This window comes from Qipengyuania sp. GPGPB31, from assembly GCF_038396345.1.
In the GTDB taxonomy this organism is placed as follows: domain Bacteria; phylum Pseudomonadota; class Alphaproteobacteria; order Sphingomonadales; family Sphingomonadaceae; genus Qipengyuania; species Qipengyuania citrea.
In genome coordinates this window covers 2,534,537-2,760,836 of record NZ_CP149572.1, presented here as the reverse complement: position 1 = coordinate 2,760,836, position 226,300 = coordinate 2,534,537, and the positions used below count along the sequence as shown (strand labels likewise).

At 64.4% G+C, this 226,300-nt stretch carries 213 protein-coding genes, 4 tRNA genes, 12 pseudogenes and 1 riboswitch (2 of these 230 cut by a window edge); of the genes and pseudogenes, 107 read left to right on the top strand and 122 right to left on the bottom strand.

The window, feature by feature from the left end:
- The 4 genes from exbD to WKH79_RS13830 form a co-directional block, all read right to left on the bottom strand.
- Positions 1-116: the start of a TonB system transport protein ExbD gene (exbD, locus tag WKH79_RS13845; RefSeq protein ID WP_341859201.1), read on the bottom strand. It extends 313 nt beyond the left edge of the window; the window shows 116 of its 429 coding nt (coding positions 1-116); its start codon is at positions 114-116; its stop codon lies off the left edge, out of view.
- Positions 117-118: 2 nt separating this feature from the next.
- Positions 119-859, bottom strand: coding sequence for a tonB-system energizer ExbB (gene exbB / locus WKH79_RS13840; RefSeq protein WP_063505737.1), 741 nt, complete (start codon positions 857-859; stop codon positions 119-121).
- A gap of 177 nt (positions 860-1,036) precedes the next feature.
- On the bottom strand, positions 1,037-1,381 hold the full coding sequence (locus WKH79_RS13835; protein WP_050599660.1) for a metalloregulator ArsR/SmtB family transcription factor: 345 nt from the start codon (positions 1,379-1,381) through the stop codon (positions 1,037-1,039).
- Positions 1,378-2,049: a peroxiredoxin gene (locus WKH79_RS13830; protein WP_341859200.1), complete on the bottom strand. Its 672-nt coding sequence runs from the start codon at positions 2,047-2,049 to the stop codon at positions 1,378-1,380. Before WKH79_RS13830 ends, WKH79_RS13835 begins: the two co-directional genes overlap by 4 nt.
- Positions 2,050-2,123: 74 nt before the next feature.
- Here WKH79_RS13830 and WKH79_RS13825 point away from each other — a divergent pair, with 74 nt between their 5' ends.
- The 10 genes from WKH79_RS13825 (at position 2,124) to WKH79_RS13780 (ending at position 11,273) form a co-directional block, all read left to right on the top strand.
- On the top strand, positions 2,124-3,053 hold the full coding sequence (locus tag WKH79_RS13825) for an MBL fold metallo-hydrolase (protein ID WP_341859199.1): 930 nt from the start codon (positions 2,124-2,126) through the stop codon (positions 3,051-3,053).
- A complete protein-coding gene (locus tag WKH79_RS13820; RefSeq protein ID WP_341859198.1) occupies positions 3,050-3,499 on the top strand; it encodes a YeeE/YedE thiosulfate transporter family protein in 450 nt (149 codons plus the stop codon). Before WKH79_RS13825 ends, WKH79_RS13820 begins: the two co-directional genes overlap by 4 nt.
- Positions 3,496-3,918: a DUF6691 family protein gene (locus WKH79_RS13815; protein ID WP_341859197.1), complete on the top strand. Its 423-nt coding sequence runs from the start codon at positions 3,496-3,498 to the stop codon at positions 3,916-3,918. The genes WKH79_RS13820 and WKH79_RS13815 overlap by 4 nt, the downstream gene beginning before the upstream one ends.
- Positions 3,915-4,328 (top strand): TIGR01244 family sulfur transferase, encoded by a 414-nt coding sequence (locus tag WKH79_RS13810; RefSeq protein ID WP_341859196.1) that lies wholly within the window; start codon positions 3,915-3,917, stop codon positions 4,326-4,328. The genes WKH79_RS13815 and WKH79_RS13810 overlap by 4 nt, the downstream gene beginning before the upstream one ends.
- A 23-nt stretch (positions 4,329-4,351) precedes the next feature.
- Positions 4,352-5,584, top strand: coding sequence for an FAD/NAD(P)-binding oxidoreductase (locus tag WKH79_RS13805; protein ID WP_341859195.1), 1,233 nt, complete (start codon positions 4,352-4,354; stop codon positions 5,582-5,584).
- Positions 5,548-7,569, top strand: a complete 2,022-nt coding sequence (gene sulP, locus WKH79_RS13800; RefSeq protein WP_341859194.1) for a sulfate permease — start codon at positions 5,548-5,550, stop codon at positions 7,567-7,569. The genes WKH79_RS13805 and sulP overlap by 37 nt, the downstream gene beginning before the upstream one ends.
- A gap of 59 nt (positions 7,570-7,628) precedes the next feature.
- The gene (locus tag WKH79_RS13795; protein ID WP_341859193.1) at positions 7,629-9,083 is read left to right on the top strand and encodes a cytochrome ubiquinol oxidase subunit I; all 1,455 of its coding nucleotides are present in this window, start codon (positions 7,629-7,631) and stop codon (positions 9,081-9,083) included.
- A complete protein-coding gene (gene cydB / locus WKH79_RS13790) occupies positions 9,073-10,080 on the top strand; it encodes a cytochrome d ubiquinol oxidase subunit II (protein WP_050599667.1) in 1,008 nt (335 codons plus the stop codon). The genes WKH79_RS13795 and cydB overlap by 11 nt, the downstream gene beginning before the upstream one ends.
- Positions 10,080-10,202 carry a DUF2474 domain-containing protein gene (locus tag WKH79_RS13785; protein ID WP_082835456.1) on the top strand — a complete coding sequence of 41 codons (123 nt, stop codon included), beginning with the start codon at positions 10,080-10,082 and terminating at the stop codon, positions 10,200-10,202. Before cydB ends, WKH79_RS13785 begins: the two co-directional genes overlap by 1 nt.
- 402 nt (positions 10,203-10,604) lie before the next feature.
- On the top strand, positions 10,605-11,273 hold the full coding sequence (locus tag WKH79_RS13780; RefSeq protein ID WP_198143426.1) for a response regulator: 669 nt from the start codon (positions 10,605-10,607) through the stop codon (positions 11,271-11,273).
- A 6-nt stretch (positions 11,274-11,279) separates the two neighbouring features.
- On the opposite strand, the gene WKH79_RS13775 is transcribed toward WKH79_RS13780, so the two are convergent.
- The 5 genes from WKH79_RS13775 to WKH79_RS13755 all read right to left on the bottom strand — a co-directional run bounded on the left by WKH79_RS13775 (position 11,280) and on the right by WKH79_RS13755 (position 19,396).
- The gene (locus tag WKH79_RS13775; protein ID WP_341859192.1) at positions 11,280-13,937 is read right to left on the bottom strand and encodes a PAS domain S-box protein; all 2,658 of its coding nucleotides are present in this window, start codon (positions 13,935-13,937) and stop codon (positions 11,280-11,282) included.
- A gap of 117 nt (positions 13,938-14,054) precedes the next feature.
- A complete protein-coding gene (locus tag WKH79_RS13770) occupies positions 14,055-15,011 on the bottom strand; it encodes a hypothetical protein (protein WP_341859191.1) in 957 nt (318 codons plus the stop codon).
- Positions 14,938-16,716, bottom strand: a complete 1,779-nt coding sequence (locus WKH79_RS13765; RefSeq protein ID WP_341859190.1) for a GMC family oxidoreductase N-terminal domain-containing protein — start codon at positions 16,714-16,716, stop codon at positions 14,938-14,940. The genes WKH79_RS13770 and WKH79_RS13765 overlap by 74 nt, the downstream gene beginning before the upstream one ends.
- Entirely contained in the window at positions 16,713-18,149 is a 1,437-nt protein-coding gene (locus WKH79_RS13760; RefSeq protein WP_341859189.1) for a metallophosphoesterase, read from the bottom strand. Before WKH79_RS13760 ends, WKH79_RS13765 begins: the two co-directional genes overlap by 4 nt.
- Positions 18,146-19,396 carry a serine hydrolase domain-containing protein gene (locus WKH79_RS13755; protein ID WP_341859188.1) on the bottom strand — a complete coding sequence of 417 codons (1,251 nt, stop codon included), beginning with the start codon at positions 19,394-19,396 and terminating at the stop codon, positions 18,146-18,148. Before WKH79_RS13755 ends, WKH79_RS13760 begins: the two co-directional genes overlap by 4 nt.
- A gap of 173 nt (positions 19,397-19,569) precedes the next feature.
- Here WKH79_RS13755 and WKH79_RS13750 point away from each other — a divergent pair, with 173 nt between their 5' ends.
- On the top strand, positions 19,570-23,136 hold the full coding sequence (locus tag WKH79_RS13750) for a hydantoinase B/oxoprolinase family protein (RefSeq protein ID WP_341859187.1): 3,567 nt from the start codon (positions 19,570-19,572) through the stop codon (positions 23,134-23,136).
- A gap of 9 nt (positions 23,137-23,145) precedes the next feature.
- Here the strand turns inward: WKH79_RS13750 and WKH79_RS13745 are convergent, their stop codons facing one another.
- A complete protein-coding gene (locus WKH79_RS13745; RefSeq protein WP_160767471.1) occupies positions 23,146-24,567 on the bottom strand; it encodes an aldehyde dehydrogenase family protein in 1,422 nt (473 codons plus the stop codon).
- Positions 24,568-24,692: 125 nt separating this feature from the next.
- Here WKH79_RS13745 and WKH79_RS13740 point away from each other — a divergent pair, with 125 nt between their 5' ends.
- Together WKH79_RS13740 and WKH79_RS13735 are read left to right on the top strand one after the other, a co-directional pair.
- Complete coding sequence (locus WKH79_RS13740) at positions 24,693-25,829, top strand: acyl-CoA dehydrogenase family protein (protein WP_063511687.1); 1,137 nt, start codon at positions 24,693-24,695, stop codon at positions 25,827-25,829.
- Entirely contained in the window at positions 25,826-26,557 is a 732-nt protein-coding gene (locus WKH79_RS13735; protein ID WP_341859186.1) for an acyl-CoA dehydrogenase family protein, read from the top strand. The genes WKH79_RS13740 and WKH79_RS13735 overlap by 4 nt, the downstream gene beginning before the upstream one ends.
- Here the strand turns inward: WKH79_RS13735 and WKH79_RS13730 are convergent.
- A complete protein-coding gene (locus WKH79_RS13730) occupies positions 26,554-27,552 on the bottom strand; it encodes a helix-turn-helix transcriptional regulator (protein WP_341859185.1) in 999 nt (332 codons plus the stop codon). The two genes, WKH79_RS13735 and WKH79_RS13730, sit on opposite strands and share 4 nt — an antisense overlap.
- A gap of 84 nt (positions 27,553-27,636) precedes the next feature.
- Between WKH79_RS13730 and cysD the strand changes: the two genes are divergently transcribed.
- The 7 genes from cysD to WKH79_RS13695 all read left to right on the top strand — a co-directional run bounded on the left by cysD (position 27,637) and on the right by WKH79_RS13695 (position 38,598).
- Complete coding sequence (gene cysD, locus WKH79_RS13725) at positions 27,637-28,557, top strand: sulfate adenylyltransferase subunit CysD (RefSeq protein WP_341859184.1); 921 nt, start codon at positions 27,637-27,639, stop codon at positions 28,555-28,557.
- Entirely contained in the window at positions 28,557-30,476 is a 1,920-nt protein-coding gene (gene cysN / locus WKH79_RS13720; protein ID WP_341859183.1) for a sulfate adenylyltransferase subunit CysN, read from the top strand. Before cysD ends, cysN begins: the two co-directional genes overlap by 1 nt.
- A 215-nt stretch (positions 30,477-30,691) precedes the next feature.
- Positions 30,692-31,891: an acyl-CoA dehydrogenase family protein gene (locus WKH79_RS13715; RefSeq protein WP_341859182.1), complete on the top strand. Its 1,200-nt coding sequence runs from the start codon at positions 30,692-30,694 to the stop codon at positions 31,889-31,891.
- 32 nt (positions 31,892-31,923) lie between these two features.
- The gene (locus tag WKH79_RS13710) at positions 31,924-33,054 is read left to right on the top strand and encodes an acyl-CoA dehydrogenase family protein (RefSeq protein ID WP_341859181.1); all 1,131 of its coding nucleotides are present in this window, start codon (positions 31,924-31,926) and stop codon (positions 33,052-33,054) included.
- A gap of 906 nt (positions 33,055-33,960) precedes the next feature.
- A complete protein-coding gene (locus tag WKH79_RS13705) occupies positions 33,961-36,432 on the top strand; it encodes an EAL domain-containing protein (RefSeq protein WP_341859180.1) in 2,472 nt (823 codons plus the stop codon).
- Positions 36,433-37,380: 948 nt separating this feature from the next.
- On the top strand, positions 37,381-37,839 hold the full coding sequence (locus tag WKH79_RS13700; RefSeq protein WP_341860132.1) for a chromate transporter: 459 nt from the start codon (positions 37,381-37,383) through the stop codon (positions 37,837-37,839).
- A 117-nt stretch (positions 37,840-37,956) separates the two neighbouring features.
- Positions 37,957-38,598, top strand: a complete 642-nt coding sequence (locus WKH79_RS13695) for a chromate transporter (protein WP_341859179.1) — start codon at positions 37,957-37,959, stop codon at positions 38,596-38,598.
- 6 nt (positions 38,599-38,604) lie between these two features.
- Here the strand turns inward: WKH79_RS13695 and WKH79_RS13690 are convergent, their stop codons facing one another.
- Genes WKH79_RS13690 through WKH79_RS13670 form a run of 5 tightly spaced genes read right to left on the bottom strand, consistent with a single transcriptional unit; the run spans position 38,605 to position 45,033 of the window.
- Positions 38,605-38,955: a DUF3147 family protein gene (locus WKH79_RS13690; protein ID WP_341859178.1), complete on the bottom strand. Its 351-nt coding sequence runs from the start codon at positions 38,953-38,955 to the stop codon at positions 38,605-38,607.
- A 14-nt stretch (positions 38,956-38,969) separates the two neighbouring features.
- A complete protein-coding gene (locus WKH79_RS13685; protein ID WP_341859177.1) occupies positions 38,970-42,122 on the bottom strand; it encodes an efflux RND transporter permease subunit in 3,153 nt (1,050 codons plus the stop codon).
- 11 nt (positions 42,123-42,133) lie between these two features.
- Positions 42,134-43,663 (bottom strand): efflux RND transporter periplasmic adaptor subunit, encoded by a 1,530-nt coding sequence (locus WKH79_RS13680; RefSeq protein WP_341859176.1) that lies wholly within the window; start codon positions 43,661-43,663, stop codon positions 42,134-42,136.
- 27 nt (positions 43,664-43,690) lie between these two features.
- Positions 43,691-43,882 carry a hypothetical protein gene (locus WKH79_RS13675; RefSeq protein ID WP_341859175.1) on the bottom strand — a complete coding sequence of 64 codons (192 nt, stop codon included), beginning with the start codon at positions 43,880-43,882 and terminating at the stop codon, positions 43,691-43,693.
- On the bottom strand, positions 43,882-45,033 hold the full coding sequence (locus tag WKH79_RS13670) for a TolC family protein (protein WP_341859174.1): 1,152 nt from the start codon (positions 45,031-45,033) through the stop codon (positions 43,882-43,884). Before WKH79_RS13670 ends, WKH79_RS13675 begins: the two co-directional genes overlap by 1 nt.
- A 258-nt stretch (positions 45,034-45,291) precedes the next feature.
- Between WKH79_RS13670 and WKH79_RS13665 the strand changes: the two genes are divergently transcribed.
- The 4 genes from WKH79_RS13665 to WKH79_RS13650 all read left to right on the top strand — a co-directional run bounded on the left by WKH79_RS13665 (position 45,292) and on the right by WKH79_RS13650 (position 47,818).
- Positions 45,292-45,501 carry a hypothetical protein gene (locus tag WKH79_RS13665; RefSeq protein ID WP_341859173.1) on the top strand — a complete coding sequence of 70 codons (210 nt, stop codon included), beginning with the start codon at positions 45,292-45,294 and terminating at the stop codon, positions 45,499-45,501.
- 506 nt (positions 45,502-46,007) lie between these two features.
- A complete protein-coding gene (locus WKH79_RS13660; RefSeq protein ID WP_063507157.1) occupies positions 46,008-46,364 on the top strand; it encodes a hypothetical protein in 357 nt (118 codons plus the stop codon).
- Positions 46,364-47,263, top strand: coding sequence for a hypothetical protein (locus WKH79_RS13655; protein ID WP_341859172.1), 900 nt, complete (start codon positions 46,364-46,366; stop codon positions 47,261-47,263). Before WKH79_RS13660 ends, WKH79_RS13655 begins: the two co-directional genes overlap by 1 nt.
- Before the next feature lie 144 nt (positions 47,264-47,407).
- On the top strand, positions 47,408-47,818 hold the full coding sequence (locus WKH79_RS13650; protein ID WP_341859171.1) for a hypothetical protein: 411 nt from the start codon (positions 47,408-47,410) through the stop codon (positions 47,816-47,818).
- A gap of 75 nt (positions 47,819-47,893) precedes the next feature.
- On the opposite strand, the gene WKH79_RS13645 is transcribed toward WKH79_RS13650, so the two are convergent.
- The 13 genes and pseudogenes from WKH79_RS13645 to WKH79_RS13585 form a co-directional block, all read right to left on the bottom strand.
- On the bottom strand, positions 47,894-48,889 hold the full coding sequence (locus tag WKH79_RS13645) for a CHAT domain-containing protein (protein ID WP_341859170.1): 996 nt from the start codon (positions 48,887-48,889) through the stop codon (positions 47,894-47,896).
- Positions 48,890-49,824: 935 nt separating this feature from the next.
- Positions 49,825-50,436 (bottom strand): annotated as a pseudogene (locus tag WKH79_RS13640) (tetratricopeptide repeat protein); the annotation flags it as partial.
- A gap of 402 nt (positions 50,437-50,838) precedes the next feature.
- Positions 50,839-51,420, bottom strand: a complete 582-nt coding sequence (locus tag WKH79_RS13635; RefSeq protein ID WP_341859169.1) for a hypothetical protein — start codon at positions 51,418-51,420, stop codon at positions 50,839-50,841.
- On the bottom strand, positions 51,417-51,923 hold the full coding sequence (locus WKH79_RS13630) for a HAMP domain-containing sensor histidine kinase (protein ID WP_341859168.1): 507 nt from the start codon (positions 51,921-51,923) through the stop codon (positions 51,417-51,419). The genes WKH79_RS13635 and WKH79_RS13630 overlap by 4 nt, the downstream gene beginning before the upstream one ends.
- 104 nt (positions 51,924-52,027) lie before the next feature.
- Positions 52,028-52,732, bottom strand: coding sequence for a hypothetical protein (locus WKH79_RS13625; protein ID WP_341859167.1), 705 nt, complete (start codon positions 52,730-52,732; stop codon positions 52,028-52,030).
- Positions 52,733-52,764: 32 nt separating this feature from the next.
- Positions 52,765-53,451 carry a response regulator transcription factor gene (locus WKH79_RS13620; RefSeq protein ID WP_083437407.1) on the bottom strand — a complete coding sequence of 229 codons (687 nt, stop codon included), beginning with the start codon at positions 53,449-53,451 and terminating at the stop codon, positions 52,765-52,767.
- Positions 53,452-53,526: 75 nt separating this feature from the next.
- On the bottom strand, positions 53,527-54,741 hold the full coding sequence (locus tag WKH79_RS13615; RefSeq protein WP_341859166.1) for a hypothetical protein: 1,215 nt from the start codon (positions 54,739-54,741) through the stop codon (positions 53,527-53,529).
- Positions 54,738-55,964: a hypothetical protein gene (locus WKH79_RS13610; RefSeq protein ID WP_341859165.1), complete on the bottom strand. Its 1,227-nt coding sequence runs from the start codon at positions 55,962-55,964 to the stop codon at positions 54,738-54,740. The genes WKH79_RS13615 and WKH79_RS13610 overlap by 4 nt, the downstream gene beginning before the upstream one ends.
- Entirely contained in the window at positions 55,942-56,739 is a 798-nt protein-coding gene (locus WKH79_RS13605) for a tetratricopeptide repeat protein (RefSeq protein WP_341859164.1), read from the bottom strand. The genes WKH79_RS13610 and WKH79_RS13605 overlap by 23 nt, the downstream gene beginning before the upstream one ends.
- Positions 56,740-57,035: 296 nt before the next feature.
- Complete coding sequence (locus WKH79_RS13600; protein WP_341859163.1) at positions 57,036-57,878, bottom strand: tetratricopeptide repeat protein; 843 nt, start codon at positions 57,876-57,878, stop codon at positions 57,036-57,038.
- Positions 57,879-57,895: 17 nt separating this feature from the next.
- A complete protein-coding gene (locus tag WKH79_RS13595; protein ID WP_341859162.1) occupies positions 57,896-59,119 on the bottom strand; it encodes a sel1 repeat family protein in 1,224 nt (407 codons plus the stop codon).
- 326 nt (positions 59,120-59,445) lie between these two features.
- Positions 59,446-59,521: transfer RNA gene (locus WKH79_RS13590), tRNA-Thr, on the bottom strand.
- A 23-nt stretch (positions 59,522-59,544) separates the two neighbouring features.
- Positions 59,545-59,618, bottom strand: a tRNA-Cys gene (locus tag WKH79_RS13585).
- A 124-nt stretch (positions 59,619-59,742) separates the two neighbouring features.
- Here WKH79_RS13585 and WKH79_RS13580 point away from each other — a divergent pair.
- Together WKH79_RS13580 and WKH79_RS13575 are read left to right on the top strand one after the other, a co-directional pair.
- Positions 59,743-60,522, top strand: coding sequence for a thioesterase family protein (locus WKH79_RS13580; RefSeq protein ID WP_341859161.1), 780 nt, complete (start codon positions 59,743-59,745; stop codon positions 60,520-60,522).
- A gap of 336 nt (positions 60,523-60,858) precedes the next feature.
- A complete protein-coding gene (locus WKH79_RS13575; RefSeq protein WP_341859160.1) occupies positions 60,859-61,593 on the top strand; it encodes an EcsC family protein in 735 nt (244 codons plus the stop codon).
- 53 nt (positions 61,594-61,646) lie between these two features.
- On the opposite strand, the gene asd is transcribed toward WKH79_RS13575, so the two are convergent.
- Positions 61,647-62,357: an archaetidylserine decarboxylase gene (gene asd, locus WKH79_RS13570; protein WP_341859159.1), complete on the bottom strand. Its 711-nt coding sequence runs from the start codon at positions 62,355-62,357 to the stop codon at positions 61,647-61,649.
- A gap of 380 nt (positions 62,358-62,737) precedes the next feature.
- Here asd and WKH79_RS13565 point away from each other — a divergent pair, with 380 nt between their 5' ends.
- Positions 62,738-63,154 carry a BLUF domain-containing protein gene (locus WKH79_RS13565; protein ID WP_341859158.1) on the top strand — a complete coding sequence of 139 codons (417 nt, stop codon included), beginning with the start codon at positions 62,738-62,740 and terminating at the stop codon, positions 63,152-63,154.
- A 301-nt stretch (positions 63,155-63,455) separates the two neighbouring features.
- On the opposite strand, the gene WKH79_RS13560 is transcribed toward WKH79_RS13565, so the two are convergent.
- The 4 genes from WKH79_RS13560 to WKH79_RS13545 form a co-directional block, all read right to left on the bottom strand.
- On the bottom strand, positions 63,456-64,208 hold the full coding sequence (locus WKH79_RS13560) for a hypothetical protein (RefSeq protein WP_341859157.1): 753 nt from the start codon (positions 64,206-64,208) through the stop codon (positions 63,456-63,458).
- A gap of 69 nt (positions 64,209-64,277) precedes the next feature.
- Positions 64,278-65,075 (bottom strand): crotonase/enoyl-CoA hydratase family protein, encoded by a 798-nt coding sequence (locus tag WKH79_RS13555; protein WP_341860131.1) that lies wholly within the window; start codon positions 65,073-65,075, stop codon positions 64,278-64,280.
- Positions 65,076-65,164: 89 nt separating this feature from the next.
- Positions 65,165-65,833, bottom strand: coding sequence for a winged helix-turn-helix domain-containing protein (locus WKH79_RS13550; protein ID WP_341859156.1), 669 nt, complete (start codon positions 65,831-65,833; stop codon positions 65,165-65,167).
- 106 nt (positions 65,834-65,939) lie between these two features.
- Complete coding sequence (locus WKH79_RS13545; RefSeq protein ID WP_050599773.1) at positions 65,940-67,127, bottom strand: LL-diaminopimelate aminotransferase; 1,188 nt, start codon at positions 67,125-67,127, stop codon at positions 65,940-65,942.
- A 135-nt stretch (positions 67,128-67,262) separates the two neighbouring features.
- Here WKH79_RS13545 and phaC point away from each other — a divergent pair, with 135 nt between their 5' ends.
- The 6 genes from phaC (at position 67,263) to WKH79_RS13515 (ending at position 73,482) form a co-directional block, all read left to right on the top strand.
- Positions 67,263-69,128, top strand: coding sequence for a class I poly(R)-hydroxyalkanoic acid synthase (gene phaC / locus WKH79_RS13540; protein WP_341859155.1), 1,866 nt, complete (start codon positions 67,263-67,265; stop codon positions 69,126-69,128).
- Between the two features lie 106 nt (positions 69,129-69,234).
- Positions 69,235-69,972 carry a phasin family protein gene (locus WKH79_RS13535; protein WP_341859154.1) on the top strand — a complete coding sequence of 246 codons (738 nt, stop codon included), beginning with the start codon at positions 69,235-69,237 and terminating at the stop codon, positions 69,970-69,972.
- Between the two features lie 236 nt (positions 69,973-70,208).
- Positions 70,209-70,544, top strand: a complete 336-nt coding sequence (gene clpS / locus WKH79_RS13530) for an ATP-dependent Clp protease adapter ClpS (protein WP_341860130.1) — start codon at positions 70,209-70,211, stop codon at positions 70,542-70,544.
- A gap of 95 nt (positions 70,545-70,639) precedes the next feature.
- On the top strand, positions 70,640-71,860 hold the full coding sequence (locus WKH79_RS13525) for an LptF/LptG family permease (protein ID WP_160767539.1): 1,221 nt from the start codon (positions 70,640-70,642) through the stop codon (positions 71,858-71,860).
- A gap of 9 nt (positions 71,861-71,869) precedes the next feature.
- Complete coding sequence (lptG, locus tag WKH79_RS13520) at positions 71,870-72,967, top strand: LPS export ABC transporter permease LptG (protein ID WP_341859153.1); 1,098 nt, start codon at positions 71,870-71,872, stop codon at positions 72,965-72,967.
- Positions 72,964-73,482, top strand: coding sequence for a GNAT family N-acetyltransferase (locus tag WKH79_RS13515; RefSeq protein WP_341859152.1), 519 nt, complete (start codon positions 72,964-72,966; stop codon positions 73,480-73,482). The genes lptG and WKH79_RS13515 overlap by 4 nt, the downstream gene beginning before the upstream one ends.
- Positions 73,483-73,542: 60 nt before the next feature.
- On the opposite strand, the gene WKH79_RS13510 is transcribed toward WKH79_RS13515, so the two are convergent.
- The gene (locus WKH79_RS13510) at positions 73,543-74,640 is read right to left on the bottom strand and encodes a fatty acid desaturase (protein ID WP_063506768.1); all 1,098 of its coding nucleotides are present in this window, start codon (positions 74,638-74,640) and stop codon (positions 73,543-73,545) included.
- 148 nt (positions 74,641-74,788) lie between these two features.
- Between WKH79_RS13510 and WKH79_RS13505 the strand changes: the two genes are divergently transcribed.
- Positions 74,789-75,949 (top strand): N-acetyltransferase, encoded by a 1,161-nt coding sequence (locus WKH79_RS13505; protein WP_341859151.1) that lies wholly within the window; start codon positions 74,789-74,791, stop codon positions 75,947-75,949.
- Between the two features lie 111 nt (positions 75,950-76,060).
- Positions 76,061-76,504: a response regulator gene (locus WKH79_RS13500; protein ID WP_228135209.1), complete on the top strand. Its 444-nt coding sequence runs from the start codon at positions 76,061-76,063 to the stop codon at positions 76,502-76,504.
- A gap of 241 nt (positions 76,505-76,745) precedes the next feature.
- On the opposite strand, the gene WKH79_RS13495 is transcribed toward WKH79_RS13500, so the two are convergent.
- Entirely contained in the window at positions 76,746-77,492 is a 747-nt protein-coding gene (locus WKH79_RS13495) for a Crp/Fnr family transcriptional regulator (RefSeq protein WP_063506770.1), read from the bottom strand.
- Between the two features lie 145 nt (positions 77,493-77,637).
- Between WKH79_RS13495 and WKH79_RS13490 the strand changes: the two genes are divergently transcribed.
- A complete protein-coding gene (locus tag WKH79_RS13490; RefSeq protein ID WP_050599696.1) occupies positions 77,638-78,429 on the top strand; it encodes a response regulator in 792 nt (263 codons plus the stop codon).
- 190 nt (positions 78,430-78,619) lie between these two features.
- On the opposite strand, the gene WKH79_RS13485 is transcribed toward WKH79_RS13490, so the two are convergent.
- Positions 78,620-80,224, bottom strand: a complete 1,605-nt coding sequence (locus WKH79_RS13485) for a CHASE domain-containing protein (protein ID WP_341859150.1) — start codon at positions 80,222-80,224, stop codon at positions 78,620-78,622.
- A 263-nt stretch (positions 80,225-80,487) separates the two neighbouring features.
- On the opposite strand from WKH79_RS13485, the gene WKH79_RS13480 reads away from it, so the two are divergent.
- Genes WKH79_RS13480 through WKH79_RS13470 form a run of 3 tightly spaced genes read left to right on the top strand, consistent with a single transcriptional unit; the run spans position 80,488 to position 82,523 of the window.
- Positions 80,488-80,679, top strand: coding sequence for a NepR family anti-sigma factor (locus tag WKH79_RS13480; RefSeq protein WP_082835656.1), 192 nt, complete (start codon positions 80,488-80,490; stop codon positions 80,677-80,679).
- Positions 80,679-81,284, top strand: coding sequence for a sigma-70 family RNA polymerase sigma factor (locus tag WKH79_RS13475; protein WP_050599697.1), 606 nt, complete (start codon positions 80,679-80,681; stop codon positions 81,282-81,284). Before WKH79_RS13480 ends, WKH79_RS13475 begins: the two co-directional genes overlap by 1 nt.
- Before the next feature lie 57 nt (positions 81,285-81,341).
- The gene (locus WKH79_RS13470; protein ID WP_063511140.1) at positions 81,342-82,523 is read left to right on the top strand and encodes an AI-2E family transporter; all 1,182 of its coding nucleotides are present in this window, start codon (positions 81,342-81,344) and stop codon (positions 82,521-82,523) included.
- Positions 82,524-82,577: 54 nt separating this feature from the next.
- Here WKH79_RS13470 and WKH79_RS13465 read toward each other — a convergent pair whose 3' ends face one another.
- The gene (locus WKH79_RS13465; RefSeq protein ID WP_063506773.1) at positions 82,578-83,189 is read right to left on the bottom strand and encodes a superoxide dismutase; all 612 of its coding nucleotides are present in this window, start codon (positions 83,187-83,189) and stop codon (positions 82,578-82,580) included.
- 174 nt (positions 83,190-83,363) lie between these two features.
- Between WKH79_RS13465 and glmM the strand changes: the two genes are divergently transcribed.
- The 3 genes from glmM to thiD all read left to right on the top strand — a co-directional run bounded on the left by glmM (position 83,364) and on the right by thiD (position 85,821).
- Positions 83,364-84,701, top strand: coding sequence for a phosphoglucosamine mutase (glmM, locus tag WKH79_RS13460; protein ID WP_341859149.1), 1,338 nt, complete (start codon positions 83,364-83,366; stop codon positions 84,699-84,701).
- Between the two features lie 68 nt (positions 84,702-84,769).
- Positions 84,770-84,994, top strand: coding sequence for a DUF1272 domain-containing protein (locus WKH79_RS13455; RefSeq protein WP_341859148.1), 225 nt, complete (start codon positions 84,770-84,772; stop codon positions 84,992-84,994).
- Positions 84,991-85,821: a bifunctional hydroxymethylpyrimidine kinase/phosphomethylpyrimidine kinase gene (gene thiD, locus WKH79_RS13450; RefSeq protein WP_341859147.1), complete on the top strand. Its 831-nt coding sequence runs from the start codon at positions 84,991-84,993 to the stop codon at positions 85,819-85,821. Before WKH79_RS13455 ends, thiD begins: the two co-directional genes overlap by 4 nt.
- On the opposite strand, the gene WKH79_RS13445 is transcribed toward thiD, so the two are convergent.
- Positions 85,803-86,693 (bottom strand): LOG family protein, encoded by an 891-nt coding sequence (locus WKH79_RS13445; RefSeq protein ID WP_050599703.1) that lies wholly within the window; start codon positions 86,691-86,693, stop codon positions 85,803-85,805. The genes thiD and WKH79_RS13445 overlap by 19 nt on opposite strands.
- A gap of 54 nt (positions 86,694-86,747) precedes the next feature.
- Positions 86,748-86,823, bottom strand: a tRNA-Trp gene (locus WKH79_RS13440).
- A gap of 85 nt (positions 86,824-86,908) precedes the next feature.
- Here WKH79_RS13440 and aat point away from each other — a divergent pair.
- A complete protein-coding gene (gene aat / locus WKH79_RS13435; RefSeq protein ID WP_050599704.1) occupies positions 86,909-87,592 on the top strand; it encodes a leucyl/phenylalanyl-tRNA--protein transferase in 684 nt (227 codons plus the stop codon).
- Here aat and WKH79_RS13430 read toward each other — a convergent pair.
- From WKH79_RS13430 to WKH79_RS13415, 4 genes are all read right to left on the bottom strand, one after another.
- Positions 87,496-88,029 carry a DUF2155 domain-containing protein gene (locus tag WKH79_RS13430; RefSeq protein WP_341859146.1) on the bottom strand — a complete coding sequence of 178 codons (534 nt, stop codon included), beginning with the start codon at positions 88,027-88,029 and terminating at the stop codon, positions 87,496-87,498. The genes aat and WKH79_RS13430 overlap by 97 nt on opposite strands.
- 2 nt (positions 88,030-88,031) lie before the next feature.
- Positions 88,032-88,430 (bottom strand): NADH:ubiquinone oxidoreductase subunit NDUFA12, encoded by a 399-nt coding sequence (locus tag WKH79_RS13425; RefSeq protein WP_160767452.1) that lies wholly within the window; start codon positions 88,428-88,430, stop codon positions 88,032-88,034.
- 62 nt (positions 88,431-88,492) lie between these two features.
- A complete protein-coding gene (locus WKH79_RS13420; protein ID WP_233996636.1) occupies positions 88,493-88,993 on the bottom strand; it encodes a DUF192 domain-containing protein in 501 nt (166 codons plus the stop codon).
- Complete coding sequence (locus tag WKH79_RS13415) at positions 88,990-89,574, bottom strand: RecX family transcriptional regulator (protein WP_230833235.1); 585 nt, start codon at positions 89,572-89,574, stop codon at positions 88,990-88,992. Before WKH79_RS13415 ends, WKH79_RS13420 begins: the two co-directional genes overlap by 4 nt.
- 133 nt (positions 89,575-89,707) lie before the next feature.
- Here WKH79_RS13415 and WKH79_RS13410 point away from each other — a divergent pair, with 133 nt between their 5' ends.
- From WKH79_RS13410 to WKH79_RS13375, 8 genes and pseudogenes are all read left to right on the top strand, one after another.
- The gene (locus tag WKH79_RS13410) at positions 89,708-91,456 is read left to right on the top strand and encodes a fatty acyl-AMP ligase (RefSeq protein ID WP_341859145.1); all 1,749 of its coding nucleotides are present in this window, start codon (positions 89,708-89,710) and stop codon (positions 91,454-91,456) included.
- 170 nt (positions 91,457-91,626) lie between these two features.
- A complete protein-coding gene (locus WKH79_RS13405; protein WP_341859144.1) occupies positions 91,627-92,841 on the top strand; it encodes a toxic anion resistance protein in 1,215 nt (404 codons plus the stop codon).
- 10 nt (positions 92,842-92,851) lie between these two features.
- A complete protein-coding gene (locus tag WKH79_RS13400; protein WP_341859143.1) occupies positions 92,852-93,610 on the top strand; it encodes a hypothetical protein in 759 nt (252 codons plus the stop codon).
- Positions 93,610-93,912, top strand: coding sequence for a polyhydroxyalkanoic acid system family protein (locus WKH79_RS13395; RefSeq protein ID WP_050599711.1), 303 nt, complete (start codon positions 93,610-93,612; stop codon positions 93,910-93,912). The genes WKH79_RS13400 and WKH79_RS13395 overlap by 1 nt, the downstream gene beginning before the upstream one ends.
- A gap of 133 nt (positions 93,913-94,045) precedes the next feature.
- Complete coding sequence (locus WKH79_RS13390) at positions 94,046-94,624, top strand: biliverdin-producing heme oxygenase (RefSeq protein WP_341859142.1); 579 nt, start codon at positions 94,046-94,048, stop codon at positions 94,622-94,624.
- A pseudogene (locus tag WKH79_RS13385) lies at positions 94,624-95,466 on the top strand (GAF domain-containing protein); the annotation flags it as partial. The gene WKH79_RS13390 and the pseudogene WKH79_RS13385, both read left to right, overlap by 1 nt.
- A gap of 217 nt (positions 95,467-95,683) precedes the next feature.
- Positions 95,684-96,064: pseudogene (locus tag WKH79_RS13380) on the top strand (hybrid sensor histidine kinase/response regulator); the annotation flags it as partial.
- Positions 96,065-96,136: 72 nt separating this feature from the next.
- A complete protein-coding gene (locus WKH79_RS13375) occupies positions 96,137-97,168 on the top strand; it encodes an HWE histidine kinase domain-containing protein (RefSeq protein WP_341860129.1) in 1,032 nt (343 codons plus the stop codon).
- Positions 97,169-97,190: 22 nt separating this feature from the next.
- On the opposite strand, the gene WKH79_RS13370 is transcribed toward WKH79_RS13375, so the two are convergent.
- From WKH79_RS13370 to WKH79_RS13355, 4 genes are all read right to left on the bottom strand, one after another.
- The gene (locus WKH79_RS13370; protein WP_341859141.1) at positions 97,191-97,907 is read right to left on the bottom strand and encodes a hypothetical protein; all 717 of its coding nucleotides are present in this window, start codon (positions 97,905-97,907) and stop codon (positions 97,191-97,193) included.
- Between the two features lie 117 nt (positions 97,908-98,024).
- Positions 98,025-100,496 (bottom strand): TonB-dependent receptor, encoded by a 2,472-nt coding sequence (locus tag WKH79_RS13365; RefSeq protein WP_341859140.1) that lies wholly within the window; start codon positions 100,494-100,496, stop codon positions 98,025-98,027.
- Positions 100,497-100,748: 252 nt separating this feature from the next.
- The gene (locus WKH79_RS13360; protein WP_341859139.1) at positions 100,749-101,690 is read right to left on the bottom strand and encodes a 2-oxoglutarate and iron-dependent oxygenase domain-containing protein; all 942 of its coding nucleotides are present in this window, start codon (positions 101,688-101,690) and stop codon (positions 100,749-100,751) included.
- Between the two features lie 13 nt (positions 101,691-101,703).
- On the bottom strand, positions 101,704-103,050 hold the full coding sequence (locus WKH79_RS13355) for a nucleoside transporter C-terminal domain-containing protein (protein ID WP_160767443.1): 1,347 nt from the start codon (positions 103,048-103,050) through the stop codon (positions 101,704-101,706).
- Between the two features lie 129 nt (positions 103,051-103,179).
- On the opposite strand from WKH79_RS13355, the gene WKH79_RS13350 reads away from it, so the two are divergent.
- Positions 103,180-103,863, top strand: a complete 684-nt coding sequence (locus WKH79_RS13350) for a queuosine precursor transporter (protein WP_050599717.1) — start codon at positions 103,180-103,182, stop codon at positions 103,861-103,863.
- Here WKH79_RS13350 and WKH79_RS13345 read toward each other — a convergent pair.
- The 7 genes from WKH79_RS13345 to folK all read right to left on the bottom strand — a co-directional run bounded on the left by WKH79_RS13345 (position 103,860) and on the right by folK (position 108,437).
- On the bottom strand, positions 103,860-104,375 hold the full coding sequence (locus tag WKH79_RS13345) for a YetF domain-containing protein (protein ID WP_341859138.1): 516 nt from the start codon (positions 104,373-104,375) through the stop codon (positions 103,860-103,862). The two genes, WKH79_RS13350 and WKH79_RS13345, sit on opposite strands and share 4 nt — an antisense overlap.
- A gap of 44 nt (positions 104,376-104,419) precedes the next feature.
- Positions 104,420-105,271: an S-formylglutathione hydrolase gene (gene fghA / locus WKH79_RS13340; protein ID WP_341859137.1), complete on the bottom strand. Its 852-nt coding sequence runs from the start codon at positions 105,269-105,271 to the stop codon at positions 104,420-104,422.
- Entirely contained in the window at positions 105,268-105,924 is a 657-nt protein-coding gene (locus WKH79_RS13335) for a CoA transferase subunit B (RefSeq protein WP_341859136.1), read from the bottom strand. The genes fghA and WKH79_RS13335 overlap by 4 nt, the downstream gene beginning before the upstream one ends.
- Entirely contained in the window at positions 105,924-106,634 is a 711-nt protein-coding gene (locus WKH79_RS13330; protein WP_050599721.1) for a CoA transferase subunit A, read from the bottom strand. The genes WKH79_RS13335 and WKH79_RS13330 overlap by 1 nt, the downstream gene beginning before the upstream one ends.
- Positions 106,634-107,746: an S-(hydroxymethyl)glutathione dehydrogenase/class III alcohol dehydrogenase gene (locus tag WKH79_RS13325; RefSeq protein WP_050599722.1), complete on the bottom strand. Its 1,113-nt coding sequence runs from the start codon at positions 107,744-107,746 to the stop codon at positions 106,634-106,636. The genes WKH79_RS13330 and WKH79_RS13325 overlap by 1 nt, the downstream gene beginning before the upstream one ends.
- A 57-nt stretch (positions 107,747-107,803) precedes the next feature.
- A tRNA-Lys gene (locus WKH79_RS13320) sits at positions 107,804-107,879 on the bottom strand.
- Between the two features lie 63 nt (positions 107,880-107,942).
- The gene (folK, locus tag WKH79_RS13315; RefSeq protein WP_341859135.1) at positions 107,943-108,437 is read right to left on the bottom strand and encodes a 2-amino-4-hydroxy-6-hydroxymethyldihydropteridine diphosphokinase; all 495 of its coding nucleotides are present in this window, start codon (positions 108,435-108,437) and stop codon (positions 107,943-107,945) included.
- A gap of 52 nt (positions 108,438-108,489) precedes the next feature.
- Here folK and WKH79_RS13310 point away from each other — a divergent pair, with 52 nt between their 5' ends.
- The gene (locus tag WKH79_RS13310) at positions 108,490-109,911 is read left to right on the top strand and encodes a M20/M25/M40 family metallo-hydrolase (RefSeq protein ID WP_341859134.1); all 1,422 of its coding nucleotides are present in this window, start codon (positions 108,490-108,492) and stop codon (positions 109,909-109,911) included.
- Here WKH79_RS13310 and WKH79_RS13305 read toward each other — a convergent pair.
- The 3 genes from WKH79_RS13305 to WKH79_RS13295 are packed head-to-tail and all read right to left on the bottom strand — an operon-like array spanning position 109,908 to position 112,056.
- Positions 109,908-110,327, bottom strand: a complete 420-nt coding sequence (locus WKH79_RS13305) for a hypothetical protein (protein WP_341859133.1) — start codon at positions 110,325-110,327, stop codon at positions 109,908-109,910. The genes WKH79_RS13310 and WKH79_RS13305 overlap by 4 nt on opposite strands.
- Before the next feature lie 2 nt (positions 110,328-110,329).
- Positions 110,330-111,193, bottom strand: coding sequence for an N-carbamoylputrescine amidase (gene aguB / locus WKH79_RS13300; RefSeq protein WP_341859132.1), 864 nt, complete (start codon positions 111,191-111,193; stop codon positions 110,330-110,332).
- Between the two features lie 38 nt (positions 111,194-111,231).
- Complete coding sequence (locus WKH79_RS13295) at positions 111,232-112,056, bottom strand: hypothetical protein (protein ID WP_341859131.1); 825 nt, start codon at positions 112,054-112,056, stop codon at positions 111,232-111,234.
- Positions 112,057-112,160: 104 nt separating this feature from the next.
- On the opposite strand from WKH79_RS13295, the gene msrA reads away from it, so the two are divergent.
- The 3 genes from msrA to WKH79_RS13280 all read left to right on the top strand — a co-directional run bounded on the left by msrA (position 112,161) and on the right by WKH79_RS13280 (position 115,127).
- Positions 112,161-112,697 (top strand): peptide-methionine (S)-S-oxide reductase MsrA, encoded by a 537-nt coding sequence (gene msrA, locus WKH79_RS13290; RefSeq protein ID WP_341859130.1) that lies wholly within the window; start codon positions 112,161-112,163, stop codon positions 112,695-112,697.
- Positions 112,690-113,646, top strand: coding sequence for an NAD(P)-binding protein (locus WKH79_RS13285; protein WP_341859129.1), 957 nt, complete (start codon positions 112,690-112,692; stop codon positions 113,644-113,646). Before msrA ends, WKH79_RS13285 begins: the two co-directional genes overlap by 8 nt.
- 95 nt (positions 113,647-113,741) lie before the next feature.
- On the top strand, positions 113,742-115,127 hold the full coding sequence (locus tag WKH79_RS13280; RefSeq protein WP_341859128.1) for an alpha/beta fold hydrolase: 1,386 nt from the start codon (positions 113,742-113,744) through the stop codon (positions 115,125-115,127).
- Here WKH79_RS13280 and WKH79_RS13275 read toward each other — a convergent pair whose 3' ends face one another.
- Complete coding sequence (locus tag WKH79_RS13275; protein WP_341859127.1) at positions 115,128-116,366, bottom strand: methyltransferase domain-containing protein; 1,239 nt, start codon at positions 116,364-116,366, stop codon at positions 115,128-115,130.
- A gap of 57 nt (positions 116,367-116,423) precedes the next feature.
- Between WKH79_RS13275 and WKH79_RS13270 the strand changes: the two genes are divergently transcribed.
- Positions 116,424-116,582: a DUF1674 domain-containing protein gene (locus WKH79_RS13270; RefSeq protein ID WP_082835556.1), complete on the top strand. Its 159-nt coding sequence runs from the start codon at positions 116,424-116,426 to the stop codon at positions 116,580-116,582.
- A gap of 239 nt (positions 116,583-116,821) precedes the next feature.
- Here WKH79_RS13270 and WKH79_RS13265 read toward each other — a convergent pair.
- The 4 genes and pseudogenes from WKH79_RS13265 to WKH79_RS13250 all read right to left on the bottom strand — a co-directional run bounded on the left by WKH79_RS13265 (position 116,822) and on the right by WKH79_RS13250 (position 122,344).
- A pseudogene (locus tag WKH79_RS13265) lies at positions 116,822-118,233 on the bottom strand (cytochrome P450).
- Positions 118,234-118,272: 39 nt separating this feature from the next.
- Complete coding sequence (gene hemH, locus WKH79_RS13260) at positions 118,273-119,301, bottom strand: ferrochelatase (RefSeq protein ID WP_341859126.1); 1,029 nt, start codon at positions 119,299-119,301, stop codon at positions 118,273-118,275.
- Positions 119,298-121,598, bottom strand: a complete 2,301-nt coding sequence (locus WKH79_RS13255; RefSeq protein WP_341859125.1) for a molybdopterin cofactor-binding domain-containing protein — start codon at positions 121,596-121,598, stop codon at positions 119,298-119,300. The genes hemH and WKH79_RS13255 overlap by 4 nt, the downstream gene beginning before the upstream one ends.
- Positions 121,577-122,344, bottom strand: coding sequence for an Mrp/NBP35 family ATP-binding protein (locus WKH79_RS13250; RefSeq protein ID WP_341860128.1), 768 nt, complete (start codon positions 122,342-122,344; stop codon positions 121,577-121,579). The genes WKH79_RS13255 and WKH79_RS13250 overlap by 22 nt, the downstream gene beginning before the upstream one ends.
- A gap of 271 nt (positions 122,345-122,615) precedes the next feature.
- On the opposite strand from WKH79_RS13250, the gene WKH79_RS13245 reads away from it, so the two are divergent.
- From WKH79_RS13245 to WKH79_RS13235, 3 genes are all read left to right on the top strand, one after another.
- Positions 122,616-123,776, top strand: a complete 1,161-nt coding sequence (locus WKH79_RS13245) for a protease modulator HflK (RefSeq protein ID WP_341859124.1) — start codon at positions 122,616-122,618, stop codon at positions 123,774-123,776.
- 1 nt (position 123,777) lies between these two features.
- Complete coding sequence (locus WKH79_RS13240) at positions 123,778-124,611, top strand: protease modulator HflC (protein ID WP_063505630.1); 834 nt, start codon at positions 123,778-123,780, stop codon at positions 124,609-124,611.
- Positions 124,612-124,762: 151 nt separating this feature from the next.
- Positions 124,763-126,295, top strand: coding sequence for a Do family serine endopeptidase (locus tag WKH79_RS13235; protein ID WP_050599736.1), 1,533 nt, complete (start codon positions 124,763-124,765; stop codon positions 126,293-126,295).
- A gap of 76 nt (positions 126,296-126,371) precedes the next feature.
- Here WKH79_RS13235 and WKH79_RS13230 read toward each other — a convergent pair whose 3' ends face one another.
- Positions 126,372-128,552 (bottom strand): PBP1A family penicillin-binding protein, encoded by a 2,181-nt coding sequence (locus WKH79_RS13230; RefSeq protein WP_341859123.1) that lies wholly within the window; start codon positions 128,550-128,552, stop codon positions 126,372-126,374.
- Between the two features lie 94 nt (positions 128,553-128,646).
- The gene (gene msrB, locus WKH79_RS13225; RefSeq protein WP_341859122.1) at positions 128,647-129,078 is read right to left on the bottom strand and encodes a peptide-methionine (R)-S-oxide reductase MsrB; all 432 of its coding nucleotides are present in this window, start codon (positions 129,076-129,078) and stop codon (positions 128,647-128,649) included.
- A 170-nt stretch (positions 129,079-129,248) separates the two neighbouring features.
- On the opposite strand from msrB, the gene rpsT reads away from it, so the two are divergent.
- The 4 genes from rpsT to WKH79_RS13205 all read left to right on the top strand — a co-directional run bounded on the left by rpsT (position 129,249) and on the right by WKH79_RS13205 (position 132,728).
- Complete coding sequence (gene rpsT, locus WKH79_RS13220; protein ID WP_050599739.1) at positions 129,249-129,509, top strand: 30S ribosomal protein S20; 261 nt, start codon at positions 129,249-129,251, stop codon at positions 129,507-129,509.
- 451 nt (positions 129,510-129,960) lie between these two features.
- The gene (gene dnaA / locus WKH79_RS13215; protein ID WP_050599740.1) at positions 129,961-131,421 is read left to right on the top strand and encodes a chromosomal replication initiator protein DnaA; all 1,461 of its coding nucleotides are present in this window, start codon (positions 129,961-129,963) and stop codon (positions 131,419-131,421) included.
- Positions 131,422-131,526: 105 nt separating this feature from the next.
- Complete coding sequence (locus WKH79_RS13210) at positions 131,527-131,958, top strand: DUF983 domain-containing protein (RefSeq protein WP_050599741.1); 432 nt, start codon at positions 131,527-131,529, stop codon at positions 131,956-131,958.
- The gene (locus tag WKH79_RS13205; RefSeq protein ID WP_197458159.1) at positions 131,955-132,728 is read left to right on the top strand and encodes a HesA/MoeB/ThiF family protein; all 774 of its coding nucleotides are present in this window, start codon (positions 131,955-131,957) and stop codon (positions 132,726-132,728) included. The genes WKH79_RS13210 and WKH79_RS13205 overlap by 4 nt, the downstream gene beginning before the upstream one ends.
- Here WKH79_RS13205 and WKH79_RS13200 read toward each other — a convergent pair.
- Positions 132,717-133,418, bottom strand: coding sequence for an NAD-dependent deacylase (locus tag WKH79_RS13200; protein WP_063505627.1), 702 nt, complete (start codon positions 133,416-133,418; stop codon positions 132,717-132,719). The genes WKH79_RS13205 and WKH79_RS13200 overlap by 12 nt on opposite strands.
- 71 nt (positions 133,419-133,489) lie before the next feature.
- Between WKH79_RS13200 and dapB the strand changes: the two genes are divergently transcribed.
- Genes dapB through nth form a run of 3 tightly spaced genes read left to right on the top strand, consistent with a single transcriptional unit; the run spans position 133,490 to position 135,684 of the window.
- The gene (gene dapB / locus WKH79_RS13195) at positions 133,490-134,218 is read left to right on the top strand and encodes a 4-hydroxy-tetrahydrodipicolinate reductase (RefSeq protein ID WP_063505626.1); all 729 of its coding nucleotides are present in this window, start codon (positions 133,490-133,492) and stop codon (positions 134,216-134,218) included.
- Between the two features lie 4 nt (positions 134,219-134,222).
- Complete coding sequence (locus WKH79_RS13190; RefSeq protein ID WP_341859121.1) at positions 134,223-135,020, top strand: ion transporter; 798 nt, start codon at positions 134,223-134,225, stop codon at positions 135,018-135,020.
- 13 nt (positions 135,021-135,033) lie between these two features.
- Complete coding sequence (gene nth, locus WKH79_RS13185; protein WP_341859120.1) at positions 135,034-135,684, top strand: endonuclease III; 651 nt, start codon at positions 135,034-135,036, stop codon at positions 135,682-135,684.
- 49 nt (positions 135,685-135,733) lie between these two features.
- Here the strand turns inward: nth and WKH79_RS13180 are convergent, their stop codons facing one another.
- Both WKH79_RS13180 and dapE read right to left on the bottom strand, forming a co-directional pair.
- Positions 135,734-136,972 (bottom strand): dicarboxylate/amino acid:cation symporter, encoded by a 1,239-nt coding sequence (locus WKH79_RS13180; protein WP_063512812.1) that lies wholly within the window; start codon positions 136,970-136,972, stop codon positions 135,734-135,736.
- Between the two features lie 119 nt (positions 136,973-137,091).
- Positions 137,092-138,234 carry a succinyl-diaminopimelate desuccinylase gene (dapE, locus tag WKH79_RS13175; protein WP_341859119.1) on the bottom strand — a complete coding sequence of 381 codons (1,143 nt, stop codon included), beginning with the start codon at positions 138,232-138,234 and terminating at the stop codon, positions 137,092-137,094.
- Between the two features lie 29 nt (positions 138,235-138,263).
- Here dapE and WKH79_RS13170 point away from each other — a divergent pair, with 29 nt between their 5' ends.
- Positions 138,264-138,731 carry a cupin domain-containing protein gene (locus WKH79_RS13170; protein WP_341859118.1) on the top strand — a complete coding sequence of 156 codons (468 nt, stop codon included), beginning with the start codon at positions 138,264-138,266 and terminating at the stop codon, positions 138,729-138,731.
- On the opposite strand, the gene WKH79_RS13165 is transcribed toward WKH79_RS13170, so the two are convergent.
- Together WKH79_RS13165 and WKH79_RS13160 are read right to left on the bottom strand one after the other, a co-directional pair.
- Complete coding sequence (locus tag WKH79_RS13165; RefSeq protein ID WP_341859117.1) at positions 138,728-139,618, bottom strand: S1/P1 nuclease; 891 nt, start codon at positions 139,616-139,618, stop codon at positions 138,728-138,730. The genes WKH79_RS13170 and WKH79_RS13165 overlap by 4 nt on opposite strands.
- Entirely contained in the window at positions 139,585-140,247 is a 663-nt protein-coding gene (locus WKH79_RS13160; protein ID WP_063505227.1) for a glutathione S-transferase family protein, read from the bottom strand. The genes WKH79_RS13165 and WKH79_RS13160 overlap by 34 nt, the downstream gene beginning before the upstream one ends.
- A 214-nt stretch (positions 140,248-140,461) precedes the next feature.
- Between WKH79_RS13160 and WKH79_RS13155 the strand changes: the two genes are divergently transcribed.
- Together WKH79_RS13155 and WKH79_RS13150 are read left to right on the top strand one after the other, a co-directional pair.
- Positions 140,462-140,881, top strand: a complete 420-nt coding sequence (locus tag WKH79_RS13155; RefSeq protein WP_341859116.1) for a VOC family protein — start codon at positions 140,462-140,464, stop codon at positions 140,879-140,881.
- A gap of 202 nt (positions 140,882-141,083) precedes the next feature.
- On the top strand, positions 141,084-141,386 hold the full coding sequence (locus WKH79_RS13150) for a hypothetical protein (protein ID WP_156488994.1): 303 nt from the start codon (positions 141,084-141,086) through the stop codon (positions 141,384-141,386).
- 82 nt (positions 141,387-141,468) lie between these two features.
- On the opposite strand, the gene yihA is transcribed toward WKH79_RS13150, so the two are convergent.
- The 6 genes from yihA to WKH79_RS13120 all read right to left on the bottom strand — a co-directional run bounded on the left by yihA (position 141,469) and on the right by WKH79_RS13120 (position 145,801).
- Positions 141,469-142,122, bottom strand: a complete 654-nt coding sequence (gene yihA, locus WKH79_RS13145) for a ribosome biogenesis GTP-binding protein YihA/YsxC (RefSeq protein ID WP_063505229.1) — start codon at positions 142,120-142,122, stop codon at positions 141,469-141,471.
- Complete coding sequence (gene yidC / locus WKH79_RS13140) at positions 142,119-143,897, bottom strand: membrane protein insertase YidC (RefSeq protein WP_341859115.1); 1,779 nt, start codon at positions 143,895-143,897, stop codon at positions 142,119-142,121. The genes yihA and yidC overlap by 4 nt, the downstream gene beginning before the upstream one ends.
- 67 nt (positions 143,898-143,964) lie before the next feature.
- Positions 143,965-144,174, bottom strand: coding sequence for a membrane protein insertion efficiency factor YidD (yidD, locus tag WKH79_RS13135; protein WP_050599755.1), 210 nt, complete (start codon positions 144,172-144,174; stop codon positions 143,965-143,967).
- Entirely contained in the window at positions 144,171-144,554 is a 384-nt protein-coding gene (rnpA, locus tag WKH79_RS13130) for a ribonuclease P protein component (protein WP_063505231.1), read from the bottom strand. Before rnpA ends, yidD begins: the two co-directional genes overlap by 4 nt.
- A gap of 85 nt (positions 144,555-144,639) precedes the next feature.
- Positions 144,640-144,774, bottom strand: a complete 135-nt coding sequence (gene rpmH / locus WKH79_RS13125) for a 50S ribosomal protein L34 (RefSeq protein ID WP_050599757.1) — start codon at positions 144,772-144,774, stop codon at positions 144,640-144,642.
- Positions 144,775-144,907: 133 nt separating this feature from the next.
- Entirely contained in the window at positions 144,908-145,801 is an 894-nt protein-coding gene (locus WKH79_RS13120) for an alpha/beta hydrolase (protein ID WP_341859114.1), read from the bottom strand.
- A gap of 161 nt (positions 145,802-145,962) precedes the next feature.
- Here WKH79_RS13120 and WKH79_RS13115 point away from each other — a divergent pair.
- A pseudogene (locus WKH79_RS13115) lies at positions 145,963-146,877 on the top strand (ATP-binding protein); the annotation flags it as partial.
- Between the two features lie 73 nt (positions 146,878-146,950).
- Positions 146,951-147,430, top strand: coding sequence for a hypothetical protein (locus tag WKH79_RS13110; protein WP_067463793.1), 480 nt, complete (start codon positions 146,951-146,953; stop codon positions 147,428-147,430).
- 1 nt (position 147,431) lies between these two features.
- On the opposite strand, the gene WKH79_RS13105 is transcribed toward WKH79_RS13110, so the two are convergent.
- Genes WKH79_RS13105 through WKH79_RS13095 form a run of 3 tightly spaced genes read right to left on the bottom strand, consistent with a single transcriptional unit; the run spans position 147,432 to position 150,740 of the window.
- Entirely contained in the window at positions 147,432-148,319 is an 888-nt protein-coding gene (locus tag WKH79_RS13105; RefSeq protein ID WP_067463789.1) for a plasmid partitioning protein RepB C-terminal domain-containing protein, read from the bottom strand.
- A gap of 1 nt (position 148,320) precedes the next feature.
- Entirely contained in the window at positions 148,321-149,193 is an 873-nt protein-coding gene (locus WKH79_RS13100) for a plasmid partitioning protein RepB C-terminal domain-containing protein (RefSeq protein WP_197459397.1), read from the bottom strand.
- Positions 149,190-150,740, bottom strand: a complete 1,551-nt coding sequence (locus WKH79_RS13095) for a recombinase family protein (RefSeq protein WP_067463783.1) — start codon at positions 150,738-150,740, stop codon at positions 149,190-149,192. The genes WKH79_RS13100 and WKH79_RS13095 overlap by 4 nt, the downstream gene beginning before the upstream one ends.
- 70 nt (positions 150,741-150,810) lie before the next feature.
- Here WKH79_RS13095 and WKH79_RS13090 point away from each other — a divergent pair, with 70 nt between their 5' ends.
- A complete protein-coding gene (locus WKH79_RS13090) occupies positions 150,811-151,197 on the top strand; it encodes a hypothetical protein (RefSeq protein WP_067463780.1) in 387 nt (128 codons plus the stop codon).
- Positions 151,198-151,267: 70 nt separating this feature from the next.
- Here WKH79_RS13090 and WKH79_RS13085 read toward each other — a convergent pair whose 3' ends face one another.
- The 5 genes from WKH79_RS13085 to WKH79_RS13065 all read right to left on the bottom strand — a co-directional run bounded on the left by WKH79_RS13085 (position 151,268) and on the right by WKH79_RS13065 (position 157,248).
- Positions 151,268-152,377: a DUF4062 domain-containing protein gene (locus WKH79_RS13085; protein WP_219150337.1), complete on the bottom strand. Its 1,110-nt coding sequence runs from the start codon at positions 152,375-152,377 to the stop codon at positions 151,268-151,270.
- Positions 152,374-153,441 (bottom strand): hypothetical protein, encoded by a 1,068-nt coding sequence (locus tag WKH79_RS13080; RefSeq protein WP_067500357.1) that lies wholly within the window; start codon positions 153,439-153,441, stop codon positions 152,374-152,376. Before WKH79_RS13080 ends, WKH79_RS13085 begins: the two co-directional genes overlap by 4 nt.
- A gap of 50 nt (positions 153,442-153,491) precedes the next feature.
- A complete protein-coding gene (locus WKH79_RS13075) occupies positions 153,492-154,682 on the bottom strand; it encodes a DNA methyltransferase (RefSeq protein ID WP_197459396.1) in 1,191 nt (396 codons plus the stop codon).
- A 654-nt stretch (positions 154,683-155,336) separates the two neighbouring features.
- Entirely contained in the window at positions 155,337-156,116 is a 780-nt protein-coding gene (locus tag WKH79_RS13070; protein ID WP_094062505.1) for a hypothetical protein, read from the bottom strand.
- A gap of 61 nt (positions 156,117-156,177) precedes the next feature.
- On the bottom strand, positions 156,178-157,248 hold the full coding sequence (locus WKH79_RS13065; RefSeq protein ID WP_341859113.1) for an IS1595 family transposase: 1,071 nt from the start codon (positions 157,246-157,248) through the stop codon (positions 156,178-156,180).
- Between the two features lie 100 nt (positions 157,249-157,348).
- Between WKH79_RS13065 and WKH79_RS13060 the strand changes: the two genes are divergently transcribed.
- The gene (locus WKH79_RS13060; protein WP_067500359.1) at positions 157,349-157,660 is read left to right on the top strand and encodes a DUF6471 domain-containing protein; all 312 of its coding nucleotides are present in this window, start codon (positions 157,349-157,351) and stop codon (positions 157,658-157,660) included.
- 143 nt (positions 157,661-157,803) lie between these two features.
- Positions 157,804-158,409 (top strand): annotated as a pseudogene (locus tag WKH79_RS13055) (ATP-binding protein); the annotation flags it as partial.
- An 8-nt stretch (positions 158,410-158,417) separates the two neighbouring features.
- On the opposite strand, the gene WKH79_RS13050 reads toward WKH79_RS13055, so the two are convergent.
- Complete coding sequence (locus WKH79_RS13050; RefSeq protein ID WP_197458276.1) at positions 158,418-158,768, bottom strand: hypothetical protein; 351 nt, start codon at positions 158,766-158,768, stop codon at positions 158,418-158,420.
- A gap of 218 nt (positions 158,769-158,986) precedes the next feature.
- Between WKH79_RS13050 and WKH79_RS13045 the strand changes: the two genes are divergently transcribed.
- Positions 158,987-160,171 carry a hypothetical protein gene (locus tag WKH79_RS13045; protein ID WP_341859112.1) on the top strand — a complete coding sequence of 395 codons (1,185 nt, stop codon included), beginning with the start codon at positions 158,987-158,989 and terminating at the stop codon, positions 160,169-160,171.
- Here the strand turns inward: WKH79_RS13045 and WKH79_RS13040 are convergent.
- Positions 160,117-160,671, bottom strand: coding sequence for a helix-turn-helix domain-containing protein (locus WKH79_RS13040; protein ID WP_050599646.1), 555 nt, complete (start codon positions 160,669-160,671; stop codon positions 160,117-160,119). The two genes, WKH79_RS13045 and WKH79_RS13040, sit on opposite strands and share 55 nt — an antisense overlap.
- A 186-nt stretch (positions 160,672-160,857) precedes the next feature.
- Here WKH79_RS13040 and WKH79_RS13035 point away from each other — a divergent pair, with 186 nt between their 5' ends.
- The gene (locus WKH79_RS13035) at positions 160,858-161,187 is read left to right on the top strand and encodes a hypothetical protein (protein ID WP_050599645.1); all 330 of its coding nucleotides are present in this window, start codon (positions 160,858-160,860) and stop codon (positions 161,185-161,187) included.
- Positions 161,188-161,259: 72 nt separating this feature from the next.
- Here WKH79_RS13035 and WKH79_RS13030 read toward each other — a convergent pair whose 3' ends face one another.
- From WKH79_RS13030 to hisB, 8 genes are all read right to left on the bottom strand, one after another.
- The gene (locus WKH79_RS13030) at positions 161,260-161,871 is read right to left on the bottom strand and encodes an HAD-IA family hydrolase (RefSeq protein ID WP_341859111.1); all 612 of its coding nucleotides are present in this window, start codon (positions 161,869-161,871) and stop codon (positions 161,260-161,262) included.
- Between the two features lie 84 nt (positions 161,872-161,955).
- On the bottom strand, positions 161,956-162,081 hold the full coding sequence (gene ykgO / locus WKH79_RS13025; protein ID WP_050599643.1) for a type B 50S ribosomal protein L36: 126 nt from the start codon (positions 162,079-162,081) through the stop codon (positions 161,956-161,958).
- Between the two features lie 134 nt (positions 162,082-162,215).
- Entirely contained in the window at positions 162,216-162,596 is a 381-nt protein-coding gene (locus WKH79_RS13020; RefSeq protein WP_050599642.1) for a histidine triad nucleotide-binding protein, read from the bottom strand.
- Positions 162,596-162,910, bottom strand: coding sequence for a phosphoribosyl-ATP diphosphatase (locus tag WKH79_RS13015; RefSeq protein WP_050599641.1), 315 nt, complete (start codon positions 162,908-162,910; stop codon positions 162,596-162,598). The genes WKH79_RS13020 and WKH79_RS13015 overlap by 1 nt, the downstream gene beginning before the upstream one ends.
- 85 nt (positions 162,911-162,995) lie before the next feature.
- Positions 162,996-163,766: an imidazole glycerol phosphate synthase subunit HisF gene (gene hisF, locus WKH79_RS13010; RefSeq protein ID WP_050599640.1), complete on the bottom strand. Its 771-nt coding sequence runs from the start codon at positions 163,764-163,766 to the stop codon at positions 162,996-162,998.
- Positions 163,763-164,491, bottom strand: coding sequence for a 1-(5-phosphoribosyl)-5-[(5-phosphoribosylamino)methylideneamino]imidazole-4-carboxamide isomerase (gene hisA / locus WKH79_RS13005; RefSeq protein ID WP_063506718.1), 729 nt, complete (start codon positions 164,489-164,491; stop codon positions 163,763-163,765). The genes hisF and hisA overlap by 4 nt, the downstream gene beginning before the upstream one ends.
- Positions 164,492-164,531: 40 nt before the next feature.
- Positions 164,532-165,158 carry an imidazole glycerol phosphate synthase subunit HisH gene (hisH, locus tag WKH79_RS13000; RefSeq protein WP_050599638.1) on the bottom strand — a complete coding sequence of 209 codons (627 nt, stop codon included), beginning with the start codon at positions 165,156-165,158 and terminating at the stop codon, positions 164,532-164,534.
- Positions 165,151-165,744 (bottom strand): imidazoleglycerol-phosphate dehydratase HisB, encoded by a 594-nt coding sequence (gene hisB, locus WKH79_RS12995; protein WP_050599637.1) that lies wholly within the window; start codon positions 165,742-165,744, stop codon positions 165,151-165,153. Before hisB ends, hisH begins: the two co-directional genes overlap by 8 nt.
- Positions 165,745-165,858: 114 nt before the next feature.
- Here hisB and WKH79_RS12990 point away from each other — a divergent pair, with 114 nt between their 5' ends.
- The 4 genes from WKH79_RS12990 to WKH79_RS12975 are packed head-to-tail and all read left to right on the top strand — an operon-like array spanning position 165,859 to position 168,494.
- On the top strand, positions 165,859-166,362 hold the full coding sequence (locus tag WKH79_RS12990; RefSeq protein WP_050599636.1) for a ClpXP protease specificity-enhancing factor SspB: 504 nt from the start codon (positions 165,859-165,861) through the stop codon (positions 166,360-166,362).
- A 36-nt stretch (positions 166,363-166,398) separates the two neighbouring features.
- Positions 166,399-166,812 carry a hypothetical protein gene (locus WKH79_RS12985; RefSeq protein WP_050599635.1) on the top strand — a complete coding sequence of 138 codons (414 nt, stop codon included), beginning with the start codon at positions 166,399-166,401 and terminating at the stop codon, positions 166,810-166,812.
- Between the two features lie 37 nt (positions 166,813-166,849).
- Positions 166,850-167,497 carry a guanylate kinase gene (gmk, locus tag WKH79_RS12980; protein ID WP_341859110.1) on the top strand — a complete coding sequence of 216 codons (648 nt, stop codon included), beginning with the start codon at positions 166,850-166,852 and terminating at the stop codon, positions 167,495-167,497.
- 19 nt (positions 167,498-167,516) lie between these two features.
- Complete coding sequence (locus tag WKH79_RS12975; protein WP_197462376.1) at positions 167,517-168,494, top strand: GGDEF domain-containing protein; 978 nt, start codon at positions 167,517-167,519, stop codon at positions 168,492-168,494.
- A 40-nt stretch (positions 168,495-168,534) separates the two neighbouring features.
- Here the strand turns inward: WKH79_RS12975 and WKH79_RS12970 are convergent, their stop codons facing one another.
- The 3 genes and pseudogenes from WKH79_RS12970 to WKH79_RS12960 form a co-directional block, all read right to left on the bottom strand.
- Positions 168,535-169,332, bottom strand: a complete 798-nt coding sequence (locus tag WKH79_RS12970; protein WP_050599632.1) for an SDR family NAD(P)-dependent oxidoreductase — start codon at positions 169,330-169,332, stop codon at positions 168,535-168,537.
- 119 nt (positions 169,333-169,451) lie between these two features.
- Positions 169,452-170,590 (bottom strand): annotated as a pseudogene (locus WKH79_RS12965) (acyl-CoA dehydrogenase family protein).
- 3 nt (positions 170,591-170,593) lie between these two features.
- Entirely contained in the window at positions 170,594-171,778 is a 1,185-nt protein-coding gene (locus WKH79_RS12960; protein WP_341859109.1) for an acyl-CoA dehydrogenase family protein, read from the bottom strand.
- A gap of 178 nt (positions 171,779-171,956) precedes the next feature.
- On the opposite strand from WKH79_RS12960, the gene WKH79_RS12955 reads away from it, so the two are divergent.
- The 10 genes from WKH79_RS12955 (at position 171,957) to WKH79_RS12910 (ending at position 180,014) form a co-directional block, all read left to right on the top strand.
- A complete protein-coding gene (locus WKH79_RS12955; RefSeq protein WP_341859108.1) occupies positions 171,957-172,817 on the top strand; it encodes an SDR family oxidoreductase in 861 nt (286 codons plus the stop codon).
- On the top strand, positions 172,817-174,298 hold the full coding sequence (locus WKH79_RS12950) for an MFS transporter (protein ID WP_341859107.1): 1,482 nt from the start codon (positions 172,817-172,819) through the stop codon (positions 174,296-174,298). The genes WKH79_RS12955 and WKH79_RS12950 overlap by 1 nt, the downstream gene beginning before the upstream one ends.
- Before the next feature lie 84 nt (positions 174,299-174,382).
- Positions 174,383-175,717 carry an acyl-CoA dehydrogenase family protein gene (locus tag WKH79_RS12945; RefSeq protein WP_050599627.1) on the top strand — a complete coding sequence of 445 codons (1,335 nt, stop codon included), beginning with the start codon at positions 174,383-174,385 and terminating at the stop codon, positions 175,715-175,717.
- Positions 175,717-176,802, top strand: coding sequence for a Zn-dependent alcohol dehydrogenase (locus WKH79_RS12940; protein ID WP_050599626.1), 1,086 nt, complete (start codon positions 175,717-175,719; stop codon positions 176,800-176,802). Before WKH79_RS12945 ends, WKH79_RS12940 begins: the two co-directional genes overlap by 1 nt.
- The gene (locus tag WKH79_RS12935) at positions 176,802-177,881 is read left to right on the top strand and encodes a phosphotransferase family protein (RefSeq protein WP_063506661.1); all 1,080 of its coding nucleotides are present in this window, start codon (positions 176,802-176,804) and stop codon (positions 177,879-177,881) included. Before WKH79_RS12940 ends, WKH79_RS12935 begins: the two co-directional genes overlap by 1 nt.
- 49 nt (positions 177,882-177,930) lie before the next feature.
- Complete coding sequence (gene dapD / locus WKH79_RS12930; protein WP_341859106.1) at positions 177,931-178,755, top strand: 2,3,4,5-tetrahydropyridine-2,6-dicarboxylate N-succinyltransferase; 825 nt, start codon at positions 177,931-177,933, stop codon at positions 178,753-178,755.
- A gap of 82 nt (positions 178,756-178,837) precedes the next feature.
- A complete protein-coding gene (locus tag WKH79_RS12925; protein WP_341859105.1) occupies positions 178,838-179,149 on the top strand; it encodes a hypothetical protein in 312 nt (103 codons plus the stop codon).
- A gap of 22 nt (positions 179,150-179,171) precedes the next feature.
- Positions 179,172-179,399, top strand: a complete 228-nt coding sequence (locus WKH79_RS12920) for a DUF2945 domain-containing protein (protein WP_050599622.1) — start codon at positions 179,172-179,174, stop codon at positions 179,397-179,399.
- A complete protein-coding gene (locus tag WKH79_RS12915; RefSeq protein ID WP_050599621.1) occupies positions 179,399-179,590 on the top strand; it encodes a DUF3008 family protein in 192 nt (63 codons plus the stop codon). Before WKH79_RS12920 ends, WKH79_RS12915 begins: the two co-directional genes overlap by 1 nt.
- Positions 179,571-180,014 carry a DUF1810 family protein gene (locus tag WKH79_RS12910; RefSeq protein WP_341859104.1) on the top strand — a complete coding sequence of 148 codons (444 nt, stop codon included), beginning with the start codon at positions 179,571-179,573 and terminating at the stop codon, positions 180,012-180,014. Before WKH79_RS12915 ends, WKH79_RS12910 begins: the two co-directional genes overlap by 20 nt.
- A 13-nt stretch (positions 180,015-180,027) precedes the next feature.
- Here WKH79_RS12910 and WKH79_RS12905 read toward each other — a convergent pair whose 3' ends face one another.
- Positions 180,028-181,302, bottom strand: coding sequence for a dipeptidase (locus WKH79_RS12905; RefSeq protein ID WP_341859103.1), 1,275 nt, complete (start codon positions 181,300-181,302; stop codon positions 180,028-180,030).
- Between the two features lie 152 nt (positions 181,303-181,454).
- Here WKH79_RS12905 and WKH79_RS12900 point away from each other — a divergent pair, with 152 nt between their 5' ends.
- Positions 181,455-181,853: a DoxX family protein gene (locus WKH79_RS12900; protein ID WP_341859102.1), complete on the top strand. Its 399-nt coding sequence runs from the start codon at positions 181,455-181,457 to the stop codon at positions 181,851-181,853.
- A 4-nt stretch (positions 181,854-181,857) separates the two neighbouring features.
- Here the strand turns inward: WKH79_RS12900 and WKH79_RS12895 are convergent, their stop codons facing one another.
- Both WKH79_RS12895 and WKH79_RS12890 read right to left on the bottom strand, forming a co-directional pair.
- Positions 181,858-182,109, bottom strand: a complete 252-nt coding sequence (locus WKH79_RS12895) for an SWIB/MDM2 domain-containing protein (RefSeq protein WP_050599617.1) — start codon at positions 182,107-182,109, stop codon at positions 181,858-181,860.
- 25 nt (positions 182,110-182,134) lie between these two features.
- On the bottom strand, positions 182,135-182,719 hold the full coding sequence (locus WKH79_RS12890) for a YbhB/YbcL family Raf kinase inhibitor-like protein (protein WP_050599616.1): 585 nt from the start codon (positions 182,717-182,719) through the stop codon (positions 182,135-182,137).
- A gap of 331 nt (positions 182,720-183,050) precedes the next feature.
- Between WKH79_RS12890 and WKH79_RS12885 the strand changes: the two genes are divergently transcribed.
- On the top strand, positions 183,051-183,389 hold the full coding sequence (locus WKH79_RS12885; RefSeq protein ID WP_341859101.1) for a DUF962 domain-containing protein: 339 nt from the start codon (positions 183,051-183,053) through the stop codon (positions 183,387-183,389).
- Here the strand turns inward: WKH79_RS12885 and WKH79_RS12880 are convergent.
- The 4 genes from WKH79_RS12880 to WKH79_RS12865 all read right to left on the bottom strand — a co-directional run bounded on the left by WKH79_RS12880 (position 183,386) and on the right by WKH79_RS12865 (position 186,036).
- Positions 183,386-183,829: a DUF3429 domain-containing protein gene (locus tag WKH79_RS12880; RefSeq protein ID WP_341859100.1), complete on the bottom strand. Its 444-nt coding sequence runs from the start codon at positions 183,827-183,829 to the stop codon at positions 183,386-183,388. The two genes, WKH79_RS12885 and WKH79_RS12880, sit on opposite strands and share 4 nt — an antisense overlap.
- Before the next feature lie 11 nt (positions 183,830-183,840).
- Entirely contained in the window at positions 183,841-184,275 is a 435-nt protein-coding gene (locus WKH79_RS12875; RefSeq protein WP_341859099.1) for a hypothetical protein, read from the bottom strand.
- A complete protein-coding gene (locus WKH79_RS12870) occupies positions 184,272-185,189 on the bottom strand; it encodes an alpha/beta hydrolase (protein WP_063506669.1) in 918 nt (305 codons plus the stop codon). Before WKH79_RS12870 ends, WKH79_RS12875 begins: the two co-directional genes overlap by 4 nt.
- A gap of 268 nt (positions 185,190-185,457) precedes the next feature.
- A complete protein-coding gene (locus tag WKH79_RS12865; protein ID WP_050599611.1) occupies positions 185,458-186,036 on the bottom strand; it encodes a fasciclin domain-containing protein in 579 nt (192 codons plus the stop codon).
- Between the two features lie 246 nt (positions 186,037-186,282).
- Here WKH79_RS12865 and WKH79_RS12860 point away from each other — a divergent pair.
- Positions 186,283-186,523: pseudogene (locus tag WKH79_RS12860) on the top strand (DUF2061 domain-containing protein).
- A 20-nt stretch (positions 186,524-186,543) separates the two neighbouring features.
- Here WKH79_RS12860 and WKH79_RS12855 read toward each other — a convergent pair.
- Entirely contained in the window at positions 186,544-186,888 is a 345-nt protein-coding gene (locus tag WKH79_RS12855) for an HPF/RaiA family ribosome-associated protein (protein ID WP_050599609.1), read from the bottom strand.
- A gap of 297 nt (positions 186,889-187,185) precedes the next feature.
- Complete coding sequence (locus WKH79_RS12850) at positions 187,186-187,521, bottom strand: LysR family transcriptional regulator (protein WP_341859098.1); 336 nt, start codon at positions 187,519-187,521, stop codon at positions 187,186-187,188.
- Positions 187,522-187,649: 128 nt separating this feature from the next.
- Here WKH79_RS12850 and WKH79_RS12845 point away from each other — a divergent pair, with 128 nt between their 5' ends.
- From WKH79_RS12845 to WKH79_RS12835, 3 genes are all read left to right on the top strand, one after another.
- Positions 187,650-188,216, top strand: coding sequence for a hypothetical protein (locus WKH79_RS12845; protein WP_341859097.1), 567 nt, complete (start codon positions 187,650-187,652; stop codon positions 188,214-188,216).
- Positions 188,217-188,272: 56 nt separating this feature from the next.
- Complete coding sequence (locus tag WKH79_RS12840) at positions 188,273-188,749, top strand: YaiI/YqxD family protein (protein ID WP_341859096.1); 477 nt, start codon at positions 188,273-188,275, stop codon at positions 188,747-188,749.
- A 93-nt stretch (positions 188,750-188,842) separates the two neighbouring features.
- The gene (locus WKH79_RS12835; RefSeq protein ID WP_255358288.1) at positions 188,843-188,971 is read left to right on the top strand and encodes a hypothetical protein; all 129 of its coding nucleotides are present in this window, start codon (positions 188,843-188,845) and stop codon (positions 188,969-188,971) included.
- A gap of 73 nt (positions 188,972-189,044) precedes the next feature.
- Here WKH79_RS12835 and WKH79_RS12830 read toward each other — a convergent pair whose 3' ends face one another.
- The 3 genes from WKH79_RS12830 to WKH79_RS12820 form a co-directional block, all read right to left on the bottom strand.
- Entirely contained in the window at positions 189,045-189,197 is a 153-nt protein-coding gene (locus tag WKH79_RS12830; protein ID WP_197458160.1) for a hypothetical protein, read from the bottom strand.
- Positions 189,198-189,506: 309 nt separating this feature from the next.
- Positions 189,507-189,896 carry a type II toxin-antitoxin system death-on-curing family toxin gene (locus WKH79_RS12825; protein WP_341859095.1) on the bottom strand — a complete coding sequence of 130 codons (390 nt, stop codon included), beginning with the start codon at positions 189,894-189,896 and terminating at the stop codon, positions 189,507-189,509.
- 91 nt (positions 189,897-189,987) lie between these two features.
- Positions 189,988-190,215: an AbrB/MazE/SpoVT family DNA-binding domain-containing protein gene (locus WKH79_RS12820; RefSeq protein WP_341859094.1), complete on the bottom strand. Its 228-nt coding sequence runs from the start codon at positions 190,213-190,215 to the stop codon at positions 189,988-189,990.
- A 30-nt stretch (positions 190,216-190,245) separates the two neighbouring features.
- Between WKH79_RS12820 and WKH79_RS12815 the strand changes: the two are divergent.
- Positions 190,246-190,435: pseudogene (locus WKH79_RS12815) on the top strand (DUF188 domain-containing protein); the annotation flags it as partial.
- Between the two features lie 10 nt (positions 190,436-190,445).
- On the opposite strand, the pseudogene WKH79_RS12810 reads toward WKH79_RS12815, so the two are convergent.
- Both WKH79_RS12810 and thiC read right to left on the bottom strand, forming a co-directional pair.
- Positions 190,446-191,843 (bottom strand): annotated as a pseudogene (locus WKH79_RS12810) (DUF262 domain-containing protein); the annotation flags it as partial.
- 213 nt (positions 191,844-192,056) lie between these two features.
- Complete coding sequence (gene thiC / locus WKH79_RS12805; RefSeq protein ID WP_341859093.1) at positions 192,057-193,937, bottom strand: phosphomethylpyrimidine synthase ThiC; 1,881 nt, start codon at positions 193,935-193,937, stop codon at positions 192,057-192,059.
- A 46-nt stretch (positions 193,938-193,983) separates the two neighbouring features.
- Positions 193,984-194,089, bottom strand: a riboswitch (TPP riboswitch).
- Between the two features lie 125 nt (positions 194,090-194,214).
- On the opposite strand from thiC, the gene WKH79_RS12800 reads away from it, so the two are divergent.
- Positions 194,215-196,269 (top strand): S9 family peptidase, encoded by a 2,055-nt coding sequence (locus WKH79_RS12800; RefSeq protein ID WP_341859092.1) that lies wholly within the window; start codon positions 194,215-194,217, stop codon positions 196,267-196,269.
- Between the two features lie 71 nt (positions 196,270-196,340).
- On the opposite strand, the gene WKH79_RS12795 is transcribed toward WKH79_RS12800, so the two are convergent.
- Together WKH79_RS12795 and WKH79_RS12790 are read right to left on the bottom strand one after the other, a co-directional pair.
- Entirely contained in the window at positions 196,341-198,113 is a 1,773-nt protein-coding gene (locus tag WKH79_RS12795; protein ID WP_341859091.1) for a DUF885 domain-containing protein, read from the bottom strand.
- Positions 198,114-198,123: 10 nt separating this feature from the next.
- A complete protein-coding gene (locus WKH79_RS12790; RefSeq protein ID WP_160766383.1) occupies positions 198,124-199,902 on the bottom strand; it encodes a DUF885 domain-containing protein in 1,779 nt (592 codons plus the stop codon).
- A 341-nt stretch (positions 199,903-200,243) separates the two neighbouring features.
- On the opposite strand from WKH79_RS12790, the gene WKH79_RS12785 reads away from it, so the two are divergent.
- Positions 200,244-201,461, top strand: a complete 1,218-nt coding sequence (locus tag WKH79_RS12785; RefSeq protein ID WP_228135205.1) for a sugar MFS transporter — start codon at positions 200,244-200,246, stop codon at positions 201,459-201,461.
- 57 nt (positions 201,462-201,518) lie between these two features.
- Positions 201,519-202,715, top strand: coding sequence for an MFS transporter (locus tag WKH79_RS12780; protein WP_341859090.1), 1,197 nt, complete (start codon positions 201,519-201,521; stop codon positions 202,713-202,715).
- Between the two features lie 9 nt (positions 202,716-202,724).
- Here WKH79_RS12780 and WKH79_RS12775 read toward each other — a convergent pair whose 3' ends face one another.
- A complete protein-coding gene (locus tag WKH79_RS12775) occupies positions 202,725-205,265 on the bottom strand; it encodes a glycoside hydrolase family 3 N-terminal domain-containing protein (RefSeq protein WP_341859089.1) in 2,541 nt (846 codons plus the stop codon).
- 241 nt (positions 205,266-205,506) lie between these two features.
- On the opposite strand from WKH79_RS12775, the gene WKH79_RS12770 reads away from it, so the two are divergent.
- Together WKH79_RS12770 and WKH79_RS12765 are read left to right on the top strand one after the other, a co-directional pair.
- Positions 205,507-208,509: a TonB-dependent receptor gene (locus tag WKH79_RS12770; RefSeq protein WP_341859088.1), complete on the top strand. Its 3,003-nt coding sequence runs from the start codon at positions 205,507-205,509 to the stop codon at positions 208,507-208,509.
- Between the two features lie 87 nt (positions 208,510-208,596).
- Entirely contained in the window at positions 208,597-210,174 is a 1,578-nt protein-coding gene (locus tag WKH79_RS12765; RefSeq protein WP_341859087.1) for a tryptophan halogenase family protein, read from the top strand.
- Positions 210,175-210,189: 15 nt separating this feature from the next.
- Here the strand turns inward: WKH79_RS12765 and WKH79_RS12760 are convergent, their stop codons facing one another.
- The 3 genes from WKH79_RS12760 to WKH79_RS12750 form a co-directional block, all read right to left on the bottom strand.
- Positions 210,190-211,212, bottom strand: coding sequence for a LacI family DNA-binding transcriptional regulator (locus WKH79_RS12760; protein WP_050599595.1), 1,023 nt, complete (start codon positions 211,210-211,212; stop codon positions 210,190-210,192).
- A gap of 370 nt (positions 211,213-211,582) precedes the next feature.
- The gene (locus tag WKH79_RS12755; protein WP_341859086.1) at positions 211,583-212,086 is read right to left on the bottom strand and encodes a hypothetical protein; all 504 of its coding nucleotides are present in this window, start codon (positions 212,084-212,086) and stop codon (positions 211,583-211,585) included.
- A 5-nt stretch (positions 212,087-212,091) separates the two neighbouring features.
- Positions 212,092-212,457, bottom strand: a complete 366-nt coding sequence (locus WKH79_RS12750) for an MCE family protein (RefSeq protein WP_341860127.1) — start codon at positions 212,455-212,457, stop codon at positions 212,092-212,094.
- A gap of 284 nt (positions 212,458-212,741) precedes the next feature.
- Between WKH79_RS12750 and WKH79_RS12745 the strand changes: the two genes are divergently transcribed.
- From WKH79_RS12745 to WKH79_RS12730, 4 genes and pseudogenes are all read left to right on the top strand, one after another.
- Positions 212,742-213,080, top strand: coding sequence for a hypothetical protein (locus WKH79_RS12745; protein ID WP_103025104.1), 339 nt, complete (start codon positions 212,742-212,744; stop codon positions 213,078-213,080).
- A gap of 78 nt (positions 213,081-213,158) precedes the next feature.
- Entirely contained in the window at positions 213,159-214,397 is a 1,239-nt protein-coding gene (locus tag WKH79_RS12740) for an HlyD family secretion protein (RefSeq protein ID WP_341859085.1), read from the top strand.
- A pseudogene (locus WKH79_RS12735) lies at positions 214,291-215,843 on the top strand (DHA2 family efflux MFS transporter permease subunit). The gene WKH79_RS12740 and the pseudogene WKH79_RS12735 overlap by 107 nt, the downstream one beginning before the upstream one ends.
- Before the next feature lie 37 nt (positions 215,844-215,880).
- Positions 215,881-217,367 (top strand): annotated as a pseudogene (locus WKH79_RS12730) (efflux transporter outer membrane subunit).
- Between the two features lie 440 nt (positions 217,368-217,807).
- Here WKH79_RS12730 and WKH79_RS12725 read toward each other — a convergent pair.
- The 5 genes from WKH79_RS12725 to WKH79_RS12705 all read right to left on the bottom strand — a co-directional run.
- Complete coding sequence (locus tag WKH79_RS12725) at positions 217,808-220,744, bottom strand: TonB-dependent receptor (RefSeq protein ID WP_006834179.1); 2,937 nt, start codon at positions 220,742-220,744, stop codon at positions 217,808-217,810.
- 419 nt (positions 220,745-221,163) lie between these two features.
- Positions 221,164-222,135, bottom strand: coding sequence for an alpha/beta hydrolase (locus tag WKH79_RS12720; RefSeq protein WP_050599570.1), 972 nt, complete (start codon positions 222,133-222,135; stop codon positions 221,164-221,166).
- On the bottom strand, positions 222,132-223,769 hold the full coding sequence (locus tag WKH79_RS12715; RefSeq protein WP_063506924.1) for an NAD(P)/FAD-dependent oxidoreductase: 1,638 nt from the start codon (positions 223,767-223,769) through the stop codon (positions 222,132-222,134). Before WKH79_RS12715 ends, WKH79_RS12720 begins: the two co-directional genes overlap by 4 nt.
- Positions 223,766-225,376, bottom strand: coding sequence for an acyl-CoA synthetase (locus WKH79_RS12710; RefSeq protein WP_006834182.1), 1,611 nt, complete (start codon positions 225,374-225,376; stop codon positions 223,766-223,768). The genes WKH79_RS12715 and WKH79_RS12710 overlap by 4 nt, the downstream gene beginning before the upstream one ends.
- 63 nt (positions 225,377-225,439) lie before the next feature.
- Positions 225,440-226,300: the 3' portion of an acyl-CoA dehydrogenase family protein gene (locus tag WKH79_RS12705; RefSeq protein WP_050599567.1), read on the bottom strand. Its footprint extends 231 nt past the window's final position; 861 of the gene's 1,092 nt are visible here — the last part of the coding sequence; its start codon lies beyond the right edge, outside the window; its stop codon occupies positions 225,440-225,442.

Here is a 226,300-nt window from a genome sequence, read left to right as displayed (position 1 = left end):
GGCGCGGCGACCATGAAAATGATCAGCAGCACCAGCATCACGTCGATGAACGGCGTCACGTTGATTTCATGCGCGACCGCGAGGTCCTCGCTGTCCGAAGCAAGTTTGAGCGCCATGGTCAGCCCTCGACCGCGGGCAGCGTGCCGCGGCTCAGATCGCGCGAAACGATGCGTAGCAAGGCGGCCGCGCTATCGGCGACCACGGCGCGATGAGCGGCGATTACACGCGCGAAATGGTTGTAGATCACCACGGCGGGGATGGCGGCCACGAGGCCCAATGCCGTCGCCAGCAGGGCTTCGGCGATGCCCGGCGCCACCACGGCGAGATTGGTGGTCTGCGATTCCGCAATCCCGATGAAGCTGTTCATGATGCCCCACACCGTGCCGAACAGGCCGACGAAGGGCGCCGTCGCCCCGATGGTGCCGAGGATCGTGACCCCCTGCGTCATCTTGCGGGCAACTTTCGCCTCGTAGCGGTCGAGGCGCGAGACGAGGCGCTCCTTCAGGCCCTCGGCATCCGCCAGAGCATCGGCGGACTGGGCGATTTCCGCCCGCGCCTCTTTAACGATGGGATGCGCGGCGGACGCGGCATCGAGCTGCGCCAGCGATCCCGCTTCGGCCAGCGTGTCGCGGAAAGCTTCGGCGCTCTTGCGCTGGCGAGCGAGCTCGAGATGCTTGGCGATAAGGACGGTCCAGGTGGCGACCGAGGCCAGGACCAGCCCGATCATCACCAGTTTCACCACCCAGTCGGCCTGCGCAAACATGCCCCATACGCTGAGATCGTGCGGCAGTGTCTGGGTGCCTGCCGCGGCCGGAGTCGCGACGATGAGAAAGACTGCGGGAAGGAGTTTTCGGAACACGTGTGCTGGGCCCTGCTGATTCGCTTGGAGCGTCCGCCTAAGCCCGCGCAACTTCTATTGCAAGTCATTCTCATTTGCGTTTTCTGCTGCGCGATGGTGCATAAATTGCACCATTCGCCGCCTCCCTGATCATGATCAGGGAGCGTGCTTATTGGGAGTTACGGAATTCGCCCCCGCTCAGCCGAGCTGGGCAAAATTGGCCACGCCGGGCGCTGAAGTACGGCGGCGGACCGGCGCTTCTGACCCCACCGCTTCGCCGGCGAATTGCGCCAGCGCGGCGGTCACGTGGCCGAGCTTGGTTTCGTCGATCCGGTAATAGACCAGCTTCGCGTCCTTGCGCGTGGCCACCAGCCCGGCACCGCGCAGGACGGCCAGCTGCTGCGACAGCGTCGGCTGTCCGATCTCCGCCGCGTCGTCGATCTCGCCGACATTGCGTTCGGCGCCCGACAGCGTCTGCAGGATGCGCAAGCGGACCGGGTGGGCCACCGCCTTCAGCGCCGCGACCAGATCGTCATCGTTCACCTGCGCGCTCCCGCCCCGGCCTTGCCCAGGAACCAGTCGGCCTCGCCTTGGGCCGCGAAGACACTGTCGAGGTCCGCCTGTGGCTGGCCCAGCAGTGCCTCGCCCGGCTGCCAGTTCGCGGGTGCCAGCGAAGTCTCCTTGTCGACCGCCTGCAGCGCGTCGAGCATGCGCAGCATTTCGGGTGTCGAACGCCCGACATTGGCGGGATAGCAGGTCATCGCGCGGATCACCCCCTCGGGATCGATGAAGAAGGTCGATCGTACGGCGCCGCTGTCGCTGTCGCCCGGTGCGACCATCCCGTAACCGCGGCCGATCACCAGCGTCGGATCCTCGAGAATGGGGAAGCGGACTTCGACATCAAACCGGTCGCGGATCATCCTGAGCCACGCGAAATGGGAGAACAGGCTGTCCACCGACAGCGCCATCAGCGCGCAGTCGCGCTGCGCGAAATCACCCGCCGCACGCGCCAGCGCGACGAATTCGGTGGTGCAGACGGGAGTGAAATCCGCCGGGTGCGAAAACAGCACCAGCCAGCGCCCGCGGTAATCGGACAGACGGACATCGCCCGTAGTGCTGCGCGCCGAGAAATCGGGGGCTATGTCGCCGATCCGCAGGCCCGCGCAGGGGGCCGCAGATGCATCGCCGGAGTTGTGCGCGTCCTGCCTCATCGCGCCTTCCTACCACTTGACATCAATAGTGCAATACATATACATAGTTTATGTAATTTATTGGAGTAAGTCCGATGGCCACCGACCAACCACTCGCCCACGCCACGCAGCAGATCGGGCGCGCCCGCGACGACAAGACGCGCCGCCCCTCGATCGCCGGCTTCTTCGACGAAGCCACCAACACCATATCCTACGTCGTGCATGATCCCAAGACCGCGGAGGCGGCGATCGTCGACTCGGTGCTCGACTTCGAAGCGGCCTCGGGCCGGACTTCGAACGGCTCCGCCGACCGAATTATCGAATATGTCACTTCGAATAATTTGAAAGTTACCTGGCTGATCGAGACTCATGCGCATGCCGATCATATCTCGGCGGCGCCCTATCTGCAGGAAAGGCTGGGTGGCAAGCTGGCGATCGGCCGCGAGATCATCCGCGTGCAGGAAGTGTTCGGCAAGCTGTTCAACGCCGGCACCGATTTCGAGCGCGACGGATCGCAGTTCGACAAGCTGTTCGACGATGGCGAAAGCTTCGCTCTTGGCGAGCTCGAGGGCATCGCGTTGCACGTGCCCGGACATACGCCCGCAGACATGGCCTTCATCATCGGTGATGCGGCGTTTGTCGGCGACACGATCTTCATGCCCGATTTCGGCACCGCACGCGCCGACTTCCCCGGCGGTGATGCGCACGAACTGTTCCGCTCGATCCGGCGCCTGCTGTCGCTTCCCGACGATACCCGCCTGTTCCTGTGCCACGACTACAAGGCGCCGGGCCGCGACGAATATGCCTGGGAGACCACGGTCAAGCAGCAGCGCGAGGAAAACGTCCATGTGAAGGATGGCGTCACCGAGGAAGACTTCGTCGCCATGCGGACCAGCCGCGACAAGACCCTGGACATGCCCAAGCTGATCATGCCTTCGGTGCAGGTCAACATTCGCGGCGGGCGGCTTCCCGAACCGGAAGATAATGGCGTCAGTTACATCAAGATCCCGGTGAACGCGGTATGACACTGCCAGGCTATCCCGAGGCGGCCCCGCTCGCCGGCCTTGCGGGCGGCGTGCTGATCGGCCTTGCTGCAGCCGTCATGCTGCTTGGTCTGGGCCGTATCGCGGGCGTTTCCGGGATTGCGGCCAAGGCTGCGGGGCTGGGCGGCAGCGGCATTGCCCGCAGCGGAGCCTGGACGTTCGTTATCGGGCTACCGCTTGGCGCGCTGGTCGTGGCCATGCTGCAAGGCGGTATCGAAGCCCGCTTCGCCAGCGCCCCGGTCCTGATTGTCGCGGGCCTGCTGGTAGGTATCGGGACGCGGCTGGGCAGCGGGTGCACCAGCGGTCACGGGGTCTGCGGCGTCAGCCGCCTGTCCGCCCGCTCGATCGTTGCCACGCTGACCTTCATGGCGGCGGGCATCGCCACTGTCGCCGCGATGAATGCGCTGGGCATGGAGGTGCTGCGATGACCCGCCCCGCCCTCCCCGCCCTCGTCTCGGGTACCTTGTTCGGCGCCGGTCTCGCACTTGGCGGAATGACCGACCCGGCGCGCGTACGCGGCTTCCTCGACCTGTTCGGCGCGTGGGACCCGACGCTCGCTTTCGTGATGGGCGGGGCAGTGGTCGTCATGGCAGTTGTCTGGCGAGCGGTTCCGCGGATGCAGACGCCGTGGCTGGCCGAGGCCTTCCACCTTCCCACCCGCGCCGATCTCACGCCGCGCCTGATCGGCGGAGCCGCCTTGTTCGGAATTGGCTGGGGCATCGCCGGCCTGTGTCCCGGCCCCGGAATTGCCGCTCTGGTGATCGAACCGGGTGCGGCCGCAATATTCGTCGCCGCGATGCTGGCGGGCATGGCGCTGGTCCGGCTGTTCGAAGCGAAATCGGCATGACCTGCAAACGCGTAACCGATCGCTTTGCAGTCGCTCCGCAGCTTTCGCCCGAAGCGCTGCCGGCATTGGTCCAGGACGGGTTCAGCGTGCTGGTCTGCAATCGCCCCGATGGCGAGGACGATGACCAGCCCGCCGCGGAAGTCATGCGCGCGGCGGCGGAAAGCGCCGGCATGCGCTTCCACCATATCCCCGTTGCCGGCGGCGCATTTCCTGCCGAAGCGGTTGCCGCCTTCGGGCAGGTCCGCCGCGAAGCCGGCGGCAAGGTGCTCGCCTATTGTCGCACCGGCACCCGTTCGATCACGATCGATGCGCTCGCCAATCCCGAAGGATTGAGCGTGGCCGACCGCCTCGAGCAAGCCGGCGCCGCGGGTTACGACCTGTCCGCGCTGGCATCGCAACTGGCCGAATAGCACCCGCAAACCGGAGATCTGGCATGGCACGCAGCTACACGCACGAAGTGGTCATCATCGGTGGCGGCGCGGCCGGCATCGCCACCGCCGCATCGCTGCTCAAGCGACGGCCCCTGCTCGACATCGCCATCATCGAACCGAGCGAACACCACTATTACCAGCCCGGCTGGACCATGGTCGGCGGCGGGGTGTTCGATGCGCCCGTGACCTGCCGCCCGATGGCCAGCGTCATGCCCAAACGCACCCGCTGGATCCGGCAGGCCGCGGCGACCTTCCAGCCCGAAGACAACCAGCTTACGCTGCGCGATGGCAGCACGATCGCCTATCGGCTGCTGATCGTTGCACCGGGCATACGGCTCGCCTGGGAACAGATCGAGGGACTGGAGCAGACGCTCGGGCGCAATGGCGTCACTTCGAACTATCGCTACGACCTGGCGCCCTACACCTGGAACCTCGTTCGTACGCTCAGATCAGTCCGGGCGATCTTCAGCCAGCCGCCGATGCCGATCAAATGCGCGGGCGCACCGCAGAAGGCGATGTACCTGTCGTGCGACGCCTGGGCCGATCGCGGCGTGCTGGGCGATATCGATGTAGAGTTCCGCAATGCCGGCGGAGTGCTGTTCGGAGTCAAGGAATACGTCCCCGCGCTGATGGAATATGTCGAGAAATACGGCATCGACCTCAAGCTTAACCAAACACTTGTCGCGGTCGACGGACCGGCAAAGACCGCCACGTTCAAAACCGAAGCCGGTGAGGAAACGGTCGCGTTCGACATGCTCCATGTCGTTCCCCCGCAAGTCGCCCCGGCGTTCGTTGCCGACAGCCCGCTCGCGCAGGCCGAAAGCGGCTTCGTCGATATCGATCCGATCACCCTGCGCCATGTGCGCTATCCGAATGTCTTCGGGCTCGGCGATGCCGGGTCGAGCCCCAATGCCAAGACCGCAGCCGCCGTGCGCAAGCAGGCCCCGATCGTCGCGGTCAACGCGCTGGCTGTGCTCGACGGCAAGCAGCCGGTCGCCGATTACGACGGCTATGGTTCGTGCCCGCTGACTGTCGAACGCGGCAAGATCGTGCTCGCCGAATTCGGGTATGGCGGCAAGCTCCTGCCCAGCCTGCCCACCTGGCTGATCGACGGCACCCGTCCGCGGCGGCTCAGCTGGCTGCTCAAGTCCGAGGCGCTGCCGTGGATCTACTGGAACGGCATGCTCAAGGGCCATGAGTGGCTGGCACGGCCGCAGGTCAAGACCGCAGCCTGATGGAACCGGCCGGCACCGAAGGTAGCGCGGCACCGCCAGGCGCACCCGGGCAGCGCCAGCGCGCGCATGCGCTGGCGCAATACTTCCCGATTCTCGGATGGGGCCGCTCCTATAACGGCGCGGTCCTGACGCGGGATCTGGTCGCGGCCGTGGTCGTCACCATCATGCTGATCCCGCAGAGCCTGGCCTATGCGCTGCTGGCGGGCCTGCCCCCGGTCGTGGGTCTCTATGCCTCGATCCTGCCGCTGGTGGCTTATGCGATCTTCGGGACCAGCCGCACGCTGGCGGTGGGGCCGGTGGCAGTAGTTTCGCTGATGACTGCAAGCGCGGCCGGTGCGGTGGCAGCGCAGGGCACGGCGCTCTATCTCGAAGCCGCGATCACGCTCGCCGCGCTGTCCGGCATCATGCTGGCAGTGCTCGGCTTGCTGCGAATGGGCTTCCTTGCCAATCTGTTGTCGCATCCGGTCATCAGCGGCTTCATCACGGCCAGCGGGATTCTCATCGCGACCAGCCAGCTCAAGCACATATTGGGTGTCAGCGCGGGCGGGGATACCTGGCCCGCCATGCTCGGCGGGATTGCCGCGGCCATCGACCAGATCAATCCCTGGACGCTCGCGATCGGGCTGCCCGCCACGCTGTTCCTGTTCTGGGTACGCAAAGGGTTGAAGCCGCTGCTGGTCCGGCTGGGCCTGACGCAGCATGCCGCCGATATCGTCGCCAAGGCGGGGCCGGTTGCCGCTGTCGCTGCAACCATCGTGGCGGCGCTCGCGCTCGACCTCGGCGCGCGCGGGGTCAACCTCGTCGGGGCGATCCCGCAGGGATTACCGCCATTTGCCCTGCCCTCCACCAATCCCGACCTGATTGCGCAGCTATGGGTGCCCGCGCTGCTGATCTCGATCATCGGCTTTGTCGAGAGCGTGTCGGTCGCGCAGACGCTGGCCGCCAAGCGCCGCCAGCGGATCGCGCCGAACCAGGAACTGATCGGCCTCGGCGCGTCCAACATCGCCAGCGCCTTTTCGGGCGGCTATCCCGTCACCGGGGGTTTCGCCCGGTCGGTGGTCAATTTCGATGCCGGTGCGGAAACGCCCGCGGCGGGCGCCTATACCGCGGTGGGTATCGCGCTGGCGGGGCTGTTCCTGACACCGCTGCTGTTCAGCCTGCCGATCGCGACACTGGCCGCGACGATCATCGTTGCCGTCCTCAGCCTTGTCGATCTGAAGACACCGGGCCAGCTGTGGCGCTATTCCAAGGCCGATTTCGCGGCACATATGGTGACCATCGTCATCACTCTGGTGGCGGGCGTCGAACTTGGGGTGATCGCGGGGGTCGCGGTGGGACTGCTGCTCTATCTGTGGCGCGCCAGCCGCCCGCATGCCGCGATCGTCGGCCGCGTTCCCGAGACCGAGCACTTCCGCAATATCGACCGCCACGACGTGTTCACCGTGCCGCACGTCCTGTCGATCCGCATCGACGAGAGCCTGACCTATCTCAACGCGCGCTGGCTCGAGGAATATGTCCTCGAGGAAGTCGCCGACCGACCCGCAGTGCGCCACGTGATCCTGATGTGCAGCGCAGTGAACGAAATCGACGCTTCTGGCCTCGAAAGCCTCGAGGGCGATCAATCATCGCCTCGCCGACGCCGGGATCGGATTGCACCTGTCCGAGGTCAAGGGGCCGGTCATGGACCGGTTGAACCGCACAGATTTCGTCGCCGAGCTCAGCGGCCGGGTGTTCCTGTCGCAGAACCGCGCCTTTCGCGAGCTTGCGGCCAATGGCGGCCCGTCCGAGGTGCCGCCCGCCGACATGGCGCGCGGGATGATCTGATGCCGCGCATCCCCGACAAGGACGCCCGCTGCCGCCGGATCGCGGCGCTCATTGCCGCCGGCCGGGGCGTATGCGAAAGTTGCCGCGAAATCGGCATTTCGGAGAAGACCTTCTATCGCTGGCGCGCCGAGCACCGATCCAATGCAACACCCCTTGCGTAAATCGGACGGGCCCCGAGCCCCCCGCTCCGCTAGACAGGCAGAGAGATAGGGAAAAAGTCATGTTCGAAGGCGTCGACGCACTTCTACTCGCCCGGATCCAGTTCGCCTTTACGGTGAGCTTCCACTTCATCTTTCCGGCATTCTCGATCGGGCTCGCCAGCTTTCTCGCAGTGCTCGAAGGCCTGTGGCTCAAGACCGGCAAGCAGCTATATCTCGACCTGTTCAAATACTGGCTGAAGATCTTTGCCATCGCCTTCGCCATGGGCGTCGTCTCGGGCATCGTGATGAGCTACCAGTTCGGCACCAACTGGTCGGTCTTCTCCGACATTGCCGGACCCGTCATCGGCCCGCTGATGGCCTATGAGGTCCTGACCGCCTTCTTCCTCGAGGCCGGGTTCCTCGGCGTCATGCTGTTCGGCATGAACCGCGTCGGCAAGAAGCTCCATTTCGCCGCCACGCTGATGGTCGCGGTGGGGACCTTCGTGTCCGCTTTCTGGATCCTGTCGGTCAACAGCTGGATGCAGACGCCGGTGGGGTACGAGATCGGCGCCAACGGGCAATATCTGCCGGGTGACAGCTGGCTCGAGATCATCTTCAATCCCAGCTTCCCCTATCGCCTGGTCCACACGGTGACTGCCGCCTATCTCACGACTGCCTTCGTCGTCGGCGGGGTCGGCGCCTGGCATCTGCTGCGCGACCGCACCAACCTGCACGCGCGAAAGATGTTCTCCATGGCAATGTGGATGGCGGCAATCGTCGCGCCGATCCAGATCGTCGCCGGCGACATGCACGGCATCAACACGCTCGAGCACCAGCCGCAGAAGGTGATGGCAATGGAAGGCCATTACCAGAGCCACCCCGACGGGGCGCCGCTGATCCTGTTCGGCATTCCCGACAGCGAGGAAAAACGCGTCAAATATGCACTCGAAATCCCGAAGTTGTCCTCCCTGATACTCAAACACGACCTTGATGCCCCGCTCGCCGGGCTCGACACCATTCCCGACGACGAGGAACCGCCGGTCGGCATCGTGTTCTGGTCGTTCCGAATCATGGTCGGCATCGGCTTCGCCATGCTCGGGCTGGGTCTGTGGAGCCTCGCCGCACGGTTCCGGCGCAAGCTCTACGACTGGCAATGGCTGCACCGTGCGGCGCTGGTCATGGCGCCCAGCGGCTTTGTCGCAGTGCTGGCCGGCTGGATCACGACCGAGGTCGGCCGCCAGCCCTATGTGATCTACAACCTCCTGCGCACGGCCGATGCAGCCAGCCCGCTCGATGCGCCCGCGGTCGGCGCCTCGCTGGTGGCCTTCGTCCTGGTCTATTTCGCGGTCTTCGGCGCGGGTGTGTGGTACATCCTCCACCTGATGCGCAAATCGCCCCATGTCGGCGAGAAGGGCGTCAAGCGCGGCGATACGGGCCCCATCCGTACCGCCGGCATTACCCCGGGGCCGTCGCAGAACCCGGGCGACCCCAGCACCCTGCCGCGTAATCAGGAGGAGGCGACCGATGGCCGTTAATTTCGACCTCACCGTGATCTGGGCGTTCATCATCGCCTTTGCGGTCTTCGCCTATGTCGTGATGGACGGGTTCGATCTGGGCATCGGCATCCTCTTCCCGACCTTCGAAGTCGGGCCCGAACGCGACCGCGCGATGAATTCGATCGCTCCGGTCTGGGATGGCAACGAAACCTGGCTCGTACTGGGCGGCGGCGGGCTTTTCGCCGCCTTCCCGCTGGCCTACGCGGTGATCCTGCCCGCCACCTATCCGCTGATCATCGCCATGTTACTGGGGCTGGTCTTTCGCGGTGTCGCCTTCGAATACCGCTGGCGCGACCCTGGCCATCGGCGGCTGTGGGATGCCGCCTTCACCGGCGGAAGCCTGGTCGCGGCGATGGCGCAAGGGATGACGCTGGGCGCGTTGCTGCAAGGCATCGAGGTGGTCGACCGCGCCTATGCGGGCAGCTGGTTCGACTGGCTGACGCCCTACACGCTGCTGACCGGGCTCGGCACGGTGGCGGGCTATGCCCTGCTCGGCGCAACCTGGCTGGTATGGAAGCTTGACGGGCCTGGCCAGCACCACGCGCGGCAGATGGGCAAGCGCGCGGCATGGGCCACCCTCGCGCTGATGGGCGGGGTCAGCCTCTACAACGTCTTCCTCAACCCCGAATATGCCGATCGCTGGCTGACGGCGCCGGAGATATACCTCGCTGCGCCCGTGCCCATCCTGACCGGAGTTATCGCCATCGCCCTGCTGCGTTCGCTGTCGGTCGAGCGCCACAGCAAGCCCTTTTGGCTCAGCCTGGCGCTGTTCTTCTTCGGCATGGCGGGGCTCGGCTTCACCATGTGGCCCTATGTCGTCCCGCCCGGCGTCACCATCTGGGATGCCGCGGCACCCGAACGCAGCCAGATCTTCATGCTGGTAGGCGTTGCCATCACCATGCCGCTGATCATCGCCTATACCGCCTGGGCCTACTGGGTCTTTCGCGGCAAGGTGGGCGACGAAGGTTACCATTGATGGGGCAGCCCGAAGATCGCCCGCTGTGGCAGCGGCTGGGATGGATGGCAGCAATCTGGCTCGCCAGCGTCGCAGTGCTGGGAACGGTAGCCTTCCTTATCAGGACCTGGCTCAAGTCCTGATAGGGCGCCCTTAAAGCTACGCGAGCGCACTTCGCGAAGGACCCAAGTAACGGTCCTGAGAATTTTTCTGGGCGTTCCGACCATGTCGATCTCTGCCGTCGCCGCATTCACCGACGACAAATGAAGCGTTCACGCAAGTCTAGCTGCACGAACAGTCGCCCCCCCCCGATCTCGCTGGGTAGAATGCAGCCGCGCCCCATCCTAGGCCCCGTCCGATAGCATCTTGTTTATGCGCCGCAAATTTGCGTTCCGACGATGTTAATGATAATTCGGCTAACCCCCACATCCGTTGTCGGGGCGCGCCGATTGCTCGAGGGCGGGGTAAGAGCAGGTTCCGGCCGGAAAGGGGTTGTATTGTGCGCCTCGATGCGCCGATACGACCGAGCAGGGGTGGAGGAACTATTGACTGCTGATCCGCAGGACACGAACGCCAATAACGACGCTAAACACCGCATCGCGATCGTCGATGACGAATCCGGTGTGCGCCAGACGCTGGTGCGCGGGCTCGAACGGTTCGGCTTTGTTTGCCGTCCCTTTCGCAGCGGCGTGGATTTCCTCGACAGCCTCGAATTCGAGATTCCAGATTGCGTGGTCCTCGACATGCGGATGCCCGAACTCGACGGGCTGGGAGTACTGGGCAAGATCCCGGCCGAAGCGCAAGCAATACCCGTCATCATGCTCACCTCGCATGGCGAAGTGAGCCTAGCCGTCGAAGCCATGAAATGCGGCGCGGTCGATTTCGTAGAGAAGCCGGTGTCGATCAAGAGCTTCGCAGACAAGATCGCAGGGCATATCGAACGGTCGGTGGAACTGCGGCGGCAGGTTGCGGAAGTGGAAGCGTGCAAATCGCTGATTGCGCGGCTGACATCGCGAGAAAGCGAAATCGCCAACCAGATCGTGCATGGCAGCAGCAACAAGGAGATCGCCCGCGCGCTCGATATCAGCCCGCGAACCGTCGAGGTTCACCGTGCGAATATCTTCAAGAAGCTGGAGGTCCGCAACGCGGTGGAATTCGCTCTGACCTTCGAAAGGGCGAAGTTCGCCGCCCGGCCCGCATCCGTCAACTGCTGAGCGCGGTCAGCTTCGCTCCATCTGCGCCAGCGCACCCGCCAGGTCACGGCGGGTGAACGGTTTGGGCAGCCAAGCGGTATCGCTCCAATCGAGCGCCTCGCGCAGCGATGCCTCGCTCGCATAGCCTGAAATGACCAGCACCTTGAGGCCGGGTAAGCGGCGCTGTGCCTCGCGCGTGAGTTCGATACCGTCCATCCTGCCGGGCATGACGACATCGGTGCACATCAGCCTGATTTCCGTATGCTGCTCCAGTATCTCAAGCGCCTCGCGGCCATCGGACGCGCTCAGCACCGAATATCCTTCGGCGTTCAGTATCCATTCCACGTAGTCGCGCACCTGCGCATCGTCCTCGACCAGCAGGATGGTCGCATTTTCCCCGTCCATCCGCGGACTTGCGTCGTTTGAGCGTGGGACGGGCCGACCACCGGCTGCCTGCGGAAGAAAGATGCTGACCGCCGTCCCCTTGCCCGGGCTGCTTTCCACCAGCGCGTGGCCGCCGGATTGCTTGGCAAAGCCATAGACCATGCTGAGCCCCAGCCCCGTTCCATCGCCGATCGGCTTGGTGGTGAAGAAGGGTTCGAAAACGCGTGGCGCGATCTCCGGCGCGATCCCGGCACCGGTATCGACCATCGCTATCCGAATGTAGTCGCCAGGCTCCAGCACGGAATCGAGCAGACCGGCCTCGACCCGGTACGGGCGCGCTTCCAGCGAGAGCGAACCGCCCCGCGGCATTGCGTCGCGGGCGTTGAGCGCCAGATTGACCAGCGCATTGTCGAGCTGGCTGGGATCGACCTCGGCATAAAGCGCCTGGCCTTCGACATCGACCGTCAGTTCCACCTGGTCCGGCAGTGCGTGGCGGATCAAGCGCGCTGCCTGCGCCATCTGCTCGGCAATATCGATCCGTTGCGGGGCCAGCGGCTGCTGCCGCGCGAAGGACAGCAGGCGGCTGGTAAGTTCGGCTCCGTTGCGCGCCGCCGAATGGATCAGTTCGAGCCGTTCGCGGTCCGTCGGACTGGCGAGGTCTTCGGCCAGTGTCTCCGCATTGCCCATGATGATCATCAGCATGTTGTTGAAGTCATGGGCCACCCCACCGGTAAGCTGCCCCAGAGCCTCGAGCGACTGGTTCTCGCGCAGGATGTCCTCCAGCCGCCGGCTTTCGGTGATATCGCGCACAGCCCCGACAACGCGGATTGCCGTGCCGTCTTTCGACCGGATGATCGCCGCCCGGTCCTCGACCAGGAGGTGTGACCCGTCCGCGCGCTCGATCCGGTATTCGGCGCGCCAGCGATCCGCCTTGCCTTCGATCGCCTCGCAGAAGGAAGCGATCACCTCCCGCCGGTCTTCGGGCAGGATGGTGTTGTGCCACACGCCGCCCGAATAGGGGGCCAGCGACGGATCGAGCCCGAGCCGCTCCACCCCTTCGCTGGCGCGCCACAACAGGTCGGTGCGCGGGTCGAGTTCCCACAGCATGTCACTCGAAAGTTCGGCCACGATCCGCAGCCGCTCTTCCGAGGTTTCCAGCCGCTGTTCCTTGCGCCGCAGCTCGGTCAGATCCCGGATCGCCCCGACGATACGCACCGGTTTTTCGTCATTGTAATGGATCATGAATTCCGCATGCGCGATCCCGACGCCGCCCCGCGGCCGAGCAAAGCGGAATTCCCCTTCGAGCCGTTCGCTGGCCTGCTCGAACGCCTCGAGCAGCTGGCCATGCGTAGTCTCGCGCTCGGCCTCGAGGACGAACTGCGCGACATTGTCCAAATTCATTTCGGCCGGCGGCTGCGTTCCGAAAATCCGTTCGAAATTCTGGTTGGTCCAGAGCGCGCCGGTGACGAGGTTCCAGTCGAAGATCATGCTCTTCGCGGCGCGCGATGCCAGTTCGAACCGCTCGCGGTCGCGCTGGGCCGCGAACTGCTGTTCGCGCGCATGGGTGATATCGGTCACGCTGGATACGATGACCGTGACTTCGCCAGCGTCGTTGCAGATCGGAAAGGCGCTGCAGGACAGCCACCGCACATCTTTCAGCCCGTCCTGTGCAAGAGCGACGATCAGGCCGCGCTTGAATTCGCCCGTCGCCGCCACCTGCCGCGCCGGGTAATCCTCCTTCGCCAGCGTCGTCCCGTCCTCGAGCATGAGCGTAAGCTCCTCGAATTCGCCCAGTGCGGCATCTTCATCGTGCGAAAGACCCAACAGGCGGCAAGCCTGCAGGTTGATCATCTCCACATCCCCTTCGGGCGAGTGGACCACGATACCCGCCTGGATCTTCTGGAAGATCAGGCGAAACTGCTGCTCGAGCTCTTCATTGCGAAGCTGGCGGGCCTTGCTCTCGGTAACGTCACGCGTGATCCCGACATAACCGATCAGTTCACCATCGTCGCCGAACTGCGGCGTGATCGACATGCTGTTCCAGAACGCATCGCCATTCTTGCGATAGTTGAGGACGTCGCCATCGAATTGCGTACGCGCATCGAGCGCCTGCCGGATCCGCCACTTGGTCTCGGCCGCAGTCTCGGGCCCCTGCAGGAACCGGCACGTCCGCCCGAGCACCTCGCTCTCGTTATAGCCCGTAATCTCGCAGAAATAGCGATTGGCGTAAGTGATCTTCTCTGCGGGATCAGTGAACACAACCCCGTGCCCGATCGCCTCGAGAATTTCTCGGCGAAACATCTTGTCCAACTGCCGAACCTCCACGACGCGAAAAATTGCGTAGCGCAGCCAAGTGCTCCAACACCAGCCCTCGCGCGCGCCAGCGGGCGTTATCCGCTGCACTGCAAAAGCGAGCGATTACGCCTGGTGGCGGTCCGCATGCTGCGCCCGGCCGTCCAGCCATTCGAGCTGTTCGAGGATCACCGGCGTGACATCGCGATGCGCGCTATGCCCTATGAACAAGTCCATATGGCCGTAATCGGGCACGATCCGCTGCTGGTACAGCTCGCGGTCGTTGCGGTCCTGCAGCCAGACCCGAGTGCGCTGCCCGCTTTCGGGATAGAACAGCTTGTTGGTCGCGCCCGACAGGAAGCTGATTGGCAACGCCAGCCGCCGCGCCGCATCCTCCGTTGTGTATACCGCATCTCCCGCCGCATCGACTGCCAGCCCCTGCCGCATGATGTCCTGCAGGTGTTCGAACGGCTTGAGCGCAACACGGCTGAACATGCTGCCCAGCGCCAGATGCGTATCGTGGCCCAGTTGCGCATGATCCCAGCTCGGACCGAACACCCCGAATACCCTGCGGCATACCGGGTTCTTGCAGGCCTGCCCTTCGGGCACCGGGATCTGGTAGGCGATGGCATCGATTTCATTGTCCTCTTCGGTGCCCCGCCCGACGAAATCGAGATGGCCATCGAGCATCGACACCTGTTCCAGCGCGCCGACGAGGCCGAGATCGGCCTTCATGTAGTTGAGCCAGTCGGTCACCGGATGCAGCGTCAGCTGCGAGGCGATCATCGACCGCACGCCCGACACCCAGCCCGCGCCGATACCCATCAGGAGGCTCATCGAACCGACGCAATGCGCGATCGCCTGGACGCTGTCGGCGCCCGTGACAGCGCGGATCTTGCGGATCGCCGCAGGCCAGTCATATCGCGCGATGTCGTCGATCGTGAACTCGGGCGGATGCTCGGTATCATTGCCCGAATCCGCGCTCGCGCGGTAATCGAACAGCCACACATCATAGCCTTGGGCGACGAGGCTTTCGGTGAGGTTTTCCTCGACCGTAGGTGTCGCGAAGCTGGAGGCGCGCACCGACAGTCCCGGCGCCAGTACCAGCGGCCCGCGCGGGCCGCCGCGATAGCGGGTCAGGCCGATGTTGATGCCATCGGCAGAGCCCTTCGTGCACCTCGGCTCCGCTCGTGCCGGCGAACACGCGGCAGGTATCGTCGACCACGCCATGCGCGGCATCGTCACCCATCCCGCAGCCACCGATCGGATGGACGGTGATCAGCTTCTTGCCGAACGGGTCGCTCCACAGGGGATCGGAGAAATACTGCGCATCGATTGCGCGCGCGGCTTCGGCCATGCGGTCGTCGTCGCGCCGGAAACTGCGCTGTTCGCCGGCCTGGGCCCAATGGATCGCAAGCCGGTCGTCTTCGAGTGCGAGCTGCCCACCCGAATCGTCGACGCTCATCACGAGATAGGTCTGCGTGCGCGCCATGGGGCCCTTGTATGCCCACTGCGCGATGCTTCCCGGATCGGTCTGGACCGCCTCGCCCATTGCCTTGGCATCGAGCAGGCGCGGCTTGACCTGGTCCATGCCGAACCGCGTGAACCCATCGGCCAGCGCCTCACCAAAGAAGAAGGCAGGCGCGAGCGCGGTGGCGATGATCCCCGGGGCGACACCTTCCTGGATAACCAGCCCGTCGGTGACATCCTCGGTCGCGCGCATGTCGATCACGCCGGTAATGCAGGGCCCCGGATAGGCATCCTTCGCGATATCCGAAGCGCCAACGCCAATCGCATAGAGAGGCTGCGCAGTCAGCGTATCGCCCTGCTTTTCAGCCTTCAGGTAACTGTCATAGGCGAAGCCCAGCGCATCGCCATTGCCCGAGAAATTCGCCCCCAGCCGGTCGGACAGCGGCAGTCCCTTCTCGCGCGAGCGGAGCAGGATCTCCGTCGACCCCAGCGCGCCCGCGCCGAGGATGACATGGTCGGCCGTGATGCTGCCCGGGCCCTGCGCAGCCCCTTCGCCATTGGGCTCGATATGGACGCGCCAGCGCGGTCCGTCGCGTTCGATCCACAGGACCTTGACCTGCGTGAAGATGTCCGCCCCGTGGTTCGCGGCATCGGGCAGGTAGTTCATCAGCGTCGTGTTCTTCGCCCCGACATTGCAACCAGAAACGCAGTCGCCGCAATTCGTGCAGGCCGGCTGCGGAACGCCGAACTTGTTGATCTTGTCCTCGAAAGTGACGTTGATCGGGGTCTTGTAGAAACGCTGCCCCATCGCCTTGGCCGAATGTTCGAGCGCTTCGAGCTTGCCCAGTACGGGATGACTGTCGGGATAGGGGTTGGGCGCCAGCATTTCGCGCGCCCGTTCGAAATAACCGTCGATCTCGCTGCGGTTGTCACGAAAGGCTGCGGGCCAATGCGCCTGGTCGAGCAGCCGCTTGTCGAGCTCGAGTGCGACGTTGGCGTTGATGAGCGATGTGCCGCCCAGCCCGCAGCCGACCAGAGCATATTGATCATCGTTTACATGCAGTTCGAACAGGGCGTCGGGTTCACCGATCCGCCCGCCCTTCGCATTGATCTGCATCGCACCCTGTGCATCGGCGAGCTTGTTCGGATATTCGCCCGGCAGGCGTTCGCGGCCGCGCTCGAGCACTGCGACCTGCTGGCCGGCACGAGCCAGCCGCGAAGCCGCAACACCCGCACCGTAGCCGGAGCCGACGACGAGAACTGTATAATGCGATTGCGCCTGGTCGAGACGCTTTGCGATGCGTTTCTGGGTAGTCATTCTGCTGCCTCCCGCACGGCGTGGTTCGATTGGTCGAGCATGTCGCGGACCCGCCGGTCGGCTTCCGCGACGATGCGCCCGTGTACTTCGCTGGAGAATGCGGCCCATTCGTCGGCTGCGTCCGCCACCGCTTCACTCGCGTCATCGACAAGCCGCGACACGCGCCCGCTGCCTTCGACGCGAACCGGCGCCATCGTGCCGTCGGTCGGGTCGTTGAAGAGCCGCAGCGAGGCGACCTCGAGCTCGTTGGAAATCAGCATCGCGGCGCAGCCCTGCACCGGCATCAGCGTCGGTTCGTCGAGTACCCAGCCGCCGGTGTTGAAGACCCCGACCGGGGTGGCGTAGCCATCGACCATCAATTCGTCCTGGAACGGCTTGTGTGTGTGTCCGAACACGAACTGCATTTCGCGGGGCAGCTCGCCCAGTTCCTCGCGCAACTGGGCAGCCATGGGTTGCCCGAGATACCAGCCGATGTCGTCGATCTCGGATTCGCCAAGTACGTGGCCATAGCCTTCGCGCTGGCGTTCGGCGGCGCGTCCCGCGGTCAGATCGACCCCGGCGCGGATGAGATTGTCGAGCGTGATCCCGTATTTCAGCTGCATTTGCGGATTGATGCCCAGCTTCGCGTTCAACCCGCCGGTCAGCCGCCGCGCGATGCTTTCGGCGAAATCGTGGCTGGCGCCGGCGCTTAGCATGGTCTGGTAGAGCGAACCGGTCTGCCCGCCGACTTCGCCTGCGCTGCCCAGATCCGACCACAGGAAATCGATCCACGGGCCGTTCTCCGCCTCGAGCTGCTGCATCGTTGCCGGGCGCGCGGGCGTCTGTTCGAGAAAGCCGCGCATGTTCGACAGCGCACGATACATGCCGTCGAGATAATGTCCGTGATGCATGACCACCGCACGCTTGCGATCGGCATCGGCCAGGCCCCAGTTGGGATAGGCGATCCGCACCGAAGCGCCGGCCAGGTGCGGACGCTGCGCGATCAGCGATTCCATCAGCCGACAGCTGTGCGTCGGCTGTCCGATGATCGGGGTGATGTGTTCGAGATCGCCCGGGATCTGCCCGTCCTGCAGCTGCGTCACGAAGCGGTGGTCCTGCGCCATGCGCCACAAGTGATGATCGTGATTGCCCGCGATATAGACGATGTCCCGGCGGAAGATTTCCTGCCCGTTTTCCGGGTAAAACGCATCGATCAGCTGGAGGAACGCCTTCGACACATCGCCGAAGGGCGACAGTCCCAGGTCAAGCGCATCGCCCAACAGCACGAGCTGGGGCTTTTCCCGATCCCCCAGCGTCGCACGCAGACCCGCAGCGAAGGCCGCAAGCACGGGGGACGGTTCGCGGGCGATTTCCCCGCCGCCGAGCACATGGGTAAGCAGGCTGTCGCGGGCCCCCAGATGGAGGTCCGACAGGACGATCTGGGCAATAGTCATGAGCGATTCTCCAGGCAGGCATAAAAGGCGTCGCGGACGATCTTCTCGCGCGGGTCGTCCCATTTTCCGGTGCCGAGCTGGTTGGTTATCCAGGCGTAGGCGACTTCGTCCTCGGGATCGGCGTAGGCCAGCGAACCGCCCACTGCGAAGCTGCCGAAGGCGTTCCGGCTGCGGGCGTATTCCCAATCCGCGAATGGTTTCTCGAAGCCGTGGGAATAATACATGTCGAGCGCGAGGATCCGGTCCTTGAGGCCCTTGCGCGGATAGCGATGGCCCGAGGAAATCTTGTTCATTACCGCGCGGGTGATCCCGAGGCGCTCCCCGCCCTCGGCAAAGACCTGGTAGAGTGCGGCCAGCCCGCGTGCAGAGGCCATCCCCCCGGCGGCCCCCTGCCCGGCCCGCCAGAAAGCCTCGCAGTCGAGCGCCCCCGGTCCCTGCAGCAGCAAGGGGTTGTTGAGCGTTCGGAACGCCAGCGTGCCGGGAAGGCACATCCTGATCGTCAGCGGCCAGGGCATGGTGGTGTGGTGCAGGAACAGGTCGGGCACGCCGAAGCCAGCGATCCGGGCGATGCGGCTGCGATCGAAGCTTTCGTCCAGCCCGATGAAGACGTCGATCCCCAGCGGGGCGGCGATTTCCTCGGCGAAGAACCGGCCCAGGCTGCGGCGATGCGGATCGCGGCGGCGGATCAGCTCGCTGGCGATCCAGCCCAGCGTATAGGCATGGTTGCCCGCATAGTCTCCGGGTGTCCAATTGGGCTTCTGCCGCGCGATGGCAGCGCAAATGGCGTCCTCGTCACCCATGGTATCGAGCGTGAGCTTGAAATCGATAGCCGCGAGCCCCGCCTGTTCGGACAGCGCTTCGCCGACTGTCACCGCGCCCTTGCCCTGCGCGGCGAATTCGGGCCAGATATCGGCGACCGGCTCTTCATAGGCGAACAGGCCGCGCGAGACGGCGACTGCCGCAGCCATTCCGGTCACCCCCTTGGTGAGCGAATAGACCAGCGCGATATCGTCACCCTGCCAGGCCACTTGGCGCGATCGATCCTGCCACCCGCCCTGCAAATCGACCACCGTTTCGCTGCGGTGGATGATGGTGCAGGCAGCGCCCAGTGCCGCGCCCGACCGGATGGTCGCTGCAAAAGCATGCGCTACCGGCTCGAAGCCCGCGGCCACATGACCGCGCGCCCAATCGTCGTCATGGAACCGGCTCGGTTCGGCCGATCTCGGCGAAAGTGCCTGCTGCGACATTCTGGCTCCCCGTCTTCTTCCGGCGAACCCCCGCTCGCCCCGCGAATATAGCTAATGTTAAATAGTTAATTCCCGGTTCGGGGGATTACGCAGATGCGGGATCGGGTGGTCCCGGCAGCGTCGCGGGTCGCGGCGTTTGAAATGCCTCGTCGGTGCGTGCAAAGCCCTGGGCCATGAATGCCAAGGCAAATTCGGGCGCATGGCGCTTCGCAGTCGATCGCGGCGGGACCTTTACTGATGTCGTCGCCGTGACTCCCGCAGGACGGCTGGTGACCGACAAGCTGCTGTCGGAGAACCCCGGCCATTACGACGATGCCGCGAGCGAAGCCGTGCGGCGACTGATGGACCGTCACGGGGTGGGCCCGATCGCCGAACTGCGGATCGGTACGACCGTAGCCACCAATGCGCTGCTCGAACGTAAGGGCGAGCGGTTGGCCCTCGCGATTACGAGAGGCTTCGGCGATGCGCTGCGGATCGGCAACCAGTCGCGCCCCGAGATATTCGCACGGCATATCCTGCTGCCCGAACAATTGCCCGCACGTGTCATAGAGATCGACGAGCGGGTCGGTGCCGACGGCACGGTTTTGACCCCGCTCGATGAAGCAGCGGCACGCGCTCATTTCGCTGCGCTGCAGGCCGACGGGTTCGATGCACTGGCGATCGTCCTGATGCACGGCTGGCACTACCGAGCACATGAGGAACGCCTCGCCGAGATCGCGCGCGAGGAAGGCTTCTCCCAAGTCAGCGTCAGCCACGAGGTCGCCCCGCTGATCCGCTTGGTTCCGCGCGGCGACACCACGGTGGTCGATGCCTATCTCTCGCCTGTTCTGAGGCGCTATACCGATGCCTTGCAGGCAGGCCTGCCGCAGACCGACAGCCTGCGCTTCATGCAGTCTAACGGCGGGCTGGCCGAAGTGGGCGCCTTCCGCGGGAAGGACGCTATCCTCTCGGGCCCGGCCGGCGGTGTGGTCGGGATGGTCGCGGCGAGCGAGCCGCTGGGCCATCGCAAGCTCATCGGGTTCGACATGGGCGGGACCAGCACCGATGTCACCCACTACGCGGGCGAATACGAGCTTACTGCCGACAGCGTGGTAGCCGGAGTGCGGATCGCCGCACCGATGATGCAGATCCACACGGTGGCCGCAGGCGGCGGCTCGATCTGCCGGTATGATGGTGGGCGCTTCCGCGTCGGCCCGAAAAGCGCAGGCGCCGATCCGGGCCCGGCTTGCTATCGCAAGGACGGCCCGTTGACGGTGACCGACTGCAACCTCTTTCTCGGCCGGATCGATCCAGCGTTTTTCCCGAGCGTCTTCGGCCCCGATGGCGACCAGCCGCTCGATCCAGCCGCGGCGCGCGCGCGGCTGGAAGACATCGCCGCTGGCCTGCCCGAAAACCGTTCGCTCGAGGACATCGCCGAAGGCTTCCTGGCCATCGCGGTCGACAACATGGCGAATGCAATCCGCAAGATCAGCGTCGCGCGCGGGCATGACGTCACCAGTTACGCGCTCGCCTGTTTCGGGGGAGCGGGCGGACAGCATGCCTGCCGTGTGGCCGATGCACTGGGCATGGGCACAGTGCTGGTCCATCCCCTGGCGGGGATCCTGTCCGCCTATGGCATCGGGCTCGCGCCGGTAAAGGCGATCCACGAGGTCAGCCTCGTGCGTCCGCTGACCGAAGGCTTCACCGCCGAACTCGGCGCGCTCGAAGCGGATAGCCGCGCCGCCCTTGCCGAACAGGGCCTCGCGGCTGACCAGATCGTTCTCGAACGCCGCGCCCGGCTGCGGTTTTCCGGCAGCGACAGCGTGCTCACGCTCGACTGCGAAGATCGCGCGGATATGGACACCGCGTTCCGCATGCTCCACCGCCAGCGTTTCGGCTATTCGGACGCCTCCGCCCCGATCATCGTCGAAGCGCTCAGCGTCGAAGCCAGCGGCACTTCGGGCGGGCTTGGCGAAGCGGTTGCCGAACCGGTATCATCGGGCACGGCTGCCACGGGCGGTTGGGAGACCATCGACCGCGCCGCAATGGTTTGCGGCGAACCGGTCGCGGGGCCCGTACTGGTCATCGATCCGGCCTCGACCACGGTGGTCGAACCCGGCTGGCAGGCGGAGCGGGCGGTCGAGGGTAGCCTGATCCTGAAGCGCAACGAACCTTTGGCGCGCAGCAGTGCGGCGGGGACCCTCGCCGATCCCGTCCGGCTGGAGATCTACAACAATCTGTTCATGGCCATTGCCGAGGAAATGGGCGTCGTGCTGCAATCCACCGCCACCTCGGTCAACATCAAGGAGCGCCTCGATTTTTCCTGCGCGCTGTTCGATGCGGCCGGCGAACTGATCGCCAATGCCCCGCATATCCCGGTGCATCTGGGCAGCATGGGCGACAGCATTGCGCGCGTGATCGAGGCCCGCAGCGAAGCCCGTGACGGTCGCGGGTTCAGGCGCGGCGATGCCTACATGCTCAACGATCCCTATCGCGGCGGCACCCATTTGCCCGATATCACGGTGATCGTCCCGGTGTTCTATGGCGAGGACAGCCGCGAACCCGATGCGTTCGTGGCCGCGCGTGGACATCATTCGGACGTCGGCGGGATCGCGCCCGGATCGATGCCCCCCGAGAGCCGGACGATCGAACAGGAAGGCGTGTTGATCGACAATATGTTGCTGGTCGATGAAGGCCACTTCTGTGAAAGCGACGTGCGCGAGCTGCTGGCATCAGCCCGCTATCCGGCGCGCAACCCCGATCGCAACATTTCCGATCTGCGCGCGCAGTTGGCAGCGTGCACCCGGGGGATGGAACTGCTCCAGGCGGCGGCGCGCGACGAGAGCGCAGAGGTCGTCTCCGCCTATATGGATCACGTGCTCGCCAATGCAGAGGAAAGCGTGCGCGGTCTGCTGTCCCGACTGGACGATGGCGAGTTTGCCTACCCGATGGACAATGGTGCGGTGGTCAAGGTCGCGATCCGGATCGATCATGCCAGCTGCTCGGCCGTGTTCGACTTCACCGGCACCAGCGACCAGCTGCCCGATAATTTCAACGCTCCCAAATCGATCACCCGGGCAGCCGCTCTCTATGTCGTGCGTACGCTGGTCGACGATGCCATCCCGATGAACGACGGGTGCCTGCGCCCGGTCGAACTGGTGATCCCAGAAGGATCGATGCTCAACCCCCGCCCCGGCGCCGCAGTGGTGGCGGGCAATGTCGAGACCAGCCAGGTCGTGACCGACACGCTGTTTGCGGCAACCGGCCGCCTGGCCCCCAGCCAGGGGACGATGAACAACTTCACTTTCGGCGACGGGACCGACCAGTATTACGAGACGATCTGCGGCGGTTCGGGCGCGGGTCCGGACCACGACGGCACCAGCGCGGTGCAGACGCATATGACCAATTCGCGGCTGACCGATCCCGAAATCCTCGAGACCCGCCTACCCGTGCGGGTCGATGCTTTCGCGATCCGCGCGGGGTCGGGGGGTGATGGCGAATTTCGCGGCGGCGACGGGGTGGAGCGGCGGATCACCTTCCTCGAACCGATGCACGCCAACATGCTCGCCAACCGGCGGGAGGTCGCGCCGCGCGGCATTGCCGGCGGGCATGATGCGGCGCCGGGACGCAACTGGGTGGAACGAGCGGACGGGTCGCGCGAGGATCTGGGGGCTACCGCCAGTGCCGAGATGCAGCCGGGCGATACTTTCGTGGTGCTGACCCCGGGCGGCGGCGGGTTCGGCCCGCCCCGCCCGGAGTAGCGTCAATCATCAGACGGCAGCGTCGCGCTTGACCGTGATCACCTGCGGATAGGTGAACTCCTTCAGCCCATCGATGCCGTATTCGGCGCCGAAGCCCGATTGCTTGTGCCCGCCGAAGGGCGCGAAGGGCGACAGCTGCATGAATTCGTTGATCCAGACGGTCCCGGTTTCGAGCTGCTCGGCGATCTCGACGCCCTTGTCGGTATCCTTGGTCCAGACCGCACCGGCCAGACCGTATTCCGAATTGTTCGCGCGCTCGATCACTTCGTCGACGCTGGCGAACTTCATCAGCGGCATGACCGGGCCGAACTGTTCCTCGGCCACGATGCGCGCATCCTCGGGCGGATTGTCGAGGATGGTAATCGGCACGTAATAGCCGGTGCCGGAAGGATCCTTGTCGCCGCCGGTGAGGAACTTGTAGCCATTGTCCTTGGCGTCCTGGATCAGGTCGAGCACGCGCTCGTACTGTTTCTTGTTCTGGATCGGCCCGACGCCCGTGCCCTGCTGCGAACCGTCACCGACGACCACGGTCTTGGCGTAGTCCGCGATCGCCTTCGACAGGTCGTCGTAGATATCCTCGTGGATGTAGATCCGCTTGGCCGCGATGCAGACCTGGCCAGCGTTGGAGAAGCTCGACCAGAACAGCTGTTCGGCGACCTTTTCGACATCCGCATCGGGCAGCACGATCGAGGCGTCGTTGCCGCCCAGTTCCAGCGTGATGCGCTTGAGGTCGCCCGAGGCGCCTTCCATGATCTTCTTGCCCGTCGCGGTCGAACCGGTGAAGGTGATCTTGTCGATATCGGGATGCTCGGTGATCAGCGGGCCGAGCGTGTCTTCGCCGGTGATGATGTTCACCGTGCCCGCGGGCACGACATCCTTGATCAGTTCGGCCACCCGCAGCGTGGTGAGCGGCGTGAAGGGCGACGGTTTGAGCACGATGGTGCAGCCCGCGACCAGCGCCGGGACGATCTTCTGGATCGCCATCATGATCGGGAAGTTCCACGGCACGATGCCGCCGACCACGCCCACCGGCACGCGCCGCGTGCGCGACAGGCGGGTATCGTCGTCCTGGTTGATCACATCGTCAAGCGTGAGCGTCGACTGGGCGGCGGCGAGGCCCGCCGCGCCGTAGATTTCCTGCTGTGCCTGCGCATGCGGCTTGCCCTGCTCGCTGGTCAGCAAGCGGTAGAGCTCGTCGGCATTCTCCTTGATCGCAGCGGCGATCCCCTGGACGACCTGCTGCCGTTCTTCGGCGGTGGTCTTCTTCCACTGGGTGAAGGCGCGGCGTGCAGCTGCAACGGCGCTGTCGAGTTCTTCCTTGCCGCAGGACGGCACACGGCCGACGACCTGCTCGGTGGCGGGGTTGAGCACCTCGAGCCATTGGCCGTTATCGACCATCTTGCCGTCGATCAGGTTCTTGTAGTCGGTCATGTCTCTCTCCTCGCGCAAATCTGGGATTCGTCCCTTGGCATCACACTGTCGAAATTCGTTGCTCGATGCAACGGGTCTTGCGGTGCGGCGCCAAATTGGAGAGAGAGGCGCCGAAGAGGAGAGCAATGCAGACCTTCGTTACCGAAGCCGTCGATTGGCCCGAGACCGCGCCGGACCTGCGCGAACAGGTGCGCGCGCTGGTGGCCGCGCATGGCGAGCGCGACCCGGTCCGCCGTGCGAATTGCTGGACCAAGGCAAACCCGCAGTTCAGCAAAAAGCTGGGCGAGGCCGGGCTGCTCGGCATGACCTGGCCCAAGGAATACGGCGGGCATGAACGCAGCCAGCTCGAACGCTATGTCGTGATCGAGGAATTGCTTGCTGCGGGCGCGCCGGTCGGCGCACACTGGATTGCCGACCGGCAAAGCGGGCCATTGCTGTTGCGGCTTGGAAACGAGGAACTGAAGCGCCGCTGGGTGCCAGAGATCGCGCGCGGCGAAGCCTTCGCCTGCATCGGTTTGAGCGAACCGGGGTCGGGTTCGGACCTCGCCTCGGTCCGCACCACGGCACGGCGCGATGGCTCGGATTGGGTGATCGACGGGCAGAAGGTCTGGACCAGCGGCGCGCATGTCAGCCATTTCATGATCGCCCTGGTACGCAGCGAAGCGGGCAGCGAACGCCAGCAGGGCCTGTCGCAATTCGTCATCCCGATGGATACGCCCGGTGTGACGGTGAAACCGATCACCGACCTCACCGGCGCGCATGAGTTCAACGAGGTGTTCTTCGACGCCGTCCGCCTGCCAGCGCATGCATTGCTGGGCGAGGAGGGTGCCGGCTGGAAGCAAGCGACTGCCGAGCTCTCGCTCGAACGGTCGGGACCCGAACGCTATCTGTCGTCGATGGTGCTGTTCCTCGAACTCGTGCGCCATGCGGAAACTGCGCAGGATCCCGCGCTGGCCGAACTGGTCGGCAGGCTGGCCGCGGAAGCCTGGACCCTGCGGCTGATGAGCGCATCGGTCGCTGCCAAGCTGGCGCGCGGCGAAGACCCGGCGCTGGAGGCGACCATGGTCAAGGACCTCGGCAATTCCTACGAACAGGCGATCCCGCAGCTGGTGCAGGCCGCGGTCGATTGGGAACGCATCGATGCACAGGTCGTGCAGGCAGTCTGCTTCTACCTGCTGCAGGTCAGCCCGAGCTTCTCGCTGCGCGGGGGAACACGCGAAATCGTCAAGGGCATCATCGCCCGGGGGCTGGGACTACGATGAGCGACACCAGGCGCATGCTGGCCGAAATGGCCGATCCGCTATTTGCCGAACTGGGCGCGGATGCCACGATGGACCGTGACGGGGCCAGGCTCGAACAATTGGGCCTGCCCGCGCTGCTGATGCCCGAAGCCGATGGCGGTTTCGGCGGTGACTGGATGGACGCGCTGACCGTTTTCCGCCTCGCCGGCTACCACGCCTTGGCCATCGACCTGCCCGCTATGATCGTTGCCAAGACGGCCGGGGAAGGCACCGAAGCGCACTTCGCCCTGATGGCGTTCGCGCGCACGGCGCAGATCGCCGGCGCGCTCGATGCGGCGCTCGCGCTGTCGGTCGGCTATGTCAACGAGCGGCAACAGTTCGGCCGGCCGCTCGGCAAGTTCCAGGCCGTGCAACAGTCGCTCGCCGGATTCGCCTGCGAGGCGGCTGCCGCGAATTGCGCGGCCGTCGGTGCGGCACAGGCGCTTGAGCGCGGGGATGCCGGGTTCGAAATTGCCGCAGCGAAACTGCGCGCCAACCGCGCGGTGGAGGTGGGCACGACGGTCGCCCATCAGGTCCATGGCGCGATCGGCTTCACGCAGGAATACGGGCTTCATCCGCTGACGCGGCGGCTGTGGCAATGGCGGTCCGAATACGGAAACGACGCCTACTGGAGCAAGCGTCTGGGCAAGCTGGTGGTCGATGCGGGGGCCGATGCGTTCTGGCCCGGGCTGACCGCGCGAACCGACTAGGCCAGCGCAAGCACGCCGGTCAGGATGTTGCGCACCAGGTCGACTTGCCCGCGCGCGCCCGTCTTGGCGTAGATTTTCTTTGAGTAATAGCGCGCGGTTTCCACGGTCAGACCGTGCGCCTGCGCCGCCTCGGAGATCGAGAGCCCTTGCGCCAACGACCAGGCGAGCCGCGCTTCGGCGGGGGTCAGATCGAACAGATCGACCAATTGTTCGTGCCGGTCGGCGCTCGATGACCGGTCGCCGCGCAGATAGACCACTGCCACCGCCTCGCTTTCGCGAGCGAGCGCATCGATCCGCATCGGTGCCACCAGGATATCGATCCACGGATCCTGTGCCAGGTTGATGGCACGCGGTCGGTGGCGGCGGTCCCGCGCCATCGCTTTCGCCAGCGCGGTGAGTTGGCGATCGATCACGGGAGAAGATGGGACCAACCGGTCATACGGCCCCCGGCGCAGCACGCCCGAGCGTTCGAGCAAGCGCTCTGCCTGCGCATCCATATCGACGATGCGGCAACGCTGGTCCAGCGCGATCCAGCCGAAATTCATCCGCCGGAACGCCTCCGCACTGACCGAAGCGCGGTTGCGCTCGCGCTCGATCGAAGCGACGACCTGGAGCGCCACGCGCACATGCGGGACGAGCGCCGATAGCAGGCTGGCGACTTCGGCCCCCGGCGCGTTGTCCGCGAGCACGCACAGGGTGAGGTCGATGTCCGCTCCGCTCACGCGGACGGCGCGCAGGCCATCCTCGCGACCGTCCAGATCGCCACCCGAATAGACACGCGCCTCGCGCATTGCGGCAGTAACAGCCGCAATCGGGGCCCCGTCGCCCAAGGCGATATCGCCCCCCTCACCCGCCCTCGCCAGCCGGATCGCCGCACCCCGCGCGCTGCAGACGCGCCGCAACTGGCGGAGGAATGTCTGCCACATGGGTTGCTCGAACACCCCCGAATGGAGCGGCACGAGCAGGTCGGTCTCGCCGAGATTGGGAATCCGCATGCAAGCTTTTCTATCACCTCCCATTTGGGAGGTCTATCCTGCCGATCCGCTCCTATCTCTGGAGCAAGTGTTACGGAGCCCCACATGACCGAACCCCAGACCCTGACTCACCTTCAGCGGCTCGAGGCCGAGAGCATCCACATCATGCGCGAGGTCGCTGCCGAGGCGGACAGGCCGGTGATGCTCTATTCGATCGGCAAGGACAGCGCCGTCATGCTGCACCTGGCCAAGAAAGCCTTCTATCCCTCGCCACCGCCCTTCCCCTTGATGCATGTCGACACGACGTGGAAGTTCCGGGACATGTATGCGCTGCGCGAAAAGGCTGCGCGTGATGCGGGGATGGAACTGATCGTTCACCAGAATCCCGAAGCCGAGGAACGCGGGATCAATCCCTTCGATCACGGCCCGCTGCATACCGATATGTGGAAGACCGAGGGGCTCAAGCAGGCGCTCGACAAATATGGCTTCGACGCAGCCTTCGGCGGCGCGCGCCGCGACGAGGAGAAAAGCCGTGCGAAAGAACGCATCTTCTCCTTCCGCACGGCGACGCATGGCTGGGATCCGAAAAACCAGCGCCCCGAGCTGTGGAACATCTACAATGCGCGCAAGAAGAAGGGCGAGAGCATTCGCGTCTTCCCGCTGTCCAACTGGACCGAGCTCGACATCTGGCAGTACATCATGGCCGAGAACATCGAGATCGTGCCGCTCTATTTCAGCGCCAAACGCCCGACCTACGAGCATGAAGGCGGGCTGTTCATGGCCGACGACCTCGAACGGCTCGAGAAGGTGATGGGCTACCGGCCCGAAGTCACCGAACGCTCGATCCGTTTCCGCACGCTGGGCTGCTTCCCGCTGACCGGCGCGGTCGAGAGCAAGGCCGCCACCTTGCAGGAAGTGGTGCAGGAAATGCTGCTGACCACCACCAGCGAACGGCAGGGCCGCGTGATCGACAAGGACGCGGGCGACGCGTCGATGGAGAAGAAAAAGCAGGAGGGTTATTTCTGATGAGCGACCCCATCTACCGGACGGACGCGCTGATCGCGGACGACATCGAAGCCTATCTCGACCAGCACCAGAACAAGTCGATGTTGCGCTTCATCACCTGCGGCAGCGTGGATGATGGCAAATCGACGCTGATCGGCCGCCTGCTCTACGATTCGAAGATGATCTTCGAGGACCAGCTCGCCGCGCTCGAGAACGACAGCAAACGCGTGGGCACGCAGGGGCAGGAGATCGACTTCGCCCTGCTGGTCGACGGGCTTGCCGCCGAGCGCGAACAAGGCATCACGATCGACGTCGCCTATCGCTTTTTTGCGACCGAGAAACGCAAGTTCATCGTCGCCGACTGCCCGGGACATGAGCAATATACGCGCAACATGGTGACGGGCGCCTCGACCGCCGATTGCGCGGTTATCCTGATCGATGCGCGCAAGGGCGTGCTGGTCCAGACCAGGCGTCACAGCTTCCTGTGTCACCAGCTTGGCATCAAGAACCTCGTCCTGGCCGTCAACAAGATGGACCTGATCGACTACGATCAGGAAAAGTTCGAAGCGATCGTGGCCGATTACCGGAAATTCGCCGACAGCATCGGAGTTGAGGATTTCACGGCCATTCCCATGTCCGGCCTTGCCGGCGACAACATCACCACCCGATCCGGCAACACGCGCTGGTACGATGGTCCCGTCCTGATCGACCACCTCGAGACCATCGAGGTCAGCAACACCGCCAGTCAGGCCAAGCCGTTCCGCATGTCGGTGCAATGGGTCAATCGCCCCAATCTCGATTTTCGCGGCTTCTCCGGCCTGATCGCCAGCGGCACGGTCAAACCCGGCGACGAACTGCGTTCGCTCCCCTCGGGCAAGACCAGCACAGTGAAGTCGATCGTCACCATGGATGGCGACCTGGACCAAGCGGTTGCCGGCCAGTCGGTCACCATCACGCTGACCGACGAGATCGATTGTTCGCGCGGCGATGTTCTGGCCGCAGCCGACAGTCCGCCCGAAGTCGCCGACCAGTTCGAGACGACCATCGTGTGGATGGACGACGAACCACTGGTCGTCGGGCGTGCCTACTGGCTCAAGCTGGGCGCACAGATGGTCAGCGTGACCGTGGCGGAACCCAAATACGAGATCGACGTCAACAATCCGTCAGGCTCGGGGTCGCACCTCGCCTCGCAGACACTTCACCTCAATCAGATCGGCGTGTGCGAGATCACCACCGACCGGCGGATCGTGTTCGATTCCTATGCCGACAACCGTGCGCTGGGCGGGTTCATCCTGATCGACAAGATCACCCATCGCACGGTCGGCGCAGGCATGTTGCATTTCAGCCTGCGGCGCAGCCAGAACGTCCATTGGCAGCCGACCGACATCACCCGCGATCATCACGCAGCAATGAAGAACCAGACGCCGCGCGTGCTGTGGTTCACCGGCCTGTCGGGTTCGGGCAAGTCGACCATCGCCAACGAAGTCGAAAAGAAGCTGGCGCTGATGAACCGCCACACCTTCCTGCTCGATGGCGACAATGTCCGCCACGGCCTCAACAAGGATCTCGGTTTCACGGAAAGCGACCGGATCGAGAACATCCGCCGCATCGGCGAGGTGGCCAAGCTGATGACCGATGCGGGGCTGATCGTCCTCACCGCCTTCATCAGTCCGTTCCGCGCGGATCGCCAGCTGGTCCGCGACATGATCGACGCGGGCGAGTTCGTCGAAATCCACGTCGATACGCCGCTGGAAGTGGCCGAGGCGCGCGACGTGAAGGGTCTCTACAAGAAGGCGCGCGCAGGCAAGCTCAAGAACTTCACCGGGATCGACAGCCCCTATGAGCCTCCCGAAGACCCGGAGATCCGCGTCAACACGGTCGAAATGACTCCCGAGGAAGCCGCGGATTACATCATCGGCCGCATCCTGCCGCTCAAGTGACCATACGGCCGGGGCCCGGCGCGAAGTGGCCCCGGCCGCCGTGATCGAGCGGGCGAAAGCGTAGATTGCACGCGCTTCAGATAGGATTTGTCGAGCTTGCACTTGTCAAAGGCGCCACGCTTCGCGAAGACCTTCACCTAGCCGAATGGTCCGACCCGGTAGAAACTGGACGGGGAATTCCGAGCCTTAGCGGATGGAAACCGGAGCTTGAGCATATGAACCTCGAATTCACCCCTGAAGAGCAGGCCTTCCGCGACGAAGTGCGCGCCTTCATCGAAGAAAATTACCCCAAGCACCTTGGCGACGTGGGCCTGCGCGAAGACCTTTCGCGCAAGGATTTTCTCGCCTGGCACAAGGTCCTCGGCGAAAAGGGCTGGTCGGTTCCTGCCTGGCCGGTCGAGTATGGCGGCACGGGCTGGACGCCTACCCAGCGCTACATCTGGTCCGAGGAGAACGCGCGGGTCAATGCGATCATGCCGCTGCCGTTCGGCGTCTCCATGGTCGGGCCGGTGATCTACACCTTCGGCAGCGAAGAGCAAAAGGCGCGGCACCTCCCGGGCATCCGCAGCGGCGAAGTATGGTGGTGCCAGGGTTATTCCGAACCCGGCGCGGGTTCCGACCTTGCCTCGCTCAAGACCACGGCGGTGCGCGACGGCGATCACTACGTCATCAACGGCCAGAAGACCTGGACCACGCTGGCGCAATATGCCGACTGGGGCTTCTTCCTCTGCCGCACCGATCCGAACGCCGCCAAGCCGCAGGAAGGCATCAGCTTCATCCTCGTGGACATGAAGTCGCCGGGTGTCGAAGTGAAGCCGATCAAGCTGCTCGACGGCGGTTACGAGGTCAACGAAACCTGGCTGACCGATGTCCGCGTCCCGGTCGAAAACCTCGTGGGTGAAGAGAACAAGGGCTGGACCTATGCCAAGTTCCTGCTCGCTCATGAACGCAGCGGGATCGCCGGTGTGGCCCGCTCGAAGCGCGGCGTCGAAAAGCTGCGCGAAATTGCTGCCAACGAAACGCTCGATGGCGAACCGCTGATCGACGATCTGGATTTTGCCCGCAAGGTGAGCCAGCTCGAGATCGACCTCGCCGCGCTCGAGATCACCGAACTGCGCACGCTTGCAGGCGAGCAGGCCGGCAAGGGTCCGGGACCGGAAAGCTCGATCCTCAAGATCAAGGGCACTGAAATCCAGCAGCGCCTGACCGAACTCACGCTCGAAGCGGTCGGCAGCTACTCGGCCCCATATTACGGCAGTATCGCCAACGACACGGGATCGAACGAATACCCGATCGGCCCCGACTACGCTCACGATTCGGCGGCGACCTATTTCAATATGCGCAAGACATCGATCTATGGCGGATCGAACGAGATCCAGCGCAACATCATTACGAAAATGATCCTCGGGCTCTGAGAGCGCCGGACGGCACGGGAAAGGGACGACACGTGGATTTCAACTTCACCGAAGAACAGGACATGGTGCGCGACGGTCTTTCGCGCCTGGTCCGTGAACAGTACGATTGGGAAACGCGCCGCGCTGCTATCGAGAGCGATGCCGGATGGCGCCCCGAAATCTGGGCGCAGCTCGCCGAACTCGGCATTCTGGGCATGCCCTTCAGCGAAGATGTCGGCGGTTTTGGCGGCGGCGCGATCGATGCGATGATCGTCATGGAAGAATTCGGCAAGGGCCTGGTGGTCGAACCTTTCGTTCCCACCGTGGTCTGCGCCGGCGGCTTCCTCAAGCATGCTGGCAGCGACGCCCAGCGCGAGGAACACCTTTCGGCCATCATCGGCGGGGAACGTGTCTTCGCATTCGCCTATGCCGAGCCGCGTGGCCGCTACGATTATGCCGATCTCGAGACGACGGCGAAGAAAGACGGCGCCGGCTACGTCCTCAACGGCCACAAGGCCGTGGTCATCGGCGCCCCCTGGGCCAGCCATCTCGTGGTCACTGCCCGCACCGGCGGCGACCGCCGCGACCGCGAAGGCGTCAGCGTTTTCATTGTCGATAAATCGGCCGACGGCATCGTCACGCGCGACTATGAAACCGTCGACGGGCGCCGCGCATCGGAAATCTATTTCGAGAATGTCTCGGTCCCCGCAGATGCGCTGATCGGCGAAGAAGGTGCCGCGCTTCCGCTGATCGAGCAGGTCACTGACGAGGCGATCGCCGCGCAATGTGCCGAGGCCTGCGGCGCGATGAAGGTCGCGCATGCGATGACGGTCGAATATTCGCGGCAACGCAAACAATTCGGCGTGCCGATCGGCAAGTTCCAGGTGCTGCAGCACCGCATGGTCGACATGTATACCGCCTATGAGACCTCGGTCTCGCTGACCTATCTCGCCACGATCAAGCTCGATGCCGGCGAAAAGGAACGCAAGCGCACCGCCTCGGCGGCAAAGGTCGGCGTGGGCCAGGCCGCGCGCCTGATCGGCCAGGAAGCCGTGCAGATCCACGGCGGCAATGGCGTCACCGATGAATATGCGATCGGGCATTACTTCAAGCGCCTGACGATCTTCGAATCCGAATTCGGCAGCGTCGACCACCACCTGAAACGGCACGTTTCGCTTTCGTGACGGCGTGCGTGGATGATACACGCCCCATGAGCGGCGCGGCTGGCTTCCAGCCCGCCCTCCTGGGATGCGCCGCCGGCAAGTCATCATCCAATCATTGACCAGCGGCATTGACCGCTTCGGGCCCGCGGGCGAGAGATGTACAGCGGCACGGCTAGCATGCCGGTCCCTAGCTGCTGCTGTTGGCACGGCAACGGGCTGACGCTTCCCGGAACCACGACCTGATCACGGATGTCTCACGACAGACTGGGCTGACCGCCAGTCCACCTGCCCCTCGGCAGCATGGGCCAGGCGTCGGCCGGTCGGATGAATCAGGACAGGCGCCAGCGCGCCCCGGTGACAGCGCATGACACCGCTTGCACCTGCTCGGATAATCGTAAGAAAAATATCGGGAATTTGCTTCCGATTCCCGCTTTTGATAGCTTGGTTTCAAATAATAATAACACGAGTCGCAATCCGCTAGGTTTTGGGGATTGTCAGAAATGAACCCACATGGGGCTCCGCGGCTCGTCGAAACCGCTTTGCAGGCTACCCTTGCTGCTTCATCCCCGCCTGAGGCCGCTCTCGCCTGCGCGCGGAGGGGCCGCCGGTGGCTTCCCGAAAAGCCGCTGTGGCCGGATCGGCTCGGCGCCCCGGCTTTCCGCACCGTCTGGTACAGCATGGTCGGCGGGCGCGCATGCCGGCCCCCAAAGCCCGCCTCCTCCTGCACAATCTTCAATCGTGGGTTGACCGGACCAGCACCGGAACGAGGTCCCCATCGCCGATAGCGGCCCTCCCGCCGCGAGCGCGCAGCGATACAGCCGGTCAATGGGGAACGAGGCCTTACGCGTGAGAGGCATGAAGGGTTTGGTTTACCTTCTTTGCGATACTCAGACTCCCTAGGATGAGGTTCGGATGTCAACTTTAGGCGTGGATCGTTTGGGAGAAGTCGTCGAGCAGTCGGCGTCCGAGATCTACGTCTTCGCCGCGGATGACTTCCGCTTTATCCTGGTCAACAGGGGTGCGCGCGAAAACCTCGGCTATTCGTTGGCAGAACTCAGCGAAATGCACCCCTGGGACCTGAAGCCGGAGTTTTCCGAAGAAGAATTCAAAGCCTTCGTCAGTCCGCTGTTATCCGCAGAAGTTCCCAGGCTTTCCTTCGAGACGGTCCACGGCCGAAAAGACGGAAGCACTTACGAAGTCTCGGTCTCGCTGCAATTGATCCAATCCCAGGGCGAGTTCGTTTTCTTCGCAGCGATCCGGGACATTTCCGAATTCAACTCGATCAGGGACCGCCTCGAACGGACCAGCTCCCGGCTGGATGCCATCCTGAACAACACCAGGATGGCCATCTTCATGATGGATGAGCAGCAGAACTGTTCTTTCATGAATCGCGCTGCCGAAGAATTGACCGGTTACAGTTTCGAAGAGGCGGTCGGACGGTGCCTCCACGGCCTGATCCATCACCAATACCCCGACGGGTCGCCCTTCCCGATCGAAGAATGCCCCATCGACCGGGCGTTTCCCGAACGCCACCAGATTAGCGGCGAAGACATGTTCGTCCACAAGGACGGCAATTTCTACAACGTCTCCTACACCGCTTCTCCGATGGTCGATTCCAGCGGATCGACAGTCGGGACGATCGTCGAGGCGTTTAACATCGACGTGGTTGTTGCCGCGCGAGACGAACTGGCCAAGTCGCATCGCAGGCTGGAACGAAGCGTCAGGACATTCCAGCAAGCGGAAAAAATCGCGCAGCTGGGTTCATGGGAATTCGACGTCGAGACGCAGTCGCTGACCTTTTCCGATCAAGCCTACAAGATCATGGGGCTGGATCAGCAGCGTCCGATGACGCTCGACGATACCCTCGAGTTTTACTCCCCGCATGAACGCGAGCGCGTCGAAGCGCTCTATCTGGAGTCCCGCCGGACAGGGAAGAACCTCGATTTCACCGCGGAGATCGTGGGCCGGGGGGGCCAAAGACGACAGGCCCGGATAATCGCGGAGTTCGTCGAGAATGCCAAGGGCGGCAAATCCATGATGATCGGTACTGTCCGCGATATTACGGAAAAGCTCCAAGCGATGCTGGACCTGCGCTATGCGGCCAGTCACGACGATCTGACGGGCCTGCTCAACCGCAATGCGTTCGAAGCGCGTGCAGTCGAGCGCCTGAAAGATGCCGCGGCGATCAATTGCACCTTCTACGCGATGCTGTTCGACCTTACCGGCTTCAAGTTCGTCAACGACACTTTCGGCCATCAGACGGGCGACAAGCTCTTGCGGCGAATTGCGAAGCAAATCGAAGACGCCGTACCCGCAAACGCAATCCTGGCCCGGTGGGGCGGCGACGAATTCGCGGTGCTCAGTCCGCTATCGATGTCGGAGGACGAGGTTCAGGACTTCGCCAGCAACCTGCTGCTGACGATCGAAGAGGCGGTCGACCTGGGAGAGGGCGGCGTCGGTGTCGGCGCGACATGCGGCATTGCGGAGAGCACGGCGCTCGCATCCCTCGACGCGCTGATCCACAAGGCCGATCTGGCGCTGTATCATGGCAAGGCACGCGAACCGGGAACGGTCCACTTCTACAACTCGTCCATGGAACTGCCGCATGTCGAGCGTAGGCGGGCCATAGAGACCGTAACCCAGGCTCTGGGCGAGGACCGGGTGCAGTCCGGGTACCAGCCGATCATCCAGATCACCGACAACCGGCTTATCGGTTTCGAATCGCTCATGCGACTGAAAACCGCAGACGATACGCTGATACCGGCATCCGCCGTCATTCCCGCGATCATGGACCCCATCCTTTCCCGCCAGATCAGCGTACGAATGTTCGAGAACGTATCGCGCGATCTCCCGAGCCTGATGGCCGCGCATGGCGGAGTGCAATATGTCAGCATCAATGCCACCGAAGCCGACCTGATAAGCCGCGACTTCGTACCCCGCGTGTTCGAGGCGCTGGAGCGACACCACATCAATCCGGCATGGGTAACGCTGGAAATTACCGAAACCATGCTGATGGTCAGCGACAACCAGAATGTGAAAAGCGTTCTGGACCAATTGAGAAGTCGCGGGATCAGGATCGCCCTCGACGACTTCGGCACCGGCTATTCCTCGCTCACCCATCTTCGCGATTTCCCGATCGACCGGGTCAAGATCGATGCCTCTTTCGTACGCGACATATGCACTTCGGTGATGTCCAAGAACATCGTTCAGGCCATGGTCGTGATGAGCCGCAGCCTCGGTATCGAGGTGATCGCTGAAGGCATAGAAACCGAAGAGCAGAGAAGGACCTTGCTCGAGATTGGCTGCTATTACGGGCAGGGTTACCTGTTCAGCCCTGCCGTCCCGGTGGACGAAGCCTGCGCGCTTCGGTTCGGATATTCGGACAAGGAAACCGCCTGACCGCGCGACTTCCCGGCCGCTCCTGCTCCCGGATTGCCAGCGCGTCAGTGCTCGCGTCAAACTGTCCCCGCCGCCCGGCTTTCTAAGTGATAATCCTAGGGTGTATCGGCCCTCCGATTTTCTATTGGCGTCTCGCCGAACAGACGAGGGCGCCGTGCAGATCGCTTATTACCAGCTCGAAGGAACTGCAGTCATAATCGACACCAGGCATTCCCTGCCGTGGTGCTGGCGGGATGGTCAGTGGACCAAGGCGTCCGATTTGCTGGATGCGTGCGCGGCGGCCGGAACCGAGCTTGCCCGGGCGGACTTCTTCCGGAGGTTCCCTGGGGCGGCGCTGCAGATTTCGACCCTACCCCTGTCGGACTAGACCACTCGCCGCCGTGCCGGCAATGTCCGACGTGGCGGGGTGATCGGCCAAATCACTTGGCAACACGGCGGGCGGAGCCGCAACGCTCGCGCGCAAATGCCGGACCACGCTCGCGCTTCTTCTCGTTCATCCGGCGATGCAGCTGGAGCGGGCTGGGCGCTTTTCGGCCTCGGCCGTGAATGGTGCACCATTTTTCATTTACGGATATAAACGCACATGTTCGGGACGCCATACCGGACAAAGCTGGGCTCCTATGAGATTCTCTGGGCCGCTTGCGGATGGTCCGCTTTAGGGCGGCGACCTCGGCTATTCCGTCGCTCATACGGGATGGCGTAGGGAGCATCTCGCCCACGGCATTCCCTCCCCACAGCCCACCTCTCATGTAAGCAAGAATGTGCGGGCCAAGCAACCTCCCGCTCAGGCCCTGCCGGTTCAAGTGTTGCCTCATGGCTCCGCGGCTGATTCGGACCGATAGTTGTGAGGTAAACATGTCTCGACCGTCCGTAACACCATCTTTCTCTCAACTGCTACGCGCGTTCTGGCGTATTGGGCTGCTCAGCTTCGGCGGGCCAGCGGGATAGATCGCACTGATACACCGCGAACTGGTCGAAGAGCGTGGGTGGGTCAGCGAGGACGATTTCTTGCACGCCCTCAATTTCTGCCACTTCCTGCCGGGGCCGGAAGCGCAGCAGCTCGCCACCTGGGTCGGGTGGCGGCTGCACGAATGGCGGGGCGGGCTGGCGGCGGGGCTGCTGTTTGTCATCCCCGGTGCCATCATCATCCTTGGACTCAGCATGCTTTATGCGGTCGCTGCCAATCTCGACTGGTTCGAGGCGCTCTTTGTTGGTGTGAAGGCAGCGGTGCTGGCAATCGTGCTGCAAGCCCTGATCCGCATCGCCGGACGCGCGCTCAACACACATTTCAAGCAAGCGCTGGCAATAGCAGCCTTCGCCGCGCTGTTCCCGTTCGACCTGCCGTTTCCGGTTGTCATCTTGGTCGCAGGGGGCCTTGGGCTGGCGATCGCCCGCGTGCAGCCATAGTGGCTGGCGGTATCGGCCAAGCCTTCCACGATCGCGACGGGATCGCGACCGTGGCGGGCGACATTGTAATCCATCGCCATCTGGGCGCTTATCTGGGCAGCGCCGATGGTCCTTATCTTGGCCACGCTGGGGCCTAACCACGTCCTGTGGGACATTGGGACGTTCTTCTCACAGCTTGCCGTGGTGACATTTGCCGGTGCCTATGCGGTGCTCGCCTATATGGCGCAGGAGGCGGTGCAGGGTTTTGGCTGGTTGCAGCCGGGCGAGATGGCGGAGGGCCTAGGCCTTGCCGAGACGACGCCGGGGCCGCTGATCATGGTGACGCAGTTCGTCGGGTATCTCGCCGCATATCGCGCGCCCGAGCCGTTCACTCCGCTTTTTGCCGGACTGTTGGGAGCCGGGCTGACGACCTGGGTGACCTTTGCGCCTTGCTTCCTCCGGATCTTCGCCTTCGCCCCGTGGATCGATCGGCTGGGCCATGCCGTGCGCATCAAGGGCGGGCTGGCGGCCATAACCGCGGCGGTCGTGGGCGTTATCGCGAACCTTGCAGCCTGGTTTGCAATCCACGTGATTTTCGCCGCGGTGGGCGAAGCGCGGCTTGGACCCGCGCGGATTTATCTGCCGGATTGGGCAACGATCGACTGGCGGGCAGCGCTGCTGACCGCGCTCGCCTGTGGTCTGGTCTTTCTGGCAAAATGGTCGGGGGTGCGGGTGCTGGCAATCAGCGCCGTTGGCGGACTGATCCTGTCCGTCTTGTGATCGGGATCACAGTCGCACGGCAAATTGGCCCAGCGCCCAGACCATTGCGAGGTAGAGCAGCACCGTCATCGCGCAGCCGATGGCGAGAGCCGGCCAGAATGCCACGCCGCGAGTCAGCATGACCGGAATGGCGAAGAACATCGGCAAGCTCGGCAGGACGAACCAGAAGGTGGCGAAGGCGTGCTCGGCCATGCGCGCGGTATCTCCGGTATCGCGCCACAGCCAGATCATCCCCAAGACCGAGATGAGCGGCAGCGAAGCGATCAGGGCACCCAGACCCGGAGCGCGGCGGGCGACCTCGCTGACGATAGCGATGATGATGCCGGACAATGCCGCCTTGAGCAGAAAATATCCCATCGCGCTTTCTCCTACTAGCTGGCCGGTTCTGGCTCAGCCGCCGTGCTGTCATCCTTGCGCCGCATGCGTTCGCGCAATCGACCTACGCCCCATCCATCCCGTGTCACCTTGAGGTAGATGGCGGGTAGCACCAGCATGTTGAGAACTGTCGAACTCGTCAGACCGCACAGGATCACGATAGCCATCGGAGCTTGGATTTCGCTGCCCGGTTCGCCCATCGCGATGGCGAGCGGGACGAGCGCCAGCCCGGCGGAGATGGCGGTCATCAGGATTGGCACGAGCCGTTCTTCCGCCCCGCGCCGCACGGCTTCTGCCAGATCGGTCACGCCCTCGACCGCCTGAAGGTGCTTGATGTGCGTCACCATCATCACGCCGTTGCGCGTGGCGATGCCGAACAGCGTGATGAAGCCGACAATCGTCGCCACCGACAGGACGCCGCCGGTCAGCCAGAGGCCGACCACACCCCCCACCAGCGCGAGGGGCAGGTTGATCATCACCAGCGCCGCATCGTTGGACGAGCGGAATGCCTGACGCAGCAATAGGAACATGCTGACCAGCACGATCAGGCCCAGCGCCAGCAGTGTGCGCGTGGCGCTGGCTGCGCTTTCGAATTGTCCGCCAAGCTCGATGTGCGAACCTTGCGGAAGGTCGATGCCTTCGAGCGCGGTCTCGACGTCGGCCACCACGGCCCCCAAATCGCGGCCGGAGACGTTCGCCATGACGAGCTGCATTCGCTCCACGCTTTCGCGCGTGATGGCGTTTGGTCCCTGATCGCGGACAACGTCTGCCACCGCGGCAAGGGGGAGCAACTGTCCGTCGGGAGCGGCGAGCAGCATGTTCTCCATCTGCCCGGCTTCGTTGTATTGCGCTGGGTTGTAGCGCACCACGACATCGGTGATGACAGGCCGCTCGACCAGCTGGCCCACCTCGGCCCCGGCAATCGCGGCCTGGATCGCGCCTGTCACATCCTCCACCGCGAGGCCGTAATTGGCGAGGTCAGCGCGGCGAAGACGCACGCGCAGGTAGGGAACGCGGCTCTGCGTGTCCTTCTGCACGTCGACCGCGCCGGGAATTGTCGAGACGGCACTTTCTACCTGCGTCGTGATCGTCTGCAACGTGTCGCTATCGGGTGCGAAGACCTTGATCGCGATATTGGCGCGCGCGCCTGACAGGATGTGGTCGATCCGGTGTCCGATGGGCTGGCCGAAGATGGCTTGAACGCCGGGCACTGCACCTACCGCGCCACGAAGGGCGGAGACGAGCTCTTCCCGGTCGCGCCCGTCCTCGGCCAAGGTCGCCTCGATTTCGGAAGCGAAGACTTCCTGCGCGTGCGGATCGCCGGGAGCGCGGCCAGTGCGGCGCGCTGTGGTCAGCACTTCGGGCTGCGAAAGCAGCGCCGCCTCGACCTCGCTCGCCGCGCGGTCGCTGTCCTCCAGGCTGGTGCCGGGAAGCGTGGTGACGTTGACCGTCAGCGAGCCTTCGTTGAATTCGGGCAGGAAGGACCGGCCCGCCAGCGCGATGCCGATTCCGGCCGCAACGATCATCACCAGCGAGGCAACGGCGAGCACTTTCCAGCGGTCCAGCCAGCGCGACAGCACGCCGTCATACCAGCTCTTCATGCGGATGACCCATTTCGGCTCGTTGCCGACGTCCTCGGGCTTGCGGCTGAGCAGGTCGAAGCTGAGCGCCGGGGTCAGCGTCAGCGCCACGGCGAGGCTGGCCAGCAGTGATACGCCATAGGCCAGCGCGAGCGGTTGCAACAGCCTGCCTTCGATGCCCGTCAGGCCGAATATCGGCAGGAAGACGAGCAGGATGATCAGCGTCGCAAAGATGATCGCACCCTGCACCTCGCTGGTGGCGGCGGCGACGACCTTGATGTCGCTTTCTCGCTCGCCTTCCGGCTTCTCTCGCTCCAGCCGCAATCGTCGGACCACGTTCTCGACCACGATGATCGCATCATCGACCAGCATCCCGAGCGCAATGGCGAGCCCGCCCAGCGTCATCGTGTTGATCGTGCCGCCGCCTGAATTGATGACGATGATCGCGCTCACCACCGAAACGGGGATTGCCGCCAACGCCACCGTGGTCGCGCGCCAGCTGACCAGGAAGATGAAGACGATGATCGCGACGAGGACCAGCCCCTCGATCAGCGCGGTGGTGACGTTGTCGACCGAGCGCTGGATGAAGTCCGCCTGGCGGAACACCTGCGTTTCAAGCACCATGCCTTCAGGAAGGGTGCGCTGGATCTCGGCGAATACGGTGTCGAGCCGGTCGGTCAGTTCGAGCGTATTGGCTCCGGGCTGTTTCTGGATGGCGAGGATCACGGCAGGTTCGCCGTTGAAGGCCCCGGTGCCGCGCTTCAGACCTTCGCCGATGCGGATCTCGCCCACTTCGCGTGCGAGCACGGGCAGGCCGCCCGTCTCGCCAACGACGACGTTGCCGAACTCCTCCGCGCTGGCAGCACGACCCACGCCTTCGATCAGCAGTTCCTGCCCATTCTCGACGACGACGCCTGCGCTCTGGTTGGCGCTGGCGTTGGTCATCGCCTCGACCACCTGATTGAGGCCAATGCCGCGCGCCGACAGCCGTGCCGGATCGACCAGCAGCTGCACCTGGCGCTCGTCCCCGCCGATGGTCATCACTTCGGCAATGCCGGGGACCGACATCACGCGGCGGCGCACGATCCAGTCGGCGGTGGATTTGAGTTCCATCGGGCTCGCCGTGTCGGACCGCATGGCGACGAACATGATCTCGCCCATCACCGAGCTGGCGGGCGTCATGTGCGGCGGCGGAACGTCGTCGGGCAATTCGTCGGTGGCGGTCTGGAGCCGTTCTGCCGTCACGCGCCGCGCCTGTTCCGGCTCGGTCGACCAGTCGTATTCCATCGTCACGACGGCAAGGCCCGTCGCGCTGTTCGAACGGATACGTCGCAAGCCCGGTGCGCCGTTCAGCGAGGTTTCCAGCGGGATGGTGATGCGCTGCTCGACCTCGGTCGGGGTATAACCGCCAGCATCGACCACTACGGTGACGGTCGGCGCGGTGAGGTCGGGCAGCACGTCGACCGGCGTGCGCATGGCAGTCCATGCCCCGAACGCCGTCGGCAACAGCGCGATGGCGTAGACCGCGATACGGTTTTCGAGGCTCCAGCGGACGAGACGTTCAAGCATTGTCCGGCCCCTCAGTGCGCATGGCCGTGGCCGAATGCGCCGGGCGTTGCCGCCGCCGCACGAACGGCCGAGGCGCCTTGCGAAACAACGCGTTCGCCAGCCTCGATCTGGCCTTCGACGGCCACGCGGTCATCGCTGCGGGACAGCACTGTCACCGCGCGGCGCTGGAACGTCTCGCCAGCAAGCATGACGTAGACGACGTCCTGCCCGCCTTCGTTCAGGATGGCCCCCGCCGGAATGGTCAGCCGCTCTGTGGCGGTGCCGGTGCGCAGGCTACCCTGCAACCGCTGACCGGGGCGAACCGCGCGGCTGTTCCAGGCGAAGATGACCGGCAGGGTGCGGGTGGCGTGATCGATAGCCGCGCCGCGCTGCACCAGCGAGACGTCGCCGCGACCAAGGGAGATAATTTCACCCGGCAGGTTCAAGTCGATGCCCTGCGGACTGCCAACCTGCGCGGCAAGGCTTTCGGGAACACGCGCCACCAGCCACAGCGCAGCGGGATTGCCGATACGCATGAGCTGTTCGCCGCCTTGCACCCCCTTGCCCTGCACGAGCGAGCTTTCCAGGATCTCTCCAGAAATCGGCGCGACGACGGGCACACCGGCTCCGCCACCGGCCACGGCATTGCGCCGCTGCCGCGCCGAACGCAGCTGCGCTTCGGCAAGCCGCAGATCGGTCCGCGCCTCGTCCAGACGCCGGGCGGGAACCGCTTCGGCTTCGACGAGGCTGTCCATCCGCGCAACCTCGCGCGCTGCCGCATCGCGGGCGATCGACGCCTCGTTGCTCGCAAGTTCGAGTGTGGCGACATCCTCGCCCCCGCCAAGTGTCGATGAAATGCTCGCCAGCGTCTGCCCGCGGCGGACATTGCTGCCCGAGGAATAGACACGCGGCGCGCGCACGATGCCATCGACAGGCGCGGAAACGATGGCCTCGGCCTGCGGTTGCATCTGCACGTCGACCGTCACCGGCACGGTTTCGGCAAGCTCTTCCATCGTGGCAGGGGCGGTCATGAACGGGATGCGCCACTGCACTTCCTTGGTGAAGGCGATGGCGCCTTCGATCTCTGTTTCGGGCGGGGCCGCTTCTGCCCCTTCCTCGCTGGTCGCGTAGACGGTGACTTCGCCAAGATCGTGCGAGGAGACCCCGCGCGGATTGTCCAGCACGAGGCGCAGCCGCGCCTTGCCGCTTTTGGAAGCGGTCAGCAGCGGGCGGAATATCCCTTCGACATCGCTCGGCTCGGCTTCCGCCGTGTCGGTCGAACCATCGGGCCAGGTTAGTTTTGCGGTCAGGGTCCCGTCGGTCACCGGATCATAGCTGTCGAGCCAGGTCAGGTGCGCGTCGAACCGGCGGTTCTTGCCCATGACCAGCGGCCTGTATTCGACGAACAGCTCGGTCGTCTCGGTAAAGTCGGTGACCACGATCCCGCCGCCTCCGTGCCCATGCGCCTCTTCAGCGGGCGCGTCGGCACCGCTGCCGCAAGCGGCCAGCGACAGGGGCGGGAGGGCAGCAAGGCAAGCTGCGAGCAGGCGGGATCGGGTCATGGTCAGGATACTCGAAAGGTCAGATTATCAATGGTCGTGCGGCACGGATTCGTCGTGCGGCTCTTCCTCGGCGACGGGTTCGGCCACCGGCTCGGGCGCATCGTTGTCGTCGTCCATCCCCGCCGTTTCGGTTTCGGCGGTGTCCTCGCTCGCGGTCTCGCCGCACGCGGCGAGGGCAAACATCGCCGGAAAGGCGGCAAGCATCATCGTTTTCTTCATCAGTAGGTCCTTCCAATGGCTAGGTCGTATTCGACGGCCGCGAGGGCCGCATCGGTTGCGAGCGCGATTACCGACAGGTCGGCCTCGCGCGCGGCTTCATAGGCGTCGAGGAGTTCCACGACGCCGATCTCTCCCGCCTGGTAGACGGTTTCGGCAATGGTCCCGAGGCGTCCGGCATCCTCGCGCGTGCCAGCGGCGGTGATGGCCGCTTCGCGTGCAGCAGCGAGACGCGCTTCGGCAGCATTCTGCTCTGCCTTGACCCGGCGACGGGCGATGAGAAGCTCGGATTCCAGCGCGGCGGCACGCGCCTGTTCACGCCGCACGTCAGCGGAGCCAGAGTTCCACAGGGGAACCGTGACGCCGACCGAAACGACGGGGCCGAAGGCGGTGTCGATCCCATCGTCCCGGCGGAGCACGCCAACGCCGACGGCCAACTGCGGCAGCCGTGCCTGGTCGGCAGCGCGAACACGGTATTGCGCCGCCTCGATCCGGCGCTCGTCAGCAAGAAGATCGGCGCGCTCACCCGGCTGCGCCGCGCTTGAAAGGCGTGTTATAGCCTCGAGTTCGACAAGCGGATCGGCAATACCAGTCAGAGATGCCAGCGCGGCGCAGTCGGCAGCATTATCGCCTCTCGCCCGCGCAAGCTGCGCCTCGGCAGCACGCCGTTCGACCCGCACACGGCGCACATCGTAGACGGCAGTATCGCCTGCCTCGGCGCGCGCGGTCGAGACCCGTTCTGCCTCTACCAGTTCCTCGGTGTAGCGCTGCCAGACGTCGAGCTGCGCGCTCGCCGCGGCGCATTGCACATAGGCCTGGCGCACTTCGGCCACGAGCACTTGGCGACGCCGCGCAATCTCGGCCTCTGTCGCGAGACCATCGGCGCGTGCAGCATCGCGGAGCGATCCGCGCCGCCTATTCAGATCGATAGGCTGGACTACGCCCAGCTGATATTCGCTCTCGCCGCCAGCGCCCTCGCGCGATAGCTCGACACTCGGATTGTCGCGCGGGCCGATAACTTCGATCTCCGCCGCCGAAGCCGCGCGCTCGGCATCATCGCGAGCAGAAATACCTTCGCGCGCGAGCGCACGCTCAATCGCCGTATCTTCGTCGACAACATCCTGCGCCCGCGCCGCAACGGGCAGAGCGCACAACACAATTGCAATGGAAATGGATGCATCGCGCATCCGCACTTTGGGCATGGATTCCTCCGCGTGAACTGACGACCGGGCGTCCGCCCGGCAGGAACGTCAGATCGCGCGGGGTGGTCGCAAGAGGGAATCCGGGCGTGAAAACACCGTGAGATGAAGCTCCGTCAGACCTTCTGCGGAGCGAGCACCGATCACGGCCTTGACCGGAAAAGACTCCGGTAGCGGTATGTCTCCACCGACGGCAAAGGCTGGCTTGTGATCGTGCGTGAGATCACCGGGCGCATCATTCTGCGCCGCCGCTTCTTCTCCGCTCGCCGAATGTTCGTGAGCGTGATCGTCGTGGTGCGAATGCACAGCGCCGACCGAACTCAGATCCTCATGCCCACTCAAATGCGCGCCCCACGCAGCACGCGGCACGACCAGCGCGCTTACGAGAAGGATGAGGGCAAATCAGTGGAAATTTTCCAATGATCTGAGTGCCCATCTTTATCTTTTATGGGGCCCCAAAGAGGACGAAAGGGCACTCAAAACATTGGAAAATTCAAATCGGTCTGCCTTAGCTACGGCAGCTCTGCGCCCCAATCCCGGTCGTTCGAGACGTCGCTGACGCGACCCGAAAGCTGCCGTGCGTTCGGAATTGAGCGATTAGCCGCTACTCGCTCTAATCTCGGTCACTCGCTTTCCGCCGTGCGCACAAGCAACTGCTCTGTATCTATGATGTTCAAGATCGGCGTTGATCTGCCTTTGGGATAATTGCCAGCTAATGGAGGTCAGTTTGGCGGCCGACTTCTCGGTAGCGAATACAAGACGTCGTACTTTGGCCCTCGCGCGATCTGGCCGCACTAGAGACGAAGCCGATATCCGGAGAGCTGCTTCCTTCCTGTCAAGAACCCTCGGTCATCTTCATAACAGCATTTGTAATTTTCCCGAGACGGCGTCCTTCGGTAATCGGATCCGACCGAACCGAGGGGAAAACCATGACGCCGAAATTTCTGATATCGCTGGCCTGTGGCACCGCGCTGCTCGCGTTCTCGCAGCCAGTCCTTGCGAAAGATCCGAGCCCGAAGAAGCTGCTCGAGATGAGCGCAGGCTGTGCATATGTCGTCTCGATCGCAGAAGGCAGCGACGTGAGCCTAAATTATGGATCGGCGGAATGGATCGGCCTGGTTAGGATCATCGAACAGCGGACCGGTCTCGACGGCGAAAAAGCGATCCAGACGGCCAAGGCCAAGTACAACAAGCGGGCGCGTGTGATGGGGGCGGACGAGGCGCGCAACCACATGTTGAAACGCGCGCGCGACTGCGATCGCGAAATGGCCGTTATCCAGTCGTGATGCCGTCCGCCCTCCCAGGACGCCGCGACACGCTCCACGCGTCCCCCGGCGTCCTCGCGCTTGGCGCGGCGGCTTGCTTGCTGGTGGCGGCGGCTCCGCTACGCGCCAATACGGAAGACGCCGAACTGATCTACGAATGCGGTCTGGCGATGCAGTTCGCCGAGAAAGAAGACATTCAACTGCCCGTTTCATCCAACCGTGCGATGGGCCATTTTGCCGAAGTGACACGGAATGATTCGAACCTTCGCAACGAGGCGGATCGGCAAGTTCGAGCCGTCTGGGACGGGATGAGAAAGAGCGACGGGCGCCCCGCGCTCGAGCGTTACGTCCTGTCCGTCGCACAGGACTGTTCCGACCTCTACGTCGAACTGGCAGAGCGCGACGCCGCAGCGGTAGAGGGCGAGCTCAATTCGCTGGGCACCTTGTCAGCCGCGGCGCTCCGGTCTTATGCGACACGAACGGGCGATCTCGGCGAAATCGCCAATTACCTCGTCTACAATTACCCATACGGCAAAGACCTGTTCAAGCCGAACGAGGATGGCGATCTGCTCGGCCAGCTGGTCGTGGAAGCGGGCGCGTCCGGGCTACGTCGATGGAGCGACGAAGCGATCTATGCGATCGCGAACAAGCATTACTGGCAGTATAATCCGCCCGCCACCCGCTTGGTCGATGCAGAGTATAGACGCCGCATGCGGATGATGCGCCAGACCCAATCGGAAGCGCAACGCTGGGCGCAGCGCGCGGCCGACGATCGCGCGGCGCAGGCGCGGCGGGCGAATGCGCCCTACGTCGGATCGCTTGGCAGCGGAAGTTCGAGCAGACCGAAACCGGGCAGCGGTGTCGTCGTCTGCACCACCTACAAGGGCACCGGCGGCGGGCGGGTCTGCAAGGAAGACTGAGGCGCCGGTGAAACCGTGCTTGCGCTTCCATCGAGGCAGTGCGCAGAACGTGAGGGGAAAAGTGAAATGTGTGCGCGACGTAGACTCTTGGGTAGCGGCGCTATGGCGCTAGCCCTTTCGGCAGGCGTGTCCTTTCTGCCGAATATGGCGCTTGCTCAGCCGCAACAGGTCCTCCGGGACGGCGCGGAAAGCGCTGCCATGCACAATGCAGCCTATGATCGAGGATTGGCGGAGTCCTATACCTCGCCCGAAACAATCGGTGAGATGCTGCAATGCTCCGCGCTGTGGCAGCGTTGGTCCGATATCCTGGGGAGCTCCCAGGATTCGGCATTCGTTGCGAACCTGCGCGAAGAATTGTCAGGCGCTCGTGTGGGAATCCGCCATCGCTATTGGCAGCGTCAGGCACGTCGCGACATGCGGGAAGACAGCGATCTGAGCTATTTCGACAAAATGCACGCCAGGGCTGAAAGCTGGGCGGACAGCCAAGCCGCCGGCTACGCCACCGGTGCCGACAGTAAAATCAGTTCGATGATGAGTTGGCTGGCAACCTGCTAGAACCGCTTTGCGCGCAAGCTCCGGCGGGGGATCCTGTCGCCTGTTTCGGGACTGTCGACATAGCGGACGCGACATTTATCGACCGTCGATGAGCACCATGCTTGCCCACCGGGCAGGATTGGCGGATCCGCTGTCCGTTTCGCCCTCCAGCATCGACAATTGAGCAAGACGAAGAGCTTCCGCGTGGGCGTGCCCATCGCGCAGTCGCTTCACGAATTCCATGGTAAGCTGCGACGCGGCTTCGTCCTGGACCCGCCAATGCGAGAGCATCACGCGCTCGCTTCCCGACGCGAGAAAGGCATTTGCAAGACCCGTATAGGCAGGAGCAGCATGAGTGCGTCCCGCGGCGGTGTTGCATGCGGAGAGGATCGCGATCTGGGTCGAAAGGCCAAGCTCCGCAATTTCACCGGCAAGCAGGATGCCATCGTCGGTCGTACCGCCCGTTCCCGATCCGGGCGTCAGGACGAGTGCCGGTTCCCGTAGACCGCCCAGTTCCCCTTCCATGAGACCGTGCGTGGCGAACAGGACTACACTGTATTCTGCTTCAGCCAGCAGCCGAAGCCGGGCTTCGGTTGCGTCCCCACCGACGAGGAGGATGCGCTCGCTGGCGCCGCTGACCTCCCCCGCAAGCCGGACCTCCTCGCGGCTCGCAGGCAGCGAGGGCAGCGATCGCAAATCCACGGCGGTTGCCACGACCGCCCGCGTTTCCCCAGTGAACGCTTCGTCCGAATTTGCGGCGGCGCCTATGCCGAGAAACCGCCCGGCATTACCCCCATCTTGTCTCGAGCCCAGTACAGCGGAAGGCGAAAGAACCGTCGCGAATGCGTGATGGCGGACCAGCCATTCCATCTCGCTGAAGTCCCGCACCTGTCGGTCGGGCACGGAAGACAGCAAAGCGGAAAATGGCAGACGCGAGAGAGCATCGCTCGTAACCAAGGATACCCGGGTCTTTCCATTGAGCGCCGCTGCGATTTCGGCCGACAGGACGAGGTCGTGCAACGCCTTCGCATCGTCGAATGGGAATGCGTCTGCACCTTCGCCCGCGTCGAGTGCCAAACGCAATCGTTCCACGAACGGCCGGATGGTTGCGCGCCCCCCGGCCCCACTTTCATCACCGCCGTTTCGGAGGTCACGGCCATCAGGAGCATCCGCCGATTGGCAGGCATTGCGATCAGCAGGCCTTCGTCCGGCCGCAATCGGGCTTGGACGGTCTCGATTGATACATCGACCGGTCGCCGCGTCGTATCGAATTCGGGAAGCGCCGTGCGCAAGGCCGCTTCGGCATCGCTCACCGATCGCTCGAGGTCGGCGATTTCCCGCTCGACTTGGCCGATCGCCTCGGATCGCCCCGCGGCCAGCATCGCCGCCCGCTCGCGCGCGAGCAACCGAAGGCGCGCGGTCCCGCTGCGGAGCCTCTCGATATCGGCAGCAAGGTCGGGCCTGTCGAACTGGCCGTGACGCAGCTTGGCCAATTGGCGCGCACGGGCGTTGACGCCCCAACTGGCCAGTTCGAATGCATTGAGCGCATCATCGGCGCGGTCGGAAATGATCGCGGCTTCGGCGATCAGCAGGATCGAGTCGAAGTAATTTTCAAGATCCGCATCGAGTTCGAAGCTGGTCGCATCCTGGATCATCTTGTCGACGATCCGCGCGCGTGCCCTTGCTACGTGCTCCCAACCCTCATCCTGTCCTGCGCGAACTTGTGATAGTCCGCGTTGAATAGCTGCATCGACAGGTAGCTTGCGCCCGCTGCTGTTCACGCGCATTTCGATTTCATCGAGGATGTCGAGCGCAGCCTCGGGTTGTCCGCTCTCGTCGAGACGCTGCGACAACGTGAGGAGGCCGCGCAGCGCTTTTTCGTCGTCGGTCGGCAATTCTCGTGCCAGACCCGCAGCCTTGAGCGCGAAATGCATGGCGTCGTCGTCACGGCCGGCTTCGATCGCGGCGTTTGATGCGGAGAGCAACGAGTTCACCGCTTCTGCCGGGCTGATCTCCATCAATCGCTCGTGCCGCGCCAGCATGAGTGCGATGCCTTCGTCATACTGCCCGAGGCGCATCTGGACCACGCCCAGATTGTGCAGTGCGACCAAGGTATTGCGATGTGTCGGGCCAAGCCTTTCGGTCATTATATCGAGAGCACTTCTAGCAGGTTGTTCGGCTTCCTCGTATCGTCCCGCCTGCAGCAGGACCTTGGCCAAGGTTCCTTGTGCGAAACCGTGGAACGGGTGCTCCTCCGGGAGCAGCTCGTTCGCCATCGCGATCCCCTGCCTCGCGAGACGCAAGGCATCGACCTGGCGACCGGCATCGATGTAGATATTCGCTCCGGTCGAGAGCGCCACGAAGAGCGTGGTGTCGGTCATCCCGCCACGGATCAGGCCCTTGATAGCGGGATCGACATATTCCGCGGCGTCACCGAAGCGGTTCGCTTCGTACAGCGCGGCGGCGTAATTCAGATATCCCAGCCCGAGTGCCTTGGCGTCGGGAGGGGCAATCCCTTCGGGGTCCTGGCCATACAAGCCGGTCCTTATCTTAAGCGACCGCTCCTGCAGTGGGACGTTCTTCTCCGGCTGCCCTACCCCTGTGTAGAAGGTCGCGATGTTGGCCAATGTCCCCGCCATGGCTTCACCATCAGTCGCCCCTGCGGCGATCAGTCGCTTTTCCGCTTCGAGCGAGGATGCGAGCGCGCCGGCAATGTCCTGCTGGTAGTAGCGGCTGTCGCCGATGCGGTTTAGTGCGTGCGCCTGTTCCTCTGCGGGGCCGTTCTCAGCTTCCAGTGCTTCCAGATAGACAGACCACGCACCCTCCGATTTCGCCGCCTCGGCGAGCGGGTCGATCGCCGAGGCGGCCGCTTTCAGGGATGCGAGATCGGTTAGGCCCGCACCTTCGGAAACGGTCTGCACCTGCGGCAGTACTGGTGGAGCGAACGCGATAGCCTGGCCGATCGCGGCAATCGCAAAGATATGACGGTGCATGTCGACGTGTCCCCCTCGAAACAGCGAGGATGTGGCATCGCAGGACGATCAATCGATCACAAGCTGGTAGCGTGTCTTTTTCGTGTTGGGGTTACGCAAAGTAATCGTGTGCCGGTGGGTATAGAGCGGCACCCAGCGACATGTGACACGTTCGGCGACCTTCCTGCACAGCGACTGATCGCTGCTGTCACGAACGGAAATCTCCAGCGGCCTTCCTTCGAGCGCGGACAAACTGATCGCGGCACCGCGCCCCGACAGGAACGTCTGCTCAAGCGCGCGTTCTTCCTTTGGTGCGAGTTCCCCCACCATGAACCCCGGACCGAGGATCCGCCCTCGGGTAATGGCAGGCTGATCTGCGGCCGCCCGCCACCGGGCAAGGACGTCGTTCGCTTCTTTGCCGACCGGATGAAGGCCGACGGCATCCAGCCGCGAAAGCGCGAGAGAGAGGGCGGCACGATCGCCATCCTCGTAAGCCGACTGCGCGCGATACAGGACCGCCGCCGCGGTTCTATCCGTATCCGAACGGGCCGCCAAGTGGCCCGCGAGTGACGCGCTGCGAGGCTCACCCGCAGATCCGGTGCAGCTGCTGGTCAGCGCGCCGAGCAGCGCCATTGCCAGAAGCTTGTTCATGGCGTCTCTCTGCGGAGCTGGAACAGTGCACCGGTTGCGCTCGGAAGGCATTCCAGGATCATCGAATGACGTTGTGCGATTGCGGATGCGAGGGCAAGGCCAAGTCCTGCGCCCGGGCGTTCTTCGTCTCCCTTGGCGTCCGGCCCCCGCTGGAAACGCTCGAATATCCGCGTCCGGTCGACTTCGGCTATGCCAGGCCCATCATCCGCCACGACGAGGACGGGGCCATCACCGAGCGTGACGCGGATTGTCCCTCCGGCCGGGACGTATTTGAGGGCATTGTCGAGGAGGTTGGCCAGCAGGCGCCCGAGCTGTGCTTCGTCACCGTCCAAGACAACGCCGGACTCCACCTCCCACTGCAGGACCAACCCGGCATCTTCGGCGCTATCGGCATAGAGTTCGCACAAATTGGTAACGAGGGCGGACATGTCGACGGGCGTTAGCATCGATCGATCACTGAGGCGGGCTTTGCTCCACGCGATATCAAGCAGCGATTCCAACATGCTAACCAGCCGCCGGATTTCGCTGCGGGCTTCCGTCAGCCGCCTGGTGACTTGCTCGTCCGGTTGCGTTTCGAGTGCTTTGACCAGCCTCGCATCGAGGTGAGTCAGGGGGTGCGAATTTCGTGGGCGAGCCTGTCGGTCGTATCGCTGTGGGCTTCCAACAGGTTCCGTACCCGGAGGATCACTTGCGCGCTATTGGCTGCGAGTTCGTCGATTTCGTCGCGGGTTCGTCTGGGGAGCTCTGGCATGGACGCAAGCTCATCGGGGTGCGACAGGGTGCGGTTGATGCGCGCGATGCGGCGCTTCAACCTGTCGGCAGAAAATTTGCCAAGCATCGCCACGACCAAAACGAGAATGGCCCCGCCAACCAGAAACACGGTTCGCACTCCGGCCTTCAATGACCTGGCCGGATCGACCTCATGTGCGACCAGCAGCCATCTATCCGGAGCAAGCCGGGTCGAACGGGCATGCGCGCTGGAACGATGGCCTATCGCGATCATGCCCCGCTCCGAGATTGCCGCATCGAGATCCGGCCAGGCTTCCAGATCGCCCGCGAGGCGGACCCCGTCTGTGCGCATAAGCAGGTAGTGCGGCGCTCCCCCGTCGGCGGGCCGCAATGCCAGGCGATCCTCGATCCTCCGCACCAGATCCGCTTCCCCGCTACTGGAATAGATATCGGCCAGGCCGGCAAGATCGACATCGACCGCCTCACGCGCACTTTCGTTCAGCGCGGCATCCATCGTTCGCTCCGTCACCAACCAGAGCCCCAGCACCGTAAGGGCCGCCAGCAAGGTGGCGGCGGCGACCAACCGGGAAAAAATGGAACGTGCCGGTGACACGTCTATTTGCCGTCCAGCAATCGAAAGCCCGTGCCCCAGACCGTTTCCAGCGCCGGAGCGGAGAAGCCGTCCTCGAGCTTGCGCCGCAAACGTCCGATATTGACGTCAACCACATTGGTTTGCGGGTCGAACGACATGTTCCAAACATCGCGCAGCAGCATTTCGCGCGTTACCACCTCCCCGGCGTTTTCCATGAAATAATGGAAGAGCTCGAATTCCCTCGGGCTCAAAGCGAGATGCCGGTTCTCGCGAAAAGCCGTGCGCGCTTTCAGATGGCATTCGAAGGCACCGTAAAGGATCACCGCGCTATGCACCCTGCCCGATGCACGCCGGTGGAGGGCGTTCACGCGGGCCATCAATTCTGCGGCTTCGAATGGCTTGCCAAGGTAATCATCGGCACCGGCGTCGAGCCCTTCGGCGCGGTCGCTGGTGCGCCCGAGTGCACTCAGCATCAGGATCGGTGTGTCTACCCCGCTCTCGCGCAGGCGGGCCAAGATCTTGAGGCCATCGTCATCGCCCAGCATTCGATCGAGTATGATGACATCGAACCTGTCCCGCCCCGCTATCCGCAGGCCGGCGGCTCCATCGCTTTCCCAATGCAGATCGTCGCCGCGAGACAGGGCGAGTTCCTTCACCCGCGTCGCGGTGTGCGCATCGTCTTCGATATAGAGGATTTTCAGTCCATCCACGTTCAGCCCCCCGCGCCCGGTATCCGGCCGCCTTCGGATAGCGCGCCCAGACAATTCGAGACACCCGTTATCGCGTCAGTTTTTCGCGGGGCGCGGCGCATTCGACCACGCCAAACCTTCCCTGACCGCCCCCAGGTTGATTTGCTGCACTCCGCTGCCCTTGCCCGGAGCGTCGAAAATCCGCCATTCCTCTCCAGCCTGCTTGAACGCAACCCGAACCGAAACGTCCGCCCCCTGATCCCTCAGGACGGTCAATCCGCTTTTGCCGAGTTCGAAGGTCGAAGTGCCCTCCATCCCTTCCTTCTCGCCGGCGACCTTCTCCATGGGCAAACCGGTGCCGTTGCCGAGCCGGATTTCGACCGCTTCGATGTTCCGGTTGATACCCGCGATCCACTTCCCCCCGGTGGTAAAGTACATGTGCCCCGCGACGCCGAAAAGACCCGGACTGGACAGCCTCGCAAAGCCGGTTTTCACGTCCCCGTCGTGGGCCATGCGGTAGAAGTCGGGTTCGGTTGTATACCCGCCCCCGGTCCATGAACGCTGCGAACGCCAAAGGCCGAGGTGTCGCGAGGTGAATGTGCGTTCGGACGATCCGAGCGAAGTAAAGGCCTTCGCGCCGGGAGCAGCAAAGCTGCTGGCTTCTTCCATCAGGCGGAGTTTCTCGAAAGCAGGAATCAACATAACCGTCTGCTTTACCGACCCGCAGGCCTGGTCTGCGATACTCGCGAAATTCATCCGCAATCCCTGATACATCGCCTCGAGCTGAGGGTCTTCGTACTCGACGAAATGCCCTTTCGGAACGAACTCCCATTCGCGCCGATGGAAGCGCCAGTGCGTTCCCTCAACCGCGCATTGCTGCTGGTCGGTCGTCATGGCTGCCGGGGCGTCCTGCAAGGCCCTTGCCACTACCCTCGCACGCTCGATCGTGACCTTGGTGTCGTCCGGCATGGCGCAGCCCTTCGCCTGCCGCGTGCCACGTTCGGACTGGTCTATCGCTGCGACAACTTCGTCCCCGCCGACCCGCGCCAACTGCCTCCCGATCTGTCCCTTCAGGACCTGGAACGCGCGCAATTCGCCGACGTCGAACAGCTGGCAGCTTTCGTCCGCACCAGCCGCGAAGGTGGCAATTCCGAACACTTCCATCAGCGGTCGGGCCTGCTGGTTCCCGGCCAAGATCTGGAGCCGTTGCTCCACTGGAATGTCTTCCAGGCTCTGAGCGTGCAAGGGTCCCGCGAGCGCCGCCGCCGCAGCCAACGTTCCCCAGATCACCGATCGCATCGCAGTCTTCATCGGATTTCCTTCACGCAAGAGGGCTTGTCGCCCAGCCGACATGCACGCCGGAGGGCCTCCATCGTGGAGACCCCCGCAACTTCACCTTCTTCACTTTCCCCTGCGATGCGCGCCAGAGTGGCGCAGGCTTTCGGACTTCCGATTTCGCAAGCATGCGCCACGAGCGATTGCGCACGGGTTTCATCGACCCGGCCGCCAATGCCCTTCTTGTGCATCACCCCGTATGCAAAGCATGCCTTGGCTACGTAGAGATCGCAGGCGCTGCGCATGTAGCGAAAGCCGATGCCCGGAAAATAAGCGTCCTTCGGCCCCTGCGTATAGTAAAGGCCGAGGTTTGCGCAGGCGATCCCCACCCAATCGTCGCACGCTGCCTTCAGGGCCTGCTTGAGATCATCGACTTCGCCTGGCGCCTCGCCCGTCATCAGCGGTTCCAGCAGCGCGTCGCATCCACCGGCCCAGCCCACATTGCACAGCAGGACATTGCGCGCGCGCGTCTCCGCAGCGTCGGGTTCTTCGGCAGGAAGCATCGCGGCGCTGATGCAGGCTGCGAATTGCTGGTCCTCGCAAGCCCTCACTGCGTAACCGCGAACCGCCGCGATGTCCGCCCCGATCTCTTCAGTCGTGCCAAGCAGTTCTGCGGCGTCGACACAGGCCTGCGCACCGCCGTGACGGCACTCCTCGCCCATGGCCAGCAGCGCGAGCTTCATCAGCCCATCGGGTTCGGGCGAGTCTGCCTGCGAGAGCGGCCCCAAAGCCATCCCCGTCCGCGTGCAGGCGAGGTCGTCTCCCGCGCGACAGGCAGCGGCGAACATGCGCGCCGCCCTGATGTGATCCTTGTTGTCGGATGCCGTTTCATGCTCGATTTGTCCGCCGAGGGTGCAGGCTGCGGCCAGCCCCATGTCGCAGGCCTGCCCGTACATCGACAGTGCGGCATAGGTATCCCCGTCGCGCTCATAGGCAAGTCCGCCGCGATGGATCTCCATTAGAGCCTCGTCGTCGAAAGGTCGTTCTTTCGCCTCTGCGAATGTGCTGGTGCTTGCTGCAGCGAGAAGTACGGGCGCGAAGATCCGCGCCGCTACCGCAGTCAGTGTCCCGCGCATCCTGTTACCCACACCACATGCCCCCGCTCGCCTTTGCTTTTGCAAAGCCCGACGAAAGAGATCAATCGCTTGCGGCATTTCTGTCCTCCCCAAATTCATGTCAGTCCTGACGGGCCGGTGCATCGACCATGGCGCAGGCGCTGGACTGGCCGAGATCGCACGCCTTTTGCCGCAGCGCGCGAGCGGTTTGCGCATCGCCCTCGACGCCTTCTCCCGCTCCCCGCATATCGGACGCGAGCAGGCAGGCCCGCGCGCTGTTCGCTTCGCAGCCGCGCACAGCGAGATCATGGGCGCGCACGAGATCGGTCGGCACGCCCCGGCCTTCGCGCAATTGCCGCGCCGCGTTGGAACACCCTGCACCGTCTCCGCCATCGCATGAGGCGATGAACACGAGCAGCGCCGGGTCGCGCCAGCGCTCGTCCCCGCTGCGATCGGACAGTTGCATCCACATGATGCCGAGATCATTGCAGGCGTTGGCGATACCACCGTCGCATGCCATCCCGAAATAGTCTCGCGCGGACGCCCAGTCGGCGTCATGCGCCAGTCCGTCGCGTGCCATGACGGCGACATTGGCGCACGCCTGCCATTGCTCTGCCCGGCAGGCGCGCCCCAGTAAGTCGTAGCCCTTGATGGGGTCAGCCGGCCCACCGGTGCCGGTTGCCAGTAGGGCACCGGCTTGCCCGCAAGCCTCCATCGAATCCAGATCACAGCCTTGCAGGTACAACTCGCGCGCGGCGATCAAATTCTCGTGGTCGATTTGCTGGTCCGATGCGGCCTGCCGCGAAAGGACATTCGCCTGCCAGCTGCAACCCTGTCCAGACCCGGCTTCGCACAGGATTTCTGCGACCTCAGCCGCCACATCGAGCAATTGCGCACCCCCACGCCCTTCGATCAGCATCGGTACCAGCAGATGGCACGCATCGGTGTTGCCGAGTTCGCAGCCCCGCGCGAACATATCGCGAGCCCTGATGGCGCGCGCTTCGCCAGAAAGCTGGACGAGGATTCTCCCTGCATTGAGACAAGCCGCGACCTCCCCGGCTTCGCAAGCGCGCTCGACAGCCGATTTTTCCGACGCCGCGCCCTGGTCCGCGGGCGAGGCGCTCGAGGGAACCGACCAGGCCGCAGCCAGCGCGAATACCAGGCCCAAGCTGCGTAGTTTCAGGGCGAACGCGCCAATTAGTCCCGCTGCAACGCTCACTGTCCCAGCGCCTCAGCCATGGCACAGCCGTCCTGGATGCCCAGTTTGCATCCATTGGTGAAATAGCGCTTCGCCCTGGCGTGATCGGGAGCGGCTCCGGTCCCGTCGCGGTACATCATGCCCGCATTCATGCATCCGCCGGCGGCCCCGTTGTTGCATGCCTGCGCGAACTGGTCGCGGGCTTCGGCGAATTGCCCGTTATCGTAATAGCCGACGCCGGATTCGATGCATCCTTCGGCATTGCCGCTTTCGCACGCGATGGAGAAAGCCTTGTTCGCTCCCGCGGTATCGACCGCACCGCCTTGACCGTCACGTTTCATTATCCCGAGCGCATAGCAGCCATCCGCCGCGTAGCCGGGGCAGGCCCCGGCGAATGCCGTTCGCGCTTCTTCGAAGCGGCGCTCACCGGCGTCGCCGAAATAGAGGATCTGGCCCTGATTGTAGCACGCGCCCGCTTCGCCCGCCTTGCAGGCGAGCCCCAGCGGGCCCAGCGCCTCGGCAGGATCGGCCGGTCCGCCAAGACCATCCTTGAGCAATGCGCCATACTGGCCGCAGGATTTGAGCAGGCCGGCTTCGCATCCGCGCCGATAGGCATCGCGCGCCTGCACCGGGTCCTTCGCCCCGCCCTGCCCCCGCCACGCCATCGAACCGAGATTGTGGCATGCCTCATCCTTGCCATCCCTCATGCACGCTTTCTGGTAGAGTGCGCGAGCAGCCGGGAAGTCCCCCGCATTGTAGCGCTCCTGCGCTTGCTCTGCATTGCTTTGCGCCGCGACGGGGAGAGCTGCAATCGATGTCACCGACAGGACGGTAGCCGCAAGAAAAGGACGAAGATTCATGGCTGCTTGCTCCACGTTCAATTGCAAAGATATCGGTTTGCGTTGTTGTTCATCGTGCAGTGGGCTGTGCGATAACGATTGCGCGTCCCGCGGGAGATTTCCGCTGCACTTTTCATCCGGGCTGGCTGGAACGAGGACGCGGATGAGGAGGACGAACGCGATGCCGCCGTTCTACCCGCCCCTGCCGCCCAACGACGGCTCGATGCACCGGGCATGTTGGTGCAGTTGTAGATTCCGCAGTCGTCGCCCCGGCTCCGCCGTTCGATCTCCGCATTCACCGCGGCATTGAGCCTGCCCGACGGGAACCAGTAGTCGAGAACATAGAGATGGTCCTTGTAGACACTGCCCAATGCGCCCGCCTGCAAGGTCGCTTCGAGCGCAGTCCGCGCATCTGCCAGCTGGCGGCTGTGATAGATCGCCGCATAGATCGCGCTGTCGTATTTGCCCTGCCCGAGGAAGGATTGGACGACTTGCGAAGCGCGCTCGCGTTCGGCTAGGCGACGGCGCTGCGCTTCATGTCGTTCAGCCAACGCCTGCTCGATTTCCTGGCGTCGCTGACGCAGGCTTGCGGCGAATTCGCATACCGACCGCTGCTCGGCATGTGCGGGATCGCACGCCTTGGCAGCCACCTGTTCCGCCGGTGCGAATTCCCCAAGATTGTAGTAAATGCGCGCGAGATCCTCGCACGAGCGCCATCCGCCCTGATCGCAATTCACGCGCCGGTAGCGCAGGGCTTTCTCCGCGTCGAATTGATCGGACGACGCCTCTGCAAAGACTGTCTCGGCGACTTCGCACGCTGTTTTATCGAACAGCGAACACCCCTTGATCGCAAACCGGCCTGCCGTGGCCCGATCGGCTTCGATATCTTCGGATCCCTCGAGGTAGACCAATGCAAGACGGCCACACGAAGCCGCGTGGTTACCGCGGCAGGCCTCTTGAAGAAATCTCAGGCTGAGGAAAATATCGTATTGGTCATTCGCCGGGTCGGAATAGGCGAGCCCGACCGTGCCGCATGCGACCGACACCTTTTGCTCGCAGTCAGCGATAGCCTGGGCGATTTCGGGGTCCTCGCTGGCCTTGGCCGCGCTGGAGCCAAAGGCGAGGCCAGCGACCAAGACGAGGTTGAGTAAGCGCGATCTCGCCCCATCAATCCTGCCCGACTGCACCAAGCTGAAGAACGTGCGAAAAATGTGACCTGCCCCCTGTTCGTGATCCACATCAAGATGGACGAACGATGGCAAACGGCCAATTTACAAATGCTGTTAGGTCTCGATCGAACAAGCGATTCCGAGGCCCCTAAATACATGATTGGAAACGCCTTTAGGCATCAGAAGGCCAAAGTTTTACCCGGTGTGGATGCCTATCGGATAGCAATCAAACGCCGGAAGTCGGCCAGACTTGTCGCTCGGAGGTGGCGTCCCTCCAAGTACCGTCATCGGAATGTCTGCTCACGAGTGCAACGGCGCCGTAAACAGACTGACGGCTATCGGCACAAAAAGCGACATTAGAGCCAGCTTTGACCCGTTTGCTGTTTTGAGTCAGCGTGTCTCTATCCGTAATTGAAGAATGGTGCCGCTTACAGGACTCGAACCTGTGACCCCATCATTACGAATGATGTGCTCTACCAACTGAGCTAAAGCGGCACTTTCGCGGGTTGCGCGGGAAGTGGAGGCCCGAGCCGGAATCGAACCGGCGTGCAAGGATTTGCAGTCCTCTGCGTAACCACTCCGCCATCGGGCCTCGCCCTCCCTCTCGGGAAGGAAGCGGCGCACTAGCGATTCTCCGCGGCAAAGGCAATCGCCCAGTGATGCCTTACGTAACGTCAGTCTGGACGCATGGCCGGATAGGGGCAATGACCCTGCGCATGAGCATTGCCAACCTTCTCGATCCGATCACCGCGGCAGGCGGCGAAACGCGCTTTTCCGGGCTCGACCACTGGATGCAGGGCCGCACGCTCTACGGCGGCGCCTCCGCGCTGGTCGCCTATACCGCGGTTACCCGCGCATTCCCCGACCTGCCGCCGCTGCGCGGCGCCCAGGTCGCCTTCGTCGCCCCTACGGGACCCGATGCCGAGCTGCGCCGCGAGATCGTCCGGCAAGGTCGCAATGTCGCGCAGGTGCGCAGCGAGATCTGGTGCGAGGGGCAATGCACGCTGACCGCCTTCTGGCTGTTCGGCACCGAGCGCGAGGCGAATGCGATGCACGATGCCGCACCGGTCGCCGACTGGCCCGGTCCGCCCGAGGAAGCCGAGAGCGCGATGCACGGCAAGGGTCCCGCCTTCATCCAGAACAACTTCGAGATCCGCCGCGCGCAGGAGCAGCAGGGTCCGGGCGACCCGGTGGTGCGCCGCTGGGCACGTCTGACCGACCGCGGAGGGCTCGACCCGGTGAGCGAGCTCATCCTGCTGGGCGACGTCCTGCCCCCGGGTGCAATGCGCGCGATGAAACGGCAGGGACCGATCAGCTCGGTCAACTGGTCGTTCAACCTGCTCGAACCCGCGCCCGCGACCCGCGACGGCTGGTGGATGAGCGAGAACGCCAGCCAGCACGCTGCGCATGGCTATTCCTCCGAACGGCTGCGGCTGTGGAACGCCGACGGCAAGCAGATGCTCGACGGCATGCAATGCGTAGCGGTGTTCGGCTGAACATGGACCGCTTTACGCGCCTGCGAAAAGCGTGACCTTCCCGGAATGATCAGCGCAGCCAGCAGCTTGCCCCCGGCAACGCCCGCGCATGTGTGACCTTCCGGCAGTATAAGGCACTGCACCGGTCACGCCCGGCAGGGTAGAAATTTCACGCGATCAAAGAGCGGGCCCCTCATGCCGATCGCCCACGCTGTAGGAAAGCGGCGTGCGAGTCGCCTCTATCCGGGGCTAAAGGAGCGAGCGCGAGGGAACTGGCGTACCGGCGAACCCACCGGCCGCCTGCCGAATTACCAGCCCCGTTCCGGAACGTGTCCGCCCCGCAGCCATTCGGTTGGCATGGATATCATCGAAGAGCAGCGCCGGTTCCGCGACAGCACCCCTTCCCGCCTCGGGCGCGGACTGGAGCGGCTGACGCATCCGTTCGGCGCAGCGATCGCCAGCGTGGTCCCGAAGGGTCTGGTCGAAACCGTGCTGAAGGGGCTCGACCGGGCGGCGGGCGCCCCGCGCCTCGTCCAGTTCGATCACGATGCGGCAGATCTCGAGGCGGCGCGGCAGGCGGCCCGCAAGGTCTCGCGCACCGCGCGCAGCGTCAGCGCGACCACCGGGGCCGCCGCTGGCCTGGGCGGTGCGCTGTCGATGAGCGCGGACATCCCGGCCACCATCGCCATTGCGCTGCGCGCCATCCGCGATACCGGGCGCGCCTATGGCTACACGGGCGATGGCCCGGCAGAAAAGCTGTTCCGCCTCCAGATCCTCGAACTGGCCGCAGTGGACGAACCCGAGGCGCGCCGGGACCGCATTGCGGCGCTGGAAGCGGCGCTCGGCCCGGCCGGGGAACTCGTCCATGCCGATCACGAACACATCGCGCCGATCGTCGATCAGGCAGTCGAGCGGATTTCGCGCGCAATCGCATTCACCAGCTTCCGCAGCCGGGCGGGCATGGTCGTACCCCTCGTCGGTTCGATCGTCGGCGGACTGGTCAATTCATCGTTCCAGGAGGATGTCGGCAAGGCCGCGCGCTTCGCATTCCAGGCACGGCGGCTGAAGGGCGACGCCTCCGCCGCCGCCTGAGCACCGCACGGCGCGTTTCCCGATCCGAGACTGCGCGCAGCCGCGAACCGGGATTACCGGGCGGGCCTGGTGCCCATCACCTCTCCCAGCCGAACCGGGCCTTCGGGGCGCCAGTCCGCATTGAATTCGATGACATCCTTCTCGAACAGCATGATCACCGTCGATCCGAGAAGGAAGCGGCCCATTTCCTCGCCCTGTTCGAGCACGACCGGCTGGTCCGAATAATCCCACCCGGCAATCGCCCCGGTGCGCTGCGGATTGACCACTCCGTGCCATGTGGTGGCCATGCTGCCGACAATCGTCGCGCCGACCAGCACCATCACGAAGGGCCCATGCGCTTCGGAATCGAACACGCAGACCACGCGTTCGTTGCGGGCAAACAGTCCGGGCACGCCGCGCGCGGTCACGGGATTGACCGAAAACAGCGCGCCGGGAACATAGATCATGCGCTGCAGGCGGCCCGCGCACGGCATGTGCAGCCGGTGATAATCCCGCGGCGAGAGATACAGGTTCGCGAAACTGCCGTGGCGGAACCGGCCCGCCAGCGCGGCGTCCCCGCCGACCAGTTGGGTCGTGGTGAAGCGATGCCCCTTGGCCTGCAGGATATGGTGATCGTCGATCGCGCCGAACTGGCTGATGGCACCGTCCACCGGCGAGATGAAATCGGCATCGGCCAGCGGCCGCGCGCCCGGTTTCAGCGGGCGGCCGAAAAAATCGTTGAACGAGGCGTAGCTGGCAATGTCCGGGTTTTCGGCCTCGCTCATGTCGACGCCGTATTTTCCGACGAACCAGTGGATCAGCCGGGTCGTCGCCCGCCCCCACGCGCCCGGGCAACGCGCCCGGCAAGATGGGTCAGCCCGCGTTTGGGCAGGAGATATTGCGGCAGGACAGACAGGCGATCGAACATCATGACCTCTAACGTGGAGCAAGCCCGATCGTGCCCCTGGATGAACCGGCTGCGGTGTTGAACACGCGCAATCGGCCAGCGCAATGGGGATGCCGGCGATACCCGAGAATTTGCAGCGATGGGAAGGCCCGCGGCCAAGCGCGGACCGGTGACAGAACGGCGCCGTGGCGCACCCACTGGCCGGCAATTTCTTAACGGCTCGGTAAGCCAGACTGGTTAGTATAGCGAAGTTCAGGAGTGAACCGGGTGTTGCAAATAGCCTATGTGAGCAGGGCATCGAGCGTCCTTGCTCCCGACGATGTGTTCAAGATCATCGAAACCTCGGCACGAAACAATTCCCGAGACGATCTCACCGGGTTCCTGATCTTTGCGGAGAACCGCTTCTTCCAGGTCGTGGAAGGATCCCGGAGCGCAATCGATGCGCTGCTTTCGCGGCTTGGCGAAGACACGCGCCATTCGCAGATCGAGATCCTGAGCCAGACCGAAATCGCGCAGCGCGCATTTCCCAACTGGCGCATGAAACGGCTCAAGCCGGACACGAAGATCGGGGCACCGATTGGCGAGGCCCCCGGGCTCGACCATTTCCCGACGCATCTCAAACACCTCGTACGGCAATTCCTCGCCGCGTCGCAGCCCGCAAGCGAAGCGGCCTAGCCTCAAGCGAGATAACCGCGGACGAAAACGATTTTCTCCGCGCGGTCGAATTGGGAGAGGCAATCGAGGCGCAGCATTCGCGCCCTGTCCGTACCGAAATGACGCTCGCCGCCGCCAGCGGCAGACTGTTCCCCGCAATCGAGCGCAGGCTGGGCTACGCCTCTGCCTGCGCTATCCCGCGGGCGGGGTGATTGGGCACGGCGGCAGGGGATGGGTGGTGACCAAACGCTGGGATCGAAGCGGTAAGCAGAGAGCTACGAACCGTCTCCGTCCCACCGAAGGGAGATAAATACTTCGCGGATCACTTTAGAATTCCCTTGGAAAAATCGCCCTGGGTGAGACTGTTGGCAAACTTATATTTGGCGCGAATGGTTTGGTTCGCATTTCCATCGAGCATCTTGTCATAATTATCTGGCAACCACTCCAACCGCCTCTCAATTCCGGTGGTGACGGGATCGTCGGTGATCTGCACGGTGATGCGTCTGAGACTGTTCCCTTCGCCAAATGTGGCGCCCAGATCATCCGGATCGACCTCCTCGACGCTCGTCGGATCGTCGAGGTCGCCGAAGGTCACCAGCATCGGCCGAGCGGGAGGATTCTTGAGGTGGCTGCGACTTCGAAAGTAGCGCGGCAGTTCGATCTCTCCAGTGCGCTTCAGCATCTCCCAATACCTCGCCTCGTAATGCTCCCCATCACTCGATCGTACAGAAGGTGTCAGCGAGAACATGACCCGCTTCGCCCAGTCGATATCGCTCTTTGATCGCAAGAGCGCGAAGAGATACCGCCCCGTTCCCAGATCGACAGTTACCGCTTCGCCGCGCAGCCTATGCATGATGACGCTACCCGCCGGGGCCATCATGGATTTACCCTTGCTGGTTTCCACCTCGATCACGCTCGACCCGGTTTTCACCCCATCGGGGGTATCGACCTCCACGGTCAGCCGATAGCGGTAGGCTGGCGTATCGTCGGTTAGCGAACAACCCGAGACTGCCAGTGCAAGGCAGAGCATGACCCATCCGGACAAGCGGCGAGTGATTTGGCCGAATTGCTGCATACCAGCGTGCTTAGGCGCAGATCCTCATTGCTATGTTAACGCGCGCAATCAGCCAAAGCTAAGGCCCGGTCACACGTCCTTGAACACCGGCGCGCGTTTCTGCATTTCGGCCATGACCGCCTCGATCTGGTTGGGCTGGCGCATGATGGCGTCCTGTTCCTCGCTCTCGGCCAGCAGGATCGCATCTTCGCCCTCTTCATGCATCACGCGGAACAGGCGCTTGGCGCCGCGGATCGCTTCGGGGTTCTTGTTCGCGATGGTTTCGGCCAGCGCGGTGGCGCGGGCGTGCGGATCGTCGTCGAGCATGGTGGCGAGGCCGAGCTGGAGCGCTTCCTCGCCGATGAATTCGCGGTTGGTGTAGGTCAGTTCGCGCAGCACGTCGTCGCGCACCAGCCCGCGCCACAGGGCATAACCACCCATGTCGGGCACGAGGCCCCATTTCATTTCCATCACCGCCATGCGCGTCTGCGAGTGCACCACCCGGATATCGGCGCCGCTGGCGATCTGCAGCCCGCCGCCGAAGCACACGCCGTGCACTGCGGCGATCACCGGCACGGGGCATTTGCGCCAGGTCATCGCGGCTTCCTGTGCGCGGTTGGCATTGCCATAGCCGCGTTCGGCAAGCTTGGACGATCCGCCGCCGTCGCCGCCGAAGCTGGCAGTGTCGAGCCCGGCGCAAAAGGCGCGCCCCTCGCCCGACAGCACGGCGACGCGCAGCCCTTTCATCGTGCGCAGCGCTTCGCCCGCGGCGATCACCGCGTCGAATTGAGCGGGATCGAGCGCGTTCATCTTGTCGCCGCGAGTGAAGCGGACCTGCGCCACGCCATTATCGGCAAGGTCGATGGAAACGCGATCGTTGAACTGCATGCTGAAACCTCTCTCCGCAACTGTGCGCCCCTTGGTACCCAACGGGCGGGCCATGTCCAGTTGCCGCGTGCCGGCAGCGGCATGGAAGGTCAGGCGCATTGCGCCTCGCAGGGAATGGCCGCGGGCCGGGCCGCCAGCCGGTAGCCGCCTTGCGGATGCGTTTCCACCAGCCAGCTGCAGGCGGAAACCGCCAGCTTGGCCCGGAGCCGCGAGACATGCACGGCGAGCGAGTTGGTTTCGGGCGGATGCTCGATCCGCCACACATCGCGCAGCAGCTGGCGGCGGGTGATCGGCATGCCGCGCGCTTCGGCGAGCCGCCAGAGCAGGCCGAATTCGCGTGGATGCAGCCCCAGCCAGCGGCCATCGAGCCGCCCGTCGCGGTGGAACAGGTCGAGCGTCACCGGCCCCGCCCGCAGCGACCGCGGGAGCGAACTTTCGCCGTGGCGCAGCCGCGCCAGCCGCACGCCGAGCTCGACGAAGGCGACGTGGCTGGAGAGCGCATCGCCCAACCCGGCATCGAGCAGGCGCGCGCGTTCCCGCGGGCTATCGACCCCCACCGCGACGATCCGGTTGCGTCCCGCAAGCTCATGCCAGTCACGCGGCCGGCTGGCGGCGCGCCAGTCGAGCACGCCCGGCAGCGCCGCGGACGCGCTGGCGGCATCCGGTGCGTGTTCCATCGACCAGCCGGCATGGCCCAGATCCCATCGGACCGGGACAGCCGGGCTGGTCGACAGCCATGCGAATGTCGCGCCCCTCATCAAGCGACCCCTCGGTTTTCCGATGCGGGCCGGAGACTAAGTAAAAACCGAGGTTTGAGAACCGCCCGGACGCGGAAATGCTACCGATCCGGATGCAACAGCCGCATCAGCGCCCCGCGTGGTCGGCGAGGAAGCGCTTCACATTGCGCGCTGCCTGGCGAATGCGCTGCTCGTTCTCTACCATGGCAATGCGGACATGGCCCTCGCCCTCCTCGCCATAGCCGACCCCGGCCGCGACCGCGACATCGGCATGTTCGAGCAATTGCTTGGAAAATTCGAGGCTGCCCATCTCCTCGAAACCGGGCGGCAGCTTGGCCCAGGCGAACATGCTGGCGGGCGGCGTGGGGATATCCCACCCGGCGCGGGCGAAGCTTTCGACCATCACGTCGCGGCGGCTCTGGTAGCGCGCGCGGTTTTCCTCGACCACGTCCTGCGGCCCATTGAGCGCGGCGCAGGCGGCCGCCTGGATGGGGGTGAAGGCGCCGTAGTCGAGATAGGACTTCACCCGCGTCAGCGCGGAGATCAGCGTGGGGTTGCCGACCGCGAAGCCCATCCGCCAGCCGGCCATCGAATAGGTTTTCGACATCGAGGTGAATTCCACCGCGACATCCTTCGCCCCCGGGACCTCGAGGATCGAGCGGGTCGGCTTGCCGTCGTAATAGAGTTCCGAATAGGCGAGGTCGGACAGCACCCAGACCCGGTTCTCCTTCGCCCAGGCGACCAACCGTTCGTAGAACGCGAGGTCGACCGTTTCGGCAGTCGGGTTGCTGGGATAGTTGACCACCAGCACGGTCGGGCGCGGCACGGTGTAGTCCATCGCGTTCTCGAGCGCGCGCCAATAGCGCTCGTCGGGCGTGGTCGGCACGCTGCGGATGGTCGCCCCGGCGATGATGAAGCCGAAGGTGTGGATCGGATAGGACGGGCTCGGCGCGAGGATCACGTCGCCCGGCGCGGTAATCGCGGTGGCCATCGACGACAGGCCTTCCTTCGAGCCCATCGTCACCACCACTTCGCGATCGGGATCGAGATCGACGTTGAAGCGGCGGCCGTAATAGTTCGCCTGCGCCTTGCGCAGCCCGGGAATGCCCTTGGACTGCGAATAGCCATGCGCGCCCGGCTTGGCCGCGACCTCGCACAATTTGTCGATCACGTGCTGCGGCGGCGGGTGGTCCGGATTGCCCATGCCGAGATCGATGATGTCGCGCCCCGCGCGCCGCGCCTCGTGCCGCATCGCGTTGACCTCGGCGATGACATAGGGCGGCAGGCGCTTGATACGGTAGAATTCGTCGGACATCATGGCTCTTTCGGGCTGTAGGCGAGTCACACTGATTACCTATTCACCTCCCCGGTGCAATCGGCGCGCGTGCATGCGGAGGCGGAATATCCTATTGCGACCCCAACAGGCGCTTGGCACCAGGCAGGAGCGATGATGACCGACGACGGCCCCGACCCCTTCACCAACCTTTTCGAAGCGCCGGCGAAATTCGCCCGCGCGCTGTTCGCGCCGATGGCCGAGGCGGCGGGGGGCAACCCGCTGTCGGCGGAGGACATGCGCCACTGGGCCGAGGTCGGGACGAAGCTGCAGACGATGTGGCTGGAATACCAGGCCGAGCAGCTGGCCGATCCGCAGGCGCTGGTGCCGTGGATGGACCCGGCGCGGTGGATGGGGCTGGCGCAGGACTGGTACCGCCAGATGCCGCTGGCCGATCCCGCGCAGCAGCAGGCGCTGTGGCAGGAAGGGATGGAGGTATGGCAGCAGGTGCTGGCGCAATACGGACTGGGCGCCGGCGGGCAGGAACAGGCCCGGGACGCCGCCGACATGCCGCGCCGCGACCGCCGTTTCGCCGACCCGCGCTGGCGCGCGCACCCCGCCTATGCGCTGATCCACCAGACCTATCTGTTCCTGGCCGAGCGCGTGGCCGAAATGGTCGACCGGATCGACGGGCTGTCCGACGACAAGCGCGAACAATTGCGGTTCACCACGCGGACGATGACCGAGGCGGCCAGCCCGGCCAATTTCCCGCTGCTCAACCCGGTGGTGATGGAACGCACGCTGGAAACGCAGGGCGAAAACCTCGTCACGGGGATGGAACACCTGCTCGCCGATCTGAGGCGCGGGCAATTGTCGCATACCGACGCGAGCGCTTTCACGCTGGGCGAGAACATCGCGGTGACGCCGGGCAAGGTGGTGCACGAGACCCCGCTCTACCAGCTGATCCAGTACACGCCGACGACCGACACGGTGCTGGCGACGCCGCTGGTCATCTTCCCGCCATGGATAAACCGGTTCTACATCCTCGACCTCAACGCCCGGAAAAGCTTCGTGCGCTGGGCGGTCGAACAGGGCGTCACCGTGTTCATGGTCAGCTGGAAATCGGCCGATGCCAGCATGAAAGACGTGGTGTGGGACGATTACGTGCGCGCGCAAATCGACGCGATCGACCATATCCGTGCGCGGCTGGACGTGCCGGCGGTCCACGCGATCGGCTATTGCGTGGCCGGCACGACGCTGGCGGGAACGCTGGCGGTGCTGCACCGCCGCGGCGAGCAGGACAAGGTCAGGAGCGCGACCTTCTTCACCGCGCAGGTCGATTTCGAGAAGGCGGGCGAGCTGCGCAACTTCGTCGACGACCAGCAGCTGGCGGCAATCAAGGGCCTGACCCCCGAAGGCTATCTCGACGGGCGTTACATGGCGGCGACCTTCAACCTGCTGCGCGGCACCGACCTGATCTGGAACTACGTGGTCAACAACTACCTGCTGGGCGAGGATTACCCGGCCTTCGACCTGCTTCACTGGAATGGCGACGTCACCAACCTGCCCGCCAAGTGGCATGAACAATATCTGCGCGATTTCTACCGCGACAACCGGCTGGTCGAACCCGATGCGCTGAGCGCCGACGGCACGCCGATCGATCTCGGCCTGGTCGAGACCCCGACCTACGTCCAGGCGGGCAAGGAAGACCACATCGCGCCCGCCGAAAGTGTCTGGCGGATTACCGACCATTTCGCCGGCCCGCTGAAATTCGTGCTGGCGGGATCGGGCCATATCGCGGGCGTGGTCAATCCCCCGGGCTCGGGCAAGTACCAGTACTGGACCAATACGGGATCGCCGCGCACCCTGGCCGAATTCCGCAACGGTGCGCAGGAGCATCCCGGCAGCTGGTGGCCCGACTGGATCGAATGGCTGCGCGAACAGGATCCCGCCACGGTGGCCGCGAAGGGCAAGCGCAAGCCCGGCGGCCGCGGTGACCGAGTGATCGAGGATGCGCCGGGACGCTACGTCGCGGCGCGATAACCGGCCCCGCACGCCGCGGCCGCGACTTATTGTGCAGTGCACAAAATATCCTTGACTTCGCGGCTGCAGTGCTTATTTTGTGCACTGCAACATAGCGAGGTTCCCGATGGGTGACAGCCAAGACAAGAGCGCCAAGGCGACTGCCACGGTTTCGACCGAGCCTGCGGCTGCGCCGGCAAGCGATGCAGTAAGCACCGCGGCCATCGCCAAGGCCGTGGAAGCCGATGCCGGCCCCGCCAGCGTTGCGAAAAAGCCGAAGAAAGCCGCGACGAAAAAGGCCGCACCCAAGACCGCCCGGCGCAAAGCAGCGCCGGCGGCGAAGCAGGCCACTCCCGCGGCGCCGGCTGCGGCGCTCGCCAAGACCGCCCCGATCTCCCAGTTGAAGGACACCATCATGGCTACTGCCAAGACCGCTAACACTACCGATTACACCGCCAAGGCGCAGAACATGGCTGCCGACATGCAGACCCGCGTCAAGGCCGCCTACGAAAAGGGCACTGCAATGACCAAGGAAGCCGCCGAATTCCAGAAGGGCAATCTCGAGGCCGTGGTCGAATCGGGCAAGATCCTCGCTTCGGGCATGCAGGACATGGGCCGCAGCTATGCGGAAGAAGCCAAGTCGGCTGCCGAGACCGTCCAGGAAGACATGAAGAAGTTCACCGCGATCAAGACGCCGACCGAGCTCTTCGAACTGCAGGGCGAAATCGCCCGCCGCAATTTCGATGCCATGGTCTCGACTGCGTCGAAGAACACCGAAGCCATGCTCAAGCTGGTCAACGAGGCGTTCGCGCCGATGTCGAACCGCATGAGCCTGGCCGCCGAAAAGGTCGGCAAGGCCGCCTGAGGCCGAATTTCCAGCTTCAATTCCACCGGGCACTCTCTCCTCTCTCCCTCGCCCGGCGAATTGGACACCGTGGGCCGGATGGTTTTGCCATCCGGCCCTTTTTCCGTCTGCCGCACAGGCTGCATCCGTGCGGCCCAGCGGGCGCGCACAGGCACAGGCTCACCGCTCGTGCCTTGCGATTTGCCCAAGCGTTACGATAATGGGTTCAGCAATGGCCGAGATTCCCCCCTACCCCCATCCGCGCTGCCGGCGAGGACGACGATTCGCGCGAGGGCGACGGTCAGGTCGGCATTGCCACCAAGACCCGCGCCAAGCCCAAGAAGCCCAGCCAGTACAAGGTGCTGCTGCTCAATGACGATTACACGCCGATGGAATTCGTGGTCATCGTCCTGAAACGCTTCTTCAAGATGGACATGGAGGAAGCCACCCGCGTGATGCTCCACGTCCACCAGAAGGGTGTCGGGGTCTGCGGGATCTTCCCTTACGAAGTTGCCGAAACCAAGGTCCACCAAGTGATGGACTTCGCCCGGCAGAACCAGCACCCGCTGCAATGCACGCTGGAGAAGGCCTGAACCGGCGACGCCGCGCGGCCCGTCCGCACAAGGGGCATGACCTGCACGCAAAAGCGCGCTAGGGGCTGGCGCGGAGACAATTGACCGGCGGCCCCTTGCTCAAATTCCTGCCCAGCATCGATCGATACATCTTCCGGCTCGTGACCGTGCCGATGCTGGCGGTGTTTGCCATCGCCGCGTCGCTGCTCGTGCTCGACAAGATGCTGCGGCTGTTCGATTTCGTCGCGGTCGAAGGCGGCCCGGTGGGCGTCGTGTTCAAGATGCTGATCGCGCTGGTGCCCGAATATGCCAGCCTCGCCATTCCGCTGGGCCTGCTGCTGGGCATCCTGCTCGCCTTCCGCAAGCTGGCGACGACCAGCGAACTCGATGTCTTCCACGCGGTCGGGCTCGGCTATGGCCGCCTGCTGCGCGTCCCGTTCGCCATCACAGCCGTGCTGATGATGGTCAATGTCGCGCTGGTGTTCTTCATCCAGCCGGTCAGCCGCTATTATTACGAGCAGATGGAATATGAGCTGCGCTCGGGCGCGCTCGGCGCCTCGATCAAGGTGGGCGAATTTACCACGCTGGCCGATCGCATGGCGCTGCGGATCGAGGAAAGCGAGGACGACGGCCGCCGCCTGAAGGGGATTTTCGCCCGCGTCGCGAACGACCGCGGCCAGGTGCTGTCGATCTCCGCGAAGGAAGGCGCCTTCCTCGCCACCACCGACAGCCCCGATACGATCATCCTGCGGCTGACCGATGGCACGATCGTGCAGGACACCGGCAGCCAGACGCCGCGTGTGCTGACCTTCACGCGCCACGACCTGCCGATCGACCTGCCCGCGGTGGAGGAATTTCGCGCGCGCGGCGATGCCGAACGCGAATACATCCTGCCCGAACTGCTGCGCATCGGGTGGAGCGACGAACGCCCCGAAGCCCAGCGCGACGCCAGCCAGGCAAGCTTCAACTTCCGGCTGGTCGAAGTGGTGATGATGGCACTGATGCCGCTGCTGGCCGTGGCGCTCGGCGTGCCGCCCAAACGTTCGAGCAGCGCGCTGGGCGTGTTCCTGTCGATCGTGATGGTGGTCGCCTATCACAAGGTGAACCAGTATGGCGAAGACGTCGCCGCGCTGGGCCGCGTCGATCCGATCCTGGCGCTGTGGGGGCCGTTCTTCCTGTTCGCCGCGCTGATCGTGTGGATGTACTGGCGGGTCGCCTACGTCCCCGGCGGGCAGGCGATCGGTGCGCTCGAAATCTGGTTCGACAAGCTGGCCAAGCGCGTCGGGCGCGTGTTCCGCCGCCGGCGGCTCAAGATCGACCTAGCAGCAGCCGAATAGCGGGAACCCATGCAGCTCGATTTCTTCCCCTCGCGCACGCTGACACTGTACCTCGCGAAGATGTTCGTCGCGCGGATCGCGGCGATGCTGTTCGTCCTCGTGCTGGTGCTGATGATGCTCGACCTGCTGTCGAGCAGCGGCGAGATCCTGGCGGTGGAAGGCAATGGCCAGGGCGAATTGCTCACCTATGCGGGGCTGCGCATCCCGCAGCTGGTATCGCGTTTCCTGCCCTATTCGGTGCTGCTCGCCACGCTGATCACGCTGGTCACGCTCAACCAGAACAGCGAGGTCATCGCCATGAAGGCGGCGGGGCTGTCGGCGCACCAGGTGCTGGCCCCGCTGCTGCTGACCGCGGGGCTGGTCTCGGTGGCCACCTTCGCCTTCAACGAGCGCGTGGTCACCCGGGCGACCGAGACGCTCAAGGCGTGGGAAGCGGTCGAATACGGGCCGATCCCCGAAGAGGAGCGCGTGCGCACCAATATCTACCTCAACGACAACGGCAACATCCTGACGGCCGGCTATCTCGCCGGGTCGGGCGAGGGCATCGTGATGCGCCAGGTCACCTGGTACGAACGCAATGCCGACGGCATGATCACCGAGCAGGTCGAGGCCGAGGAAGCGCGCTATGCCGCGCCGGGCTGGCAGCTGTCGGGCGTCACGCGCTTCGGAGTGCAGAACGCGGTGACCGATACCCCCGATACGCTGGTGGTGGGCGAAGCGCTGACTCCCGATCAGATCGATCTTGCCAAGATCGACCCCGATGCCGAACCCTTCTGGACACTGACCCGCTCAATTGCGGAATTCGAACGCGCGGGGAGGCCGACGGCCGAATTGCGCGCGAAATGGTGGCACAAGATATCGGGCCCGCTGTCCGCTTTCCTGATGCCGCTGCTTGGCGCGGTGGCGGCGTTCGGCCTGGCCCGGTCGGGGCAATTGTTCGTCCGCGCGGTGATCGGCATGGCGCTGGGCTTCGCCTATTTCGTGGTCGACAATGCCGCGCTCGCAATGGGCAGCTTCGGCGGATACCCGCCCTTCCTTGCCGCCTGGGCACCGTTCTTCCTGTTCCTGCTGATCGGCGAGACGGTGCTGATCCGCACCGAGGAATGAGCGCGTTCTCGATCCGGCTGGCGCGCCCCGAAGATGCCGAGGCGCTCCCCGGTATCGAACGCGAGGCGGCCACGGCTTTCGCCGACGACCCCGACAGCGCCGCGATCGACTCGGCGCGCGTGATCCCTGAGGATGAGCATCGCCGCCTGATCGCCCGCGGGCACTGCCTCATCGCCGAGGCGCAGGGCGACATCGTCGGCTTCCTTGCGGCAAGGCCGTGCGGGCGCGAAGTGCATATTCAGGAGATGGACGTGCTGCCCTGCTGGCAGGGGCAGGGGATTGGCGCGGTGCTGCTGCGCGCCTGCCTGATCGATGCGGGCAATGGCGGATTTCGGGCAGCCACGCTGACCACTTTCCGCGATGTCGCGTGGAATGCCCCCTTTTATGCGCGGATCGGCTTCGTCGAGGTCGAGGATCTGGCCGCGCACCCGCGGCTGGCAAGCGAGCTCGACGCCGAGATCGCTGCGGGCCTGCCGGCGGAGCGCCGTATCGCGATGATCAGGTTTATCGACTGAGCGGCGGCTGCGGCGATGCGCCGCCGGCCCCACAGGACCAGCGGCACAAGCGCGAATGGCTCAGCCGCGAGGGCGCATCGTGTTGCGTGCGATGCGCGATACCAGCACGCCCATCCCGGCATGGTTGGCGCCGTGGTAGCTGGAATCGGTTGCCAGCTCGGCCACCAGCCGGCGGTGCGCTTCGGGCAGCGAGTGATAGGGCATCGACGGCATCAGGTGATGCAGCGCATGATAGCGCAGGCCGACGGGCGCCCACAGTTCGGCGATCCGGCCCGGGGGCGGCACGTTGACGCTGTCGAGGAACTGCGCGGTGACGGTCATGGCCTCGCCCTCGTTCTCCCACAGATGCGCCACCAGAGTGCGCAGCTGGTTGAGCAGCGCGACCACCGAGGCAACCGCGAGCGCGACGAGCAGCGGCTTCCAGCCGAACGCGAAGACACTGCCGATCAGCGCCCAGCTCCACAGCATGCCGCCCGCTTCCTGCAGCAGCACCCGGCGGCGCAGGTCGCCTTCGGGATTGCGGCGACGGAAATCGGGATTGATCGCCAGCGCGCTCAGCCGCTGCCAGGTCAGCCGGCGAACCGGCGGGACAATCGCGCCCAGCGGGACCAGCACGGCGAAGCGCAGCAGCAGCGCGACCGGTGCGAGCAGCGCGATCAGCACGAATGCGGGCAGGCTCCACGGCTTCATCAGCGCCAGCGGGAGGTATTCGGGATCCTCGATCGTGCCGTATTGCGTGCGCTTGTGATGCAGCGTGTGCACGCCTTCATACATGAACGACGGGGTGAGCATCGGCACGCCGACCAATGCGTTCCAAGCGGTGCGGAAGCCCGGCAGCGCCCCGTTACGGAAATGCGAGATCTCGTGGATGAACAGCAGCGCGCGGTAGAGCGCGAGCACCGAAACCACGCCCAGCGCAATTGCCAGCGGCAGGCTGCCGGTCAGGATCGCGCCCGCCAGCGCGCCATAGCCGACCAGCGCCGAAGCGATCATGTCGGCCCAGTAGATGTCCGCGCGGTGGGCGGAGATATCCTTGGTCAGGTCGCGCGCGGCGCGCAGCATGGCCTTGTCGTCGGGGATTTGCGCATGCCAGCCGCTTCCCGCCTCGCGACGCGAAAGGGTATCGGCAGCCGAAATCTGTGTCTGTTGAACATTCATGGTCTGGTATCCTGGAGCGGCCCTTAGCCGAAAACGCACCCGCATTACAGCGATGGGTTGCGATCATAGTGATCGGCGCGGTGCGGTTCCTTGACAAAGATCAGCTAGCGCACACAGGGCTAATCCAAGCTGAACGAGGTGTGCGCGAATGAATGGTGAAGTGGTGATCGATCCGGTCGAAGGCAAGCGGGGCCGTGCCCTTTTCGTCGATACGGGCCGCCGCTTCGCATCGCGCGAGCCGCATGCGGTGCCGCAATTGCGGGGCGAACAGCTCGAACTGGTCGATCCTGCCAAGAACCCCTTTTTCGGCCATGCCGCACACCAGCTGTTCGTGGCCCGGCGCGGCGACGCGGTGGTCGGCCGGATCTCGGCGCATATCGACCGCCTCGCGCTGGAATTGCCGCGCCAGCAGGGCTTCGGCCCAGGCGCAGGCATGTTCGGCTATTTCGACGCCGCCGATGAAACGGTGGCGCATGCGCTGCTGCGCGCGGCGGAGGACTGGCTGCGCGGCCAGGGCATGGACCGCGCGATCGGGCCGATTTCGATGTCGATCTGGGAAGAGCCGGGCCTGCTGGTAAGCGGACAGGACCACGCGCCGATGATCATGATGGGGCACCATCCCGAAATCTACCAGCACTGGATCGAAAGCGCGGGCTATGCGCGCGCCAAGACGCTGCTGACCTACGATCTCGACGTGACGGTGGGGTTCCCGCCGCTGATTCGCCGGATCGTCCAGTCGGGCCAGCGCAACGAGCGGATCGGCCTGCGCCCGGTCGACCTGTCGCGGTGGGACGAGGAGGTCGAGACCATCCTCGCCATCCTCAACGATGCATGGTCGAACAATTGGGGCTTCATCCCCTTCACCAATGCCGAGATCGCCTATGCGGGCAAGAAGCTGAAGCCGATCATCCATCCGCAGATCAATTTGATCGCCGAGGTCGACGGCAAGCCGGTGGCCTTCATGCTGACCCTGCCCGACATCAACGATGTGCTGCGCAAGGTGAACGGCAGGCTGTGGCCGCTGGGCTGGCTCCGCCTGCTGCGCTGGATGCGCAGGCCGAGCGGTGCAGGCATGCGCGTTCCGCTGATGGGGGTGCGCCGCGAACTGCACAATTCGCGGCTCGCCAGCCAGCTGGCCTTCATGATGATCAGCCAGATCCGCGAGGTGGCGATTGCCGAATACCAGACCAAGCGCGCGGAGATCGGCTGGATCCTCGACGACAACCAGGGGATGAAGGCAATTGCCGATGCGATTGGCAGCACGGTCAACCGCGAATATGCGATTTACGAACGCTCGCTTGCCTCCTGACCGCGGGATTGTCGCAATTGCGCCACGGCCCGGCGGCAATGCACGCTGGCCGGGAACTGCGCCCGGCCGCCTCCCGTTGGACAGGCGAAAGCGGCGCCCGTGTCGCCAGCCATGCGAGAGACGATGACGCAGCACCCCGAGACGGCCGCCCCCGCTAAACTGCCCGGCCACGTGCTGGTCGTCGAGGATGACGCCGTGCTCGGCATGACGATCGAGCAGGCGCTGCTCGATGCAGGCGTGGCCCGGGTGGCGCTGTGCGCGTCGACAGAAGAAGCCATGCAGCACCTGCGCGACGGGCGTCCCGAAGCGATCGTGCTCGACGTCCACCTGGCCGATCGCGACGACGGCTGGGCGATTGCCGAACTGGTGCGCACGCTGGGCGCCGATAGCCCCCAGATCATCTTTTCGACCGGCGCCCCGCAGGACATTCCGGCGGACATCGCCGCGCTGGGCTGCACGCTCGAAAAGCCTTACGACGCGCAGGAACTGATTGCCGTGCTGCGCCAGTCGAAGCCGCGCGGGATCATCTCGCGGCTGCGCGGCGCGCTGCGATAGACGCGGTCGCGCGCGCCGGATCAAGGCGCGCGTTCCGGATCACAAATCCTGCCGAAACTACGCCGGACAGAAAAAAGGCCTCCGTTGCCGTGCAACGGAGGCCTTTCGGGATCGTATCACCAGCCGCTTTGGACGGGAGGGGGGGTCTCGGCGGTGACATAAGGAATACGCGCCGCCAGAAACTGGGTTCCCAAGCGGGGTGAAATTTTTTGCCTAAAATGACATTCCGAAGCAAAAACAATCAGATGTATGGCCGTCCGCCGCCCTGCTTGCGCTCGAACTGCGCATAGTCGGCGGCGTGGTCGAGATCGGGCACGTGGATCCGTCGCGACTGCCAGTCCACCAGCCCTTCGCGCGCGAGCTGGCGCAGCGTGCGGTTGGTATGCACCAGCGACAGCCCGAGCATGTCCGCGATCTGCGCCTGCGTGATCGGCAGCGCGAGCGTATTGTGATGATCGGCGAGACAGGTCGCTTGCGCCCGGTCGAGCAGCCAGACCGCGAGATAGGTCACCCGTTCGCGCGCACTGCGTTGTCCCAGCGAAACGATATGGCCTTCGAGCGCGGTTTCTTCCTTAGCCGCCAGCCAGGTGATGTCGTAGCCCAGCGCCGGGTGCTGCGCGATGAGATCGGCGAAATCGGCGCGACGGAAACGGCACAGGCGCGCGTCGATCAGCGCCTCGATCGTATGGGTCGCCGGTTCGTCGAAGGCGCTTTGCAAGCCGACCAGATCACCGGGGAACATGAAATTGAGAATCTGCCGGCGCCCATCCTCGAGCGCACGCGAGCGAATGAGCACGCCGTCGAGCAAGGTAAACAGGCGGCGATGCGACGCGCCTTCCTCGATCAGGATATCGCCGCGCTGCAGCGCGATTTCGCCGTCCTTGAACCGCTGCATGTAGGACAATTGGTTCGGCTCGAGCGGGCGCAGTCCCGGACAGGACTGGAGCGGACACTCGACACAGGCAATCGGATCGGCAATTTCTTGCAACGCGGCAGTCCTCGACAGGTAATCCCCAGCACCCGGAATGGGCCTGAAACGGCATGGATGTCAAACCTGCGGGTTGCGGCATCGGCCCAAGGAACCTAACCCCCATCGGGACGTTAGAAGCGCGCACCTTAAGGAAGGGGTCTAAATGTCGCTTGGTGATCAAATTGCTCGTAACCTGCCGTACCTGCGCCGCTATGCGCGCGCACTGACCGGTTCGCAGGCCACGGGAGACGCATTCGTACGTGCCACGCTGGAAGCCGCACTGGCCGACAGCGAACTCAAGGAATCGCTCGAAGGCGGCCGCGTCCCGCTGTACCGGGCGTTCAACAAGGTCTGGTCGAGCGCTTATATGGAAGTGCCCGAAGCCGTCGGCGACAACACGCATGAGAATGCGGCGCAGGACCGGCTGAAATCGGTAACCCCGCTGAACCGGCAGGCGCTGCTGCTGACCACGCTGGAGGATTTCTCGTCCGACCAGGCGGGCGAAATCATGGACATGTCGGCCGAGGATATCGAGCGGCTGGCCCAGGAAGCGGTTTCGGAAATCGACCGCGAGTCGTCGACCAGCGTGCTGATCATCGAGGACGAACCGCTCATCTCGATGCAGCTCGAAGACCTCGTGACCTCGCTTGGCCATGAAGTCTGCGGCACCGCTGCCACGCGCACGCAGGCACAGGAAGTAGTCGCGCAGAAGACGCCCGGCCTGGTGCTGGCGGATATCCAACTGGCGGACGGATCCTCGGGCCTTGATGCTGTCGACGATATCCTTGCGATCAGCAGCGTGCCGGTGATCTTCATCACTGCCTATCCCGAACGCCTGCTGACCGGCGACCGTCCCGAGCCGACCTATCTCGTGACCAAGCCGTTCCAGGAACAGACCGTTCGTGCCGCGATCAGCCAGGCGCTGTTCTTCGGCTCGAGCCGCCCGCTGGGCTAACCCCCGCCGGCAATCGGTTTTTGAAAGCCCGGGTCCCTGCGGCCCGGGTTTTTCTTTGCCTGCAGTGCGAAGGCTGCACCGTGCCGATGCGGTCGGCACCGACGCGGCGCGATCGGGCCGCGTTTTCTCGGATCAATTGATGTGGTTGCGGAGGTCGGCACGGAGACTCGCGGCCGCGAAACCCGTGCTGTTAGCGCCCGACCGCCGCGGGACCCTTGCGGCGCAGTTCGAACTCGCTCGGTTCGCGCACCGGGACCAGCAGCGTGCACCGCACCCCTTCGGGGCAGAAATCGAGCTCGACCGGGTGGCGCAGCTCATGCGCGACGATCTTCTCGATCAGATCGGTGCCGAAACCGCGGCGGCGCGGCTTGTCCACCGGCGGCCCCTTGCTTTCGATCCATTCGATTTTCGCCAGCGTGTCGTTGACCTGGCTCCAATGCACCGCGACCTCGCCCCCGGGGACGCTGAGCGAACCGAACTTGGCCGCATTGGTCGCCAGTTCGTGGATCGCGAGCCCCAGCGACAGCGCATCATTGGGCGCCAGCTCGGTATGCGGCCCCACCAGATCGAGCGAATGGTCCTGGTCGCGCGCATAGGGTGCGAGCTCGACCTCGACCACCGAACGGATCGGCGTGGTGCCCCATTCGGATTGGGTCAGCAGGTCGTGCGTGGCCGACAGTGCGCGGATGCGGCCGTCGAGACCTTCGGCGAATTCGTCGAGGTCCTGCGACCGCCGCCGCGTCAGCGATACGATCGAGAGGACGTTGGCGAGCGTGTTCTTGACCCGGTGGTTGAGCTCGCGCGTCAGCGAGTTGCGGATCGAGTTCTGTTCCTCGAACCAGCTGATCGCGCGGCGATCCTCGAGCGTCTGCTGGGTTAGCAGGCGGGCCACGAGCATCAGCAGGCTGGCGACCGCCAGCCCGAACAGCAGCGTGATCATCGACATGGCCGACAAGCCCTCCTGGCGCGCGGACTGCACTTCGAGCAGCATCGACCGGTTGGCGAGGCTGAGTTCGCGGGTGATCGTGGGGCGCCCCTCGATCCAGCTGTTGCTATGCGCGATCGCGACCTCCGCCGTGGCATCCGTATCGAGCAAGCGCGCCCCGACCGCCTCGTAACTGACCAGTTCGCTGGCCGAGCTGAGGAATTGCGAGGCATTGAACGGACTGTAGATGAAGCCCTTGAGCTCGCGCGTGCTGCTCAGCCCTTCGAACACCGGCATATATATGAGGAAGCCTGCAGCCTCGCTGTCGCCTTCCTGCTGCAAGACGATCGGCCCGCTGGCAGTGGGCCGATCGTTCGCCCCCGCCAGATCCATCGCGGCCCGGCGGATGGGTTCCGAATACATGTCGTAGCCGAGTGCGCGGCGATTGCGCACTGTGTCGGGCTGCAGGTAGAGGATCGGAGTGAGCATGTCGCGCGGCTGTTCGGCCAGGGTCGGCGACACCCGCTGTTCTTCCACGCGGCTGCGGCTCAGCCGGGCTTCGAATTCAGGCAGTTCGGCCGCAGTGACGACCGGGGCCCAGCCGATCCCCTCTGCCCCGCGGTAATTGGCATCCAACCGCAATTCAGAAACGAAGCGGCGAAACAGTTCGGGCGTGATCTCGTCCTGCGTCGACAGCAGCGCGGCGCCGGCACGCAGGTAGGCCGAACTGGTATAGGCGCGGCGTTCGATCGCCGAAGTCATCGCCTGTGCCTTGCGCGCGACATCCGCGGCATCGCGCTGCGCCTCGCCGCGCTCGATCGCGAAGACGCTGAGCACGGTTATGGCGGTGACCAGGACGAAGATCAGCACCGGGATTCCGCGCGGATAGTCGATCAGCCAACGCCTGCGGCGCCCTTTGCGTTGGAGTTCTTCGCTTACCAGCTTCCTGCCCCTGACGGTTTGCCTGGTCCCATAGTAACGCTTACTATGCCGCGGGGGCCTAATTGTTCCATTGCACAAAGCAAGGGAACTCGACATCGTCCCATGCGTTGTGCGAAGCACATTGCGGGATCGAAAGATGCTGGTAGGGCATCCTGCCGGTGACATACGAAAAGGGTAGCAGTCTTCAAGCCATGAGCTCAGATACGCCGAACACTCCGCAGCGGGCACCCGCTGGCGGGCCGCCGCCACATCCCTCTGCTCCGGGGAAGGAACAGGATCCGGATTGGGCGAACGGCCTGCGCCAACTCTATGACTCCGTGGTTGAAGAGCCCCTCCCCGACAGTTTCCAGGACCTGCTCGACAAGCTGGATGTAAAGGACTGATGTCGGACCACGAACGGACGGCAGCGGACAAAGCCGACTTCAAACGGGAACTGACCGAGGTCGTCCCCCACCTGCGCGCTTTCGCGCGCGGCCTGTGCGGACGCGCCGACATGGCCGACGATCTGGTCCAGGAAACGCTGCTCAAGGCATGGGCGGCGCAGGAGCGCTTCCAGCCCGGCACCAGCATGCGCGCATGGACCTTCGTGATCCTTCGCAATGCCTACCTCACCGACATGCGCCGCAACCGCTTTCGCGGCGAATATGACGAGACCGTCGCCGAGCGCGTCCTGACCGCACCGGCGGGACAGGAAGAACCGATCCACCTGTCCGACATGCACCGGGCGCTGCTGACGCTGCCGCCCGAGCGGCGCGAAGCGCTGCTGCTCGTGGGTGCGGGCGGCTTTTCCTACGAAGAAGCCGCGACGATCTGCGACTGTGCGGTGGGCACGATCAAGAGCCGGGTGGGCCGTGCGCGCGCCGCGCTCAATGCGATGCTGGCGGATGGCAACATTCCGAAGCGTTCGATCAGCGACAGCGCAGCGCACCGCGCAATCCTGCAGGAACTCGACGATGTGGCCTCCGGCATGGGCAGCAGCCGCAGCTAGCAACCGTCGCGACCGCGCCGCTTGTCACCAATCGCCATGCGAGGCAGATAAGCGCCGATGAGCGAGACCAAGCCGCCCGAGGAAACCGTGTCACCGGCGCCGCGCCGCCGGTCGAGCAGGCACGCCTTCGCCGAACAGGAATTGCGGCTGATCTCGTCGCTGGTGCTGCTGATCGGGCTGGGCCTGTTCCTCGCCCTGCCCTTCGTGCTGTCGATCGGTTCGGTGGTGTTCCTGCCAGTGGTTACCGCGCTGGTGCTGACCGTGATCCTTTCGCCGCTGGCCGACAAGCTCAACGGCTGGGGCCTGCCCAATGCGCTCGCCTCGCTCGCGGCGCTCCTGTTCTTCTTCGCGATCCTGCTGCTCGCTCTGGCGCTGATCCTGCAGCCGGCCGTCGCGCTGTTCGACGACGTGCCGGCGATGGCGCAGGGCGTGATGGCGCGCTTCGGCGAATTGCGCGAGCGCTTCGCCTGGATCGCCACGCTTAACGAACAGCTCGCCGCGCTGATGAACAGTGACGGCACCCGCGAAGTGGTGCTGGCCGCACCCAGCCTGCTCGAACAGGTGGCCTTCGCCACGCCGAGCCTGATCCTCGAGACGATCCTGACGCTGCTGATGGCCTATTTCATGATCGAGGCGCGCGTGCGGCTGCGCCAGCGGCTGCTGTTCGGCCGCGCCAGCTTCGGCACCAGCATCAAGGCCGCGCGCGTGATCCGCGAAGTGCAGGACCGGGTCGCCGCCTATATCCTTACGGTGGGGTCGATCAATGCCATGGTCGGCGTGGTCGTGGCGCTGGGCGCCTGGGCGCTTGGGGTCGATGCCCCGATCATGTGGGGCGGGCTGGCGGCGCTGCTCAATTTCCTGCCCTATGTCGGACCGATCGTGATGGTCGCGTTGCTCGGCCTGTTCGGCATCGGCACCGCCGATACAGTGGTGCTGGGCCTCGTCCCGGCGGCTGCCTATCTGGCGCTGCACACGGTCGAAGCCAATCTCGTGACCCCGTCGATCCTGGGCGCGCGCTTCACCATGAACCCGGTGCTGATCCTGATCGCGCTGTCCTATTTCACCTGGATCTGGGGCGTGTTCGGGGCCTTGCTCTCGGTCCCCATCCTGTTGATGCTGACTGCGCTGTTCGACCATATCGGACGCCCCAATCTGGTCGGGTTCATCTTCGGCGAACCGCTGTTCGCGACCGATCTGTTCGGCGAAGCCGAGACCGCCGAAACTGCCGCGCAGCAGTAAAAAACCCGCCGCCATTGCTGGCGACGGGTTTCGAAATCGTCGGGTTCCTGGCGCTTAGCAGGGATATTCCCAGGTCGTTCCGCGCGCGAGGTTTTCGCTCGCGAAGCTCCAGTTGAGCTTGCCATTGACCGCCTCGAGATAGGCCGGGCGCGCATTCTGGTGATCGAGGTAATAGGCGTGTTCCCAAAGGTCGATCACGAGCAGAGGGTTCACCCCGTCGAGATCGGCCAGCGTGTCGCCGTCATGCGTTTCCTCGATCGTCAGCTTGCCGTCCTTCACGGCGAGCCAGACCCAGCCGCTGGCGAAGTGGCCCGCACCGCGTTCGGCGAGCTTTTCCTTCACGCCGTCGACCGAGCCGAAGACATCGTCGATCATGCTCTTGAGCTCGTCCGACGGGCTGGTTTCTTCCGGCGCCATCGAGTGCCAGTAGAAGCCGTGGTTCCAGCTCTGCGCCGAATTGTTGAACAGGCCCTGGTCGCTATCGCGCGCGGCGGCAACCACCTCTTCCAGCTTCTTGCCTTCGTGGGCCGTGCCCTCGATCGCCTTGTTGGTCTTGTCGAGATAGGCCTTGTGGTGCTTGCCGTGGTGATACGAGAGCGTCTTGGCCGAAACCGCAGGTTCCAACGCAGTGTCGTCGTAAGGCAGGTCGATCAGCTCAAAAGCCATGGAATGTCCCCTCTTGGGTTGGTGTGAACAAATTTCGTACTCGCGTCCCTAACGCCCCTGTAAGCGCGTGGTTGCACATAGCGGCGATATAGCACGCGAAAAGAGGGGCGCTGGCCTTTTATTTCTCGGGCAACCGCGCCATTGGGGCCCCGACACAAGGGAGTTTGACCATCCATGGCTCGCAAGTTCTTCGGCACTGACGGAATCCGCGGACGCACCAATAGCGGGGTGATGACTGCCGCGACTGCGATGCGCGTCGGCCAGGCGGCAGGCACGCATTTCCTGCGCGGCGACCATCGCCACCGCGTGGTGATCGGCAAGGATACGCGGCTGTCGGGCTACATGATGGAAAGCGCGCTAGTGGCGGGCTTCACCAGCGTCGGCATGGATGTGGTCATGACCGGGCCGCTGCCCACCCCTGCCATCGCGATGCTGACCCGCGAGATGCGCGCCGATCTGGGCGTGATGATTTCGGCCAGCCACAATCCGTTCGAGGACAATGGCATCAAGCTGTTCGGTCCCGATGGCTTCAAGCTGTCCGACGAGGCGGAGGCCTCGATCGAGGCGCTGCTCGAAGAGCAGCCGCAGCTCGTCGAGCCAGGCCATATCGGCCGCGCCCGGCGGATCGAGGATGCCCGCGGGCGCTATATGCACGCGGTCAAGCAATCGATCGGCAGCGACGTGCGCTTCGATGGGCTGAAGGTGGTGGTCGATTGCGCCAATGGCGCCGCCTACGAGGTCACCCCGGGCGCGATCTGGGAACTGGGCGCCGAAGTGATCGCCATGGGGGTGGAGCCCGACGGGACCAATATCAACGACGGCGTGGGCTCGACCTCGCTCGCGGCGATCAAGGCGCGCGTGGTCGCCGAAGGCGCCGATATCGGTATCGCGCTGGATGGCGACGCCGACCGCCTCATCGTCATCGATGAGAAGGGCGAGACGGTCGACGGGGACCAGATCATGGCGGCAATCGCCACCCGGCTGCACGAACGCGGCAAGCTGACTGGCGGCGGCGTGGTTGCCACGGTGATGTCGAACCTGGGTCTCGAACGCTATCTTGCGGGCATCGGGCTGACGCTCGAACGGACGCAGGTGGGGGACCGGCACGTGCTCGAACGCATGCGCAGCGGCGGCTTCAACGTCGGCGGGGAACAGTCGGGGCACATGATCCTGTTCGATCATGCCACCACCGGCGACGGCACGGTCGCGGCGCTGAGCGTGCTGACCGGTCTGGTGCGTTCGGGCAAGCGCGCGAGCGAATTGCTGCGGCTCTTCGAACCGGTGCCGCAATTGCTCAAGAACGTGCGCTATGATGACGGGGCGCCGCTCAAGCAGGACAGCGTCCAGCAGGCGATCGCCGAGGCCGAACGCGAACTGGGGGGCAACGGACGGCTGGTCATCCGCCCGTCGGGCACCGAACCGGTTATCCGGGTGATGGCCGAAGGCGACGATGCCGCCCAGGTCGAGTTGCTGGTCGACCGGATCTGCGATGCCGTGCGGGCGGCGTCCTGACGGCTCGCGGCGCGCACCATCGACAAATTGAACCGCCGCACATTGCAGGGGCGGAAACGGAGCAAGCCATGCTGGACATGAGACCCGATTGCGAGCGTTGCGGAACCGACCTGCCCGCGCAGGATCCCGGCGCTTTCATCTGCAGTTTCGAATGCACTTTCTGCGCCGATTGCGCGAACGAGCTGGACGATCTGTGCCCCAATTGCGGTGGCGAACTGATGGACCGCCCGACCCGGGCCAAGAGGCTGCACGAAAAATTCCCGCCTGCCACCAAGCGAAAGGCTGCCGCGTGAGCGACGCGCCGCCTCCCCGCATCCTGTCCATCGCGGGCTCCGACAGTTCGGGCGGCGCGGGTATCCAGGCGGATATCAAGACCATCACCATGTTGGGCGGTTATGCGATGACCGCGCTGACCGCGATCACCGCGCAGAATACGCGCGGCGTCCAGGGTGTCGAACCGCTGCCGCCCCAATTCGTGCTCGATCAGGTGGCAAGCTGCCTGTCGGACATCGGCGCCGATGCGATCAAGATCGGCATGCTCGGTTCCCCCGAAACTGCCCGGCTGCTGGCCGAGCGGCTCGACACCTTCGCCGGCCCGATCGTGTTCGACCCCGTCATGGTGGCAACCAGCGGATCGGTGCTGGCCGACGATGAGACGATCGCCGGGTTCGCCGCGTTGATGGACATTGCCACCATCGTCACCCCCAACCAGCCCGAACTCGAGATACTGGCCGGTCGCGGTCCGCTTGCCGACGATGAGATGTTCGATGCGGCCCACGCGCTGGCCGAACGCTATGGCGTCCAGGTGCTGGCCAAGGGCGGCCACGGCGGCGACGAAACGCAGGTGGTCGACCGGATCGCCTCGCCTTCGGGGAAATTCGCCAGCTTCGCGCATACCCGCCTCGACACGCGCCATACGCATGGCACCGGCTGCACCCTGTCGGCCGCGCTGGCCACGCTGCTGGGGCACCGGCAGCCGCTGACCCACGCGATCCGGATCGCCCGCGCGTTCACCTATGCCGCGATCGAGAATGCGCCCGGTTTCGGCGACGGGTCAGGCCCGCTGGGCCATCACGCGGTCCGCAACCGGGGCGAACGCGATCAGCAGCCCAGATCGTAGAAGTCGCACAGATATTCCCACGCCTCGTCCGCGGTTTCGCACCAGCGGAACAGGTCGAGATCCTTCTTCGAGATCGTGCCCTCCTCGGCAATCGCCTCGAAATTGACGACGCGTGACCAGAAATCCTTGCCGAACAGCAGGATCGGGATGGGCTTCATCTTGCCCGTCTGGATAAGGGTCAGCAGTTCGAAGAATTCGTCGAACGTGCCGAACCCGCCGGGGAACACCGCAACCGCGCGCGCGCGCAGCAGGAAGTGCATCTTGCGCAGCGCGAAATAATGGAAGTTGAGCGACAGGTAGGGCGTCACATACTGGTTGGGCGCCTGTTCGTGCGGCAGGATGATGTTGAGGCCGATCGATTCGCCGCCCGCCTCGCTGGCACCGCGATTGGCCGCTTCCATGATCGACGGACCGCCGCCCGAGCACACGACGAACTGGCGCTTGCCGTTCTCGATGATCGACTTCTCGGTCGCCAGCTTGGCCAGCTTGCGCGCTTCCTCGTAATATTTCGACTTGGCGACCAGGCTCTCGACGACCTTGCGTTCTTCCTCGGGCAGGTCCTTGGCGCCTTCGAGCGCGGTTTCCGCCGCTTCGGGAGGCGGAATGCGCGCGCTGCCATACATCACCAGCGTCGAGCCCACCCCGGCCTCGTCGAGGACCATTTCAGGCTTGAGCAGTTCGAGCTGGAAGCGCACCGGGCGCAATTCCTCGCGCAGCAGGAAGTCCTTGTCCTGGAACGCAAGTTTGTAGCTTGGATGTTCGGTCTGGGGAGTGTGCGATTCGAGGCCCTGTTTCTCGAACCGGGCTTCCTGTTCGGCAGCGTAAAACTTGCGGTCTTCGATGCCGCGCCGGCGCTTTTCGTCTTCTGTCATGCGCTGCCCGATAGGGCGCGCGCGAGCCAACGACAAGTCACCGCGAAAAGGAAATGGCAGGGGTGACAGGATTCGAACCCGTGGCCCTCGGTTTTGGAGACCGATGCTCTACCAGCTGAGCTACACCCCTGCAGGAAGGGCGCGCATTAGTATGCCCATCCCTACTTGGCAAGGCGGATATCGCTGGCAATCGGGAAGTGGTAGAGCGCAGCGCGATGCATGCCCCCAACCTCTCGCTGATTCCGGTCGAATTGCTGCTGCGCGCCTATCGCGGCGGGGTATTCCCCATGGCCGACCACCGGGACGACCCCGAAGTCTACTGGGTCGAGCCGCGCGAGCGCGCGATCATCCCGCTTGGCGGGTTCCGCATGTCGAAGAGCCTGCGAAAGACGCTGCGGCAGGACCGCTTCCGCGTGACCTGCGATCACGCCTTCGCCGCCGTGATCGCCCAATGCGCCCTGCCGCGCGAAGAGCATGCCGAAAGCTGGATCAGCCACCGCGTCGAAGCGAGCTACAACGCGCTGCACAGGGCCGGTCACGCGCATTCGATCGAATGCTGGCAGGACGGCGAGCTGGTCGGCGGGCTGTACGGGGTGGCGTTCGACCGCGTGTTCTGCGGGGAAAGCATGTTCAGCCGCACATCCGATGCCAGCAAGGTGGCGCTGGCGTGGCTGGTCGCGGCATTGCGCGAGGCGGGCTACGCCGTGCTGGACTGCCAGTTCATGACCGAGCATCTGGGCCGGATGGGCGCGGTTCCGCTGCCGCAGGCGCAATACATGGCGGCGGTGGCGCAAGCCGGCGGTCAGGCCGCGGCGTCGCTACCTGCAGTGGTGGCCGGGTTCGGCGCATCTTCCTCGCCCGGGAAGGCCATCGTGCATTCCTTGACCCACACGTCGTAGATCGGGTGTTCGACCACGTTCAGGCTCGGCGAGTTCTTGAACAGCCAGCCCGAGAACACCTTGCGGAACTGGTCCTCAGTCCCGCGTTCCTTGACCAGCAACTGGACGAAGGCCCCGGTTTCGCTCGGCATTTCCCACGGCGCAGTGCGCTCGCAGGCCTGCAGGCGGACGATCACGTCGCCCACGCGCTGCTGGTCGCCGGGCTGCAATTCGAGATCGCGGCTGACATTGTTGCGCTTGTTGAGCAGGCCGAGCGTGGCGACGCGTTCCACCATCGGCGTGCCGATTCCCGCTTCGGCGGCAGGCTGCACCGGAAGCGCGTCCTGCTGCAGTTCTTCGGGAATGTCGGTGGCGACGGCTTCTTCGGGCGCTTCGGCCTGCTGCTCGCAGCCCGAGGCAATCGCCGCCATGGCCAGGAGGGCAAGCGCCCCGCGCATCGTCACGCCTCGGGCGACCAGGCTTCGTAATCGCCGGTGGCGCGGGCCCGCTGCCCGCCGCGCTCGAGCGCTCCGGCGGGGCGATAGGCAGTCGCGGTACCCGTGGCATTGGGCGTGTAATCGGTTTCCCAGATCCGGGCGGGCGGAAGATGGCTTTCGGGTACGTCGTCGAAGGAACCGTGCAGCCAGCCGTGCCATTCGCTCGGCACGCGGCTGGCATCATTGGCACCTTCGTAGATCACCCAGCGGCGTTCGCGCCCGTCCCCGGTGGTCTTCTTCGACCGGTAGTACTTGTTCCCCTGCGCATCGGTGCCGACGTGTTCGCCATTGCGGGCCGACCACAGATGCGTGCCGATGGTGGCACCGTTCCACCAGGTGAAGATCTTGCCGAGGAAGTTCATGTCCGCGCGGTTAGCCGTTTATTCGCCGTGCCTCAAGCGCCCGCGTGCGGGCCCGCGCGACTTTACCATTCGACCCGGTCGCCGGGTTCGATCCCCAGTTCCGCCGCGCGTCCGCCGCGCAGTTCGAGCACGCCCAGTACCGGGCCCACCGAGTAGACCGGGTCGAGCGAATAGGGTTCGGTCTCGGCGGCGATATTGCTGATCCGGTTGTCCGGCCCGACATAGATGATGTCGAGCGACAACGGCGTGTTCTTCATCCAGAAGCTTTGCGCGCGCGTTCCGTCATAAGGAAAGATCATCCCTTCGAAATCGCCGAGCTCGGTGCGGAACATGAGGCCGCGGGCCTGCGCTTCGCGCGTGTCGGCCACTTCGACCGCGAACTGGTGGCGGTCTTCGCCGCTGGTCACGGTCAGGGGAACGACCGCGAGGCCCGAAACGGGGTGGACCGCGGCTTCGGGGGCCTGCGCCTGCGCGCCGGCCGGCTCGGAGGAGGCCCCGGCCTGTGTCTGCGGCGAACACGCAAGCAGCGCCGCCATCCCGGCCATGGCGGCCAGCACCTTCATTCGTACCCCTCGGCGGCTTCCGCGACCCATTCCTCTAGCTCCTCGACATCGCGCGCTTCGATCACGCGCCGGGCAATTTCGAAATCATGGCCTGCGCGCACCATCGCGGCAAGTCGCTTCTCGTGCAGCTTGCGCTGCGCCTCGGCGTCGCCTTCTGCCGGGCGGGCATAGGGACCGAAGCGGCGCTTGCGCGCCAGCACCAGCGCCGCGCGGCGCCGCTGGCCCTCGCCGGGTTCGAGCGCCTGGCGCAAGTCGTCCTCGATTCCCGCCGCCCGCAAGGCCTGCTCGACCCGCCGGGCGCCATAGCCGCGCGCTGCCAGGTCACCCGCCTTGGCGCGGCCATAGGCCTCGTCGTCGACATAGCCCCGCGCGACGAACTTGTGCAGCAAACCGTCGAGATCGGGCTCCTCCCCCTCGGTGAACCCGCGTTCGCGCAGCTTGCGCTGGAGATAGGTCCGCAGCTTGCCCGCGCTGGTCGAAAACCGCGCGACATAGGACACCGCCAGCTCTTCCAGCCGGATGCGATCAAGCGGTTTTGCCCGGCGACGAGCACGACCGGATGTTGTGCGTTCATCATCCATGGGCCATATTCCTGCCACAGTCCTTTAAGATTGGGAAATGTGGGAGAGCGCGCCCATCCTACAATGAGCGCGAAAGAGCACGCAAAGAGAATGGCCGAAAGGCCCCAGCTATTCACGGGTATCGCCGAAAATTATGACCGACGCCGTACTGACGCCGACGCCGAATGACTGCGACCTGCCACGCCGCCGGTCGGACTTCGCGACGTTCAACGAGGCTATCGATTACGCTGCGCGAAGCGCCAAGGGCCTCAACTTCCACGACATGCGCGGGACGCTGGAACGGGTCTATCCCTATGCGCAGATGCAGCAGGACGCGCTGCAGGCCGCGTACCGGCTGGTGGCGATGGGTATTCGCAAGGAAGACCGCGTCGCGCTGGTCGCCGAGACCAGCGCCGAGTTCGCGGCATTGTTCTGCGGCTGCACGCTGATGGGCGCGTGGCCGGTCCCGCTGCCCTTGCCGACGACCTTCGGCGGCAAGGAAAGCTATATCGACCAGCTTTCGGTCCAGCTGCAGAGCTCGGACCCGAAAATCCTGATCTATCCCGCCGAAATCGCCGAAATGGCCAAGGCCGCCGCCGACCGGCAGGGCTGCGACGGCGAAAGTTGGGACGATTTCGCCCAGCGCGCCGGCCCGCCATGCGAGCTGCCCGAAGCGCAGCCCGAAGACATCTGCTACCTGCAATATTCGTCGGGCTCGACGCGCTTCCCCACCGGGGTCGCAGTGACGCACGAGGCGCTGCTCCACAATCTGCGCGGGCATGCCGAATCGATGCATATCGGCACCAACGACCGCGTGGTCAGCTGGCTGCCGTGGTATCACGACATGGGTCTGGTCGGCTGCTTCCTGTCGCTGATCGCCAACCAGGTGTCGGTCGACTACCTGCGCACCGAGCATTTCGCCCGCCGCCCGCTCGCCTGGCTCGACCTGATCAGCCGCAACCAGGGCACCACGCTCAGCTATTCGCCGACTTTCGGCTACGACATCTGCGCGCGCCGCATTTCCAGCCAGAGCCAGGTCGCCGACCGCTTCGACCTGTCGCGCTGGCGCGTTGCGGGCAATGGCGCGGACATGATCCGTCCCGACGTCATGCAGAATTTCGTCAATGCCTTTGCCGATGCCGGTTTCCAGGCAAGCAGCTTCAACCCCAGCTACGGCCTCGCCGAAGCCACGCTGGCCGTAACGGTCATGCCGCCGGGTGAAGGCATCCGCGTCGAACTGGTCGAGGAAGAACGCCTGTCGGGACGCCCGCGCGACCTGTCCAAACCCGCGCGGTACCGCGCCATCGTCAATTGCGGCAAACCGATACCGGGCATGGATGTCGAGATCCGCGGCGAGAACGGCCGGATCAAGGGCGATCACCAGATCGGCAAGGTCTGGTGCCGCGGCAAGAGCGTGATGCATTCCTATTTCCGCAACGAGGAAGCAACCACCGACTGTCTCGTCGCCAAGGACAATGGGGACGTCTGGCTCGACACGGGCGACATGGGCTACATGGCCGATGGCTATCTGTTCATCGTCGGCCGCGCCAAGGACATGATCATCATCAATGGCAAGAACCTGTGGCCGCAGGACATCGAATGGGCGGTCGAGCAATTGCCGGGCTTTAACCACGGCGACATTGCCGCCTTCTCGGTCGATACCGACAATGGCGAAGAAGCCCCCGCCGTGCTGGTCCATTGCCGCGTCTCGGACCCCGAAGAGCGGATCAAGCTGCGCGACCAGATCGCCGACAAGGTCCGCGGCGTCACCGGAATGAGCTGCGTGGTCGAGCTGGTCCCACCGCGCACCCTGCCGCGCACCAGTTCGGGCAAGCTCAGCCGGGCCAAGGCGAAAAAGCAGTATCTCGCTGGCGAAATCGTACCGCTGGACCTGGCCGCCTGAAGCAATCGCCCCCGGTCGGGCGCTGGCGCTGCGAACGGACCGTTTTCCGAATTGCCTTGCGCTTCGCGCCATCGGCGCGGCACTATCGCCGCGCCGCGCGACTGCGCGCTTGAAGATCGTGTATTGCCACCCTAATACAGGATTATAGCCGCTTGGAGAGATCTGCGCCCATGAGCGATACGAAAACGCCGACCGCAACTGCCACCGAAACCGCCTTCGACCTCACGCCGCCCGATCCCGTGCCCGAGGTCAAGCCGGAGAAGGCTGCGGGCCTCGTCCCGGTTTCGGAAGAGGTGAAGAGCAAGCTGCAGACCAAGGTCGACGGCTTCGTCGCCGATCTGATCGCCGAGGATGCGAATTCGCCCGAATTCGGCAAGAAGGTCGACCAGCTGACCAATATGGGCCGCAAGGAAATCATGGCTGCTGCGGGCATGTCCAACCGTTTCCTCGACCGCCCGGTGCGCGCGATGGACAAGGACGAAGGCGTCGGCGCCAATCTGGCCGAACTGCGCCGCGTGGTGGAAGACCTCGACCCCGGCAAGCGCGGCAAGCTGTCGGGTCCGCGCAAGATCCTCGGTATCATTCCCTTCGGCAACAAGCTGACCACTTACTTCCGCAGCTACCAGAGCGCGCAGACGCATATCCAGTCAATCCTCAACAACCTCGCCAGCGGCAAGGACGAGCTGATCATGGACAATGCCGCGATCGACGTCGAACGGCAGAAACTGTGGGAGGCGATGGGCAATCTGGAACAGATGATCCACATCTCCAACTCGCTCGACGCGAAGCTGGAGGAAAAGGCCGCCGAACTCGACGCGACCGATCCGGCCAAGGCCAAGGCGGTGCGCGAAACCGCGCTGTTCTATGTCCGCCAGCGCACGCAGGATTTGCTCACCCAGATGGCGGTGAGCGTGCAGGGTTATCTCGCGCTCGACCTGGTGAAGAAGAACAATGTCGAGCTGGTCAAGGGTGTCGACCGCGCCAGCACCACCACCGTCGGCGCGCTGCGCACGGCAGTGACCGTGGCCGAGGCGATGACCAACCAGCGCCTCGTGCTGGGGCAGATCACCGCGCTCAACGAAACCACTGCGGGCATCATCGACAGCACCAGCACGCTGCTGCGCGACCAGACCGGCAAGATCCACGAACAGGCCGCCGCCAGCACGATCCCGCTGGAAACGCTGCAACGCGCCTTCCAGAACATCTACGACACGATGGACGAGGTCGACAGCTTCAAGCTGCGCGCGCTCGACAGCATGAAGCAGACGGTCACGCTGCTAACCGACGAGGTCGAGAAGTCGAAGGGCTATATCGCGCGCGCCGAAGGCCAGGCGCAGGCGCAGAAGCAGGTCGCCGAAAGCAGCCTGCTGAGCATCGAGGGCTGAGGGCGGCATCGTGAACGACCTCACCCGCGACAGCGACCGCATATTGTCCGAAAGCAAGTCGCTGGTGCGCGACAACCGCGAGGGCGGCCGCCACCGGCGCGCGCCCTCGATCGGGCAGGGTTCGGCCAAGGCCAAGCGCGACCACCTGATGAAGAAGGTGCGCAACCTCTTGATCGCAGTGGCCGTCATCTGGGTGGGAGCCGGAATTGCCGGGGCGATCTTCAGCGGCATCGGTTTCTGGGGCGTCATGGCTGTCGTTGTCGCCACGGCCATCGCTACCGCGATCTTCTCCAGTTATCCGAAGATCAAGACGCCCAAGCGCGCCGACATCAACAAGGGCAACGTCCAGCAGATGGTCGGCCGCACCGAGCTATGGCTCGAAGCGCAGCGCCCCGCCCTGCCCCCGCCAGCGGCGAAGATCGTCGATGACATGGGCGTCCAGCTGGATGCGCTGGGCTTGCAGCTCGAAGGGCTCGACCAGAACCATCCCAAGGCACGCGAAGTGCGCAGCCTGGTCGGCGAACAGCTGCCCGAAATGATCGACAGCTACCGCCGCATTCCCGCGCATTTGCGCACCGAGCAGCGTGCCGGGGCGACGCCCGACGAGCAGCTGACCGACAGCCTCGGCAAGATCAGCGGCGAAATCGATTCGATCACCCGGCAGCTGGCCGAAGGCTCGCTCGACGACCTGGCGATCAAGCACCGCTATCTCGATTACAAGTTCGGCGAAGCGGCGCAGACCAGCCCGCAGCTGGAGGACAAGAGCTGATGCGCGTTCCGCTTTCCCATGATCTCGGCAAGGACGAAGTCCGGCGCCGCCTGCAGTCGCGCAGCCACGAAATCGGGCAATATGTGCCCGGCGGGTTGGCCGACGTGACCACGAGCTGGCCGAGCGAAGACCGGATGAACCTGGCCGTGAAGGCGATGGGCCAATCGATCGACGGATGCGTCATCATCGAGGAAACGCAGGTGATCTTCGAGGTGAACCTACCCCTGGCGCTGTCCTTCGTCGAACCGATGGTCGCCAATGCGATCCGCCAGCAGGGCCAGAAGCTGATCGCTCCCAAGTAACCCGCCCGGGGTGCGAATTATGCGACAACTTGTTCGGGAACCATTTCGATCGCAGCGCGCTTTTCGTTGTGGCGGGGCTTGGCCGATAACCGATCGTTGAGACCTCCGCCCTTAGCTGGGGGTAAAACGTTTGATGAGCGAGGCTGCTCGTATGCCGGCAACCGACGCGATGGGTCGCACCATCCGGGAATTTCTCAAGCAGGGGACCGCGGCCGAGCATGACACGCTCGATGCCCGGCTGGGTTCGCTCGTGCTGGCCGATCGCGATGGCTACGCGCAGTTCCTAGACATCCAGTACCGGGCACGCCGCGATGTCGAGCGCTGGCTGGAAGCCCGCGCCCTCGACAACCCGCCGCCGCCGCAATCCGATCTGGTCGCCCGGGACCTGGCCAGCCTGGATCGGGTGGTCCCCGCTGAAACGCCCGATTTCGTGGCTGCGGATGACGGCGACACGCTGGGCGTATGCTGGGTACTGGCCGGATCGGCGCTGGGCAACCGGGCCATTCTGGCGCGGCTGGCGAAGGCGCAGGCCGATGTCCCCACCGCCTTCCTCGCCGACCCGCGCATGGGCCAGTACTGGCGCAACATGCTTCCTGCCCTCGCCCGTCCTTGCGACAGCTGCGAGCATGACGACGTGCTGCGCGCCGCACGTGCCACATTTACGCATTTCAACATAGTTGCGTCGCAGTGCCTCGCACTTAAGGCAGCGTAATGCATTCGACCGACGTCAATCTGAGCAATTGCGACCGCGAACCGATCCACCAGCTGGGCCGGATCCAGAATTTCGGCGCGCTGCTCGCGCTCAACTCCGACTGGTTCGTCGCTCACCGATCGACCAACCTCGAGACGATCCTCGGCGCTGGCCGGACGATCGAAATCGGCGACCGGTTGAGCAGGCTGTTCGCGCCCGATGCGATGGACCAGTTGCGCAGCGCCGCTGCCGCGCTGACTTTCCCCGACCAGGTCGAACGGATTTTCGGCCTTGCGCTGTTCGACGGCCACTGCCTGTTCGACTGCGCGCTGCACAGTTCGGGCGGCAATACGATCATCGAGATCGAACCGCATGCCGCAGGCGTCCTCAACCGCCAGCTGGCCGTCCTGCGCCCGATCATGGCCCGGCTGGAGAAGCATACCGAAGTCGAGCCGCTTGTCGCCGAGGCTGCGCGCCAGCTGCGCGCCGCGCTCGAGATCGACCGCGTGATGGTCTATCGCTTCCGCGACGATCTTTCGGGCGAGGTCATCGCCGAGGCGGCGCGCGACGATCTCGAGAAATTCCACGGCCTGCGGTATCCGCGGTCGGACATTCCTGACCAGGCCCGCGCGCTCTACGTGCGCAACCGCTTCCGGATCATTGCCGATGTCGAGGCCGAACCCGTCCCGATCGAACCCGGTCTCTCGCTCGAAGGCGAACCGCTCGACCTGAGCATGAGTTCGCTGCGCGCGGTATCGCCGATCCATATCGAATATCTCAAGAACATGGGCGTCGGCGCCTCGCTGTCGATCTCGATCATCATCGGCGGCAAGCTGTGGGGCCTGTTCGCCTGCCATCACTACGGCCCCAAGCTGCTGCCCTATTCGCAGCGCACCGCGGCTGAGCTGTTCTCCGAATTCTTCTCGCTGACGCTCGACCGTACGCTGGCCCGGCAGACCGCCGAACGCCGCGAACACGGGCGGGCGATGCACACGCAGCTGATGCGCGATGTGGCCGCGGGCACCCCGCTGTCGGCCAGCCTGCCGATGATCGAGCCGGTCATCCAGCAGGCCATTCCGCATGACGGCGCGAGCATCTTCGTCGACGACCTCTACGATCTCGCGTGGTTCCGCCCCCAACGAAGAGGAATTCCGCGCGATCGTATCGAGCCTGAACGGCGCGGCGACCAGCCGGATTCTCGCCAGCGAAGCGATCGCCGACCGCCTGCCGCGCGCCGCGCGTTTCGCCGATCGGGCGGTGGGGGCGCTGATCATCCCCGTCTCGCGCACCCCGCGCGATTATCTGGTCCTGTGGCGCAAGCCGCTGGTGCAGACCGTGACCTGGGCGGGCAATCCGGAAAAGCCGGTCGAGATGGGCCCCAATGGCGCCCGGCTGACCCCGCGCAAGAGCTTCGAGGCGTGGCAGGAGACCGTCGAGGGCCGCGCCGAGAAATGGTCCGATGCCGAAATAGAGATTGCCGAAAGCCTGCGGGTCACGCTGCTCGAGATCATCCTGCGGCTGACCGACGAAGCGGTGACCGAGCGCGCCCGCGCGCAGCAGCAGCAGGAATTGCTGATTGCCGAGCTCAACCACCGGGTGCGCAATATCCTCAATCTCATCCGCGGCCTCATCAACCAGTCGAAGAACGATGCGCGCAACATCGAAAGCTTCGTCGAGATCGTCGGTGGCCGCGTGCGATCGCTGGCCTCTGCGCATGACAACATCACCAAAGGCAATTGGTCGCATGCGCCGTTTTCCGAGCTGATCGAGACCGAAGCGCATGCCTATCTGTCGGACCAGCGCGACCGGCTCGCGCTGATCGGCCCGGAGGCGATGATCGCCCCCGAAGCCTATACGGTGCTGGCGCTGGTCATCCACGAGATGATCACCAATTCGGCCAAATACGGCTCGCTCAGCGACAGTTCGGGCATGCTCGAAGTGACCGTGACCCGGCAGGACAATGGCGATCTCTGCCTTGACTGGCGCGAACGCGGCGGCCCGCCGGTCAAGCCGCCGCAGCGACGCGGCTTCGGCAGCACGATCATCGATCGCTCGATCCCGCACGAACTCAAGGGCGAGGCCGAGATCAACTACCGGCTCAGCGGAGTCGAGGCCCGCTTCTGCATTCCCTCGCAATATGTCGAATGGCGCGCCGCCGAGGGCAACGAAATCGAGCCCACCGCCACCAAGAAGGAGACCGGCTTGGCCGATGTTCCCAATACCGTCCTGCTGGTCGAAGACAGCATGATCATCGCGCTCGACGCGGAGGATTGCCTGAAGGAACTGGGGGTCGAGAACGTCCGGGTCGAAAGCTCGGTGGCCGCCGCCCTCGACGCGCTGGCGAGGACCGAGCCCGAGCTGGCGATCCTCGATTACAATCTGGGCAAGGAAAACAGCGAGCCGGTGGCGCTGAAGCTCAAGGAACTGGGCGTGCCGTTCTGGCTGGCAACCGGATATGGCGAAATGCAGGACCGGCTCGAGGAACTGGGGGCGGCGGGCCTGCTCACCAAGCCCTATGGGCGCGACGAACTGCTGCAGGTGATCGGCAGCAAGACCCAGGCCTGAACCCGCCGCGGCGCGGCGCGCCTCAGTTGAAGAAGCGCTGCTGGTAATAGAATTCCGCAGCCACCGGGTTCCCTGCACGATCGCGGGCGGGCTCGAAGCGCAATTGTTCCAGCGCCAGCCGGCAGACGGTGGCGTCGGTCTCGGGAAACGGGCCCGGGCGATAGATGCTGCAGCGGGTGGCGCGTCCTTGCGCCGATACGCTCAGCCGCACGATAACCGATTGGCCGATCCGCGCGGCACGCCCGCCGGGCGGCACCGGGAAGGCGCTGGCATCGGTGATCGCGCGGACCAGCTGCGGCTTGGTGGCCGCACCCCCGCCCTGCCCGCCGCCGCCATCGCCACTGCCGGTGCCCTCACCCGTGCCCGATCGGCCCGTCCCGGCCCCCTCCTCGGCCGCCCCCGACGTATCGGCAGTGCCGGTGGACGACGCACGCGGGGCGGGCGGATCCCGGCGCACCGGTTGCGGCGGCGCGGTAACCGCATCGGGGACTGCCTCACGCCCCGGATCGCCCTGCGCGCCTTCCGGTTCCGGCTCCGGCGGCTCGCTCGGCTCCTCGGGTGCCGAAACGGTGACGGTAAATGCCGAGACCACCGATTGCTCGACCCCGGTGACGGCGCTGGGCGCAAGCGCCCTTGCAAGCAGGTAGAACAGTCCCAGGTGGATCACCGCGATCAGCGCGATCACCCAGGGGTTCAGGCGCTTCCTGGTCTGGGCATAACGGGTTGCGGGTTCGGCCATCGCCCCCTCATGGCAAAGCCCCCCGCCGGGTCCAGCGACCCCACGAAAAAGGGCGGCCCTCCGAAGAGGACCGCCCTGATTTTCCATCAGTCTAGGTCAAACGTTCGACCCTGCGGATCAAAAGCCCCAGACAAGCGATGCCGTGAACGCCCGCGGCGGGCCGAGGTTCACAAATTCGCCGGAGGTGGTCAGCCCGGTCGGTGCCGACCCGATATAGACTTCGTCCAGGACGTTGAGAACGTTGATCTGGAAGTAGGTTTTGTCGAGGCTTTCGTTGAAGTGACCCAGCGACAGTCGCAGATCGAAGTCGGCGACAGTGTATCCCGGCAGTTCGATCGTGTTGATGTCGTTAAGGAAGCGCGATCCGGTGCGCTTGACCTGGGCACCGAATTCAACGGGGCCGAGTTCGAACTGCGCACGTGCGCCGATCGTGAACTTGGGCGCCCCCGCTTCGCGCTTCCCTGCGGTCGGCGCGAAAGCCGTGGCCCCAAGCTGGACGTCTTCTTCGATTTCCGACTTCAGGTACGAACCGAAGACATAGAACAGGACCGGCTCGGACGGCTTCCAAGCGATGCTGCCATCAACCCCGTATTTGTCGACGCGGCCAAGGTTGCGGGTAATCGTGCGATCCGCAATCGGGTCGTATGCCGATGCCAGCCGATTGTTGTAGCGGTTGAACCAGCCAGCAACCTGCGCCTGGATGGTAGCGGTCTGGTAGCGCACCCCGAAATCGACCGAGTGCGACGTTTCCGGATCCGGAGCGATGCCGGTGAACAGCGAGCCGTAGAGTTCGTCAGTGCCCGGAACCGAAAGGTTCTTGGCGTAGCTGGCGAAAACGCTAGCCCCCGGCGAAAACTCATAGGTCAGGCCGAGGTTGGGCAGGATCGCATCGTAATTGTACGTGGTAGAGGTCGGACCGACAAAGTTCGGGTTGGCGGCCAGATAAGCGGCAATATCGTCACCGCCATTGATGCAGTTTACGTTGCCGTCCGGATCGGTGGTCACGCAGTTCTGGTTAAGTTCGCGCTCGAAGAACGGGATGCGAAGGCCGAGCTCTGCCGAAAGTCCGCCGAACTCACCGCGGTACTGGGCAGCAGCCTGATGCAGGATAGCAAACGATTTGCGATTGCGCTTCTGCGGCGCGACGCCATCGGCATCGAGCAGCGGATTGTCGATCGGGAAGACATCGACCGGCTCGGCGTTGAACAGGAGCGAACCCGCCGTACCCGTCTGACGATGACGTGCATGATCGAGGGTATACGCGAGGCGCACACGGTGATCCGGATTGATCTCGTAGATCAGGTTGGCGATCACACCGTAACGGTTGGTCTGCGTGTTGCTGGGCGAAAGAATGGTAACGTAGTCGAGCGTGTCCCCGTCGCCGTTGAGGTCCGTCCCACCGAAGTAATAATACGTGGTGCCGCGGTCAGGCCGGGCAGGATTCCGCGGATCGGTGGTGAAGATGCCGCCAGTGTATCCGTCAGCTGAAGAACCCTCGAAGCCGACCGAGGTGCCCCCGCCATTGGCCTTCACATACTGGAAGCTGGGATCGACGGTGAGCGTAAGCGAATCGCTGAGCGTGAAGCGTGAAGCACCGCGGATGTTACCCGTGTTCGACGGGTTGTAGCGACGTTCGAACGGCGTACCGCAGCTATTGTAGGTATCCTGCACGCCGTTTTCACCGGCAACGACCGTGCACGGCGTACCGTCGAAAAGGTTATAGAAGCGGTCTTCCGGCTCCTGGATCGGGCTCGGTTCACCGGTGTAGCGGAAGGGCGAGCCGTTGAAGTTGTTGCGGTTCTGATTGTAGTGACCGGCGATCGAGATGAAATCGTCGCCGTTGCCGAGCGGCTGGAAAATCTTGGCGTTGTACTGTTGCTTGTCGACCCCGCCGTAATTGGAGAAACCGGAGTCGTTTTCGGTGCGCGAAGCGCTGACGAAAGCCTTGAGCCCGCCGTCGGTAAGTTCACCGGTCTCGACCTTGGCGAAGAACCGATACATCATGCGGTCGCCCGGGTTACCGCGCGAAATGATGTTGCCGTAGGTCGTCGTGGTCGTGACGCCAAAATCATTGTCCGGGGTCTTCGAAAGAATGTTGATCGTGCCGCCGGCCGCTGCCGCTGTCGGGCTGTCGACGTCGGTCGAGCCGAGCGTAACGGTAGCCGAAGCGATGATTTCGGGGTCAACCATCTGGTTGGTGTAAAGTGCGTAATTGCCCGAATCATTGAGCGGCAGGCCATCAAAGGTCTGCGAGATGCGGTCCGATGCAAAACCGCGAATAGTGAAGCTGCCGCCGAGGGAGCCGAACGGATCGTTGTTCGTAAAGCTAACGCCAGGAACCAAGTTGAGCGTTTCGTTGATCGTCTGGCCAGGAGCCTGACGCAGGATCAGTTCGGATTCGAGTTGAACCTTCGCCTTGGGCGAATCGGGAAGATCGACACCGCCCACATCCGTGTCACGGGCACCGGAAACGATGATGACCGAATCGTCGAAATCGACCGAACCGGTGGACTGTGCGGCGGCCGGGGCGGCGACCATGGCGCTGGCGGTGCTGACCACCGACGCGGCCAGGAGATATTTGAACTTCATCGAGCGGATCCCTTCGTCTCGTTAAAAGTAGGCTAGTGCTGCTGAGCCGACTCCCTGGCGGGAGGACGTTGCGGCAAAGCTATCTTTTTGTGACAAGATCAAGACATATGTTGCAGGTGCGAGACGCATCGCCGCACCAAACGGGAAATCCGCTGTATTTCAGGCATTTACGTTAGTTGCATAAAGGCAACAAATCCGATTCTTCCGGGAACCGGTGCATAAGTGCAACAGCCCCCCGAAGCGGCGTGCGGATCAGGCCAGGCCGATCTCGCGCAGGCGCTGCATCAGGTAGTCGTGACTCGAAATCGGTTCGGCCGGCGCGGTGCCGCTGTCCGCGTCGATGCAGGACGGCAGCGTCTCGATCACGTAATCCGGCCGGAAGTGCAGGAAGAACGGCATCGAATAGCGCGCGCGATAGGCGGCGTCGCCGCGCGGGTTCACCACGCGGTGCGTGGTCGAGCGCAGCTTGCCGTTGGTAAGCCGGTCGAGCATGTCGCCGACATTGACCACCAGCGCACCTTCGGGCGGGGCAACCGCTTTCCAGTCGCCCTGCGCGGTCAGCAGTTCCAGCCCGGCCTCTTCGGCACCGAGCAGCAGCGTGATCGTGTTGATATCGCCATGCGCGGCGGCGCGGATCGCGCCTTCGGCTTCCTCGCCTTCCAGAGGAGGATAGCGGAGCAGGCGCATCACCGAATTGCCGTCCTCGATGGTCGGCGCGAAGAACTCGCGGTCGAGCCCGAGATGCAGCGCGATGCCTTCGAGCACGCGGCCGCCGGCTTCCTCGAACGCCGCATAGAGTTCGCTGAAGGTTTCGCGAAAGCCTGCGACCTCGGACGGCCAGACATTGTCGGCCATGAATTCGGCCAGGGGATGGCCTTCGGGCAGCTCGCGCCCGACGTGCCAGAATTCCTTGAGATCGTGGACCTTGGCGTCCTTGGCCTTTTCGGTCCCGAAGGGGGTGTAGCCACGCGCCCCGCCACCGCCGGGAATGTGATAGGCGCGCTTGACCTCGTCGGGCAGCGCGAAGAACTGTTTCGACAGCGCTTCGGCGCGGTCGATCAGCTCCTGCGGGATCCCGTGGTCGCGAATGACGGCAAAGCCGTATTGCTGAAAACTGCGGCCAAGCTCGTCGGCAATCGAGTCGAGCGGCTGTGCCAGCGACACAACCGCGATATCTGTGTTCGAATCGGTCATAATGGACCGGCCTTTAATACGGGAGGAAGAGTCCCGCCAGCGCCGCGCTCATCAGATTGGCGAGACTGCCCGCCGCAAGTGCACGCAGGCCGAGCTTGGCAATCACCGGGCGCTGGTTGGGTGCCAGCCCGCCGGTCACCGCCATCTGGATCGCAATCGAGCTGAAATTGGCGAAACCGCACAGCGCGAAAGTGACGATCGCGCGGCTGCGATCGGACAGCACGCTGCCATCCATCGAACCGAGTTCGATGAAGGCGACGAATTCGTTGAGCACGATCTTGGTGCCGAACAATCCGCCCGCCGCGCCTGCCTGGTCCCAGGGAATGCCGATAAGATACATCACCGGGGCGAACACCAGTCCGAGCAATTGCTGGAAACTGACATCGGGATAGCCGAACCAGCCGCCGATCCCGCCGAGAATCCCATTGGCGAGCGCGACCAGCGCGACGAAGACCATCACCATCGCGCCAACCGCCACGGCGAGCTTCACGCCGGTCTGCGTCCCCTGCGCGGCGGCTTCGATGACATTGGCGGGCTTGTGCCCTTCCTCGAAGGTCTCGGCGACTTCGACTTCATGCGCCTTGCCGCCTTCGGTCAGCGCGGCAGGCCCTTCGGCGCTGATCCGGCCCTTCGGCAGCACGATCTCGCCATGGGGGTCGACCCCGGACATCTGCGCGGCATCGCGCGCCAGCACGCTGTCGTCGTCGGGCATGATGATCTTGGCCATCAGGATGCCGCCGGGCGCGGACATGAACGCCGCGGCGAGCAGGAAGGGCACTGCCTCGGCGCCGATGAAGCTGGCATAGGCGGCGAGGATGGTCCCCGCCACGCCCGCCATGCCCACGCTCATCAGCGTGAACAGCCGGCTGGGGGTCAGCGCGGCGAGATAGGGGCGCACCACCAGCGGGCTTTCGGACTGGCCGACGAAGATGTTGGCCGCGCTGCCCAGCGCCTCGACCTTGCTGATCCCGGTTATCCAGCCGATCGCGCCGCCGACCCAGCGCACCAGCCGCTGCATGATGCCCCAGTGATAGAGGATCGACACGATCGCCGCGAAGAAGACGATCACCGGCAGCGCGGCGATGACGAAGGTGTTGGTGAAGGGATTGGCGCCCATTGGCCCGAAGATCGCCTCGATCCCGACCTTCGAATAGTCGAGCAGGGCAATGACCCCGTTCGATAGCGCCTGGATCAATTGCACACCCCACGGGGTGCGCAGCACCAGCAGCGCCATCAGCGCCTGCAGCGCGAAGGTCGCCCCGACGACGCGCAGGCTGATGCGTTTCTTGCCCGTCGACAGGAGGAAGGCGATCAGCAGGATCGCCACGATACCGACGAGATTAATCAGGATAGGCGCCATCGCTTTCCCTTTGGCAGGAGGACAAGTTGCGGATGAAATCGGGCGCTGTCTTGCGTGCGCCGCCGCATTAGTCAATTTTCAGGGCCCGCCGACGGCCTCGCCGTCCACGAAACTTGTCGAGGCCGAGAGATGACCCACCCCGCCAACGAGACCCGTCTCGCCGCTGCCGCCATGCCGCTGGGGCTGTTCGTATACACGCTGCTCTATGGCGGGATGACGGTGCTGGCGGGCGTGCTGGCCTTCAAGCAGGTACAGCTGTGGCCGACCGAACTGGCAGTCGAATCGGGCATCTTCGCCTTCCTGCTGCTGGTGGTGATTTCCAGCACGATCGCACAGCTTTACGGAGAGAAGCTGGCCAACCGGATCGTCTGGTGGGGGTTCGTGCCGCTGCTGGTGGCGTCGCTGCTGATGCAATTGGTGCTGAACCTGCCGCCATCGGTCGAGATGACCGAATTCCGCGCCGACGACCTCGCCGCCTTCGAACGCGTCCATGCGACATTGTGGCGCGTGTGGATGGCGGGACCGGCCGCCTACATCGTGTCGCTGCTGCTCAACGTCTGGATTTTCTCGCGGCTCCGCGGATCGGCCGAAGGCGCGTCGACACTCTCGCTGATGGCACGCGGGGCGATTGCCTCGGCGCTGAGCCAGGCTATCGATTCGGTGATTTTCATCACGCTGGCGTTCTATGGCCAGTTCGCCATCACCAACCTGCTGATCGGGCAGATCATCGCCAAGGTCGTGCTCAGCCTGGTGCTGGTGCCGTTCCTGATCACCGGCGGGGTCGCATTCGCGCGCTGGCTCGACCGCCGTTAGACGCGCTTCACGTTCTCGACGATCGTCTCCTCGAGATGGTCGCCGTGCAGCACCGACACGTCGCCGGTGGTTTCGAGCACTACGGCGCGAACCTGCCCGTAATCGAGGACATTGGCTTCGCGCAGCTTGGCGATCAGATCGCTCTTGGCTACTCGCGTGTACGTCAGCGCATCGTCACAGAACTTGCCGTTACGCATCAGGAAGACCGGATCGTTCTGCATCAGGTCCTCGACACTGTCGGAGGTCTTGCGCAGCCGCGCCGACGCCGCCTGGACGACGAACAGGCCCGCCATCGCGACCATGGCCTGCGCGAAGGCTTTCCAGTCGCTTGCCTGCGCCGCGCCCGCGACCAGGCTGCCCAGCGCGATCGTCATCACGAAGTCGAAATTGGTCATCTTGGACAGCGAGCGCAGCCCGTTGAGGCGGATCAGCACCACCACCCAGATGATGGCGGCAATTGCCAGCAGCACGCCGCGGGCGATGATATCGGGCCAGGGAGTATCGAGGATCATGCAGCCCTAACGCATGGCTGGCGCAAATCTATCCCGCCAAGCGTTCAGCCCTGCAAATGCCGCGCATGCCAGTCGACATGCTCGGCCATGAAGGTCGAGATGAAGTAATAGGAATGGTCGTAGCCGGGCTGCATGCGGATGTCCGCCGGCATGTCGGCGGACTTGCAGGCATCGACCAGCAGATCGGTCTTGAGTTGTTCCTCGAGGAAATTGTCCGCCGTGCCCTGGTCGACCAGCAGGTTCGCATGGCGCGCACCGTCTGCGATCAGCGCGCAGGCATCGTATTCGCGCCAGTCGCTGCGGTCATCGCCCAGATAGCCGCCCAGCGCCTTGTCGCCCCACGGGCAGTTCAGCGGGCTGACGATCGGCGAGAAGGCGCTGATCGAACGGAAGCGGTCGGGATTGCGCAGGCCGATGGTCAGCGCGCCGTGGCCGCCCATCGAATGGCCGCTGATCGCCTGCAGCTGCATGTCCGCGGGGAAATGCTCGGCCAGAAGCGCGGGCAGTTCCTGTTCGATATAGCTACGCATCCGGAAATGCTGCGCCCAGGGTGCCTGCGTCGCATCGACATAGAAGCCCGCGCCCTGCCCGAAATCATAGGCCTCGTCATCGGGCACGTCCTCACCGCGGGGCGAAGTATCGGCCGCGACGAAGATGACCCCGTGCTCGGCGCAGGCAGCGCGGAATTCGCCCTTCTCGGTGACATTGGCGTGGGTGCAAGTCAGCCCCGACAGGAACCACAGCACGGGCAGCTTCGCGCCGTCTTCATGTGGCGGGACGAAGACCGAGAAGGTCATCTGCGTGCCGGTGCTGGCCGAGGCATGGCGGTAGACGCCCTGCACGCCGCCATGGCTGCAATTTTCCGATACCGTCTCGAGCGTGCCCGCGGTGGTCATAGCGAGACCTCGTATTTCGCGGTCGTCTTCGCGGCGATTTCATCAGCCGTCACGCCCGGCGCCAGTTCGACCAGCCGGAAGGGGCTGTCATGGTCGGGCCGCTGGAACACCGCCAGATTGGTGACGATCATGTCGACCACGTTCTGCCCGGTCAGCGGCAGCGTGCATTCGGGAATGAACTTGGGGCTGCCGTCCTTGGCGGTGTGATCCATCACCACGATGATCTGCTTGACGCCCGCGACCAGATCCATCGCGCCGCCCATGCCCTTGATCATCTTGCCCGGGATCATCCAGTTGGCGATGTCGCCGTTCTGGGCCACTTCCATCGCGCCCAGCACGGTCAGGTCGATATGCCCGCCGCGGATCATCGCGAAGCTGGCCGCGCTGTCGAAATAGGCGCTGTGCGGCAGTTCGCTGATGGTCTGCTTGCCCGCATTGATCAGGTCCGCATCGACACCGTCGGGATATGGGAACGGCCCGATGCCAAGCATGCCGTTCTCGCTCTGCAGTGTGACATGCATGCCTTGCGGAATGTGGTTGGCGACCAGCGTGGGAATGCCGATACCCAGATTGACGTAATAGCCGTCACGCAATTCCTGCGCGGCGCGCGCCGCCATCTGGTTGCGGTCCCAGCCTGCTGCTTCCTGGGGCATCAGGCGCTCTCCCTTTCGCGCGTGGTCTCGAATTCGATCTTCTTGTCGTAGGGCGCGCCCACGATCATCCGCTGGACGTAGACGCCCGGCAGGTGGATGCAGTCGGGGTCGAGGCTGCCGGTGGGCACGATCTCTTCGACCTCGACCACGCAGACCTTGCCGCAGGTGGCCGCGGGCTGGTTGAAATTGCGCGCGGTCTTGCGGAACACGAGGTTGCCGGTTTCATCCGCCTTCCATGCCTTGACGATGGCGAGGTCGGCGAAGATGCCGCGTTCGAGGATGTAGTCCTCACCGTCGAAGGTCTTCACTTCCTTGCCTTCGGCGACCTGCGTGCCGACGCCGGTCTTGGTGTAGAAGCCGGGAATGCCCGCGCCGCCGGCGCGCATGCGTTCGGCGAGCGTGCCCTGCGGGCAGAACTCGACCTCGAGCTCGCCCGAAAGAAACTGGCGTTCGAATTCCTTGTTCTCGCCGACATAGGATGAGATCATCTTCCTCACCTGCTGCGTGCGCAGCAGCATGCCGATGCCTTCATTGTCGATGCCCGCATTGTTGCTGGCAAAGGTCAGCCCCTTCACGCCGCTATCGCGGATCGCGGTCAGCAGGCGTTCGGGAATGCCGCACAAGCCGAAGCCGCCGCTGGCGATGAGCATGTCGTCGCGCAGCACGCCGTCCAGCGCCGCCGCGGCATTGGGATAAATCTTGCCGGCCATCAGAATACCACCACGCTGCGGATGCTTTCGCCTGCATGCATCAGGTCGAAGCCCTTGTTGATTTCCTCGAGCGACAGGACGTGGGTGATCATCGGGTCGATCTCGATCTTGCCGTCCATGTACCAGTCGACGATCTTGGGCACATCGGTGCGCCCGCGCGCGCCGCCAAAGGCAGTGCCGCGCCAGTTGCGCCCGGTCACCAGCTGGAACGGCCGCGTCGCGATTTCCTTGCCTGCTTCGGCCACGCCGATGACGATGCTGGTGCCCCAGCCGCGATGACAGGCCTCGAGCGCGGTGCGCATGACCTCGGTATTGCCGGTGCAGTCGAAGGTGTAATCGGCGCCGCCATCGGTCATTTCGACCACCTTCGCGACGACCTCGTCGCGGCTCATGCCCTTGGTGTTGAGGAAGTGGGTCATGCCGAACTTGCGGCCCCATTCCTCGCGGTCAGGGTTGATGTCGATCCCGATGATCATGCCCGCACCCGACAGCCGCGCGCCCTGGATCACGTTGAGGCCGATCCCGCCGAGGCCGAACACGACGACATTGTCGCCCACCTGCACCTTGGCGGTGTTGGTCACTGCGCCGACGCCGGTGGTGACGCCGCAGCCGATATAGCAGCTGGTCTTGAACGGCGCGTCTTCGCGGATCTTGGCCACCGCGATTTCGGGCAGCACGGTGAAGTTCGAAAAGGTCGAGCAGCCCATGTAATGGTAGATCGGCTCGCCCTTGTAGGAAAAGCGCGTGGTCCCGTCGGGCATCAGCCCCTTGCCCTGGGTCGCGCGGATCGCGGTGCACAGATTGGTCTTGCCGCTGAGGCACGATTTACACTGGCGGCACTCGGGCGTGTAGAGCGGGATCACGTGATCGCCCGGCTGGACGCTGGTCACGCCCGCGCCGACTTCGCGCACGATGCCCGCGCCTTCGTGGCCCAGCACGCTGGGAAAAATACCCTCGGAATCGAGCCCGTCGAGCGTGTAGGCATCGGTGTGGCAGATGCCGGTGGCCATGATCTCGACCAGCACCTCGCCTGCCTTGGGCCCTTCCAGGTCGAGCTCGACGATTTCGAGCGGCTGCTTGGGGGCGAAGGCGACTGCGGCGCGGGTTTTCATGGATGACGGCTCCGGACTAGGGGTGCCGGCGCACCGGCCTCGGGGCGGAATTCAATGTGGTGAGCCGTGCTGGGTTCGAACCAGCGACCTACTGATTAAAAGTCAGTTGCTCTACCGACTGAGCTAACGGCCCGACCACGGCGTGCCACCTAGGGGCGCTGTCGCGGGTGGTCAAGCCGGTGTTACGGCAATCCTGTCAGCGCCGCCGTACGGCGCGTGCCGCCAGCTGGCGCAGCCTCAGGCCGGAGACCGGATCGCGCCAGTCGGGCGCGATTTGCGCCGCCGGGCGCAGGACGAAGTCGCGCTGCCGGAACAGGGGGTGCGGGATCGCCAGGCGCGGGCCGTACCAAGTCCCCCCGCTCCACAGCACGATATCGAGATCGAGCGTGCGCGAGCGCCAGCGCTGCCCGCGCCGGTCGCGCCCGAAAGCGCGTTCGATCGCCTGCAGGCTCGCCAGCGCGGCCAGCGGCGCGCGATCGCCCGCGATGATCGCCGCGCCATTGGCATAGCGCCGCAGTGACGGGCCGACCGGGGCGCTGTCGATCACGCGCGCGACCGCCTCGACCTCCCAGCCGCTTCGGGCCAGCGCCGCAACCGCCCCCGCCAGCACCGCGCGCGGCGCGCCCAGCCCCTGCACCCGGCGGTTGGAGCCCAGCGCGACCAGATATCGATGCTCGCTTGCGTCGCCCATGCCCCCGCCCTAGCCTCGCTGCCGACAAGTACCAAATGGGAGCGGCAGGCGAATGAAGATCAAGGCGATTCTGGCAGCGGGTGCGCTGGCCATGGCGGGCCAGGCCGCCGCCGACGACCACGCGCCGCGCGCGCTGACCGCGCATGAGCAGCGGGTTTACGACATCTACCGCGATATCATCGCCTTCCGCACGGCAGCAGGTCACGGCCAGATGGACGACATGGTCGCCTATCTTACCGGCCGGCTGGCGGCCGCGGGCTTTGCCGAGGAGGATTTGCTGGTCACCGATTTCGACAGTGACGGCGATCCGACGCAGGGACTGGTCGTGCGCTACCGCGGTGACGGGTCTGCCGGCGCGAAGCCGATCGTCATGCTCGCGCATATGGACGTGGTCGACGCCCTGCCCGAGGACTGGGAGCGCGATCCCTTCACGTTGGTCGAGGACGAAGGCTATTTCTTCGGCCGCGGGACGCAGGACAACAAATACGGCGTCGCCAACCTCACCGGCACTTTCATCCGCCTGAAGGAAGAAGGCTGGCTGCCAAACCGCGATCTCTATCTGGTTTTCTCGGGCGACGAGGAAACCGGCATGGTCTCCACCCGCGCGCAGGCCCGCTGGGTCGCCGACAATGTCGATCCCGCCTATGTGCTCAATTCGGATGCTGGGGGCATCGGCCTGGCGGACGATTTCGCCCCGCTCGCGCAGCAGGTGCAGTTGGCCGAGAAGACCTATGTCACCTTCGATGTAACCGCGACCAATCCCGGCGGGCATTCCTCGCGTCCGCGCAGCGACAATGCAATCTATGACCTCGCGGGCGCATTAACGCGGATCGAGCAGCTTCGCTTTCCGGTGCGCGAAAGCGAGTTGACGCGCAGCTATTTCGGCGCGCTGGGGCAGAGCATTCCGGGCGAACTTGGCGCAGCCATGCGGACATTTGCCGCCGATCCCGCCGATGACGAGGCAATCGCGCTGATCAGCGCCGATCCGGGCTATGTCGGCACGTTGCGCACGACCTGTGTGGCGACCATGCTCGACGCCGGCCATGCCGAGAACGCGTTGCCGCAATCGGCCAGCGCCGCAGTCAACTGCCGGGTCTTCCCGGGTGAAGGGGTGGAAACGGTCAAGGCTGCGCTGGAAACGGCAATCGACAGTGAAGCGATCACCGTGACACAGCGCGAAGAAGCGACCGAAAGCCCGATGAGCGCGTTCCCCGACGAGGTCCGTGCAGCGCTGGCAAAATCGCTCGCAACCCGCTTCGGTGAAGCGATCCCGATGATCCCGACCATGTCATCGGGCGGCACCGACGGCATGCATTACCGCGCGCTGGGCTACGACACGGTGGCCATCGGCGCTGGCGCGAGCCGGCCGCAGGACATCTATGCGCATGGCCTTAACGAACGGATGCGGGTCGATGCCTTCTATGCCGGGCTCGACCATTGGAGCATCGTGCTGAAGGAGCTTGCGGGCGGCTAGAACAGCTCGTTCGCCGCTTCTCGGGTAGTGAATTCGCCCAGCGTCAGCTTGCGCCTGCGGCGGAACACGCCGCTGGTCGCGAGCGTGAAAGGCGCGGTCACGTCCCGCGAATAATTCGCCGCCCGCAACCGCACCTCGATCGCCGGCTCGGCGCTGCGGAACAGCACGATGGCGGCTGCCTGGATGGTTTGATCGGCAGCGCGCGGGCGGAGCACCTGGACCAGCCGGTCGATGACCTTCTGCGCACCCTCGGTCGCGCCGGTATCGAGCACCGCGACGTTCTGGATAACGCCATTGGCGCGCAGTTCGAACACCAGCGGGAAGAACGTCCCGTCCTTTTCGATCCGGGCGATCGCGGCTTCGAGTGCGGCCGTGAACAGGGCATCGAGCCGTGTCTGGTCGATGCCCCCCGCCAAGCTCAGATATCCTCGCTGATGCGCCCGTAGAGCTGCGGCCGCCGGTCGCGGAAGAAGCCCATTCCGGCGCGGTGCTTGCGCGCGCGGTCGAGATCGAGCGTGGCGGTCAGCACGCCTTCGCTCGACCCGCCGAATTCCGCGACCAGATCGCCCCATTCATCGCTGATGAAACTGTGGCCGTAGAAGCTCTGCTGGCGATCGGCGGGGCCTTCGTGCCCGATCCGGTTGGCGGCGCAGACGGGCATGCAGTTGGACACCGCATGACCGATCATCGCGCGGCGCCACATGCGGCTGGTGTCGAGATCGGCGTCATAGGGTTCGGAGCCGATGGCGGTGGGGTAGAACAGCACTTCGGCACCCTTGAGTGCCATCACCCGCGCACATTCGGGATACCACTGGTCCCAGCAGATCCCCACGCCGATGCGCGTGCCGAACACGTCCCACACCTTGAACCCGTCATTGCCCGGGCGGAAATAGTACTTCTCTTCGTAGCCCGGGCCGTCGGGGATATGGCTCTTGCGATAGGTCCCCATGATGGCGCCATTGGGGCCGATCATCGCCAGCGTGTTGTAATAGTGCTGCCCGTCGCGCTCGAAGAAACTCGTCGGGATCGCCACGCCGAGCTTTGCCGCCAGCGTCTGCATCGCCTGCACACTCGGGCTTTCGAGCGTGGGATGCGCGAGGTCGAACAGCTCTTCCTCTTCCATGCGGCAGAAATACTCGCCCGCGAACAGTTCGGGCGGCAGGATGACCTGCGCACCCTTGCCCGCGGCTTCTTCCACCAGCGCGGACACGGCAGCGATGTTGTCGGCCGGCTCGGGGCGGGCGAGCGGCAATTGCAGGACGGCGACGGACAGCTTTCTCATGCGCGCGAGATAGGCAGCCGCCGCCGTCCAGACAATGGTTACTGCGCCTTGCGGAACAACAACGTCATGCGGTCGCTCTCGCCGATCGCTTCGTATTTCGCGCGGTCCTGGTCGCCGTAACGCAGCACCGGCGGCAGCGTCCACACGCCGCCCTCCCAGTTGGCCGGGTCGTTCGGATTGGCGTTGATCTCGCTTTCCCCGGCCAGTTCGAAGCCATTGGCGGCGAAGATCGCGACGACATCCTGCTTGCGCATGTAGCCGCGCTGGCGCGCGCCGTAATCGTCGTATCTGGCGCCTTTGGGCGCGCGGTGCTGGACCACGCCGACCATGCCGTCGTCCTTAAGCATCATGCGCGCGGCCTTGAGCACATCGTCCGCCGCATTGCCCATGTTCAGCCCGTGCATCGAGCGGAAGATCAGCACGCGGTCGACCGTGCCGGCAAGGTCTTCGGGCATCTCGTCGATCTCGAATGCAGTGACGCTGTCAGCTTCGACCCCGGTCATTTCGGCGACTTCGGCCTTGAACCGCTCGGTCCAGCCCTTCGCGCGCGCTTCCTGCGCCCGGCTGTTGTAGGTGCGGCCGTCGCTGTCCTGATCGAAGGCGATATATTTGCCCGAGGAGTGCAGATAGGGCGCCAGCACGCGCGTGTACCAGCCGCCGCCCGGACCATATTCGGCCACGGTCATGCCGGGCGCGACCTGGAAGAATTCGAGCGTTTCGGCGGGGTTACGGTACTGGTCGCGCGCGCGGTCGTCATCGCGCATGTCGGCTGCCAGCACGGTTTCGAGATCGGCGGCGTGGTTGTCGGCGGCGAGCGGTGACGCGACAAGAGCGGCAACGGCGGCAGTCAGCATAAGACGCATGGAAAATCCTCCTCAATTCATCCGGCAGTGTTCTGGACCTGCCGCCGATGGATGACAAGGCGAAGACGGCTTCCTATCTGCGGAGCACAAGGAGATTGACGAGTATGGCTCAACAACAGGCGATCGTAGCCGGTGGATGCTTCTGGTGCACCGAAGCGGTGATGAAGGACGTTATCGGCGTCAGTAAGGTGGAAAGCGGCTATATCGGAGGGGACAAGCCCGATCCGACCTACAAGGAGGTCTGCACCGGCAATACCGGCCATGCCGAGGGCGTGCGCGTGACCTTCGACGATGCGCAGATCACGCTGGGCCAGCTCTACGATGTCTTCCTGGGGACGCATGATCCGACCCAGCTGAACCGGCAGGGCAACGATGTCGGCACGCAGTACCGCAGCGCGATCTTTCCGCTCGACGGGCAGGAAGAAGAAGCGCGCGCGGCGATCGGGCGCTGGAACGACGATCATCCCGGGCAGCAGGCGGTGACCACGATCGAGAGCGGTCAGTGGTATCCGGCCGAAGATTACCACCAGGAATATTGGGAAGGCGAAGGCCAGCGCAATCCCTATTGCCAGGCAGTGATCCCGCCCAAGCTGATGAAGCTGCGCAAGAGTTTCCAGAAGTATCTCAAGGCCGATGCCTGACGCGGGCGGCGCGATGCGCATCGCGATCGTCGGTGCCGGTATGGCCGGGATGAGCTGCGGCCAGCGGCTCTCCCGGCTGGGGCACGAGGTCGGATTGTTCGACAAGGGCCGCGGCCCCGGCGGGCGGATGGCGACGCGGCGCATGGAAGACGGCGGCACCACGCTGCATTTCGACCACGGCGCGCAGTATTTCACCGCGCGCGACCCGCGCTTCGTCGAGCAGGTTGCGCATTGGGAAGCCGCCGGCGTGGCCGCGCGCTGGGCCGCCGCAGGCGATGACGCCTGGGTCGGCACGCCCGCGATGAATGCGCCGCTCAAGGCGATGGCCGGTGAGCTCGGCGTGCAATTCGGGACGCGGATCGAACAGCTCGTGCGCGATGGCGAGGGCTGGCAGATCGACGGCGAAGGCGCGCCGGATGCGCGTTTCGACGCAGTGCTCGTCGCGGTGCCGGCGGAGCAGGCCGGCCCGCTGCTGCAGCCGCATGCCCCGGTCATGGCCACGCTCGCCGATCAAACCGCTTCGGACCCATGCTGGACGCTGATGGCCGGGTTCGAGGCACCGCTGCCGCTGGTGCAGGACACGCTGCGCCAGCGCGGCCCGATCGGCTGGGCCGCGCGCAACAATGCCAAGCCCGGGCGCGCAAACGAGGAATGCTGGGTCATCCAGGCCTCGCCCGAATGGTCGCGCGCGCATCTCGAAGACAACGCGGAAACGGTTGCAGCCGCGCTGCTGGCCGAACTGGCCGAAGCCAATGGCGGCCCGCTTCCACGCCAATTGGGCGCAACCGCCCATCGCTGGCGCTTTGCTAGGTCGGGCACGGCTGGCGAAGAGGCGTTGTGGGATGCAGAACAGCGGATCGGCGTCTGCGGCGACTGGCTCATCGGTCCGCGGGTCGAGGCGGCCTATATGTCGGGGCTGCTGCTCGCCGAAGCTGTCGGCGGTCGATAGGAGGCAGCACTTCGACGAAGCGGCGGGCGGGTTCCATTGCCCGGAGGAAGGATGGCGCCTAGCCGTCGATTTTCCCGATATTGCCAGAGCTTAGCGTGTCACCGATCATATCCTTGCTTGCCGCCTGCGCAGTCCTGTCGCTTGCCGCGGCCACTCCGGCAGCGGCGGGCGAACCCGCAGAGCGGCCCGGGTTCACCCCCTGCGCCGACGCCGACGCGCATCCGGCGCTTGGCGACACGCGATGCGCGCAGCTGGCCGTCCCGCTCGATCACGGCGCGCCCGCAACGGGCACCGTCGATCTGTTCGTCCGCAAGTTCCCGGCACACGGGGCTGCGACCGGTGAGCTATGGCTGATCGCCGGCGGACCGGGGGAATCGGGCGCGTCCTTTTACCCCTTCATTGACACGTTGCGCGCGGCGGTGCCCGGCTTCGACCTGATCGTGCCCGATCACCGCGGGACCGGCTATTCGGCGCGGCTGTGCCCGGCCGAGGAAAGCGCGGACAGCGCCGGCGGCATGGCGCTGGAGGGTGCGGAATGGGGCAGCTGCATCGGCGCTTTGCATGCCGATCCGCAGCGCACGCAGGCTTTCACGATCGGCAATGCAGCGCGCGACGTGAGCCTGCTGATGGACCGCCATGGCGGTGACACGCGCCGGTTTCTCTACGGCGTCTCCTACGGCACGCAGCTGATCTTGCGCACGCTGGCAGTCGCCCCGCCCGAGCGGCTCGACGGTGTGATCCTCGACTCGCTCGTCCCCGCCGACGACGATCTGCGCCACGACCTCAGCCGGCGTTCGCAGGTGACCGATGCGGTCGGGCGGCAGGTGCTGCGCGATTGCGATGCGCGGCCTGACTGCAGCCGCTATTTCGACCAGCCGCTCGACGAGGCGCTGGCAGCCCTGCTCGCCGATCCCGAACTGTCGGAGCCACTTGGGCCGAAGCCGAAATACCTGCTCGCCGCATTGATCGACTTTCCCCGGACGCGGGCGATGTTGCCCTTTATCATCGCGGGCCTGCACCGCGGCGACACGGCATGGCTGGAGCACGCGCAGGCCGAGCTCGGGCGTGTCCAGCAGACCTTCGCCGCTTTCCCGCAGTTCGGTTCGTCGATCCCGCTGGTGAGCCTGATCAGCCGGTCGGAGAACAACCGCCGCGCCGAGCTGACAGAGGAAATGATCGAGAGCGAAGAAGCCGGCCTGCTGTTCGCCAGCCCGCTGCCGCGGCACCTGCTGCCCGGCGGGTTCCCGACCTATGAAGCACCCGCGGAGCTGGGCCGTCTGCCCGAACGAATCCCGCCGACGCTGGTGCTGCACGCAAAGCGCGATCCCAAGACCGCCTTCGCCGGGGCGGCAGCCCTTGCCGAGCGGCTCGATGCTGCGGGCGATATCGAACTGGCGGCAAGCGATACGGCGGCCCACTATGTGTTGATGACCGATCCCGATTTCGCGATCGCGCAACTGCGGGACTTCATCGCCCGCTGATCAGAGGTCCCGTCGCCATCGCGCGATGAAAAAGCCGTCGAGACCGCCGTGCTTTTCAAGCATGCCGGGGTCGGTGCGCAGCCAGGCCGCGCTGCCCGGCTCGACGCCCTGCGGCAAACCATCACGGGTTATCGGATCGGGGGTGAGCGAGACGGCGCCGGCCTGGTCTTCGCCCTCCGCGCGTTCGAGCGAGCAGGTTGCATAGACCAGCGTTCCGCCCGGCTTGAGCCAGCCTTGCGCGCGCTGAAGCAGTGCTGCCTGCAATTGCGCCATCTGCTCGATGGTCTCCGGGCCGATGCGGTGCAATACATCGGGATGACGCCGCGCGGTCCCGGTCGCCGTGCAGGGCGCATCAAGCAGGATCGCATCGAATGTGTGCTTCGGCTCCCACTTGAGCGCATCGGCGCGGACGGCGCCCGCCTTCAGACCCGTGCGCTTGAGATTGGCCTTGAGCAGGTCGAGCCGGCGTTTCGATATGTCGAGCGCGGTCACCTGCCAGCCCTGCGCGGCCAGCTGCAGCGTCTTGCCCCCCGGCGCCGCGCACAGGTCGAGCACGTGGCGCCCCTCGCCCGGGCCCAGCAGCCGTGCGGGCAGCGAAGCAGCGATATCCTGTACCCACCAGGCCCCTTCGCCAAAGCCCGGCAGCTTCTCGACATTGGCTCCGCGCGGCAGGCGCAAATGCCCGGGCATCAGGCTGTCGGCGGAAAGCTGTACGGCCCACTGCGCGGTGTCCGCAGGATCGCGCAGCGTAAGATCGAGCGGGGGCGGTTCGGCCAGGCCCGCGGCGATCGCGGGGGCCCGCTCGCCCCAGCGCATAGCGACTGGCTCGGGCAGCGTCGGGGCGTCAGGCAGCGTGTCGCCGCGCTTGGTCAGAGTGGAGAACACGCCATGCGCCAGCCGGCGCTGCCCCCCGGCGAGCAAGTCGAGCCCGGTTGCCAGCACCGCGTGCGGCGGGGTGTCCAGCCGCAGCCATTGCGCCAGCATCATCCGCAGGACCATGCGCGCCCTGGCATCATGCGGCAGCGGCTTCTTGGTCGCGCTGTCGATCAGCGCGTCGAGATCGACCAGCCAGCGCAGGACTTCGCTGGCAATGGCCCGCGCCAGCGCCTTGTCCTCGAACTTGCGGATGTCGCGGGTCGCGCCGTTGAAGGCGATGTCGAGCGTTTCGCCCTGGCGAAGCACTGCATCGAGCAGGCGCAGCGCAGCGCGGCGGGCGTGGATACCGGTAGGTTGGGCCATGGGGGCCAGCCCCTACCCCCACTTGCACAAAGCCGCCAGCGGCATCATGTTGGCGGCATGCCGAAACGCGCAACCACCCGCCCCGAAGGGTTCAAGAAGCCCGCTCACTGGACCAACGATGCCCCGCCTGCGCCCAGGAAGGGCAGCAATGACGAGGACCTCAGCCCGACGCGCTATGGCGACTGGGTGAAAGACGGCATCGCCATCGATTTCTGAAATGATGTTCCGGTTGCGCACCGACATCCGTCGGTGCGTCCTCGGGGCTGTTCCTCCGCTTCGCTGCGGGCCCCTGCGGGCGGGCAGTCGCCCTTGCCGGCCCTCATTCCGGGCCGGGGCTAGCACTACTCGATCGCTGGGCGAGAATCCCCGCGCCGCAGGCGAGGCAAGGCCGACTGGCCGCCCGCAGCGACGCGGCCGTCAGGTCGCGTGAGCGAGGATGCCCCATAAAAACCGAATTAGATGGCGGTGAGCTTGAGCTTCAACCCGTCTTTGGGCTTGGGGATCGGCCACGCCTGCCATTCGGGATCGCCCGCCGCCAGTTCGATACGGTAGCGCGGCAGCATCTGCGCCAGCAGGATCTTCACCTGCATGTAGGCGAAATGCAGCCCCAGGCACATATGCGCCCCGCCGCCGAAGGGCACCCAGGCGTATTTGTGCCGGGCCTTCACCTGCTCGGGCGTAAAGCGCATCGGGTCGAAGGTGTAGGGATCCTCCCAATGTTCCTCATCGTGATGCGTGTAGTGGATGTTGATCCCGACATGCGCCCCGGCGGGGATGCGGTAGCCGCCGTATTCGAACGACTTGAGCGCGCGGCGCGGCATCGAGGGCACCGGCGGCACGAACCGCAGCGCTTCCTTGAACGCCATCTCGGTAAGGTCGAGCTTGCCCAGATCGTCATATTCGAGATCGCGCGGGCGGCCGCTGGCATCGCTGCCCCCGGTGACCGCGGCGATTTCGTCGCGCAGCCGATCCTGCCATTCGGGATGCTTGGCGAGCAGCCACAGCAGCGAGGTGGCGCTGGAGGTGATGGTGTCGTGCGCGGCCATCATCAGGAAGTTCATGTGATCGACCACTTCGTCGACCGGCATCAGGCTGCCATCGTCATATTCGGCGGTGGCGAATTGACTGAACATGTCCTGCCCGCCGCCTTCGGCGCGGCGGCGATGCGTTTCGCGCGTGAAATAGTCGACCAGATAGGCGCGACCATCGACGCCGCGCTTCATCTGCGTGAACGGCAGTGGCTTGCGCACCGGCGCCACGCTGGCCTGGACCATGTCGACGAAGGCGGTGTTGATCCGGTCCGCCTCGGGGCCCCACGGAATGCCAATGAAGCTGTCGGCCGCCAGGTCGAGCGTCAGTTCCTTGATTGACGGATAGAAGAGCAGCTGCGCCCCCGAGCCATCGCCGCCCCATTCCTCGACCCGCTTGGCGATGCCGCGGTTCAGCGCGTCCGCATAATGCCGCATCGGGCCGGGCTTGAAGGCGATCGACAGCGCGCGGCGGTCGGCGCGGTGATGGTCGAAATCGAGCAACATCAGCCCGCGCGGGAACAGCTTGTCGAGAATCGGCCCCCAGCCCTGTTCGGAGCTGAAGATCTTGTCGCGGTTCATCAGCAGCATCTCGTTGGCCTCGGCCCCGATCAGCGCGACATTCCAGCCACCGAAGGCCCTGTTCTTGTACACGCGGCCGTATTTTTCGACCATGCGCCGCGTCTGGCCATGCGGGTCGGCCAGCATCTTGAAGGTGTTGCCGACGATCGGCCACCCCCCTCGCCCGGGATGTGCGCGAGCGCATCTTCGCTGGGATTGCCTTCCTGCCAATGCGACGGCGCGGTCTCGGCAGGTTGGTGCGGGGCAAGCGTGGCCATTAGGTAGCTCCTTAAAACTTACTTCGTTGTAAGTAATTTTCAGGCGCGAATCCACCCCATCAATTCACGGCGCAAAAGCGTCTCCAGCATGGCCAGTCCGGCGTCGGAAGTATTGAGGCAGGACAGCGCGGCAAACCGCTCTCCGCCGGCCTCGGTGAACTGCTCACAGCCCTGGATGGCCAACTCTTCGAGCGTCTCGAGGCAGTCGGCCGAAAAGCCCGGCGCAGCGATCGCCAGCCGCTTGGTTCCGGCCCGCGCCTCTTCTTCCAGCGTATCGTCGGTCGCAGGGGCCAGCCACTTGGCCGGCCCGAAGCGCGACTGGAAAGTGGTGCGGAAACGGAGCCCCGGCCGCGCCAGCCGCTCCTGCAGCAGGCGCGAGGTCTTCTGGCAGTGGCAGTGATAGGGATCGCCGAGTTCGAGCGTGCGCTGCGGCATGCCGTGGAAGCTCAGCAGCAGCACTTCGGGCGCGAAATCGAGCGCATCGATCTGGCGCGAGAGATCGCTCGCCAGCGCATCGATATAGGCCGGGTCGTCATGGTAGGGCGGCAGGGTCCGCAGCGAGGCTTGCCAACGCATTTCCCGCAGCTTGTCCGCAGCCTTGTCCACAACCGTGGCCGTGGTCGCACCCGAGTACTGGGGGTAGAGCGGAGCCAGCAGGATCCGTTCGCAACCGGCCGCCATCAGCGCCTCGATCCGCTCGGGGATCGACGGGGTGCCGTATCGCATCGCCCAGTCGACCTTCACCTCGTCGCCCAGCCGCTGCTGCATTGCGGCCGCCTGGTCGCGCGTGATCACCGCCAGCGGCGAGCCTTCCTCGGTCCACACCTGGCGATAGGCATGCGCGCTTTTCTTCGGCCGCGTGTTGAGAATGATGCCGCGCAGGATCGGCTGCCAGGCGATTGGCGGGATTTCGACCACCCGGCGGTCCGAAAGGAATTCCGCGAGATAGCGTTTGACCGGCCCCTTCTCGGGCGCATCGGGCGTGCCGAGATTGACGAGCAGCACCCCGACGCCGCCCGACTTGACTGCGGGGTGGTCGGCGGGAAGCGATTGTTCTTGCCAAGTCATAGGCCCTCCGAAAGCAATGGCAAACGGCGAAAGCGTACTCCTGTCGCGGAGTAAAGCGCATTCGCGATGGCGGGCGGCGCCACGGCGACGCCCAGTTCGCCGGGATCGAACGCGGGTGCGTCACTGGCGAGGAATTCAATAACGATCTCGGGGCAATCGGCCAGCGTCGGCAAGCTCAGCCCCGCAAGGCGCGCGGGGACGGGCCGGCCATCCTCATAGGCCACGCTCGACCCGGTGGCGAGCGACAGGCCGAAGATCAGCCCGCCTTCGATCTGCTGACGCGCAATGTCGTGATTGACGATCCGCCCGATATCAACCGCCGCGTGCAGCCGGGTCACGCGCAGCCCGCCTTCGCCCAGCGCGGCCTGCGCCACGCAGGCGATGCGCCCGCCCCCCTCCCCGGGTCCGCCCATGCGCACCATCGCCAGCCCCTGACCGGTGCCGCGGCGCCCGCCGTCCCAGCCGGCCAGCCGCGTCGCGCGGCGCAGGCAATCGGCCATCCGCGGCGTCTGGCCCAGCATCTCGATGCGGTATAGGAACGGGTCGCGCCCGGCGCGTTCGGCCAGTTCGTCGATGAAGCTCTCGGTGAAGAACGCGGTGTACGCCGCGGCATTGCCGCGCATCGGCCCGGTCGGGAACGGCAGCGTCACCGGCAGGTGGTCGACTGCGACATGCGCGATTCCATAAGGCGGGACCGCGCCCTCGCAGGCCAGCGCATCGGCCTCGCCCGCAGCGTGTTCCATCGCCGCTTCGGGCGTGTTGTTGTCGAACAAGCGGTGGCCGAATTCGCGCATGGTCGCGGGCATTGCCAGCCGCGTACGCCAGGCAGCGATGCGGCCGCCGCTCGCCGGGACGAAGCCCGCTTCCAGCCGCGCGCTGACGGGGGTGCGCACCGGCACCAGCTGCAATTCCTGCTGGCGCGGCCAGGTCAGCTGGACCGGGCGGCCGATCTGCTGCGCGATCTGCGCAACCTCGATCGCGTGCCGCCGTTCGAGCCGCGCGTCGAAACTGCCCCCCGCCGCAGTGGGATAGAGCACCACGTCCTGCGGCGAGATGCCGATTGCCTTGGCCGCCGCGCGGCGCGTCAGTTCACCCGCCTGCGCGGCGATCCACAATTCCAGCTTGCCGCCGTCGAAGCGCGCCGTCGCGCTGGCGGTCTCGATCGCGGCGTGAACTGCCGGGGCGACGGAATAATCCTGCGCATAATCGGGCCGTCTGAGAGCGCCGTCCGGATCCCCTTCGGTCACGATGCGCTCGCCCTCGCTCTCCGCCAGCGCGGTATCGAGCGCGCGCAGTGCACCCGCGCTCTCGACGGCCGCGGGCCCGGCGAAGACCGGCCGCATCGCCGCAAGCGCGCGGTCGGCAATCCACCAGCTTTCGGCCACTGCCGCGAGATAGCGTTTGGACTTCACTACCCCCACCAGCCCCTTGAGGCCGGCCACCGCTTCCTTGTCGAAGGCGGTCAGTTCGGCCTTCCCCAGCGGCCCGTGCCGGATCGAGGCGTAGACCATGCCCGGCAAGCGGATATCGCCGGCGAACAGGAAGCTGCCGTCGACCTTGGCGGGCAGGTCGAGCCGCGGGAAGGCGGGCGCCAATTCGGCCTCCGCCGGGGACGGATCCTCGCTCGCAGGTTCGACCCGCAGCGGCGGCGGATCGGGCGGGTCGAACGTGGCAGCCTGCGCGGCCAGTTCGCCGAAGCCCAGTTCCTGTTCGCCGTGGCGCACGAGACCCGCTGCGACTTCGCATTCTTCCCAGCCCACGCCCCAGCGTTCGGCCGCCGCCATGGCGAGCAGCGCGCGGGCCGCCGCGGCGGCCGCGCGCAGCGGCTGTTCATAGGCTGCGAGCGAAAGGCCTTCGGCCGTGGCGCAGAAGGCGTTGCTGCGCGCAAAGCGTTCGGCCAGCAGGCCATCGGGATCGTCGGCCAGGCCGGGCAGACGCGACCACAGCGGTGCCCATTTCGCGGCGAGCGCAGTGTTGGCGAACAGGCCTGCAGGCGGTGCGGGTTCGATCGCGACCTGCCGCCAGTCGGCACCCAGTTCGACTGCCACGACCTGCGCCAGCACGGTGGTCACGCCCTGCCCCATCTCGAGCTGCGGCAGGGCCACGGTGACCACGCCGTCTTCGGCAATGGTGAGCCAGCCGCCGAAGCCGTGATCGTTCGGTCCGGGAACCAGCGGGCTGGAATAGCGGCGTGGCCACAGCCACCAGCCGACCGCCAGCCCGCCGCCGACTGCGGCCCCGGCCAGCAGCTGCCGCCGCGAAACCGGCAGCGCGGCTAGCCCTGCGCGCGGATCCACGCGTCGACCTTGGCGGCGATATCGTGAAATGGCGCTGCGAGCGCATCTTCGCCGCAAGCGGGCGGCTGGCCGCGGTCGCTGCCTTCGCGGATCGCTAGGTCGAGCGGGATGCGCCCGAGGAACGGAAGGTCGAGCCGCCCGGCGGCGGTTTCGACCCCGCCCCTGCCGAACGGGTCGGACACCTCGCCGCAATGCGGGCAGACATAGCCCGCCATGTTCTCGACCAGTCCGATCACCGGCACCCCCGCCTGGTCGAACAGCTGCCCCGCGCGGGCGGCATCGATCAGGGCAAGGTCCTGCGGGGTGGAGACGAGCACTGCGCCCATCGGCTTGTAGCGCTGCAGCATGGTCAGCTGCACATCGCCCGTACCCGGCGGCAGGTCGACCAGCAGCGTATCGACATCGCCCCAATGCGCATCGATCAGCTGCGCCAGCGCATTGCCCGCCATCGGGCCGCGCCAGGCCAGCGCGCGCCCCGGTTCGACCAGATGGCCCATCGACAGCACGGGGATCCCCACCGGGCTGTCGACCGGCTCCAGCTTCTTGTCGCGGGCCACCGGCTTCGAACCCTGATTGCCCAGGATGACCGGCTGCGAAGGGCCGTAGATATCGGCATCGACCAGCCCGACCTTGCGCCCGCGCCGGGCCAGCGCAATCGCCAGATTGGCGGTCAGCGTCGATTTGCCGACGCCGCCCTTGCCGCTGCCCACCGCGATGATCCGCCGCTGCGTGCGTTCGGCGGTCATCACCACGCGGGTTTCGGAAACCTCTTCGCGCTGGCCGAGGATATCGGTGATCGCGCGCTCGATATCGTCGCGCTCCTGCTGGCCCAGGCCCGCGGCATCGACGATGGCGATGGCCCTGCCTTCCTTGATGGTCAGCGTCGAAACACGGGCGGCAAGGCTGTCGGGAAGCAGCGCTTTGGGATCGGTCGAACTCATGGGCGCGGCTGCTGTAGCATCGAAAAGCGCGCGGCAACCCCTGTTTTTCCGCCGAACCGCACCTATAAGGAACAGCATGAGAATTTTTGACGGGTTCGGACAGAGGATTTCCCTCGCGATGGCGGGCAAGAAAAGCCCTTGGGGCGGTGGATCGGATGATGGCGGCACGGGCGACACGCCCGGCGGTTCGCAGGGCGGCGGCGACAAGCCGAAGGGCCCGCGCAACCCGTGGCTGCCACCCGGCGGCACCAGCGACGATGGCCGGCGCGCGCCCAATATCGAAGACATCTTCAAGAGCCGCGGCCCCGAAGGCCCGCGTCGCTCGGGCAGCGGGGGCGGGCCCGGCGGCCCCAATTTCCGCTTTCCCCAGCGTCCCGGCGGCAAGAGCTGGTTCCCGCTCGCCGTGGTGGCGATCGTGGGCGTCGGCCTGCTGGCAACCAGCGTGCATCTGGTGGCACCGCAGGAAGAAGGCGTGGTCAAGACGCTGGGCAATTACACCCGCAAGATGGAACCGGGCCTCAATTTCTCCGCCCCCTTCCCGATCGAGACGGTCGATGTGGAAGACGTCGAAGGCGTGCGGTCGGTGCGGATCCCGGGCAACAACAACCAGGCCAAGCTGATCCTGACGGGCGACCAGAACCTAGTCGACCTCAGCTATATCGTGCGCTGGAACATCAAGGATCTGGCGAATTACAAATTCCGCGTGGTCGACCCGATAGAAACCGTGAACGAGGCTGCCGAGGCCGCCATGCGCGCCGCGGTCGCCGAAACCCAGCTCGACGAGACCTTCTCGGGCCAGGGGCGTGCGGCCATCGAGATGGACGTGCGCGAACGCATGCAGCGCACGCTCGACGGCTACCAGGCCGGGGTGCGGGTGCTCGGTGTCGAAATCGAGAAGGCCGATCCGCCCGCGCAGGTGGTGGATGCCTTCCGCGACGTGCAGGTCGCCGAACAGAACGCCGATGCGGCGCGCAACCAGGCGCAGGGCTATGCCCAGCAGGTCCTCGCGCAGGCCGAAGGTGAGGCCGAGGCCTTCGACAAGGTCTATGCCCAGTACCGCCTCGCCCCCGAGGTGACCCGCCAGCGACTGTATTACGAAACGATGGAGCGCGTGCTGAGCCAGACCGACAAGACGATTGTCGAGACCGACAATGTCACACCCTACCTACCGTTGCCGGAAATCCGCCGCCGGTCGCAGCAGCCCGTCACCACCGTGACCGCACCGGAGGGCCAGTAACATGAGCAATTTCCTGCAGGATCACCGCAACACGGTCATCGCGCTGGCAGTGCTGGTGATCGGTTTCATGATGAGCGCCTATGTGGTGCCCGAAGAAGACCAGGTCGTGATCATCCGCACGGGTGAACCGGTCGGTACGGTCAACACGCCCGGCGGCGAAACCGACGCCGGCCTGTATTTCCGCGTGCCCTTCATCGACAGCGTCAACCGCATCGAGAAGCGCCTGCTCGATCTTGAAATGACCGACGAGGAAGTGCTTTCGGCCGACCAGCAGCGCCTGCTCGTCAACGCCTATGCCCGCTTCCGGATCACCGATCCGGTGCGCATGGTCGAACGCGCGGGTTCGACCGATGGCGTGCGCAACGCGCTCGAGCCGATCCTCAACTCGGTGCTGCGCCAGGAACTCGGCCGCCGGACCTTCCAGGCCATGCTGACCGCCGAACGCGGCAGCGCGCTGGCCAATGTCCGCACCAATCTCGATCGTCAGGCGCGGCAGTACGGGGCCGAGGTGGTCGATGTGAAGATCATGCGCACCGACCTTCCCGAAGCGCCGCTGCAATCGGCTTTCCGCCGGATGGAATCGGACCGCGAACGCGAAGCCCGCACGATCCGCGCCGGCGGCAGCCGCGACGCGCGCATCATCCGCGCCGAAGCCGATGCCGAAAGCGCACGGATCTATGCCGAGGCCTTCGGCAAGGATGCCGAGTTCTACGATTTCTACCGCGCGATGCAGAGCTACGACGCGACCTTCTCGAACGACGACAACCCGTCGGAGAGCAGCATCATCCTGTCGCCGGACAATGAATATCTGCGGCAGTTCCGCGGGCGGCGTTGACGGTTCGTCGAACGGCGCCGGCACCGTTCAATCGGCATTCACCGGCGGGCCCGACATTCACCCGCCGGAACGCGTGGTTCCCGCTTGGTCAGCGTTCTGCCGACCGCGGGGCCCGCACAGTAGAGAAGAGGACGAAAAGGACGTGAAGCCAGTGCGATATGCATATTCCGTAACGAGTGCGCTGCTGGTAGGCGGCGCTGCCATTTCGCTCGCGACCGGCTATCCGGCGGGTGCCCAGGTCGCCCAGAACGACGACAGCCAGATGGCGCGCGTGGTGCCCCGTGCGGGCGCTCCCGAAAGCTTCGCCGATCTCACCGCGCAATTGCAGCCTGCGGTGGTCAACATCTCGACCCGCCAGCGGATCGAGGTATCGGGCAACAATGGCAATCCCTTCGCGGGCACGCCCTTCGAAGGCCTGTTCAACCGCCGCGGCGGGCAGCAGCGCGAACCGCAGTACCGCGAAGGCCAGTCGCTAGGTTCGGGCTTCGTCATTTCGGCCGATGGCTATGTCGTGACCAACAACCACGTGGTGAGCCCCAACGGGCGCGGCACGGTGGAAGAGATCACCGTCACCATGCCCGACGGCACCGAATACAATGCCGAACTGGTCGGCACCGATGCGCAGAGCGATCTCGCAGTGCTCAAGATCAGCCGGCGCGAGCCCTTCCCCTTCGTCGAGTTCGGCGATTCGACCCAGTCCCGCCCCGGCGACTGGGTCATCGCGATCGGCAATCCCTTCGGCCTTGGCGGCACGGTCACCTCGGGCATCGTCTCGGCGGTCTATCGCAACACCGGCCAGGGCGGTGCCTATGACCGCTACATCCAGACCGATACCGCGATCAACCGCGGCAATTCGGGCGGCCCGCTGTTCGACATGCAGGGCAATGTGATCGGCATCAACAACGCGATCTTCTCGCCTTCGGGCGGGAGCGTGGGGATCGGTTTCGCCATTCCCGCCGAAATCGCCGCGCCGATCGTGCAGAAGCTGCGCGACGGGGTGGAAATCGAGCGCGGCTATCTCGGCGTATCGATCCAGCCGGTCGACGACGATCTGGCCGATTCGCTCGGCATCCCGCAGAACCGGGGCGAATTCATCCAGGGCGTCCAGCCCGGCGAAGCCGCCGAGCAGGCGGGCATCCGCCCCGGCGATATCGTCACCAAGATCGACGGGCAGGAGGTCACGCCCGATCAGACCCTGTCCTTCCTCGTGGCCAACATCGCGCCGGGCACCACCATTCCGGTCGAACTGGTCCGCGACGGCGAAACCCGCCGCGTCACGCTGACGGTGGGTAAACGTCCGAGCGAGGAGGAACTGCGCCAGCAGCAGCAGTTCAACCCCGACATCGAGGACGAGGACCCGATGGAGCCGGGCGAGAATGCCGTGATCGAGGAACGGCTGGGGCTCCAGGTCCTGCCGCTGACCGCCCAGATCGCGCGCCAGCTGGGTGCCGGCGCGGATACGCAGGGCCTTGTCGTGGCACGCGTCGATCCCAATTCGGATGCGGCCCGCAAGCGCCTGCAGCGCGGCGACATCATCCTGACGGCCAATTATCGCCAGGTGCGCTCGCTCGACGATCTGGAAAGCATTATCCGGACGGCGGAAAGCGAAGACCGCGAAGCCGTGCTGCTGCGCGTCCAGCGCCGCGGCCAGCCGGCGGCCTATGTGGCGGTGCGGCTGCGCTAGCCACCCGGCCCGGACCAGACGACAGCAGGGCGGCTCTTCCGATGGGGAGAGCCGCCCTTTCTGTTGCCAGCCTAGCCTAGTTGATCTGCCGCTGTGCAGGCGGCGAGCGATTGCTTCTGCTTGCCCCGGTGGCTTCCTCAAGGAAATCGTCGCCGATCGCCTGCGGAGCGCCGTCGGCGCCGCGCGGCGGTTGCTGGGGCGGCCGCGGCCCGGGCCCGGGCTGAGAGGTGTTAGACGGGTTCGGCCGCTCGGGGCCGAGCGTGCGGTCGAAGTCCTGCGCGAAGGGGTCGTTGCGCGGCGTGTCCGCAGTGCCCGGTTCGATCAGGTTCCCCTGCTCGTCGATGAAATAGTAATCTTCCGGATCGCCGAACATGTATTCATCGTCGGGCTCCAGCTGCCATTCGGGCAATTGCAGATCGGTGTCGAATTCCTCGACCGGGCGATCCTTGACCGCGTAGCGCATGTAGGCGGCAAAGGCGCGCGCCGGGGCGGTGCCGCCCTGCAGGCCGCCGACGCGGGTGTTGTCGTCACGCCCCATCCATACGCCGGTGGTCACGCCCGAGGAAAAGCCGACGAAATAGCCGTCCTTGTTCGAGCTGGTGGTCCCGGTCTTGCCCGCAACCGGACGCCCGATCTGCGCCGCGCGCCCGGTCCCGGTCGCGACGGCGGTCTGCAGCAAATCGGTGATTCCCGCGGCCACGTAGTCGGGCACCAGCTGCGAGCTGCGCGGCTTTTCATGCTGGTAGAGCAATTCGCCATCGGCGGTCTCGACCTTGAGAATGCCATAGGGTTCGACCGATTCGCCCCGCGCCGACACCGCGGCAAAGGCCCGCGTCATGTCGATCAGCCGGACCTCGTTCGAGCCCAGCACCATGGCCGGATAGGTGTTGATTTCGGTGGTGATCCCGAAGCGCCGCGCCATCGAGGCGACCGAGGTGAAGCCGACCTCATTGCCCAGCTGCGCCGCAACCGTGTTGATCGAATAGGCGAAGGCTGTGCGCAGGTCGATTTCGCCGACATTGCGCCCGCTCGAATTGCGCGGGCTCCAGCCGTCGATGGTCACCGCCGTGTCGACCACGCGGTCGTCGGGCGTGTAGCCCGCTTCGAGCGCGGCGAGATAGACGAACAGTTTCCATGACGAACCCGGCTGTCGCAGCGCATCGGTGGCGCGGTTGTAATTGGTCTGGACGTAATCGGTGCCGCCCACCAGCGCGAGCACAGCGCCGTCGCGGTCCATGCTGACCAGCGCGCCCTGCGCTCCATCGGGCGTGTTCGCCTTGATCGAGGCCGTCGCCGCACGCTGCATTCCGACGTCGAGCGTGGTCCACACCTCGATCGGCTCGAAGGTTTCGGGCAGCAGCATGTCGAGCTGCGGCAGCGCCCAGTCGGTGAAATAGCGCACCGAGTTCTGCCCGGCGTCTTCCTTCAGCCGCACTGCGCTGGGATCGACGGTGACGTCGGGCGAAATGCGCCCCTGTTCCTTCATCAGCCGCAGCACCACGCTGGCGCGGCCGACAGCGGCATCGACATCGGCAGTAGGCGAATAGCGGCTGGGCGCCTTGACCAGCCCGGCGATGATCGCCGCCTCGGCGACCGAGAGCTCGGTTGCGGGATGGCTGAAGAACTTGCGGCTGGCCGAATCGATGCCATAGGCGCCGCCGCCGAAATAGACCTTGTTGAGATAGAGCTCGAGGATCTGCTCCTTCGAAAACTTCCACTCGAGCGCCATGGCGAGGATCGCCTCGCGCAGCTTGCGGTCGAGCGACCGGTTGTTGTTGAGGAAGACGTTGCGCGCCAGCTGCTGGCTGATGGTCGACGTACCGCCCACGCGCGCACGCGATCCGGTCAGCCCCTCGATGATCGCGCCGCCCGTGCGTACCGGATCGATGCCGAAATGCGAATAATAGCGGCGATCCTCGACCGAGATCATCGCATCCTTCATCACCTGCGGGATATCGTCCGCGGTCAGCCACTTGCCGAAGCTGGGGCCCAGCTCGACGATCTCGGTCCCGTCGCGCGCGCGCACGACGATGGTCTGTGCGGTCTGCGACGCCTTGAGCTGGTAATAGCTGGGCATCGAGCGGACCGAAAAGGCCACTGCCAGACTGACGAACAGCACCAACAACAAGGCCAGCGCGGCGCCCCAGATCGCCAGCCGGCGGCCCCATGTCCGCAGCCGGCCCGGCGGTGTGCCGCCCGCTGCGGAGCCGCGTTTCTGGCGTCGCGTCCGCTGGCGACCACTGCGTCGGTTATTCATTGCTTACGCTGGCACCCTTGTTGCTGTCCGCCCTGTAATTGCCGCAATCTCGCATGGCGAGAGCTAACCGCATGTGAACGGCAGGCGGCGGCGCTTAATCCTCGGGCTCGAAATCGAGCGCGGCGGAATTGATGCAATAGCGCATGCCCCCGCGATCGCGCGGACCGTCGGGGAAGACATGCCCCAGGTGCCCGCCGCAATTGGCGCAGGTGACTTCGGTCCGCACCATGCCATGCGAGGTATCGCGGTGCTCGTTCACCGCCTCGCCCTCGGCCGGGGCAGTAAAGGCGGGCCAGCCGCAGCCGCTGTTGTACTTGTCGTCGCTTTCGAACAGCTTCTGACCGCATCCGGCGCAGTAATATTCGCCTTCATCGTAATGCTTGTCGTACTTGCCGGTGAAGGCGCGTTCGGTGCCTGCCTGGCGCAGCACTTGGTATTGTTCGGGGCTCAGTTTCTCCCGCCATTCGGCATCGGTGATTTCTTGCTGGTCGGGCAATGCCTTGTCCTTTCGAGTGAGGTATCCCATATAGGGCCAACCGGAGCCGATGCACGCGGTTCCGCGAATGGTCGACGATTTGCTTGACGATTCGCAGGGGCGCCGCTAAGTGCGCCGCTTTCCGGCGGCCCGTGCCGCCTTTCCGTACGCAATACAGAGATTTTCCGCCGCGCATGCCGTGCGGCCTGACGAGGACAGACATGGCCAATACGCCGCAAGCCAAAAAGCGCATCCGTCGCAACGAAAAGCGCGCCGAAATCAACGGTGCCCGCATGAGCCGCATCCGCAACTTCCTCAAGAAGGTGGAAACCGCGATCGAAGGCGGCGACAAGGACAGCGCGCAGACCGCGCTCCGCAACGCCCAGCCGGAACTGGCGCGCGGTGTTGCCCGCGGCGTGCTTCACAAGAACACGGCGTCGCGCAAGATGAGCCGTCTGAGCAAGCGCGTTTCCGCGCTCTGATCTTCGGCCGCCGGCTTTCGCAGCCGGCTGCAAGCGAGTCATTCGAAGGGGCCGCCGGTGTACCGGCGGCCCTTTTGTCGTATTCCAGTTTCATTCCGATACCGGCCTGTAATGACGCCGTAACATAACCCTTGGGAATCCCGCGATTCGCGCTGCCATTTCGGGCTTATCGTAGTAGATTCATCGACTTGAACGGGCCCCTGCGGGGTCCACTTGAGTCAACAAGTATATTTCGTGTTTTTTACAGTTATCCCCCTTGCGACTCATCCGGAGAGCGACCTACACCAAGGCTCTCAGTCGGGGGCGGGACAGCTCCGGCTTTTAAATGATCGATGTGCGAGGGCGACCTCCGGATGAACCGATTCCGGAGCGGGACTGTGCTGTGCCCGGCCTTGCCGATGTAAGAACAACAAACAGGCGGCGGGTCAGCCGACCGGGGGTGATAAGTAGTATGCGAAAGACATCGGACATCGGCGCGCAGAAGGCACAGGACGATTTCATGGCAGACCAGGAAGCCGTAAACCTTGCCGCCGATTGGGCCGACATCAGCCAGGGCCTGCGCAAGGACCTGGGCCACCAGCTGCACAGCCAGTGGATCAAGCCGATCCAGGTGGGCGGGATCGAAAAGGAAACCGGCACGCTCGACCTCTTCCTGCCCACCGAATTCAGCGCCAACTGGGTCAAGGACCGCTTTGCCGACCGCCTCGGCCTGGCATGGAAGATCGCGCGCAGCGAAGTGCGCGACGTCCGCATCCAGGTCCATCCCGGGCGCCGCCAGGTAACGGATTTGCGGCTGCATTCTGACGGCCGCCGCCCGGCCAATGACGGGCTCGACACCTCGATGATGGCGATCGGCGCCGACACGCTGGGCGACACCGGTTTCACCAGCTCGGTCGGCCTCGACCCGAGCCTCACCTTTGCCGCCTTTATCACCGGCGAAGCCAATGTGCTGGCGTTCAATGCCGCGCAGCGCATGGGCGCGACCGAGAAGCCGCAGTTCAGCCCGCTCTACCTCAAGGCCGCCACCGGTCAGGGCAAGACGCACCTGCTGCACGCCACCGGCCACGCGTTCCTGCAGGCGCATCCGCGCAGCCGTATCTTCTACTGCAGCGCCGAGCGCTTCATGGTCGAATTCGTCCAGGCGCTGAAGGCCAACCAGATGCTCGAATTCAAGGCGCGCCTGCGCAGCTTCGACCTGTTGCTGGTGGACGACATCCAGTTCATCATCGGCAAGGCCAGCGCGCAGGAAGAACTGCTCTACACGATCGATGCGCTGCTCGCCGAAGGCAAGCGGCTGGTGTTCGCCGCCGACCGCGCCCCGCAGGCGCTGGACGGGGTCGAACCGCGGCTGCTGAGCCGGCTGTCGATGGGTCTGGTCGCCGACATCCAAGCCGCCGATATCGAGCTGCGCAAGAAGATCCTGACCTCCAAGCTGACGCGCTTCGCGCCGCTCGAGGTCCCTGCCGACGTGCTCGACTTCCTCGCGCGGACGATCACGCGTAACATCCGCGAACTGGTCGGCGGGCTCAACAAGCTGATCGCCTACGCCCAGCTCACCGGGCAGGAAGTCTCGCTCCAGCTGGCCGAAGAGCAGCTGACCGATATCCTGTCGGCCAATCGCCGGCGGATCACGATCGACGAGATCCAGCGCACCGTGTGCCAGTTCTACCGCATCGACCGCAGCGAGATGAGCAGCAAGCGCCGCGCGCGCGCCGTGGTCCGACCGCGGCAGGTGGCGATGTATCTGTCGAAGGTGCTCACCCCGCGCAGCTATCCGGAAATCGGACGCAAGTTCGGCGGACGCGACCATTCGACCGTGATCCACGCAGTGCGGCTGATCGAAGACCTGCGCCAGCGCGATGCCGATATGGACGGCGATGTGCGCAGCCTGCTGCGCCAGCTGGAAAGCTGACGCCCCCGCTGCCCTGCGGCGCCTTCCTCAACCGGAGCACAGCTGATCGACAGGTCTGTACACAGACCTGTCGACAGGCACGCCGCGACGCGTCAAAGAGCCTCCATGCCCGATCCCGCCCCCACTGCGCAGCCTGCAGGCATCGACCTGCCGCATTCCTTCGGCGCGGCGCTGCTGCGCGGGGCGCGCTGCCGCTGCCCGCGCTGCGGCGAGGCGCGGCTGTTCCGGCGCTGGCTCAAGCCTTATGACACCTGCCCCGCCTGCACGCTCGATATCTCGGGCCAGCGGGCGGACGATTTCCCCGCCTACATCTCGATCTTCGTGACCGGGCACTTGCTGGCGCCGGTGCTGATCGTGCTGGCAAGCGATTTTGCGCTGTCGAGCACGGCGATCCTCGCGATCATCCTGCCGCTGGCGGTCGCCTTCATGCTGCTCACGCTGCAACCCGCGAAGGGCGCAGTGATCGCGCTGCAATGGTGGCATGGCATGCACGGCTTTCGCGCCGAACGCCGCCCCCAGCCCGGCGACGACGCATGAGCTTGTCGCCCGAGCGCCTCGACCGCTTTGCCCGCCACATCGTGCTGCCCGAAATCGGCGGCGCGGGGCAGGTCGCGCTGGCCGGCAAGCACCTCGTGCTGGTGGGCCTCGGCGGGATCGGTTCGCCCGCGCTCCAATATCTCGCCGGGGCGGGAATCGGGAAACTCACGCTGGTCGACGACGACCGGGTGGAGGCGTCGAACCTGCAACGCCAGACATTGTTCAATGCGCGCGATGTCGGCCACGGCAAGGCGGTCATCGCCAAGCGCTGGGTGACCGGCTTCGATCCCGAACTCGACGTGACGATCAGCGACCGCCGGATCACGCGCGACAATGCCCATGAACTGGTGGTCGATGCCGACCTGATTCTCGACGGGACCGACAATTTCGCCACCCGGCTGGCTGTATCCGACGCCTGCGTCGCCGAACGCGTCCCGCTGCTGTCCGCGGCGGTCGGCCGCTTTCAGGGGCAGGTCGGCGCCTTTGCCGGGCACCTGCCGGGCGAGGCCTGTTATCGCTGCTTCGTCGGCGATGCGTTCGATGCGGAAGATTGCGACAGCTGCGCCGAGGACGGCATGCTGGGCGCCATGGCCGGCTGGGTCGCGACATTCGCCGCGCTGCAGGCAGTGCGCACCCTGCTCGACGGCGTCAGCGCATTCGGCGCAACCGATTGGGGGCGGGTCCATTTGCTCGACGGGCTCAAGCCCGGCATGCGCAATTTCACCATTGCGAAGGACCCGGCCTGCACCGGCTGCGGATCAGCCGCCTAGCACCTCGTCGACCCATTCCGGCACCACCTTGGTTGCCGGACCCTGGCGGGTTTCGTGGAACCAGCGCGAACCCTGGCTTGCTTCGAGGTTGAGCTCGAGCGTGCGGACGCGCCGCTGGCGCGCTTCCTCGACGAAACCGGCCGCGGGATAGACCGCGCCCGACGTGCCGATCGACACGAACAGGTCCGCCCGCCGCAGCGCCGAATATATCCGCCCCATTTCATAGGGCATCTCGCCGAACCAGACGACATCGGGGCGCAGGCTGCGCGCATCGCAGGCCGGGCAGGCCGGGCGATCGATCAGCGGCCCGGTCCACGGCGTGCGCACGTCGCAGGCTGTGCACCAGGCGTTGAGATGCGTCCCGTGCATGTGGAGCACGCGCCCCGCGCCAGCGCGTTCGTGCAGATCGTCGACATTCTGCGTAACGATCAGCAGCTCGCCGTCCCAGTTCGCGTCCAGCCGCGCCAGCGCCTCATGCGCGGCATTGGGCTGCTTGGTCTGGATCGCCTCGCGCCGCATGTCGTAGAAACGCAGGACCAGTTCGGGATCGCGCGCGAAGCCTTCGGGCGTGGCGACGTCTTCCACCCGGTGTTGTTCCCACAGCCCGCCGGCATCGCGGAAGGTATCGATGCCGCTTTCCGCGGAAATCCCCGCCCCGGTGAGTATCACGATGTTGCGCATGTCGGTCATTTGCCCTCAAGTAGCGATGCAGAAGGGCAAGTCAAAGACCGGCCATGAACCATAACCGAAAGGGAGCAGCAGTGGCACGGATCGGAATTATCGGCAGCGAGGGCGCAATGGGCCAGGCGCTGGCCGGCGTGATTGACGCCAGCGACCACGAATGGGCCGGCGGCATCGACCGCGGCGGCGATGCGGCATCGCTTGCCGACGCCAGCGATGTGCTGGTGGATTTCTCCTCGCCGCAGGCGCTCGACGCCAATCTGCATGCCGCGATCGGCGCCGGCATTCCGCTCGTCATCGGGACCACCGGGCTGGAGGAACGCCATCACGGCGCGATCGACGATGCCGCGCGTGCAGTGGCGGTGCTGCAGACGGGCAACACCTCGCTGGGGGTGACGCTGCTGGCGCATCTGGTCCGCGAGGCGGCCGAGCGGCTGGGCCCGGACTGGGATATCGAGATCCTTGAAATGCACCACCGCCGCAAGGTCGATGCCCCCAGCGGGACCGCGCTGCTGCTGGGCGAAGCCGCGGCGGCCGGGCGCGGGGTTGCGCTGGGCGATCACGCAGTGCGCGGGCGCGACGGGTGCACCGGCGCGCGGGAAGAGGGCGCGATCGGCTTCGCGGCGCTGCGCGGCGGCACGGTGGCGGGCGAGCACAGCGTCATCCTCGCCGGCAGCGAAGAGCGCATCACGCTGTCGCACAGCGCGGAAAACCGGTCGATCTTCGCGCGCGGCGCGGTGCGCGCGGCGGAATGGATGATCGGCCGGACCCCCGGCCGCTATACGATGGATCAGGTGCTGGGGATCTGACCCGGTGACGCTGCGCGCCAGGCTCCACCGGCAGCTCCACATCGGCTCTTGGCCGAACGGCAAGCTGACCGGGCTCAACGTGTTCGTCGTGTGGGTCATCCTTGCCGCGCTGCTGGTGGGGATCGTCGCGACCGAACCGGCGATCCGCCTGCCCTATCAGGACGAAATCCTGATCGCGGAATTCATCTTCGGGCTGGTCTTCCTGCTCGAATATGCGGGGCGGATCTTCGCCGCCCCCGAACGCGAAGGCCCCGGCACCCCCTGGCAGAAACGCTGGCGCTTCATCTTCTCCCCGATCGGGCTGATCGACCTCGTGGTGGTGGTGGTCAGCCTGGCGCCGTTCTTCGTGGCCAATGCCGCCGTGCTGCGCGTGATCCGCCTGCTGCGGATCGTGTCGATCATGAAGTTCAGCCGCTTTTCCGCCGCCATGCGCGAAATCGGCGCGGCGCTGCGCGAACGCAGCTACGATCTGCTCGTCTGCGCCACGCTGGCGCTGGTCCTCGTGCTGCTGGGCGCTGCCGGCCTCTACTGGGTCGAGGGCGCCCTGCAGCCCGAGCAGTTCGGCTCGATCCCGCGCGCGCTGTGGTGGGCGGTGATCACGCTGACCACGGTGGGATATGGCGACGCCTATCCGGTCACCGCACTGGGCCGGCTGATCGGTTCGGCTGTCGCCATCGGCGGCGTGCTGCTGGTCGCCCTGCCCACCGGAATCGTTGCCGCCGCTTTCAGCGACGCCATGCAACGCCGCCGCGAAGCGATGGCCCGCGCGCTTGAGGAAATGGAAGGCGCAGGCCTGGAATGAGCCGCCAACAGCTATGACCAAAGACCAGATATTCGAGTTTTTCCGCCGGCTGGCGGAGGACAATCCCTCACCCGAGACCGAGCTGGAATATGGCAATGCCTACCAGCTGGTGGTGGCCGTGGCGCTGTCGGCGCAGGCGACCGATGTCGGCGTCAACAAGGCCACGCGCGCGCTCTTCGCCGAAGTGGAGACGCCCCGGCAGATGCTCGAACTGGGCGAAGAGGGACTGAAGGAGCACATCAAGACCATCGGCCTGTTCAACTCCAAGGCCAAGAACGTGATCGCGCTGAGCCAATTGCTGGTCGACGAGTATGACGGCGAGGTGCCCGACACGCGCGAGGATCTCGTCCGCCTCCCCGGCGTGGGCCGCAAGACCGCCAATGTCGTGCTCAATTGCTGGTTCGGGCAGGAAACCTTCGCGGTGGACACGCATATCCTGCGCGTCGGCAACCGCACCGGCCTCGCCAAGGGCAAGACGCCCGAGCAGGTCGAGGCCAAGCTGGAAAAGCGCGTGCCGCAGCCCTTCCGGCTGGGCGCGCATCACTGGCTGATCCTGCATGGCCGCTATGTCTGCAAGGCACGCACGCCCGAATGCTGGCGCTGCCCAGTGGTCGATTTATGCAGCTATCGCAAGAAGGTGCTGGAGAAGCCCAGGGGACGGTAGGTCCAACAGCCTCCCCATCCGGCGCCGCCAGACGGGGCGGATTCTCTATTCAGACATCATCCGCCGAGATCATCTCGCGCGTGTCGATCTCGCCGGTCATCACCGCCACCGTAGTTGCCACGGCCGCGTCGCCGCTGACATTGGTGGTGGTGCGCATCATGTCCATGATCCGGTCCACGCCGGCGACGAAGGCGATCGTTTCCAGCGGCACGCCGACCGCCCCGAACACCAGCGCCATCATGATCAGGCCCGCGCCGGGGATGCCCGCCGCGCCGACCGCGCCCAGCGTGGCGAGGATCGAGATGAGGAAATAGTCGCCCATCGACAGGTCGACGCCGAAGATCTGCGCGCCGAACAGCGTCGCAAGTCCCAGGTACATCGCGGTGCCGTTCATGTTGATCGTCGCCCCCAGCGCGATCACGAAGCTCGCCACCGAGTTCGACACGCCTAGGTTCCGCTCGGCGCAACGCAGCGTCACCGGCAGCGTCGCGTTCGAACTGGCGGTCGAATAGCTCACCGCCATCGCATCGACGATGCCGCGGAAGAAATCGCGCACCGGCAGCCGGGCGAGGAACTTGATCATGCTGCCGTAGATCAGCACGATGATCAGCAGGCAGCCGAGATAGTTGAGGCCGACCAGCTTGGCGAGGCTGACCAAGGCATCGAGCCCCAGCGTGCCCGCCACCCAGGCCATCAGCGCGAAGACGCCGAAGGGGGTCAGCTCCATCACGATCATGGTAACCTTCTGCATTATCACCGCGCCGCTATCGAACACCTTCTGGACGGGAAGGCCTTCTTCCTTGGCCATCAGGATGCCGATGCCGATCAGCAGCGAAAAGACGATCAACGGCAACACGGCCACGTCCGCCATCACCTGGACCGGGCTTTCGGGCACGATCGAAAGCACCATGTCGACCGCAGTGGTCTCGTTGGGAACCGGGGTCTCGCCCATCTGGATCGCGCTGGTATCCACACCCGCACCCGGCTGGATCAGCGTGCCGAGGCCGAGGCCGAGCCAGACCGCGATCTGCCCGGTGACGACGAACAGCAGCAGCGCGCGTCCGCCGACCGCGCCCAGCTTGCGCAGGTCGCCGATCGCGGCGACGCCCGACACGAGGCTGAAGAAGATCAGCGGGACGACCAGCATCTTGATCGCCTTGATGAAGAAATCGCCGATCCACTTGATGCTTTCGGCATCGGGACCCCAGGCCCAGCCGGTGAGCACACCCAGAATGAGCGCGGTGACCACGCGCTGCCACAGTGGAATTTCGAACCACGTCTTCAGCAAATTCCCAACCCCTGTCTACCGTCGTTGCAAGCGGCATGGCCGCGCGCCAATCCATGACGCAGTTCTCGGCGAAAGCAAAGCAAAGTGAACGCCGGACCGCCGCTGCCCCGCGTCCTGGCCTAGGCCTGGCCGGCCAGCACGTCCCGCGCGATGCGCGCGTAAATCCGGCCGAGCGCGGCAAGGTCTTCCACCGCCACCGCCTCATTGGTCTTGTGCATGGTTGCATTGACCAGCCCGAATTCGATCACCGGGCAGACGCTGCGCAGGAACCGCGCATCCGACGTGCCGCCGGTGGTCGAGGGTTCGGGATCGACGCCGGTTTCCGCCTTCACGGCGGCGGCAATCGTATCGCTGAAGGCACCGGGGGGGGTCAGGAACGGCTCGCCGCTGATGATCGGCAGCGCGCTGCCGCCGTGCTTTTCCGCGATTTCGCCGACCTTCTCGGACAGCGTTGCGCCCGAATGAAGATCGTTGAAGCGGATCGAGATCCGCGCCTTGGCGACCGCGGGGATCACATTGTGTGCATCGTTGGGCACGTCGATCTCGGTCACTTCGAGATTGCTCGGCTGGAACCAGTCGGTGCCTTCGTCCAGCACCAGCGCATCGAGGTCGGCGAGCATCGCCACCAGCCTGGGGATCGGATTGTCCGCCAGATGCGGATAGGCGACGTGCCCCTGCGTGCCCTGCACTTCGAGCCAGATGTTGACCGAACCGCGCCGCCCGATCTTCATCATGTCGCCCAGCCGGTTGACCGAGGTGGGTTCGCCGACGAGGCAGAGGTCCGGCTGGTGGCCTTGCTCGCGCATGAAATTGATCAGCGCGCGCGTGCCGTGCAGCGCGGGGCCCTCCTCGTCGCCGGTGATGATGAAGCTGATCGTCCCCGCATCGGCAGGCACCTGCGCCGCCGCATCGACCATGCAGGCGATCGCTCCCTTCATGTCGACCGCGCCGCGGCCATAGAGCAGCTCGCCGCGCACCTCGGGTTCGAAGGCCTCGCTGGTCCAGCCGCCACCGGGCGGGACGACGTCGAGATGGCCGGCAAAGGCCAGGTGCCGCGAGCCTTCGGGCCCGCGGCGGATCGCGAAGAGGTTCTCCACCGGCGCCTCGGGCGTGCCCGCGGCGCCCTCCCCGCGCGTGAACCGCGTCACCTCGAAGCCGAGCGGCGCCAGCATCGCTTCCAGCGCATCGAACACCTCTCCCGTGGCGGGAGTGACACTGGGCGCGGCCATCAGCCGCTTGGCGAGATCGAGAACATCAGTCATGCTGTGTCCGCTAGCAGGAGTGCGCAGCGATGCCCAAGCTCGATCTCGATGCCATCCCCCAGACCAATGCGACGGGCTATCCCGCGCCGTTCGATGCGCCCGTGAGCGGCCGCCGCTACCGCCGCCTCGCCCCGGCCTGCGGGCTCGAGCATCTGCGCGCGAGCCACGTCGTGCTCGAGCCGGGCGCCTGGTCGAGCCAGCGGCACTGGCACACCGATCTCGACGAACTGCTGGTAATGCTCGCAGGCGAAGCGGTGCTGGTCGAGGACGATGGCGAAACCGCCGTGCGCCCCGGCGATATCCTCGCCTGGCCCGCGGGCGCGGCCAATGGCCACCACCTGCAAAACCGGGGCGAGGAGCCTTGCGTCTTCGTGGTCGCTTCTGCGGGCGATTTCGCCATCGACGGCGGCGAGTATCCCGATATCGACATGCGGTTCAGCCCCCAAGGCTATTTCCGCCGCGATGGCAGCCGCTACGAGACCGAGCGCATACCCTAGTCGCGGTCCTCTTCGGGCAGCGGCCCCGGCTCGAAAGCGCGGTCGAGATATTCGGCCATGCGCAACCCCGCCTGCAGCACGCGGCGCCGCGCGATCGGGGCCGAGCGTTCGATCAGTTCCTGCGACAGCGCGGTCTCGCGCGGCAGCTCGCCCTCGCACGGGTCGCAGCCGAAGGTTTCGGGATAGATGAAATCGCGCGAGATCTGCCAGCTTTCGCGGCCCCAGTCGGCGGCCTTGCCCCCAGCCAGTTCGGCGCGTTCGGCCGCGCTGTAGCGCCGCGCGATCGGCGGATTGCCGCTGATCGCGCGCTCGGCCAGCGGCCCGTCCCACACCCAGTGCAGGTTCAGCCCCGGGACGATGCCATAGGCGGCCTCGCGGTCGTTGCCGCCGCGGTCGTCGTGATCGCCCGAATGCAGCGGCATGTGGATATCGCCGATGAAGTGGACGAGGAAGGCGAGCGCTTCAACGCGGACATTGTCCGGCAGGCTCTCGTCCGCAAGGATGCGCTGGTTGCGTTCGACCTGCGCGCTGACGCAGCCGAGGCCCGAGCAGTTCTTGCGCGCGTCATATTCCTCGGTGACCGGCTCGGTCTGGTAGTGCCAGGCGAAAGTGTAGCCCCAGCGCCAGTACTGGCCGCGCAGGCAGTCGGGCCACACGCTCGCATCCTGCAGACTGTCCAGGTCGCAATCGGGCGTGCCCAGCAGGGGCGAGGCCTGCAGCAGCCGTGCGATGTCCGCGCGCGTCTGCGGGCGCACGTTTTCCAGCGCGATATCGGCGGTCACCGTATGCGCGTAAAAGCCCCAGGCCTGCGCCTGCGCGGGGAGCAGCAGCGCCGCCAGCGCGGCGCATGCGCTCAGGCAATGGTTTCGTATTGTTCGATGACCCATTCTTCGTTGTCCGATGCCTTGATCCAGGTTTGCAGCCACTCATGCTCCCACACCGCCTGCATATAGGCGGCGGCGAAGCCGGGTACGGCGATCTGATAGCTGATGAAGCGTGACACGACGGGGGCGAAATAGACATCCGCCGCGCCGAAAGTGCCGAACAGGAACGGGCCACCGCTGCCGAAGCGGCTGCGCGCCTCGGCCCACAGCCCGAGAATACGCAGGATGTCCTGCCGGCAGGCCTCGCTCGGGGTGAAGCCCTCGAACCGCTTGCGCACGTTCATCGGGCATTCGCCGCGCAGCGCATGGTAGGAGGAATGCATTTCCGCGACCATCGAGCGCGCCATGCCGCGCGCAACTGCATCCTTGGGCCAGAACCGATCGCGCCCGACCTTGTCGGCGAGATATTCGAGGATCGCGAGGCTGTCCCACACCACCGCCTCGTCGTCCCACAGGATCGGCACCTTGCCATGCGAGGGCTGCGTGCCGCCATCCTCGCTCTTGAGCGCATCCCATTGCTTGCCGAACATCGGCACGGTGATTTCCTCGAACGACAGGCCCGACTGCTTCGCCGCGAGCCAGCCGCGCAGGCTCCAGCTCGAGTAATTCTTGTTGCCGATGATCAGCTTCATGTGTGCACCCACCTTGCGTGGGGCGGCGGTAGAGACCCGGCCGGGCACTGTCGAGGCTGAACAGGCAAGGTCGCCCGGCTCCGGTTCGTCATTCCCGCCCAGGCGGGAATCCGGATAATCTTTCCGCCCCGCAGGACGCTTTGCAATCCGCATCCGATGTGCCAGCAAGACCCCTTATCTAGGCCCCTGCCTTCGCAGGGGCGACGGAGTAGACATGTCGCTCAGGCCCTTCCACCTCGCCTTCCCGGTTCACGACCTCGCCGCGGCCCGCGCCTTCTATGGCGAAACGATGGGTTGCCGCGAGGGACGATCGAGCGCCGAATGGGTCGATTTCGATTTCTACGGCCACCAGATCGTCGCGCATCTCGCCCCCGGCGAAGCGGGCGACCGCGCGAACAACCATGTCGACGGGCACGGCGTGCCGGTGCCGCATTTCGGCGTGGTGCTGGCGATGGCGGACTGGCAAGCGCTGGCCGACCGGCTCGAGGCCGCGGGCACCGAATTCGCAATACCGCCGACCATCCGCTTCAAGGGGCAGCCAGGCGAACAGGCCACGATGTTCTTCCGCGACCCCAGCGGCAACGCGCTGGAGATGAAGGCCTTGGCCGACGACGCGATGCTGTTTGCGACGTAAGAGATCCAAGCCGACGAATCCAACCGCGGTCATGCGCCCGATCGCAATTCCGGCTGTTTCCCCGGCTGAAGACTAGGCAAGGGGTTAAGAACGCTCGGAAACCTTGCGAACAAGGGCAGTACTTTCCCTCCCGCTAGACTCTGTCTCGCCCCTGTGTATCCTCTGAAAAACTAAAGACACAAGAAATGACAGGAGGTCCGCAGTGAAATGGCAGGCGTTACTTTTTCTTGGTCTGACAATATCTGGTGCGGGCATGGCTTCGGCCGATGAGCGTACAGTCAAGCCGGGTTACAAGGCTTCGGGCGAACCGATCACCAATCCGGCTCATCCGGGCTACGATCCGGACCTAATCGTTTGCCGTGATTGGAGAAAGACCGGCACACGGGCGAAGGTGAGGAACGTGTGCCTCACGAACAAGCGCTGGGCCCGTGTGATGCGTGACGGAAATTCCTTCGCGCGAAGCCTGGTCAGAAATGCCTCGGGTGAGAATACGGGCGGCTGGTAAATGCCCCGCTAGCCTGGCCCTGCCAGTCTTGCCGATCTTGCGGCTGGAGGTGCGAGAAAGTCCGCCGCGAAGCGGATGCCGCCTAGACCCCCGCGTCGCCCAGGACCGCCGCCCTTAGCTCGCCGATACCCATGCCCTTTTCCGCACTGGTAACGTGGATTTCGGGGAAGGCGGCGACGTGTTTGCGTGCTTCGGCTTCGGTGGCCTCGATCACCTTGGCGAGTTCGCTGGCCTTCATCTTGTCGGCCTTGGTCAGCACGACACGGTAACCCACCGCTGCCTCGTCGAGCATTTTCATCATCTCGCGGTCGACATCCTTGGGGCCGTGGCGCCCATCGACCAGCACCAGCGTGCGCGCCAGTACGGGCCGGCCGCGCAGATAGGTCTTCACGAGGCTCTTCCACTTCTCGACCACTTTCACTGGCGCCTTGGCAAAGCCGTAGCCGGGCATGTCGACGAGACGGAACAGCGTGGGTTCGCCCACTTCGAAGAAGTTGAGTTCCTGCGTGCGGCCAGGCGTGACCGAAGCGCGCGCGATCGCCTTGCGCCCGGTCAGCGCATTGAGCAGCGAGCTCTTGCCCACGTTCGAGCGTCCGCAGAAGGCGATCTCGGGTACGGTGGGTTCGGGTAGGAACTTGAGCTGCGGCGCCGAAAGGAGGAAATCCACCCGGCCCGAGAACAGCTTGCCCGCGCGCCGTTCGAGCGCGGCCCGCTCGGCAGCTTCTTCGGTGCTCATGATCCCGCCTTTGCAGCTTCGGCGGCTTTGCGCGCCTTTTCTTCCTCGATCGAGGCGCGCAGCTGCGGATGCTTCGAATAGAGGTACTTCTGCTGCGCCAGCGTGAGCACGTTGGAGGTTACCCAGTACAGCAGCAGGCCGGCGGCGAAGGGCGCCATTACGAACATCAGGATCCACGGCATGATGTCGAAGATCTTCTGCTGCATCGGGTCCATCTGGCTCGGGTTGAGGCGGAAGGTCAGCCACATGGTGAAGCCGAGCAGCACCGCGAGCACGCCGAGGCCGAAGATGATCATCAGGAACTGGGGCACGTCGATCCCGACATAGGCCAGCGCATTGGCAAGATTGGCCGGGTCGGGCGCGGACAGGTCGCCGATCCACAGGAAGTCGCGGTGCCGCATCTCGATCGCGAGATAGAGCACCTTGTAGAGCGCGAAGAACACCGGGATCTGCAGCAGCATCGGCAGGCAGCCCGCAACGGGGTTGACCTTCTCGCTCTTGTAGAGCGCCATGATCTCCTGCTGCTGCTTGGGCTTGTCGTCCTTGTACTTCTCCTGCAGCGCTTTCATCTTCGGCTGGATGGCCTTCATCTCCGCCATGCTGGCAAAGCCGCGCTGCGCGATCGGGAACATCAGGCCGCGCACGATAAAGGTCAGGCCGATGATCGCGATGCCGAAATTGCCCACCGCGTCGTAGATCGTGCGCAGCAGCCACAGCATCGGCTTCTCGAACCAGCGGAACCAGCCCCAGTCGATCGCCAGGCCGAACTTCTGGATGCCCGCATCCTCGTAGGAATCGAGCACCGCACTTTCCTTGGCCCCCGCATAGAGGCGCGAGGTGACCGTCAGCGCATTGCCCGCGGGCAGCGTGGTCGCCTCGTAGATCATGTCGGCGCGGTAGGTTTCGTCGCCCATCGCGCGGAAGGTGGTTTCAGGCGCGCTGTCGTCCTGCGGGACCAGCGCGGCGAGCCAGTAGATATCGGTGAAGCCGACCCAGCTGGTGCGGCCTTCGGGCGAAACGCGCTGGTCTTCGTCGAGATCGTCGTAATCGATGTCGTAATCGGCGCTGTCGCCGAACACGCCGATCGGACCCGAATGCGCGATCCACAGGTCTTCGCTGGCCGTACGGCTGGTGCGGTTGACGAGTCCGAAAGGCTGCACGACCACATCATTGCCCGCAGTGTTGGCCACCATCTGCTCGGCAGTGATCATGTACTGGTCATCGATCGTGTAGCGGATCGAGAAGGTCAGCCCTTCGCCATTCTCATGCGTCAGCGTGAGCGGGGTGTCGGCGCTCAGCACATCGCCATCGGCTTCCCACAGCGTCTGCTGCCCGGGTACCTTGAGGTTCGAGCCGACCCAGCCGAACTGCGCGAACTGCTGCGCCGGGGTGCCGCTGGGCGAGAAGATGCGGACCGGTTCGCTGTCCTTCTGCGTGGTCTCGTCATACTCCTTGAGGACGATGTCGTCGACGACGCCGCCGCGCAGATTGACCGAGCCGGCCACCCGCGGGGCGTCGATGCGCACGCGGTCGGGACTGGCCAGCGCGGTCTCAAGGTCGGCGACTTCCTGCGCGCGCATCGCCGGATCGACGAGCCCGCCGGTGCGCGAATGCTGCGTCGCCGCCTGGCTGGCCTGTTCGGTCGGGGTGTCCGCCCGGTCTTCCACCAGCGCCTGTTCGGGCTGCGGATAGAAATAGTCCATCGCCGACGTCCAGCCCAGCAACAGCAGGAAGGAGAGCGCAATGGCGAGGATCAGGTTACGCTGGTTGTCCAAGGTCGGTCCCGTCTTTGTCCGGTCGAATACAGAATGTGGGGAGGTGTCTTAGCCTGTCAAGACAGTGCTAGGGCACCGGATCGTGGCCGTGGCCGCCCCATGGGTTGCAGCGCAATATACGCTTGAATGCCATCCATCCACCCTTGATCGCGCCGTGTTTTCCCAGCGCCTCGATCGCATACTGGCTGCACGAGGGGTGATAGCGGCAGGTCGGCGGCAGGATCCGGCTCGGCCCGAGCTGCCACAGGCGGGCAATCCAGATGAGCGGGTGCTTCACGCGCGGCGGCTGCGATGCGCACGCGGGCTGCGCGCGCGATCGCCCTTGCCCTGCGCCGCGCGGTCGAGCGCAGCGGCCAGCTCGTCGCGCAATTTGGCGAAATCGCGTTCGACCCCGCCCGCACGGCCGATCAGGACATGGTCGTGATCGGGCAGGCCGCTATCGGGGAGTGCGTCCCACAGCAATTCGCGGAACCGCCGTTTCATGCGGTTGCGCACCACCGCATTGCCGATTTTCTTGGTCACCGTGATGCCATAGCGCTTGCCCCGCCCGTCATTGGGGTGGGCCAGCAGCACGAAGCCGGGGCGCGCCACCCGCAGCCCGCGATTCGCCGCCAGGAAGTCGCCGCGCTTGCGGATGACGGAAAGACTCGGGTCCATGGGAGTCAGATACGCGAACGGGCCCCCCGAGGGGAGCCCGCTGACTGTCCGTGACTATCGCTGCGCCGGAACGCAGCGCATCACATCACGCGCAGAGGTTCTTGCGGCCACGGGCGCGGCGCGAACGCAGCACCTTGCGGCCACCCGGGGTAGCCTTGCGCGCGAAGAAACCGTGGCGCCGGGCGCGTACGAGGTTCGAGGGCTGGAATGTCCGCTTCATCGGATCGTCCTTACTAGATAGGTTGGTTGCCGGTACGAACGGTTCGCTCCGGCACAAGGGTCGCCCCGCTTGATTCGATCTCGGGAGCGACCGCCTTACAGGGCCGCGCGCCTAGGCGATAGGCCCAGGGGCGTCAAGAAAAAGTGACGTTGGCGTAGGTCAGCGTCGGGGCGGGCTGTGCCTGCTGGTAGCGTGCAGGCGACTGGGCGCGCTGCGTCTTGCGGCCCGTCCAGCGGCGCATGTCGCTTGCATCGAGCCACAACGCGCGGGCGTGCGGCACCGAATTGGTGAAGGCGTAGAAAGAACGGGCCTGCTCGGCGCTCATACCCATTTCGCGATAATAGTCGAGATACTGGCGGTTTTCCTGCGCATGCATGGCGAAGTCGTCGGCTTCGCGGCCATAGGCGTCCATCCAGCTGTGCACGGCGAATTCCGCACCCTGCGCAATATCGCGTTCGACACCGGCAAGGAACAGCTCGACCGCGCCCGAACGCACCGACCCGACGGCGGGCACATGCGTGACGAGACCGGCGGCGCGAATCATCCGGCCGACCTGCAGGTTGGCGCGGTCGTCGCGCGTGCCCGGGCATTCGACCATGTCGAGCTGCTCGAGATCGGGAAAATCGCGCATCATGGCGCGGAAGTAGCCCGGCGTTGTGGCATCGGTTTCACCGACCAGCGCGACGCGGCGATCGTCGAGCACGCGGAACGGGCCGTATTGCGCGACGCCGCGGTTGTAATTGCGGAACCGGCGATCGACGAAGGCGGGGGCCTTCCACACAGGCAGCGCGGCGGGCGCATGGACCTGTGGACGCATGGCGGCGAGCTGCCTGGTCTCGGCCTGCGGCTTTGCTGCGGGGCGCGAAACGGCCTTCGGCGCGATCGCCTTGCCCTGATGGGTTTCCTGGACCACCGGGCTGGCGACATAGACCACCGGGAGGTTGACCAGGGTCAGCGACTGGGCGGCTGCGGGGGCAGCAAACAGCGAGCCGACGGCGGAAGCGATAAGGGCAGTGATTCGAAACATGGCAAGCTTATGCGGCTCGCCCGGTTTCGACCGGCTCAAGAGGTATGGCTAACTCGCTGTTAACCATAATAGTTCACTGGCGTTGTGGTTTCTGTTTACCCTCGACAAGCGGGGCGTTCGCGGCCATCATCTACGGGTAACTACGGGGGTGGGGATTCACGCTGGTCGCGCTGGTCAAAACCGTTGCCTATCTGGGGCTCGAAGCGCGCAGCGTGGAAGTTCAGTGCTCGGTCGCGCCGGGCCTGCCCAAGTTCAACATCGTCGGCCTGGCCGACAAGGCGGTCGGCGAAAGCAAGGAACGCGTGCGCGCGGCGCTGGCGGGCATGGGGCTGGCGCTGCCGCCCAAGCGGATAACGATCAACCTCTCCCCCGCCGACCTGCCGAAGGAGGGGTCGCATTACGACCTGCCGATCGCGCTGGCGCTGCTGGCGGCGATGGGCGTGACCGATGCCGAACAGCTGGGCGACTGGATCGCGGTGGGCGAACTCGCGCTCGATGCGCGGATCGTCGCCTCGCCCGGCGTGCTGCTGGCGGCAATCCATGCGAGCGAGGTCGAGGTCGGGCTGATCTGCCCCAGCACGCAGGGATCGGAAGCGCGCTGGGCGAGCGAGGTTCCCGTGTGTGCCGCGCCCGACCTGGCCAGCCTGCTGAACCATCTCAAGGGTACGCAGCTGCTGCCCCAGCCCGAACCGGGCGTGGTGGCGAGCGAGAGGAGCGGCGGCGATCTCAAGCAGGTGAAGGGGCAGGAAACCGCCAAGCGTGCGCTGGAAATCGCCGCGGCGGGCGCGCACAACCTGCTGATGGTTGGGCCGCCCGGCGCGGGCAAGAGCCTGCTGGCCAGCTGCCTGCCCGGCATCCTCCCGCCGCTGTCACCCGCCGAAGCGCTGGAAGTCAGCATGGTCCAGTCGGTCGCGGGCACGCTGGAAGACGGGCGCATCAGCCGCGCGCGCCCATTCCGCGCGCCGCATCATTCGGCCAGCATGGCCGCGCTCACCGGGGGCGGGTTGCGGGTGCGGCCGGGCGAAGTCAGCCTCGCCCATCTCGGCGTGCTGTTTCTCGACGAGCTGCCCGAATTCCACGGTATGGTGGAGCTATTGCACCAAGATATCCTACTGAATGATAACGGATTTTCCGTTACCAATCGAGTCCATGACAACCGACCCGCTTCCAGAACTCCCCGCCACTGATCGCCCGAATGTCCTATCAGGCCTGATGACGAAGCGAAGCGAGATAGCAGGCCTCGTCGAGGGTTTGCAGGACCGATTACGAGAAGCGCTGATCAACCTAGACCATATCGACCAGACGATCCTCTTGTTCGATCCCGAAGCGGACCTAGCAGAGGTGAAAGCGAAACCGCTGCCACCCCGCCATGTAGCTTTCAAGGGCCAGGTCACCCGGTCCATCCTTCAGATGTTGCGGGCCACAGGTGAAGCGCTGGACAGCAAGGCTATCACACTGCGTCTGATGGCGGAACGTGAACTCAACACTGCCGATGCCAAGCTGGTGAAGACGATCCAGAAACGAGTGGGCGCGGCCCTAAGGAACTTGCGTGACCGAGAACTGGTGGTTTCACGGCAAGGCCAAAAGGGCTTGTTATTGTGGTCCCTGAGGGCAACGAATGCCGGATGACCTATGCGGCTGCATCCAGCGTGCCCGCAGCGACTATGTTACGAAACTCGGCGAGGATCTCGGGATGTTTGCCTTTGAGATAGGCCGCGATGGCATCGTTCGCGATAAGGCGTTCGATGTAACGCGATGCCAGGACGAGATGGAGGACATCGTCACCGAAGGTTGCTTCGACTGCGCGAAAGTCCTTGTTGAGTGATTCCAGCTCTCGTTCCATCCGGGCCATCTGTTCGGGCGTCACGCCCTTTACTTTCTTCGGCCGTTCGGGCCTGGCGAGGTCCTCTTGTCTGGTCGCTGCGAGGATGGCTTTCGCATAGGTAGCGGTAAAATTATTCATCGAAGCCATCAGCTCTGCCGTGGCGAATTGCCGCTCCGGCTTCATCCTGCGCAGTGTGTCGAAGACCTGCGGATTGACTGGACGATCCTTCAGAATGTCGACCGCTTCGGGAGCGATTCCGTCAAGCATCTTGCTGCGTCGCTGCACAGCCTTAACATCGATCCCGAGCGCTGCGGCGATCATGCCGGCGGAAACGCCGCGATCGAGCGCCCGCTGGATCATGTAATGTTCTTGCACGGTTGCGAGCCGATTTACCCGCTTGTTGTATGTAAAAGCTTCGTCATCATCGGCGATAATGCAGGGCGCGGTCGCTTTTCCCTCTTCCTTGATGGCATGAAGCCGGAGGTGACCGTCCAGCAGCATGTGTCGACTTGAGGAGTCCGCCTTGGTCACCGCGAGTGGCTCGATTACGCCGATCTTCTTTATGGAAGTTGCTATCCTCGCATATTTCCTCGAGCGGGTTATGCGGGATGTCATAGGTCGGAGCGGCAGCAGTGCTTCGACCGGAAGATCGAAGACCTTCTGTTCGAACGAGATTCTTATCGCGCGGCTCATCTCATGCCTCTGCAAGACCGAGTCGCTCAGCGACGGGCTGTGGAAGCGTGGTCATTCCTTCGGCACGCAGGAGCGCGACGAAATGGTCCTCGGCCAGTAGACGGCCCATTGCCGACGTGATGAATGCGAGGCGGCCTTGTGCCAGGCCTGCCTTCTTGAGCAGCTGGCGCTGTCTATCGACTTCCTTTTGATAGGCGCGCACCAGTGCCGCGGAGGTGGGAGCGGCGGTTCGCGGTTTGCCGGTCCGAATGCTCTTAATGCCCTTTCCGATCAGGTTGCGGTCGTCGACGATACGGCGGATGGCGAGGATCTGGTCGCCCGGTAGGGTTCCGTTCTCATATGCTTCTGTCAGTGCCCGCTGCACGTCCTCGTCGTTGGCCTTGGAAATCTCGGCGGCAATGGTGTGCGGAATGATACCTCGCTCGACGGCATCAAGGAGGCGCTCTTCGCCTTTTTCGAGCAGGCCGGCGATCGAATGCACGTATTCCGAACTGAAACCGATTTTCTCACCGATGGCAGAATACGTATAGCCCTGCTCGCGCAGCCGCCCAACCTCCCGGATGAGTTCGAGCGGTGAAAGATTGCGCCGGGCGAGGTTCTCGACCAGGCTCATGACGAAGCATTCCTCCCGGGTCGCATCGACGACCAGTGCGGGGATCGTTGACTGACCGAGTTTCTGGAAAGCTTCTTTTCGCCCCTGCCCACAGACGAGCTCATATCCTTCGCCCGTTTCCGCTCTGCGGACCGTAATCGGACGTTTCAGCCCGACCTTCGCTATGCTGTCGACCAATTCTTCGAAGATGCGCTTGTTGCGCGCCCTCGGATTGAGGACTTCGATTGCGTCGATCGGAATGCTGAACATCTCGCTGCTCATGCGGCCCATCCGATCGGGTGGCGCCTGAGCATGTGATATAAAGGATCGAGATTGTCGGTGCGATAGGCATCAAGCGCGATGCCGTTCTCCTCGCCCATCCGCATCGTAGCCAACTGCCCGAGGTCGAGCCACGGCAGAAGGTAGTAGTCGCGGACAGTCCGGTTATCCGGGTTCATCCTGACGGCGAGAGTGATGTCGGGTCGGTGCTTGCTGTCGAGGCGCAACTTCCAGCGTAGCGAGCCGGCAGCTGTCTCCGTGCACCGGATCATGACGAGCGATATCGATACCTCACCGTTGGCCACGATGATATCGGTCTGCGGATCGACCTCGATGCTTATCGCCATTTCACGGATGCGCTCGACCGTATGTTCGAAAGCATCGCGCTGGAGAAGCCGGAGCAGGCGGTTAGTCTCGAGGTAGCGGTAATCGCGATCCGGCGTATAGCCGATCAGCTGGTATGCGCGCACGAGGCTGCCGAACCGATGCCGATAGGCGGCAGTTGAGGGCATCTCATCGCTTTCGTCGATCAACAGTCCCGATAGCGCACCTCTCGATGCCAAGAGGCCAGACAGCATGGCAAGCAGTTCGTCGTCGCTGAAGCGCCGTGCCCGCGCAGCGAGAATCGCCTGTGCCGCATTGAACAATTCGCGATCGACGATTGCGGTGAATGCACCGTCTCCTCGCACCCACATCTCCGGGTCGTTGAACACCCGCTTGCGCTTCAACTTGTTGGAGATACGGTTGTAGACGTTGTTACCGATGTATTTCTCGTTGGTCAGGATCTGCCGGACCGTTGACCTGGTCCATGGACGTTCAAGGTCGGTGGTGATGCCTTCGCGGTTGAGTATCTCGGCGATCTCGCGTTCAGAGCGGCGCTGCAGGACGAACAGGCGGTAAATCCTTTCGACGGTCCTGATTTCGTCTTCTGGTCCCGGCACAAGGATCACCCGGTCCGTCTGCAAGCTCTTGTGCTCGCCGCGCGCCAGAGGTGCTTTTGGTTCGTCCCGTTCGTTCACGAGGTGGCGACGCAGGCCGTAACCGGCGGGGCCGCCCTGACGATACCCGAGCCGGATCAGGCGGCACTGTCCCGTGAACACCTTGGCGGAGAGTTCGCGGCTGTATTCCCCGGCCATCGCCCGCTTGATGTTCTTCATGACGGTGGAGGGCAAGCTGCCGTCATTGTCGAACTGCTCGGCGCAGTAATGGATGTTGATGCCGCGCTCGCGGCAGATGAATTCATAGTAGGCGCTTTCGTCGGCATCCTGGAAGCGGCCCCACCGGCTGATGTCGTAGACGAGGATAGCCTCGTAGTCGGCACGGCCCTGCTGGACATCGTCGATTAGGCGCTTGAGCGAATCCCGGCCTGCGATGCTGAGGCCGCTGCGTCCTTCATCGGCATAGGTCCTGACGATTTCGAAATTTCGCCGTGCGGCATAGGCTTCGATGATCTCGGCCTGGTTCTCGGTCGAATAGCGCTGATGATCAGTGGACATGCGCACGTATTGCGCGGCTCTTGTCTTCGTCTTTTTTCCTTCCTCTTTCATCATGCTTGGCACCGGGTCTCACGAGTCGGGCTTCTCCCGATGAACCCGTTCGGCATAAGGGGAGTATGGTGGAATGTCTTTTTCGACGGATGACCGAAAGCTTCGCGTTGGAACCGGAAATAGGTTTCCTATCGATCCCGCAGCAGAAACGGGCGCTTTGCTGGCGGAAGTGGTGGCCGAGGCGCTGAAGGCGGACTTCGGCGCCATACCGTCCCACGTGAAGCATTTAGCGCGCCTGACAGGAACCAACGAGCGAACGGTCCACAACTGGCTGCTGGCCCGCAACGGGCCAAGCGGCACGGCGCTTGTCATGCTGATGCGTCATTCTGATGCTGTTACTGAGGCGGTTCTCGCCTTGGCTGGCCGAGACGAGCATTCAGCAGCGGTCAGGCTCGTGAAAGTAAAGAACATATTGCGTGCCAGAGCGCTTGAACTTGTTGAGTGCCTTGGCCCAGCATAGTGCTGCTACCGGTAGGCGGCTATTGTCGCGAGACGGAGCGGGAACAGTTAGCCGGCGTTTTTGGATTCGATCAGCTTCTGTAACGGCGCCTGAGCAGAGCGAGTAAATCCTCGGCCATTCGTGTGCGTTCCGAACGAAGTGCCATTCGCGTCCGGTCGGGCGGATTGAGCATCACCGGACCCGATGCCGATCTGTCCATCGCGATCTGCATGGAATTGGGACTGGCCGCCTGCTGACTCGAAGTGCGCCATCCGAACACGCCGCTCGTGGCGATATCGGCAGCGATCACGATGCGCGTCAATCGCTGCGTGCGGTCGAACTTCTCCAGCATCTTGTCCGCGAAGGTGAGCCCTTTCTCGATCGCCTGACCGACGTGCTCCTCGATGAGGGGCTTGAGATGTCCTGTCGCTTCTTCGATCGGCACGGATAGAAGCAACGCGCCGGCCTCATCGATGCGCAAAGCAGCTCCGTTCTCCTGTTCGATGACGAGTGCGCCGTGATCGAGATGCGGCTCGGTTCGACGTCGGTAGGAAAAATAACCGTCGGCGGAAGATAGGTCCGCGACGACGCCGTCCACCAGTGATTGGTCCTCGATCTCGCTGGGGCGTAGGATCGTCTGTGTCGGTCCACCGACGACCGCGAGATGCAGTAGCGGCCCGGTCATCCGCACGAAGCCGCGTTCCTCGACTGGAATCGTGCTTCGTGCCTTTTCCACCAGCGCGCCGACATCGACTGGCGTGGTGGCAGCCGACAATTGATACCTGGCGATCGCGCGCGTCACCTCGGTGCGCAGCTCCTCTGGCGTGCGAAAGGTCTGGCCGCGGTGCATTCCGGTATCGTAGTCTTCGACTTCTTCGACGAACTGTTGCTGTGCCTCTTCGCGGCTCACGTCGGACTGCACGAACGGAACGACTTTTCCCTCTGCTGCCGCTTCCCGGAACTCCTCGTGTGTCGGGGAGATACCCGATTGGGTTTCTGACCAGCCATATCGTTCGCCGAGGATCAGGACGACGAGGTCCGCTTCCCGCACGCCTTGAAGGCACGCCACGCGCGATGGAATAGTCGAGGCAGGGAAGTCCTCGGCACGCACGATGTCGTGGTCGAGGCTCTGGATGGCTGCGAAGGCCGCCTCCCGGTATTCCTCGAAGCCGGCCATGACGCTGCTGACGAAGATCCTCATTCTCCGGCCTCGGGTGCCGGTTCGGCCGCAAGGGTGGGCTCGGTGGTCTTGTCGTCCGCCATGGCGGTCCGATAGCCCACTTCAACCAGAAATTGATCCAGGCGTTCACCGAGATCGATCGACAATTCCTTCTGCCAGATCGCGTATTCTAGCGCGTTGAGAGCTGCCTTTTGCTTCAGCGGATCCCAGAGCGAGACGATGTGGCTGATGTTCGCGATGGTGAGGGGCTTCATTCCCCGTGCTTGCAGAGTTTCGGTGACCCCGTCCGCGAAATTCGTCGCCACGACGTAGCCGAGTGCCCCGCGCTCGCGCACCTTGTCGATGAACTTCCTTATGTCTGCAACATCACTTGCATCGAAGGTGAAGTGCTTGACCTCTGCCGAAATGGTCAGTTTCCGGCCATCCCATGCGTCGATGTCCCCGATGCCTTGCACCCTGGCACTTCCGGTGCGCACTCGTCGGGTCTCGACCTGCAGATGCGGGGCGTCTGCCCGAATGTATGCAAAGACCATGGCTTGGAATGCCGCCCCGGTTTTCTCCTTCCCTCGTCGGTCGTTCCACGGGAACTGCTCGAGTATGATATGGAAGATCGGGGGTTCGATCTCGACGCTCGAAGGATCGAACTTGTTCTCAGGCAGCCACGACAGCATGAACAGCTTTGCTCGTTCCGACAGCTCTTCGAGCTGATCGGGAGTATAGGTGACGAGCGCCTCTAGCCAATGCTGATAGTCATGCCACTGGCCCGTCGCGTGGGGAGCTGCACTCGGGAATGTGATCCGGTTCTTCTCATCTATGAAATAGCGCGCGACTTTCTCGTATGGCTGGCGGATCGTTTTGTATTTCTTCCCTTGGCCATCGGGTAGGACTGTCAGGGTATTCACCCGATCGGTCTTCTGCGGATGCCGCGCATAGAACTCCTTGATGTCCTTGTAACCGGCATCGGGGTGGTCCAATTCGAGGAAGAAGCTGCAAAAGGCAGGGAGGAGGCCGCCAGCGAAGACGCGCGCTCTACTGTCGCGCGTCACTTCCCTCTTCATTTCCTCGAGTATGTCGTCCGCCGTCATCGCATTCCTCCTTGGGGGAGCTTATGGGAGGAGCAGCGTGTTTCGACAACTCAGTCTCGAGGCTTGATTTCTAAGGCGGCCAGCCTTGGGATAGAACGGCAGGCCAATTCGTAGTATTGACGATCGGCTTCTACCCCTACGCTTTCATATCCTATCGCGTTGCATGCGGCGAGTGTTGAGCCGGATCCTGCGAACGGATCGAGGATCTTGCCCTTCCCGAGTGGGAGGCATCCGCGCGCTAATTGGCGAAGGAGTTCTTGCGGCTTGAGCGAGGGGTGCGGCGCAACTTTCTTCTCCGTCGCAGAAGTCGGCGCCGATCGTATCACGTCGCCGAAGGGTCGTTCCGCAGAGATGCGACGGAAGCCCCCCGTTCCCCAACGTCTCAGGTTGTCCTGGACGCGGCCATCGAGCGGCTTGCGCAACACGACCCATGGCTCGTGCTGGGAGCGGGGCATCACGCTAACGTCTGCGAATTCCTCGTGGGCGTTCTTGGGCCGGTCCCCACCCCTCATAGTCATCACAAGGCGGGTGATGGTCCCGCGCATCTCGAGACCTCCCTCCGCCATCGCGGATGCGACGATATGCGCCAGAAGAGGGTTGCTTGCCACAACGATATTTCCGCCCGGGACGACCACACGAGCGAGGAGAATTCCCAATTCCCGGAAGAAACGGTGCATGTTCTCCAAGTCTTGGGGTGTCAGCGTAGTGAAGCGCGGCAAGGGCGAACGTTTGCTCCCGTCGAACGAAGGAGGAATGCGCCAGACACCTCCCTTTCCATCGCGGAGTTTCTGCTTCTCGAGCTCGGTGTATTCGACCAACCCGTAAGGGGGGTCGGTTAGCACCGCTTCCACAGAATTCTCATCGGCTTGCCGCAGCCATGCCATGCAGTCCATATTGTGGATCGTGGCGTTGCCGATCTGGAGTTTCGGCCAGTGAATGGCGGCTTCGGATTGCTGGAGGCCGGCGAGCCGATATCGTCCACGCCCGATGCGTTCGAACAGCCCTGGAGTATTGAGGTTGAGGTAGGATCTGACGGATGACGATCCGACCGCCCGACCAATCCTTGACTGGACAGCGGCTTCCAGTTCGGCGATTGCCGCACCGTCCCGCGCCGTGGATAGATAGCGCACCAATGCGTCCCTGATGGCACCGCGGTCCACCGACGCAGATGAACTGCCATCAGCAACCATAGTGCAGTCTGTATCGGCACCAGCGGTCGATGTTCCTTGATCGTAGGTCATGCGAGCTCCTTAAAACATAATCTAGGGCGATTGACGTCTCAGACGTCAATTGATGAATTGGCTCATTGCGGATTTCTTCTGCGGCGGTTTCCAGCGGAACACCGTTTTCGGGTGTCACCTCGCTAGCCGCCAGTTGGGGAGGTGCGTCATGTGCGTATGGAATGAACGACCGCCGGTCCCATCACCATCTTGCATACCTGCGACGTCTCCGGCGATCTTACTTGCGCGCAATCGATGCATACGAGGAAAGAGAGATCTTCCTTCGCGGAAATGGTCATGTCGATACGAGTAAAATTCGGCCGTTGAGCGGTTAATCTGATTTTAGCTCTGTTTCGGCAGGGCTTTTGGAATGCGTAGGCTTATAGTTTCGGCCCATCGGTCCCAAGAACACCGCGCGTGGTGTGTCCGATGATGTCCATTCCGCCCTCTCTCCGACGCCGCGGTGTCACGCCGTCATTCGTCGGTCGACTCGTCTTCATGCTTATGATCGGCTTGGTGGCTCTGGCGATCGCCATATGGGTTGGTGCGACCGAACTGCGGAGCAATGGCTCCTCTGTGTATGTTTCGGATGAGGCATCGTCGTCGCGTGCATTGCCATACCAGCCGGCACAAAACCCCTCAAAGGCAAGCCGCGTCCTCTGGCGAGCCGAAGCGTTACGGCCAGATCAGCCACAACAGGCAGGTGAAGGTGAGCGAGAAGAAAAGGCCGCCAATGAAGATGTCCAGGCCGGCGAAGAGGCTGAACGGCCTGAATACCGGATGGTCGATCCCACCCAGTATTCCCATCAGGGTTATGATCCACATTGCGCCAACCCCCAGAGCCGCGAACACAGCGATCTCTGCGCCCAATGGGCCGCCGTCCGTCTGAGCGGCGACGGTGTCGATGTTGCGCGTTCCAGTCTTGCCTTTGAGAACGGGAATCTCCTGATTGGCGTCCTCTTGGGTGTTTTGACGATATTCGGGCTCGTCATCGCCGTCCGGGCTGCGGAGCTCTCCGCTTATGCCAATGAGGACACCGCCCTGGCGCAGCGCGCCTTCGTCAATCCGGTCGTGACCCATGACGGATGCGTGGCGCGCTTGGCCCTGCACAACTTCGGCCAGACCGTCGGCATCGTGCATCGCATTTCTTTGAAGGACAGTGGACCTCGCCGTTGCTGTCCTCGTGACGAGATCGAGGTGGCCACCCCCGTCGAAGCGGGACGATCCATCGAGCTGCCCTTGGACATGCGCAACTCCGGTCGCCTCCGGATCGAGTTGGAATATAGCGATCTCCTCGGAACCAGGTATCTCCAGCGCACGTGCCACGTCCGGCTTCCAGACGGCACTTACTACTGTCGCCAATATGAAGAAAAGAACCCAGGCCGGCTTGAGGGTGAACTTATCTCGAACTACCGCGAGCGAATACGCGTGACGAGATCCTAAGGCATTTTCCATCTTCCATCTCCTTTCGGTGGTCACCCACCGTCGGGATCCAGAAATGTGGCCCTAGTGGGCATCAGTCGTTGTCGTTGATACCGAGCGCTCTCAGCACGTCGTGATTGCGGTCGTTCTCGCGCCGCGGTCCTGATGTCTGCCAGTAACCGGCGAAGGTGCGCGAGGGCGGCAGGCCCATTGCGGCGCGGATAAGCTTCTCGACTTTCGCCCGGTCATCGAGGCGCCTGTTCTCTTCGCGCCAAGCACCATCGGCAGCATAGAAGTCGAGGTAGTCGCCAGCGATGTGGTGGTGGACACCAATCTCGGCCCTGCGCATGCGGGAGAAGGCACTTTCAGCGCCGTTAGTATGAACGCCTTCGTCGGTGCAGTATTCGTTCTTGTGGTTGACCCGCTCGAGGTGATGGCTGGCATAGAGTGGTTCCCAGCCCGATCCCTCATCGGCAAGTATCATGGCGCTACGGTCTACACTCTCAGTGATCCAAGATACGGCGTGCCTCTCACTCTTGAACGTGCGCGTCAAAAGTCGCCCCTGACCGCCTCGTTCGCGGAGCAGGACAACGCATTGCCGCTTACGGCCGTTTACTGGGATGCGCCGGCGATCGATCCGCTCGTCCTTCTTGTTGGCCTGCTTGAGATACCCGCCGAAATAGGCACCATCGATTTCGACTTCGCCCACCAACTGGACGTCCTCCTGGTCGAGGAACATGACTTCCCGCAGCTTGTCGGTCAGCACCCAGACAGTCTTGTAGTCGTGATCGTAATCGTGAGAGAGCCAGATTGAGGCTGCGCCCTTGGCATGGACCGCCATGGCGCGCACGATGAACATGAGCTCCAGATAGGTGATGCGCTTGTGGGCGAACATCGTCCCGCTCGTGATCGAGAAGAACTTGTGACAGTTGGAGTTTGCACACTTGAAGCGGTTCTGCGACTTAATGTTGTAGATTCGCTGGGAACCGCAATCAGGGCAGGTCGGGTTTCCATCCGCCCATCGCGCGCGAAGAAAAAACTCCCTGCAACCGTCCTCGCCCATCCTGAAGACTTCAGGGATGCTGAGCGTGCGGCTCGCAGGGTTCTTCAGCCAATGAAGCCCTTGCTTCTTGCGCTTGAATGGTTTGGTTGCATGATTGGCCATTGAAGTGTCATATACGACACCTAATCCGATTATTCAATCACAAAGTGGCATATGCGACACCTGAGTTGCCGAATCCGTGTCCAGATTCTACAATCAGTCCATGACACAGGCACATGAAGACGACTGGGAGCAGTTGGCCCGCAACTTGGTTCGGGGTCAGCTAATGACACGTGGGATGTCCTACGCCTCGCTACGGGATGCTCTGGAAGAGATCGGCGTCGAGGACACCGAAGGGGCGATCAAAAGCAAGATGAGCCGCGGCAGGTTCAGCGCGGTTTTTTTCCTGCAGTGTATGACGGCAATGGGTGTCGATTGGCTGCAGATCCCAGGGGCGCCCGATGGATCCGGTGCATTCGCGATTGGCAAGCATGGTGCTCAAGCCTTGGCGAAGAAATCACCGACCGAAAATTGAGAGGCGGGCATGCCCGCGAATATTTATAGGTGGGCTCGCCCACCTATAAATGCGCTCCCCATAGGTCGATCATATCCGATTCGGTAGGCACATTCCCGATAGGAATCAGGCTCTTACCTCAGATTTGGTGCAATAACTCCGCCATACCGGAATTCCAGCGCGCCGTGCTCGATTCGCTGCGCCAGCCGCTCGAGACGGGCAAGGTCGATGTCGCCCGCGCCAATGCGCATGTCAGCTTTCCGGCCAACGTCCAGCTGGTTGCGGCGATGAACCCGTGCCGCTGCGGCCATCTTGGCGATCCGGCGCTCGCCTGCAGCCGCGCGCCGCGCTGCGCTGCGGACTACCAGGGCAAGGTCTCCGGCCCGATGCTCGACCGGATCGATCTGCATGTCGAAGTCGATCCGGTCAGCGCCGCCGACCTCGCGCTCCCGCCGCCTGCCGAATCGAGCGCCGACGTCGCGGCGCGCGTGGCCGCCGCACGCGATCGCCAGACCGCGCGGGCGGAAGCCAGCGGTGCGCGGACCAATGCCGAACTCGATGGCGATGCGCTGGAAGAATTTGCCGGACCCGATGAGGCGGGACGCGCGCTGCTGATGCAGGCGGCCACCGCCATGCGGCTCTCGGCGCGCAGTTACACCAGGATGCTGCGGGTTGCCCGGACTATCGCCGATCTATCGGCCAGCGAACGGGTCGGGCGGATCCATGTCGCCGAAGCGCTCAGCTATCGCCGGCAGCCGCCGCGCGCCTGACCGCCCGCTCAGACGTCCTCGCCCAGATCGAGATTGAGCTTCACCGGCTCGTGCTCGAATTCGCCTTCGAATTTCTTGAGAAAATCCTCGATGGGGACCTGCTGGCCCTTGTCGACCAGCGGGTTCGCCTCGCCCATAGCGACGCCGCGCAATTCGTCGGGCGTGATCCGGACATGGATATAGGGCACCCAGACCTCGCCGAATTCGGCCTGCTGATACCATACGTCGATGATGTCGTAGGAAGCCCATTGGCCGCTGGGTTCGAGCAGCCGGATGCCTTCGCCGATGCGGGGCACGGCCATCGCCTTGATGCGGTGGACGCTTTGATGCGTTTCATTCTGGACTTCGATTTCGATCACAAGGCAGGTCCGGCTCTGCTAACGGGATTCGTGAATGCCCCGCCTTATCGCAGCGACGTATTGAGATCGTTTTAACGATGACGTCACGGGGTCAGGGCTTCGCCCGCCGGTCACTCGCGGCCGATCGCCCTTGAAGGCGCGGCTGCATCGGTCCATGTCGCCCACGTGGGGCAGGATAGCGCAACCGGACCGGACGAGTCCCCGTCGGGATACTGCATGTGACCCAAGTGCCCGCACCGACTTCCCCGCCCGCTGCACCGGGCGCGTTTGCCGCGCTGCGGCGGCGCTATGCGCCGCTCAGCCCCGACATGCGGCGAAGGCTGCCCGCGCTCGCGCTGACGCTGGCGATCGAAGTTCTGCTGGTGCTGATGCTGCTGTCGCTCGGTTCGGCAAAGCGCGAGATCGCGGAGATGCGCGACACGCTGGTCGCTTTCACTTCGCCCGAGGCGCAGGACGAACCCGACGAAGCGCCCTCGCCCGAGCCGGCCCGGCCCCAACCCCCGGCAGCATCGTCGGCGGCGGCCCCGCGCGAACGGCAGGCTGCGCCGTCACCGGCCGCGCCCCAGCCCGCCGCGCCGCCACCGATCCTGCGCAACGATTTCTCGCTCGAAAGCGTGCCGCGAACCAGCCAGTCCCCCGCAGCCGAGGCGCCGCAGGCCTACGGCCCCGCCTTCACTCCTGCACCCGGCGACACCCCGCAGATCGCGGGCAGCGGCCCCAATGGCGAACCGCTCTACGCCGCGCGCTGGTATCGCCGCCCCTATGACGACGAGCTGGCGGGCTATCTCTCGACCGCGCAGGGTCCCGGCTGGGGGCTTATCGATTGCCGCACCGCCCCCGATTTCCGCGTCGAGGACTGCGTCGTGGTGGGCAGAATCGCCACGCGGTTCGGGGCTGGGCAAGGCGGTCCAGGCGGCGGCGTGGCAATTCAAGGTGCGCCCGCCCCAGCGCGGCGGCCGGCCGATGGTGGGCGAATGGGTGCGCATCCGGATCGATTACCAGCTGCGTCCGCGCGCAGACCGTTTCGAAGGCTAGTCCGCAATAAGCGCCGGATCGCGGTAGGGCGTGTTCTTCACCAGATGGCGGTTGTAGTCGGGTGCGCCGTCATCCCACCACACCGGGCCGCGTTCACCCAGCGCCACCTTTGCGGCATGGACCTTGGCGCGGGCCGCGCGTTCGGCGGTCTCGTCGCCAGCGCGGCGCGCCTGACCGACCTCCCGCCGGGCCTCCATCAACTGGTCGACCAGCGTCTGGCGTTCGGTTTCTTTCAGCTGCGGATTGCTCGCGCGCCACAGCCTGCCGCGCACGATGATGTAGCGGTTATCACGCGTGCGCTGGACCGGTTCGCTCAGGCTGCGCTCTTGGCCTTGCGCAGGCTGTCGATGTCGACGACTTCGCCATAGGCCAGCGGGGTGCCCGCTGCCGCCTTGCTGCCATCGGCCCGGATGCCGAGCCGGTCCCGTTCGACCAAGTGGAGATCGGCCGGGCCGAGGATCCGTCCATCATGGCTGAGGATCGAGATCGGCCCGATCGGCAGGCGGTCGCGTTCGTCGACCAGCACCGGGTTCTCGACCACTTCGGCGCCGTATTTCTGCCCCCACTGGCGCAATGCGACCATGGCGGGCAGCAGATCGAGGCCCTTGTCGGTCAGCCGGTATTCGATCTTGCGCTTGTCTTCGGCGCAGGGGTCGCGCTTGAGAATGCCGTTTTCGACCAGCTTGGCCAGCCGATTGGAGAGGATGTTGCGCGCGATCCCGAGCTCGGTGAGGAATTCCTCGAAATGGTGCAGCCCGTTGAAGCTGGCGCGCAGGATCATGAACGACCACCGCTCGCCCATGACCTCGAGGGCCTGCGGCAGCCCGCATTCGGTCAGTTCACGCAGCGGTTCGCGGATATCACCCATAATTCAGTCCTCTTCTAGCAACCTATCTACCGGAAATTCGGCTTTTGCCAAATTTTTGGAAATGCCGGTTGCAGTCCGAAACCCATAACGCTAGAGGGGCTGGCAGGCAATGGGTTGCTAATTGAAACCTAATTGCAAGAAACTCAAACACTGTTGCAATAAAAGCAACTAACGAGGAATCCCCCCATGACGTCCTTCCTCCCCCGCTTCGCTTCGCTCGGCCTCGTGGCCACCGCCGCAGTGGCATCGCTGACGCTTGCCGGCGCCCCGGCAGAAGCGCGCACCAACGGCTTCTTCTACTCGGTCGAGCTGGCCGAACCCGTGGCAGAACGCACCACCACCGTCGCCGCCGGCGTCGCCTGGGCCTGCCAGGGCACGACCTGCGTCGCTCGCAAGGGCAGCTCGCGCCCGCTGCGCATGTGCCGCGAACTGCAGCGCGAACACGGCGAAATCACGGCCTTCGTCGCGGATGAAAAGGCACTCGACGCCGACAAGCTCGCGCAGTGCAACCGCTGATTTAAGTTCCCCCACCCCTCTCCATCGGGTGGCTGACTCAAGGCCCTGGCGACTCGTTCGCCGGGGCCTTTTTTATATCAGTCCGCGTTCGGCCAGGTCCGCTTCGAGCAGATCCGCCCGGCTGAAGTGGTGCACCTGCCAGCCATGGGCCGCAGCCGCATCCACATTGGCGCGGTTGTCGTCGATGAACAGCATGGCTTCGGGCGCGCGGCCGAACCGGCGCGCCGCGAGATCGAAGATTGCCGGATCGGGCTTTGCCAGCTTTTCCTCGCCCGAGACGACGATCGCGCGAAAGCGGTCGAAGATCGGTGCGGTGGGGCGGAAGCCGGCCCAGAACTCGGCGCCGAAATTGGTGATCGCATAAAGCGGCACCCCGCGCGCATCGAGCCGTTCGACCAGCGCATGGCTGCCCGGGACGGGCCCCGGAATGGTTTCGTTGAAACGCGCCGCATAAGCGCGGATCTCGGGTTCGAAATCAGGATAGAGCGCGATCCGTTCGGGCACCATTTCGCCGAGCGTGCGCCCACGGTCATGTTCGAAGTGCCATTCCTCGGTGACCACTTCGCCCAGCAGCATGTCGAGCCGCGCGGGATCGGTCACCAGCTTCCCGAACAGATGCCGCAGGTGCCACTGGTACAGCACCCTCCCGACATCGAAGACGACCGCTTCGGTCTGCATGGTCATACCCCCCAATGCGAACGGCCCGAACTCCGCTGGGGAGCCGGGCCGGTCTGCAATGCTGCCGCCCCTTGCGGGACGACGCGCCGATTAGCCCTGGCGGGCCTTGAAGCGGCGGTTGGTCTTGTTGATGACATAGGTGCGCCCACGACGGCGGATCACGCGGCAATCGCGATGGCGGCCCTTGAGCGACTTGAGGCTGTTGCGGATCTTCATAATGTCTCTCGTGAAATAAATGCGCGCCGGAGATGGTGCCCCGACGCGCCGAAATCAAGCGGCCGGTTAACCGGCAGGGGGGATTCGGTCAAGGAAAGAGTTGGGCCGGCAGCGAAAGATCGGGCCCCGTGCGTTCAGCGCCGGGCGATCATCGGCCCGAGCGGTTCGCCGCCGAACAGATGGACGTGCAGATGCGCGACCTCCTGCCCGCCATGCGCGCCGATATTGGCCATCATCCGGTACCCGGTCTCGACCAGCCCCTTGTCGCGCGCGACCTTGCCCACCGCGCGGACGAAACCGGCGATTTCCTCCGCCTCCGCCCTGGCGCTGAAATCGTCCCAGCTGACATAGCGCCCCTTGGGGATCACCAGCGTGTGCACCTCGGCCTGCGGATTGATATCCTCGAAGGCATAGGCCCATTCGTCTTCATAGACCCTGGTCGAGGGAATCTCGCCGCGCAGGATCTTGGCGAAGATATTGTCGTCGTCATAGGCAAGCGTGGGATCGATCGGCATCAGGCGCTCCGGCTGGCTTTTTCGGCAATGCCCGAAATGCCGTCGCGGCGGTCGAGTTCTTCGAGGACCCGGTCGAACCCGATACCGCGCGCGTCGAGCGCGACGAGCAGGTGGAACAGGATATCGGCGGCTTCGCCGGTCAGCTCTTCCGCACTGCCCGACAGCACCGCCACCGCGGCTTCGACGCCTTCCTCGCCCAGCTTGCGCGCGATCTGCGGCAGGCCCTTGGCGTGGAGGCTGGCGACATAGCTTTCGGCAGGGTCGGCGGCGCGGCGCTGCGCGATGGTCTGTTCGAGGCGGGAAAGCGTATCCATGCGCTGCGCTATGCACGGCGCCTGCGGCCAGCGTCAATCGCAGTTGCACCGCCGCGCGGCCCGCAGCCGCGGGCGCGGTGCGTGGTCAGCCGCGCGCAGGCAGCCCCGCGGCGCGCAGTGCGGCATGCGCTTCGGCAACCGTGTGCTCGCCGAAGTGGAAGATCGATGCGGCCAGCACCGCGCTGGCATGGCCGCGCGTCACGCCTTCGACGAGGTGATCGAGCGTGCCCACCCCGCCGCTGGCGATCACCGGCACCGTGACCGCATCGGCGATCACCCGCGTCAGGTCGACATCGTAGCCGGCCTTGGTCCCGTCCCCGTCCATCGAGGTGACCAGCAATTCGCCCGCTCCCAGTTCCGCGAGGCGCACCGCATGCTCGACCGCGTCGATCCCGGTCGGCTTGCGGCCGCCATGGGTGTAGATTTCCCAACCGCGTACCTCGCCGCTGGTCGAAGCGCGGGCATCGACGCTGGCGACGACGCACTGGCTGCCGAATTTCTCCGCGATCTCGCGCACCAGTTCGGGCCGCGTCACCGCCGCCGAATTGACCGCCACCTTGTCCGCCCCGGCGAGCAGCAGGGCACGGGCATCCTCGACGCTGCGCACCCCGCCGCCGACGGTCAACGGCATGAAGCACACTTCCGCGGTCCGCCGGACCATGTCGAGCAGCGTGCCGCGCCCTTCGTGGCTGGCCGAAATATCGAGGAAGCAGAGCTCGTCCGCGCCCGCCGCGTCATAGGCCTGCGCCTGCTCGACCGGGTCGCCCGCATCCTTCAGGTCGACGAAGTTCACGCCCTTGACCACACGCCCGTCGCGCACGTCGAGGCAGGGGATGACCCGGACGCGGACCGTCATGCCTGCTTCGCCACACGCAGCGCGGCCGCCAGGTCGAGCCGCCCGTCATACAGTGCCCGGCCCGTAATCACGCCTTCGATCCCGTCGCCGGCGAACCGCGCAAGCGTGTCGATATCGATCAGTCCCTTGACCCCGCCGCTGGCAATGACCGGGATGTCGACCTGCCGGGCGAGCCCCACGGTGGCATCGATATTGACGCCCTTGAGCATGCCGTCGCGGCCGATGTCGGTGAACAGCAGGCTGGCGACGCCCGCATCCTCGAACCGCCGCGCCATGTCGACGATCGAGACATCGGATACTTCGGCCCAACCGTCGGTGGCGACCATGCCGTCGCGCGCATCGACCGCGACCACGATCGCGCCGGCATATTCGCGCGCCATGTCCTTGACGAATTGCGGGTCCTTGAGCGCGGCGGTGCCGATCACGATCCGCGCGACCCCCGTCTCGATCCATCCGGCGACATCGGCGGGGGTGCGGATCCCGCCGCCCAGCTGGACCTTCCCTGGAAACGCCCGGACGATCGCCTCGGCGGCCTCGCGGTTCTGCGCGCTCCCGGCGAAGGAGCCGTCGAGGTCGACGACATGCAGGTGCTCGGCGCCGGCGTCGGCGAACAGCCGGGCCTGCGCGGCCGGATCGTCGCCATAAACGGTGGCGCGGTCCATATCGCCTTCGGCCAGGCGCACCACGTCGCCGCCCTTGAGGTCGATAGCGGGAAAGACGATCATACTTTCGGTTCCATTACATCGCGTGGCCGGGCCAGCGCGGTTACGGTTTCCATTCGAGGAAACGCGACAGCAGGTCGAGCCCGTAGGCCTGGCTCTTTTCGGGGTGGAATTGCACGCCGAGGAAATTGTCCCGGCCGACCGCCGCGACCAGTCCGCCGCCGTGATCGGTCATCGCCAGAACGTCTTCGTGATGGCGCAGCTTGAAATGGTAGGAGTGCAGGAAATAGGCCTCGCCGCCGACCAGCACTTCATGGTCGTGCGCATGCGGCAGCGGCGCGACGTCGTTCCAGCCCATGTGGGGGACCTTCACGCTGTCGTCGATCGGTTCGATCAGCCGCACCGTGCCGTCGATCCAGCCCAGCCCCGGCGTTTCGCCGTGTTCGAGCCCGCGCGTGGCCAGCAATTGCATGCCCACGCAGATACCGAGGAACGGCGCCCCGCCCACGAACACGCGTTCGCGCATCGCCTCGATCACGCCGGCTTCGGCGCGCAGCCCTTCGGCGCAGGCGCGGAACGACCCCACGCCCGGCAGCACGATCCGGTCGGCCGCGCGCAACACGTCGGGATCGGCGGTTACCGTGACATCGGCCCCGACCTTGCGCAGCGCGTTTTCGACCGAATGCAGATTACCGGCCCCGTAATCGACCAGGGCCACCACTTCACCCACCAAGCTGCCCCTTTGTGCTGGGGATCGCCCCGCCCTTGCGCGGATCCACTTCGACCGCCGCGCGCATCGCGCGGGCAAAGCCCTTGTAGATCGCTTCGCAGATATGGTGGTTGTTGCTGCCGTGGAGCAGCTCGACATGCAGCGTCAGCCCGCAGGTCTGCGCGACCGAATGGAACCAGTGCTCGATCAGCTCGGTGTCCCATTCGCCCAGCTTTTCCTGGCTGAAGCCGGCCTTCCACACCAGATAGGGCCGCCCCGAAATGTCCAGCGCGACCCGCGCCAGCGTCTCGTCCATCGGCGAATAGGCGCTGCCGTAACGCGCGATCCCGCCCTTGTCGCCGAGCGCGGCGGCCAGCGCCTGACCCAGCGCCAGCGCGCTGTCTTCGGTGGTGTGGTGCTGGTCGATATGCAGGTCGCCATCGACCTTCATCGTCACGTCGATCAGCGAATGCTTGGCGAATTGTTCGACCATGTGGTCGAGAAAGCCGATCCCGGTGCTGACATCATAGCTGCCGCTCCCGTCGAGGCCCACCTCGACGAGAATCCTGGTTTCCGCTGTGTTTCGTTCGATCCGGCCTGTACGCATGCCAGCCGCGCTAGAGCGGCGCGCGCTAAGGCGCAAGAAAATGCACCTACGCGCAGGGTAAAGACCCGCTTAAACCGCTTGACCCCTGCGCCGCGCAGCGCCACCTAGCGACCCATGAGCGACGATACGCCCGACAGCCTGATCCCTTACGATTCCATCGTGCAGGAAGCCTTGCGTGCCGTGGTGGGCCGGGTCCTGGGCGAAATCGAACAGGGCGGCAGCGAACTGCCCGGTGCCCATCATTTCTACATCACCTTCAAGACCCACGCTCCCGGGGTCTCGGTTCCGGCAAGCCTGCGCGAACGCTTTCCCGACGAAATGACGATCGTGCTGCAGAACAAGTTCTGGAACCTGAACGTGCGCGACGATGGTTTTGCCGTCGGGCTGTCGTTCAACCAGGTCCCCGCCGAACTCGACATCCCCTATGCCGCGATCACGCAATTCGTCGATCCGGCGGTCGATTTCGGGCTGCAGTTCCAGGCCACCGTTGCCGACATGGCACCGGCGGAACCCGAACATCCCGAAAACGACGGGATGGAACTGGCAGATGGCGAACCCGTTGATGCTACTGAAGACGGCTCGAATGTCGTCACGGTCGATTTCGGCCGCAAGAAGTAAGGGTTCCAACCGAACCGCAGCCGACCGGGGGCACCAATGGTCAAACATGTTTCAACCTACGGCGCGAAGGCAGTCGACAAGGCGCGCGCCAAGACGCCGGGCAAGACCGAAGGCATGCCCGGCCCGACACACAATCCCGCCACCAATCTGATGGTCGCCGATGTCGCGATCCGCGCGGGATCCTACATCGCCCGGCGGGCGGTGGAAAAGGGCCTGCTGCGCGGTCGCTATGGCAAGGAAACCGCGCGCGAGATCGTTCGGAACAAGACGCTGGGCCAGACACTGGTCAGCTTCGGCCTGGCCAAGCTGGCGACCCGCAACCTGCCCGGCGCGCTTATCGTCGGCGGCGGGGCACTGGCCAAGACGCTGTACGATCGCCGGCGCAGCCGCAGTGCGCAGCGCCGCGAAGGCGACCGCGAACTGATCGAGCAGGCGCATCGCGACGACTGACCTTGATTTGTCCGCCCCCGCTGTTTCATAGGCGTGCATGGCCGAATCCGAGACACCCACAAACAGGCTCGCCCGCCGCGGGCTGATGTTCATCCTGTCCTCGCCCAGCGGGGCGGGCAAGACGACCATATCGCGTATGCTGCTCGACGCCGATGACGAGATAAAGCTTTCGGTGAGCGTCACCACGCGGCCGCCCCGCGCGGGTGAAATCGACGGCGTGCACTATTATTTCGTCAGCGATGCCGAATTCGACCGGATGGTCGAGGAAGACGATTTCTACGAATGGGCCCCGGTCTTCGGCCACCGTTACGGCACCCCCAAGGGGCGCATCCGCAACGCGCTGAAGGAAGGACAGGACTTCCTGTTCGATATCGACTGGCAGGGCACGCAGCAGCTGTTCCAGAAGGACCAGCAGGACGTGGTGCGCGTGTTCATCCTGCCCCCCACCATCGCCGAGCTCGAACGGCGCCTGCGCGGGCGCGGCACCGACAGCGACGAGGTAATCGCTGCACGGATGGAGCGTGCGCGCGCCGAAATCAGCCACTGGGACGCCTATGACTATGTCGTCATCAATGAAGACGTCGACAGCTGCTTCGCCAAGGTGCGCGAAATCCTCGATGCGGAGCGGACCAAGCGCCAGCGGCAGACGGGGCTGATCCCCTTCGTGCGCGAACTCATGGCCTGAGGCAGCGGGACGGATGGCGATGTCCACCACCAAGCTGGATGACGGGGCGAAGACGCTGGCCTTCCTGGCCAGCCACCGCCTCGCCGCGACGCCGCAGAACTACACGCTCGCCTATATTGCGCTGAACGATCCCGGATCGCCGATCGGCCGCGCGGTCGCGCAGATCATCTCCGATGGCTACCGCATCAAGCAGGATGAAGCCGACGACATCCTCGAAGCGCACAGCACGACGACGTTTTTCGGGGCCTATGACAGCAAGAACGGCGAATTGAGCGCGCATTTGCGGCACCAGTCGCTCAAGCTCAGCGAACTGGCGTCCTCGGCGGCGGATGCGACCGGCACCTTCGCCCGCGAACTGAGCGAGGAAGCGCAGGCCGATCCCGCGGGCTCGGGCGACACGTCCTCGATCGTCGCGCGGATGATCGAACATTCGCTCCACGCGCAATCGCAGCTGACCGCGGCGATGGACGAGGTCAGGGCGCTGCGCGAAGAGCTGGAGGCGGCGCGCAACGATGCGCAGCGCGACGAGCTGACCGGCCTTGCCAATCGCCGCGCGATCGACGCGCATCTGGCCGAACTGGCGGAAAAAGGCGATGCGCGGGTCATCGCTCTGGTCGACATCGACAATTTCAAGTCGGTCAACGACCGCTACGGCCACGGCGTCGGCGACCGCGTGATCAAGCTGGTCGCTTCGACGCTCGAAGATGCCTGCGCGCCGCAATTCGTGGGCCGCTGGGGCGGCGAGGAATTTATCGTGGTGATGCCCTCGAGCGACCTGGCGGCGGTGGTGAAACGCCTCAATCAGGCGCGGGCCACGCTGGCCGATACCGAATTCAAACTGCGCGAGACCGACGAACCGATGGGGCTGATCTCCTTCTCGGGCGGGGTCGCGCTGGCAGTCGGCGCGGGCGATGCCAACGCCGCGGCGTTGCGGCAGGCGGACAAGGCGCTCTATCGCGCCAAGGCCGCGGGCCGCAACTGCATCCTCAGCGCCTGATCCGCCGCCCCCGGCACCGGGCCGGAGGCGGCAGCACCGGTCAGCTCGGTTCGGCGAAGTGGCTCGGCAGCAGCGCGTTGACGATCCCGCCATCGACGGTCAGCGTTTCGCCGATCGTGTAATCGCCCGCACGGCTGGCGAGATAGACCGCGGTCCCGCCCATATCGAACTTGTCCCCCACGCGCTTCGAGGGAATGCCCGCTGCGCTCGCATCCTCGTGATCGCGCGCCGCGCGGTTCATGTTCGACGGGAAAGCGCCAGGCGCCAGGCTGGTGACATAGACGTGATCCTTGACCAGCCGCGCCGCCATGCGCCGCGTCAAATGGATCAGCGCGGCCTTCGATGCCTGGTAGCTGTAGGTTTCCCACGGATTGACCCGCTGGCCGTCGATCGAGGTGATGTTGATCACCTTGCCCGGCTTGTCCGCGCTGGCCCCGGCCGTCAGCAGCTTGTGCAGCTTCTGCGTGAGGAAGAACGGCGTCTTGACGTTGAGGTCCATCACCTTGTCCCAGCCGGCTTCGGGGAATTCAAGATAGTCGACACCCCAGGCCGCGCCGGCATTGTTGACGAGAATGTCGAGCTGGCTTTCGCGGCCCGACAATTCCTCGACCAGCGCCTCGATCCCCTCGATGGTGGACAGGTCTCCCTGAATGCCGATCACCTTGTCGCCCAGTTCGGCGCAGGTTTCCTCGATTTCATTGATCTTGCGCGCGCTGATATAGACGCGGTCGATGCCCGCGGCGAGGAAGCCCTCGACGATCATCTTGCCGATGCCGCGGCTGCCGCCGGTGACAAGCGCGACGCGCCCCTTGAGGCTGAACAGGTCTTCTAGGTTCATCTAATTCTCTCCCACTTCAGTCATTGCGAGGAGCCGCAGGCGACGCGGCAATCGATCGTGCCGCTCCCTGGATTGCTTCGCTCCGCTCGCAATGACTGGGTTTGGTGCTGGTCCTGGTTCTAGTAGCCGCTGAGCTCCGCGACGCGCCCGGCGTGGTAATACTGGTCGCCGAGGAATTCCTGCAGCGCGCGGTCCCGCTTCATGTACAGGCCGATGTCGTATTCGTCGGTCATGCCGATACCGCCATGCATCTGGACGCCCTCGCGCACTGCGAGCCCGGCGACCTTGGCGACCTTGGCCTTGGCGACCGAGGCCATCAGATCGGCGCGCTCGCTGGCACCGTCGACCAGTTGCGCCGCCTTGACAGTGACTGCCCGGGCGATTTCGACTTCGGAATAGAGATGCGCGGCGCGGTGCTGCAGCGCCTGGAATTCGCCGATGACCTTGCCGAACTGCTTGCGCTGCTTGAGGTAATCGACGGTCATGTCCATCGCCCCCCGGCCACGCCGACACCCTCGGCAGCCGAGCCGACGCGGCCCGCCACCAGCATGGCATCGAGCACGGCGCGGCCGCCGTCGACTTCACCGATCACGGCATCGCCGTCGAGTTCGACATTGTCGAAAGTGATATGGCTGGCCATCGAACTGTCGACCAGGCGTACGCTGTCGTGGCTCATGCCGGCGGCGTCCTGCGGCACGGCGAAGAGCGTGACGCCGTCCGTGTCGCTATCACTGCCCGAGGTGCGCGCGGCAACGACGATCATCTCGCTGCTGGCACCGTAGAGAACGAAGTCCTTGCGGCCCGACAGCTTGAACCCGTTGCCCGACTTTTCCGCCCGGCAGCCGATCCGTTCGGGGCGGTGCTTGGCGCCTTCGTCGATCGCCACGCCATAGACTTTCTCGCCCGAAACCAGCCCGGGCAGCCAGCGGCCCTTCACGTCGTTGCTGCCATGCTTGAGCGCGGTGGCGGCCAGCACGGAGGAGGACATGAACGGCGACGGCGTCAGGTTGCGGCCGATCTGCTCGAGCACGATATTGGCTTCGACCTGGCCCATGCCGAGCCCGCCGTCGTCTTCATCCACGAGCATTCCAGCGAAGCCCATTTCGGCGAATTGCTGCCACAGCGCATGGCCGAAACCATCCTTGCAGTCGCGGTCGCGCCAATGGCGCAGCTGGTTCTTGATCGAGCCTTCCTCGGCCATGAACTGGCCAGCGGTATCGGCCAGCATCGCCTGGTCGTCATCATAGTAAAGAGGCATCGATCAGGCTCCCGGAAGCTCGAGGATTCGTTTGGAAATGACGTTCAGCATGACTTCGGACGTGCCGCCCTCGATGCTGTTGGCCTTGGTCCGCAGCCAGTTGCGCGCCGGCTTCCCGCCGTCGGTTTCCTCGCTGGTCCATTCGAGCGCGGTCGATCCGCCCGCTGCCATCATCAGTTCGTGGCGCCGCTTGTTGAGCTCAGTGCCGGCGTATTTCATCATGTTCGGCTGTGCGGGGTGCGCCTTGCCGACCTTGACCTCGTCGAGGAACTTCTCGCCCATCGCGCCATAGGCCAGCGCATCGACGTCGAACTGTGCCAGCTCGGCGCGCAGCACGGGATTGATTTCGCCGTTGGAGCGCGTCAGCGCCGCGCCGATCGTCCCGGTGTTGCCGCCATCGGCACCCGATATCATCTCGCGTTCGTGGCCGAGCAGGTATTTCGCCACGTCCCAGCCGCGGTTCACCTCGCCGACCTGGGCGGGCACATCTTCACCATAGCTCTTGGGCACCTTCACATCGTCGAAGAAGGTTTCGCAGAACGGGCTGTTGCCGCTGATCAGCAGGATCGGCTTGGTCGCCACGCCTTCGCTGGCCATGTCGTAGAGCATGAAGGTGATGCCCTGGTACTTGTTGTCCTTGTCGGTGCGAACGAGGCAGAAGATCCAGTCGGCCTTGTCGGCATAGGAAGTCCACACCTTCTGGCCGTTGACCACCCAGTGATCGCCCTTGTCCTCGCCATAGGTCTGCAATGAGACCAGGTCCGATCCCGAACCGGGTTCCGAATAGCCCTGGCACCAACGGATTTCGCCGCGGGCGATTTCATTGAGGAAGCGCTGTTTCTGGCCTTCGGTGCCGAAATGCAGCAGTGCCGGGCCGAGCATCCAGATGCCGAAGCTGGACAGCGGCGGACGCGCCTTGATTGCAGCCATTTCCTCGCGCAGCACCTTGGCCTGCGCCGGCGTCAGCCCCGCCCCGCCATATTCCTTGGGCCATGCGGGGACCGTGTAGCCCTTCTCGACGCAGGCATCGAACCAGGCCTTTTGCGCATCGTTCTTGAAGGTGGCGTTGCGGCCGCCCCAGTAGATGTCGTCCTCGTCCTTGACGGGCTGGCGCATTTCGGGCGGGCAATTGGCTTCGAGCCATGCGCGCGTTTCCGCGCGGAAGGCTTGCAGGTCGCTGTCGGACATTGGCCGAATCCTCTCTTTTTAAAGCAGCGGTATGTTGACGCTTACGTTAGGGTGATTCGGCCCGACTGCGCAAGGGCAGTCGAAACCTGCCCTATTGCCGTAACGTCAGCCGGAATTCGTTGACGCCTTGCCATGCTGCCCTAAGCTGGCAGGCAAGAAATTCGGGGAGAGAGTAGGGATGCGATTCTTGGACAAGACGGTCATCGTCACCGGTGCCGCATCGGGCATTGGCGCCGCTGCCACCGCCCTGTTCGCCGGCGAGGGGGCGACCGTCTTCGCCAGCGACATCGATGTTGCGGGCGGCGAGAAACTGGCCCGCGAAACGCCGGGCGACGTCCGTTTCGTCGAGTGCGACGTCTGCGATCCCGCGGCGATCAAGGCGCTGATGGACCATGCGGCGCAAGAAACCGGCGGCATCGATACGCTGTTCAACAACGCCGGGGCGGGCGGCGCCCGCGAGAGCATCGCCGAGATCGAACCCGAAGCCTGGGACCGGACGATGGACCTGCTGCTGCGGTCGGTCGCGATGGGGATCCGCTACGCCGTCCCGCATATGAAGGGGCGCAAGGGAGCCAGCATCGTCAACGTCTCCAGCGTCGCGGCAGTCGGTCCGGGCTATTCCCCGACCACCTATGCCGTCGCCAAGGCCGGCGTGCTGCACCTCACCAAATGCGCGGCGACCGACCTGGCGCAATTCGGCATCCGCGTGAATGCGGTGCAGCCGGGCTTCATCAACACCAACATCTTCACTGCGACGATGGACATTCCCGATGCCGCGAAGGAACAGGCCAAGGCGATGATCGCGCAGATGTCGTCGAACGCGCAGCCGGTGGCGCGCGGCGGCCAGTCCGACGATATCGCCCAGGCGGTCGCGTTCCTTGCCAGCGAGCAGGCCGGTTTCATGACCGGCGCCTCGATGGTGGTCGATGGCGGTATCACGCTGGGGCCGCGGCATAGCTGGGATCCGGAGGAAGCCGGTGCATTTGAAGCGCTGATGGCGCTCGAAGAACAGGTCAAGGCGGCACAGCAAAACGCCTGATGCCTTTCGTCACCGGCCCCCTTCCGCAGCGCCTCAAGCTGGTCCACGGCTTCGGTGCCGTCGCCTTCGGGGTCAAGGATAGCGGTTTCAGCTTCTTCCTGCTGCCGTTCTACAATCTGGTGCTGGGGGTCGATGCCAGCACCGTGGGCGCGGCGCTGGCCGCCGCGCTGGTGATCGACGCACTCGTCGATCCGCTGATCGGGCATCTGTCCGACCGCACCTATACGAAATGGGGCCGGCGGCTGCCGTGGCTGTATCTGGCACCGTGGCCGCTGGCACTGGTGTGGACCATGCTGTGGTCCCCGCCCTTCACGGGCACCCCCGGTTTCTGGGATATCGTCGCGCTGGCGGTGGGCGTGCGGCTGCTGCTGTCGGCCTGCGAAGTCCCCTCGGTCAGCCTCGTGCCCGAGATCACCGACGATTACGACGATCGCACCACGCTGTTCCGCTACCGCTTCCTGTCGGGCTGGCTCGGCGGATTGCTGATGATGGTGCTGACCTTCACCGTGTTCCTGCCCACCCCGCAATCGCAGCTGCAGCCCGAAGGCTATGCCAGCTACGGCCTGTTCGGCGCGGCGCTGATCGCGCTGTCGGTTATCGGTTCGGCCGCGGCGCAGCACCGCATCGTCGCGCAGCTGCCCGAACGGCGGCCCCCGCCTTTTTCGATCACCGGCGCTTTTGCGGAAATCTTCGATGCCTTCCGCGAGAAGGCCTTCGTCATTTTCGCGCTGGGCGGGCTGGCGGCCTATGTGCTGCAGGGCATGACGTTCTCGATCACGCAATATGTGAATCTCTACGTCTGGCAGTTCTCCGAACTCGCCTTCCAGCTCTATCCCGCGGTGCTGTTCCTGTCGGTCGTGCTGATGTTCGTGATTGTCGGGCCGCTCCACCGCCGGTGGGGCAAGCCCAAATCGGCAGCGCTGGGCGCATTGGTCGGACTGGCGTTCTATTGCAGCCCCTATGTGTTCTATCTCGCGGGGGCCTGGCCCACCGTGGGCACCACCGCCTCGACCGCGCTGCTCTATGGCTTTCTCGTCTGCGCCAACACCGCCAGCGTGGTGGCGATCATTTCGGCCACGTCGATGGTTGCCGAAATCGTCGAGGCCTTCGAGGAGCGCACCGGGCAGCGCGCCGAAGGTACGTTCTACGCGGGCAACTGGCTGGTGCAGAAATGCGCCACCGGCGGCGGCATCCTGCTCACCAGCCTGATCGTGCAATCGATCGATCTCGCGCCCGGCACGCCGCAGGCCGAGGTTGCGCCCGAAACGGTTCGCCAGCTCGTGTGGCTGTTCATGCTGGCGGCTACGGTGCTCGCCTCTATCGCTGCCTTCTGGCTGGCCCGCTTCCCGATCTCGCGCGAGCAGCACGAGGCGCGCGTCGCCGCCCGGCGCGGCCGCCCGGCCCCGCCCGCCCCCGCCACCCCGGACCCGCTCGACCAGGCAGTCCGCGCAGACCCCGATGCCCATACGATAACACCCTAGAGCTGCGGCGGGGGACTTGGCTTGGAGCGATCCTTATGCCAGTTTCACGGCGCAACCGAATTGAGAGAGAAGAGGACACACACGATGGATTTCCAACCGACAGAACGGCAAGCATACTGGCGCGACCGGGTGAAGAATTTCATCGACGATCATATCCGTCCCGCCGTGCCGACCTACAAGCAGCAGGACGCCGAAGGCGAACGCTGGAAGGTCATTCCCGTGGTCGAGGAACTCAAGGCGAAAGCCAAGAAGGAAGGGATCTGGAACCTCTTCATGCCGCCGCGCAATGACGGCCATCACCATGTCGAGGAAAGCTTCGAATTCGAAGGCCCCGGCCTGACCAATCTCGAATACGCTCTGTGCGCCGAGGAAATGGGCCGCATCGGCTTCGCCTCGGAGGTGTTCAACTGCTCCGCGCCCGACACCGGCAATATGGAAGTGTTTCATCGCTACGGGACGCGCGCGCAGAAGGACAAGTGGCTGACCCCGCTGATGAACGGCGAGATCCGTTCGGCCTTCCTGATGACCGAACCCTATACCGCCAGTTCGGACGCCACGAATATCGAATGCCGGATCGAACGCGACGGCGACGAATACGTCATCAACGGCCGCAAGTGGTGGTCGTCGGGCGTCGGCGATCCGCGTTGCAAGGTCGCGATCGTCATGGGCAAGACCGATTTCTCGGCTGGTCGCCATGCCGCGCAGTCGATGATCCTGATGCCGATGGACGCGCCGGGCGTGAACATCCTGCGCCACCTGCCCGTGTTCGGCTATGACGATGCGCCGCACGGCCACATGGAAGTCGAACTCAAGGACGTGCGCGTCCCCGTCGACAACATGCTGCTGGGCGAAGGTCGCGGCTTCGAGATCGCGCAGGGCCGCCTCGGGCCGGGCCGTATCCACCACTGCATGCGCACTATCGGCGTGGCCGAGGAAGCGCTGCACAAGATGTGCAAGCGGCTGCAGGAACGCGAAGCCTTCGGCAAGCCGATCTACAAGCACTCGGTCTGGGAAGAGCGCGTAGCGCAGGCGCGGATCGATATCGACATGACCCGCCTGCTGTGCCTCAAGGCCGCGGACATGATGGATACGGTCGGCAACAAGGCCGCCAAGCAGGAAATCGCCATGATCAAGGTGCAGGCACCCAACATGGCGCTGCGCATCATCGACAATGCGATCCAGGCGCATGGCGGCGGCGGCGTGAGCGACGATTACGGTCTCGCCAATGCCTATGCCCACCAGCGTACGCTGCGGTTGGCCGATGGCCCCGACGAAGTCCACGCCCGCTCGATTGCGCGGATGGAGTTTGCCAAGCACCTGCCCGAGGAAGGCCCCAGCGCCAACGCACTGCGCGACGGCAAGGCCCCGAGCCCGGGCAATGCCAATCTCAGCTCGGGCGACATGGGAGCGACGCGCTGATGGCCAAGGCGGCAATCCTCGAGCAGGTCGGCGGCCTCACCATCGGTGAGGTCGAGCTGGCCGATCCCGCCCCGCACGAAGTGCTGATCGATACCAAGGCCTGCGGCCTGTGTCATTCGGACCTGCATTTCATCGACGGCGCCTATCCGCACCCGCTGCCGGCCATTCCGGGCCACGAGGCAGCGGGCGTGGTGCGCGCGGTCGGCAGCGAGGTGAAAACGGTCAAGCCGGGCGACCACGTGGTCTCCTGCCTGTCCGCCTTCTGCGGCCATTGCGAGTTCTGCGTGACCGGGCGGATGGCCCTGTGCCTCGGCGGCGATACCCGCCGGGCGCAGACCGCCGCGCCGCGCATCACGCGCAATGGCGGCGAGCCCGTTGCGCAAATGCTCAACCTGTCGGCGTTTGCCGAGCAAATGCTGATCCACGAACATGCCTGCGTCGCGATCGACAAGGACATGCCGCTCGACCGCGCGGCCATTATCGGCTGCGCGGTGACCACCGGGGCGGGCGCGATCTTCAACGCCTGCTCGGTCGTGCCCGGCGAAACCGTCGCGGTCATCGGCTGCGGCGGCGTGGGGCTGGCGACGATCAATGCCGCCAAGATCGCCGGTGCGGGCAAGGTCATCGCGATCGATCCGCTGGCGGAAAAGCGCCAGCTGGCCGAAGTGCTGGGCGCAACGCATACGGTCGACGCCATGGCCGACGATGCGGTCGAACAGGTGATGAAGATCACCGGCGGCGGCGTACATCACGCGATCGAGGCGGTCGGCCGTCAGGCATCCGCCGACCTCGCGGTCAAGGTGCTGCGCCGCGGCGGCACCGCGACGATCCTCGGCATGATGCCGCTCGACTGCAAGGTCGGGCTGGGCGCGATGGATCTGCTGTCGGGCAAGAAGCTGCAGGGCGCGATCATGGGGATGAACCACTTCCCCGTCGACCTGCCGCGGCTGGTCGATTTCTACATGCGCGGCCTGCTCGATCTCGACACGATCATTGCCGAGCGCATCCCGCTGGAAAAAATCAACGAGGGCTTCGAGAAGATGAAACAGGGCACCTCGGCCCGCAGCGTGGTGGTGTTCGACTGATGGCGGAAGACCAACCCATCGATTTCGACAAGGAGATGGTCGGCACGGTCGCAGTGCCCGAGGCCGACCAGCTCGACCTTGCTGCACTCACGGCCTGGTTCGAAGCCAATGTCGACGGCTTTTCCGGGCCTATCAGCTACACCAAGTTCAAGGGTGGGCAGTCGAACCCGACCTATCGCATCGACACGCCGGACCGCAGCTACGTGCTGCGCCGCCAGCCTTTCGGCAAGCTGCTGCCCAGCGCACATGCGGTCGACCGCGAATACAAGGCGATGCACGCGCTCGGCCCGACCGGCTTCCCCGTGCCCAAGACCTATGGCCTGTGCGAGGATCCCGGGGTCATCGGTAGCAAGTTCTTCGTCATGGGTCTCGCCGACGGGCGGTCCTTGTGGAACGGCTCGCTGCCCAACAACACGCCCGAGGAACGCCGCGCGATCTACAATGCGATGATCGACACCTTTGCCGATCTGCACCTGAAGGATCCCGAGGCGATCGGACTGGGCGATTACGGCAAGCCGACCGATTACTGCGCGCGGCAGATCAGCCGCTGGTCGAAACAGTACAAGCTGTCCGAGACCGAGCACATGCCGCAGATGGAACGGCTGATCGAATGGCTGCCCCAGACGATCCCGCCGCAGCACGAATCCAGCGTGGTCCATGGCGATTACCGGCTCGACAACATGATCTTCCACAAGACCGAGAACCGCGTGATCGCGGTGCTCGACTGGGAGCTGTCGACGCTGGGCGATCCGATCGCCGACTTCAGCTATCTCATGCTCAACTGGCACAACCCGCACGATGGCCGCGCGGGCCTGCTCGGCCTCGATCTCGCAGAGCTGGGCATCCCGACGCAGGACGAGGCGGTCGAACGCTATGTCGCGCGTACCGGCTATCCGGTGCCGCCGATGGACTGGTACTTCGCCTACAACCTCTTCCGCCTGGCGGGCATCATGCAGGGCATCAAGAAGCGCGTTATCGATGGCACAGCTTCGAGCGCGCATGCCAAGTCGATGTCCGAACGCGTCGCCCCGCTGGTAGAGCGCGCCTATCACTTCGCCAAGGAAGCGGGGATGGACTAGCGCAGCGGGACTGCTAACGAGCGCTCCGTAATATCAAACGGAGACCAGCATGAGCGCCGACCTCGAAAGCCGCATCACCGCCGCGTGGGAAGACCGCGCCAATGTCACGCCGCAGAGCGCGGATGTGCGCGAGGCGGTCGAAGCGGCGCTGGGCATGCTCGACAGCGGTGAGCGCCGCGTGGCCGAGCCCGACGGCAAGGGTGGCTGGACGGTCAACCAGTGGCTCAAGAAGGCGGTGCTGCTGAGCTTCCGGCTCAATGACAACCGCGTGATGGAGGGCGGCAGCGCCGGCCATCCGGCGTTCGACAAGGTGCCGAGCAAGTTTGCCGGCTGGGACGATGCGGCTTTCCGTGCAGCAGGCTTTCGCGTGGTGCCCGGCGCGGTCGCCCGCGAAGGCGCTTATATCGCGCCCGGCTGCGTGCTGATGCCGAGTTTCGTCAACATCGGCGCCTATGTCGGCAAGGGCACGATGGTCGATACCTGGGCCAGCATCGGCAGCTGCGCGCAGATCGGTGAGAACTGCCATATCTCCGCCGGCGCAGGCATTGGCGGCGTGCTCGAACCGATGCAGGCCAACCCGACGATCATCGGCGACAATTGCTTCATCGGCGCGCGCAGCGAAATCGTCGAAGGCGTGATCGTCGGCGAAGGCAGCGTCGTGGCGATGGGGGTCTTCATCACCCAGTCGACCAAGATCGTCTACCGCGACACCGGAGAGGTCATCCGCGGCCACATCCCGCCCTATTCGGTCGTCGTACCCGGTACCATGCCCGGCAAGGACGGCGGCCCCGGCCTCGCCTGCGCCGTCATCGTCAAGACGGTGGACGCGCAGACCCGCGAAAAAACCGGAATCAACGAACTGCTGCGCGACTGAGCCGCCGGAACATTCGCCCCGACAAAGCGTAAATCTCCCAGATACACGCGGGATCGCGTAATTTTTCAGGGAGTAAAGCTCGATGCACAAGCAAGGCGAAGAAGGTCACGTCACCGACACCGAAGCAAGTGGCGGTTCGAAAGAGGGCGTGGTGCGCTGGGTACTGGCGGGCGGATTGCTGCTGGCAATCCTGTTGCTGTCGGTCACGTGGATCGTGCCTGCCCTGTCGACCGGCGATGTCGAGGAAGAGGGCACCGTCAGCGGCCAGATCTCGTCGATGGAAGGTGAAGGCGACGACACCGACAGCATCGTGACCGATCTTGGCGACGATCAGGTGGCTACCCCCGGCGACCAGGTCACCACCGAAGACGGGCTCGAAGTCGTCGAGAATTGATCGCACGCCAGGGAGAGTTCGCATGAGCAATCCGAACAGCTACCAGACCGACCAGTATGTCGAATGGAACTGGGGTAACGGCAAGGGCAAGGGTCAGGTGAAGGAGCGTTTCGAACGCGAGGTCACCCGTACCCTGCAAGGAACCGAAGTCACCAAAGACGGCGACGAGGACAACCCCGCCTATCTCATCAAACAGGACGACGGCGACGAAGTGCTGAAACGCGGTTCCGAACTGTCGGCGCAAGACTGATGCCTGCACAATCCAAAGCCCAACAACGTGCCGCCGGAGCGGCGCTTTCTGCCAAGCGGGGCGACACCAAAGTGTCCGAACTGCAGGGCGCGTCGAAACAGATGTACGATTCGATGAGCGAAGACGAGCTCGAGGATTACGCATCCACCGATCTCGACGGCCTGCCCGAGCATGTCGACGACGACGATTGACCGTGACCGGTTCGGCCATTTCCTGAACGCGCAAGGCTGCGGCGTATGGGAACGCGCGCTTGATGAACTGCGCCGCGGCACGAAGACGGGTCACTGGATGTGGTTCGTCTTCCCGCAGATTGCCGGTCTCGGCTCGAGCGAGATGGCACGCGCCTTCGCGCTGGCAGACGCCAAGGAAGCCGCTGCCTATTTTGCGCACCCTGTGCTCGGCCACCGGCTGCTGGAGGCAAGCCAGGCCATGCTCGGCCACGCAGCGGCCATGTCCGCCGCGGAGATCCTTGGCCCGGTTGATACGCTCAAATTCCGCAGCTCGATGACATTGTTCGAAGCCGCCGTATCGGGCGAGGACGCGCACGTCTTCGGTGCCGCGCTCGACCGGTTCTTCGATGGCAAGCGTGACGAGCTGACGCTCGCCAGGCTCTAGTTTTGCCAGCCTGTCAGTCGGCCGCGTCGCGCGGTTCTCCGGCGCGGTATTCGAGCGGCGCCATGTCCGTCACGCTGGCAGCATAGGCTTCGGCCTCGCGCATGACGCGCATCATGTTACGCGAAGCGATCTTCTCCAGATCTTCCTGCGAATAGCCGCGCTGCGCCAGTTCGGCGAACAGTGCGGGATAGCCGGTCACGTCCTCCATCCCGATCGGGCCGGTTGGCATGCCGTCGTAGTCGCCGCCGATCCCGATATGGTCGATCCCCGCCACGTCGCGAATATGGTCGATATGATCGGCCAGATCGGAAATCGTCGACACCGGCTCGCGGTTCTCGGCATCCCATTTCGCCAGCTGCGCCTCGACCGTGTCGGGCAGTCCGGGATAGAGCGCCTCGAGCCGCGCTTCTTCCGCTGCACGCGAGGCCGAATGCTGGCGCAGGTCCTCGGTGATGAACCACGGCAGCGCCACCGCCATCACGATCCCGCCGTTCTCGGGAAGGCGGGCCAGCACGCTGTCGGGCACATTGCGCAGGTGACCGGTGATCGCCCGGGCGCCCGAATGGCTGAAGATGACCGGCGCCTGCGCGACATCGAGCGCGTCCATCATCGCTTCCTCGCTGACGTGGCTGAGGTCGACCAGCATTCCGATGCGGTTCATTTCGCGCACCACATCCATGCCGAAGGCGTTGAGCCCGCCATGCTGCGGCGCATCGGTGGCGCTGTCGGCCCAGCTCAGCGTCTTGCCATGGGTCAACGTCATGTAGCGCGCGCCCATGGCGTACATCTGCCGCAGAACAGCGAGGCTCGAGCCGATCGAATGGCCGCCTTCCATACCCATGAGCGAGGCGATCCGCCCGGCGCCCATCGCCTGTTCGACATCGTCGGCGGTAAGTGCGAGCTGCAATGCGTCGGGATAGCTGGCGATCAGGCGCTTGGTGACGTCGATCTGTTCGATAGTGGCCTGCACTGCCTCGGCTTCGGGCAGGCTGGGGCTGACATAGACCGACCACCACTGCGCGCCCACCATGCCCTGCCGCAACCGGGCAAGGTCCGAATGCATGGCGCTGCGTTCGCTGGTCTGCGTATCGAGCGTGTCGCTGAAATCGAAGTCCCCGATGACATTGCCGAAGCGCGAGCGCAGCTGGATCGGCACGTCGTTGTGGCCGTCCCATACCGGCGCCGCCTCCAGTGCGGCAGCAGCGGTCCGTTCGGCCGCGTTCTGCGCGAGGACAGGTCCCGAAGTTACGAGAGCAACAGCGGCAGCGGCGAGCAGGAAATGGCGCATGAACGAAAAACCCCTTGATGTATTGCCGCCCGTCCTAGCAAAGAGCAGCCCCATGGGAAGGGGCCATTCACGACCATGACGACCGCCAGCAACGCGCCCAGGCCGGCGCGGTTCGATCGGCCGGCTATTCTGGAAATCCGCGAGGTGCGCGCATGATCCGCGGCGTGCTGCGCTGGGTGCTGGCGGCGTTTTACGCTGCGGCCGGGTATCTGCACCTCGTGCGCCCGGAGCCGTTCCTGTCGATCATGCCGTCTTGGGTGCCCTCGCCCGAAGCGGTGGTGCTGTGGACCGGGGTGGCCGAACTGCTGGGGGCAGCGGCGCTGGTGCAATGGGCGAGCCCGCGCCTGCGCCGTGCGGGGGCGATCGGCCTGGCCGCCTATGCGGTCTGCGTGTTCCCCGCCAATATCCACCATTTCGCGCTCGATATGGCGCGCGGCGATGGCGGGCTCGGCCTCGGCTATCACGTGCCGAGGATGTTCGCGCAGCCGCTGCTGGTGTGGCTGGCGCTGTGGGCCGGCGGCACAACGGACTGGCCGCTGCGCCGCCGGTGACCGCTTAGCTCATGTGCTTCGAGACGGCGCCCGTCATCTTGAACATGGAGATCTGTTCCTTGCCGATCACCGCGCCGAGCTTGTCGTCGGGGTTGATCATGCGGCGATCCTTGGAATCCTGCAGGTCGTTCGCCTTGATGTGATCCCACACCTTGGAGGTGACCTGCGCCCGCGTCATCGGGCCCTTGCCGACCACGTTCTCGAGTTGCGGCGACAGGTTCACCGGCTTCTGCAGTGCGTTGTTCTTGCCAGCCATGACTATTCCTTTCCTTGGCTATGCTTCATTCTACGTCGTCGAGGTCATCCACATCCAGTTCCTCGACCACATGGCCTTCGAACCGGGCTGTGAGGACCGCGGCGGCGGTCACGTGTCCGTCCAGATTGCGGACGAGATCGTCATGCGTCGCTCCCGGCATCAGCGTCAGCGGGAGATCGGTCGCGAACAGCTGGAACACATAGCGGTGCTCCTCGCCGACCGGCGGATCGGGCAGCAACCATTCCGAATTGCCCTGGGCGTTCTTGCCGGTCCGCGGCGGCGTCTCGCCTTCCATCAGCTTGCCCTTCTGGGCGGCAAGACCCCATACGGTCCAGTGGACATGACCGCGATCGGCATCTTCCACGACCAGTACCAGTTCCTGTGCGCCGGGGGGCGGTGCGGTCCATTCGAGCGGCGGGGCCACCGCGTCTTCCTCGACCGCGGTGAACGAAGGGTCGAGCTCGCCGTCATGCCTGAAGGCCGCACTGGTCAGCGCGAAGCCGCCGCGCCCGAGCACGCGCTCGTCGGCGACCTTCTCCAGCGTGAGCGTCTGCCCGACGGGTGACCCGCCGACCGCATTTTGAACCCAGGGCGCAGCGCCGCTAGCCATGAAAACTCCTCTGATTTGCGCCCGTGGGGCGTATTCGGCCTGTCTTTAAGGCATAGCTGCGGGCGCTGCACCATCCCGGTCGCCGAAGTTTGCACCGTTTTCGCCTGGATAGCCGGGCGCGGAACACGGGCGCTGCCGGCCCTTGCCCCGCTGCGGAATGCGCGCCATTGATACGCTTCCGGTCCCGGGGCGGGCCCGGATTTCTCGACGGAGCGCCGCGCATGGCCTGCACTCACCCAATCGCTGCGCCTATCCACCCCCTCACGCCGGATGGCATGGCCAGTGCGCCGAGGTGCCACCGCCACGTCGAGAACCGCGGAGCGGCGCGGCCATGACCGAACGCCGCTATGCCACTTTCGCCGAATTCTGGCCGTTCTACCTGCGTGAGCATTCGCGCCGCGGGACCCGTCTGCTGCATTACATCGGAACCACGCTGGTCGTGCTGCTGGGCGTCACCGCGCTGGCCACGCGCGAGCTGCTGCTCCTGCTTGCCCTCCCGCTGCCGGGCTATTTCTTCGCCTGGATCGCGCATTTCGGGCACGAGAAGAACCGCCCGGCCACCTTCGCCTATCCGCTGTGGAGCCTGCGCGCGGACTTTCGCATGTGGTGGCTGTGGCTGACCCGCCGGCTGCGGCCCGAACTCGAAGCTGCGGGCGTCGCGCCGCGCTAGGCAAAGGCGGCAGCCAGCGTCGCCAGTCCTAGCCCCAGCGAAAGCGGGGCGCGCAATCGCATCCACCAGCGCGGGGCCAGCGCACCGAGCCGGATGTCGACACCGAGACTGGCGAGTAGCGCTGCGCCAAGCATCACCAGCGACGGCTCCGGCCAGCGCCAGCCCAGCGCCCATGGCAGGAATGCCGCAAGCGCCACCAGGCTGGGCGTGACCGCCGCAATCCACAACCAGCCAAGCGTTCGGCGGCGCTGCGCCGCGGGCGCCGCGGCGGCAATCCCCCACCACATGCCGCCCAGAAACGAGAGGATCAGCGCGGCATAGGCGAAGGCGATCGCCAGCGCCGGTGAGCGCCAGTCCGCCGGCCCGGCATAGAGCACACCGACGCAGGCGAATTGCGGCAGCAGTCCGGCAAGGCCCAGCCAGCGCGGCAGCGAAGGCACGATGCCCATCCCTACGGCCTCTCGGGACCGGTGAACGGCTGGCTGTCGGTCCAGACGCAGCCCTGGCGCTGTTCGTTTCCGATCAGCAGTGTGGCAGTGAAGGGATAGGTGCGGTCGCTCATCCCGTCCGAACACGCGCCTGGCGTGACCGTGAGATCGAACGTCGCGGTGCCGAGGTCACCACTGATCGCCAGCCCGTTATTCCCGGCAAAGCGGGTCACGGGAAATTCGCGTCCATCAGGCTCTTCCGGCGTGGCATAGCTCGCGATGCCGCCGCCGGCCATGCCGCCCCAAAAGGGCTCGGTCCCGGTGAAATGCACCGTCTCTCCTTCGGCAATGCCGTCGAAGACGCCGGTTGCAAGCGCGCCCGGCGCACCGTTGTCGGCGCCGCCGCAGGCGGGCAGCAGGAGGAAGGCAAGACCGGCGAGGCAGGGGCGGAGCGTCATGCAATTGTCCTATGGGCCTGGATGAAAGCCACCGTTTCGTCCCGCGCGCGGCGGGCTTCGGGGATCGGCAGCAGCATCCACACGTGGAACATGTCTTCGTATTCGCGATAGATATGGTCGGGCATCCCCGGTTGTTCCAGCTTCTGCGCGAGGCGCCTGCCGTCGACCAGCAGGATGTCCGAAGTGCCCGAGAAGATCGCCATTGGCGGCAACCCCTCGAATTCGCCGAACAGCGGGCTGACCCGGGGATCGTCGATTGCCAGTTCGCCGCGGTACATGTCGCCGCAGGCCTCGAGCCCGGCAACCGCCAGCATCCGGTCGCGCTCTTCGATCGCGCGCTGCCCCTCGGCGGTCGCACTCGCGTCGAGCCATGGCGAATAGAGCACCAGGCTGCCGGGCAGGGGCTCGCCCGCCGCCTTGAGCAATTGCGCGAGCGCGAGCGCCATGCCGCCGCCCGCGCTGTCGCCCATGACCGTGATGTTCGCGGCGCCGTATTGCTCCGCCAGATCGCGGTACAGTGCCTCCATCTTGTCCAGCACTTCGGTGGCGGTGTGTTCGGGAGCGAGCGGATAGATCGGCACTGTCGCCGATGCTCCCAGCCGCTCGCACAGGTCCATCACCGCATCCCAGTGCACCGCGGCGATATCCATCACATAACCCCCGCCATGCAGGTAGAGCAGGTGCGGCGCGCCGGGCTGCGCGCCGCCGATGGGCGTGATCGTGACCACCGGATATCCGCGGGTGGCGAATTCGCTGATGGCAAAGCGCTTGTGCCATTTTGCGCGCGGCCGGACCGGCTTGGCCTGCCGCAGCTTGGCGATCCGTTCGGGCAGCTTCTCGCGCTGCGCGAAGAAGCGTTTTACGCCGAGCAGCGGCAAGGCCAGATTGACGAGACGCGCGCGAATGCTGGTCATAGTATTTTCCCCTCAATCCCGGGCCGCGACCGCGTGCAGGCCCGAGGTCCGCCGCAATGTGCGTTCATGCGCAGCTGCCGCACCGGCGACCCCCGCGGAGACGCTAGCGCGGCAGGCGATGGATACAAGCGCCGAGATGTTTGCGGCAAGAAACCGATCGGGGCGGGAGCGATCTGGCAGTCATGGCCCGGCAAGGGAATGTAGGAAAGTGAAACGAAAAAGGCGGTCCCGTGAGGGACCGCCTTTCGCACGTGTCGGGCGGATGCGCTTACTGCGGCATCAGCACGGTATCGATGACGTGGATCACACCGTTCGACGCGGCGACGTCGGTCGCGGTCACGGTGGCGGTGCCGCCCGCTGCGTCGGTCAGGACGACATTGCCGTCGACGACGGTCGCGGTGAGCGTGCCGCCATTGACGGTTTCGATGCTGTAGCCGTCCGCGCCGGCGCCTTCGATCGCCTGCAGCAGCGTGGCGGCATCAACATTGCCGGCAACCACGTGGTAGGTGAGGATGTTGCCCAGCGTTTCGGTGTCGTTGGTCGTCAGCTCGGTCAGCGTGGCTTCGGGGATCTTGGCGAAGGCATCGTTGGTTGGCGCGAAGACGGTGAACGGACCGTCGCCCGACAGCGTGGCGCCCAGATCGGCTGCGGTCACGGCGCTGACCAGCGTCGAGAAGGTTTCGTCGCCCTGGGCGACTTCGACCACCGTGCCCGTTTCGGCTTCGGCATTGGCCATCTGGTCGGCAGTGGCGGCGTCTTCATAAGCGACGTTTTCGGCCGGCTCTTCGGCGCAGGCGACGATGGCCAGCGATGCGGCGGAGGCGAGCGCGATGGTGAGCTTGTTCATAGGATCAGTTCCTTGTCGGTAGTCGTAAGCCTTGGGCAGCCGGCGGTTCCGACTGCTGCTTCAAGATACGAACGCCGCGCCCGACCGGATGTTTCGAAATCGGGCCAAAACATGGCAGGGCGACGCTGCGGTGCGACGAACCGAACGGTTCCGGATGGCGACCCGTTTCGATGCGCTTATAAACCGATCACACTATCCGCTTTTCATCGCTTCACTCGATCACCGGCCAGGCGTATCAGTGAGTGCATGAAACGCGATCTCTCCAAGACCTTCAGCTTCCTTGCGCTCCATCTGATCGTGGGGTTCACGGTCGCCTATCTGTTCACCGGCTCGTGGATGATCGCAGGCGGGATCGCGCTGGTCGAGCCGCTGGTGAACGCGGGTGTTCTTCTTCCACGAACGCGCGTGGGAAAGCCGCGATCGCCCCGCGCTGCTCGACGTGCTGGTGCACCGTCACGGCACCGAGGAACGCTCGCTCCCCGGCTGAACCGCGGCGGCGCGCGGTCATCACATCACCTTGTCGGGACGCGGATCATGGCTGTGCCGCGCTTCCTTGCCGAAATGCCGTTCGAGCCGCTGAGCCAGCGTGTTCGCCGCCTTGCGCGCGGCATCGTCGACCTTGGCAGCATGCTCGGTCACGCCGATCGCCCGGCCGCCGCGCGGGCGCGCCTCGATCGTGCAGGCCTTGTCGTCCGCCCCGCCCTTGGCACCGTTGTCGTCGCGCACGTGGATCTCGATCCGCGTCAGCCGCTCCTCGAACCGCGCCAGCTTTTCGCGCACGGCGGCCTCGATGCGTTCGGCGACGTTCTCGGTGCCCATCACGCTGCTGTCGGAGTTGAACTGGACCTGCATTGGCATGCTCCTCTTGGTGTGGTTCTCTCCTTCCGAGATGGGGTGCCGCGCGCGCTTGTCCAGCGAATTGCGCAGCCACCGGCAGGGCCCCGCCGCACGCGCGATACGGCCCGGCCTGCGCGGCGACATGGACCGGGTGGACCACGCTCCAGCGCAAAAACGACCGATCCGTAACCATGGCGCGCCGCAGCGTGACCCTGCGGCGCGGACCGTCACCCTGCCCGCCGCAAGTGTCACCCCCCTCCGCGCCGGTGTCACCCTGAGCGCCGGCAGCGTCACCCTGCCGGACCGCGCGCCTCACCCGCCGCGCCCCGGTCCGTCACGCCTGTCTTCGGGCGGATAGGGCGCACGCGAGAGCAGCGGATGCACCGGCCCACGCCCGCGCCGCGCGGCGGCCTTGCGCGCAGCCGCGACTTTGACCGCCTCGTCCCACAGGAAAGCGAATTGCGGCGCCCGCGCGCGCAGCCGGTAGGCCGCCTGTCGGCTCATCCCGACGCTGCGCGCCGCGCGGGCGACCATCCCGCAGCCCGCCAGCACCTTGATGAACTCGGCCGCCTTGTCGCCGGTCCAGCGGCTGTTGTCGGGGCGCGCGAAAGCGTTGCGGGGCGATTGCGGGGGTGGAGGCTGCTGCATGCGCCGCATTAGGCCACAGCCGCGCCGCTGTAGGAAAGCGGCGCGTGGGCGCGGGCAATTGCCAATCGGCCGCGCGAAAGGTAAACCGGTGTCATAGCCCGTTTGAGGCGCTGTTTGGGGACAGGATCATGCGTATCGCTCTTTGGTGTCAGACTTCCGCCGCGCTGGCCTTCGCCGCCAGCCTTGCCGCCTGTTCGCCCGCGCCCGCCGATGAGGCCGGCGAGGCCGCGGGCAGCGACAGCGCGATCCTCGCCGATGGGCCTGAAGCGGTGATTACCGAACTGGCCGCGGGCGATATCCCCGAGGGCGCCCGCGCCGCCGCGCTCGAGGCAGTGCCGGGCATGAACTTCGCCGGGGCCGAGCGCAAGGAGCGCGACGGCATGGTGTTCTACGATGTCGAGGGCACGCGCGCCGATGGCAGCGAGGTCGAACTCGACATGCTGGTCGAGGACGGCGTGTTCCGCGTGGTCGAGATCCAGCGCGATCTTGCCTGGGCCGATGTGCCCGCGCCCGCGCGCGCAGCGGCCGAGGCCGCGCCCGACATGTTCGCTCCCGTGCGCGTGATCGAAAGCGTGCAGGAGGACGGCGCGGTGATCTACGAGTTGTTCCGCGAAGGCCAGCCGGGCGAACCCGCCGCCGAGGTGAAGCTTGCGGATGGCAAGGCGGAGATGCTCACCGAGCGCTGGGCCTATTGATCCGTCCGCCGATCGCGGGGCTGGTTCACGCACGCTCTGATGGCTAGGCAGGCGCGATGCCCAGCCCCAGCCCCACAGCCGCCCCCGTCACGATCCTGGTCGACGCCGACGCCTGCCCGGTGAAGGAGGAGATCTACCGCGTCGCCGAACGCTTCGGCGCCGAGGTGCGCGTGGTCAGCAACAGCCCCTTCCGCGTGCCAGTGAGCGCGCGGGTCAAGCGCGTGGTCGTGTCCGACGGGTTCGATGCCGCCGACGACTGGATCGCGGAGCATGCGGACGCCCGCAGCGTGGTCATCACCGCCGACATCCTGCTCGCCGAACGCTGCCTGAAAGCGGGCGCGCGCGTGCTCAAGCACGATGGGCGCGCCTTCGACGCCGCCAGCATCGGCAGCGCCGTGGCCACCCGCGCGATCATGGAAGACCTGCGCGCCGGGATGGACGGCGTGGGTGGCGGCCCCCCGCCCTTCAGCAAGGCCGACCGTTCCAACTTCCTCCAGGCGCTCGACCGGGTGATGGTTGAGCTGCGCCGCTAGCGCGCCGCGGCCACCTAAGCGAATAAACGCGCTTTGTCCGGCGCGCAGGCGTAGGAGCATGGCCGGGGCATTCCGCCCCGATTGGAACCACGCATGTCCAAGGGACAGAAATCGAACCGCGAAGCCCGCAAGCCCAAGAAGGAAAAGGTCAAGACCAACGCCTCGCAGCCGTCGCAAAAGCCCGGCGCGATCAGGGGCCTGGAGAACATGAAGAACAGCTAGCGGATGCGAGCGGGCGGCGGGCGCAGCCTGTCCCCCGCCGGTCCGCCGCGGCGCCGCCGCAAAGCGGCGCGCGCTAGGCCTTCTTCGCCTTGTGCGCGGCAATCGCCTCGTCGATCGCGACAATCCGCTGCCGCTCGGGCGTGCCCTTGGCCAGCCCTTTGAGACGGCAGGTCGCCCACAGCTGGCGGCGTTCGGATTCGAGGTTCTTGAGATAGAGATCGGCCATACCCGCGCATATGGGCGTGTTGGGGACCGGTGGCTAGGGGGTGTGAGGCCCAGTGCACTGACCCCGGAATTGCGGATTGGCGGCAGGCGCTGGCCCGCGTGCCGGTGAAGCGCGCACGCGGCCAGGCGGCGTGTAGGACATGTGGAGGATTTGCCCCCTGCCAGTCCCATCACATGGACCGCATGGACCACGGTCCATTGCGAAAAAAGTCCCGGAGCGCGCGCGGGGGGCCGATGGAGGGGTTTCGCGAGGGGACGGAGCGCGCGCATGGCCCGCAGCAAGACAGGTTTGCGCGGAGTAGGAAAGGTCTCAGCCGAGGTGTTGGCGGAACCAGTCGGCCAGTTCGTCCTCGCTCAGCTCTCCCGCGGCGAGTGCCAGCACGACGTCGATAGCCATTCTCGGTGTAAACGAGAGCGCCTGCCCGTTCAGCATCAGGAACAGGCGCGCGAACACCCATGCAGTGCGCTTGTTGCCATCGGTAAAGGGATGGTTGCGCGCGATGCCATAGGCATAGGCAGCGGCGAGCGCGCACAGATCGTCTTCGCCGTAAGTCCACTGGTTGAGCGGCCTTGCCAGCGCGCTTTCGAGCATACCTTGGTCGCGCACCCCGGTCGGCCCGCCATGTTCGGCAAGCTGCCGGTCATGCACCGCGAGCGCAATGTCGAGGGAAAGCCATTCGGGTTCGGTGCGGCCGGTCATGCGATCGATCCCTCATCCCGGCGAAAGCCGGTCCCCAACGTCCCGCGCGACCGGGTGAGATCCCCGCTTGCGCGGGGATGACGAGCTCGGGTCACTTGGCCAGTTCGCGCAGGATATCGCGATCCTCGCGCATGATCGCCTCGGCCGCTTCCATCTTGGCGGCAAAATCCGGATCGACCGCCGACAACCGCACCCCGTCGGGTGCTTCGGACAGATAAAGCTTGTCCCCCGGCCCCACCCGCAGGCGTGCCAGCACGTCCTTGGGCAAGACGATCCCGGCGGAATTGCCGATCTTGGTGATCTTGAGCGGCTTGTTCATACGGGCGTTATAACATCGAGTGCGCGGTGCGGCAAGAACTTCGACGCCGCCAGTATCGGCAGCGCCCCCTTCACGCCTTTCGGTCACCGGCGCGATCATGAAAGACCTGCGCGCCGGGATGGACGGAGGCCCGCCGCCGTTCAGCAAGGCGGACCGCTCGAACTTCCTGCAGGCGCTCGACCGGGTGCTGGTGAGGATGGGGCGGGTTAGGCGCGCCTAACCGCGAGCTGTTAGTCTGATTCAGCCTCTGCCACGACCGTGTCGACCAGATCTATTAGATCGTTTCGAATGTCCGAAAGGAGCTTTAGCTGAGCGACCTGCAATGCCTCTCCGCTAGCGGTCTTAGGCGATGTCGTTCCAGAAAGTTCAGAGAAGGCTTTTCCAGCCCTTTTCTTCTTTTTCGCGACATCCTTCTCTTTGCCGTGGTCAACATCGTGCTGAAGTTCAGTCCTCAACGTATTCACAATCACAAAGCTGTTCGGTTTGTCGGCAATCTTATTGCCAGGCCGTTCCCAAAACAGAAAATACAGTGATTCGATCAACTTACCGTATTCATCTACGGTTGCGATAGGTTGCCCCATCGTGCTTTGAGCAGCCACTGTTTTATTTGTAGATTTGAATAAGTCCTTCCCATGTGTTGAACTGTAAATTTCATTTATGTCGTTGATAACTTCTCGCATATCTTGCGCCACGTCTTCGATTGCCTTCTCAACCGCTGCGTCAGCTAGCAGTACCGAAGGAAGGCTCGTAAGAATTTTGGGATTGTATTGAAAGAGCTTCCTAAGAAGGATTTCGTGCCGTGTCCTAGGCCCAGTTTTCACGTTGGCGTTTACCGTGCGTTGGAAGGCCAAATAATCTGGATCGGTTGCAGCCAACCCAAGATCGACTTGTTTGCTCCACTCGTGAGTAAACCTATCTAAAAACTGCTTAAACTCCTTGGTCTGAGTCGCTTGCATCCCTGACCGCTGCAATGCTGCCACAAGGGTGAGGACCGATTGCGTGACAGACCGAAGCCTCAGACCGGCGTAGTCTTTACCGAGTGACTTGCTCAAGAAGTCCATTGCCGACTTAAGCTGCTTCGCAGTTTGTGAGGTCTTCGAAAAAGATTTCTGCGAGAGGAAAAGTTCTTCGAGGTCTCCAATTCTTTGTCCAACATCCAACCCCTCCACCTCAATAGCCGCAAATTTGGCGGCTACATCAAAGTGTGAATAGCGTCGGTTCTTGAATGGGACCGTCTCAGCGAAGAAGGGATGATCGGAAAGCATTCGAACGTACTCGGTCAGATTGCCTGGAACCGCATTAAGGCGCTCTGGCCCATTAAGCGTCAGTCCAGCCTGAAGTCTCTTAAAAAATTCCCTGATTTCATCATCTGACGCATCTACGATTTCGTCGAATTCAACCCTGAAATCATCAAAGCCGTCCGACACATCATCCTCAAGTTCTTTGTAGGTTTTAGCGCCTCCGAAATTATGGGATGTCTCGCTCGAAAGCTCAAGTTTTCCGGACATAAATTCAAAGATGGTAGCCAAGCGTTGCTGACCATCAACAACATCGTAAGTGTTCGCACCAGTCTTCAGAAGGTATAGCTTCGGCAACTTCCAGCCATTGAGAATTGAATCGATCAGAAGTTGCTTCTGCGCAGTACTTCATACTTCTTCGCGCTGATAATCGGGAATTTCGAAGCGGTCGCGGCGCTTATAGAGCTTATCGATGGGGTGATCGCGAGCTTCCATTTCCATATAGATTGACCCGATTTAATACGGGCCTCATGCCAAAAAGCTTGAGGCGAAGTGTTGAGCGTTACTTCTGGGATATGGAGGCGAAGAAGCCGGAAGGCAACTTCACCCCTCCGGCAAATACAACTTCTCGCCCTTCTCGCGGTACACCTCGCTCATCTGCTCCATGCCCTTCTCCGCTTCTTCGGCCTCTTCAGCTGAAGTCTCGCGCTTGATGTTCTCGCTCGCGAGGTAGCTGTCCGAGTTCTGCTTGGCGGCGAATTCGCGCACTTCCTGCGTGATCTTCATGCTGCAGAACTTCGGCCCGCACATCGAGCAGAAATGCGCGGTCTTGGCGCCTTCGGCGGGGAGCGTCTGGTCGTGGTACTGCTCGGCGGTGTCGGGATCGAGGCTGAGGTTGAACTGGTCGCGCCAGCGGAAGTCGAAGCGCGCCTTGGAGAGCGCGTCGTCGCGGACCTTGGCGGCGGGGTGGCCCTTGGCGAGATCGGCGGCGTGCGCGGCGAGCTTGTAGGTCACCACGCCCACCTTCACATCGTCGCGGTCGGGCAGGCCGAGGTGTTCCTTGGGCGTGACGTAGCAGAGCATGGCGGTGCCGTACCAGCCGATCTGCGCGGCGCCGATGCCGCTGGTGATGTGGTCATAGCCGGGCGCGATATCGGTGACGAGCGGGCCCAATGTGTAGAAGGGCGCTTCGCCGCAGGCCTCGAGCTGCTTGTCCATGTTCTCCTTGATCTTGTGCATCGGCACGTGGCCGGGGCCCTCGATCATCACCTGCACGTCCTGTTCCCAGGCGCGCTTGGTCAGTTCGCCCAGCGTGTAGAGCTCGGCGAACTGGGCTTCGTCGTTCGCGTCGGCGATGCTGCCGGGGCGCAGGCCGTCGCCGAGGCTGTAGGCGATGTCATAGGCCTTCATGATCTCGGTGATCTCGTCGAAGCGTTCGTAGAGGAAGCTCTCCTTGTGATGCGCGAGGCACCATTTCGCCATGATCGAGCCGCCACGCGACACGATGCCGGTGACGCGCTTGGCGGTCATCGGGACATAGGGCAGGCGCACGCCCGCGTGGATGGTGAAATAGTCGACGCCCTGTTCGGCCTGTTCGATCAGCGTGTCGCGGAACACTTCCCAGGTGAGGTCTTCGGCAATGCCGCCGACCTTTTCGAGCGCCTGGTAGATCGGCACGGTGCCGATGGGGACGGGGCTGTTGCGGATGATCCATTCGCGCGTGTCGTGGATGTTGCGGCCGGTGGAGAGGTCCATCACCGTGTCGGCGCCCCAGCGGATCGACCAGACCATCTTGTCGACTTCCGCCGCGACGTCACTGGCGACGGCGGAATTGCCGATATTGGCGTTGATCTTGACGAGGAAGTTGCGCCCGATCGCCATGGGTTCGGTTTCGGGGTGGTTGATGTTGTTGGGGATGATCGCGCGGCCGCGGGCGATCTCGTCGCGGACGAATTCGGGCGTGACATATTCGGGGATCTCGGCGCCCCATGAATTGCCGTCGAGCTCGCGGCGCACCTGTTCGCGGCCCAAATTCTCGCGCTCGGCGACATATTCCATCTCGGGGGTGATGATGCCGCGGCGGGCATAGTGCATCTGGCTGACGTTCATACCGGGCTTGGCGCGCAGCACCTTTTTCGCGACATTGGGGAAGGCGGGGACGCCGCCCGACCGGTCGGGGCCGAGTTGGCCGTTATCCTCGGGCTTCACCTCGCGCGCGGTGTATTCCTCGACATCGCCGCGCGCCATGATCCATTCGCGGCGTTTCTGTTCGAGGCCGGCGCGGATGTCGATCGTGGCATCGGGGTCGGTATAGGGGCCGGAGGTGTCGTAGACGCGTACGCTGGGCTCGCCGCCCTCGAGGTCGATCTCGCGCATGGCGACGCGCACGCCGCTGCCGCTTTTCGCGCCGATCTGGACCTTGCGGCTGCCGCGGATCGGGCCGGTGGTCACCCCGATGTCGAATTTGCTGTTGATGTCGGCCATGCGAAGTCTCTCCTCGAAAGCGGAGCGCGGACTTCGGGCCCAGCCATAATGCAGCCCGGTCCACTCCCTCCGCCGATGCTAGTCGGTTCAGGTTCGACGGGTCGGCGGACTTCAACCGCCCTCTCAGCCTCATGGCTCCCCGGGGATGCACCGCGTCTACCCGTTCCGCGCGGCGGGGTCCAGCCCGGCGGCGGCAAATTGGGGCGCACCCGCACTTTGCCCGATGCGCCCGCAGCGCTATAGCGGGCGCATCATTCCGTTGAGAGGACACGATTACATGACCCTTCGCGCGCCGCTTACTGCCGCCGCCCTGCTGGCCACCGCCTCGCTTACCGCGCAGGCGCAGGCCCGGCCGATGACCCCTGAAGACGTCGCCAAGATCGAAAGCGTCGGCACCATCGCCGTATCGCCCGACGGTGCGCGCGTCGCCTATACGACCGCGCGGCTGCCCGACGTGACCGCGGGCGAGGAGAACGGCACCACCACGCAGCAGCTGTCGATGGCCTATGGCCCGGGCAATGCCCGCGAATTCCTGCCCGCCGACATGAATGTCTCGGGCATCCAGTTTTCGCCCGATGGCCGCATGGTCAGCTTCATGTGGGCCGACGGCGACGACAAGAAGGCGGTCTGGGGCATTCCCGTCGATGGCGGCGCGCAGCGCAAGCTGGCGCATGTCGAAGGCGCGGCCGTGCGCTCCTATGCCTGGTCGCCCGATGGCAGCCACATGCACCTGCTGGTCGCTGCCGAGGAAGACAAGGATCGCACGGCGCAAAGCAAGGCCGGTTTCAATTCGGTGGTCTACGAGGAAGAGCCGCAGTTCAACCGCCTGTTCCGCGCGCGGATCGGGATGGAGCCCGACGCCGAGCCGCAGGAAGTCTCGCTGCCCGGCTATGTCACCTCGTTCCAGATCGCGGATGACGCGCGCACCGGCGTGATCGAAACCGCGCCGACGACGCTGATCGACGATGAATACGTCAACAAGAAGGTCAATATCCTCGACATGGAAAGCGGCACCGTCCGCATGGTGATCGAGACTCCGGGCAAGATCGACGATGTCGAGATATCGCCCGATGCAAGCCGGCTGGCGCTGATCGCCGCGGTCGACATGAACGATCCGGCTGCGACCACGATCCACTTCGTCGACGTCGCCAGCGGCGTGGTCACCCCGCACAATGCCGGCGCGCCCGAAGCCGTGGTCGATGTCGAATACATGGACGACGGGCGCCTGGTCGCTGCGGTCCATGTCGGCGCGCAGAGCGTGCTGCGCATCCACAATTCCGACGGTTCGCTTGAGCGCGAGATCGATCCCGGCGCGCTGATCATCAGCAATGTCGAAACCGCCGGTTCGGTGATCGCGGTCGAGGCCAGCGCGCCGCAGCACCCGACCGAACTGTTCCGCCTCGATGGCGACAGCTTCACCCGCTGGACGCAGCACAATCCCTGGCTGTCGGAAATCGACTTCGGCGAGCAGCGCACCTTCCGCTATACCGCACGCGACGGGCAGGAAGTCGAAGGCGTGCTGATCGAACCGGTCGGCGGCGTACCGGCCGGCGGTGCCCCGCTGATCCTCAACGTCCATGGCGGGCCCGAGGCGCATGACAGCAATGGCTGGCAGACCGCCTATTCCAAGCCGGGCCATGTCGCCGCGGGCCAGGGCTATGCCGTGTTCCTGCCCAACTATCGCGGCTCGACCGGCTATGGCACCGCGTTTTCCAAGCAGCACACGGGCAATTACACCGATCCCGAGTTTACCGACCTGGTCGATGCCAAGCGCGCGCTGGTCGCCGAAGGGATTGCCGATGCCGACCGCACCGGCGTGACCGGCGGCTCCTATGGCGGCTATGCCACGGCATGGTCCTCCACCCGCTGGAGCGAGGAATTCGCCGCGGGCGTGATGTTCGTCGGCATTTCCAACCAGATCAGCAAATTCGGCACGGGCGACATCCCTTACGAGATGTACAATGTGCACAGCGGCAAGTGGCCGTGGGACGACTGGATGGCGATGCTCGAAGTCTCGCCGATCTTCCATGTCGACAAGGCCAGCACCCCGCTGCTGATCATGCATGGCGAGGAAGACACGCGCGTCGACCCGGGCCAGAGCCTCGAGCTGTACCGCGCGATGAAGATCCGCAAGCCCGACGTGCCCGTGCGGCTAGTGTTCTATCCCGGCGAAGGCCACGGCAACCAGAAGGCCGCCGCGCGCTACGATTACAATTTGCGCATGATGCGCTGGTTCGACACCTATCTGAAGACGGGTGACCGCGATGCGCCCCTGCCGGCCGAGCGCCCCGTGCTTCCGGCAGGCACCACCGGGGTTTCCAGCGACGACTGAGCGCCCCGAACGGGCATGAAAAAGGGGCCGCGCGGCATGCCACCGCGCGGCCCCTGCTTTTCTGCGCCGGGCTACTTGCCGCCGGCGGCGATCCAGTCGTCGATCTTGGCTTCGAGCACGGTGAGCGGGATATTGCCGCTGTCGAGCACCTGTTCGTGGAAATGGCGGATGTCGAAATCCTCGCCCAGCGCGGTTTCGGCGCGCGCGCGCAATTCCTTGATCTTCAATTCGCCGATCTTGTAGCCCAGCGCCTGTCCCGGCATCGCGATATAGCGCGCGACCTCGTTTTCCGAATAATCGCGCGGATTGCCGTTCTCAACCATGTATTCGACCGCCTGTTCGCGGGTCCAGCCGAGCGCATGGATGCCGGTATCGACCACCAGCCGCACCGCGCGCTTCAATTCGCCATCCTCGAGCGCCTGCAACCGATCGACCGGATCGTCATACAGGCCGAGTTCGTAGCCGAGGCTTTCGGCATAGAGCGCCCAGCCCTCGCCATAGGCAGTGAACCAGCCGTGCCGCAGCAGATCGGGCAGGCTTTCGTCCTCGACCGCGAACATCACCTGGAAGTGATGGCCGGGATTGCCTTCGTGCATGTAGAGCCGGATGGACGGGCTCAGTTCGCGCTCGGCCGCGTTCCAGCCGCTGAAATAGAAGGTGCCGGGGCGCGAGCCGTCGGCCTTGCCCGGCTGGTAGGACGCGGCGAGGAAGAACTGCTCACGATAGGGCTCGTAAGGCTCGATCCGCAGCTCGGTTTCGGGCTGGCGCAGGAACAGCGGGCCGATCGCGGCATCGACCTTCCGGCCGACTTCGTACCATGCTTCCTGCAACGATTCCTTGGTCTTGTAGACCGGCGGGCGGCGGTCGCCGCGCTCGGCGATCGCCTGCTGGCGCGCCTCGTTGATGCGCGCGACCTCGGACAGGCCCAGCCGGTGCACCTCTTCCGCGGTCAGCGGCAGCGTGGTCATTTCCGCGATGCGATAGACGTAATAGGCCTCGCCGCCCGGGGTTTCGGTGGCCCCGATGGTGGAGCGCGCCTGCGGCAGATAGCTGTCCGCCAGATAGGCGCGCAGCTTGCGCATGGCCGGGTAGAGCGTGCCTTCGACCGCCGATATCAACGCGGCGCGCGCCTGCCCCTTCTGCGCTTCGGTGAAGTTTTCGGGCAGCTGGCGCAGCGGTGCGTAATAGGGATTGCTGCCCTCCGGCGCGCCCAGCTGCGTGTCGAGCTGCTCGATCATCAGCTCCACCGTCAGCCGCGGCAGGGTGATGCCCTGCTCCAGCCCCATGTCGAAGCGCGCGATGACATCGTCGACCATCTGCGCATAGGCACCGTGCCGTGCGACATTGTCGTCATAGTCTTCAACCGCCGCGAACGGCATCACGCCATCGGGTGCCGACAGGCCCGGATAGGAGCCCTGGATACCCTGGAAGTGGTCGATCGGCAGCGCGAGGATGGTCTTGAGCACCTCGGGCTCGGTCGCGGCCAGCGTGCGTTCCTGCGAATAGCGGAAGGTATCGTAGGCGATCCGCTCGCTCGCGGTGAGCGCCGCGCGGTCGATCGTCGCGAGCGCGGCGATGTCGCACATCGCCGCCGCGCGTTCGGTCTCATAGGCCGCGGGCGAGAAGTCGCCGAGGCTGCCCGCATCGGAAAAGTCGCCGCGATAGAACGCCGCGCGCGGGTTGCGGTCGAGGAAGGCGGCGTCGCTTTCGGCCATCAGCGCGCGCAGACGCTGGCTGTCGCTCTGCGCGGCCGCGACCCGGTCGCAGGCCTGCGCTGCAGGGGCCGCCAGCGCGGCGCCGGCCATAGCCAGCGCCGAGGCGACCTGCAGGACCCTGTGTTTCATGGCCATGCCCTTACTGCCCCCCGCCCGCGACCCAGGCGTCGATCTTGGCTTCGAGCACCGGCAGCGGGATATCGCCCGTGTTGAGCACCTGTTCGTGGAAGGCGCGGACGTCGAAATCCTCGCCCAGCGCGGCCTCGGCGCGCGCGCGCAGCTGCTTGATCTTCAATTCGCCGGTCTTGTAGGCCAGCGCCTGCGCGGGCATCACGATATACCGCGCGCTCTCGCTTTCCGCGAAATCGCGCGCTGCGCCATTGGCGACCATATATTCGATCGCCTGCTCTCTGGACCAGCCCAGCGCATGCATGCCGGTGTCGACCACCAGCCGCACCGCGCGCAGCATTTCACCGCCCTCGAGCGCTTTCAGCCGTTCGACCGGATCGTCATAGAGACCGAGTTCGTAGCCGAGGCTCTCGGCATAAAGACCCCAGCCTTCGCTGAAGGCAGTGAACCCGCCGTAGCGCATGAATTCGGGCAGGTCCTCGTTCTCGATCGCGAACATCGACTGGAAGTGATGCCCCGGATTGCCTTCGTGCATGTAGAGCGAGATCGAGGTGCCCAGCTCGCGTTCGGCGACATTGTAGCCGCTGAAGTAGAAGGTGCCCGGACGCGACCCGTCGGCCTTGCCCGCCATGTAGCTGGCGGCGAGGCTGAATTTCTCGCGGTAGGGTTCGTACGGCTCGATCCGCAGTTCGGTTTCGGGCTGGCGCAGGAACACCTCGTCCATCAGCGGATCGACCTGCTCGGCCACTTCGTACCACGCGGCCTGCAGGTCGGCCTTGCTGGTGTAGGTGGCGCCGGTGCGGCCACCGGCTTCCGCTTCGGCGGCGTCGATCGCGGCGTTGATCCGCGCAACCTCGGCCAGTCCGGTGTCGTGGATCTGCTGCGCGGTCAACGGCAGTGTCGTGTTGTCCTCGATGCGGTAGGCGTAATAGGCCTCGCCGCCGGGATTGTCGGTCGCGGCGATGCTGGTGCGCGACTGTGCGAGATATTCGCTCGCCAGGTAATCGCGCAGCTTCTGCAGCGCTGGCATCAGCGTGCCGGTCAGCACTTCGCGGTGCTGCTGCGTCAGCCGCGCGCGCTCGGCTTCGTCGATGCTGTCGGGGAAATTGGCGACCGGCGCCCAATAGGGGCTCTGCTCGATCGGCGCGCCGGTTTGCAGGTCGAGCTGTTCGATCATCAATTCGACCGACATGCGCGGCAGCGTGATGCCCTGCGCCGCGCCGGTACGGAAGCGCGCGATCGCCTGGTCGATGATCTCCGCCATCGCGCGGTGGCGGCTGAAATTGTTCTCGTAATCCTGCACCGTATCATAGGGCATCAGCGCGCCAGGCGCGGAAAAGCGCGGGTAGAAGACATGCAGCCCGCGGAAATGGTCGATCGGCAGCGCGAGCACGGTGGGCAGCACGTCGGGCGCGGTCTGCGCCAGCGTGCGCTGCTGCGTGTATTCGAACACGTCGTAGGCGATGCGGTCGGTTTCCCCCAGCGCGGCGCGGTCGATCGTCGCCAGTTCGGCCAGATTGGCCTGCGCCGCCGCGCGGTCCGCGGCATAGCTGGCGGGTGAATAATCGCCCATCCTGTCGGCATCGGAGAAATCACCGCGGAAGAAGGCGGTCACCGGATTGCGGTCGAGCATGGCGGCTTCGCTGCGTTCGAACAGCGCGTGCAGCGCGGCAGCGGCTGCCGCATCGCTTGCTTCGGCCGCGGGTTCCTGCGCCAGCGCGGCGGGTGCGGAAAGCGTGGCGCAGGCAATGGCGATCGCCGATGCGACGCGCGTGAAAGTGGTGGTCATGACGTGGAATTCTCCCCAGGGATCGTGCGGCGACGCTAGCCGTGCGGCGACCCGCCGCAAAGCCCCATCGACCAAGCGTTCTCCCACCCCCGCGAATGGCAGGGCGGATACGCGAGGCAGCGCGGCGAAAGAGCCGCGCGAAAGCTCCTGACAACGTTGACATAATGCAGCGTTCGACCTACTCCGCACCGGGGAAGCCCGCCGCATGCGATGGTGGCCGGGCCGATTGGGGAGAACGACAAGTGGTAACGGCAACGACCCCCGCGGCAGACGCGGCGACGGAAATCTCGTCGAGCGATCCGGCACCGGCCGAAGGCGAAGGCCATGTCCACGCCCCCAGCCTGCCCCCCTTCGTCTTCGCGCTGTTCTTCATCTTCGGCGGGATCACCAGTCTCAACGACGTGCTGATCCCCAAGCTGAAGGAACTGTTCACGCTCAATTATACGCAAGCAATGCTGGTGCAGTTCTGCTTTTTCGCCGCCTATCTCGTCATCGGCATCCCGGGGGCGAAACTGGTCAAGCGGATCGGCTACATGCGCGGCGCGGTGGCCGGGCTGATGACGATGACCGCCGGCTGCCTGCTGTTCATCCCTGCCAGCACCACGGCGACCTATCCGCTGTTCCTGCTGGCCTTGTTCATTCTCGCCAGCGGGGTGGTGATCGTGCAGGTGGTGGCCAATCCGCTGATCAGCCTGCTGGGCCCGCAGGAGACCGCGCACAGCCGGCTGACTTTCGCGCAGGCGTTCAATTCCTTCGGCACCTTCGTCTTCCCGCTGGTCGGCGCGGGGCTGATCCTGGGCACGCTGGCGGATGTCTCGGCGGAGGATTTCGAAGGCGCCGCGCTGGCCGCCTATCGCACTGCGGAATCGGCGATGATCGTGAAGACCTATCTCGGCCTCGCGGCGGCGATCACCGTGGTCGCGGGCGCGGTCTGGCTGTTCCGCAACCGGTTGCAGGGCGAAAAGCACGAGGCCTCGAGCGGGCTCGTGGGTTTCGACCTGCTGGCCCGGCCCCGCTTCGGCTTCGGCGCGCTGTGCATTTTCCTCTATGTCGGCGCCGAGGTCGCGATCGGTTCGATCGTCATCAACTACCTCACGCTCGACGACGTGCTCGGCCGCCCCGAAAGCGTGATCGGCTGGATGGTCAGCCTCTACTGGGGCGGCGCGATGATCGGGCGCTTCATCGGTTCGGCGCTGCTGCGGCTGGTGAGCCCGGGCAAGATCCTCGCCGCAGTGGCGGTCGGCGCGATCGCGCTGATCGCGCTGTCGACCAACAGCAGCGGTACGCTGGCTGCATACAGCCTGCTGGCGATCGGGCTGATGAACTCGATCATGTTCCCGACGATCTTTTCGCTCGCCTGCGAACGGCTGGGCAGCCGCGCGGCGGATGGATCGGGGATCATCAATGTGGCGATCTTCGGCGGCGCGGTGATCCCGCTGGCCACTGGCGCGCTGGCCGATCTCAGCGGCAGCCTCGCGCTGTCGCTGGCGCTGCCCGCCGCCTGCTATGCGGTGATCGCGGTGTTCGGCATCTACGCGCGGCGCCCCGCGAGCGACTGAACCGTCCGCGCCCGGCCGATTGCCTTGCGCCCCGGCGCGGGGCAAGGCTGCTACCCGATGGACCGCGCCGCGCCCCGCCCGCACACGACGCCGCTGCTGCTGGCGGTCGGCCTTGCGCATGCAGGCGGCGTGGTCGCCTATCTGCCGCTGGTCACGCTGCTGCTGCCGATGCGGGTCGAGGCGCTGGCGCATCTCGCCAAGATCGACCTGCTCACCGCAGCGGTGCTGGTCGGCGGCGTGACGGCGAGCGTGAGCAATATCCTGTTCGGCTGGCTGAGCGATCTGTCGGTGGCCCGCGGCGGCGGGCGCCGCCCGTGGGTGGTGGCGGGCCTAATTGCGCTCGCGGCATCCTATCCCGCGCTGGTGCTGGCGCGCAATCCGGTCGAGCTGGTGGCCGCGGTGGCGCTGGCGCAGGCGGCGATCAACGCAGTGCTCGCGCCGCTGTTCGCGATCATCGCCGAGGAAGTCCCCGCCGCGCGCAAGGGGCTGGCCGGCGGCTTGCTGGCGCTGGGCAATCCGGTCGCCGCGGGGTTCTCGGTCCTGCTGCTGGCCGCGTCGGGCCTGCCGGAGAGCGCGCGCTTCGTGCTGGTGCCGCTGACCGCGGCCGCGCTGGCACTGCCGCTGCTGGCGATGCGCGCCCGCACCGGGGATCCCGCACCGCCCGCCGCGCAGCGCCGGGATAAGCGCGATATCGTGATCGCCTCGCTCGCGCGGCTGCTGGTCCAGCTCGCCTGCGCGACGCTGGGGCTGTACCTGCTGTATTATTTCCAGACCCTGCGGCCCGGCGGACGCGGCACTGCCGCCTGGGTCGGCAGCGTGCTGATGCTGTCCTATCTGATCCCGCTGCCCGCCGCGCTGCTGGCAGGGCGCTGGTCCGACCGGCTGGGCAGGCGCCGTCCGTTCCAGTGCGTCGCAGCGCTGGTGGGCGCGGCCGGACTTGCCGGGATGGCGGGGGCCGTGAACGCGTGGCAGGGCGCGGCGGCCTTCTGCCTGTTCTCGGCAGGGACCGCGGTGTTCCTCAGCCTCAACACGACCTTCGCGATGCAATTGCTGCCGCGACCCGACCGGCGCGGGCGCGACCTCGGCCTGGTCAACCTTGCCAACACTCTGCCCGCGATGATCGGCACGCTGCTCGTCTGGCAGCTCGCTACTCCCGGTGATTTCACCGCCGTGCTGGTCGCCTTCGCCGCGCTCACCGCTGCGGGCGGACTGGCGATCCTCGCCGTCCGCGAGAGCCCGGTTCCCGCAGGCTGAGCAGCCGGCCTACTCGGCCGGGCAATCGGCGATTGCATCGGCGTCGGACAGGCTGCCCAGCGCAACCCGCGCGATGCTCAGCCCCGCGTCGCCATCGGCCATCAGGCGGAACGGGGACGAAATCCGCGTCATGTCGGCACCCGCGGCGCGGAAACATTTGAGCGGAACGCCGAGGATCTGCCACTCGCCTTCGGCCAGTTCGCCGAATTCGGCGATCGGCACCGCCGCGCCGCACGGCTCCCCATCGCAGCGGACGGACATGGACAGCGGGCGCGCGATGGGCGCATCGCGCCGCACCGTGGCCAGCAGCAGCATGTCGCCATTGGTTTCGCGGCTCAGGTCGATCGGGTCGAAGGTCGACAGTTCGATCGCCGCGCCTTGCGCATGCGCAGCGATGGCAAAGCTGCGCGCGCCTTCCTGCACGCCGTGATCGGTGGCCGCGATGCGCACGCGGCCGCCGAGCGCCTCGGCGGGGACGGTGGTCACGCGCAGCGCATTGGTGCCATCGGCGCGCGACACGGTCAGCGACCATGACGAGGCGGGTACGCCGCGGTCGAAGAACACGCCGCCGTCGCTGCCATCATCGCTCACGCCGCTGTCTTCGGGCAGCGCGGTCCACGCGCGCGGACCGTGGGCATATCGCAGCCCGTAGCCGAAGGGAAACAGCGTCTCCCCCCCGTGCTGCGCAGTGGCGGGCCAGGCGGTCGGCAGCAGGCCCTGGAATTCATGCGCCGGCGCGCCATCCGCTGCGGCAAACAGCATGTCGGCCACGCCGCCGCCCTCGGACCCCGGCAGCCACGCGGCGACGAAGGCATCCGCCGCATTGAGCGCTTCGTTGACATAGAGCGGGCGGCCGGTGATCATCACTGCCACCACCGGGATCCCCTGCTGCTTCAGCCGCTGCATGGTGGCGATCGGCCGGCGCAGTTCGGGGCGCAATTGCAGCGAGGCGATATCGCCCTGGAATTCGGCATAGGGGGTTTCGCCGAACACGACGATCGCGGCATCGGGGCGCTCGGTGAAGCTGCCCTCGGGCGAGAGTTCGGCGCTGCCGCCGCTGGCGGTGGCCGCCTGCTCGATCCCTTCCCATAGCGATGTCGCGCCGGGGAACAGGCTGTTGTCGAGCCCGGTGCCCTGCCAGCTCAGCGTCCACCCGCCCGACTGGCGCGCGATGTCGTGCGCCGCATCGCCCGCGACGAGGATCCGCCCGCCCGGCTGCAGCGGCAACACGCCGGTGTTCTTGAGCAGCACCATCGATTTGCGCACCGCCTCGCGCGCGACCGCGCGGTGATCGGGCGCGCCGAGCAATTCGTATTCGCCCGACAGCGCGCGCTGCGAGGGCTTGCCCATGTCGAACAGGCCAAGCCGTTGCTTCAGCCGCAGCACGCGTGCCACCGCATCGTCGAGCCGTTCCATTGCGATCGTGCCGTCGCGCACCTGCGCCAGCGTGCTGTCATAGAGCATGCGCCAGCTGTCGGGCGCCATGAACATGTCGATCCCCGCATCGACCGCCCGCGGGCAGCTGGCGTTGCTGCACCCGGCGACCTGGCCATGCGCGTTCCAGTCGGTGATCACCAGACCACCGTAATTCATCCGGCCCTTGAGCACATCGGTCACCAGCCCGCGATGCGCCGACAGCTTGACGCCGTTCCAGCTCGAAAAGCTGGTCATGATCGTGGCGACGCCGCTCTCGATCGCGGGGATATAGGGCGCGCCGTGAACCAGCCGCAGCTCGAGCTCGGAGATCGCCGCATCGCCCTGGTCCTTGCCATCGGTGGTCGCACCGTCGGCGAGGTAATGCTTGGTGCTCGCCGCGACATGCGGCCCGGCGAGGATCGGCGTGGTCGAGGGCGGCCCCTGCAGACCGCGGATCATGCTGCCGACATAGGCGGCGACGAGCGCGGGATCGGAGGAATAGCCTTCATAGGCGCGGCCCCAGCGATAGTCCTGCGGCACGGCGACGGTGGGGGCGAAGGTCCATTCCTGCCCGGTCACCCGGATCTCGACTGCAGTGACCTTCCCGATCCGCTCGATCAGTTCGGGATCGCGCGCGGCGCCCAGTCCGACATTGTGCGGGAAGATCGTCGCCCCCACGATATTGCTGTGGCCGTGCACCGCATCGGTGCCCCACACGATCGGGATGGCCGGTTCGCCGGGACCGACATCCATCGAGGCCTCGTAAAAGGCATCGGCAAGCGCGAGCCAGTCCTGCGCCGGGGCCAGATCGTCGCCCCCGGGGCCCGAATTGCCGCCGTTGAGCACCGAGCCGAGCCGGTAGCGGCGCACGTCTTCGGGCGTCACGCTGGCGATGTCGGCCTGGATGATCTGCCCGACCTTCTGTTCGAGCGTCATCCGCGCGAGGATCGCCTGGACGCGCGCCTCGCCCGCTTCGGTCAGCACCGTGGGGAACGCCACTTCGGGCCAGCGTTCAGGATGGACCCTTGCCGCCGGGATGTCCTCCGCCACGGATGCGGCAGCGGGATCCGCCGCTTGCGCGGAGAGTGCAAGCGCGGCCGATCCGGCTGCCAGAAGTATCGTCTTCGAAAGCATAAACCCCATCCCATGCGGCGGCCGCCCGAGGCTGGTCCAAAAGGCGCTGACAAGGTTGACAGTGCGCCCTGCGAAAAACCCGCTCCGGCAGCTTGTTGTGGGCTTTGTTTGACAACGTTGACAAAAATATGCAACCAGTAAAGTCGCGGATGATCGCCAGCACCCCGAGTCGGGTCGCATGGCGGGTCAACGCACTGTTGAGAGGTCCGCACACAAGATGCGGCTTGGGAGGGATACTGAAATGGACAGCGGGATTTTGCGTAACCGGTCGACGTTGCTGGCCGCCGCATCGATATTGGCGCTGGGGTCGCATGCGGCGCCGGCTTTCGCGCAGGCGCAGGACGCTACCGACACCGGCCAGCAGGCCTCCGATCCGGGCGGGAACGTCATCGTCGTCACCGGCTTCCGGGCCTCGCTCGAAGACGCGCTCGAGGCCAAGCGCGAATCGAACCTGATCATTGAATCGGTCACCGCCGAGGACATCGGCAAGTTTCCCGACCAGAACGTGGCGGAATCGCTCCAGCGCCTGCCCGGCATCCAGATCGACCGCGAGAACGGCCAGGGTTCGAAGGTCCGCATTCGCGGGCTCGAACAGAACGTCACGCTGCTCAACGGCGAGCTCTTCGTCAGCGGGCTCGAAGTCTACAAGGTCGGCGAAGGCAATTACAATCGCAACGACAGCCTCGAAGGCGTGCCGTCCGAACTGATCGGCGGGATCGAAGTGTTCAAGTCGCCCAATGCCTCGCTGCTGTCGGGCGGCCTGGGCGGGATCGTCAATCTCAAGACGCGCAACCCGCTCGACCTGAAGCAGGGCCTGACGCTGGCGGGCAACGCGAAAATGAGCAAGGGCAGCGAAATCTCGGGCTGGGAACCCGCCGGCGCCGCCGTGCTGGGCTACAATTTCAACGACCGGCTGGGGGTCATCGCATCCTTCAGCTACGAAAAGACCAACAACCACGTCAACGTGCTGGGCGGCGACAACCGCGGCAACTGGGCGTTCGCCGAAGGGCGCCGCGACACCGCGACCGTGCCGACCAATTACTACGCGCCCGAATATCGCTATGTCACCGACCGCGACCAGTACCGGCGGCGCTGGGGCGCTTCGCTGGGCATCACCTACCGGCCGACCGACGCGCTCGAAGTCAGCGCCCAGTATTTCCATTCCGACCTTGAGATCGACACCCGCGAAGCTTCGGTCAAATTCCCCTTCGGACAGGGCGAATCGCAGGGCCTGGTCGGGGATTACTCGATCAACGAGAACGGCGTGCTGACCCAGGGCACGGTGCGGGCGCAGTCGGCCGAGGCGATCTCCTTCGTCGACGTGTCCAACATCAAGTCGGACAATCTGCAATTCGCGCTCGAATGGGACAACGATACCAATTTCCGCGCCTCGGTCATGGCTGCCTATGCGACTTCGAGCATGGAACGCGAAGTGGCCAACAACGACGTGCGCTACACTGCCTATGGCGTGCGTGGGCCGGGCACTTCGGGGCCGCAGCCCGGCTTCACCCCGAACGCCTCGGCGCCGCCGACCTTCGACTTCACCTACACCAATGGCGACTTTCCCAGCTTCGGCATCGGCGCAGGCAGCCCGCAGGACCTGTTCAACAATCCCGACTTCGGCTTCTTCAAGTCGCACTGGGCATTTGGTGACCGGTCGGACATCGACGGCCATTCGATCCGTGCGGATTTCGCCTATGACGTCGACGACAGCTATGCCGACACCATCACGTTGAGCGCGGGCTTCCGGTACGGCCAACGCACGGTGGACTTCACCTCGGGCCGCTATCTCGCCGATCTCAGCGGTAAGGGCGAACTCGATGCCACGCAGATCCCCGAGGCCGAACGCGTCGACGGCTTCTCCTACAACTGGACGCCCTACAGCTACTTCCAGGACGGGGCGATCGGATACAAGATCTGCGACCTGCCCGAAGTGAACAAGCCGGCGGCCTTCGCCGGATGCAGCCGGTTCGGCAATTCGCCCGCGCTGCTGACGCCCTACGAAACCTTCCTGAGCAATCCCGAGCGGGTGGAGGCGATCGCCAATTTCGCCGGTGGCGGCCGGGTCGAAGGCGATACGGTGCTGGTGGCCGACCGCTCGCAGATGACCAATGCGCTCGAATGGATCCAGGCGCTCTATCCCGACACGCCCTTCACCTTCTTCGAAGACCCGCTGCAGACCTACCGGGTCAAGGAAGAAGTCAAGTCGGGCTATGTCATGGCCGATATCGGGGGGCTGGACGATCCCTACCACGTCAATGTCGGCCTGCGCATCGTCAACACCGACCTGACGGTCGACCAGAACCAGCCCGCCAATGCCGATCCCAGCTATTGGGGCACCGACAGCTGGAACGGCGTGCTGCGCGATTTCACCACCACCACGGTGATGCGCAGCTACACCGACTTCCTGCCCAGCGCGAACGCGGTGTTCGACGTCGGCGACGACAGCAAGGTCCGCTTTGCCGCGGCGCGGGTCGTCGCCCGCCAGCCGCTGGTGTCGCTGGGACAGGGCTTCGCAACCGACTTCACCCGCGATCCCGCCGACGATCTGTTCAAGTTCACCAGCGGTTCGCGCGGCAATGCCGAGCTCGATCCGTTCCGCGCCTACCAGTTCGACCTGGGGGTCGAGCACTACTTCGGCAATCAGGGCCTGTTATCAGCCGGGCTGTTCTGGAAGGAAGTCGACAGCTTCGTCGTCAACGAGACGGTGGCGGTGTTCGTCAACGACCAGGCGGGCGGGCGGCTGGGTCCGGTGTCGCAGCCGGCCAACGGATCGGGCGGCCGCGTGAAGGGGTTCGAACTCGCCGCGCAATATGCCTTCGACTTCGGTCTCGGCTTTACCGCGAACTACACTTTCTCGGACACCGAGACCGATTTCAGCACCGATTTTGCCGACAACCTCCCGCTGCCGGGCGTGTCCAAGCACTCGGCCAACGGGCAGGTCTATTTCGAACGCTACGGGTTCGCCGCGCGCGCCTCCTACAGCTGGCGTTCGAAACAGTATCTGGGCAATTTCGGCTTTTCCGACGGCTCGGTCACGCGGACGCTGGGCATTTACCAGAAGTCCTACGGCCAGCTCGATGGACAGATCAGCTACCAACTGACTGACAATTTCGAAGTCTTCGCCGAAGCGATCAACATCACCAAGGCGGATACCAAGGTCTATCTGCAATTCCCCGAACTGCCCTTCCGCTTCGAATCGGGTTCGCGCCGGCTCTACGCCGGGGTGAAGTTCAACTTCTGATCAGCGGTCCTCTCCGGAAACTGGTGGCGGCCCCTGCCCGCAGGGGTCGCCATCGTTTTTTCCGCTTTCGATGGTAAGGTACCCGGCATGACGGCTTCGATGCCAACCGACCACGGCCACGCGCAGGCGATCGGCTCGATCTGCATCGTCGGCGGCGGGACCGCGGGCTGGTCGGCTGCGGCGCTGCTGTCGCAGGTGCTGCGCGGCAGTGGATGCCGCATCACGCTGGTCGAATCCTCCGCCATCCCGACGGTGGGCGTGGGCGAGGCCACGATCCCGCCGATCTTCGATTTCCTGCGCAATATCGGCGCCGACGAGGTCGAATTCATCCGCCGCTGCCAAGCCACCTTCAAGCTGGGCATCCAGTTTCGCGACTGGCTGCACCATGGCCATGCCTACTGGCACCCCTTCGGCAATCTCGGGGTAACGATCAACCAGCGCCCCTTCCATCACTATTACTGCATGAACCGCGCGGCTGGGCATGGCGAGACCCTTGCCGATCTGTGCCCCTCGGTCGCGCTGGCCGAGGACGGCAAGTTCGCCTTCCCCTCGCCCGACGGGCAGTGGCCCGGAGGCGCGGTCGCCTATGCGCTGCATTTCGACGCCGGGCTGGTCGCCGCCTTCCTGCGCGACCATGCCGTGGCCGCCGGGGTCGAGCGGCTCGACCGCCGCATCGTCGGCGCCACGCGCGGCGAAGGCGAGAGGATCGCGGCGGTGCAGTTCGACGATGGTGAGAGCCTCGAAGCCGATTTCTACATCGACTGTTCGGGTTTCCGCGGCCTGCTGATCGAGGAGACGCTGGGCGCGGGTTTCGAGGACTGGAAACACTGGCTGCCCTGCGACAGCGCGGTAGCCGCCCCCACTGCCGCGCAGGAGCAGCGCGCGCCCTTCACCGTCGCCACCGCCCGCTCGGCCGGGTGGCAGTGGCGCATCCCGCTGCAGCACCGCACCGGCAACGGGCTGGTCTATGCCAGCGACTTCATTTCCGATGCCGATGCGCAGGCACAGCTGCTCGCCGGGCTCGATGACGAAGCGCAGGCCGATCCGCGCGTGCTGCGCTTCACCGCCGGGCTGCGCAAGCGCGCCTGGGTCGGCAACTGCCTCGCGATCGGGCTGTCGGCCGGTTTCCTCGAACCGCTCGAATCGACCAGCATCCACCTGATCCACACCGGGCTGAACCGGCTGCTCGACCTGTTTCCCGATCGCCGCTTCGATCCCGCGCTGATCGCGGCCTACAATCGCGACGTGCACCGCGAATACGCGCATATCCGCGACTTCCTGCTGCTGCATTACGTGCCCAACCGGCGCGAGGGCGAACCCTTCTGGGACCATATGCGCGGCCTCGACCTGCCCGATACGCTGGCGGAAAAGATCGAGCTCTTCACGCGCACGGGACGGATCATGTCGCGCCAGCGCGAGCTGTTTTCGGACATCAGCTGGTTCTACGTCATGCACGGCATGGGGCTGACCCCCGCGGCGCTCGATCCGCTCGCCGAGGCCGCGCCCTTCGGCGAGGTGCGCAAGGTGATCGACCAGCTGCGCGGGGCAATGCAGGCGTTCCGCAGCGCTGCGCCTACGCACGACGCGATCATCGACCGCTTGCTCGACCCGGCTGAGACACGCCGCCCCCAATTCGGCACCGGCGGCGGCTGGACGACGCGCTAGGGGCCGATGGCCCCCTCAGGCGGGCGGGGGCGCCACGGTCAGCCGTTCGACCAGGCTGTGCGTATGGACCACGGTAGGGCCGGGATCCTCGCCGGCGAGCTGGCGCAGCAGCATGTCAGCCGCCGTGTGCGCCATCTCGACCACCGGCTGGCGCACCGTGGTCAGCCGCGGCCAGACCACGCGCGAAATTTCGGAATCGTCGAAGCCGACCACGCTCAGATCGCCCGGGACGTCGAAGCCCAGTTCGCGCGCGGCGGACATCGCCCCCACCGCCATGTCGTCGTTCTGCGCGATGATCGCGGTCGGGCGCAGCTTGCGCGACAGGATCCGCCGCGTCGCCTCGTAACCCGACTCGAAGCTGAAATCGCCGGTCTCGACCAGTTCGGGCAGGTACTCGACGCCCGCATCGGCGAAGGCCGCACGATAGGCGGTCAGCCGCTGTTCGCTCACCGGGTGGTCGGGATCGCCCTTGATGATGGCAATGCGCCGGTGTCCGAAACCGATCACGTGTTCGGCGATTTCACGGCCGGCGGCGATATCATCCATCGTCGTCGCCAGCCCCAGTTCCTCGCGCGATTGCGGCGTGATGCGGGCAAAGGGGATGCGCGCCTGCGCCAGCCCGTCGAGCACGTCCGGATGGTCCGCCGCGGGCGGTGCGAGGATCACCCCGTCGAGCGCGGCCGAGCGGATCGTGGCAACCACGTCGCGCGGGTGGTCGCTGACCGATTCCACCGGCAGCACGATCAGCCGGTAGCGTTCGCCATGCAGCCGCTCGAGCGCGCCGCGCTGCAATTCGACGACATAGCTCGGGCTCGGTTTTTCATAGACCAGCCCGATCAGATAGGATTGCTGGCGCACCAGCCCCTGCGCCATCACATTGGGCTGGTAGTTGAGTTCCTCCGCAGCGCGCAGCACCTTCTTGCGCAGCGCGGGGGTGATGTGCGGTTCGTTGTTGAACACGCGCGAGACGCTCTTGGGCGAAACCTGCGCCAGCTTGGCGACATCGACGATCGTCGAACGCTTCTTTTCCCGCGGCATCGCTCAGGCGTGGCGCGATTGTCCGTCGTTGTCAACGACGCGCGCGCGCACGCGTGAGCGGTTCGCAGGATCGATCTGTCAGAACAACCGACCGCCGGCATCCTGCCGCGATCAAGCCGATGGTGCCAGAAGAGGCATCACATTCGAACTTCTTTTCCGTTTAATTTCTGATGTTTAGATATTTCGGTCAAGCTGAAAAGCCCGCAAAAGGCCCGCAAAATCCCTCTAATGTATTGGTTCGATGCCTTTTTTAGGACTCGGAATTTCAATTTCAAACTTGACCGCGGAGTAGGTCGTTATCCGCTTTGCGCTCCAATCTCCGCTATTCTACGGGCTGCGCGCTCTGCCCGGAAGCAGTCATCCGTTCGGTTTACTTTAAATCATCGATATTCGTTCCAGCTTCTCTTCTTTTTGGCCGATAGTCTGGGAGGGGAGGATTTGATGTAATTCCCTCAACCTGAATATCTTCGATTTTTTCACTGAGAGGAGCAAGTTCGCGACTAAGCTCGCGAAGGTCCGTTTCACCTTCAACCAAAGAATCTTCGACCGCCGGAATGCCACTCCTTATCTGGGAAAGTTTGTTTTCAGCGTTCTGCACCCCCTCCCTGAATTGGCGAAGGCGTCGTTGCGCGATAGCAGAAGCGCTCCGCCCTGAGATCCGCCGATCTGCATCTCGAAGATTATTTCCCCATCCACCAACCCTTTGCCCTAAGTCTAACAATCTTCCTTTTGTTGAGGCCAATCGTTCGTCCCAACCTTCGGCGTCCGATGCGAGTGCGGCCGTCGTGACTCGAAGCCGGACAAGATCGGAGGTGATCACCCGTTGCTTTTCTGGCTCCAGTCCTTCGTTCAGAGCGCGAATGCTATTTGCCACGGTCTCTACAGTGGCGGTCGCATCCCTCCCCAATAGTCCGGTTTCGTCCGCGGCGGGAATGATCTTTTTCCTGACTTGTCGGTGTAAATGCCCTGACGACCCCGTCGGCCCTCGAGCACGAGCGCAGCCTCTCCAGTTATCAGATCCGTGCTGATTGTCGCTTCAAGGCCGTGGACTTTCGCCGCAGAAGGATCGAGAGTCAGAACAACGACCACGTTTTCCGGTTCATTTTCCGCCAGACGGACCGATGTTACCTGTCCCACAGGGACTCCCGATAGTGTTACAGTCGATCCCGACTGAAGGCCTTCCACGGAGCGATCAAACTTGATCTGATATGTTTCCTGATTTGGTCTGGGATCGATTAGCCACATCGCGAAAGCGATGGTCGTAAGCATCAGAATGCCAACGATCCACGCCACTAGGGAGAAGTTTGCGTTAGTTTCCATCTAGCACGCCGCCAGCGGTTTGTTCGTCCGGCAGAGGGCCGGTGCAATGAAAGTTCGCGTCCCGCATGCTCCATTCGGTTGTCCGCTATAGAACATGACCGAGGTTCGTCCCCTGGCGCAATCGCCACGAGCGGGGCATCCGGGCGCGTCGAATGTGTTTTGGTTTGAGATCGGCCTAGTCCCAACACGGGCGTGATGCCGCCCCGCCCGTGGCGACCGAATATTGCTATGACTTGCGCAAGCCGCGTCCGGTCACTCAAGCGCGAAGGCGTCATGTCTTCCAGGCCGCTGCTGGAGGATGTGATTTCAAGTCTCCTGGCGATGTCCGTCTGGTTCAGGGCAGGAGCTCTGATGAGCTGCGCCAACACACGCCACTGCGTACGATTGAGGCTCAGCGGCTGTGCTCGGTCATCGAATGCCTTGCGCGCGGCGCGGCTGATCTGGTCCATCATGAAGATCGCTCGATCATCGTGGGTGATGACATTGTCGAGTGCGAGAGTGCCCTCATCTTCTGGCATGAGACATTCCTATCGATCGGAGAAAAATAGTAAAGGACTTTCGCATTTTGTTTTGGCCGCTATATCGCTCGCGCAGCGGCTCAAACGATGGCGAGGAGCGAAATAATCATGGCGGACGAGACAGCAGGGGCTAGCGATGAAGGCGCACGTCCGACGGGGTTGTCCAGTCCGCGGGTCCGGCTGGGTCTGCTGATCGCCGGCATTCTGGTCCTGCTCGCCGGGAGCTACTGGTATTACAATCATCAGACGTACGGCAGATTCCAGCAGTCCACCGACAACGCTTATATTGCCGCCGACAGCGTCATCATCTCCCCCAAAATTGCGGGCTACGTCGAGCGCGTATTAGTGACGGAGAATCAAACGGTCGCGTCGGGCGATGCACTTGTCCAGCTGGACGTGCGAGATTATCGTGCCCAAACGAACCAGGTCGAAGCCCAGATCGCCGCGTCGCTCGCCGGAGCAGATACGGTACGCGCCCAGCAACAAGAGCAGGACGCGGCAATTGCCCAGGCCCGTGCACAGCTCGCAGCAGCATCTGCACAGGCTGGTCTCGCTGCTGAGCAGGTTGTCCGGTACCGCCCCCTTGCCGCTTCGGGAGCGGAGCCGCGCGAGAGGCTCGATCAGCTGGAGGCCCAGGCCAGAGAAGCGCAGGCTCAAGTCGCGGCAGCGCGCGCCGCGCTCACGGCGGCACAGCGCCGACAGAACACGCTTAGCGAGCAGATAGACCAGGCCAATTCGCAAGCCAACGCCGCTCGTGCGCAACTCGAGGCCGCCCGTCTGAACCTGTCATCGACCACGCTCCAGGCCAGTATTTCCGGGCGGGTGGGTGACCTCACGGTCCGACCTGGACAATTTGTCCAGCCTGGCCAACGCCTTATGAGCCTCGTACCGACCGACCGCCTCTACGTGACAGCAAATTTCAAGGAAACGCAGCTCGGACTTGTCCGCCCGGGGCAACCCGTCACCTTGGAAATCGACGCGCTGCCGGACCTCGAGCTATTAGGAAGAGTGGAAAGCATCGCCCCCGGGACCGGGGCAGAATTCTCGATCCTACCTCCGCAAAACGCGACGGGTAATTTCACCAAGATCGTTCAGCGCGTCCCGGTGCGCATATCCATTCAGGCTTCGCCCGAGATCCTGCGTCTGCTGGTGCCGGGCATGTCTGTTGTCGCGAGTGTCGATACGCGCGCCGCTAGAGACCAACTCGATTCTGATCCGCAACGCGGCCGGAGACTGACCGATGGCAGGCGCCGCTGCAGCGGTTTCGCCGCCGGTCGAAAAGGCCGATGCTACGGCCTGGATCGCCGTAGCCGCCGGTGCGCTGGGGGCGATGCTGGCAACGCTTGACATCTCGATCGTCAATTCGGCGCTGCCGACGATCCAGGGGGAAATCGGCGCGACCGGAACCGAAGGCACCTGGATCGCGACAGCCTTCCTTGTTGCCGAGATCATCATCATCCCTCTGAGCGCGTGGCTGGAAAGACTGCTCGGCCTTCGCACGCTGCTCATCGTCGCGGTTTCTGCCTTCACGGCCTTTTCGGTGTTGTGCGGCATTGCCACCGATCTGACGACGATGATCATCGGTCGCACCGGTCAAGGGTTCATGGGCGGCGCGCTTATTCCAACCGCTATGACCATCGTCGCAAAGCGACTGCCTCCATCGCAACAGCCGATCGGCATGGCGCTCTTCGGAATGACCGTGGTTCTTGGGCCGGTAATGGGCCCGTTGGTGGGGGGCTGGCTTACCGAGAACCTGAGCTGGCACTACGCCTTCTTCGTCAACGTGCCCGTCTGCGCGTTGCTCCTTGCTTTACTATTCATCGGGCTACCCCATGAAAAGCCCGACTGGGTTTACCTGCGCGAGGCTGATTGGGCGGGAATAGCTGGTATGATCCTTGGGTTGGGTGGGCTGACCATCGTTCTGGAAGAAGGCCACCGCGAGGAGTGGTTCGATTCCACGCTGATCGTCCAGCTCACACTGATGACGGTCGTGGGTTTTGCACTTCTGACCTACGGACAGCTTTACGCGCGCAAACCCGTGCTCAAATTGCGCCTGATGCTCAGCAGGCAGTTTGCCAGCGTCGTGGTGATGGCACTGGCGCTTGGCATGGTCATGTATGGCTCGACCTACGTGATCCCGCAATTTCTCGCGATAATTTCCGATTATAATGCCTTGCAGACCGGACTTGTGATCTTCTGGATGGGCGTTCCGGCTTTCCTGTTGATGCCCGTTCTCCCGTTCATGATCCGCAGGATTCACATCCGCATTGCGGTCGCGCGGGCATGTTCATCATGGCGCTAAGCTGTTTCGTCAGCATAAATCTGACAGCGGAATCGGGAGGTGGAGTGTTCACCGAAAGCCAGTTCCTGCGTGGCATCGGCATGATCCTCACGATGATGTTCCTCAACCAGGCGACGGTAGCTTCGGTTGCCAAGGAGGATGCCGGCGATGCTTCGGGCATCTTCAACGCGGCGCGAAACCTCGGGGGCTCGTTCGCGCTCGCGGGGCTTGCCTCGTTCCAGGATCAGCGCCAGTGGCATCATAGTCGACGCATGGAAGAAACCCTCAACGCTAACAGCCCCCGGCTACAGGAATACCTGGACGGCATGACGGCGTCGCTGGGCAGCCCACAGGCCGCGCTGGAGATGCTTTCCGGCATCATTCAGCGCGATGCGTTCGTGATGACCTACAACGATGTCTTTTTCGCCATGGGCGCGATTACCCTGGTCACGGTGCCGCTGGTACTGTTCCTCAAGCCTCTCCCGAAGAACTTATCCCTTTCGATGCACTGAGAACTCTATGCGCAAGACCCTAACCCTCCTCGCTCCCATGGCGCTCCTCGCGGGTTGCATGTCCGGTCCCGACTATGCCGGTCCCCCGCAACTTGCGACCGCCGCAGGCAATGCGTTCGTACGCGCCGGCCCCGAAATCGATCCGTTTGCGCCGATTGCCGGCGACTGGTGGACGCTGCTCGGCGATCCGGTTCTCAATGAACTGGAGGCGCGCGCGCTGGTCGGCAATCCGGGCGTGGCCGCGGCGCGCGCTCGCATCGAACAGGCAAGGGCTTCTGTCCGCCAGGAGCGCGCCAACCGGCTACCCGCCGTGGCTGCGCAGGCGACTGCGGTCCAGGCGAATATCCCAGGGCTAGATATCGGCAGTGGCCCGCCCCCGGGATCGCCCGGCGCTCCTGCAGACACCGAAGAGCAGGACAGCCTCAGCGTCTACAACGTCGGGCTCAATGCAAACTGGGAGATCGATTTCGCTGGGGGGCAGGCACGGCGTGTCGAGGCCATTAACGCTCAGGCTGCGGCCTCGGTGGCGAACGCCGAGGATGCGAAAGTCCAGCTCGCCGCCGAAATCGCGCGGGCGTATGTGAGCCTGCGAGAAGCGCAAGGGCGGCTCGAGCTTGTCCAGCGAGAGCGCGACTTGCAGCAGCAAATTCTCGAACTGACCTATCAGCGCTATACACAGGGCGCTCTCGCGCTGTTCCCGGTCGGTAACGCGAACGCCGAGCTCGAACTGCTCAAGTCGCAGATCGCGGAAGCTCAAGCGGACATCGATGTATTCAAAGACACGCTCGCGGTGCTGACGGGCGAAGCGCCCGGCGCACTCGACGGGCTCCTGGCGGCTCAGGCCGAAATTCCGCTTCCCCCGAACGGGTCGCGGTGGGCGATCCCGCAGCGCTAATAGCGCGGCGGCCGGATGTTCGAGCCGCCGAACGCATGCTGGCCGCGGCGAATGCGCGCATTGGCGTGGCAGAGGCTGCTCGCTTCCCCAAGATTTCCTTCATGGGGATTCTCGGTTTGGGCGGATCGGAGCCCGACGACATCCTGGACCCGGGCAACTTATCGGCAATCGCTTTGCCGCGGCTGCAGTGGAACCTGCTTGATTTCGGCCGCACGGCAGCATCGATCGATCAGGCCGAGAGTGCGCGCGACGAGGCCGAAGCGCGCTATCTTGAAGTGGTCCTGGGCGCACTACGCGACGCCGAACAATCGCTTGCTCGGTTCGGGCAACAAAGAGCCAACGTAGCCGCGCTGGCGCAGATCAGTCGGCAGGCCGACACGGCTGCGGAGCTTAACGAGCAACGCCGCGCCGCGGGGGTAATCTCGCAAGGCGAACTCAACACTTCGATCCGCAAGCGCGAACAGGCCAGAGCAAATCTCGATCGGGCGATCGCCGCCATGACAAATGGCTGGATCGCGATCCAGAAGTCGCTTGGGTTGGGATGGGTCGAATTGTCTCGCGACAATCGCACGTCGGTTGAGCCAGCTCCGGTCGATCGAAAATCAGTTATGAAACCTGAACAGAGTTAGGATAAGTTTTCTCAGAAGTCTGCCCCGCAGCCCCTTCCAACTTTTCCTAACGCGTCAGCACCTCGTGCACTACGACCCAATCTTGGATCATAGGGGTCAGCATGTTTCCGCCTTTCGCAGAGTGCGTTTGCCAGTATCACCATCGGATATCCCGATTGCACTATTCGGTGACTCTTCATTGTCGTTTCTATGTAAGGCCTTAAGCTTTCCGCGAGCATCTCGTAGCGACATCAACGAGCGATCGTACAGGCATTTCGAGTGCAGCTCGCATTTGGCCGGTTCGATGACCGCCTCGTCGGTAGGCTTACGAGGCGGTCATCGAGCATTACGCCGCTCTGGAAAAGCTATAAAGTCATGGGTCGAAATACGAACTAGCTGGCACTGTCCGTTCGGGTCGTTGGGAGGACCACCGATCTCCCCGCCAACACGATCTGGACCTGTTAGAAACTGAACCCCAAAGCAACACCATATCTACGAGGATCCAAAGTGTAGATATTGGTAAAATTCCCCGAGGATGCGTCGGTCAAGTACAATCCTGTCACCGAGCTGCTGTCGAAAATGTTCTGAACAAATCCGCGCACGAACCAACGCTCATCCGCACTGTTCAACTGCACGATCGCGTTGGCTTGCACGAATGGCTCGATCCGGTTGACCCTGCCGTTAAAGATATTGCCGTATTGCTCACCAGTCAGCGCTACGTCCACGCGAGGAACCAGAGTCATGCCATTGTCGAAAGTGGCGGTGTACTGCACACCCATCGAAACCTTCATTTCGGGGGCCTGCGGCAACTTGTTCCCTTTTATGTTGACCTCTACGCCAGGGCTTAATACCGCAAGGCCGCTGCCCGCCGGAACGGCTCCGGCCAAGACATCGCAAATGCTGAATGCGCCGCTTGACGCAAGATTGCCGTCATTAGGAAATTCTTCGGGACCACGAAGACCCAGAGCTGCGTTCACTCCGGCCACGAATGCGTCGGCCGCGCCGGGGGCTGGCCCGGTTACGGCACAATTAGCACCGTTGCTAATATCCTTGATGATGACGGCATCAGGATCGCCGCCACCCGGGTCGCGCGGATTGGAGAAGAACTGGTCGCCGGCAACTTCCGCGTTGAGATAACTGAACGTCAAGTTGACAAGCCAATCGGGATCGGGCCGGATAACGGACTCTAGTTCCACACCCCAGATATCGGCATCGATAGTATCATTAACTGAGGTACGGGCGACGATGCGGCTAAGCTGCAACCCGCTATACTTATAGTAGAATGCAGTAGCGTTTAATTGCAGTGCGCCATTCGCAAAGGTATTTTTCGATCCGATTTCAAATGCGTCGATGGTTTCTGATCCGAAGCTTTCAGCCACATCGAAAACGGGCGAAAGGGGCGGGTTGATACCCCCGGATTTATAGCCCCTGGCATAAGATGCGTAAATCGAATTGTCAGGCGTAACTTCGTAGTCGAGCACCGCACGCCCGGTTATTTCATCGAAACCTACTTCTCTAAATTGCGTTAGCTGCTCACCTGGCGTACCAGGATCGGCATCAAAAAGACCAGAGGGACCGGTTAAGGGAGTGATCGGGCTGTCGAACGGCTCCCCGTCATTCGCGTAAGGATTGAGGAAGCTAATCAAGGTCGTGCGCGCAGTCACGTCTTTCTTGTCGTCGTTATACCGCAAACCTCCGGTGAAGGTCAGACGCTCGGTCAGGTCGACGTAGATCTCCCCGAACACACCGAAGCTCTCAAGATTAGCCTCGAGAGAATTGTTGCGGTACATGGATGTTGCGAAGTAGGATGGCGGTGCACCGCCTGCCAAAGTACCAAACGATCCCAGAATGGCACTGGCGTAGTCAAGCGCGAATGAGTTTACATAGTAACTGTTGTCGGTAGTCTTGGACTTTGCATAGATCCCTCCGAGCAGGAAATTGAATGCTCCGTCGAAATCACTGGAAAGGAGGATTTCGCCGCTCCAGGATTCGCGTTGCTCTGAAGACCTGTCGAAGGATAGCGGCGTTTCGCCGCACAATACATTACCTTCGAACGCGCCCCTGTTCCCATCATCGTTATCGGAGGTGCACAATACGCCCCCTGGGCCATTGGGGATGAGAGCCTCCACAATCGGGGTAAAATACGCCGACGAACCTGGCACGAACGCCGGTGCAGGTGCGGGGAGGCCGGTAGGCAAACCGTTGGCCGCGAAGCCGGACAACACGTTCAAGGCCGTAGCAAAGCCGGTACGATCCTGAATGCCCAGAAAGTAGTCCTGCCGGGAATCGACTTCGGTGTCCTGATAAAGACCGGTTGCAGTCAGTGTCATAGCTCCGATGCGCTGCTCGAGACGGGCCTGTAGCTGCACTTCATCGGCAAAATAGAATGGAGTATACGCCGTGTTTACCGTGCGCACATCGTCGGGCTTATCGAATCCTGCAAATGCGTCGGGGCCGTACAGGCTTCCCAATCCCAGTACTGAGGGAATTCCCTGAATAGCGAAGAACTCTTGCGAACTGAGCGTTGCGCCGACTGTGGAATTGGCATTGGTGATGTCAAAGTCGCGGCGATTGTTCAGACAACCCAGCACGCCGAGCGGGTCACGCTGGCAGGCCTGCTTTTGATTACGTAAACGGGTGTCATCTTCCCTGAAATAATATGCCATGAAGTCGAGAGTGGTATCGGCACCGGGTTCAAAACGAAGAGAACCACGAACAGCGTACATGTCTCGGTCGTCGACATCCGAATTGTCGAAAAGGTTTGTGGTGTAACCGTCGCGATTCAGAAAGAATCCGGCTACCCGAACGCCGATAGAATCGCCGATCGGGACATTGACCATCCCTTCGGCCTTGATGCTGTTGTAATTCCCATACTCGAACTCTCCGGCCGCGCCGAAAGAACCGAGGTCAGGCTTGGCTGTCACAAGGTTGACAACACCCGAGGTAGCGTTGCGGCCGAAGAGGGTGCCCTGCGGCCCCCGTAGGACCTCAATTCGCTCAAGGTCAAAATATTCTGTTTCGAACAGCCGGGTACCAAAAAGAGGGGAACCATTGATATGGATAGCCGTCGCTGCGTCACACGTCACACCAACACAAAGATCGCCGATACCACGGATGGTGAAGGACGACCCGGTGAAGTTGCCCTTCGAAAATGAGACGTTCGGGAGCGTCAATTGAAGGTCAGCAGCGTTTTCGATCTGCTGGCTTTCGAGAGCCGTAGCATCGAAGGCACTGACCGCGATCGGCACCTCTTGCAGACTTTGAGATTGGCGTTGGGCCGTAACGATGATTACGGATCCTTGGGGTTCCGCCTCATCAGTTGTGGGATCCTGCGCTAAAGCCATCTGCGGCCAAGCCAAGATGGCCGAAGTGGCGAGCACCATCGCTCTCAGTGTCATATAGCATCCCTTCCCATCTCTTCAGTGCGACGATAATTGGCTCCGCCGCTTACTGCAAAATGGGGCGACCTCGAGGGTCGCCCCTTAGTCTGTGGAGAGGAGAGGGAGAGAATTAGCCCAATCCCCGTCCATGGGCATATACATCCGCGTGATATTAGTAAAGCGCCTTATCTTTTGACCCCATGGGCCACGATCCAGATCGCACGCGGAGTGAACGTTTGCTAAAGATCAGCAATGGTTGGCGCGCTAAGCGAGTTGCTCCCGATAAAGCTTTTGCCCCAGCTGGCATCGAGACCAACGAAGCGTTCGCCGTGCCGACGGCGACAATAGTTCGGATATAGTACAAGATGAATATGGACGCCCTTTGCCCCCATCTCGCTGGCCTCTGACCAGGAACCAGCCTCTTAGTATGGGGGATCTCAGAGGCTCCAAAAGGCCAGTACCGCCCGAAGCGCAGCGACGAACGCGAGCGGCTGATCCAGCATGAGATGATGGCGTGCATCGGGCACTGCAACAATTGGTATCTTTCCCCCTCCCAGTTCCCGGATATAGCGGGCGGAATCGCGATCAAAGAGCTGACTTTTCTCGCCGTACACAATCGCTTTGCGCCCGGGCGCATCGACCAGCCTCTGGCCTACTGTCAGCCATTCGTCGGGCTTGTTGCTGCGCCGGAACACTTCGGGAGAAAACTTCCATGTCCACTCCTCGCCATCGCGGCGGAGAGAGTGATAGGCCATGTAATCCATCAGGAACGGCTCACCAACTGCCTGCGGCGGCGACAGGATATACCTCTCGCGCGCCGCTTCGTAGGTCGGGTAGCGTCGCACCGGTTTGTCAGGATTACCCGACCCGGGGCTCGATCTGCCCATGGTCCAGTATTTCTCCAGCTTTTCGGGCCGCATCACCATGAGATCGCAGACAATAACGCCGGCGAAGGCATCCGGCGATTGGGAAACGGCGGTCAGCGCTGCACCCGAGCCGAAACTATGGGCGATGATCGTCGGTCTGCTTCCATCCGCAAACAAATCGAGCGCTTCGCTGATCTCGACAAATTCCTTTCCCCGCGCAGCTATATCGGCCACGCCGCGCATCTCGCTATCGCCCATACCGGCCAGATCGAACGCCACCACGTCGTAGTCTTCGGCAAGGTACGGTGCGATGAAGGCAAAGCAGCGGGCATGGGCGAGAAAACCGTGAGTCATGAGCAATTTGGGCCGGTCACGCCTGCCCCAGCGAAGATAATGCACCCGCGCGCCACCAACCTCTACGAAGCCTTCCTCACGGGGCACGCTCAGCGCCCAGGCGAACCATTCGGGTATATCCGCCCCGTCGCCGGCCCATACGGGATCAATATCTGTTGACCCGTCGTGGATTGGTTTCATTTCATTCATTTCGGCGCAGTCTCCATACCGGATAGTGTATTCCTGATAAAACCACGATAATCGTGCCGTGCGACATCGTGGCATAGATCGGCGTAACCAGATACGCTGGGGAAATTGATCAGTTGTCGGGGTTTGCCGGGAATATTGGCGCCCATGTACCACGATTCAGCCTTGGGGAAGAGCGTCATCGACCCTACTTGGGCGACCATATCGGTCCAGCTTCGCTCGGCCAGCGCATCGGCTTCGAAAAGGCCGATCCTGTTATCGCGCAGCCAGATCCGGAAATCGCAGATCCAGTCACCCTGGATTTCGGCGCTTGTCGGACCGTTGGAAAAGCCTGAAGGGCTGAGCGGGCCGTAGGCGAACAGCATGTTCGGAAATTGGGCGACGGCCATGCCCAGATAGGCTTTGATCTCACTCTTCCATGCTTCTGCCAGCGCCAGCCGACCGCGGCCGGTGATGTTCATGTCGATGAGCCCGCCACGACCGGCATCGAAGCCGGTCGCGAAGACAATGAGATCGCACGGGATCATGCCAGTGGCTGTTTCTATCCCGGCCTCGGTGACGCGAGTGATCGCGGTGTCGTTCAGATCGACCAGCGTAACATTGTCTTGTGCGAAGATCTCGTAATAATTCTGTTCGAGCGATGGTCGCTTGGTCCCGAAGGGATGTGGCGGCTCATCGGGAGCGAGCTTCTCGGCAATGGTCGGGTCGCAGATCCGCTCGCGCACCTTGTCACACCAGAACTCGTAGGCGTGGCGATTGGCGTCCTCGTTCGTCAGTATGTCAGCGAAATTATGATACCAGAAGCGCAACCCTCCTCGCTGCCACAAATCCTCGAAATGCGTAGTCCGCTCTTCCTCGGTCACAGCCAGGGCCGAGATGTCCAGCGATTGGCATTCGAAACCGCCACTTGTCGTAAGCCTTTTGTGGAAGACAGCGGGATATTCGGATTTTTCGCGAAGCTGACGATCAGCGTCCAGTTTTTCCTGCCGCATGGGAAGGGCGAGAATCGGGGTTCGCTGAAAAAGCGTCAGCTGCTCCGCGCAGCTTGCCGCCTCCTGCGCCACCTGTACGCCGCTGGCACCCGTGCCGATCAGGGCGATCCGGCGGCCGGAAAGGTCGATGCCTTCCTGCGGCCAGCGGGCGGTATGGCACCATTCGCCTTCGAAATCGCTAAGGCCCAGGATATCGGGAATGTAGGGTTTCGAGGCGAACCCCAGGGCCGGCAAGAGGAAACGCGCGCTTACTTTTCCGCCATCGTCGAGCTTCAATCGCCAGCAGGCGGTGTCTTCATCGAACGGCGCGCTTTCGACCCGTGTTTTCATTCGCATTGCCGGCCAGAGGTCGAGCGTATCGCAGACGTGGAGGAAATAGGCGCGCAGTTCTTCCCAGCCTGGAAATCGTTCGCTCCACGTCCAGCTTTTCCATACTTCCGCAATGGAAAATTCGTAAAGTGGAACCTGGGAATCGACCCGTGCTCCCGGATAGCGGTTCCAGTACCAGATTCCGCCCGGCTGCTCCGCTGCGTCTACCAGCAGAACATCGAACCCCGCCTGACGCAGCTTGTAAAGCAGGTATATTCCGCTGAACCCGGCCCCGACGATTACGACATCATAGTCAGGAGGGGGCGAATGGCTCACGAGGCCCCGGCACCCGCTTTCGCGATGTCTTTAGCCGTAGTATAATCCGCCTTGCCGTTTGACGCGCGCAAGGCGGTTTGCGTTGGGCAAATCGCCTTGGGCGTTTTGTAACCTGCCAGTTGCTGGCGCACGTGATCCTTGATCGCTTGCGCGTCGAAGTCCGCATCCTGGGTCAAATGCACCACAGCGGTCACCGCTTCGCCCCATTTTTCGTCAGGCACCCCGACGACAAGCGCGTCGGCAATGGCGGGATGGGTTTTGAGCACTTCCTCCACCTCCTCGGGGTAAACCTTTTCACCTGCGGTGTTGATGCAGACGCTGCCGCGGCCCAGCAAGGTCAGGCTTCCATCGGATTCCACCCGGCACCAGTCGCCCGGGATGGAGTAACGCACGCCATCGATCGTCCTGAAAGTCTTGGCCGACTTTTCCGGGTCCTTGTAGTATCCTGTGGGGATTGCGCCCTTGCGGGCAATAAAGCCGGGCACGCCGCTCCCCGCCTCGACCTTCCGGTCGTTCTCGTCGAATACGTCGCAAAATTCCCCGATCCCGAATTTCGCGGTGTTGGTGCCGCCCTGTGCGGTCGTCACCGACAAGCCGTAGCCCAGCCCTTCCGAAGCGCCAAAACTGTCCATGAGGATGACCTGGGGGATATGTTTGCACAGGCCCGCCTTTACCTGTTTACTCCACATGACGCCGGACGAGATGATCGAAATCAGGCTGCTCGTGTCCCAGCGCTTCGGGTGGGCGTCCAGCGCCTGCAGCATGGGTTTGGCAAAAGCGTCACCGACAATGGCGATGCTCTGCACCTTGTGCTGGTCCACCGCATCCCACAATTCTTCCGCGTCGAAGGATGGATCGGACAGCGTGACGATGGCCCCGCCCGACATGAGCGTGCCAATAGCAGTAATGAACCCGGTTCCATGCATCAGCGGGCACGCCGGCAAAGTGATGCGCGCAAGCTCGCCCTGCTTCACCAGGGCCACCATTTCCTCCATGGTCTGGGGAACCGGACCCAGCAGCTTTTGCGCGTCGAGCTGAGCCTTGCGCATATCATCGTGTCGCCACATCACGCCCTTGGGCATGCCGGTGGTACCGCCTGTATATATGAACAGCAGGTCATCGGGAGAACGCTCGATATCGAGAGGCGCGCCGTTACCTTCTACAAGTTTTTCGTAAGGAAGCGCGAAGGAAGCGATCTGCGAAGCATCGCCGATTTCTACAAATGTATGAACCTTGGTCAACCGTTCCTTCAGTTCAAGAATGCAGTCGCGGAACTCGGAACTGTAAACAATTACCTCGCTATCGGAATCGTCGAAGATGTAGAAAACCTCCTCGGGACGGTAACGATAATTGATGTTCACGTGCGTGAGGCGGCCCTTGAAGCACGCGGCCATCAATTCCCCGTATTCGGAACGGTTGCGCATGTAGAAGGCTATCTTCGCCCCGTCGCCTGCACCTTGCGCGCGCAGATTGCGCGCCAAATTGTTCGAACGCTTCGACATTTCGGGCCAGCTAATGATCCGGTCGCCGTGAATCAGCGCCGGAGCATCTTCCGGGACCGCAGGTTCGATTGCATCAAGGATGTCGCCAAGGTTCCAGTCGATCACGTATTAATTCCTCTCTCCTTGGTGGCCACGATTTTGTCGGTAGCGTGCGCCTAATTCATCGTCTCATGCGACCTGCGTCCACCCCTGCAAGGCCGCTGCTTCGGCCCGGACCGCTTCGGGACTTCCCAGAACCTGGCGGTCGAAACCGATTCGCTTGAACCAGAAATGCAGACCTAGGAGATCGGTAAAACCCATCCCCCCATGCACCTCGGTTGAGGTTCGGGCGACAAAACGGTGGACTTCGCCCGTATGTGATTTGGCATGGCATGCCACCAGCGAAGCCTCGTCGGGCGTCGCATCGAACGCATGGGCGGCATACCAGACCAGCGAACGGCATGGTTCATGGCGGGCAGCCATTTCCGCGCACATATGCTTGACCGCCTGGAAGCTGCCGATCACTCGTCCGAACTGTTCGCGCTGCCCGGCATAGTCGACCGCTTTTTCGATCATAGCCTGGCCCGCACCGAGGCTATCGGCGGCCAGGAGCACCCGGCCGGCGTCCCGCAGGCGCCTGACTGTGGCCCCACCATCGTCCGCGAGAGCCTCGCCCGCTACGCCAGAAAACCGCAGCTCCCCTACGCTCCGGGTGCGGTCGATCGTTTTGAGAGCAACCTTCTCCAGACCCGCAGCATCGCCAGCTACGAAGTGCATACGACCGGCGGTATCGGCTACCAGAAACGCGTCGGCTTCCAGGAAGTCGAGCGCGAACAAAGCCGTTCCGTCGAGCTTTGCGCCGTCGAAGTCCACGCCTGCCCGGTCCCGGATCTCCACCGTTTCCGCGATCGCGACGGCGATTTGCGCCTCGCCCTTCGCTATCCTCGGCAGCCAGTGCGCCTTCAACTCCTCGCTACCGCCCTGTGCCAGCGCAAGGGGTGCCAGTACATGGGCACCGATAAAAGGCACCGGCGCGACGGCATAGCCGAG

Excerpts from the sequence above, each read along its gene's own strand:
- WKH79_RS13830 (WP_341859200.1), bottom strand. The coding sequence starts at position 2,049 with ATGAGGCAGGACGCGCACAACTCCGGCGATGCATCTGCGGCCCCCTGC.
- WKH79_RS13825 (WP_341859199.1), top strand. The coding sequence starts at position 2,124 with ATGGCCACCGACCAACCACTCGCCCACGCCACGCAGCAGATCGGGCGC.
- WKH79_RS13820 (WP_341859198.1), top strand. The coding sequence starts at position 3,050 with ATGACACTGCCAGGCTATCCCGAGGCGGCCCCGCTCGCCGGCCTTGCG.
- WKH79_RS13815 (WP_341859197.1), top strand. The coding sequence starts at position 3,496 with ATGACCCGCCCCGCCCTCCCCGCCCTCGTCTCGGGTACCTTGTTCGGC.
- WKH79_RS13810 (WP_341859196.1), top strand. The coding sequence starts at position 3,915 with ATGACCTGCAAACGCGTAACCGATCGCTTTGCAGTCGCTCCGCAGCTT.
- WKH79_RS13805 (WP_341859195.1), top strand. The coding sequence starts at position 4,352 with ATGGCACGCAGCTACACGCACGAAGTGGTCATCATCGGTGGCGGCGCG.
- WKH79_RS13795 (WP_341859193.1), top strand. The coding sequence starts at position 7,629 with ATGTTCGAAGGCGTCGACGCACTTCTACTCGCCCGGATCCAGTTCGCC.
- cydB (WP_050599667.1), top strand. The coding sequence starts at position 9,073 with ATGGCCGTTAATTTCGACCTCACCGTGATCTGGGCGTTCATCATCGCC.
- WKH79_RS13785 (WP_082835456.1), top strand. The coding sequence starts at position 10,080 with ATGGGGCAGCCCGAAGATCGCCCGCTGTGGCAGCGGCTGGGATGGATG.
- WKH79_RS13775 (WP_341859192.1), bottom strand. The coding sequence starts at position 13,937 with ATGTTTCGCCGAGAAATTCTCGAGGCGATCGGGCACGGGGTTGTGTTC.
- WKH79_RS13765 (WP_341859190.1), bottom strand. The coding sequence starts at position 16,716 with ATGACTACCCAGAAACGCATCGCAAAGCGTCTCGACCAGGCGCAATCG.
- WKH79_RS13760 (WP_341859189.1), bottom strand. The coding sequence starts at position 18,149 with ATGACTATTGCCCAGATCGTCCTGTCGGACCTCCATCTGGGGGCCCGC.
- WKH79_RS13755 (WP_341859188.1), bottom strand. The coding sequence starts at position 19,396 with ATGTCGCAGCAGGCACTTTCGCCGAGATCGGCCGAACCGAGCCGGTTC.
- WKH79_RS13750 (WP_341859187.1), top strand. The coding sequence starts at position 19,570 with ATGAATGCCAAGGCAAATTCGGGCGCATGGCGCTTCGCAGTCGATCGC.
- WKH79_RS13745 (WP_160767471.1), bottom strand. The coding sequence starts at position 24,567 with ATGACCGACTACAAGAACCTGATCGACGGCAAGATGGTCGATAACGGC.
- WKH79_RS13740 (WP_063511687.1), top strand. The coding sequence starts at position 24,693 with ATGCAGACCTTCGTTACCGAAGCCGTCGATTGGCCCGAGACCGCGCCG.
- WKH79_RS13735 (WP_341859186.1), top strand. The coding sequence starts at position 25,826 with ATGAGCGACACCAGGCGCATGCTGGCCGAAATGGCCGATCCGCTATTT.
- WKH79_RS13730 (WP_341859185.1), bottom strand. The coding sequence starts at position 27,552 with ATGCGGATTCCCAATCTCGGCGAGACCGACCTGCTCGTGCCGCTCCAT.
- cysD (WP_341859184.1), top strand. The coding sequence starts at position 27,637 with ATGACCGAACCCCAGACCCTGACTCACCTTCAGCGGCTCGAGGCCGAG.
- cysN (WP_341859183.1), top strand. The coding sequence starts at position 28,557 with ATGAGCGACCCCATCTACCGGACGGACGCGCTGATCGCGGACGACATC.
- WKH79_RS13715 (WP_341859182.1), top strand. The coding sequence starts at position 30,692 with ATGAACCTCGAATTCACCCCTGAAGAGCAGGCCTTCCGCGACGAAGTG.
- WKH79_RS13690 (WP_341859178.1), bottom strand. The coding sequence starts at position 38,955 with ATGGGATATTTTCTGCTCAAGGCGGCATTGTCCGGCATCATCATCGCT.
- WKH79_RS13685 (WP_341859177.1), bottom strand. The coding sequence starts at position 42,122 with ATGCTTGAACGTCTCGTCCGCTGGAGCCTCGAAAACCGTATCGCGGTC.
- WKH79_RS13680 (WP_341859176.1), bottom strand. The coding sequence starts at position 43,663 with ATGACCCGATCCCGCCTGCTCGCAGCTTGCCTTGCTGCCCTCCCGCCC.
- WKH79_RS13675 (WP_341859175.1), bottom strand. The coding sequence starts at position 43,882 with ATGAAGAAAACGATGATGCTTGCCGCCTTTCCGGCGATGTTTGCCCTC.
- WKH79_RS13660 (WP_063507157.1), top strand. The coding sequence starts at position 46,008 with ATGACGCCGAAATTTCTGATATCGCTGGCCTGTGGCACCGCGCTGCTC.
- WKH79_RS13655 (WP_341859172.1), top strand. The coding sequence starts at position 46,364 with ATGCCGTCCGCCCTCCCAGGACGCCGCGACACGCTCCACGCGTCCCCC.
- WKH79_RS13650 (WP_341859171.1), top strand. The coding sequence starts at position 47,408 with ATGGCGCTTGCTCAGCCGCAACAGGTCCTCCGGGACGGCGCGGAAAGC.
- WKH79_RS13635 (WP_341859169.1), bottom strand. The coding sequence starts at position 51,420 with ATGAACAAGCTTCTGGCAATGGCGCTGCTCGGCGCGCTGACCAGCAGC.
- WKH79_RS13630 (WP_341859168.1), bottom strand. The coding sequence starts at position 51,923 with ATGTTGGAATCGCTGCTTGATATCGCGTGGAGCAAAGCCCGCCTCAGT.
- WKH79_RS13615 (WP_341859166.1), bottom strand. The coding sequence starts at position 54,741 with ATGAAGACTGCGATGCGATCGGTGATCTGGGGAACGTTGGCTGCGGCG.
- WKH79_RS13610 (WP_341859165.1), bottom strand. The coding sequence starts at position 55,964 with ATGCACCGGCCCGTCAGGACTGACATGAATTTGGGGAGGACAGAAATG.
- WKH79_RS13605 (WP_341859164.1), bottom strand. The coding sequence starts at position 56,739 with ATGCTGATCGAAGGGCGTGGGGGTGCGCAATTGCTCGATGTGGCGGCT.
- WKH79_RS13600 (WP_341859163.1), bottom strand. The coding sequence starts at position 57,878 with ATGAATCTTCGTCCTTTTCTTGCGGCTACCGTCCTGTCGGTGACATCG.
- WKH79_RS13580 (WP_341859161.1), top strand. The coding sequence starts at position 59,743 with ATGAGCATTGCCAACCTTCTCGATCCGATCACCGCGGCAGGCGGCGAA.
- WKH79_RS13575 (WP_341859160.1), top strand. The coding sequence starts at position 60,859 with ATGGATATCATCGAAGAGCAGCGCCGGTTCCGCGACAGCACCCCTTCC.
- asd (WP_341859159.1), bottom strand. The coding sequence starts at position 62,357 with ATGAGCGAGGCCGAAAACCCGGACATTGCCAGCTACGCCTCGTTCAAC.
- WKH79_RS13560 (WP_341859157.1), bottom strand. The coding sequence starts at position 64,208 with ATGCAGCAATTCGGCCAAATCACTCGCCGCTTGTCCGGATGGGTCATG.
- WKH79_RS13555 (WP_341860131.1), bottom strand. The coding sequence starts at position 65,075 with ATGCAGTTCAACGATCGCGTTTCCATCGACCTTGCCGATAATGGCGTG.
- WKH79_RS13550 (WP_341859156.1), bottom strand. The coding sequence starts at position 65,833 with ATGAGGGGCGCGACATTCGCATGGCTGTCGACCAGCCCGGCTGTCCCG.
- WKH79_RS13545 (WP_050599773.1), bottom strand. The coding sequence starts at position 67,127 with ATGTCCGACGAATTCTACCGTATCAAGCGCCTGCCGCCCTATGTCATC.
- phaC (WP_341859155.1), top strand. The coding sequence starts at position 67,263 with ATGACCGACGACGGCCCCGACCCCTTCACCAACCTTTTCGAAGCGCCG.
- WKH79_RS13535 (WP_341859154.1), top strand. The coding sequence starts at position 69,235 with ATGGGTGACAGCCAAGACAAGAGCGCCAAGGCGACTGCCACGGTTTCG.
- lptG (WP_341859153.1), top strand. The coding sequence starts at position 71,870 with ATGCAGCTCGATTTCTTCCCCTCGCGCACGCTGACACTGTACCTCGCG.
- WKH79_RS13515 (WP_341859152.1), top strand. The coding sequence starts at position 72,964 with ATGAGCGCGTTCTCGATCCGGCTGGCGCGCCCCGAAGATGCCGAGGCG.
- WKH79_RS13510 (WP_063506768.1), bottom strand. The coding sequence starts at position 74,640 with ATGAATGTTCAACAGACACAGATTTCGGCTGCCGATACCCTTTCGCGT.
- WKH79_RS13505 (WP_341859151.1), top strand. The coding sequence starts at position 74,789 with ATGAATGGTGAAGTGGTGATCGATCCGGTCGAAGGCAAGCGGGGCCGT.
- WKH79_RS13500 (WP_228135209.1), top strand. The coding sequence starts at position 76,061 with ATGCGAGAGACGATGACGCAGCACCCCGAGACGGCCGCCCCCGCTAAA.
- WKH79_RS13490 (WP_050599696.1), top strand. The coding sequence starts at position 77,638 with ATGTCGCTTGGTGATCAAATTGCTCGTAACCTGCCGTACCTGCGCCGC.
- WKH79_RS13480 (WP_082835656.1), top strand. The coding sequence starts at position 80,488 with ATGAGCTCAGATACGCCGAACACTCCGCAGCGGGCACCCGCTGGCGGG.
- WKH79_RS13475 (WP_050599697.1), top strand. The coding sequence starts at position 80,679 with ATGTCGGACCACGAACGGACGGCAGCGGACAAAGCCGACTTCAAACGG.
- WKH79_RS13470 (WP_063511140.1), top strand. The coding sequence starts at position 81,342 with ATGAGCGAGACCAAGCCGCCCGAGGAAACCGTGTCACCGGCGCCGCGC.
- WKH79_RS13465 (WP_063506773.1), bottom strand. The coding sequence starts at position 83,189 with ATGGCTTTTGAGCTGATCGACCTGCCTTACGACGACACTGCGTTGGAA.
- glmM (WP_341859149.1), top strand. The coding sequence starts at position 83,364 with ATGGCTCGCAAGTTCTTCGGCACTGACGGAATCCGCGGACGCACCAAT.
- WKH79_RS13455 (WP_341859148.1), top strand. The coding sequence starts at position 84,770 with ATGCTGGACATGAGACCCGATTGCGAGCGTTGCGGAACCGACCTGCCC.
- WKH79_RS13445 (WP_050599703.1), bottom strand. The coding sequence starts at position 86,693 with ATGACAGAAGACGAAAAGCGCCGGCGCGGCATCGAAGACCGCAAGTTT.
- aat (WP_050599704.1), top strand. The coding sequence starts at position 86,909 with ATGCATGCCCCCAACCTCTCGCTGATTCCGGTCGAATTGCTGCTGCGC.
- WKH79_RS13430 (WP_341859146.1), bottom strand. The coding sequence starts at position 88,029 with ATGCGCGGGGCGCTTGCCCTCCTGGCCATGGCGGCGATTGCCTCGGGC.
- WKH79_RS13425 (WP_160767452.1), bottom strand. The coding sequence starts at position 88,430 with ATGAACTTCCTCGGCAAGATCTTCACCTGGTGGAACGGTGCCACCATC.
- WKH79_RS13420 (WP_233996636.1), bottom strand. The coding sequence starts at position 88,993 with ATGAAGGTGCTGGCCGCCATGGCCGGGATGGCGGCGCTGCTTGCGTGT.
- WKH79_RS13415 (WP_230833235.1), bottom strand. The coding sequence starts at position 89,574 with ATGGATGATGAACGCACAACATCCGGTCGTGCTCGTCGCCGGGCAAAA.
- WKH79_RS13410 (WP_341859145.1), top strand. The coding sequence starts at position 89,708 with ATGACCGACGCCGTACTGACGCCGACGCCGAATGACTGCGACCTGCCA.
- WKH79_RS13405 (WP_341859144.1), top strand. The coding sequence starts at position 91,627 with ATGAGCGATACGAAAACGCCGACCGCAACTGCCACCGAAACCGCCTTC.
- WKH79_RS13395 (WP_050599711.1), top strand. The coding sequence starts at position 93,610 with ATGCGCGTTCCGCTTTCCCATGATCTCGGCAAGGACGAAGTCCGGCGC.
- WKH79_RS13390 (WP_341859142.1), top strand. The coding sequence starts at position 94,046 with ATGAGCGAGGCTGCTCGTATGCCGGCAACCGACGCGATGGGTCGCACC.
- WKH79_RS13370 (WP_341859141.1), bottom strand. The coding sequence starts at position 97,907 with ATGGCCGAACCCGCAACCCGTTATGCCCAGACCAGGAAGCGCCTGAAC.
- WKH79_RS13365 (WP_341859140.1), bottom strand. The coding sequence starts at position 100,496 with ATGAAGTTCAAATATCTCCTGGCCGCGTCGGTGGTCAGCACCGCCAGC.
- WKH79_RS13360 (WP_341859139.1), bottom strand. The coding sequence starts at position 101,690 with ATGACCGATTCGAACACAGATATCGCGGTTGTGTCGCTGGCACAGCCG.
- WKH79_RS13355 (WP_160767443.1), bottom strand. The coding sequence starts at position 103,050 with ATGGCGCCTATCCTGATTAATCTCGTCGGTATCGTGGCGATCCTGCTG.
- WKH79_RS13350 (WP_050599717.1), top strand. The coding sequence starts at position 103,180 with ATGACCCACCCCGCCAACGAGACCCGTCTCGCCGCTGCCGCCATGCCG.
- WKH79_RS13345 (WP_341859138.1), bottom strand. The coding sequence starts at position 104,375 with ATGATCCTCGATACTCCCTGGCCCGATATCATCGCCCGCGGCGTGCTG.
- fghA (WP_341859137.1), bottom strand. The coding sequence starts at position 105,271 with ATGACCACCGCGGGCACGCTCGAGACGGTATCGGAAAATTGCAGCCAT.
- WKH79_RS13335 (WP_341859136.1), bottom strand. The coding sequence starts at position 105,924 with ATGCCCCAGGAAGCAGCAGGCTGGGACCGCAACCAGATGGCGGCGCGC.
- WKH79_RS13330 (WP_050599721.1), bottom strand. The coding sequence starts at position 106,634 with ATGGCCGGCAAGATTTATCCCAATGCCGCGGCGGCGCTGGACGGCGTG.
- WKH79_RS13325 (WP_050599722.1), bottom strand. The coding sequence starts at position 107,746 with ATGAAAACCCGCGCCGCAGTCGCCTTCGCCCCCAAGCAGCCGCTCGAA.
- folK (WP_341859135.1), bottom strand. The coding sequence starts at position 108,437 with ATGGGCGACGCAAGCGAGCATCGATATCTGGTCGCGCTGGGCTCCAAC.
- WKH79_RS13310 (WP_341859134.1), top strand. The coding sequence starts at position 108,490 with ATGAAGATCAAGGCGATTCTGGCAGCGGGTGCGCTGGCCATGGCGGGC.
- aguB (WP_341859132.1), bottom strand. The coding sequence starts at position 111,193 with ATGAGAAAGCTGTCCGTCGCCGTCCTGCAATTGCCGCTCGCCCGCCCC.
- WKH79_RS13295 (WP_341859131.1), bottom strand. The coding sequence starts at position 112,056 with ATGCGTCTTATGCTGACTGCCGCCGTTGCCGCTCTTGTCGCGTCACCG.
- msrA (WP_341859130.1), top strand. The coding sequence starts at position 112,161 with ATGGCTCAACAACAGGCGATCGTAGCCGGTGGATGCTTCTGGTGCACC.
- WKH79_RS13285 (WP_341859129.1), top strand. The coding sequence starts at position 112,690 with ATGCCTGACGCGGGCGGCGCGATGCGCATCGCGATCGTCGGTGCCGGT.
- WKH79_RS13275 (WP_341859127.1), bottom strand. The coding sequence starts at position 116,366 with ATGGCCCAACCTACCGGTATCCACGCCCGCCGCGCTGCGCTGCGCCTG.
- WKH79_RS13270 (WP_082835556.1), top strand. The coding sequence starts at position 116,424 with ATGCCGAAACGCGCAACCACCCGCCCCGAAGGGTTCAAGAAGCCCGCT.
- hemH (WP_341859126.1), bottom strand. The coding sequence starts at position 119,301 with ATGACTTGGCAAGAACAATCGCTTCCCGCCGACCACCCCGCAGTCAAG.
- WKH79_RS13250 (WP_341860128.1), bottom strand. The coding sequence starts at position 122,344 with ATGACCGCCGAACGCACGCAGCGGCGGATCATCGCGGTGGGCAGCGGC.
- WKH79_RS13245 (WP_341859124.1), top strand. The coding sequence starts at position 122,616 with ATGAGAATTTTTGACGGGTTCGGACAGAGGATTTCCCTCGCGATGGCG.
- WKH79_RS13240 (WP_063505630.1), top strand. The coding sequence starts at position 123,778 with ATGAGCAATTTCCTGCAGGATCACCGCAACACGGTCATCGCGCTGGCA.
- WKH79_RS13230 (WP_341859123.1), bottom strand. The coding sequence starts at position 128,552 with ATGAATAACCGACGCAGTGGTCGCCAGCGGACGCGACGCCAGAAACGC.
- msrB (WP_341859122.1), bottom strand. The coding sequence starts at position 129,078 with ATGGGATACCTCACTCGAAAGGACAAGGCATTGCCCGACCAGCAAGAA.
- rpsT (WP_050599739.1), top strand. The coding sequence starts at position 129,249 with ATGGCCAATACGCCGCAAGCCAAAAAGCGCATCCGTCGCAACGAAAAG.
- dnaA (WP_050599740.1), top strand. The coding sequence starts at position 129,961 with ATGCGAAAGACATCGGACATCGGCGCGCAGAAGGCACAGGACGATTTC.
- WKH79_RS13210 (WP_050599741.1), top strand. The coding sequence starts at position 131,527 with ATGCCCGATCCCGCCCCCACTGCGCAGCCTGCAGGCATCGACCTGCCG.
- WKH79_RS13205 (WP_197458159.1), top strand. The coding sequence starts at position 131,955 with ATGAGCTTGTCGCCCGAGCGCCTCGACCGCTTTGCCCGCCACATCGTG.
- WKH79_RS13200 (WP_063505627.1), bottom strand. The coding sequence starts at position 133,418 with ATGACCGACATGCGCAACATCGTGATACTCACCGGGGCGGGGATTTCC.
- nth (WP_341859120.1), top strand. The coding sequence starts at position 135,034 with ATGACCAAAGACCAGATATTCGAGTTTTTCCGCCGGCTGGCGGAGGAC.
- dapE (WP_341859119.1), bottom strand. The coding sequence starts at position 138,234 with ATGACTGATGTTCTCGATCTCGCCAAGCGGCTGATGGCCGCGCCCAGT.
- WKH79_RS13170 (WP_341859118.1), top strand. The coding sequence starts at position 138,264 with ATGCCCAAGCTCGATCTCGATGCCATCCCCCAGACCAATGCGACGGGC.
- WKH79_RS13165 (WP_341859117.1), bottom strand. The coding sequence starts at position 139,618 with ATGGGTCATCGAACAATACGAAACCATTGCCTGAGCGCATGCGCCGCG.
- WKH79_RS13160 (WP_063505227.1), bottom strand. The coding sequence starts at position 140,247 with ATGAAGCTGATCATCGGCAACAAGAATTACTCGAGCTGGAGCCTGCGC.
- WKH79_RS13155 (WP_341859116.1), top strand. The coding sequence starts at position 140,462 with ATGTCGCTCAGGCCCTTCCACCTCGCCTTCCCGGTTCACGACCTCGCC.
- yihA (WP_063505229.1), bottom strand. The coding sequence starts at position 142,122 with ATGAGCACCGAAGAAGCTGCCGAGCGGGCCGCGCTCGAACGGCGCGCG.
- rnpA (WP_063505231.1), bottom strand. The coding sequence starts at position 144,554 with ATGGACCCGAGTCTTTCCGTCATCCGCAAGCGCGGCGACTTCCTGGCG.
- rpmH (WP_050599757.1), bottom strand. The coding sequence starts at position 144,774 with ATGAAGCGGACATTCCAGCCCTCGAACCTCGTACGCGCCCGGCGCCAC.
- WKH79_RS13120 (WP_341859114.1), bottom strand. The coding sequence starts at position 145,801 with ATGTTTCGAATCACTGCCCTTATCGCTTCCGCCGTCGGCTCGCTGTTT.
- WKH79_RS13110 (WP_067463793.1), top strand. The coding sequence starts at position 146,951 with ATGACAACCGACCCGCTTCCAGAACTCCCCGCCACTGATCGCCCGAAT.
- WKH79_RS13105 (WP_067463789.1), bottom strand. The coding sequence starts at position 148,319 with ATGAGCCGCGCGATAAGAATCTCGTTCGAACAGAAGGTCTTCGATCTT.
- WKH79_RS13100 (WP_197459397.1), bottom strand. The coding sequence starts at position 149,193 with ATGAGCAGCGAGATGTTCAGCATTCCGATCGACGCAATCGAAGTCCTC.
- WKH79_RS13095 (WP_067463783.1), bottom strand. The coding sequence starts at position 150,740 with ATGATGAAAGAGGAAGGAAAAAAGACGAAGACAAGAGCCGCGCAATAC.
- WKH79_RS13090 (WP_067463780.1), top strand. The coding sequence starts at position 150,811 with ATGTCTTTTTCGACGGATGACCGAAAGCTTCGCGTTGGAACCGGAAAT.
- WKH79_RS13085 (WP_219150337.1), bottom strand. The coding sequence starts at position 152,377 with ATGAGGATCTTCGTCAGCAGCGTCATGGCCGGCTTCGAGGAATACCGG.
- WKH79_RS13080 (WP_067500357.1), bottom strand. The coding sequence starts at position 153,441 with ATGACGGCGGACGACATACTCGAGGAAATGAAGAGGGAAGTGACGCGC.
- WKH79_RS13075 (WP_197459396.1), bottom strand. The coding sequence starts at position 154,682 with ATGACCTACGATCAAGGAACATCGACCGCTGGTGCCGATACAGACTGC.
- WKH79_RS13070 (WP_094062505.1), bottom strand. The coding sequence starts at position 156,116 with ATGGAAAATGCCTTAGGATCTCGTCACGCGTATTCGCTCGCGGTAGTT.
- WKH79_RS13065 (WP_341859113.1), bottom strand. The coding sequence starts at position 157,248 with ATGGCCAATCATGCAACCAAACCATTCAAGCGCAAGAAGCAAGGGCTT.
- WKH79_RS13060 (WP_067500359.1), top strand. The coding sequence starts at position 157,349 with ATGACACAGGCACATGAAGACGACTGGGAGCAGTTGGCCCGCAACTTG.
- WKH79_RS13040 (WP_050599646.1), bottom strand. The coding sequence starts at position 160,671 with ATGGGTGATATCCGCGAACCGCTGCGTGAACTGACCGAATGCGGGCTG.
- WKH79_RS13035 (WP_050599645.1), top strand. The coding sequence starts at position 160,858 with ATGACGTCCTTCCTCCCCCGCTTCGCTTCGCTCGGCCTCGTGGCCACC.
- WKH79_RS13030 (WP_341859111.1), bottom strand. The coding sequence starts at position 161,871 with ATGACCATGCAGACCGAAGCGGTCGTCTTCGATGTCGGGAGGGTGCTG.
- ykgO (WP_050599643.1), bottom strand. The coding sequence starts at position 162,081 with ATGAAGATCCGCAACAGCCTCAAGTCGCTCAAGGGCCGCCATCGCGAT.
- WKH79_RS13020 (WP_050599642.1), bottom strand. The coding sequence starts at position 162,596 with ATGCCGATCGATCCCACGCTTGCCTATGACGACGACAATATCTTCGCC.
- WKH79_RS13015 (WP_050599641.1), bottom strand. The coding sequence starts at position 162,910 with ATGGATACGCTTTCCCGCCTCGAACAGACCATCGCGCAGCGCCGCGCC.
- hisF (WP_050599640.1), bottom strand. The coding sequence starts at position 163,766 with ATGACGGTCCGCGTCCGGGTCATCCCCTGCCTCGACGTGCGCGACGGG.
- hisA (WP_063506718.1), bottom strand. The coding sequence starts at position 164,491 with ATGATCGTCTTTCCCGCTATCGACCTCAAGGGCGGCGACGTGGTGCGC.
- hisB (WP_050599637.1), bottom strand. The coding sequence starts at position 165,744 with ATGCGTACAGGCCGGATCGAACGAAACACAGCGGAAACCAGGATTCTC.
- WKH79_RS12990 (WP_050599636.1), top strand. The coding sequence starts at position 165,859 with ATGAGCGACGATACGCCCGACAGCCTGATCCCTTACGATTCCATCGTG.
- WKH79_RS12985 (WP_050599635.1), top strand. The coding sequence starts at position 166,399 with ATGGTCAAACATGTTTCAACCTACGGCGCGAAGGCAGTCGACAAGGCG.
- gmk (WP_341859110.1), top strand. The coding sequence starts at position 166,850 with ATGGCCGAATCCGAGACACCCACAAACAGGCTCGCCCGCCGCGGGCTG.
- WKH79_RS12975 (WP_197462376.1), top strand. The coding sequence starts at position 167,517 with ATGTCCACCACCAAGCTGGATGACGGGGCGAAGACGCTGGCCTTCCTG.
- WKH79_RS12970 (WP_050599632.1), bottom strand. The coding sequence starts at position 169,332 with ATGAACCTAGAAGACCTGTTCAGCCTCAAGGGGCGCGTCGCGCTTGTC.
- WKH79_RS12960 (WP_341859109.1), bottom strand. The coding sequence starts at position 171,778 with ATGTCCGACAGCGACCTGCAAGCCTTCCGCGCGGAAACGCGCGCATGG.
- WKH79_RS12955 (WP_341859108.1), top strand. The coding sequence starts at position 171,957 with ATGCGATTCTTGGACAAGACGGTCATCGTCACCGGTGCCGCATCGGGC.
- WKH79_RS12950 (WP_341859107.1), top strand. The coding sequence starts at position 172,817 with ATGCCTTTCGTCACCGGCCCCCTTCCGCAGCGCCTCAAGCTGGTCCAC.
- WKH79_RS12945 (WP_050599627.1), top strand. The coding sequence starts at position 174,383 with ATGGATTTCCAACCGACAGAACGGCAAGCATACTGGCGCGACCGGGTG.
- WKH79_RS12940 (WP_050599626.1), top strand. The coding sequence starts at position 175,717 with ATGGCCAAGGCGGCAATCCTCGAGCAGGTCGGCGGCCTCACCATCGGT.
- WKH79_RS12935 (WP_063506661.1), top strand. The coding sequence starts at position 176,802 with ATGGCGGAAGACCAACCCATCGATTTCGACAAGGAGATGGTCGGCACG.
- dapD (WP_341859106.1), top strand. The coding sequence starts at position 177,931 with ATGAGCGCCGACCTCGAAAGCCGCATCACCGCCGCGTGGGAAGACCGC.
- WKH79_RS12925 (WP_341859105.1), top strand. The coding sequence starts at position 178,838 with ATGCACAAGCAAGGCGAAGAAGGTCACGTCACCGACACCGAAGCAAGT.
- WKH79_RS12920 (WP_050599622.1), top strand. The coding sequence starts at position 179,172 with ATGAGCAATCCGAACAGCTACCAGACCGACCAGTATGTCGAATGGAAC.
- WKH79_RS12915 (WP_050599621.1), top strand. The coding sequence starts at position 179,399 with ATGCCTGCACAATCCAAAGCCCAACAACGTGCCGCCGGAGCGGCGCTT.
- WKH79_RS12910 (WP_341859104.1), top strand. The coding sequence starts at position 179,571 with ATGTCGACGACGACGATTGACCGTGACCGGTTCGGCCATTTCCTGAAC.
- WKH79_RS12905 (WP_341859103.1), bottom strand. The coding sequence starts at position 181,302 with ATGCGCCATTTCCTGCTCGCCGCTGCCGCTGTTGCTCTCGTAACTTCG.
- WKH79_RS12900 (WP_341859102.1), top strand. The coding sequence starts at position 181,455 with ATGATCCGCGGCGTGCTGCGCTGGGTGCTGGCGGCGTTTTACGCTGCG.
- WKH79_RS12895 (WP_050599617.1), bottom strand. The coding sequence starts at position 182,109 with ATGGCTGGCAAGAACAACGCACTGCAGAAGCCGGTGAACCTGTCGCCG.
- WKH79_RS12890 (WP_050599616.1), bottom strand. The coding sequence starts at position 182,719 with ATGGCTAGCGGCGCTGCGCCCTGGGTTCAAAATGCGGTCGGCGGGTCA.
- WKH79_RS12885 (WP_341859101.1), top strand. The coding sequence starts at position 183,051 with ATGACCGAACGCCGCTATGCCACTTTCGCCGAATTCTGGCCGTTCTAC.
- WKH79_RS12875 (WP_341859099.1), bottom strand. The coding sequence starts at position 184,275 with ATGACGCTCCGCCCCTGCCTCGCCGGTCTTGCCTTCCTCCTGCTGCCC.
- WKH79_RS12870 (WP_063506669.1), bottom strand. The coding sequence starts at position 185,189 with ATGACCAGCATTCGCGCGCGTCTCGTCAATCTGGCCTTGCCGCTGCTC.
- WKH79_RS12865 (WP_050599611.1), bottom strand. The coding sequence starts at position 186,036 with ATGAACAAGCTCACCATCGCGCTCGCCTCCGCCGCATCGCTGGCCATC.
- WKH79_RS12855 (WP_050599609.1), bottom strand. The coding sequence starts at position 186,888 with ATGCAGGTCCAGTTCAACTCCGACAGCAGCGTGATGGGCACCGAGAAC.
- WKH79_RS12850 (WP_341859098.1), bottom strand. The coding sequence starts at position 187,521 with ATGCAGCAGCCTCCACCCCCGCAATCGCCCCGCAACGCTTTCGCGCGC.
- WKH79_RS12845 (WP_341859097.1), top strand. The coding sequence starts at position 187,650 with ATGCGTATCGCTCTTTGGTGTCAGACTTCCGCCGCGCTGGCCTTCGCC.
- WKH79_RS12840 (WP_341859096.1), top strand. The coding sequence starts at position 188,273 with ATGCCCAGCCCCAGCCCCACAGCCGCCCCCGTCACGATCCTGGTCGAC.
- WKH79_RS12835 (WP_255358288.1), top strand. The coding sequence starts at position 188,843 with ATGTCCAAGGGACAGAAATCGAACCGCGAAGCCCGCAAGCCCAAGAAG.
- WKH79_RS12830 (WP_197458160.1), bottom strand. The coding sequence starts at position 189,197 with ATGGCCGATCTCTATCTCAAGAACCTCGAATCCGAACGCCGCCAGCTG.
- WKH79_RS12825 (WP_341859095.1), bottom strand. The coding sequence starts at position 189,896 with ATGACCGGCCGCACCGAACCCGAATGGCTTTCCCTCGACATTGCGCTC.
- WKH79_RS12820 (WP_341859094.1), bottom strand. The coding sequence starts at position 190,215 with ATGAACAAGCCGCTCAAGATCACCAAGATCGGCAATTCCGCCGGGATC.
- thiC (WP_341859093.1), bottom strand. The coding sequence starts at position 193,937 with ATGGCCGACATCAACAGCAAATTCGACATCGGGGTGACCACCGGCCCG.
- WKH79_RS12800 (WP_341859092.1), top strand. The coding sequence starts at position 194,215 with ATGACCCTTCGCGCGCCGCTTACTGCCGCCGCCCTGCTGGCCACCGCC.
- WKH79_RS12795 (WP_341859091.1), bottom strand. The coding sequence starts at position 198,113 with ATGAAACACAGGGTCCTGCAGGTCGCCTCGGCGCTGGCTATGGCCGGC.
- WKH79_RS12790 (WP_160766383.1), bottom strand. The coding sequence starts at position 199,902 with ATGACCACCACTTTCACGCGCGTCGCATCGGCGATCGCCATTGCCTGC.
- WKH79_RS12780 (WP_341859090.1), top strand. The coding sequence starts at position 201,519 with ATGGACCGCGCCGCGCCCCGCCCGCACACGACGCCGCTGCTGCTGGCG.
- WKH79_RS12775 (WP_341859089.1), bottom strand. The coding sequence starts at position 205,265 with ATGCTTTCGAAGACGATACTTCTGGCAGCCGGATCGGCCGCGCTTGCA.
- WKH79_RS12770 (WP_341859088.1), top strand. The coding sequence starts at position 205,507 with ATGGACAGCGGGATTTTGCGTAACCGGTCGACGTTGCTGGCCGCCGCA.
- WKH79_RS12765 (WP_341859087.1), top strand. The coding sequence starts at position 208,597 with ATGACGGCTTCGATGCCAACCGACCACGGCCACGCGCAGGCGATCGGC.
- WKH79_RS12760 (WP_050599595.1), bottom strand. The coding sequence starts at position 211,212 with ATGCCGCGGGAAAAGAAGCGTTCGACGATCGTCGATGTCGCCAAGCTG.
- WKH79_RS12750 (WP_341860127.1), bottom strand. The coding sequence starts at position 212,457 with ATGTGGCTAATCGATCCCAGACCAAATCAGGAAACATATCAGATCAAG.
- WKH79_RS12740 (WP_341859085.1), top strand. The coding sequence starts at position 213,159 with ATGGCGGACGAGACAGCAGGGGCTAGCGATGAAGGCGCACGTCCGACG.
- WKH79_RS12725 (WP_006834179.1), bottom strand. The coding sequence starts at position 220,744 with ATGACACTGAGAGCGATGGTGCTCGCCACTTCGGCCATCTTGGCTTGG.
- WKH79_RS12720 (WP_050599570.1), bottom strand. The coding sequence starts at position 222,135 with ATGAATGAAATGAAACCAATCCACGACGGGTCAACAGATATTGATCCC.